This is a genomic window from Nostoc sp. UIC 10890, from assembly GCF_054786515.1.
The window spans coordinates 3587816-3818501 of the sequence record NZ_JBSGKF010000001.1 but is presented as its reverse complement, the minus strand read 5'-3'; the positions used below and the strand labels follow the sequence as shown (position 1 = coordinate 3818501).

Annotated in this window: 185 protein-coding genes, 1 tRNA gene, 6 pseudogenes and 1 CRISPR repeat array (2 of these 193 cut by a window edge); of the genes and pseudogenes, 117 read left to right on the top strand and 75 right to left on the bottom strand. The window is 41.3% G+C overall.

What is annotated here, in order from left to right; translation table 11 throughout:
- A protein-coding gene (locus ACWATR_RS15605; protein WP_460333980.1) for a tetratricopeptide repeat protein crosses the window boundary here: on the top strand, positions 1-492 show its 3' portion. Its footprint begins 393 nt before the window's first position; 492 of the gene's 885 nt are visible here — the last part of the coding sequence; its start codon lies beyond the left edge, outside the window; the stop codon is at positions 490-492.
- A gap of 234 nt (positions 493-726) precedes the next feature.
- On the opposite strand, the gene ACWATR_RS15600 is transcribed toward ACWATR_RS15605, so the two are convergent.
- Positions 727-1125 carry a response regulator gene (locus tag ACWATR_RS15600; RefSeq protein ID WP_069073372.1) on the bottom strand — a complete coding sequence of 133 codons (399 nt, stop codon included), beginning with the start codon at positions 1123-1125 and terminating at the stop codon, positions 727-729.
- Positions 1126-1408: 283 nt separating this feature from the next.
- Here ACWATR_RS15600 and gyrA point away from each other — a divergent pair, with 283 nt between their 5' ends.
- The 4 genes from gyrA to ACWATR_RS15580 all read left to right on the top strand — a co-directional run bounded on the left by gyrA (position 1409) and on the right by ACWATR_RS15580 (position 5094).
- Complete coding sequence (gene gyrA / locus ACWATR_RS15595; RefSeq protein WP_460333977.1) at positions 1409-3940, top strand: DNA gyrase subunit A; 2532 nt, start codon at positions 1409-1411, stop codon at positions 3938-3940.
- 9 nt (positions 3941-3949) lie between these two features.
- Positions 3950-4102 (top strand): hypothetical protein, encoded by a 153-nt coding sequence (locus tag ACWATR_RS15590; RefSeq protein WP_460333974.1) that lies wholly within the window; start codon positions 3950-3952, stop codon positions 4100-4102.
- Between the two features lie 90 nt (positions 4103-4192).
- Entirely contained in the window at positions 4193-4597 is a 405-nt protein-coding gene (locus ACWATR_RS15585; protein ID WP_460333972.1) for a GNAT family N-acetyltransferase, read from the top strand.
- Positions 4598-4908: 311 nt separating this feature from the next.
- Positions 4909-5094 carry a chlorophyll a/b-binding protein gene (locus ACWATR_RS15580; RefSeq protein ID WP_069073374.1) on the top strand — a complete coding sequence of 62 codons (186 nt, stop codon included), beginning with the start codon at positions 4909-4911 and terminating at the stop codon, positions 5092-5094.
- 146 nt (positions 5095-5240) lie between these two features.
- On the opposite strand, the gene rpoD is transcribed toward ACWATR_RS15580, so the two are convergent.
- The gene (rpoD, locus tag ACWATR_RS15575; protein ID WP_069073375.1) at positions 5241-6410 is read right to left on the bottom strand and encodes an RNA polymerase sigma factor RpoD; all 1170 of its coding nucleotides are present in this window, start codon (positions 6408-6410) and stop codon (positions 5241-5243) included.
- A 12-nt stretch (positions 6411-6422) separates the two neighbouring features.
- Here rpoD and ACWATR_RS15570 point away from each other — a divergent pair, with 12 nt between their 5' ends.
- Together ACWATR_RS15570 and ACWATR_RS15565 are read left to right on the top strand one after the other, a co-directional pair.
- A complete protein-coding gene (locus ACWATR_RS15570) occupies positions 6423-6551 on the top strand; it encodes a hypothetical protein (RefSeq protein ID WP_460333968.1) in 129 nt (42 codons plus the stop codon).
- A 752-nt stretch (positions 6552-7303) separates the two neighbouring features.
- On the top strand, positions 7304-7486 hold the full coding sequence (locus ACWATR_RS15565) for a hypothetical protein (RefSeq protein WP_460333965.1): 183 nt from the start codon (positions 7304-7306) through the stop codon (positions 7484-7486).
- Positions 7487-7947: 461 nt separating this feature from the next.
- Here the strand turns inward: ACWATR_RS15565 and ACWATR_RS15560 are convergent, their stop codons facing one another.
- Together ACWATR_RS15560 and gyrB are read right to left on the bottom strand one after the other, a co-directional pair.
- Complete coding sequence (locus tag ACWATR_RS15560) at positions 7948-8595, bottom strand: fasciclin domain-containing protein (RefSeq protein WP_460333962.1); 648 nt, start codon at positions 8593-8595, stop codon at positions 7948-7950.
- Positions 8596-9167: 572 nt separating this feature from the next.
- The gene (gyrB, locus tag ACWATR_RS15555; RefSeq protein WP_460333959.1) at positions 9168-11105 is read right to left on the bottom strand and encodes a DNA topoisomerase (ATP-hydrolyzing) subunit B; all 1938 of its coding nucleotides are present in this window, start codon (positions 11103-11105) and stop codon (positions 9168-9170) included.
- A 277-nt stretch (positions 11106-11382) separates the two neighbouring features.
- On the opposite strand from gyrB, the gene miaA reads away from it, so the two are divergent.
- The gene (gene miaA, locus ACWATR_RS15550; RefSeq protein WP_460333956.1) at positions 11383-12288 is read left to right on the top strand and encodes a tRNA (adenosine(37)-N6)-dimethylallyltransferase MiaA; all 906 of its coding nucleotides are present in this window, start codon (positions 11383-11385) and stop codon (positions 12286-12288) included.
- Positions 12289-12459: 171 nt separating this feature from the next.
- Here miaA and ACWATR_RS15545 read toward each other — a convergent pair.
- A pseudogene (locus ACWATR_RS15545) lies at positions 12460-12672 on the bottom strand (Uma2 family endonuclease); the annotation flags it as partial.
- 207 nt (positions 12673-12879) lie between these two features.
- Here ACWATR_RS15545 and ACWATR_RS15540 point away from each other — a divergent pair.
- The 4 genes from ACWATR_RS15540 to ACWATR_RS15525 all read left to right on the top strand — a co-directional run bounded on the left by ACWATR_RS15540 (position 12880) and on the right by ACWATR_RS15525 (position 16933).
- On the top strand, positions 12880-14184 hold the full coding sequence (locus tag ACWATR_RS15540; RefSeq protein ID WP_460333953.1) for a Tudor-knot domain-containing protein: 1305 nt from the start codon (positions 12880-12882) through the stop codon (positions 14182-14184).
- A gap of 233 nt (positions 14185-14417) precedes the next feature.
- Positions 14418-15536 (top strand): phosphotransferase enzyme family protein, encoded by a 1119-nt coding sequence (locus ACWATR_RS15535; protein ID WP_460333950.1) that lies wholly within the window; start codon positions 14418-14420, stop codon positions 15534-15536.
- A complete protein-coding gene (locus ACWATR_RS15530) occupies positions 15533-16105 on the top strand; it encodes a DOMON-like domain-containing protein (protein WP_460333947.1) in 573 nt (190 codons plus the stop codon). Before ACWATR_RS15535 ends, ACWATR_RS15530 begins: the two co-directional genes overlap by 4 nt.
- A 63-nt stretch (positions 16106-16168) precedes the next feature.
- Positions 16169-16933, top strand: a complete 765-nt coding sequence (locus ACWATR_RS15525; protein WP_460333945.1) for an ABC transporter ATP-binding protein — start codon at positions 16169-16171, stop codon at positions 16931-16933.
- Between the two features lie 376 nt (positions 16934-17309).
- On the opposite strand, the gene ACWATR_RS15520 is transcribed toward ACWATR_RS15525, so the two are convergent.
- Positions 17310-18206, bottom strand: coding sequence for an alpha/beta fold hydrolase (locus tag ACWATR_RS15520; protein ID WP_460333942.1), 897 nt, complete (start codon positions 18204-18206; stop codon positions 17310-17312).
- 531 nt (positions 18207-18737) lie between these two features.
- On the opposite strand from ACWATR_RS15520, the gene ACWATR_RS15515 reads away from it, so the two are divergent.
- On the top strand, positions 18738-19322 hold the full coding sequence (locus ACWATR_RS15515) for a hypothetical protein (RefSeq protein ID WP_460333939.1): 585 nt from the start codon (positions 18738-18740) through the stop codon (positions 19320-19322).
- Positions 19323-19508: 186 nt separating this feature from the next.
- Positions 19509-20282, top strand: a complete 774-nt coding sequence (locus tag ACWATR_RS15510) for an armadillo-type fold-containing protein (protein ID WP_460333936.1) — start codon at positions 19509-19511, stop codon at positions 20280-20282.
- Positions 20283-20398: 116 nt separating this feature from the next.
- Here ACWATR_RS15510 and ftsE read toward each other — a convergent pair whose 3' ends face one another.
- A complete protein-coding gene (gene ftsE / locus ACWATR_RS15505) occupies positions 20399-21145 on the bottom strand; it encodes a cell division ATP-binding protein FtsE (protein ID WP_460333933.1) in 747 nt (248 codons plus the stop codon).
- 213 nt (positions 21146-21358) lie between these two features.
- Entirely contained in the window at positions 21359-22114 is a 756-nt protein-coding gene (locus ACWATR_RS15500; protein WP_460333930.1) for a WecB/TagA/CpsF family glycosyltransferase, read from the bottom strand.
- Between the two features lie 330 nt (positions 22115-22444).
- On the opposite strand from ACWATR_RS15500, the gene ACWATR_RS15495 reads away from it, so the two are divergent.
- The 3 genes from ACWATR_RS15495 (at position 22445) to ACWATR_RS15485 (ending at position 25430) form a co-directional block, all read left to right on the top strand.
- Positions 22445-23164, top strand: coding sequence for a response regulator (locus tag ACWATR_RS15495; RefSeq protein WP_460333927.1), 720 nt, complete (start codon positions 22445-22447; stop codon positions 23162-23164).
- Positions 23165-23327: 163 nt separating this feature from the next.
- On the top strand, positions 23328-25001 hold the full coding sequence (locus ACWATR_RS15490; protein WP_460333924.1) for a SpoIIE family protein phosphatase: 1674 nt from the start codon (positions 23328-23330) through the stop codon (positions 24999-25001).
- A 3-nt stretch (positions 25002-25004) separates the two neighbouring features.
- The gene (locus ACWATR_RS15485; protein ID WP_181927593.1) at positions 25005-25430 is read left to right on the top strand and encodes an ATP-binding protein; all 426 of its coding nucleotides are present in this window, start codon (positions 25005-25007) and stop codon (positions 25428-25430) included.
- A gap of 30 nt (positions 25431-25460) precedes the next feature.
- Here the strand turns inward: ACWATR_RS15485 and ACWATR_RS15480 are convergent, their stop codons facing one another.
- A complete protein-coding gene (locus ACWATR_RS15480) occupies positions 25461-25892 on the bottom strand; it encodes a ketosteroid isomerase family protein (protein ID WP_460333921.1) in 432 nt (143 codons plus the stop codon).
- A gap of 238 nt (positions 25893-26130) precedes the next feature.
- Between ACWATR_RS15480 and queG the strand changes: the two are divergent.
- A pseudogene (queG, locus tag ACWATR_RS15475) lies at positions 26131-27104 on the top strand (tRNA epoxyqueuosine(34) reductase QueG).
- On the top strand, positions 27079-27714 hold the full coding sequence (locus ACWATR_RS15470) for an HAD-IA family hydrolase (RefSeq protein WP_460333918.1): 636 nt from the start codon (positions 27079-27081) through the stop codon (positions 27712-27714). The pseudogene queG and the gene ACWATR_RS15470 overlap by 26 nt, the downstream one beginning before the upstream one ends.
- A 135-nt stretch (positions 27715-27849) precedes the next feature.
- On the opposite strand, the gene ACWATR_RS15465 is transcribed toward ACWATR_RS15470, so the two are convergent.
- On the bottom strand, positions 27850-28224 hold the full coding sequence (locus ACWATR_RS15465; RefSeq protein ID WP_460333915.1) for a hypothetical protein: 375 nt from the start codon (positions 28222-28224) through the stop codon (positions 27850-27852).
- Positions 28225-28448: 224 nt separating this feature from the next.
- Between ACWATR_RS15465 and ACWATR_RS15460 the strand changes: the two genes are divergently transcribed.
- The gene (locus ACWATR_RS15460) at positions 28449-28979 is read left to right on the top strand and encodes an orange carotenoid protein N-terminal domain-containing protein (protein ID WP_460333912.1); all 531 of its coding nucleotides are present in this window, start codon (positions 28449-28451) and stop codon (positions 28977-28979) included.
- Between the two features lie 221 nt (positions 28980-29200).
- Here ACWATR_RS15460 and ACWATR_RS15455 read toward each other — a convergent pair whose 3' ends face one another.
- Positions 29201-29731 carry a DUF4330 domain-containing protein gene (locus tag ACWATR_RS15455; RefSeq protein ID WP_460333909.1) on the bottom strand — a complete coding sequence of 177 codons (531 nt, stop codon included), beginning with the start codon at positions 29729-29731 and terminating at the stop codon, positions 29201-29203.
- A 393-nt stretch (positions 29732-30124) separates the two neighbouring features.
- Between ACWATR_RS15455 and ACWATR_RS15450 the strand changes: the two genes are divergently transcribed.
- Positions 30125-30982 carry a M48 family metallopeptidase gene (locus tag ACWATR_RS15450; RefSeq protein ID WP_460333906.1) on the top strand — a complete coding sequence of 286 codons (858 nt, stop codon included), beginning with the start codon at positions 30125-30127 and terminating at the stop codon, positions 30980-30982.
- A gap of 48 nt (positions 30983-31030) precedes the next feature.
- Here ACWATR_RS15450 and ACWATR_RS15445 read toward each other — a convergent pair whose 3' ends face one another.
- Positions 31031-31786: a metallophosphoesterase family protein gene (locus ACWATR_RS15445; RefSeq protein ID WP_460333903.1), complete on the bottom strand. Its 756-nt coding sequence runs from the start codon at positions 31784-31786 to the stop codon at positions 31031-31033.
- Positions 31787-32077: 291 nt separating this feature from the next.
- On the opposite strand from ACWATR_RS15445, the gene ACWATR_RS15440 reads away from it, so the two are divergent.
- Both ACWATR_RS15440 and ACWATR_RS15435 read left to right on the top strand, forming a co-directional pair.
- Entirely contained in the window at positions 32078-32362 is a 285-nt protein-coding gene (locus tag ACWATR_RS15440) for a DUF2470 domain-containing protein (protein WP_460333900.1), read from the top strand.
- A 267-nt stretch (positions 32363-32629) separates the two neighbouring features.
- Positions 32630-32791 carry a hypothetical protein gene (locus ACWATR_RS15435; protein WP_460333897.1) on the top strand — a complete coding sequence of 54 codons (162 nt, stop codon included), beginning with the start codon at positions 32630-32632 and terminating at the stop codon, positions 32789-32791.
- 116 nt (positions 32792-32907) lie between these two features.
- On the opposite strand, the gene ACWATR_RS15430 is transcribed toward ACWATR_RS15435, so the two are convergent.
- The gene (locus ACWATR_RS15430) at positions 32908-33708 is read right to left on the bottom strand and encodes a Tab2 family RNA-binding protein (protein WP_460333894.1); all 801 of its coding nucleotides are present in this window, start codon (positions 33706-33708) and stop codon (positions 32908-32910) included.
- Between the two features lies 1 nt (position 33709).
- Here ACWATR_RS15430 and ACWATR_RS15425 point away from each other — a divergent pair, with 1 nt between their 5' ends.
- On the top strand, positions 33710-33844 hold the full coding sequence (locus ACWATR_RS15425) for a hypothetical protein (RefSeq protein ID WP_460333891.1): 135 nt from the start codon (positions 33710-33712) through the stop codon (positions 33842-33844).
- 94 nt (positions 33845-33938) lie between these two features.
- Here the strand turns inward: ACWATR_RS15425 and ACWATR_RS15420 are convergent, their stop codons facing one another.
- Both ACWATR_RS15420 and pheT read right to left on the bottom strand, forming a co-directional pair.
- On the bottom strand, positions 33939-34208 hold the full coding sequence (locus ACWATR_RS15420; protein WP_460333888.1) for a YciI family protein: 270 nt from the start codon (positions 34206-34208) through the stop codon (positions 33939-33941).
- A gap of 105 nt (positions 34209-34313) precedes the next feature.
- Positions 34314-36764: a phenylalanine--tRNA ligase subunit beta gene (pheT, locus tag ACWATR_RS15415; protein WP_460333886.1), complete on the bottom strand. Its 2451-nt coding sequence runs from the start codon at positions 36762-36764 to the stop codon at positions 34314-34316.
- 223 nt (positions 36765-36987) lie between these two features.
- On the opposite strand from pheT, the gene ACWATR_RS15410 reads away from it, so the two are divergent.
- Positions 36988-37164, top strand: a complete 177-nt coding sequence (locus tag ACWATR_RS15410; RefSeq protein ID WP_460333883.1) for a DUF6888 family protein — start codon at positions 36988-36990, stop codon at positions 37162-37164.
- The gene (locus ACWATR_RS15405; protein WP_069071191.1) at positions 37161-37343 is read left to right on the top strand and encodes a DUF6887 family protein; all 183 of its coding nucleotides are present in this window, start codon (positions 37161-37163) and stop codon (positions 37341-37343) included. The genes ACWATR_RS15410 and ACWATR_RS15405 overlap by 4 nt, the downstream gene beginning before the upstream one ends.
- A gap of 140 nt (positions 37344-37483) precedes the next feature.
- On the opposite strand, the pseudogene ACWATR_RS15400 reads toward ACWATR_RS15405, so the two are convergent.
- Together ACWATR_RS15400 and ACWATR_RS15395 are read right to left on the bottom strand one after the other, a co-directional pair.
- A pseudogene (locus tag ACWATR_RS15400) lies at positions 37484-37588 on the bottom strand (type II toxin-antitoxin system VapB family antitoxin); the annotation flags it as partial.
- Between the two features lie 151 nt (positions 37589-37739).
- Positions 37740-39146 (bottom strand): response regulator, encoded by a 1407-nt coding sequence (locus ACWATR_RS15395; RefSeq protein ID WP_460333879.1) that lies wholly within the window; start codon positions 39144-39146, stop codon positions 37740-37742.
- Between the two features lie 755 nt (positions 39147-39901).
- On the opposite strand from ACWATR_RS15395, the gene ACWATR_RS15390 reads away from it, so the two are divergent.
- The 23 genes from ACWATR_RS15390 to ACWATR_RS15280 all read left to right on the top strand — a co-directional run bounded on the left by ACWATR_RS15390 (position 39902) and on the right by ACWATR_RS15280 (position 69689).
- The gene (locus ACWATR_RS15390; protein ID WP_460333876.1) at positions 39902-40576 is read left to right on the top strand and encodes a vWA domain-containing protein; all 675 of its coding nucleotides are present in this window, start codon (positions 39902-39904) and stop codon (positions 40574-40576) included.
- Between the two features lie 49 nt (positions 40577-40625).
- Positions 40626-41408 carry a PP2C family serine/threonine-protein phosphatase gene (locus ACWATR_RS15385; RefSeq protein ID WP_460333873.1) on the top strand — a complete coding sequence of 261 codons (783 nt, stop codon included), beginning with the start codon at positions 40626-40628 and terminating at the stop codon, positions 41406-41408.
- 57 nt (positions 41409-41465) lie between these two features.
- Entirely contained in the window at positions 41466-43634 is a 2169-nt protein-coding gene (locus tag ACWATR_RS15380) for a tetratricopeptide repeat protein (protein ID WP_460333870.1), read from the top strand.
- Between the two features lie 483 nt (positions 43635-44117).
- Complete coding sequence (rfbF, locus tag ACWATR_RS15375) at positions 44118-44891, top strand: glucose-1-phosphate cytidylyltransferase (RefSeq protein ID WP_069071195.1); 774 nt, start codon at positions 44118-44120, stop codon at positions 44889-44891.
- Positions 44892-45055: 164 nt separating this feature from the next.
- Positions 45056-46270: an L-2-hydroxyglutarate oxidase gene (lhgO, locus tag ACWATR_RS15370; RefSeq protein ID WP_420761967.1), complete on the top strand. Its 1215-nt coding sequence runs from the start codon at positions 45056-45058 to the stop codon at positions 46268-46270.
- Positions 46271-46466: 196 nt separating this feature from the next.
- Positions 46467-46634: a hypothetical protein gene (locus tag ACWATR_RS15365; RefSeq protein WP_460333866.1), complete on the top strand. Its 168-nt coding sequence runs from the start codon at positions 46467-46469 to the stop codon at positions 46632-46634.
- Between the two features lie 213 nt (positions 46635-46847).
- Positions 46848-47876 carry an NAD-dependent epimerase/dehydratase family protein gene (locus tag ACWATR_RS15360; protein WP_435022567.1) on the top strand — a complete coding sequence of 343 codons (1029 nt, stop codon included), beginning with the start codon at positions 46848-46850 and terminating at the stop codon, positions 47874-47876.
- Positions 47877-47986: 110 nt separating this feature from the next.
- A complete protein-coding gene (locus ACWATR_RS15355) occupies positions 47987-49255 on the top strand; it encodes a methyltransferase domain-containing protein (protein ID WP_460333863.1) in 1269 nt (422 codons plus the stop codon).
- 184 nt (positions 49256-49439) lie between these two features.
- Positions 49440-50447 carry a glycosyltransferase family 2 protein gene (locus tag ACWATR_RS15350; RefSeq protein WP_460333860.1) on the top strand — a complete coding sequence of 336 codons (1008 nt, stop codon included), beginning with the start codon at positions 49440-49442 and terminating at the stop codon, positions 50445-50447.
- A gap of 50 nt (positions 50448-50497) precedes the next feature.
- On the top strand, positions 50498-51370 hold the full coding sequence (locus tag ACWATR_RS15345; RefSeq protein ID WP_460333857.1) for a phytanoyl-CoA dioxygenase family protein: 873 nt from the start codon (positions 50498-50500) through the stop codon (positions 51368-51370).
- 76 nt (positions 51371-51446) lie between these two features.
- Entirely contained in the window at positions 51447-51995 is a 549-nt protein-coding gene (gene rfbC, locus ACWATR_RS15340; RefSeq protein WP_460333854.1) for a dTDP-4-dehydrorhamnose 3,5-epimerase, read from the top strand.
- A 56-nt stretch (positions 51996-52051) separates the two neighbouring features.
- A complete protein-coding gene (locus ACWATR_RS15335) occupies positions 52052-53308 on the top strand; it encodes a glycosyltransferase (protein WP_460333852.1) in 1257 nt (418 codons plus the stop codon).
- Positions 53309-53418: 110 nt separating this feature from the next.
- Positions 53419-54732: an NAD(P)H-dependent oxidoreductase gene (locus tag ACWATR_RS15330; protein WP_460333849.1), complete on the top strand. Its 1314-nt coding sequence runs from the start codon at positions 53419-53421 to the stop codon at positions 54730-54732.
- Positions 54733-55035: 303 nt separating this feature from the next.
- Positions 55036-56136 carry a glycosyltransferase gene (locus tag ACWATR_RS15325; RefSeq protein WP_460333846.1) on the top strand — a complete coding sequence of 367 codons (1101 nt, stop codon included), beginning with the start codon at positions 55036-55038 and terminating at the stop codon, positions 56134-56136.
- A gap of 301 nt (positions 56137-56437) precedes the next feature.
- On the top strand, positions 56438-58666 hold the full coding sequence (locus tag ACWATR_RS15320) for a GumC family protein (RefSeq protein ID WP_460333843.1): 2229 nt from the start codon (positions 56438-56440) through the stop codon (positions 58664-58666).
- A gap of 753 nt (positions 58667-59419) precedes the next feature.
- A complete protein-coding gene (gene hepC / locus ACWATR_RS15315; RefSeq protein ID WP_460333840.1) occupies positions 59420-60121 on the top strand; it encodes a heterocyst development glycosyltransferase HepC in 702 nt (233 codons plus the stop codon).
- A gap of 114 nt (positions 60122-60235) precedes the next feature.
- Positions 60236-62086 carry a heterocyst formation ABC transporter subunit HepA gene (gene hepA / locus ACWATR_RS15310; RefSeq protein WP_460333837.1) on the top strand — a complete coding sequence of 617 codons (1851 nt, stop codon included), beginning with the start codon at positions 60236-60238 and terminating at the stop codon, positions 62084-62086.
- Positions 62087-62396: 310 nt separating this feature from the next.
- A complete protein-coding gene (locus tag ACWATR_RS15305) occupies positions 62397-63557 on the top strand; it encodes a glycosyltransferase family 4 protein (RefSeq protein WP_460333834.1) in 1161 nt (386 codons plus the stop codon).
- A 65-nt stretch (positions 63558-63622) separates the two neighbouring features.
- A complete protein-coding gene (locus ACWATR_RS15300) occupies positions 63623-64615 on the top strand; it encodes a glycosyltransferase family 2 protein (protein WP_460333831.1) in 993 nt (330 codons plus the stop codon).
- Between the two features lie 253 nt (positions 64616-64868).
- The gene (locus ACWATR_RS15295; RefSeq protein WP_460333829.1) at positions 64869-66071 is read left to right on the top strand and encodes a glycosyltransferase family 4 protein; all 1203 of its coding nucleotides are present in this window, start codon (positions 64869-64871) and stop codon (positions 66069-66071) included.
- The gene (locus tag ACWATR_RS15290; protein WP_460333826.1) at positions 65989-66918 is read left to right on the top strand and encodes a glycosyltransferase family 2 protein; all 930 of its coding nucleotides are present in this window, start codon (positions 65989-65991) and stop codon (positions 66916-66918) included. Before ACWATR_RS15295 ends, ACWATR_RS15290 begins: the two co-directional genes overlap by 83 nt.
- A 103-nt stretch (positions 66919-67021) precedes the next feature.
- Complete coding sequence (locus ACWATR_RS15285) at positions 67022-68464, top strand: O-antigen ligase domain-containing protein (RefSeq protein ID WP_460333824.1); 1443 nt, start codon at positions 67022-67024, stop codon at positions 68462-68464.
- 91 nt (positions 68465-68555) lie between these two features.
- Complete coding sequence (locus ACWATR_RS15280; RefSeq protein ID WP_460333821.1) at positions 68556-69689, top strand: glycosyltransferase family 4 protein; 1134 nt, start codon at positions 68556-68558, stop codon at positions 69687-69689.
- A gap of 486 nt (positions 69690-70175) precedes the next feature.
- Here the strand turns inward: ACWATR_RS15280 and ACWATR_RS15275 are convergent, their stop codons facing one another.
- The 7 genes from ACWATR_RS15275 to ACWATR_RS15245 form a co-directional block, all read right to left on the bottom strand.
- Positions 70176-71393: an ABC transporter permease gene (locus tag ACWATR_RS15275; RefSeq protein WP_460333818.1), complete on the bottom strand. Its 1218-nt coding sequence runs from the start codon at positions 71391-71393 to the stop codon at positions 70176-70178.
- 39 nt (positions 71394-71432) lie between these two features.
- Positions 71433-72902, bottom strand: coding sequence for an efflux RND transporter periplasmic adaptor subunit (locus ACWATR_RS15270; RefSeq protein ID WP_460333815.1), 1470 nt, complete (start codon positions 72900-72902; stop codon positions 71433-71435).
- A gap of 344 nt (positions 72903-73246) precedes the next feature.
- Positions 73247-73543 carry a Uma2 family endonuclease gene (locus ACWATR_RS15265; RefSeq protein WP_460333812.1) on the bottom strand — a complete coding sequence of 99 codons (297 nt, stop codon included), beginning with the start codon at positions 73541-73543 and terminating at the stop codon, positions 73247-73249.
- Positions 73544-73703: 160 nt separating this feature from the next.
- The gene (locus tag ACWATR_RS15260; protein WP_460333809.1) at positions 73704-74057 is read right to left on the bottom strand and encodes a helix-turn-helix domain-containing protein; all 354 of its coding nucleotides are present in this window, start codon (positions 74055-74057) and stop codon (positions 73704-73706) included.
- 196 nt (positions 74058-74253) lie between these two features.
- Positions 74254-74496: a hypothetical protein gene (locus ACWATR_RS15255; protein ID WP_460333806.1), complete on the bottom strand. Its 243-nt coding sequence runs from the start codon at positions 74494-74496 to the stop codon at positions 74254-74256.
- Positions 74497-74548: 52 nt separating this feature from the next.
- Positions 74549-74622: transfer RNA gene (locus ACWATR_RS15250), tRNA-Val, on the bottom strand.
- Positions 74623-74785: 163 nt separating this feature from the next.
- Entirely contained in the window at positions 74786-75406 is a 621-nt protein-coding gene (locus ACWATR_RS15245; protein ID WP_460333803.1) for a hypothetical protein, read from the bottom strand.
- A 233-nt stretch (positions 75407-75639) separates the two neighbouring features.
- Between ACWATR_RS15245 and ACWATR_RS15240 the strand changes: the two genes are divergently transcribed.
- The 3 genes from ACWATR_RS15240 to ACWATR_RS15230 all read left to right on the top strand — a co-directional run bounded on the left by ACWATR_RS15240 (position 75640) and on the right by ACWATR_RS15230 (position 80981).
- Positions 75640-76617, top strand: coding sequence for an SDR family NAD(P)-dependent oxidoreductase (locus tag ACWATR_RS15240; protein ID WP_460333800.1), 978 nt, complete (start codon positions 75640-75642; stop codon positions 76615-76617).
- Between the two features lie 306 nt (positions 76618-76923).
- Entirely contained in the window at positions 76924-79194 is a 2271-nt protein-coding gene (locus tag ACWATR_RS15235) for a cation:proton antiporter domain-containing protein (protein WP_460333797.1), read from the top strand.
- Positions 79122-80981 carry a diguanylate cyclase domain-containing protein gene (locus ACWATR_RS15230; RefSeq protein ID WP_460333794.1) on the top strand — a complete coding sequence of 620 codons (1860 nt, stop codon included), beginning with the start codon at positions 79122-79124 and terminating at the stop codon, positions 80979-80981. The genes ACWATR_RS15235 and ACWATR_RS15230 overlap by 73 nt, the downstream gene beginning before the upstream one ends.
- A 171-nt stretch (positions 80982-81152) precedes the next feature.
- Here the strand turns inward: ACWATR_RS15230 and ACWATR_RS15225 are convergent, their stop codons facing one another.
- Positions 81153-81383: an Hfq-related RNA-binding protein gene (locus ACWATR_RS15225; RefSeq protein ID WP_460333791.1), complete on the bottom strand. Its 231-nt coding sequence runs from the start codon at positions 81381-81383 to the stop codon at positions 81153-81155.
- A 69-nt stretch (positions 81384-81452) separates the two neighbouring features.
- Here ACWATR_RS15225 and dapF point away from each other — a divergent pair, with 69 nt between their 5' ends.
- A complete protein-coding gene (dapF, locus tag ACWATR_RS15220) occupies positions 81453-82292 on the top strand; it encodes a diaminopimelate epimerase (protein ID WP_460333788.1) in 840 nt (279 codons plus the stop codon).
- Positions 82293-82357: 65 nt separating this feature from the next.
- Here dapF and ACWATR_RS15215 read toward each other — a convergent pair whose 3' ends face one another.
- From ACWATR_RS15215 to ada, 3 genes are read right to left on the bottom strand one after another with little or no spacing between them, the layout of a single operon-like run.
- The gene (locus ACWATR_RS15215; protein ID WP_460333785.1) at positions 82358-83356 is read right to left on the bottom strand and encodes a DMT family transporter; all 999 of its coding nucleotides are present in this window, start codon (positions 83354-83356) and stop codon (positions 82358-82360) included.
- A gap of 59 nt (positions 83357-83415) precedes the next feature.
- Complete coding sequence (locus ACWATR_RS15210; protein WP_460333782.1) at positions 83416-84066, bottom strand: DNA-3-methyladenine glycosylase family protein; 651 nt, start codon at positions 84064-84066, stop codon at positions 83416-83418.
- Positions 84050-85135, bottom strand: a complete 1086-nt coding sequence (gene ada / locus ACWATR_RS15205; protein WP_460333779.1) for a bifunctional DNA-binding transcriptional regulator/O6-methylguanine-DNA methyltransferase Ada — start codon at positions 85133-85135, stop codon at positions 84050-84052. The genes ACWATR_RS15210 and ada overlap by 17 nt, the downstream gene beginning before the upstream one ends.
- 226 nt (positions 85136-85361) lie before the next feature.
- Here ada and ACWATR_RS15200 point away from each other — a divergent pair, with 226 nt between their 5' ends.
- The 10 genes from ACWATR_RS15200 (at position 85362) to ACWATR_RS15155 (ending at position 100173) form a co-directional block, all read left to right on the top strand.
- Positions 85362-85490 (top strand): hypothetical protein, encoded by a 129-nt coding sequence (locus ACWATR_RS15200; protein WP_460333776.1) that lies wholly within the window; start codon positions 85362-85364, stop codon positions 85488-85490.
- A gap of 55 nt (positions 85491-85545) precedes the next feature.
- Entirely contained in the window at positions 85546-85671 is a 126-nt protein-coding gene (locus ACWATR_RS15195) for a hypothetical protein (protein WP_460333773.1), read from the top strand.
- On the top strand, positions 85662-88304 hold the full coding sequence (locus ACWATR_RS15190) for a sensor histidine kinase (RefSeq protein WP_460333770.1): 2643 nt from the start codon (positions 85662-85664) through the stop codon (positions 88302-88304). Before ACWATR_RS15195 ends, ACWATR_RS15190 begins: the two co-directional genes overlap by 10 nt.
- Positions 88305-88512: 208 nt before the next feature.
- Positions 88513-90363 carry a PAS domain-containing sensor histidine kinase gene (locus tag ACWATR_RS15185; protein ID WP_460333767.1) on the top strand — a complete coding sequence of 617 codons (1851 nt, stop codon included), beginning with the start codon at positions 88513-88515 and terminating at the stop codon, positions 90361-90363.
- A 141-nt stretch (positions 90364-90504) separates the two neighbouring features.
- Complete coding sequence (locus ACWATR_RS15180; RefSeq protein ID WP_460333764.1) at positions 90505-91074, top strand: Uma2 family endonuclease; 570 nt, start codon at positions 90505-90507, stop codon at positions 91072-91074.
- Between the two features lie 121 nt (positions 91075-91195).
- Positions 91196-93052, top strand: coding sequence for an aspartate kinase (locus ACWATR_RS15175; protein ID WP_460333761.1), 1857 nt, complete (start codon positions 91196-91198; stop codon positions 93050-93052).
- A 177-nt stretch (positions 93053-93229) separates the two neighbouring features.
- Entirely contained in the window at positions 93230-95287 is a 2058-nt protein-coding gene (locus ACWATR_RS15170) for a tetratricopeptide repeat protein (protein ID WP_460333758.1), read from the top strand.
- 264 nt (positions 95288-95551) lie between these two features.
- Positions 95552-96532, top strand: coding sequence for a magnesium transporter CorA family protein (locus tag ACWATR_RS15165; RefSeq protein WP_460333755.1), 981 nt, complete (start codon positions 95552-95554; stop codon positions 96530-96532).
- A 73-nt stretch (positions 96533-96605) separates the two neighbouring features.
- Positions 96606-98117: an acyl-CoA synthetase gene (locus ACWATR_RS15160; RefSeq protein ID WP_460333752.1), complete on the top strand. Its 1512-nt coding sequence runs from the start codon at positions 96606-96608 to the stop codon at positions 98115-98117.
- A gap of 190 nt (positions 98118-98307) precedes the next feature.
- Positions 98308-100173, top strand: coding sequence for an ABC transporter ATP-binding protein (locus ACWATR_RS15155; protein WP_460333749.1), 1866 nt, complete (start codon positions 98308-98310; stop codon positions 100171-100173).
- A gap of 325 nt (positions 100174-100498) precedes the next feature.
- On the opposite strand, the gene ureG is transcribed toward ACWATR_RS15155, so the two are convergent.
- The 5 genes from ureG to ACWATR_RS15130 form a co-directional block, all read right to left on the bottom strand.
- A complete protein-coding gene (gene ureG, locus ACWATR_RS15150) occupies positions 100499-101095 on the bottom strand; it encodes an urease accessory protein UreG (RefSeq protein ID WP_181932755.1) in 597 nt (198 codons plus the stop codon).
- Positions 101096-101154: 59 nt separating this feature from the next.
- Positions 101155-101847: an urease accessory protein UreF gene (locus ACWATR_RS15145; protein ID WP_460333745.1), complete on the bottom strand. Its 693-nt coding sequence runs from the start codon at positions 101845-101847 to the stop codon at positions 101155-101157.
- Positions 101822-102268, bottom strand: a complete 447-nt coding sequence (gene ureE / locus ACWATR_RS15140) for an urease accessory protein UreE (RefSeq protein ID WP_460333742.1) — start codon at positions 102266-102268, stop codon at positions 101822-101824. The genes ACWATR_RS15145 and ureE overlap by 26 nt, the downstream gene beginning before the upstream one ends.
- 165 nt (positions 102269-102433) lie before the next feature.
- The gene (locus ACWATR_RS15135) at positions 102434-102814 is read right to left on the bottom strand and encodes a DUF1304 domain-containing protein (RefSeq protein WP_460333739.1); all 381 of its coding nucleotides are present in this window, start codon (positions 102812-102814) and stop codon (positions 102434-102436) included.
- A 173-nt stretch (positions 102815-102987) separates the two neighbouring features.
- Positions 102988-103392 carry a hypothetical protein gene (locus ACWATR_RS15130; RefSeq protein ID WP_460333736.1) on the bottom strand — a complete coding sequence of 135 codons (405 nt, stop codon included), beginning with the start codon at positions 103390-103392 and terminating at the stop codon, positions 102988-102990.
- A 195-nt stretch (positions 103393-103587) separates the two neighbouring features.
- Between ACWATR_RS15130 and ACWATR_RS15125 the strand changes: the two genes are divergently transcribed.
- Entirely contained in the window at positions 103588-107118 is a 3531-nt protein-coding gene (locus tag ACWATR_RS15125; protein WP_460333733.1) for a WD40 domain-containing protein, read from the top strand.
- A gap of 501 nt (positions 107119-107619) precedes the next feature.
- Here the strand turns inward: ACWATR_RS15125 and ACWATR_RS15120 are convergent.
- Together ACWATR_RS15120 and ACWATR_RS15115 are read right to left on the bottom strand one after the other, a co-directional pair.
- A complete protein-coding gene (locus ACWATR_RS15120; RefSeq protein ID WP_460333730.1) occupies positions 107620-108009 on the bottom strand; it encodes an agenet domain-containing protein in 390 nt (129 codons plus the stop codon).
- A 392-nt stretch (positions 108010-108401) separates the two neighbouring features.
- Positions 108402-109268 (bottom strand): WCX domain-containing protein, encoded by an 867-nt coding sequence (locus ACWATR_RS15115; RefSeq protein WP_460333727.1) that lies wholly within the window; start codon positions 109266-109268, stop codon positions 108402-108404.
- A gap of 322 nt (positions 109269-109590) precedes the next feature.
- On the opposite strand from ACWATR_RS15115, the gene cas3 reads away from it, so the two are divergent.
- From cas3 to cas2, 10 genes and pseudogenes are all read left to right on the top strand, one after another.
- Positions 109591-111729: a type I-D CRISPR-associated helicase Cas3' gene (gene cas3, locus ACWATR_RS15110; protein WP_460333725.1), complete on the top strand. Its 2139-nt coding sequence runs from the start codon at positions 109591-109593 to the stop codon at positions 111727-111729.
- Between the two features lie 33 nt (positions 111730-111762).
- Positions 111763-111999, top strand: a pseudogene (locus ACWATR_RS15105) (DUF433 domain-containing protein).
- Positions 112000-112001: 2 nt separating this feature from the next.
- Complete coding sequence (gene cas10d, locus ACWATR_RS15100) at positions 112002-115298, top strand: type I-D CRISPR-associated protein Cas10d/Csc3 (RefSeq protein ID WP_460333722.1); 3297 nt, start codon at positions 112002-112004, stop codon at positions 115296-115298.
- Between the two features lie 42 nt (positions 115299-115340).
- Entirely contained in the window at positions 115341-116375 is a 1035-nt protein-coding gene (cas7d, locus tag ACWATR_RS15095) for a type I-D CRISPR-associated protein Cas7/Csc2 (protein ID WP_460333718.1), read from the top strand.
- Positions 116376-116380: 5 nt separating this feature from the next.
- Complete coding sequence (gene cas5d, locus ACWATR_RS15090; protein ID WP_460333715.1) at positions 116381-117088, top strand: type I-D CRISPR-associated protein Cas5/Csc1; 708 nt, start codon at positions 116381-116383, stop codon at positions 117086-117088.
- Positions 117089-117197: 109 nt separating this feature from the next.
- Positions 117198-117818, top strand: coding sequence for a 2OG-Fe(II) oxygenase (locus tag ACWATR_RS15085; RefSeq protein ID WP_460333712.1), 621 nt, complete (start codon positions 117198-117200; stop codon positions 117816-117818).
- Entirely contained in the window at positions 117808-118644 is an 837-nt protein-coding gene (cas6, locus tag ACWATR_RS15080; protein ID WP_460333709.1) for a CRISPR-associated endoribonuclease Cas6, read from the top strand. Before ACWATR_RS15085 ends, cas6 begins: the two co-directional genes overlap by 11 nt.
- 31 nt (positions 118645-118675) lie before the next feature.
- Positions 118676-119269 carry a CRISPR-associated protein Cas4 gene (gene cas4, locus ACWATR_RS15075; RefSeq protein ID WP_460333706.1) on the top strand — a complete coding sequence of 198 codons (594 nt, stop codon included), beginning with the start codon at positions 118676-118678 and terminating at the stop codon, positions 119267-119269.
- Positions 119270-119434: 165 nt separating this feature from the next.
- Positions 119435-120439, top strand: a complete 1005-nt coding sequence (gene cas1d, locus ACWATR_RS15070) for a type I-D CRISPR-associated endonuclease Cas1d (protein ID WP_460333703.1) — start codon at positions 119435-119437, stop codon at positions 120437-120439.
- Between the two features lie 39 nt (positions 120440-120478).
- Positions 120479-120766 carry a CRISPR-associated endonuclease Cas2 gene (cas2, locus tag ACWATR_RS15065; RefSeq protein ID WP_460333700.1) on the top strand — a complete coding sequence of 96 codons (288 nt, stop codon included), beginning with the start codon at positions 120479-120481 and terminating at the stop codon, positions 120764-120766.
- A gap of 268 nt (positions 120767-121034) precedes the next feature.
- Positions 121035-122662: direct repeats of the CRISPR family, unit length 37 nt; unit sequence ATTGCAATTCATCAAAATCCCTATTAGGGATTGAAAC.
- Positions 122663-122965: 303 nt separating this feature from the next.
- On the opposite strand, the gene nifH is transcribed toward cas2, so the two are convergent.
- Positions 122966-123856: a nitrogenase iron protein gene (gene nifH, locus ACWATR_RS15060; RefSeq protein ID WP_460333697.1), complete on the bottom strand. Its 891-nt coding sequence runs from the start codon at positions 123854-123856 to the stop codon at positions 122966-122968.
- A gap of 226 nt (positions 123857-124082) precedes the next feature.
- On the opposite strand from nifH, the gene ACWATR_RS15055 reads away from it, so the two are divergent.
- From ACWATR_RS15055 to ACWATR_RS15040, 4 genes are all read left to right on the top strand, one after another.
- Positions 124083-124295 (top strand): hypothetical protein, encoded by a 213-nt coding sequence (locus tag ACWATR_RS15055; RefSeq protein ID WP_460333694.1) that lies wholly within the window; start codon positions 124083-124085, stop codon positions 124293-124295.
- A gap of 1334 nt (positions 124296-125629) precedes the next feature.
- On the top strand, positions 125630-126028 hold the full coding sequence (locus ACWATR_RS15050; RefSeq protein WP_420758380.1) for a phage holin family protein: 399 nt from the start codon (positions 125630-125632) through the stop codon (positions 126026-126028).
- A gap of 127 nt (positions 126029-126155) precedes the next feature.
- Entirely contained in the window at positions 126156-126347 is a 192-nt protein-coding gene (locus tag ACWATR_RS15045; RefSeq protein ID WP_069074421.1) for a YqaE/Pmp3 family membrane protein, read from the top strand.
- A gap of 890 nt (positions 126348-127237) precedes the next feature.
- The gene (locus tag ACWATR_RS15040; RefSeq protein WP_460333690.1) at positions 127238-129823 is read left to right on the top strand and encodes a GAF domain-containing protein; all 2586 of its coding nucleotides are present in this window, start codon (positions 127238-127240) and stop codon (positions 129821-129823) included.
- Between the two features lie 513 nt (positions 129824-130336).
- Here the strand turns inward: ACWATR_RS15040 and ACWATR_RS15035 are convergent.
- Positions 130337-131011 (bottom strand): hypothetical protein, encoded by a 675-nt coding sequence (locus ACWATR_RS15035; RefSeq protein ID WP_460333687.1) that lies wholly within the window; start codon positions 131009-131011, stop codon positions 130337-130339.
- Between the two features lie 797 nt (positions 131012-131808).
- Between ACWATR_RS15035 and ACWATR_RS15030 the strand changes: the two genes are divergently transcribed.
- From ACWATR_RS15030 to ACWATR_RS15020, 3 genes are read left to right on the top strand one after another with little or no spacing between them, the layout of a single operon-like run.
- Positions 131809-135795 (top strand): magnesium chelatase subunit H, encoded by a 3987-nt coding sequence (locus ACWATR_RS15030; RefSeq protein ID WP_460333684.1) that lies wholly within the window; start codon positions 131809-131811, stop codon positions 135793-135795.
- 58 nt (positions 135796-135853) lie between these two features.
- Positions 135854-137251 (top strand): DNA cytosine methyltransferase, encoded by a 1398-nt coding sequence (locus ACWATR_RS15025; protein WP_460333681.1) that lies wholly within the window; start codon positions 135854-135856, stop codon positions 137249-137251.
- A gap of 12 nt (positions 137252-137263) precedes the next feature.
- The gene (locus ACWATR_RS15020) at positions 137264-138103 is read left to right on the top strand and encodes a TdeIII family type II restriction endonuclease (protein WP_460333678.1); all 840 of its coding nucleotides are present in this window, start codon (positions 137264-137266) and stop codon (positions 138101-138103) included.
- A 192-nt stretch (positions 138104-138295) separates the two neighbouring features.
- On the opposite strand, the gene ACWATR_RS15015 is transcribed toward ACWATR_RS15020, so the two are convergent.
- Complete coding sequence (locus ACWATR_RS15015; RefSeq protein ID WP_460333675.1) at positions 138296-138667, bottom strand: hypothetical protein; 372 nt, start codon at positions 138665-138667, stop codon at positions 138296-138298.
- A 110-nt stretch (positions 138668-138777) separates the two neighbouring features.
- On the opposite strand from ACWATR_RS15015, the gene ACWATR_RS15010 reads away from it, so the two are divergent.
- The 3 genes from ACWATR_RS15010 (at position 138778) to ACWATR_RS15000 (ending at position 142544) form a co-directional block, all read left to right on the top strand.
- Complete coding sequence (locus ACWATR_RS15010; RefSeq protein WP_460333672.1) at positions 138778-138960, top strand: hypothetical protein; 183 nt, start codon at positions 138778-138780, stop codon at positions 138958-138960.
- Positions 138961-139361: 401 nt separating this feature from the next.
- Positions 139362-139853 (top strand): hypothetical protein, encoded by a 492-nt coding sequence (locus ACWATR_RS15005; protein ID WP_460333669.1) that lies wholly within the window; start codon positions 139362-139364, stop codon positions 139851-139853.
- Positions 139854-141440: 1587 nt separating this feature from the next.
- Positions 141441-142544, top strand: a complete 1104-nt coding sequence (locus ACWATR_RS15000) for a response regulator (protein ID WP_460333666.1) — start codon at positions 141441-141443, stop codon at positions 142542-142544.
- A gap of 57 nt (positions 142545-142601) precedes the next feature.
- Here the strand turns inward: ACWATR_RS15000 and ACWATR_RS14995 are convergent, their stop codons facing one another.
- Entirely contained in the window at positions 142602-146180 is a 3579-nt protein-coding gene (locus tag ACWATR_RS14995) for an AAA-like domain-containing protein (protein ID WP_460333663.1), read from the bottom strand.
- Positions 146181-146685: 505 nt separating this feature from the next.
- Between ACWATR_RS14995 and ACWATR_RS14990 the strand changes: the two genes are divergently transcribed.
- From ACWATR_RS14990 to ACWATR_RS14980, 3 genes are all read left to right on the top strand, one after another.
- Positions 146686-147216, top strand: a complete 531-nt coding sequence (locus ACWATR_RS14990) for a hypothetical protein (RefSeq protein WP_460333660.1) — start codon at positions 146686-146688, stop codon at positions 147214-147216.
- Between the two features lie 161 nt (positions 147217-147377).
- The gene (locus ACWATR_RS14985) at positions 147378-147692 is read left to right on the top strand and encodes a hypothetical protein (RefSeq protein WP_460333657.1); all 315 of its coding nucleotides are present in this window, start codon (positions 147378-147380) and stop codon (positions 147690-147692) included.
- On the top strand, positions 147682-148050 hold the full coding sequence (locus ACWATR_RS14980; protein ID WP_069068727.1) for a pentapeptide repeat-containing protein: 369 nt from the start codon (positions 147682-147684) through the stop codon (positions 148048-148050). Before ACWATR_RS14985 ends, ACWATR_RS14980 begins: the two co-directional genes overlap by 11 nt.
- Positions 148051-148262: 212 nt before the next feature.
- Here the strand turns inward: ACWATR_RS14980 and ACWATR_RS14975 are convergent, their stop codons facing one another.
- Positions 148263-149249 carry a LysR substrate-binding domain-containing protein gene (locus ACWATR_RS14975; RefSeq protein ID WP_460333653.1) on the bottom strand — a complete coding sequence of 329 codons (987 nt, stop codon included), beginning with the start codon at positions 149247-149249 and terminating at the stop codon, positions 148263-148265.
- A gap of 228 nt (positions 149250-149477) precedes the next feature.
- Here ACWATR_RS14975 and ACWATR_RS14970 point away from each other — a divergent pair, with 228 nt between their 5' ends.
- The 3 genes from ACWATR_RS14970 (at position 149478) to ACWATR_RS14960 (ending at position 151709) form a co-directional block, all read left to right on the top strand.
- The gene (locus tag ACWATR_RS14970) at positions 149478-150188 is read left to right on the top strand and encodes a cadmium resistance transporter (RefSeq protein ID WP_460333650.1); all 711 of its coding nucleotides are present in this window, start codon (positions 149478-149480) and stop codon (positions 150186-150188) included.
- 79 nt (positions 150189-150267) lie between these two features.
- The gene (locus ACWATR_RS14965; protein WP_460333647.1) at positions 150268-150924 is read left to right on the top strand and encodes a hypothetical protein; all 657 of its coding nucleotides are present in this window, start codon (positions 150268-150270) and stop codon (positions 150922-150924) included.
- A 227-nt stretch (positions 150925-151151) separates the two neighbouring features.
- On the top strand, positions 151152-151709 hold the full coding sequence (locus tag ACWATR_RS14960; RefSeq protein ID WP_460333644.1) for a YidH family protein: 558 nt from the start codon (positions 151152-151154) through the stop codon (positions 151707-151709).
- Between the two features lie 8 nt (positions 151710-151717).
- Here the strand turns inward: ACWATR_RS14960 and ACWATR_RS14955 are convergent, their stop codons facing one another.
- The gene (locus ACWATR_RS14955) at positions 151718-152440 is read right to left on the bottom strand and encodes a class I SAM-dependent methyltransferase (protein ID WP_460333641.1); all 723 of its coding nucleotides are present in this window, start codon (positions 152438-152440) and stop codon (positions 151718-151720) included.
- Between the two features lie 686 nt (positions 152441-153126).
- On the opposite strand from ACWATR_RS14955, the gene ACWATR_RS14950 reads away from it, so the two are divergent.
- Complete coding sequence (locus tag ACWATR_RS14950; RefSeq protein ID WP_460333638.1) at positions 153127-153582, top strand: response regulator; 456 nt, start codon at positions 153127-153129, stop codon at positions 153580-153582.
- A gap of 38 nt (positions 153583-153620) precedes the next feature.
- Here ACWATR_RS14950 and ACWATR_RS14945 read toward each other — a convergent pair whose 3' ends face one another.
- From ACWATR_RS14945 to ACWATR_RS14930, 4 genes are all read right to left on the bottom strand, one after another.
- Positions 153621-154745 carry a hybrid sensor histidine kinase/response regulator gene (locus ACWATR_RS14945; protein ID WP_460333635.1) on the bottom strand — a complete coding sequence of 375 codons (1125 nt, stop codon included), beginning with the start codon at positions 154743-154745 and terminating at the stop codon, positions 153621-153623.
- A 37-nt stretch (positions 154746-154782) separates the two neighbouring features.
- Entirely contained in the window at positions 154783-156117 is a 1335-nt protein-coding gene (locus ACWATR_RS14940) for an ATP-binding response regulator (protein WP_460333632.1), read from the bottom strand.
- A gap of 588 nt (positions 156118-156705) precedes the next feature.
- On the bottom strand, positions 156706-156837 hold the full coding sequence (locus ACWATR_RS14935) for a hypothetical protein (protein WP_460333629.1): 132 nt from the start codon (positions 156835-156837) through the stop codon (positions 156706-156708).
- Positions 156838-157061: 224 nt separating this feature from the next.
- Positions 157062-157340 carry a hypothetical protein gene (locus ACWATR_RS14930; protein ID WP_460333626.1) on the bottom strand — a complete coding sequence of 93 codons (279 nt, stop codon included), beginning with the start codon at positions 157338-157340 and terminating at the stop codon, positions 157062-157064.
- A gap of 301 nt (positions 157341-157641) precedes the next feature.
- Here ACWATR_RS14930 and ACWATR_RS14925 point away from each other — a divergent pair, with 301 nt between their 5' ends.
- A complete protein-coding gene (locus tag ACWATR_RS14925; protein WP_069068737.1) occupies positions 157642-158364 on the top strand; it encodes a response regulator transcription factor in 723 nt (240 codons plus the stop codon).
- Between the two features lie 81 nt (positions 158365-158445).
- Here the strand turns inward: ACWATR_RS14925 and ACWATR_RS14920 are convergent, their stop codons facing one another.
- Complete coding sequence (locus ACWATR_RS14920; protein WP_460333622.1) at positions 158446-159804, bottom strand: lipid-A-disaccharide synthase-related protein; 1359 nt, start codon at positions 159802-159804, stop codon at positions 158446-158448.
- Between the two features lie 139 nt (positions 159805-159943).
- Between ACWATR_RS14920 and ACWATR_RS14915 the strand changes: the two genes are divergently transcribed.
- From ACWATR_RS14915 to ACWATR_RS14905, 3 genes are all read left to right on the top strand, one after another.
- On the top strand, positions 159944-162019 hold the full coding sequence (locus ACWATR_RS14915) for a BamA/TamA family outer membrane protein (protein WP_460333619.1): 2076 nt from the start codon (positions 159944-159946) through the stop codon (positions 162017-162019).
- A gap of 545 nt (positions 162020-162564) precedes the next feature.
- Positions 162565-164799 (top strand): hypothetical protein, encoded by a 2235-nt coding sequence (locus ACWATR_RS14910; protein WP_460333616.1) that lies wholly within the window; start codon positions 162565-162567, stop codon positions 164797-164799.
- Positions 164800-164812: 13 nt separating this feature from the next.
- On the top strand, positions 164813-167128 hold the full coding sequence (locus ACWATR_RS14905) for a COG1470 family protein (RefSeq protein WP_460333613.1): 2316 nt from the start codon (positions 164813-164815) through the stop codon (positions 167126-167128).
- 302 nt (positions 167129-167430) lie between these two features.
- On the opposite strand, the gene ACWATR_RS14900 is transcribed toward ACWATR_RS14905, so the two are convergent.
- The 6 genes from ACWATR_RS14900 to ACWATR_RS14875 all read right to left on the bottom strand — a co-directional run bounded on the left by ACWATR_RS14900 (position 167431) and on the right by ACWATR_RS14875 (position 173808).
- Positions 167431-168111 (bottom strand): class I SAM-dependent methyltransferase, encoded by a 681-nt coding sequence (locus ACWATR_RS14900; protein WP_460333610.1) that lies wholly within the window; start codon positions 168109-168111, stop codon positions 167431-167433.
- Positions 168112-168442: 331 nt separating this feature from the next.
- A complete protein-coding gene (locus tag ACWATR_RS14895) occupies positions 168443-169645 on the bottom strand; it encodes an FtsW/RodA/SpoVE family cell cycle protein (protein ID WP_460333607.1) in 1203 nt (400 codons plus the stop codon).
- Positions 169646-169901: 256 nt separating this feature from the next.
- Complete coding sequence (locus ACWATR_RS14890; protein ID WP_460333604.1) at positions 169902-171422, bottom strand: sensor histidine kinase; 1521 nt, start codon at positions 171420-171422, stop codon at positions 169902-169904.
- Between the two features lie 10 nt (positions 171423-171432).
- The gene (locus ACWATR_RS14885; protein WP_460333601.1) at positions 171433-171984 is read right to left on the bottom strand and encodes a heme NO-binding domain-containing protein; all 552 of its coding nucleotides are present in this window, start codon (positions 171982-171984) and stop codon (positions 171433-171435) included.
- A gap of 322 nt (positions 171985-172306) precedes the next feature.
- Entirely contained in the window at positions 172307-173041 is a 735-nt protein-coding gene (locus ACWATR_RS14880; RefSeq protein WP_069068899.1) for a TenA family transcriptional regulator, read from the bottom strand.
- The gene (locus ACWATR_RS14875) at positions 173038-173808 is read right to left on the bottom strand and encodes a class I SAM-dependent methyltransferase (RefSeq protein ID WP_460333598.1); all 771 of its coding nucleotides are present in this window, start codon (positions 173806-173808) and stop codon (positions 173038-173040) included. Before ACWATR_RS14875 ends, ACWATR_RS14880 begins: the two co-directional genes overlap by 4 nt.
- A 502-nt stretch (positions 173809-174310) precedes the next feature.
- Between ACWATR_RS14875 and ACWATR_RS14870 the strand changes: the two genes are divergently transcribed.
- Positions 174311-175336: a hypothetical protein gene (locus ACWATR_RS14870; RefSeq protein ID WP_460333595.1), complete on the top strand. Its 1026-nt coding sequence runs from the start codon at positions 174311-174313 to the stop codon at positions 175334-175336.
- A 368-nt stretch (positions 175337-175704) separates the two neighbouring features.
- Here the strand turns inward: ACWATR_RS14870 and ACWATR_RS14865 are convergent, their stop codons facing one another.
- From ACWATR_RS14865 to ACWATR_RS14850, 4 genes and pseudogenes are all read right to left on the bottom strand, one after another.
- On the bottom strand, positions 175705-175911 hold the full coding sequence (locus ACWATR_RS14865) for a phycobilisome linker polypeptide (protein ID WP_094349821.1): 207 nt from the start codon (positions 175909-175911) through the stop codon (positions 175705-175707).
- 223 nt (positions 175912-176134) lie between these two features.
- Positions 176135-176623, bottom strand: coding sequence for an allophycocyanin subunit beta (gene apcB, locus ACWATR_RS14860; RefSeq protein ID WP_069068902.1), 489 nt, complete (start codon positions 176621-176623; stop codon positions 176135-176137).
- A gap of 65 nt (positions 176624-176688) precedes the next feature.
- Complete coding sequence (apcA, locus tag ACWATR_RS14855; RefSeq protein WP_069068903.1) at positions 176689-177177, bottom strand: allophycocyanin subunit alpha; 489 nt, start codon at positions 177175-177177, stop codon at positions 176689-176691.
- A 387-nt stretch (positions 177178-177564) separates the two neighbouring features.
- A pseudogene (locus tag ACWATR_RS14850) lies at positions 177565-180825 on the bottom strand (phycobilisome rod-core linker polypeptide); the annotation flags it as partial.
- Positions 180826-181428: 603 nt separating this feature from the next.
- Between ACWATR_RS14850 and ACWATR_RS14845 the strand changes: the two are divergent.
- On the top strand, positions 181429-181959 hold the full coding sequence (locus ACWATR_RS14845) for a hypothetical protein (RefSeq protein WP_460333588.1): 531 nt from the start codon (positions 181429-181431) through the stop codon (positions 181957-181959).
- Between the two features lie 205 nt (positions 181960-182164).
- Here the strand turns inward: ACWATR_RS14845 and ACWATR_RS14840 are convergent, their stop codons facing one another.
- Positions 182165-182380 (bottom strand): hypothetical protein, encoded by a 216-nt coding sequence (locus tag ACWATR_RS14840; RefSeq protein ID WP_460333585.1) that lies wholly within the window; start codon positions 182378-182380, stop codon positions 182165-182167.
- Between ACWATR_RS14840 and ACWATR_RS14835 the strand changes: the two are divergent.
- Both ACWATR_RS14835 and ACWATR_RS14830 read left to right on the top strand, forming a co-directional pair.
- Positions 182372-182536, top strand: a pseudogene (locus ACWATR_RS14835) (element excision factor XisI family protein); the annotation flags it as partial. The gene ACWATR_RS14840 and the pseudogene ACWATR_RS14835 overlap by 9 nt on opposite strands.
- A gap of 82 nt (positions 182537-182618) precedes the next feature.
- Positions 182619-183800: a class I SAM-dependent methyltransferase gene (locus ACWATR_RS14830; protein ID WP_460333582.1), complete on the top strand. Its 1182-nt coding sequence runs from the start codon at positions 182619-182621 to the stop codon at positions 183798-183800.
- 299 nt (positions 183801-184099) lie between these two features.
- Here the strand turns inward: ACWATR_RS14830 and bioB are convergent, their stop codons facing one another.
- The gene (bioB, locus tag ACWATR_RS14825; RefSeq protein WP_460340440.1) at positions 184100-185107 is read right to left on the bottom strand and encodes a biotin synthase BioB; all 1008 of its coding nucleotides are present in this window, start codon (positions 185105-185107) and stop codon (positions 184100-184102) included.
- A gap of 830 nt (positions 185108-185937) precedes the next feature.
- Here bioB and ACWATR_RS14820 point away from each other — a divergent pair.
- From ACWATR_RS14820 to ACWATR_RS14810, 3 genes are all read left to right on the top strand, one after another.
- Positions 185938-186513 (top strand): GNAT family N-acetyltransferase, encoded by a 576-nt coding sequence (locus tag ACWATR_RS14820; protein WP_435026687.1) that lies wholly within the window; start codon positions 185938-185940, stop codon positions 186511-186513.
- Between the two features lie 351 nt (positions 186514-186864).
- Positions 186865-188322 carry a protein adenylyltransferase SelO gene (locus ACWATR_RS14815; RefSeq protein WP_460333578.1) on the top strand — a complete coding sequence of 486 codons (1458 nt, stop codon included), beginning with the start codon at positions 186865-186867 and terminating at the stop codon, positions 188320-188322.
- A gap of 494 nt (positions 188323-188816) precedes the next feature.
- Positions 188817-189995, top strand: a complete 1179-nt coding sequence (locus tag ACWATR_RS14810) for a TIR domain-containing protein (protein WP_460333575.1) — start codon at positions 188817-188819, stop codon at positions 189993-189995.
- Positions 189996-190006: 11 nt separating this feature from the next.
- Here ACWATR_RS14810 and ACWATR_RS14805 read toward each other — a convergent pair whose 3' ends face one another.
- The 3 genes from ACWATR_RS14805 to smc form a co-directional block, all read right to left on the bottom strand.
- Positions 190007-191731 carry an ABC transporter ATP-binding protein gene (locus ACWATR_RS14805; RefSeq protein WP_460333570.1) on the bottom strand — a complete coding sequence of 575 codons (1725 nt, stop codon included), beginning with the start codon at positions 191729-191731 and terminating at the stop codon, positions 190007-190009.
- Between the two features lie 317 nt (positions 191732-192048).
- The gene (locus ACWATR_RS14800) at positions 192049-193044 is read right to left on the bottom strand and encodes a PRC-barrel domain-containing protein (RefSeq protein WP_420758603.1); all 996 of its coding nucleotides are present in this window, start codon (positions 193042-193044) and stop codon (positions 192049-192051) included.
- A gap of 58 nt (positions 193045-193102) precedes the next feature.
- Positions 193103-196756 carry a chromosome segregation protein SMC gene (gene smc, locus ACWATR_RS14795; RefSeq protein ID WP_460333565.1) on the bottom strand — a complete coding sequence of 1218 codons (3654 nt, stop codon included), beginning with the start codon at positions 196754-196756 and terminating at the stop codon, positions 193103-193105.
- A 476-nt stretch (positions 196757-197232) separates the two neighbouring features.
- On the opposite strand from smc, the gene ACWATR_RS14790 reads away from it, so the two are divergent.
- Positions 197233-198054 (top strand): carbonic anhydrase, encoded by an 822-nt coding sequence (locus ACWATR_RS14790; protein WP_460333562.1) that lies wholly within the window; start codon positions 197233-197235, stop codon positions 198052-198054.
- Positions 198055-198474: 420 nt separating this feature from the next.
- On the opposite strand, the gene ACWATR_RS14785 is transcribed toward ACWATR_RS14790, so the two are convergent.
- Positions 198475-198945, bottom strand: a complete 471-nt coding sequence (locus ACWATR_RS14785) for a BON domain-containing protein (RefSeq protein ID WP_460333559.1) — start codon at positions 198943-198945, stop codon at positions 198475-198477.
- 467 nt (positions 198946-199412) lie between these two features.
- Here ACWATR_RS14785 and ACWATR_RS14780 point away from each other — a divergent pair, with 467 nt between their 5' ends.
- Both ACWATR_RS14780 and ACWATR_RS14775 read left to right on the top strand, forming a co-directional pair.
- On the top strand, positions 199413-200333 hold the full coding sequence (locus tag ACWATR_RS14780; protein ID WP_460333556.1) for a ribonuclease D: 921 nt from the start codon (positions 199413-199415) through the stop codon (positions 200331-200333).
- 353 nt (positions 200334-200686) lie between these two features.
- Positions 200687-201529, top strand: a complete 843-nt coding sequence (locus ACWATR_RS14775; protein ID WP_460333553.1) for a tetratricopeptide repeat protein — start codon at positions 200687-200689, stop codon at positions 201527-201529.
- Between the two features lie 134 nt (positions 201530-201663).
- On the opposite strand, the gene ACWATR_RS14770 is transcribed toward ACWATR_RS14775, so the two are convergent.
- Positions 201664-203319, bottom strand: a complete 1656-nt coding sequence (locus ACWATR_RS14770) for a sodium:solute symporter family protein (RefSeq protein WP_460333550.1) — start codon at positions 203317-203319, stop codon at positions 201664-201666.
- 9 nt (positions 203320-203328) lie between these two features.
- Positions 203329-203610: a DUF4212 domain-containing protein gene (locus tag ACWATR_RS14765; RefSeq protein WP_460333547.1), complete on the bottom strand. Its 282-nt coding sequence runs from the start codon at positions 203608-203610 to the stop codon at positions 203329-203331.
- A gap of 827 nt (positions 203611-204437) precedes the next feature.
- Here ACWATR_RS14765 and ACWATR_RS14760 point away from each other — a divergent pair.
- Complete coding sequence (locus ACWATR_RS14760) at positions 204438-205046, top strand: site-2 protease family protein (protein WP_460340437.1); 609 nt, start codon at positions 204438-204440, stop codon at positions 205044-205046.
- A 36-nt stretch (positions 205047-205082) separates the two neighbouring features.
- A complete protein-coding gene (locus tag ACWATR_RS14755; protein ID WP_460333544.1) occupies positions 205083-205610 on the top strand; it encodes a hypothetical protein in 528 nt (175 codons plus the stop codon).
- Between the two features lie 26 nt (positions 205611-205636).
- On the opposite strand, the gene ACWATR_RS14750 is transcribed toward ACWATR_RS14755, so the two are convergent.
- The 4 genes from ACWATR_RS14750 to ACWATR_RS14735 form a co-directional block, all read right to left on the bottom strand.
- Entirely contained in the window at positions 205637-205798 is a 162-nt protein-coding gene (locus ACWATR_RS14750; protein WP_460333540.1) for a hypothetical protein, read from the bottom strand.
- A gap of 110 nt (positions 205799-205908) precedes the next feature.
- Positions 205909-207300: a hypothetical protein gene (locus ACWATR_RS14745; RefSeq protein WP_460333537.1), complete on the bottom strand. Its 1392-nt coding sequence runs from the start codon at positions 207298-207300 to the stop codon at positions 205909-205911.
- Between the two features lie 473 nt (positions 207301-207773).
- The gene (locus tag ACWATR_RS14740; protein ID WP_460333534.1) at positions 207774-208637 is read right to left on the bottom strand and encodes a fructosamine kinase family protein; all 864 of its coding nucleotides are present in this window, start codon (positions 208635-208637) and stop codon (positions 207774-207776) included.
- A gap of 112 nt (positions 208638-208749) precedes the next feature.
- Positions 208750-210060, bottom strand: a complete 1311-nt coding sequence (locus ACWATR_RS14735) for a M16 family metallopeptidase (protein ID WP_460333531.1) — start codon at positions 210058-210060, stop codon at positions 208750-208752.
- A 215-nt stretch (positions 210061-210275) separates the two neighbouring features.
- On the opposite strand from ACWATR_RS14735, the gene crtD reads away from it, so the two are divergent.
- Entirely contained in the window at positions 210276-211790 is a 1515-nt protein-coding gene (gene crtD / locus ACWATR_RS14730; RefSeq protein WP_460333528.1) for a C-3',4' desaturase CrtD, read from the top strand.
- Positions 211791-211938: 148 nt separating this feature from the next.
- Here the strand turns inward: crtD and ACWATR_RS14725 are convergent, their stop codons facing one another.
- Positions 211939-213504 (bottom strand): serine hydrolase, encoded by a 1566-nt coding sequence (locus ACWATR_RS14725; protein WP_460333525.1) that lies wholly within the window; start codon positions 213502-213504, stop codon positions 211939-211941.
- A 175-nt stretch (positions 213505-213679) separates the two neighbouring features.
- Complete coding sequence (locus ACWATR_RS14720; RefSeq protein WP_181927719.1) at positions 213680-214420, bottom strand: RNA methyltransferase; 741 nt, start codon at positions 214418-214420, stop codon at positions 213680-213682.
- Between the two features lie 463 nt (positions 214421-214883).
- On the opposite strand from ACWATR_RS14720, the gene ACWATR_RS14715 reads away from it, so the two are divergent.
- Both ACWATR_RS14715 and ACWATR_RS14710 read left to right on the top strand, forming a co-directional pair.
- On the top strand, positions 214884-217445 hold the full coding sequence (locus ACWATR_RS14715; protein ID WP_460333520.1) for a penicillin acylase family protein: 2562 nt from the start codon (positions 214884-214886) through the stop codon (positions 217443-217445).
- 204 nt (positions 217446-217649) lie between these two features.
- A complete protein-coding gene (locus ACWATR_RS14710; protein ID WP_460333517.1) occupies positions 217650-218093 on the top strand; it encodes a hypothetical protein in 444 nt (147 codons plus the stop codon).
- 42 nt (positions 218094-218135) lie between these two features.
- Here the strand turns inward: ACWATR_RS14710 and ACWATR_RS14705 are convergent, their stop codons facing one another.
- Complete coding sequence (locus ACWATR_RS14705) at positions 218136-218267, bottom strand: hypothetical protein (protein WP_335045628.1); 132 nt, start codon at positions 218265-218267, stop codon at positions 218136-218138.
- 323 nt (positions 218268-218590) lie between these two features.
- Here ACWATR_RS14705 and ACWATR_RS14700 point away from each other — a divergent pair, with 323 nt between their 5' ends.
- Entirely contained in the window at positions 218591-219262 is a 672-nt protein-coding gene (locus tag ACWATR_RS14700) for a SnoaL-like polyketide cyclase (protein ID WP_460333514.1), read from the top strand.
- A 173-nt stretch (positions 219263-219435) separates the two neighbouring features.
- Here the strand turns inward: ACWATR_RS14700 and ACWATR_RS14695 are convergent, their stop codons facing one another.
- A complete protein-coding gene (locus ACWATR_RS14695) occupies positions 219436-219873 on the bottom strand; it encodes a GNAT family N-acetyltransferase (RefSeq protein ID WP_460333511.1) in 438 nt (145 codons plus the stop codon).
- A 162-nt stretch (positions 219874-220035) separates the two neighbouring features.
- Here ACWATR_RS14695 and ACWATR_RS14690 point away from each other — a divergent pair, with 162 nt between their 5' ends.
- The 3 genes from ACWATR_RS14690 to ACWATR_RS14680 all read left to right on the top strand — a co-directional run bounded on the left by ACWATR_RS14690 (position 220036) and on the right by ACWATR_RS14680 (position 224045).
- The gene (locus ACWATR_RS14690; RefSeq protein WP_460333508.1) at positions 220036-221481 is read left to right on the top strand and encodes a RecQ family ATP-dependent DNA helicase; all 1446 of its coding nucleotides are present in this window, start codon (positions 220036-220038) and stop codon (positions 221479-221481) included.
- A gap of 143 nt (positions 221482-221624) precedes the next feature.
- Complete coding sequence (locus tag ACWATR_RS14685; RefSeq protein ID WP_460333505.1) at positions 221625-223511, top strand: S9 family peptidase; 1887 nt, start codon at positions 221625-221627, stop codon at positions 223509-223511.
- Between the two features lie 210 nt (positions 223512-223721).
- Entirely contained in the window at positions 223722-224045 is a 324-nt protein-coding gene (locus ACWATR_RS14680) for a PadR family transcriptional regulator (RefSeq protein ID WP_460333502.1), read from the top strand.
- A gap of 498 nt (positions 224046-224543) precedes the next feature.
- Here the strand turns inward: ACWATR_RS14680 and ACWATR_RS14675 are convergent, their stop codons facing one another.
- Positions 224544-224981, bottom strand: a complete 438-nt coding sequence (locus tag ACWATR_RS14675) for a protein tyrosine phosphatase family protein (protein ID WP_460333499.1) — start codon at positions 224979-224981, stop codon at positions 224544-224546.
- A 140-nt stretch (positions 224982-225121) separates the two neighbouring features.
- On the opposite strand from ACWATR_RS14675, the gene ACWATR_RS14670 reads away from it, so the two are divergent.
- Positions 225122-226336 carry a chromate transporter gene (locus ACWATR_RS14670; protein WP_460333497.1) on the top strand — a complete coding sequence of 405 codons (1215 nt, stop codon included), beginning with the start codon at positions 225122-225124 and terminating at the stop codon, positions 226334-226336.
- Positions 226337-226469: 133 nt separating this feature from the next.
- Here the strand turns inward: ACWATR_RS14670 and ACWATR_RS14665 are convergent, their stop codons facing one another.
- Positions 226470-227045 carry a Uma2 family endonuclease gene (locus tag ACWATR_RS14665; RefSeq protein WP_460333494.1) on the bottom strand — a complete coding sequence of 192 codons (576 nt, stop codon included), beginning with the start codon at positions 227043-227045 and terminating at the stop codon, positions 226470-226472.
- Positions 227046-227210: 165 nt separating this feature from the next.
- Positions 227211-228203, bottom strand: a complete 993-nt coding sequence (gene pheS / locus ACWATR_RS14660; RefSeq protein WP_190892424.1) for a phenylalanine--tRNA ligase subunit alpha — start codon at positions 228201-228203, stop codon at positions 227211-227213.
- 568 nt (positions 228204-228771) lie between these two features.
- Here pheS and surE point away from each other — a divergent pair.
- Both surE and ACWATR_RS14650 read left to right on the top strand, forming a co-directional pair.
- Positions 228772-229569, top strand: a complete 798-nt coding sequence (gene surE, locus ACWATR_RS14655; RefSeq protein ID WP_460333491.1) for a 5'/3'-nucleotidase SurE — start codon at positions 228772-228774, stop codon at positions 229567-229569.
- 286 nt (positions 229570-229855) lie between these two features.
- Positions 229856-230686, top strand: the 5' portion of a protein-coding gene (locus ACWATR_RS14650) for an MBL fold metallo-hydrolase (RefSeq protein WP_435021059.1). 66 nt of this gene lie beyond the right edge of the window; the window shows 831 of its 897 coding nt (coding positions 1-831); it begins with the start codon at positions 229856-229858; its stop codon lies beyond the right edge, outside the window.

The window sequence follows — 230686 nt, the reverse complement described above, 5'->3', positions numbered from 1 at the left end:
CTTGTCAATTACCAAGAGGGTTTGAAGTTAAAACCCAATGATCCAGAGGGTTTGTTTAATTTGGGTAATGCTTACTTTATGCTGGGTCGATTGCCTGATGCGATCACGCAGTACAATACAGCAGTTTCTAAAGATAAAAAATTCTGGCCAGCGCTCAACAATATTGGCTTAATCAACTACGAACAGGGTGATATCCCCGGAGCGATTAAGCAATGGCAATCTGCTGTCACCATTGACAAACAAGCCGCAGAACCTTTATTGGCCTTGGCAGTGGCACTCTATACTAAAGGCGACCGTCAACAAGGATTAACCTTGGGAGAAACTGCGCTCCGGATCGATTCGCGCTATGCTAATTTGGATTTCCTCAAAGAAAATCTCTGGGGCGATCGCTTACTGTCTGATACGAAAAAATTCCTAGAATTACCCCGTATTCAAGCAGCCCTACAGCAACCAGCATCATCATCAACCCCAGGTCAACAGCCTACTCAATAGGAGTGGGGAGAAGAGGAGAAGAGGAGCAGAGGAGCAGAGGAGCAGAGGAGCAGGGGAGCAAGGGAGCAGGGGGCAAAGAGGTAATTTTTTATTCTCCCCATTCCCCATTCCCCATTCCCCACTTGCCTAACAGTACCTTTTCGTAGTACATATATACTAACTAAATACGGGAAATAGTTGCCCAAAAATATTGGCGGGCAAGTATTCCTAAAATTAAGTCGTTAATTCCCAGTGTTAGTCTGTCGGTAGAAGTGCAATGATTTGGTCAACAAACTGTTGATGGTCAACAACTGGCTTAGAAATGTAGCCGTCAGCACCGCTTTGCTTGAGAAAGTTCTCGCGATCGCCTTCCATAGCATGTGCTGTCACTAAAATTACAGGCAAGTTTGCTGTTTTCGGATCAGATTTCAACATTTGTGTAATCTTGATTCCATCAACAGATTTGCCTTGGTAAACACTTCTGGACAGAGAAACATCCATCAAAATCAGGTCGGCTTCTCCTGATTGGGCAATTTTTATAACTTCTTCGACATTTTCAGTGTGTTTTACACCCAAGCCGCCACGCTTGGACAAAATTTTGGAAAAAACACGAGCATTAATTAGATCATCTTCGACAATTAAAACAGTTTTCATGAGAATTTTAGTTATAGAGGTGAGGAGATTAAAGAATTCCAGAATTCAAAATTAAGAAATGCAATCATTGTAAGTATGATGGCTACTAAGTTTATGTAGATTATACTCGTGTGCATCCTTTTTAATAGTCAATTGCATCCTCGCCATCAAGGATGATACTACTGCTTTTTCTTCTGCGACTATCAAAATTTTGTTATGAATCCTATTTGATCCGTTATGCTGTGGTTGCCGCAGTGTTGAGTTCCATCGGCTTTTGTGTAGTTAAATTTCAGGGAAAAAACTCATGGCAAAACAGTTAAACCTTCTCTCAACGGGACAGGTAATTCCAACAGCCCTGCACACCGAGATGCAACGGTCTTATCTAGAATATGCCATGAGCGTGATTGTCGGGCGAGCGCTACCAGACGTGCGTGATGGCTTAAAACCAGTGCATCGCCGCATTCTGTATGCAATGCACGAACTTGGTTTAGTACCAGATAGACCCTATCGAAAATGTGCCCGTGTAGTGGGTGATGTGTTGGGTAAATACCATCCCCACGGCGACCAATCAGTTTACGATGCCTTAGTGAGGCTGGTACAGGATTTTTCTAGCCGCTATCCTTTACTGGCAGGACACGGTAACTTTGGCAGTGTCGATAATGACCCGCCAGCGGCGATGCGCTACACAGAAACGCGCCTCGCACCGATCAGTCATGAGGGAATGCTGACAGAAATTGGCGAAGAAACTGTGGAATTTGTCGGGAACTTCGATAATTCCCAACAAGAACCAACGGTTTTACCTGCTCAGTTGCCGTTTCTGTTGCTCAATGGCTGTTCTGGTATTGCCGTAGGAATGGCAACGAATGTACCACCCCACAATTTGGGGGAAGTTGTCGATGGATTAATTGCCTTAATCGACAACCCAGAATTGCCAGATGAAAAATTATTTGAGTTAATTCCAGGGCCAGATTTTCCCACTGGTGGAGAAATAATTGGTGAGACGGGAATTCGGGAAGCATACACCACAGGTAAAGGTGGAATTTTGCTACGGGGAGTCGCGACTCTAGAGGAAATTCCAGCCAGTCGGGGAAGCAAGCGCCGGACGGCAATTATCATTACAGAATTGCCTTATCAAGTGAATAAGGCTGCCTGGATTGAGAAGGTAGCGGACTTAGTAAATCAAGGACGTTTGCAAGGAATTTCTGATCTCCGGGATGAGAGCGATCGCGAAGGAATGCGGGTGGTAATTGAACTTAAACGCGATACCAATCCCCAAGAAGTTCTCCAGCATTTGTATCACCAAACTGCTTTACAAATGACTTTTGGGGCTATTCTCCTAGCAATAGTAGATGGACAACCCCGGCAATTAAGTTTGCGCCAACTGTTGCAGGAGTTTTTGAAATTCCGAGAAGAGACACTGAACCGTCGCTACAATTACGAGTTGGGTAAGGCCCAAAGTCGTGTGCATTTGGTGGAAGGTTTGCTGAAAGCGCTGTCTAATTTGGATGAGGTAATTCAAATTTTGCGCCAAGCTCCTGATGGTAGTACGGCAAAAATTAATCTTTGTAGCCAACTGGATTTGAGTGAGGTACAAGGAGATGCAATTCTGGCTATGCCGTTGCGCCGCCTCACCAGTTTAGAACAGCAAAATTTGCAGCAGGAATTTGAGCAGATCAGTGAACAAATTAGCTTGTTGGAGCAATTGCTGAACGATCGCCGCGAATTATTAAAGGCGCTGAAAAAAGATTTGCGATCGCTCAAGCGCAAGTACAACGATCCCCGGCGGACAAAAATCGGAGAGGAGCAGAAGTCTAGGGCAGAGGAGCAGAAGGGCAGAGGGGCAGAGGGGCAGAGGAGCAGAGGGGCAGAGGAGGAGGAACTTCAATCTTCGGAACCAGTAGAAGAAGCGATTTTAGAATTTACCCAACGGGGTTATGTGCGCCGCACTCAGCCATCTGGGAGAAAGTCAAAAGCTGAAAATGGTCTGCACGATAATGACTTCATTATCCAAACTGTGTTGACCGACACGAGCAAAGACTTGCTGATACTAACTGGTAGCGGCAAAGTCTATCCGGTAAATGTGGGAGAAATTCCCCCTACTACTGGACGTTCTCCACGGGGAAAACCTTTGATTACTATGCTCAGTAGTACTGCTCAAAGCGCTCAAGAAGATGTGGTCAGCCGCTTTTTGCTGCCGGAAAATCTTGAAACTAGGCAGATGATTCTTTTAACAAAACAGGGAAGAATTAAACGTCTGTCTCTGGGAGAATTTACTAATTTAACTCGGCGCGGAATCACGATTTTGAAGCTCAAAGACGATGATGAATTGTCATTTACCCAGTTCACCGCTCCAGGGGCACATCTAATTTTAGCTAGTTCAGGTGGGCGAATGTTACGCTTTGCAGCCAATGATGAACAATTACCGATCATGGGACGCACAGCGATGGGTTTACAAGCATTTCGGTTATTGAAAAATCAGCAAATGGTTGGCTGTGTCACTGTCGGTAAAGATGACCAATTACTGCTAGTTACTCAAGAAGGATATGCCAAGCGGATGGCTGCGAGTCAGCTAAGAGCGGCTAATCGCGGCGATTTGGGCACGCAAGCGCTGAAATTTGCTAGCAAAACTGACAACTTAGCTGGTATGGTCATAGCGATGCCTTCGCCGGGCTACGCCAACGCATCTGGCGAGGTAGCCTTAGTGACGAATAAGGAGCGGGTTGTGCGGATACCTGTGGAAACAGTGCCGCTCTTAGGTAGAGATGTCAAAGGTGAAAGTATCCTCCAACTCAACCGCGATGAAAAAATCATCACTGTGGCTGAAGTGCGATCGTAAACTAGGGTGATGTTCAACTTCCGACAAGCCAACTTGCAGGATTTAGAGGCGCTGATCCGACTGCGTCTCGAACTCCTGCGGGAGGCTGGCGATATTAAAACAATTCGCAATTCGCAATTCGCAATTCGCAATGACGCTCTCTACGAAACGCTAAAAGCGTAGCTTACTTTCCTGCAAGGGTACGCGGACTCGCTAATGCAATTACGTTGTGGGACGGGCATTTAGACCCCGACCCAAAACGGGCTGCCTGTCTTGCTGGGGACTAAACCCCCAAAGTTCGTTAAAGGTGACTCTGACACTGCAAACCTAGCAGAAGCAACTCGCAAATATCTTGGCAAAAAAATGCCGCTGGGTGAGTTTTTAGCTTGGGTAGCTGAAGTGGATAGTCAAATTGTTGCCACTAGCGGCTTGGTATTTTTTCAACGACCCCCTTACAACGGGAATTTCTCTGGCTTAGAAGCCTACGTTATGAACGTTTATACAATTCCGATGTGGCGAGGACAGGGAATTGCAACAGCCTTGTTAAAGGAAATTATCAGCTTTGTGAGAGCAACTGAGGCAAAACGCCTCTGGCTTCACACCACTGAAGATGGTAAACGTATCTATGAGAAGCTTGGTTTTGTCTCGACTTCAAAAGAAATGGAAATTATCTGGTAATGACTTAATATATCAATAATTTATTATCTTAAAATAACAAACTCTATTGTAAATCAAGCAATTTAAATAAATTATTTGATAATTAATATCAACAATGTAATATTGTTTATAACGGTAAAATTCTAGATAACATTTCTTTTACCTCAGTAAATCCCACTGAAGACAGATGCTTAAATCTGTATAAATGGCTATCTCTATTTATGTCACGGTATGGAAACAAAAGTATAAAAAATGTTGCCCTTCTCAAAATATTTGTTATATTAGTTTACATAAGGTAATAAACCTTAAGAATTAAATTTGGAGTTCAGACAATGACAAATGCAAGCACCACAAAAGTAACTACTCCTGTAATTGAAGATCGCAACGCTTGGCGTTGGGGCTTTACCCCACAAGCAGAAATTTGGAACGGTCGTTTGGCAATGATTGGTTTTTCAGCAGCCATTTTGGTTGAAGTTTTTTCTGGTCAGGGCTTCCTACACTTTTGGGGCATCCTGTAAGTTTTAATAACCAAGATGACCTATAAATAAAAAAACCTGGAGTGCCAATTCACTACCAGGTTTTTTATTTTTTTTGTTATTAGTCAGTTGTCATTTGTCCTTCGTTTATTTACTAATGACCAATGACTAATGACCAATGACAATAACTACCGAATATATTCTTTGAGAACGCTGTTACGATTTGGATGGCGTAATTTGCGGAGTGCTTTTGCCTCAATTTGACGAATCCGTTCGCGGGTAACGTTGAAAATCTGTCCAATTTCCTCAAGGGTTTTCATCCGACCATCATCCAAGCCGTAACGTAGTCTGAGAACGTCACGTTCACGTGGGCTGAGACTGTCAAGGACTTTTTCGAGGTCTTCGCGTAGAAGATTTTTGGAAACTTGGTCTTCTGGCGTTTCACCATCGGATTCAATAAAATCGCCCAATCGAGAATCTTCTTCTTTACCAATAGGCGTTTCTAGTGAGATAGGTAACTGGGCAGATTTAGCAATGAACCGCAACTTCTCAATGGTCATTTCCATGCGAGTCGCGATTTCTTCTTCAGTTGGCTTGCGACCCATCTCTTGAGACAGTAACTTGGTAGTTTTCTTAATCCGAGAGATGGTTTCGTAAAGATGAACTGGAAGGCGAATTGTGCGAGATTGATCTGCGATCGCACGGGTAATTGCTTGACGAATCCACCATGTAGCATAGGTGGAGAACTTATAACCTTTTTCGTGGTCAAACTTTTCAGCGGCACGAATCAAACCGAGACTGCCTTCCTGAATTAAGTCCTGGAACGACAAACCACGATTCATGTACTTTTTAGCAATTGAAACTACAAGACGGAGGTTAGATTGCACCATCTTGTCTTTCGCCCGACGACCAACATGGAGGCGATAACGAAAGGCTGGTAGTGGCAGTTGTACTGCTTCTGCCCATTCACTATCTCGAGGATCGCGATCTAATTGCTCACAGAGTCTTTCGCGGACTCTCTCTAATTCCAGCAAATCGGCTATTTTCCGCGCCAATTCAATTTCTTCGTCTGCCCGCAACAGACGAATTCTACCAATTTCTTGCAAGTAAAGCCGAATTGAATCTTCGGTATAGTGCTTTTTCTTGCTTTGTGTCCGACGACGCGATTTAGCGGCTTTTCCAGACTTTGCGTCGTCCTCATCAGACTGAGGCTCTAAAAATTCCTCGTCACCTTCATCGATGATCAGCAAGTCCTCTTCATCGTCTATTAAGAGTTCTTCTAACTCGAGCTCAGGCTGATTTATTATTTCTAGGTCAGGCTGATATATGCTTTCGAGTACGTTGTTAGCCTGGTTCATGCCGCGTTCCTCATGCTCCTTGCAGAATCAATTACTCAAGATGTGTTTACTGCTCTTTATAAACGAGCTAGTTATCAACCGAAAATAAGCTTTTTGGCAGATTTGCCAGAGATATTTTCGGGCATTTTACACCTCCGTTAGGAGGGGTTTTACTTTAGTTCAAGCAACTACTAAAGGTGATTTGCTCACTTTCGTAAATGTTATATGTGTTGCTATCACATACTGCTTTCAACTAACTGGTTAAAAAAAATACTCGCCCTTGTCAAAAAATTTGCCACTCTATACAAATGAGTTCATACTGTTGGCAGATTTTCCTATAAAGACTCTTCCGATTGTAGCCTGTTTCACAGAAATTGCACTCTTTTTGTGTATTAATCATGAATTCATTAAGCAACTCTTAGCCACGTTCACCAAAAAGACATTAAAAATGGGATTTATACCCTGAAATTTTTTCTCCACTTTTCGGAATTACAGTGACGCTCTTATTACATTACGAAGTAAGTACGCTTGCTTTTGCCGAATTTCATGTATTTTACACAACATTAATTACTGAGGAAGAGTGCATTTTATGTTAACTCAGACTATTCGTCTTAACCTACCCATTTTTACATTTCCTTCATAAATTACGCATTCCTTAGACTAAAGGGGTTCTTGTCGTTGGGTAAATACAACAAGTGTGGTGGTGCTTGCCTTAAACCAGTTAACCTTCTACTTACTCATTACCTTAACTGAGGAGTTGAGGTAGTGGCAGAATCGACCGATAGGAGATCAATTTAGGTTTAACTAATTCGGTCTTATTCACACGTTAGCGCACTGTGGCGATTTCAGCCCTATGAAACTTGACAAACTCTTCTTATTGTATACAAGGATATTTTAATCAATTCAAAAACAATTTGTCCTGTGAATTAGCCAATATAGTCCTAATCTTAGGCAAAAGTACATTAGATACATACGATACAATAGCGATCGCCACAGCACCACATGAAGATATTAACAAGTTTTCAGCTTTATGGTGTGTGCTTCCACTAGCCATCAACTTGAACACAGAGAACCCAGAAGATTGCCTGATAATTTAGTTACAGTGTCGTTTTGCGTAACTTAATTGTAAATTTAAATACTTTTATTTCAGTGAGTTTCTGTCATCTTATGGTGATAAATCCTCAAAATACTTATTAATTGCTGTTTGATAGATGATATTCAGTTATTTTCTTAGAGGATAACAAATGTGTTTCTAGCTGGTGGACGAAATTAATCGGGGAGTTAGAGCAAAGAGTATTATCTTGGCTAAATTTCCAATACAATTGGTAGTTTTGCTCACACTCGAACAGTGATTGTTTAGAAAATATTGACAAGAAGCAAATTATATGGTTATTGACTAACTGAGAAATTTAGAATTTTTGTTATTATGTAGTGCTGACTTACCACTTGTGTGACAAGTCAACCTAAATTTTTAATTGATTATTAGCGTCTAGTTGAAAATCAGGATGGCTTTCAAACTTACTCCTAACGAAAACTGGAAATTATAAGCTTTGCGAAACTACCGTGGTGTTGGAGTTGTATTTAGACTTGCAGCAAAATTAGGTGGGAGAAGTACCTGGTCAACTACATGAACGATGCCGTTGCTAGCTGGGATATCTGGCTGAGTCACTTTAGCGTTGTTGACTGTAATTGAGTTGCTAGCACGATCAACCGTTACTTTCACGGTACTACCCTCAACTGTTTTAACTTGTCCAGATGTCAATTGCTGGGAGGTAGTTCCCCCAGGAATGACATGGTAGGCCAGAAGCCTGACTAATTGTTGTTTGTTTGCTGGCTGCAAGAGTTGGTCTAGAGTAGCTTTCGGTAAAGCAGAGAAAGCGGCGTCAGTCGGTGCAAATACTGTGTAAGGGCCTGGTGTAGACAATTGTTCAGTTAAGCCAGCAGCTTGCACTGCTTGGATGAGAGTTTTAAACTGTCCTTGGCTAGCTGCGGATGTTGCCAGTTCTGCTAAATTTTGGTTGGCAGTGGTGGTAGTAGGAGTTGGTGTAACGGGAGGAACAGTTGTTATGGGAGTTTGGTCAACGGGAGGGACAGTTGCAGTGGGAGTTTCTGTGACAGGTTGAGCGCAGGCAGACAGAGCAACCAAGCTACCTATGCCAATAATATTGAACAATGCTTTTTCTACTATGCCTTTGCTCGCTTTCATAGCTTTGTGTAGAATCCTGTTAGATAGGGGATCATTAACAATAGTTAATGAATTTATGGATATAGTCACTCATCTAACGACATAGTTTGTGGTATGAAAAATATTAATATAAATGATTTATATATTTCCTAGCTTGTCATCAGCCAAAAGAGGTAGTTTTTATAGTAGATTTGGATATAAAGCAATACAGTTCAGATAAGACCAAAACACTTGTCTTGACGGCGATTTATCGCGTCTCGAAAACCCAAAATTTTGTACACTTACTCCTTAACTAAAACGTGAGTTCGACAAGTCTTATTTGACCTCTCCCCCAACCCCTCTCCGTGTCGGAGAGGGGAGCAAAAAGCTGAATTTTTCGTTGCTCCTCCCTCTTTCCGTTTCCCAGAGGGAGGCTGGGAGGGAGAGGTTCATCGAACTCACGTTAACTAAACCATATTGGGATATAAAATCTTTAGCAAAGGTTTGTTCTGGGAATGTTAATCAAGACTTCAAAGCCAAAGATCCCCGATTTCTCAAAGAAATCGGGGATCTTGTTTTTTACGAATGATTTAGGACTACTGATATTTAGATATTTAGATATCTAGATCGGTGAAGTTGAGTTTAGAGCCATAGGTTTCGATGAATTCTCGTCTGGGTGCGACCCGATCGCCCATTAAAATTGTGAAGATGCGATCAGCTTCAGCAGCGTCCTCAATTTCGACTTGCTTCATTTTGCGGGTTTCTGGGTTCATTGTGGTGTCCCAGAGTTGTTGTGGCATCATTTCACCCAAACCTTTGAAGCGTTGGATGGTATAGTTGGCGTTAGCCGGAAATTTGGCGATCGCTTGATTTTTTTCGCGATCGCTATAGCAATACTCATGATTACGTCCCCGTTCTACTTTAAACAGTGGGGGACAAGCAATATAAATAAAGCCTTGTTCGATGAGTGCCCGTTGATATCGATAGAAGAATGTTAACAGCAAAGTCCGAATGTGCGCTCCATCTACGTCAGCATCCGTCATAATGACTATGCGGTGATAACGTAGTTGAGTCGAATCGAATTCATCACCTTTGACACCTAAACCAAGTGCTGTAATTAACGATTGAACTTCGTTATTTTTATAAATTTTAGCGTCATCGGTTTTTTCAATGTTAAGAATTTTACCACGTAGAGGCAAGATTGCTTGAGTGCGGCGATCGCGTCCTTGTTTTGCACTCCCACCTGCTGAGTCTCCTTCCACGATGAATATCTCAGATTCGCTGGGGTCGCGAGAACTACAATCGGCTAATTTACCAGGTAATGGCGAAGATTCCAACACAGATTTGCGTCGGACTAACTCTCGTGCATGACGTGCTGCTTCGGCGGCTTTGAAAGCTTGGATAGCTTTATCTAAAATTGAGTCGGCTATGGCAGGATGAAACTCTAGATACTCAGTGAGGACTTCTCCCACTAAAGAATCGACAATTCCCCGTACTTCGGTATTACCAAGTTTAGTTTTGGTTTGTCCTTCAAATTCTGGGTCGGGGACTTTAACGGAAATTACGGCTGTCAGACCTTCGCGGACGTGTTCGCCACTGAGGTTAGGTTCATTATCTTTAATTTTATTGCGCTTGCGAGCGATCGCATTTAATGTCCGAGTCAGAACCGCTTTTAACCCTTCTAAGTGCGTACCACCATCTACGGTGCGAATATTGTTAGCAAAACCTAGCACATTATCTGTGTAAGCATCAGTACACCATTGCAGTGAAACTTCCACTTGTACATTGTTGCGTTCCCCCTGCACATAGATAATTTCTTCATGCAGTGGCTGCTTCTCGCGGTTCATGTAAGCGATATATTCTTTAATACCACCCTTATAATTGTAGGATTCTACTTTCGGTGTATCGCTTTTTAGTAGTTCTAGACGGTTGTCAGTAAAGGTAATTTTGACACCCGCATTCAGATACGCCAATTCCCGTAGGCGACCTGATAAAGTGATGTAATCAAACTCAATGCTAGTAGTAAAGATTTGGGTATCTGGCTTAAAGGTGACAGAAGTTCCGGTTCTAGCTTCTTTGTAAGGTTTGGTTTGCAGTTCAGTAACTGGGATACCGCGTTCATAGCGCTGAAGATGAACTTTTTTATCTCGCCAAACGGTAACTTCTACAACTTCAGATAAGGCATTAACAACAGAAATACCAACCCCATGTAATCCTCCAGAAACTTTGTAGCCACCGCCGCCAAACTTACCACCTGCGTGCAGTACCGTCATCACGGTTTCCAAAGCCGATTTTCCGGTGCGCGAGTGAGTATCGACGGGAATACCGCGACCATCATCTGTTACAGTCACCGAACCATCAGCGTTGATATCCACCTCTATATGAGTGCAATGACCCGCCAAAGCCTCATCGATTGAATTGTCCACCACCTCGTAAACTAAATGGTGGAGTCCTCGCGGCCCAGTGGTACCGATGTACATTCCTGGTCTTTTGCGGACGGCTTCCAGACCTTCCAGAACTTGAATCTGATCGGCACTGTAACTGCTCGTCATGTAAACTCTCCTGATGCGTGGGGTTGAACTCGCCAAAAGGCAAACAAAAGTAAAAACACTCCAAAATTGTAACACAAAAGCCTTGCTGGCGTCTGTAGGGCATTTTCAAGAGAAGTTTATACTGGGGTTGCACTACCGTGGAAGAGGGGCAGAGGGGCAGAGGGGCAGGGGAGCAGGGGAAGCAGGGGGAGATGAGGGAATTATTGAACAATTTTATTCCTTATGCCCAATACCCGATGCCCCATACAAATGACTAATGACTAATGACAAATGACTAATGACTAAATTAATTGTGATTTGTGGGGCTACGGCAACAGGTAAGTCTGGTTTGGCTTTGGCTTTGGCGATGCGGTTGGGTTCTGTGATTCTCAGTGCTGATTCTCGTCAAGTTTATCGTGAGTTTGATATTGGGACGGCGAAACCAACTGTGGCTGAACAAAAATTGGTGCCACACTATTTAATAGATATCTGCGATCCAACAGACATGATGACAGTAGCAGACTACCAGGAGCAAACACAAGCCTTAATTGCTTCTGTTGATGTTACACCACTTTTGTTAGTTGGTGGCACTGGTTTATATATCCGTTCCATTGTCCAAGGAATGAAAATCCCTAGAGTTGCACCACAAACAGAATTGCGATCGCAGCTGGAATCTCTCGGTCAACCACAACTCTACGCAATGTTACAACAAGTTGATCCAGTTGCCGCACAAAAAATTCATGGCAATGATTCAGTCCGGACTTTACGAGCATTAGAGGTATTTTATGTAACTGGGCATCCAATTTCAGAACAGCAAGGGGAGAATCCACCAAATTATCCGATTTTGCAAATTGGTTTAGATTGCGATGTTGAAAAGTTGGGTGTTCGCATTCAACAGCGTACTGAGCAAATGATAGCAAATGGTTTAGTTGCTGAGGTGGAGTATCTTTGTCAGAAATATGGCGTTGATTTGTCTTTATTGAATACTTTGGGGTATCAAGAAATTAAGCAATATTTGTCTGGCAATATTTCTTTGGATGAAGCGAAAGAATTAACAATTTTGCATACAAGGCAATTTGCCAAGCGACAACGTACTTGGTTCCGAGCCGATACAAAAATTGAATGGTTTGATGCGAATGATCTTGATTTATTAGAGAAGGTTTGGCATCGGATAAATGAGTTTGTAAGTTGCACAAGTTTGTGAGAGTTTTTTGGTCATGTAAAGACACAAAAAACTTTCCACTTTACAGCTAATATCTTATAGAGTGTCGGTATCTACGCCCATAGCCTGTAACCTATCTGCTAATAATTGGGTGCGGTGCGTTTTTCTGCTTGTTCAGCGCGTTCATCTCCAGTCAGGAAAAAAGAATTGGTATAAGCTGAGAAAAATTTCGGGTTGACCGTCTGTATGGTAGATGCCGACATTGGCTTCAACTAAAAAAGTCTGGCTTTGTAGAGAACTGTAAAGATAGCTAACTAAAAGGCGTTGTTGTTTGGCAGATGCAAAATTATGCAGAGGTGTATCATCTTCAGTGGCTAGCTGGTTGGCATCTGGCACATAGTAATCATCGTCATTACACCCATCCAAATGATTAGTCAAGATGAGTCCATCGCCTATGTAATATCTCTTAGTTGTAGAACCTGTTGGTAACATCGTTATTTTTTAGTCAGGTTCGGGAACTCTATGAATACGGTTCAGTAATTCGCTCATCGCCGACGAGAGAAAGGCTTTCTGTGGGGTGTGGGCTGATCTGAATTGTGTTGCAACGATATTTGGAGTTTTGAGGATCGGCTGATGGATAAATCAATTATTCAGTTGGTTGACGAGTTACCGACTGACAATATCACTGTCAAAGTTTTAAAGGCTCTTGATTATGTAGCACCAGGTGAGTGGAGCAATTTGACGGGGTTTGACAATAATATTCGCAGCATCACTGGAGAAACCGATGCTAAGGCAATTCAGAAAATCCGCGATCGCGCCGTCACTCTATACCAAGATCCTCAACAAGGCTACCAGTTCGCAATTAAACTTTATCAAACAATTGATAAGGCAGACACAGCTATGGCGGCGGCGGCTTTAGCAAATAAAGTTAGTGAGAAAATCGGCTTTCTGTCTTTTTTAGGCAACATTACTCCCAAGGCTGATGTAACTCAATCCATTGACTTGGTACTAAAAATTGCTGTCGAAATCATTGCCTTTTGTAAACTAAATGGCATTCCTCAACCTAATCCCCAAGAGTTTGCTAATTCTCTCGCTAACAACTATCAAAATGCATCCCTAATGCGAATGGCGGCTCTAGTTTGTCTAGATGGAATTCTCCCATTAGGCCCCGATTTTCTCAGCAAAATTCAGGGAGTTATTAGTGGTACTGATACTAACGCAATAACTCAAAATCCGGTTTTCTTAGCTGTTAATAACTTTCTCCCAGGTAGTAACCCCTCTGATAAAGTTGGTTTTATCAGTCAGGGTTTCAACTCTGTGCAAGGCTGGATGAATAACTTAGTATCTAAGACAGGCGTAACTCCGCAATCAATTTCTAGCCATTTGGGTAATTTTATTCAGATTGCTGATGATAATTTAGATTTTGTTGCAGCATTCCTAGATCAAACTACCAATTACTATGAGCATACGGGAATTCAAACTGTTGCTCGCAGTTTAATTTTGCAAGCATATACTTTAGTAAAAGAAGAAATTAAACAAGAGGAGCAAAAGCCGATCCAAGATGTCTCATCTGCTGTTAAGTCAGATAAGAATCAGTATGAATTAAGCAAAACAGTAGAAGTTTGGGATAGTGAGGACGAGGATTGGTATCAGGGAACAATTGAAAAAATCCAAGATGACCAATTCTTTATTCATTACCTTGGTTACGGTTCATCTTATGACGAGTGGGTAGGCGAAGATGACATTCGGACTCGCGATCTTCGCTCCGCTGATGAGAATGGATATGCAGTAGGTCAAAAGGTCAAATGTTGGGATGATGAGCAAGAAGCTTGGTATTCCGCCACGATTGAGAAAATCCAAGGTCAGCAATATTATCTTCACTACGTTGGTTATGATTCATCTTATGACGAGTGGGTTGATAATGATGAGATTTCCTAACTATTAAATTGCAACCCACAGATCCCCGACTTCTCAAAGAAGTCGGGGATCTTGTTTTTCACGAATGATTCAGGATTGCTATAGTACTTTTAAAAATTCATAATTTACATTTGAGTAATCAATTACAAATTACGAATTACGAATTACGAATTACGAATTATCTTGACACTTGCGCTACGATATCCCCTATTGCTTGCGTGCAATGTAGGTGAGGAGTAGTACAGGTTAAACACATGACAGAAGAAATCAATACACAGAATACCCGAAATCTAGTAGCGATCGCAGACCAATTCGTCCAACTAAGTAATGTTACAGGCGTTAAAGCATTTGGAAGTGGTAATATTAATGACACATTTTTGGTAACTCTAAATTCTTCAGAAGAACAGCATTTTGTCCTGCAACGCATCAACACGCAGGTGTTTCGTCAGCCACAACTGATTATGCAGAATATGCGTACCTTCACTGAGCATGTTCGCAAACGGTTGCAGCATACACCCTTGAATCGTCGCTGGGAAGTGCCACGCGTACTATTGACCAAAAACGCTCAAGATTACTGGAAGGATACAGATGGCTCATTTTGGCGGGCGATTAGCTTTATTGAAGGTTCCCAGTCCTTTGATACTATGAGCGATCGCTCCCATGCCAAAGAAATCGGTTATGCCTTGGGGATGTTCCACAATTTAATCAGCGATTTACCACCAGAAAAACTTGCTGATACCCTTGAAGGATTCCATATTACACCGCTTTATCTCCAGCATTACGAGGAAGTTTTGGCGAAAACTAGTGCGTTGCAATCTGCTGAAGTTAATTATTGCTTGCGGTTTGTTAGCGATCGCCAAACCTTTGCACATATCCTAGAAAATGCCAAAGCTGAAGGCAAACTACCTCTGCGTCTGATGCACGGCGATCCAAAAATCAATAACGTGATGTTTGACACTGTTACCCAGCAAGCTGTCAGCGTTATAGACCTGGACACCGTGAAACCCGGTCTGGTACATTACGATATTGGCGATTGCCTGCGATCGGGTTGCAATCCGGCTGGAGAAGAAACTGAGAATTGGGAAAGTGTTTGTTTCGATACTGACCTGTGTCAGGAAATCCTACAGGGTTATCTTGCTGTGGCCAAGGCATTTCTTACTGAGAATGATTATGCCTACATATACAATGCCATCCGTCTCATTACCTTTGAACTAGGATTGAGATTCTTTGCTGATTATTTAGCAGGGAATGTTTACTTCAAAGTCAAACACCCAGAACATAACTTGGCAAGAGCGCTCGTCCAGTTTAAGCTTACCGAAAGTATTGAATCTCAAGAAACGCAAATTTGCAACATTATTCAAGACATGAAATGAACGAACAGACATTTTCCCTGCAACCGTTCTCCTCTACCGAGTTCTTTCCTAATTTAAAAATTGTAGGCAATATCGCTCGAAATTCTAATCAACTTACCATCTGCTACACTCTTGGAGGCAATTTAAAAGAAATTGCGTTGGCAAAGCCTGTAGCGGATCGCAGAGAAGGTATCGCCCCACCAGCAAACACGCCATCACGCAAGCATGAATTGTGGAAAGAAACCTGCTTTGAGTTCTTCCTTGGCATCAAAGATTCTCAACGATATTGGGAATTTAACCTTTCCCCCGTCGGACACTGGAATGTCTATCGCTTTGATGGCTACCGTCAAGGTATGCAAGAGGAAACAGCTTTTGAAAAGCTACCGTTTAATGTTGACAATCAAGCTGATAGTTTAATACTGACTTTAAATGTCGATTTGGATAAAATCATCTCTGTGGAGCAAGCTATTGAAGTTGGTATTACGATTGTCATTAAACATAAAGATAGTGAGGTGACTTACTGGGCGTTAACTCATCGAGGTGCGGAGGCTGACTTTCATATTCGAGAGAGTTTTATTGTTAAGTTGTAAAGACTGGTATTCAAAACGAGAAGCGCTATCATCGCGTCTTTAGCAACTAATAACTAAATCCTTATGGCAAACACTATTTCAATTACCGATTCCCCAGTTCCCAATCCTGTCCCTAAACCAACAATTATCCGTTTGGAGAATATCTTTAAAATATATGGCAGTGGCGAAACTGAAGTCAAAGCACTCAACGATGTGAATTTGACTATCCACGAGGGCGAATATTGTTCAATTATGGGCCCTTCTGGTTCTGGGAAATCCACAGCCATGAATATTATCGGTTGTCTAGACAGACCCACAGGCGGACATTATTACTTAGATAATATTGATGTGGCGCAAATGGACGATCGCTCTTTAGCACACATCCGCAATAAAAAACTGGGGTTTGTCTTCCAACAATTCCATCTATTACCCCAACTCACAGCATTAGAAAATGTGATGCTGCCAATGGTATATGCTAGCGTGAGTCCGAAAGAAAGAAGCGATCGCGCTACAGTTGCACTAACGCGAGTCGGTTTAGCAAATCGCCTCAACAACAAACCAACTCAACTATCTGGTGGACAACAACAAAGAGTAGCGATCGCCCGAGCCATTGTCAATCGTCCTGTAGTACTCCTAGCCGATGAACCCACAGGCGCACTTGATTCACGCACAACCCAAGAAGTCTTAGATATTTTTGGCGAACTAAATAGCAGTGGGATCACTGTTGTCATGGTGACTCATGAACCAGAAGTTGCTCGTCAAACCCAGCGCATCGTTTGGTTTCGTGATGGACAAGTCGTACACTCCAACCTCACCCCAGCCGACTTGAGTCAGTTGGCTGTCTCGTAGATTCTTAGAGGTTGTTTGAAAAATCTAAATTATTACTTGTCTCTGCGACTAGAAGTCGCGGCTACACATACAAAACCCGCCTACGCGGGTTATAAAACAATACAGTTCAGATAAGACCAAAACACTTGTAGAGACGGCGATTTATCGTGTCTCGAAAACCCACAATTTTGTACAATTAGCTCTTAACTGAACCGTATTGGGTTATAAAACTCGATTTTCTGCTAGTCCACGCAGCTGGACTCATTCTTCCTGGTGGACTTCCGGTCTAATTTCTGATATTGTGTTTGTCTTCACAATACCAGGCGGACGAAAGTTTGTGTAGCCGCGATTTCTAATCGCCAGGTATATTTGCAAAACTGAGATGCTACTAAAGAACCTAATTAAGCAAAGGCAAATATTTGCGAATTAATCCAATTGTCACTGCTGGTAATTCCAACTGCGGTGTTAACCCCACATCTTCTAATTGTTGAAAAAATCGGATTGCTTGGGGATTAATTTCGGCAAGGCGGCGACCAATTGAGGGCCCTGTAAATTCTGACTTTTGTCCCCAAATAATGGCTGTGGGGGTGGTTAACTGTTGAATGTAAAGGGATAAATCAAAGCATAAATCGCCACGTACAAATGACAATGCCGCATACTCAGCATTAGGCTGTTGGGCGGATTGTAGATAAGCATCGACAATTTCCTCATACACTCGATTAGATTTAGCAAATTGCCGTTGCTCTAGGAAGCCGCGAACACCGCCACTGGTAGCAATTCCAGCGCTGTAAAGTAAGCGATCAACAACAGGAACGCTAACTAACTGAGCAAAAAAACTACGGGAGTAGTCTTCGCCAAAATCGGAAAGTCCGGCGGGGGTGGTAAGAATTAAAGACTTGAAGAAATCAGGATGATCTGCTGCTACCCGAATTGTAAATGCTCCGGTCAAAGAAGAAGCGATCGCTGTTACTGGCCCAGTACAAGTCTGCTCAAAAAACTCCCGAATTGTGATCAAATAATCCTCAATCTGATAACTCCGTGCTGGATGCTCAGACCTACCCCAACCAATCAAATCTGGCGCAATCACCCGATATTCAGCCGCAAAAGCTGGATAAACTTTTGACCACTCATAAGCGGAAGATCCACCACCAAAGCCATGTAGAAACACTAAAGTTTCCCGATCATCTTTGGCAGTCACATCATCCAGCCAAGGTTCTCCAGCAGCAGTATAATATACCATTCTACCTAGTGAGGTATTTATGGAGCGTTGTTCAAATCCTATTGGTTGAAACATAAGTATTTTTTTGTTGACTGTAGTTATTAGTTGGCACAAGTAAAATAAAAGACCTGGGACGCAGAGATACGGAGAGAGTATTGGATAATTTTTCCACGTCCCCGTGTTTTACCCTTGCCGCGTCTTCTTTAGTAACTCTGGATGCTTACGTATTTAGTTCAAGCTCCCCGCTCATTGTTATTATCAACCAACCAATCACTTTAAGGCTTCTCACCACCGTCAGATTAAGTAGATATAAAATTACTGGATTACTTGTAAAGATTTGGTGATTTTTTTTCACAATAAAAAGTAACTTAACGTTGAAATTACTGTTTTATAAGGCTTTTTAATTGTAGCGAGCATCACTCCAGAGTAAATCCAGCATAAGTTTTTATGGTAGTGTATCAAGAAACCGATAAATAATTTTCAGCGTGAAAAATAGTTAAAACGCTCATTTTAATAAGCTATTAGTTCTACTTTTATACGCAGAAATTAGCATTTAACGTATAAATAATTGCATTATTAACTAAGTATATAGTAAGGCGGGATGTCATGGTAAAGCAGGCTACTCTTCAATCAAATAAAATGCCAACGATTGAAGACGCTAAATTTGCGCTTGACAAGCTGAATATACAAAACGAAATTAAAGCTTCAGCTGGGCGGGGTCAGAGCGAGCCAGTAATTGACGTTGCCCAAGTAACTGCACCTACTTGTATTTGTTTAGACTTAGAAGACTTGAAGTGTTTTGAAGCAGTAGAGCGTCAGTACGAACGCTGGGGAGTGATTTTTCACAATTCTCTAGCAATACAGCCATCAAATCCAGCATTTCCAACCTATTCAGGGCTAACGGTTTTAATGGGAGCGCCCAAAAGCGGATTTTTAGAAGCTACTTTCTTGCGTCCGGTTAACTCAGTTAGCGCCTTTGTCACTAGTTCGCAACGGCTAGTGCTTTCCGCCTACGATCGCAATCGACAACTGCTTGCTCAAACTGCACTACCAGGCTCCAATCTTGCCAATTCCGACTCAGCAATTCCCCCCAATGCCTTATTATCTATAAGTGCGAATAACATCTACAGCATTACCTTCTGTGCTTTTAATGGTCAATTCACCCTTGATCAGTTTCGTTTTTGTCTTTAATTAGGACTTACGTACAAAATGCCCTTGCTCTCAGGGATTTAAAATGGTATCTTTGTTTGCGCTGTGCTGTACTAGTCTACTATCCGACCATAAAACTGGGCATTTTGTAGTTTGGGTCTTCATCCTTTCTTCATCCATAGTAAAACTTATACAATAGGTAATTTCGTAATCAAGTAGGTAAACACTGTGGCACAGGCTTCGTCTTCTTGGCAGCAATTGATCAACCAGATCCCCAACTGGAACTGGTCGCTTCCAAAACTCAAGACAAAGGGAGCCATAAAGCAGCAAACATTTAAGCGCTTCTCTGGACCTGGGGGATTTCTTGGGTTCGTGACAATCGTTGTTGCTATGTTGTTGTGGAACTGGAAACTGCTATTGGCTCTCTTAGTCGGCATTGGAGTAATGGTATTGGTTTACTCAATGCAGGAGTGGGACTGGCAATTGCGCTGGTCAAAAATACGCAATTTCTTAAATAGTTCAAATCGTCGGTTAGTCCTAGCAGTCATTAGTGGTGGTATTGCTACTGTCAGCACTTACATGGCAGCGGCAATTTGGGTTGACTCTCGCAGTCCGTGGATTGCTGCTGGTGCGATCGCGCAAGGCGTAGGTACTCTGTTAACTTTAATTTTATTGGTTTGGCAAATTGTCAACTTTTATGAAAATCGAGAAGAAGACTATCTCGATCAGTTGTTAGTCAATTTAACAGAAAAAGATCCATTGAAGCGGTTGATTGCCCTACGTCAACTAACTAAAGTCATCACCCGTCAGCGAATTGATTCTTCAGTGCAGCAAGATGTTGTCCAATGCTTGCAACTCCTACTCAGTCGAGAAGAAGAAGTTGTAGTTCGAGAGGCAGCTTTTAAGAGTTTACAAGCCTGCGATCGCCTACAAGTGCTACCCCCCAAAACAGCAACAACTTTCACACCCGTCTCAGCAAAAGTAAAGCACCACGTTTATTAGTCATTTGTCATTGGTCATTTGTCATTGGTCATTTGTCATTGGTTAAATGATGAGTCCTAATTAATTTTTAATCCCCAATCCCCAATCCCCAATCCCCAATCCCCAATCCCCAATCCTTATTTTCGAGATAGTCGTCCATTGCGAACTTGGACTACCGGATGATTGCATCGCCGCACTAATTGTTCGTCGTGGGTGGTAACGATTACTGTAGCCCCAAAGGAATTTAACTTCTGGAGAATCTGGATCACTTGCCAGGAATTATCTGGATCAAGATTTCCAGTAGGCTCATCTGCCAACAACAAGGGTGGCGTACCAATGATCGCACGAGCAATACTCACCCGCTGTTGCTCTCCCCCTGACAGTTGGTCTGGAAAGCAGTCAGCTTTACTCAGCAATCCTACCAGCTTTAAAGTTGGTTCTAAACGTCGTTGAATTTCTTTACGGGTATACCCTTGAGCTTGCAGCACAAAAGTCACATTTTCCGCTACGGTTCTTTGGGTAATCAGTTTGTAGTCTTGAAACACAATGCCAATCCGTCGCCGCAATAATGACAAGCGATCGCCCCGTAAATCCGCTACATTACATTCATCAACAATTACTTCTCCTTGTGTAGCTAACTCTTGCCCATACAGTAGTTTCAAGAGCGTTGATTTACCAGAACCACTTGGCCCCGTGATAAACAGAAATTCTCCCTTTCTTACCTCAAGGTTCGCATTTAACAAGGCGTGAGTGCCGTTAGTATAGGTCTTGGTTACAGATTGCAATTGCACCTTTGCGATCGTATTGCGATCGTGCTGTTGACTTTCACAGTCTTCTTTATGAACGGATTTTTCTGTCTTAACTTGAGTTGTTAATACTGGCATTGTTAAATTTTCCTCATACCCACACCCAAACAGGTTGCCTACTGAGATGTGACATTCCCCTCAAAAATAAGGATTCCCAGGTTTCGCCTGGGAATTTAAAATTCAACAAAGAAAATTTAAAATTTTTTGAATACTTTAATACAAACTAAGTAATAGCACCCAGAATTCAGAACTCAGCACGGGTTAAACGCCCCGCTACCGCTAACAGCACTCTTAACTAATTGCACCCTTTGCTGTCAAACGATAAATAAACGCTTTCACAGCAAACTCTGGCAAAGCCAACATCCGCCGCCAGCGCCAAGGTTCTTGATAAAGCCGATACAACCATTCCAAATTATTATTTCCTAACCAGGCGGGAGCACGAGTTTTAGTTCCCGACCAAATATCAAAACTGCCACCGACGCCAATCCAAATTGCTTGAGGACACAAATGGCGGTTTTCGGCAATCCATAACTCTTGACGTGGCACTCCTAAACCGACAAAAATCACTTGTGGCTGCAATTGAGTAAGAGTTTCTCGCAATTGCGCTTCTTCTTCTGGAGAATGGTAGCCTGAGTGAGTGCCTACTATATTTAGGTCTGGAATTTGCTGCTGCCAAAAATCTGCCGCATTTGTAGCTACTCCAGGTGCTGCTCCATAGAAAAATACCTTTGCTCCTGTTTTCTGTTGCCCAAGTTCTTGCAAAAGCTTTTCGGCTAACTCAATCCCCGGAAAACGCTGAACTTTTTGCCATAATAGCCACCGCAAATACAGAACAACCCCCGCTCCATCTGGAATCACGAGTTCAGCATTTTTAATGACCTGAGCTAATAATTGATTTCGCTCTGCCTGCATAGTCATTTCTGCATTGAGCGTTACTACATGAGTTCCCTTGCCTGCGTGCAGGCATTCTAACAACCAGCCTGGATAGTTAGCCATCACATGAACTGGTATTCCCAACACCGAAAATGCTTGATTGCCGTTAGACATAGCCTATTCTTGAGTAACTCTCACACCAGATTTCGCTTGAATGTTAAGTTTATCAAATTTTTTTATATTAGAACTTAGGCAGGAGGGATTCTCTATTGCCCTGCAACGATAGAAAGCATAATTAAACTAACTAGTCTTGGGCGCTTGTACTTGGACTAAATCAGTCCAAATTTTATTGTTAAAGTGTAATATTCACTCAGTATAAAACGCTCAACTCACAACTCTGGTTCCGGGAACAGAAGCCCCCACTATACTGCTTACAGTTAGTGTGGGAGTATGTCACGAAACTCGACTTTATGGTTAAGGTAGTGTAACGGGCTGAAGTTGGCTATGAGTAAAATTCGTATCGCTCTAATTGAAGATCATGACCTAACTCGTGTAGGTATTCGGACAGCATTACTGCAAAAGGATGAAATTGAAGTTGTAGGTGAAGCTGCCAATGCTGTTGAGGGGCTAAAAATGTTAAAAATGTTACGACCAGATATTGCCATTGTAGATATTGGTTTACCAGATAAGGATGGCATTGAGTTAACACGGGAGGTAAAATCTACTACTAATGGGCAGCAGCTACTGACAAAAGTGCTAATTTTGACACTACGGGATAATAAAGAAGCGGTGTTGGCAGCTTTTGCCGCTGGCGCAGACTCTTACTGTATGAAAGATATCAAATTTGATAATTTGCTGGAAGCAGTGCGAGTAACTTACAATGGCAACGCCTGGATAGATCCCGCGATCGCTCGGATAGTATTACAACAAGCGCAACAAAATCCCCAAAAGTTGGAATCGGCTTTTGTCGATACTAAGACTATTGCCCCTAACCCTGATTCTTTTGAGAATTCGGAGGAAATTCAGCCTTACACCCTGACAGAAAGGGAATTGGAAGTGTTACAGTTGATTGTCGAAGGTTGTAGTAATGCAGTAATTGCAGAAAGACTTTATATCACTGTTGGGACTGTTAAAACTCACGTTCGCAATATTTTGAATAAACTATGTGCAGATGACCGTACCCAAGCAGCAGTACGCGCATTGCGTTCTGGGTTAGTTGGATAAAGTTAATTTTGCAGTGGACAATTGAGGATGATCAAGGGGAACTCACAACTTTGAAAAAGTCATATTTTCAAAGTGAATGGCTTCTCTGATTTTTTGTTACTTATCAGGTGAGATAAATATCACACTATCTCGCCATTCAAATATGTGAAAAATAAAGTCAAATATGGCTGAGAACGGGGTGGAAAAACTTAAGCTCATGGTGGTAGATGATGAGCCAGATAACTTAGATTTACTCTACCGTACTTTTAGGCGAGATTTTCAAGTATATAAAGCCAATCATGCCTTTGGTGCTATGGAAATCTTGGATCAATTTGGCGAAATGGCGGTAATTATTTCTGACCAAAGAATGCCAGAAATGAATGGCACTGAATTTTTTAGTCGCACCGTAGAACGCTTTCCAGACACGATTCGGATTTTGTTAACTGGTTTTACTGATGTCGAAGATTTGGTGGATGCGATTAACTCCGGTCAGGTATTCAAGTACATTACCAAACCCTGGAATCCGGATCGGCTGAGAGCGTTAGTTGAGCAAGCCACTGATACATATCGCCTAGTTAAGAAGCGCACCCAAGAGTTGCGTCGGGCCCTACGACGAGAATCTTTGTTTAATGCGGTAACAACAGCAATTCGGGAGTCTTTAGACTACGACAGTATGCTGCAAAAAATTGTGGCAACTATTGGACAAACATTTGAAGCTACCAGTTGCTTACTAAGACCAGTAGAGGGCGATCGCCTGATACAAGACCAGTTTTTGTACCGCGATTCTCAATCTTCTGTATCAGATTGCTTCTTCGATCCCAGTCTTTTAATTGAAAAAGTGCTGGAAACCCGTCATTATCAACTTGCTCAAGATATATATGACGGTATTCCTTGTCATCATCTAGTTGTGCCACTTAGCTACCAGCAGCATCTATTGGCTGTGCTGGCCCTCCACCAATGGGGAAGCGATCGCCCCTGGCAAGACGAAGACATCCAACTGATTGCAGGTGTTGCCGAACAAGCAGCCTTAGCTCTCTCTCAAGCAAAACTCTACCAGCGCCTCCAAGAAAAGCAACAGCAGATTCATAATGAGTTGGAGGTGGCTCGCCAAATTCAATACAACTTGCTACGCCAAAGTTTACCTGATATCAAAGGTGTGAAGGTGCAAGCCTGCTGCTATCCCGCGCGGGAAGTAGGAGGCGATTTCTTTGAAGTGTTTGTTCATCCCAAAGGCGATTTGTGGTTAGCAGTGGGTGATGTTTCTGGCAAGGGCGTCCCAGCTGCTTTATTCATGGCTAGTATTATTTCAGTGTTACGCCGAGAATTATCTCAAGAAACGCCAGCCGAGCCGAATGTGGTCATGCAGAACCTCAACCACGCTCTGAGTGAAGATTTAATTAGCAACAATTATTTCATCACCCTTGTGTTAGCCTGTTATACCCCTAGCACTAAGGAACTCGTCTACACTAATGCCGGTCATATCTATCCACTATTATGGTCACGCCAAGACGTTTTAGCTGACAATCCTAATTACCTCAAAGTCCGCAGCGTTCCTTTGGGAATCTTGCCCAAGTGGCAGGCACAATCTGGTCGTTTGGTTCTCGCTGCTGGAGACACATTGTTACTAGCCAGTGATGGAATTACAGAGGCAATGATATCAAATGATTGTGATTTAACAGTAAAAAACGGGTCTGGTGTTGAAGTCGTTAACCGTTCCATGCTGAATCAAGATGGTCTTTGGCAACTTTTACAACAAGAGCAACAACCACTTTCTCTTAACCATTTACTAGCTCGCATCCAGGCAGATAATCACATTCAAGAAGACGATCAAACTATACTTTCGCTGGAGATTTTGTAAGTCATGAAAAGTGAGCTTCATGTACCGAGTGACTTGAGTTTTCTGAATATTGTCGAAAACTGGTTGCTGGGATGTTTGAAAATTCAGCTAGGAGAATCTGTAGATTGGTCGCGGCAATCAAGTCGTTTGAGACTGGCTTTAGTAGAAGCCTACTCAAATGCAGTCCGTCATGCCCACAAAGACAAACCAAATTTACCGATTTTACTGCGTTTGGAAGTGAAAGACCGGGATCTTGCCTTAGAAGTTTGGGACTACGGCGAAGGCTTTGATATGTCTAACTACTATGCTCCAAACCCATTGGAAAAACAAGAAGGTGGTTATGGTTGGCTGATTATGAATCGTCTCATGGATAAAGTAGATTACCAGTTGCAAGTTGATGGCGCTAACTGTCTGAAATTACAAGCAACTTTACCCGAATTAGTCCAGTAAACAAACGCTATAAGCCATTATAGTTATTTGCTATTTTTCACGACGTAAAGAAAGTAACTCTTGGGGAGAAGCTAAAAGTTTGATTCTAGTATAAAAAATTTGCTGTTGTTGGTTGAGGATAAATAACCACAAAACATTCACACTACACCATGAAGTTTTGGCTTTGCCTGTTATCTGGATTTGGATGTCACCGTTTTCTAAAGTCTCGGCTATTCCTGTGTTGGGGTAAGCTTTGATATTTTGGCCTTCTTCTTTTAAGTAGGCTGCGATCGCATCTTTCCCCACAATATCAGATTCAAATGGTGGACGCATCACACCATCTACCGCAAATAAGGCAGCAGTTGCGTCAAGTTCTCCTGCATTTAAAGTTTCAAAATAACTCAGTATGCTTGTTTCTGTAATTCCATCTATGTGAAATTCTTCTTTCAACTGGGTTAGAGATATCAATTCACGAGAGGTCATAGGAATTACCTGTATTATGCTATCTGAATATTAATTTCAGTACAAAAATAGGTAAAAAGAAAGCCGCTGTTGAGATAGATTCCTACATATTGGTAAATCTTCCTCACGATAGAAGTTTTAAGCTGTGTAGCTGCTTAAAACTTCCATATATAAGAGTATTAACAAATCTTAATTAAAGTTACAAACTATGTAATGTAAAATTACAACGCCTTTAGTTAGGCAAAATCCAAATAAAAAAATGAATTATTATTCCATAACAAGCAGCAGTGTAGTCAAAGAAAAAGCCAGCGAGTTGGGCTTTCACAAAGTTGGAATTGCTGCCGCAGATGGGGTAGATGCCACAGAAGCGCAGAGGTTGCAAGCATGGATTGAACTGGGTTATCACGCCGATATGGGATGGATGGCTAACCCGAAACGTCAGGATATCCGTTTAGTGATGCCAGAAGTGCGATCGCTAATATGTGTGGCGCTAAATTATTACACACCACATCAACGTCCCAAGGGCGAGGAATACGCCAAAATTTCCCGTTATGGCTGGGGAAGGGATTATCACAAGGTGATGCATAAAAAACTCAAACAGCTAGCTACATGGTTAGAATCACTTGATACAGGTGTGATAGCTCGTTATTATGCAGACACTGGCCCAGTGCAAGATAAAATATTGGCTCAACTGGCTGGAATTGGTTGGATTGCCAAGAATGGTAATGTGATTACAAGGGAATATGGCTCTTGGGTATTTTTGGGAGAAGTGTTGACCAATTTAGAATTAGAGAGCGATCGCCCGCATACAGAACACTGCGGTAGCTGTACTCGTTGTCTTCAGGCTTGTCCCACAGGTGCAATTACTCAGCCTTTTGTCGTGGATGCTAATCGCTGCATTGCTTATCATACCATTGAAAATCGGGCAGAGGAATTGCCAAAAACAGTCACACCTCATTTGCAAGGCTGGGTTGCTGGTTGCGATATTTGCCAAGATGTTTGTCCTTGGAATCAACGTTTTGCCAACACAACTGATATTGCAGAGTTTCAGCCTTATCCTGGGAATATTGCTCCCCACCTGCTAGAATTAGCCCAAATCTCAGATCAGGAGTGGGATAAACGATTTCCAGCATCTGCCCTGCGGCGGATTAAGCCAGAAATGTTACGACGCAACGCCCTAGCTAATCTTGACGCATCCAGGCAAAGAATGACCCCGAAAGTAATTATTTTTGATTTTGATGGCACAATTGCTGATACAGTAGATGCCCTTGTAAGCATTGCTAATCGTCTAGCTGTAGACTTTGGTTATAGACAAATAAGCCCAGAGCAATTAGACCTCCTCAAGAACTTAACATCTAGGGAGATCATTAAGTATTCAGGAGTTTCTCTATTTAAGATCCCTTTTCTAGTGAAAAAAGTTAAAGGAGAATTAAAAAACAAAATCCCAGAATTAAAGCCAATTCCGGGAATTAAAGAAGCATTAATAGAACTCCAAAATAATGGATATAAACTGGGTATTATTACTTCTAATTCTAAAGAAAATGTTACACAATTTTTGACAATTAATGATTTAAATCACCTGTTTGATTTCATATATTCAGGAATTACAATTTTTGGTAAAACAACGATAATTAATAATGTATTGAGGCAAAAGCAACTCCAACCTCAAGAAGTGATTTATGTCGGAGATGAAACCAGAGATATAGAAGCATCAAAGAAAGCAAATATCCAAGTGATTGCAGTGACTTGGGGCTTTAACTCACCGGAAGTACTCGCCAAGCAAAATCCAGATTATTTAATTCAGCTACCTAGTGAACTACTAGAAGTGATGAATAGTCGTTAATTATTGAAAATCTTAACTTAACTATTGATAAATGGCTAAAAAAGTCGAGTGGACAATGTCTACCAATGACGAAAACCTCAATTTTAATATTTGTGACATTGCCCATCCTACAAAATAGCAAGATATCAGGAAAACTTAATTTTTCCGTTCACCCTTTTCTAAAGCTTGTTTTACTAAATCATCACTGACATTACTTACACCCTCAGTTTTAGAATTCCCAACTTCTTTTGCTGACTCTCGAAAATCAGCAGGATTGCCAGTTGACTGCGCTTCAGTTTTTGTCTCTTGTGGCTTAGAGGTTTTATATTTAGGTGCTGTGGCTGCTTCGGCTGCTGCTCCACCTTTACCTGTGCGATCAACTTCACTTACGCTGAATTGTTGAGCAGCTGCATAATCCGCATCAAAATCTACCGTTGGTGCTTTTTCTTCGCCACTAGCTATGCTTTCAGCAGCTAATTGTGAATCATGGGTGGGAGATTCATTTAAATTGGGCTTTACTTCATCAGGCATAATTAAAACCTTAAGCTAAATGTTTAATTGCTTACTTGAGCAATCATAGCAAAGCAATTCGCTACTTTCTTGCTTCCTTGAGAGAGATTTTTACCTCTATTAAAAGATAGATTAAAGTAACAATTTCAAATTAATTTAACTATTTCTATTGGTACTAGAATCTGCTTCTCAAACTCTGGTAACACTTAGTGTGGCCTGTTAAATTATGTTGGAGACAAATAATAATGACTGCAAGTTACGACAAGACTATTTCTCAAGCTCAGAGCAATGAAACTCAAAACTTGGTGGACGCGTTTAACGCCTTAGATACCGATGCCAAATTAGCTTGGTTCTATTTTGTTTATGAAAAAATGGGTGATTCCATCACGCCAGCTGCTCCTGCTGCGGCCGAACCTGAGTTAGCACCACTTCTGCTAGGAGATTATTTTGAATTATCCGATGAGCAGCAACTAGATATTATGCGGGATATTGTTAACCGCAAAGACACAGAATATTCTCGTGCATACGGGGCGATAAAAGAAAACAATCAGCTGTTAGTTTGGTATGCTTGGGCGGTAGCTATGGGGGATAAGGTGGTTGACTTACCAGCTAGCTACCAATCAAGTAAGGCAATAAATGATCTGGTTTCCCAAATTGAAGGACTAGATTTTGAGGAGCAAATGTCGGTGTTTCGGACAATAGCTGGTGAATTGGGTTACACCGATGTCAAGCCAATCGCAACGCAAGCAGAAACTGGCAAAACGTCAAGTTTGTAATCAGCTTTGGCGAATATAATTCGCGGCTACACAAGCAAAGTCCGCCTGGTATTGTGAAGACAAACACAATATCATAAATTGGAAACCCGCGTAGGCGGGTTTTGTCTATTATGTACGTACACCTCTTATGTAGTTGCTCTGCACAACTTTGATGTCACCCAGTTTATGCCAGTTATTTTTCCTGTTAGAGATGGGGAAATATATCAAACAAAATGTGAATATTATTTGTCAAATCTGATATCAATAACAGTTGCATTAAAGTTGTAGTTAAAGCCTTCTAATTCAAATGGCATACCAATTTTAACTTTACTGCTACCTAGAACTAGTCCGCTTTCGGTCTCTTTGGCTTTGCCTTCTAAGGTCAAAAGCATATCTGTGCTAAAATTATTGGTCTTTGGATCTGGCAATTCTTTAACAGTGCCATCAGGTTGGAAAACATTGACTGTTCTAGGTAGCTGCTGAACAGATTTAATCTCAATTTGCCCGTATGGTTGATTGCGGATAATCACATTAGTTTTTCCGCCTGTTTTTAAGCCGTTATTAAATAATTGCTCAGGATCGCGTACATTCAAACCACGAACTACTAAGTCTACTTCTATCGGTACTATTTTCTCACCAATTTGGGCAAGACCCAAGCTAGACAAGAAGGTAGACAATATGACAAATATAACTAGCAGAGTTACCAGCGCAGCACCTAAATCTAGGAGGTTGATTTTGCCGAACAAACGACCTTTTGAATCTAAAATAGCCATAAAAACTTTTCCGAGGTAATAGCGAAGTAATTGATTGTAGCAAGAAGGTTTTTGATGGGAACGGCAATTTTCCCTATTTGCTAATAACTCAAAGCATCCGGGGATTGCAGTTATGCGACAGTTTATCACGAGTTCGCAAGTTCCGAGGAGCGGCAGCTAAACCTTAAACTTGTACCTATTAAGACTGACGTATCTAGAAAGTAGAATCTAGTGTTGAAACCTATCTCTAGAGGGAATCCCTAGCGCCGTACAGTTCAGTAGATTTGCGTAAGGATTATCTGTATCACAAATCCTTTGGTCTTGAGTTAAGAATGCAACTTAGAATACTCTAAATCCGTCTCATAATTTGTCTCATTATTTTATGTTCTCCAGAAATAATCTTCAAAGCGTATTATGTTCAATTGGAAAGGTTTTGTTACAAATTACCGTGTATGGCGGCGCCGCTGGTTTTATCCCCTAATTTCGGTGGTAGTCGCCCTGAGTCTGTGCCTAAGTACACCCTTGCCTGGAAGAACTTTAGACTTCTTGCCTCTGATATTGCAGGGAGTCCAGGTACTTCAGCTTTCTAATATATCCGATCGCCAGGAAACTGATATTGGTAAGCAGATTAATCAGCAAATACTGAGCGGTCAAGTCCGACTTTACCGAAATTCTAATGTTAATGCCTATGTCGAACAAATTGGTCGGCGTTTAGCGGCCAATAGCGATCGCCCTAATCTTCCCTATACCTTCCAAGTGGTTGAAGATGATGCTATTAATGCCTTTGCTACTTTAGGAGGTTATGTATATGTCCACACAGGTTTGCTGAAAGCTGCCGATAATGAAGCGGAACTCGCAAGTGTCATCGCCCATGAAATTGGTCATATTGGCGGTAAACACCTGGTTAAACAGATGCGGCAAAAAGCGATCGCTAGTGGTTTAGCAACAGCAAGTGGTTTAGATCGCAATGCAGCTGTGGGTATTGGTGTAGAACTTGCTTTGAATCGTCCCCGCAGTCGTAGTGATGAATTTGATGCTGACCAAAGAGGGTTAAGAACTTTGACACGCGCTGGTTATGCCCAGTCTGGGATGGTTTCTTTTATGCAAAAGCTGCTGCAAAAGGGTGGTTCTGTGCCAACATTTTTGAGTACACACCCCGGAACGAGCGATCGCATTAATGGCCTCAGACGTGCTATTAACTCCCAACCTAGTAATGGAAAATATGGCTTGGATAACGCTAGTTATAAAGCTAATATTCGACCATTAACGTAGTCTTTAGGGTCTTGGGCATTGGTTATTCCCCTCATCTCCCCACTACCCTCAATTCTTATTGCGGCGATCAACTTTAATTTTGGCTGGATCAACCTTAATTACAACCTCTTCTAAAGGCAGGACACGGATATAGTTTTTAAATATGTTCACTTGATAAACCAAGTCATTTGTGACATCCAGTCCAGTCAACCAGCCACTCCGGGGATGATAAGCGCCAGTATCTATGTCTAGCCATCCCTTTCCTTGTGCCAGTTTACCAGGAGAAACACCCGGCAGAGTAAAGGTAATGGTGTGACCAATAATAATTTGCTTATCTGGAAAGTAGGGTTTTTCAATGCTGTGAAATTCCTCTCGTATCCAGCACAGTTCATCGGCTGTTTGTTCTGTCACTGACTTGGAAGGATCAACGCCAGCATGAGTTAACCAAACATCCCCCAAGTCAATGTATGTAGGCAAAGTTTTTAACCAATCCAGATGGTCATCAGGAATTGGAGCCTCTTGGTAACTGGCCACGGTAGCTTGTCCTCCACCATACAGCCATGCTTGCATTGTCGAGGAGGAAGTCTTTTCATTGGTCAGAATGTTTAATAACATCTGCTCATGATTTCCCAATAAACATGAGTAGTTACTTCGCTTGACAAAATTAACTACTTGTGCACTATGGGGACCGCGATCAATTAAGTCTCCCAGAAAATAGACTTGATCTTCTGATGTGGGGGCGATCGCCTCCAACAATGTCATTAAACCTTCATAGTGTCCATGCACATCCCCAATTACAATTCGTCTGGGGCTAATTTCGCTCATTGTCTCTTAGCTACAATAGTTTTGGCTAATACTTCTGCTACAGTTTACGCTGTTTGCTTTCCGCAATTAAAGGTAAAAATACTGGATAATGTTTATTTTAATTTAATTGTTGTATGAGTAATAAACTTAACTTATCAAATATACACAACGGCAATTGTTTTTCAGATATGACTTATAATCAATGATGGTGCGAGACTAAATGCTTTTTCTGCTAATTTGAAATATTGGCAAATCTCATCTACTTAGGTGAGAATTTAGACTCTTGCCGTATTGGCCACTTTTAATCTCACAATGTCTAAAGATTTTTCTCCTGAAATTAGTTCGCGCATCTGCAAGCATATGAATGATGATCATGCTGATGCTGTAGTTATTTATGCTAAAGCTTTTGGTGGTGTGACAGATGCAATCGCAGCCGAAATGCTTTCAATTGATGCACAGGGTATGGATTTAACAGCGCAAGTGAATGGGGAACCTGTACCAGTTCGCATTCAATTTGATCATGTTTTAGCAGATGCAGAAGATGCCCATCAAACTCTGATTGCGATGGTGAAGCAAGCGCGGGTGAAGACTAAGTAGGAAATAACAAAGTAACTTACAGCGATTTTTAATTGAATAGACCATGCGCGTAGGGGCACAATATATTATTGTGCCCCTACATTAATTTGTATGACACGCATTTGAAAATTACCTTAATCTCTATGGATAAAATTCGGTTTGTGGATTTATTTTCAGGAATAGGGGGAATTAAGATTCAATACTTGTCGGGTTTTGGGGAAAAGGGTAAGGGGAAAGGGGAAAGAAAAAACCTTTAACCTTTTCCCCTTACCCAATTCCGAGTTCAAAATGCCAAACCCAAGCAGTATTGGAATTAGATTAGCCTTTGAACAGGCGGCTCATTCTTTAAATATAGAAAGTGAATGCGTTTTAAGCAGTGAAATTAATACAGATGCTCAATTAGTTTATGAAAAAACTTTGCTCAAACAGCTTCAGGTGATATTTGATTAATTGATAAACTACCATCTTAATATTACTATTTAGTATGATTTTATCATTCATATAATTGGCTAAGAGTCACAAGCAATTCAAAATTTATTCAATAAACAGAATAATATTTTTGGCAATTAATATCCGTTTTCTGTCTGCAATAACCAAAAGCCGCTATAAGTCATCCCAGAATCATCTGGCTGCACTAACAAAAAATGCAATCCTCGACTTTGCTGTTTCCGTTGTTCAAATGCTTGGGCTGCTGTTGTAACTTCTGGATCTTCAAATGTGGCAACAATCCATCTATCCACCAAGCCAGCTTCTAAGATTAAGCCGTCTGGTGCGCCAGAAATATAGTTTAATGCCACAGGACGGGCTTGCTGCAACCACCGTGCTAGGCGCATTGATTGCCGTCCACCATAAATTACCACACCAGGAACGGGGACTGTTGATGCCAAACCTAAATTGATCGGTTTGAGATGTTCTGGGATGTGCAAAATGGGAATGGGGCGATCGCTAAATCTCGTTTCTACATCACTAGCAGCTAGACTCGCAAAACGCCATTGTTCTCCCCAGAGGTTTTCTGGTAATGGTACTGGGGGCGGTTTATCCAGCGTTGAGGGATATTGCTTTTCTGCTAACCACTGCTTTAACGCCAAGGTGTGGCGAGTAGGTTCGACATTTATACTTAAATTGCGTCCAGCCGCCTCAATTAAGCTTAGAGACTGAGGACGAAACACCTGGATCACATCTGGCAATTTTTCTCCAGCAGCGAATTCTAGTTGAGCAGCAACCCAACTAGAATTCGCTGCTGACTGGAGACAGGTGGCTTCATACTCAAAGCTGCGAGTTGCGTCACAAATCAACAAGTCCCATAAAATTTGTCCAGACGCATCTTGTGAGGGACGACGATAAAAATCAACCTGCCAAATTTTCATTATGTGGGGAGTGGGGAGTGAGGATGAGGGAGATGAGACAATACGTTTGGTTAACCCAAGAGAAGCGATAAATCGCCGTCAAGAAGAAGGATTGATTATTGTAGAGACGGCGATTTATCGCGTCTTTGTGATTTAGAATTTTCATCAAAAAACCTTAACCGAACCGTATTAGGAGATGAGGAAGTGAAGGAGAAGAATTAATAACCAATGCCCCATGCCCCATACCCAATTTATAAAGCCTGAATCCATTCTTTGACAGAATATTCAGTCCAGATGCCATTTTTCCAGTAAGGATCGTTTTCAATTAGTTCGCGCACAGTGGCTTCGTCTTCGGCTTCGTAAATCCCAAAAACTTTTGTGACATCCTTGGTGGGGCCGATGGTAATCAGCACACCGGATTCTTTCTGTTTTGCTAATCCGTCTAAATGAGCTTGACGGTGCGGGACACGTTTTTCGAGAACGTCTTCGCAGTAAGTTCCCCAGAGTACATATTTAGGCATAGCTAAGACTATTTTGGATTTTAGATTTTAGATTTTGGATTTTGCAGCCAGTGCGTCGGGGAGTAAGAAATGATTAATTTCTCACTCCTAGCAAATGACAAATGACTAACTTCTTAAGTTGACGCCGAATTTTTCCACCAAGGCTTCGCGGACTTTATTATGTACTGGTTCGACTTCAGCCTCAGTAAGAGTGCGATCGCTAGCCCGATAAATTAAGCGGAATGCTAAACTCCGCTGTCCTTCGGGGACATTTTCACCCCGATATTCATCAAATAATTCCACCGAGTCGAGCAAATCTTTACCCGCTTTGGTAATTACTTTTTGAATTTCGGCAACTGAGATTTTCACGGGTGCGAAAAAGGCGATGTCGCGATCGCTAGCTGGATAGGTAGAATAGGGCTGGAATGTAGGAACGAGAACTTCATCTTGTCCTAGCGAATCTAAAAGTACATCTAGATCCAACTGGAAAACATAAACGGAATCTGGTAAAGCTTTTTCTCGTCGCAGCTGGGGATGGAGTTGTCCAAAAATACCCAGTCTGTTACCCCGAATCCACAGAGAAGCGGTGCGTCCTGGATGTAAGCGATCGTCGCGGCGATCGGGTTGAAATTCTACCTCCAAGGCAAGTTGCCGAAATACACTTTCTAAAATGCCTTTGGCTTCAAACCAGGTGATGGGTTCTTCGCGTCCACTTTTTGACCATTTGCCAAGGGAAATATCCCCTCCCACAATGCCAGCAAGGGCTTCTGTTTCTTGCAAACCATCTTCTTCTCGCCAGAATATTTGCCCGATTTCAAAGCCGTTAAGGGCACCATTACCCTGCTCTAAATTGTATTGGAAGGCATCAATTAACCCAGATAGCAAATCGGTTCGCAGCGCTGAATATTCGACAAATAAAGGATTTGACAGGACTATATTTCTGTCTTCTCCTGGTTTTACTAAAGAATAGTGGATTAATTCTGTCAACCCTTCAGCCCGCAAGAAAGCTCGTAACTTGCGAACTAGTTCTTGATCTAAAGGCAGATAACCAGCTTCCGCTTTTTCTGGTAAGGTGTCGCAGAATTTGTTGTAACCATAGAGACGGGCAATTTCTTCAATTAAATCAATTTCCCGCTCTAAGTCGCGGTAACGATAAGGTGGAACAGAGACAGACCATGTGGGTTGATGGCTGCTATCTTCTCCTGAAGGAGTTAACTTACATCCCAATGCAGTCAGGATGCGCTCAACATCTTGTTCTTGGAGTTCACCTGTGTCCTCTTCTAATTCGATTGGCCCCAATATCTGATTAACTCGGTCTAAACGCAGGGCGATAGAACGACTCCAGGTAGAAGGATCGGGGCGGGTGTCGGCAATTTCCTGCTGGACAAGAATTCCACTCGCTAATTCGCTAATTAAAGATAAGGCGCGGCGATTAGCTATTTCCAACTCAGCGCGGTTAACTCCCCGTTCATATCTGCCAGAAGCCTCACTTCTTAACCCTGCACTCCGGGAAGAACGGCGAATTGCCACGGAATCAAATAATGCTGCTTCTAAAACTATACTTTGAGTTCCTTCATGGACTTCCGTTTCTTCTCCACCCATAACTCCCGCCAGTGCAACGGGTTTGTCGTTAGCGGTAATTAACAAATTTTGGGTTGAGAGGGTGCGAGTTTGTCCATCCAAGGTTTTGAGGGATTCACCATTATTAGCAAAACGAACGCCGATGGTTAAATTTTCGCTACTTGCAACAGATTTTATGCGATCGCAGTCAAAGGCGTGCAGTGGTTGTCCCCATTCCAACAACACGTAGTTAGTAATATCCACCACATTACTGATGGGACGTACACCAGCAGCGCGTAAACGCTGTTGCAACCATTCGGGAGATGGAGCAATTTTCACTTGTTCAATTACCGTACCGATGTATGCAGGACAAGCTTGGGTATCGGCAATTTTTAAAGCTAAGTTTCCGGTAGTTTTGCTAATAGAGACTTCACCAGGTTCAGGAATGCTCAACTTTCCACCAGTCAAAGCTGCTACTTCCCGTGCTACCCCTACCATACTTAGAGCATCAGCGCGGTTGGCAGTTGCGGTGAGGTCTAAAATTACATCATCTAAACCCAACAGCGGTCGCACATCACTACCCAATGGTAAATTTTCCTGGGTAAAAATATGAATTCCGTCTACATCGGTGGGCAAACCGAGTTCCTTTAAAGAACAAATCATGCCCTGAGATGGGACACCACGGAGTTTTGCAGGTTTAATTTTTAAATCAATATTGGGTAAGTAAGTACCCGTAGTTGCCACAGGTACATAGATATCTGCCTTCACATTGGCAGCGCCACAGACAATATTTAAAATCTCATCTGCACCGATATCCACTTGGCAAACACTCAATTTATCGGCGTTGGGATGGGGTTGACGCTCAAGCACTTTCCCGATCACCACGCCATTTGCCCAAGTGCGGCGGTCTTCAATATCTTCTACCTCAAACCCTGCCATTGTCAGGGTTTCGGCTAATTCTTCCGGGCTAAGTTTTATCTCTACTAGTTCGCGCAGCCAATTTAGAGAAATACGCATGGAGTGTGCTTGTTTTAGGAATCGTCTTTTGCTCTTATTTTAGGGTGCAAGAAGCGCTCAATGGCTACTCGTCCTGCAAAGCGTACCCTTTCACTTGAACAATCCTACTACGTTAGACTGGCAGAACAATCTCTCATGCTAATCTTTTCTTTTCGTCTTGACTTGTGTCAGTCAATGTGAGTTAGATATTTGCTACGAGAGATTCAGTAGCTAATCTATACAAATGGAACCCACGATTGAACAGTTAAAAGCTTTCTACGATTTATGTGTGCGAGTAAGTAACCTACTACAAACAATTGAGCTAATCAGGTACGACAAGCGATCGCAAAGAATAGTAGTGCTAATAGGCCAAACAATTCAAGTAGAAATTTTGAGTAACGGAGAGGAAATCATCCAATGAGTAATTTAGATTATCAGCAATTAACTGAAGCGGAATTACGGGAATATGTAAAGCACCATCCCCAGGATGAAGAAGCTTTTCAACACTATTTAAGGATTGTTAGAGCCAGACCAAATAGGGTTGTGGTTAGCACAGGCGAACAGTTAGAGGCTGAGTTAAGGAAAAGACTGGCATTATAAGCAAAACCCTTTATCCTCTAATTTGAGTGTAGGGTTAAGTAGCGTAGACCTAGCATTGAAACAATGTTATGGGAATATGCTGTCAACTTTATAATTGCGTCTGAGAGCTAAAGACCAGACTGAAGTATCAACAATGACTTTCATCCACTTTGGCGCTGTTGCTTGTAGTCATAATCATCTTCGTATTCAATCGTACCAAATAGCTCCAGTATTTTCAGCTGCTTTCGACGCTGTATATACTCTCTTAATGCCTCTTCTACAAAAGCATCCTTAGTTGATGACCACCAAGTTCGAGTAGCTCTCCTTAATTAAGTTTTCGTCAATTTCTAGATTAGTAGTCATGTGTAGATTATTGCACAAAGTAATGTGCAGAAAAAACTCATTGGAGTAGTTAATTTAAGTCAAATGCATAAAGACTATTTTGAGTAATTCGGCGCGGGTAAACGGTTTAGTCAGATAGCCAGATGCCCCTACTAATTTCGCTTTTACTTTGTCTACAATCCCTTTACTTCCAGTGACAAAAATGATAGGAGTCTTCTGAAATATTGAATTATTTCGTATAATCCGGCACAACTCATAACCATCGATTCCTAGCATATTTAAATCCAGCAAAATTAAATCTGGTTTGTGCCTTATAATTGACAAAACGGCTTTTAGTGGATCGTTGATAGTCACGACAGAAAAATTTTCATTTTCTAAGAAATGGCTAATTTCTTTAAGAATTGTCGGGCTATCATCAACAGAAACGATTTTGTGGACTTTTTGTGCGGTTACAGTAGCAGCCGTTACTCTTTGGGAAGCAGAATTTATGTTATTTGATATTGTTGGTTCCTGAAAGTTCTCTTTTGGAGGAGTAGATATCTGTGGTAATTGCTGAACAAGAGCTATATTCTCTTCAGAAATATTTGGGAAAGAGTTGACATTGGTACTTAGTTTTTCTTTGGTGTCAACTAACTCTGGAATTAATTTTGAGAAAAGCGTAGGCGTAGCCCGTCGTAGATATTGCTTTTCAAAAATCTTTGGTAATTTATCAAATGGTGGATCGGGTTCATGCAGGATAATCGCACCCTGAAGGATGTAAGGGTATAAATTGCGAGCCAGTTGGATTTCATCTTGATTCAAAATTGCAGCCAGATGACACAGGCTAAAACCCTTCATCCAGTTAATTAAATCTGGCTGAAGTTTTGGTAAGTCTTGGTTCTCAAGTTTACTGTTAATCAACAGATATGGACGTTGATATGGAGAAGAAATTTGAGGAACAAAAGCCTGCCAATTCTGTAATCTTATTTGGCAACGGTCTAGAATTTTTTCTACATCTAGCCTGCAAATTTTTGGCATTCTATTAAGTGGTTCTGCTAATTCATAAGTACCTTCTTTGATGAGCAAAAATGATTCAATCACCTCTTTAACTAATTCCTGAATCAGCACTGCTGCTTGTGTAGAATGTAAATGTTGTTGACTAATGAGCCAGGATATAGCCTGATACTCAGGGGGATGGCTTCTGGAACTGCTGTCATCTTCGATTAACTGACTGTGTGAATCAGGTTCAAACATCAACCTTACTTGAATACGAACCTCATTAGTAAGGAGTGGAATTTGGTGGCTGAGACGACGCAAATGGCGTTCTAGTCGATCAAAGGGTTCTACGGAATGAGTAGCGTAAGTTATTTTGCCCTGTTCTAAGTAAATCGTCCAAGTAACTGAGTTACTCAATGCTTGTAAACAAGTACTGTCGGAGCAATTTGATAACTGTCTTAACAAACTTAGAGGACGTAGTTTGGTGAATGTACCTGAGTTATTCATATTTTTCAAGTTTTTTTTGCGGAATCAACAACTGAACATTTGTAGATTGAAAATATGAGCTATGAAGTATTTTCTTATTTGTAATATGTCTTTATGCACAGCTTATTCCTTTTAAAATATGTATATATATTAAAAAATATAAGTTTTGCAACCTATCTGTTACATTTTGTACTTACTACTTAATTTATCTCAAAAAATAAGTAGGTGGGTATGAATAAAAGTAAACACTTGTCATAGCTATGACTAACAGTAGATATTGTTGCTTCTAGGCTTTACTCACTACTAACAACTCTTGAGTGAAGACCTTAATCATTACGTTTATTGATTCCCACTTCCAAAAAGCAGGTAAATCTTATTCCAAGTTCGCGCAGTTACGCTGGTATACTTCTAAAGTTGATGATCTTAATTATGGTTAATTATTTTTCGATAAAGAAACGATTCTTCTACATAAAATCTTTAAGAAGTTACCTAGGAAAGTTTACGTATTTATTGTACTGTAGGTTTAATGGATATAAATTTTTGGTAGATACATTACAACAGGTAATGCTGGGTTTTGATAAACTCTTTTTTGCTAAACTAAGCTGTGTTCAAGTTCATCTTAAATATATAGAGAACTTCATGAAAATAATTTGTTTAATAAAGATTAGAGCATCTACCACTAGATACTATATTCTGTAGTCGCCGAGGCGACTGAGAATTATATACTTTGAACAAAGGAAAATAAAACGTTGAATTTTAACATAACACAAAAAGTTATGCATGATACATTAAGACTTGATGAAGTAGTAGAATTTGCTGAGAACCCAGAACCACGTTGTCCTTGTGTACTTTTACTAGACACATCTGGGTCGATGCAAGGAGATCCGATTGAGGCTTTAAATCAGGGTTTACTGAGTTTGAAGGATGAATTAGTCAAAAATTCCTTAGCCGCAAGACGGGTGGAAGTGGCGATCGTCACCTTTGATAGTAATATCAATGTAGTACAAGAATTTGTGACTGCTGATCAATTCAACCCACCTATTTTGACAGCACAGGGCTTGACTACTATGGGTGCAGGAATTCATAAAGCTTTGGACATAATTCAAGAGCGGAAATCTCAGTATCGTGCCAACGGGATTGCTTACTATCGTCCTTGGGTATTTATGATTACTGATGGGGAACCGCAAGGTGAGTTAGATCATGTGGTAGAGCAAGCGTCCCAGCGGTTACAGGGAGACGAGGCGAATAAACGAGTAGCATTTTTTACAGTAGGTGTAGAAAATGCGAATATGACGCGTTTAAATCAAATAACCGTGCGTACACCCCTGAAGCTCAAAGGATTAAATTTTATTGAGATGTTTGTCTGGCTATCAACTAGTATGTCAGCTGTTTCTCATTCACAGGTGGATGAACAGGTAGCACTACCGCCAATTGGTTGGGGGACTGTTTAATTAAAAATTGCAGCTAGCTGTGTAAACATCAAGCTGCTAGAAAAAATCTATGAACATATCAAAACAGATTGCTCAATGGCGGATTGTGGCTGCTTCTGTATGTGGTACAAGTCACTTAAAAAACAATCAATTATGTCAGGATGCTCATCACTGGCAGATATTGTCAGATAATATTTTAGTGGCGGCCGCAGCAGATGGCGCGGGTTCTGCATTACTGGGGAAAGTGGGAGCAATGATTGCTGTAGAGACAGCAATAGAAAACATTTCCACTAAAGGACTGACCCGAAAAAGTTTGACTGATGATGCATTGGTGCGATCGCTTTTAAATGATGCCATACTAGCGGCAAAAAAAGCTGTGGAGGCTGAAGCGGCTACTTGTGACAAACAGCCTCAAGACTTAGCAACTACCTTAATTATGCTAGTCGCCACACCAGAAGTTGTCGCTGTAGTACAGATAGGTGATGGTTTGGCAGTGGCAAAAGATCGTATGGGTAATCTGCTGGCCCTGACTATGCCTGACAGTGGTGAATACATTAACGAAACCACTTTCTTAACTTCGCCTAGTGCTTTAGATACCGCGCAGATGAGATTGTGGCGCACAGACATAGTGAATGTTGGTATAATTACTGACGGACTACAAATGCTGGCTTTGAATATGGTTGTTGGCGAACCTCACAAACCCTTCTTTTTTCCGCTGTTTGAATTCGTAGCCAATACCGAAGATAAGACAGTAGCCAAGGAACAATTGGTAAAATTTTTACACTCAGAGCGGATTACACAACGCACTGATGATGATTTGACACTCATCATAGCTGCATTCAACGACTCATGAGCGATAAATCTACAGGTTTAACATCTTACAATAACTCCCGTTAGCGGTAATTTCATTATGCAGGTACTACGTTGTTCCCCTAGAAAAGAAATCCTCAGCCTCAATGTCAGTTTGGGGCGTGGCGGTGAAGCTTGTGTTTATGCAGTGCCATCCGATAATAACTTGGTGGCAAAGATATACCACAAGCCAACCAAAGCCCATGCAGAGAAACTCCAGGCGATGCTAGCCAACCCGCCAGAAAACCCTACAGCTAGTTTGGGGCATATCTCTATCGCTTGGCCAGAGGATTTATTACGGGCAGCAGATGGCAAAAATAGCATCCTGGGCTTTTTAATGCCACGCATCGAGGGGATGCGTCCAATCATCGACTTTTACAACCCTAGAACCCGTCGCCAACACTGCCCCCTATTCAACTATCAGTACCTGCTCCGCACGGCTCGTAACCTGGCGGCGGCAATTGCCGCTTTGCACGCTAGTGGATATTGTATTGGTGATGTGAACGAGTCCAATATCCTCGTCAGTGACACCGCACTGGTGACTTTGATAGACACAGACTCTTTCCAAGTAACCGACCCAAGCAATAATGTTGTTTATCGCTGCCCAGTGGGTAAACCAGAGTTTACTCCACCAGAACTACAGAATAAAACTTTTGCCCAGCACGATCGCGAAATCTCTCACGATTTATTTGGGTTAGCGGTGCTAGTATTCCAACTCTTAATGGAAGGCACTCACCCATTTTCGGGGATTTTTCAAGGTGCTATTGAGCCACCACCTTACGAAGCCCGTATTGCATCGGGTCATTTCACTTACAGCCAAAAGCGTTACGTACCCTACCTACCAACACCCATTGCACCGCCTTGGGAAATTCTTCATCCCAGCCTACAAGAACTATTTGTTCGTTGTTTTGAAGAGGGTCACAACAACCCACAACTACGTCCCAGTGCCCAGAATTGGCTCTCAGCAATCGCTGAAGCCGAAGATTCTCTAATTACCTGCACGACAAATCCCCAGCATCGCTACAACAACCACATGCGTAGCTGTCCGTGGTGTGAACGTACCGTGCGATTAGGTGGACGCGACCCCTTCCCGTCACATCGGGCTATCGAAGCTAGAGAACATCTCCAACCGCGAATCAAACCGAGAAAGCATTACACCCAGACACCGCGTTTTCCACAGCGGGCTATGTCGCCCCACTTAACTAATTACTGGCAGCCAGTAATGACTCCCAGCAGTTCATCTTATAAACGTTCCAAGAAGTCAAAACTGTACCCGATTATTTTTTGTTTGATGGGTTTTGGTTTATTGGGATATGCGGACGTAATGATTAAATTTACTCAGCCGTTGGTTTCCCAAAATGCTTACACTCAACAAACATTGAAGTCTCGCCAGACAAATAACAAACTCAGCTTCGCTGATTCCTATCAGCAAGGTTATACAGCTTACAAAGAGCGAGACTATGACAAAGCAATTGCCAGCTTTACCGCAGCAATTGAACAAGAACCTAAACATGCCAGAGCGGTTGTAAATCGTGGCAATGCCCGCTATAACTTGAAAGACTACGAAGGAGCAGTTAAAGATTATAGCCAAGCTCTTAAAATCCAGCCCAATCAAATCAAAGCTTTGGTGAATCGGGGCAATGCCCGCTATATGCTCGCCGAATATAGCAACGATCCCGATCTAGAATATAACCTAGCGATCGCAGACTATAATCGGGCCATCGGTCTGGATAATAATGAAATTGAAGCTTATATCAGACGGGGAATTGTCCGCGCCCAAATGGCTAAATACAGCGGTGAATCCCAACAAGAGTACAAAAGAGCGATCAAAGATTTTACTCAGGCAATAAAACTTAACGTATCCAAAGCAGAAGCTTACTTTCAGCGGGGTGTTGTCTTTTATCAAATTGCTCAATATAGCAGCAATTATGAGCAAGAATACAATCAAGCGATCGCTGACTTTAACCAAGCCTTAACTATCAGCCCCAAACTAGCAAAAGCATATCTTAAACGAGGTATGGTTCGTTATGAACTGGCACAATATGGCGGTAGTGAATCTAACAAAAATCAGACAAAAGCTGTCGAAGATATACAGTCATCTGCCAAAATCTTTCTTGAGCAAGATGATATGGATAATTATCAACAAGCACTCAGTAACATGTGCGTAGTTGTAGAAAACAAATGTGATCCTTTATTCCAAGGCTCAAGTAATAGTGAAAAAACTAACTAGAAATAAGTAAGTTTTATTACTAGTAAATTATAGGTTGTGATTGCAAAAATCAAGCCTGACTAGGGTTAGCATCAGCTAACCCTATTTATTTTACAGGTAACATTTTTATTTAATTGAGCAATTTATTTTTATCTTTATAGATATTCATACAGCTTTTATATAGAAAAGATTTTAATTTATATTCCCTTTATAATTTTGCCGGAAATTACAGTTAGATTATTGACGGAGAAACAGAAATCAGAAATCAATTTTTCTCCACCTAAGTGCATCCTCTTCATGTCGATAAAGTCAACCGATTTTGGATTTTGGATTTTGGATTTTGGATTAAAAGAGTTTTTTGGTACATGCCCCACGATGAAACTGGGCAGAACAAATCTACTCATAGGCTCGTGACGTTCGATGACTAATCCCAAATTGCAAATCAAAAATCTAAAATTGGCATGGTCAAATAATCATATCCCTACAAATCTCCGAGGTAATTGCATGAAAGCGGTGATTTTGGCTGGAGGGCTTGGTACACGCCTCAGTGAAGAAACTAGTATCAGACCCAAGCCGATGGTTGAAATTGGTGGTAAGCCAATTCTCTGGCACATCATGAAAACTTACTCAGCCCACGGCATTAATGACTTCATCATTTGTTGTGGTTACAAAGGTTACATAATTAAAGAGTATTTTGCTAACTACTTTTTACACATGTCAGATGTAACCTTTGATATGCGCTTTAACCAGATGAACGTGCATTCTGGGTATGCTGAACCCTGGCGTGTCACCTTAGTAAATACGGGTGATAATACAATGACAGGGGGACGCTTAAAGCGAATCAGCGAACATCTTGGTAATGAGACTTTTTGCTTTACTTATGGTGATGGTGTAAGTAATATTAATATCACCGAGCTAGTTAAGTTTCACAAAGAACAAAATAGCTTAGGAACACTCACAGCCGTTCAACCAGCTGGACGTTTTGGTGCTATTTCTTTAGGATATGAGCAAACTAAAATCACCAGCTTTCGAGAGAAACCTGAAGGTGATGGAGCCTGGATTAATGGCGGTTATTTTGTGTTAGAACCAGAAGTAATTAACTTAATAGCCGATGACTCTACAGTGTGGGAACAAGAGCCATTAGAAAAGCTAGCTGATATGGAACAGCTATCTGCTTTTAAACACGATGGTTTTTGGCAACCAATGGATACTTTACGTGATAAAAACTATCTCGAAGGGCTGTGGAAAAACAACCAAGCTCCTTGGAAGGTATGGTAAAGGAACTGGGGATTGGGGGCTGGGGACTGGGGATTGGGAAGATTTGAATGAAGATTCACATCCAAACCAAATCTTACTCATATTTTCTTACCCATTACCCAATACCCAGTACCCAATCCCAAATAACTTTATAGATTTACTGTAATTTGAAGTGCGAAATACTAATGTATGATTTTGCGATTATAGGTGGGGGAATAGTTGGACTCTCTACAGCGTTAGCTCTAGGAAAACGCTATCCCAATGCGCGTATTTTAGTACTAGAAAAAGAGAGTCAATGGGCATTTCACCAAACCGGCAATAATAGCGGGGTGATTCATTCTGGTATTTACTACAAGCCAGGTAGTTTCAAAGCTAAATTTTGTCGTGATGGTTCTCGTTCAATGGTAGAATTCTGCCAAGAACATGGAATTGACCATGAAGTTTGTGGTAAGGTAATTGTTGCAACTGAAGAACAAGAACTACCACGCTTAGAAAATCTCTACCAACGCGGCTTAGACAATGGCATAGAAGTCCAGAGAATCAGCCCCGAAGAAGTTAAGGAAATTGAACCTCACGTAAAATGTGTAGGTGGAATTCGGGTATCTTCAACTGGTATTGTTAATTACAAGCAAGTTTGTTTGAAATATGCCCAGCTAATTCAACAGCAGGGTGGAGATTTACACCTGAATACAAAAGTTCTGAAAATCTCCCCAAGTGGTAAAAATCAGGTATTGCAAACAAACAAGGGTAGCTTTGAAACACGGTTTGTAATTAATTGTACTGGATTGCATAGCGATCGCACCGCCAAACTAGGTCAAGTTGAACCCCAAGCCAAAATCGTCCCATTCCGGGGAGAATACTACGAACTCACCCCAGAAAAACGCTATCTGGTCAAGACACTAATTTATCCAGTACCCAATCCAGATTTTCCCTTCCTGGGTGTCCACTTTACCCGGATGATTGATGGTAGCGTCCATGCAGGGCCAAACGCGGTTCTCTCCCTCAAACGCGAAGGTTACAAAAAAACCGACTTTGACCTGCGGGATTTTCTGGAAGTCATCACCTATCCCGGTTTCTGGAAATTGGCAGCCAAACACGCTGATGAAGGCATCCAAGAAATCATTCGTTCATTTAGTAAAGCAGCCTTCACCAGAAGTTTGCAAAAACTAATCCCCGAAGTCCAAGCAGAAGACTTAGTTCCCACCCATGCAGGAGTCCGCGCTCAAGCCTTAATGAACGATGGCAAGCTTGTAGACGACTTTTTGATTGTTTCCGGTCAAAACTCCATTCATGTTTGCAATGCTCCTTCTCCTGCGGCCACATCTTCTCTAGAAATTGGCAAAGCGCTTGTGGCAGAAATTCCGCAACTTTCGCATCTAGATAGTGTAGTCACTGCATAGATATCATAGTTGTTCTTTCCGGGACTGCTGAATTAAGGCATGAATCTTGTATAGTAGGCATCTTTGTCTGCCTGGAAATACAAGGGACGGGTAAGATACCCATTCCACAAGAAAAAAGTGTAATGCATCAATTAAGAACCGCTATAGAGTGCTGCTACCCAATAGGTAAGCCTGCAAAGGTTTTAGTAACTACATAATGACTGCTAGCCGAGTCATATATAGCGTTTTGTCTCGTTCCCAGTGGGAGACTGGGAATGCCGTCCTAGAGGCTCCGCCTCCCTTGCTGGCGGCAGAGCCGCCAAGAGCAGCATTTCCAGCCCAGAGGCTGGAAACGAGAGTTGAAAAGGCTTTTAGCTTAAGTTAACACCTAACCCCCAACCCCTTCCCTACAAGGGAAAGGGAGTAAGATTCAAAGCCTCTCTCCTCAGAGGAGAGAGGTTTGGAGAGAGGTCAAGTTATTGCATACAAACGAAAAATATAGCGGTTCCCTCTTGGATGCAACACCCTTTAGGGCACATATCTGTGCGCCCCTACTAAACGAAAAATTTAACTCATCAATACAAAGGCATTAACCACAATGAAAATATTAGTAACTGGTACAGAAGGCTATCTAGGTTCGTTATTACCACCTCTGTTAATTGAACGGGGACATGAAGTTATTGGTCTAGATACCGGTTTTTATAAAGTTGGTTGGCTATACAACGCTAATGGGGTGACACCAAAAACCCTCAACAAAGATATCCGCAACATCACCCCTGATGATTTGGAAGGTGTTGAAGCCATAGTTCACATGGCGGAACTCTCCAACGACCCAGCCGGACAATTGGCACCTAATATTACCTACGAAATTAATCATGTAGGTTCAGTTCGCCTAGCTAGTCTGGCTAAGGCTATGGGTGTGCGTCGCTTCGTATATATGTCTTCGTGCAGTGTTTACGGTGTTGCTACCGCAGGTGATGTTACAGAAGAATCCCCAATTAATCCCCAAACAGCCTATGCAGAGTGCAAAACTCTCGTAGAACGAGATGTCAAACCACTCGCTGACGACGACTTCTCTCCCACCTTTATGCGGAATGCAACAGCCTTTGGTGCTTCGCCCAGGATGCGCTTTGATATTGTTTTAAACAACTTAGCAGGGTTGGCATGGACTAGCAAACAAATCAAAATGACCAGTGATGGAACACCTTGGCGGCCACTAGTCCACGCACTGGATATTTGCAAAGCAATAGTTTGCACCTTAGAAGCACCACGGGACATTGTACATAATCAAATCTTCAATGTGGGAGATACAGCAAACAACTATCGCGTTAAAGAAATCGCGGAAATTATTGCTGATGTTTTCCCAGATTGTAAATTGTCTTTTGGTGACAACGGTTCAGATAACCGCAGCTATCGGGTATCCTTCGAGAAAATCAACACAATCTTACCTGGATTTAAGTGTGATTGGAATGCTCGACTCGGCGCCCAGCAACTATTTGATTTATTCAGTCAAATACACATGGCTGAAGATACCTTTTTGTTTAGAGGATTTACTCGCTTAAAACAGCTAGAGTATCTGATTCGTACCGAGCAAATTGACCAAGATTTCTTCTGGAATAAAAAGTAGCTAGAGTCCTCTAGTAACAGTGAAAAAATAACCTAAGTTTCCGAATCAATAATATTTGATTCGGACTTATCCCATCTTTTAAATTATTTGCAATCAGTGAGTTGAAATTTATGGCGATCGCAAAATGTCGTTTTAGTGGTCAACCTCTGCACCAAACCTTTATTGATCTCGGAATGTCACCTTTAGCCAATGCTTATCTTAGAGCAGAACAGCTAAATAATGCCGAAAAGTTTTATCCTCTCCACGCTTATATTTCTGAAGACACTCTCTTAGTTCAATTAGAACAATTTGAAACTCCAGATCATATTTTTAGTGACTATGCTTACTTCTCTTCCTACTCATTAAGTTGGCTAAATCATGCTAAGGCTTACACCAATATGATGGTAGAAAAGTTTGGCTTTAATCATCATAATCAAGTTATTGAAATTGCCAGTAACGATGGCTACTTGCTGCAATATTTTTTAGAGAAGGGAATCCCCGTTTTAGGAATAGAACCAGCAGCAAATATAGCCAAAGTTGCTGAAGGTAGAGGCATTCCTTGTATCAACAAGTTTTTTGGAGTTGAAACGGCCAGAGAACTCGTGATACAAGGAAAACTAGCTGACCTTTTAATCGGTAATAATGTTTTAGCTCATGTACCAGATTTAAACGATTTTATCGCTGGGATGAAACTCATCCTCAAACCTAATGGGATCTTGACGATGGAGTTTCCTCATATTTTACAACTCATTCAAGAAAATCAGTTTGATACCATTTATCACGAGCATTTTTCTTACTTCTCATTCCTCACTATCGAAAAGATTTTTGCCGCACACAAATTGCAGCTTTTTGATGTAGAAGAATTATCAACTCATGGCGGCTCGCTCAGAATTTATGCCAAACATGACCACGCTGAAAATCCTAGTATCAGCGACCGAATTAGCCATCTAAAAGCAAAAGAAATCGCCGCTGGACTGCATCGCATAGAGACTTACATTACATTTGCCGAAAAAGTCAAACAAACAAAGCACAAGCTATTAAATTTTCTCTTGAAGGCTAAAGCAGAAGGCAAATCAATTGCTGGTTATGGCGCACCAGCTAAAGGTAATACATTGCTCAATTACTGTGGAATTGGGAAAGATTTTATCGATTACACAGTAGATTGTAGCCCCTATAAGCAAGGCTTATTTTTACCTGGAACTCATATTCCCATATTTGAACCAGACAAAATCCGCGAAACTAAACCAGATTATCTCCTAATTTTACCTTGGAATCTCAAGGAGGAAATTATGGAACAAATGGCATTTATTGGTGAATGGGGTGGACAGTTTGTAGTGCCAATTCCTGAAGTCAAAATTTATCCATCTCCTGTTCCGGATAGCCTTCTCATAGCATCGTAGTTACTAAACATAAGCACACAAAAACGCCTTTTATTACTAATTATTCAATTGTCTTCGCAATAGATAGTTTGGAAAAAGCAATTAAAAGGCGTATCTCCTTTAAAAATCTGGCTGCCAAACCACAAATAATTAGATCAAGCTGCTGTAAATAGCGATTTTTATTAGCTACACCTTTTAATTTAATATGAACAAATTACTTACCATCGCAATTCCTACATTCAATCGTGCTGAATTACTTAATAAACAGTTAACATGGCTAGCTCAATCTATCAAAGGTTTTGAAGATGATTGTGAAATTTTAGTTTCTGATAATTGTTCAACAGACAATACTCAGGAGGTAATCCAAAAATGGCAAGCAACACTTAGCAACATCACATTTAATTCTAATAAAAATCCTAAAAATTTAGGCGTTGTCAAAAATATTATGTATTGCCTAAATTCTACAACAACAAAATATGTTTGGACAATTGGTGATGATGACCCGATTCAAGACAGAGCTATTGCTTATGTAATTAGCAAACTCAGACAACATGAAGATTTATCATTATTGTTCCTCAATTTTTCTGGACGGAACCAAATTACTGGTGAACCAGTTCATCCACCAAAAATTATTGGTAATCGTTGGTTTGATGTAGATAGTGAAGATGCTAAGGGTGATGGTAAAGCTATATTTGAGCATTGTTTTTCAAAAAGTGTTGGTGCAGTCATTTTTCTGACTGCTACAATCTACCGCACTGATTTAGTGAAACGCGCTCTCCAAAATTGGCAAGATGCTGAGAATAACTGGATATCTTTAGCATATTTAGCCGGATATTGTGCTGCTAATGGTAGTGTAATTGTCACTAAAGAGACTTATTTGGAATGTGTTGTTGGTGTGAGTTATTGGCAGAAAGAACCAAAATCTGCACTTTTAATGCAATACAAACACATACCCGAAGTGATTTTGAAACTGGAAGAGAATGGATATTCTAAGCAGTTTTGTAGACGGATGCTGTTGCAGAACGGTAAAGAAGTTAACTTGAAAGTTTTCTTGGGTGCGTTAAGAAGATGGCCAATGTCAGCTATTAAGACAGTGGTTCCATTCTTAGCTTTAGTTAGCTTATGTGCTTTGGATGTGATGGTTTTTAAAGAGTTTGGGTTAGCAGAATCAAGCGAAATCTCTACTCAAGAAATACGGGGTTATAAACCATAAGCTATTAAATTACTGACAAAAATACATCTGAACTAGAAGGACTTTACGTCATGTTTAGTGCAATTAAACGAAAAATATCTACACTGTCTTCTGACTTTAAATACTACGTAGCCCGTTGGAAGCATAGCAGAAATCTGCCAGCATTAGAAGGAAGCGATGTCTACGACGGGCTACGCCTACGCAACATCCTTAATGCTCTCAAAAAAGACGGCGTTTACGTCACGACACTGGCAGATTTAGGGCTAAACTCTACCCCAGAACTGCTCAAAGCTGCTTACCATCAATTGTCTCAGATGGAAAATCCCAACAACGACCATCTAGACAAAAGGTTACCACAAATTTACACAGTTACAGGTTTACCAGAATTTTATGCTTGGGGAATCGAGAAAAGACTGGTCAACATTATCGAAAATTATATCGGTCTTCCGATAGCTTTTCATGGTGTACATTTACGCAAAGATTTCAAGAGTAAACATCAGTTTGGAACGCTCTTATGGCATAGTGATGCAGAAGACCGCCGTATTATCAAAATCTTTATTTACTTGAATGACGTAGAAGAAAAAACTGGCCCTTTTGAATATATTCCCCGCTCTTTAACTCCCTTATTTAGCTGGAAATATTTTCAACTTTACTACAAACTTTATAAGTCAAGATATATGGGTATCGATGACGAAGAAGTAAAATCAGTCATCCCCAAATCAGCTTGGAAATCCTGTCCCGGCCCAGCAGGTACTGTCATTATTGTAGATACGAAAAATACTTTGCATCATGGCACAATTCGCATAGAAGATAGGTCAACACTATTCTTTTGTTACACCGCTAATCCCCCCGAACGACCAGACCTTTGTACCCAATATTGGGATGATACATATCCCAGAGCAGAATTACGTTCTGCATCTGATGCAGTAAAACTTCCGACTTAGTAACCTTTTGTAGATTATTAAATCCACCTTCATTACTGTTATTTTCTGTACTAAACATTCACCTTAAAGGAATCACATGATTTTCACCGAAACCGCACTCAAAGACGCATTTATTATTGATTTAGAAGAAAAACCAGACCACCGTGGTTTTTTTGCTCGGTCTTTCTGCGCTCAAGAATTTGAGGCACACGGATTAAAGCCAACAGTTGCCCAATGCAACCTATCTTTTAACTACAAAAAAGGCACTATCCGGGGAATGCATTATCAAATTCTACCAGCAGCGGAAACAAAATTAATTCGCTGTACGAAAGGCGCAATCTATGACGTAATTATTGATATGCGTCCTGAATCTCCTACTTTTTTATCACACATCGGTGTAGAACTAACTCCAGAAAACCGCCGCGCCTTGTATGTTCCAGAAATGTTTGCTCATGGCTACCAAGCACTCACAGATGAAACCGAGGTTGTATATCAAGTGGGTGAATTTTACACGCCAGGTTATGAAAGAGGTTTACGTTATGATGACCCATTCTTTGACATTAATTGGCCTCTAGATGTAACTGAAATTTCAGAAAAAGATTTAAATTGGCCTCTGTTGAAAATGATGACTGTTGGAGCAAAATAGCTCTTTTAAACCTATAACTACTTTCTGTTTATCTTCAGGATTACAAGAGGTATATAATGCCAAACAATACTCTATCCCATCTGAGTAATTCTATCAATTCGTTGTTTCAAAAAGTAGTAACTCGCGTTAATTACATCAAAGGCTTAAAGGTTGTTTCACTTAAACCAAACCAGCCTTCTAGAGGGAATGTACTTTTTTCTTACCGGATTGAGCCATTCCTGTTAAAAGCTGGTCAGCCCATACCCCATGACCACACCTGGTACTGGGAAGTTTGGCGAATGGTGCAAACATTTTTGGATCTTGGTTATAGCGTTGATGTTATTCAGTTCTACAATGATGAATTCGTTCCTGAAAAACATTATTCATTTTTCATTGATGTCCGTCATCGGATGCAAGAACTAGCACCAAAACTCAATAGAGATTGTGTGAAAATTTTCCACGTTGACATTGCTAATATGGTGTTTCGTAATGCGGCTGAATGTCATAGACATTTAGAACTACAACAACGGCGAGGTATTACTCTCTGTCCACAGCGATATGAAGTGCCTAATTTAGGAATTGAATATGCCGATTATGGCATAGTTTTAGGCAATGAATTTACCATCAATACCTTCAAATACGCGAATAAACCAATTTATCGTGTACCGCTTTCTAATCCTACTGTCTATCCTTGGCCAGAACAAAAAGATTTTGAAGCCGCAAGAAAGAATTTTCTATGGTTTGCTAGTCATGGGTTTGTTCATAAAGGTCTGGATTTAGTTTTAGAAGCATTTGCACAAATGCCAGATTTCCATTTAACAGTTTGTGGGCCAATTAATAAGGAACCAGAATTTGAACAAGCTTTCCATCAAGAGCTTTACGAAACACCAAACATCCATACTTATGGTTGGATTGATGTTACTAGCCCTGAGTTTATAGAAGTTACCAATAGTTGTATTGGTACTGTGTTAGTTTCAGCAGCAGAAGGTGGAGCCGGCAGCGTTATCACTTGTATGCATACAGGATTAATCCCGATAGTCAATTACGAAACTAGCGTTAATGTCCATGAGGATTACGGTGTCCTATTAAAGAATTCTTCGATTGCAAAAATTCAAGCAGCACTTAGAAGAATTTCTAATTTGCCTGTAGAAGACCTGAAAAGTATGTCTCGGAAGGCCTGGGAATATGTAAGAGCAAATCATACTAAAGAGAACTTTGCTAAAGTTTACCGAAATACTATAGAGCAAATTATCGAAAACCACAGTCAGACAAAACAGACATCTAGCAAACAACTGGTTAGTAGCGATGCCTCCGGCGGGCTACGCCTACGCTAACACCAATTAACTATGAAAATGTACTGAATATTTAGTTGTAACTAATTATTAAGTGCAAGTTTATAGAGGATTTGTATCACAACCAACAGTTCCAAAAAGGAGTTTAGTTCATGATTATTATCGATCGCGCCTTACAAGCTCGTGCAGCAGCAGGAAATCCTATCAAAGTAGGAATGATCGGTGCTGGTTTCATGGGTCGAGGAATTGCCAACCAAATTGTCAATTCAGTGCCAGGAATGGAGTTAGTTGCTATCTCCAATCGCAAGATTGACGCAGCCAAACAAGCTTATTCGGAAGCAGGAATTGAAGATATTCAAGTTGTTGCAACTGTCAGCGAATTAGAAGATGCGATCGCTAACGGTAAGTATGCAGTCACAGAAGACGCTAAGTTACTGTGTCGGGCAGAGGGCATCGATGCATTAATCGAAGTCACAGGTGCAGTGGAATTTGGCGCTCAGATCGTTATGGAAGCGATCGCCCATTGCAAGCATGTGATCATGATGAATGCCGAACTCGACGGCACTATTGGCCCCATCCTGAAAGTGTATGCCGACAAAGCAGGCGTGATTCTCAGCGCTTGTGATGGCGATCAGCCAGGGGTACAAATGAACCTTTACCGCTTTGTCAAAAGCATTGGTTTAACTCCCTTATTGTGCGGTAACATTAAAGGACTCCAAGACCCCTATCGCAATCCCACCACCCAGGAAGGATTTGCTAAACGTTGGGGTCAAAAGCCCCACATGGTGGCTAGCTTTGCCGACGGAACCAAAATTTCCTTCGAGCAAGCGATCGTAGCCAATGCCACAGGGATGAAAGTCGCCAAACGGGGAATGTTGGGATATGACTTCAACGGTTCTGTCGATGAAATGACCCAGTTATATGATGTTGAACAACTCAAAGAACTAGGCGGCATTGTCGATTATGTAGTTGGAGCAAAACCAGGCCCAGGCGTATATGTATTTGCCACTCACGACGACCCCAAGCAACAGCACTATCTCAACTTATACAAATTAGGCGAAGGCCCTCTTTACAGCTTCTATACTCCTTATCACCTCTGTCATTTTGAAGTTCCCCTGTCCGTAGCGCGTGCTGTCCTATTCGGTGATGCGGTGATGTCTCCACTAGCAGGCCCGCTAGTAGATGTTGTCACCACCGCCAAAATCGACCTGAAAGCAGGAGAAACCCTGGATGGCATCGGCTATTACATGACCTACGGACAATGTGAGAATTCCAATATTGTCCAACAGCAAAATCTCCTACCAATTGGTTTAGCCGAAGGATGTCGCCTGAAACGAGACATTTCTAAGGATCAAGTCCTCACTTATGAGGATGTAGAATTACCTGAAGGCAGACTTTGCGACCAACTACGAACTGAGCAAAACAACTATTTCGCCTCAGAAAAAATCTTGGTAGCAGTTGGGTAATATCGGTTCCAAAAACATTTGTCACAAATGAATTGGCTGTAGGGGTGTACAGCTGTACGCCCCTAATACGTTTCGGATAAGATTCCCCCGCCTGCGGCGACCCCCTTAAAAAGGGGGTAAAAAGAAGAAAAAGCCCCCCTTTTTAAGGGGGGTTGGGGGGATCTTCGACGCCCCTACCAACGTATTTGTAACAATAATTTCATCAAGAGGATAAGAAGTTATACTGCTGAACACTAAAGTTGTTGATAATAATTTGCTGGGGAGCGTTTCAACAAACCCGATCGAAACTTTAGGTCAAATTTCATGAAAATTGCTCTAGTCCACGATTATTTAACCCAGCGAGGTGGGGCAGAGCGTGTGTTTGAACTGCTTTGTAAGCGCTATCCTGAAGCAGATATTTTCACATCTCTGTACGATCCACAAAAAACTATTGATTTAGGCGATCGCGTAGTCAACACAACTTTCTTGCAAAAGATTCCTGGTGCAGCAAAATATTTCAGGTCGATGGCTCCTCTATATTTTCCTGCCTTTCGTGCCTTGGATCTACAAGACTACGATTTAATTATTAGTAGTAGCACCAGCTTCGCCAAAGCCGTGCGAAAAAATCCCAATGCCCGCCACATTTGCTTTTGCCATAACGTCACCCGTTTTTTATGGGATACAGCAACTTATTTAAGAGAGTACGGAGACTATAGATATTTTGCTCCTTTAATAGAACAAGTATTTCAAGTAATGAGAAAGGTAGACCTGAAATATGCCCAGGAGCCTGATCTCTACATTGCAAATTCTAGTGTTGTTGCCCGCCGTATTGAAAATATTTATGGCAAAAAGGCAATGATGGTGAATTATCCAATTGATACTAGTAAATTTCTTTTTTCAGATATAAAAGATGAATATTATCTGGCCTCCGCCCGGATGATCAGTTATAAGCGACTTGATATAATAGTCGAAGCTTTTAACTGGTTGGGGTGGCGGTTATTAATATCTGGTGATGGGCCAGAACAAGCACGGTTAAAATCCAAAGCATTACAAAATATTGAATTCTTGGGACACGTAAGTGATAGAACCCGCAAAGACTTGTTTTCCAAAGCCAAGTCTATTATTGTCGCAGCCCTAGAAGATTATGGGTTAGTTCCAGTAGAGGCTAATGCTAGCGGCACACCAGTCATCGCCTATGGAGCAGGTGGAGTATTAGATACTCAAATTCCAGGTGAAACAGGAGTCTTTTTCAAAAGACAAACACCCGAATCTCTACAACTTGCATTACTAGAAGCCAATGGCATTTCTTGGGATTACGATCGCATCCGTAATCATGCAGTAGCAAACTTTTCGGAAAATGCCTTTTTTGGTAAAGTTGAGCAAATTATTAACCAAGCTTGTGGTGTGCATCAATTATTTATTTGATAAAGGAGTCATTAGTCATTAGTCATTGGTCATTTATCATTTGTTATTGTTTTTTGGTACATACCTCACTTTAAAAGTGAGCCAAAAAACTTTCTGATATCGGACTAATTCAAACTACGTTCTTTGTAAGCGTAGTATCTCAAGCAATAATGGCTCTTGCGTTGCGGTTTTATTTCTGAATCTCTTCCCACTATAAGATTACCTATTAATTTTTCTCTCTCCTTCTTTGCGGGTTATTAAAAAAAATAGGTATTCTTCGGAGAATCTCTTAGCGTAAGTCTTGAAGACAAGGATAATAAAAGTGGTTCAAACTAGTCTAAATCCTCAAATAACTCCATCATCTGAAACTGAACCAAGTTACGGACAAATGTTTGCCGTATTTATGCGGAGATTTCCTTGGTTCTTAGCAGTATTTATTGCTTCTATTGCTATTGCAAGCATGGTAACTTTAAAGACCAAACCTACTTATAGAAGCTCCATGCAACTGCTAGTAGAACCTAACTATCAAGGCAAGAAAGAAGGTGCTGGGGTAGACAACCAGTTTACTGACTCAAATGTGTTTATAGATACTGCTACTCAGCTTAACTTGATGCAGAGTTCGGGACTCATCCAAAAAGCAGTTGATAAACTTCAGTCTGACTATCCAGATATAAGTACAGCTGAGATTAAAAGTTCTTTGGTCTTAACTCAACTAAGGAGCAAAGAAGATAATATTGCTACTAAAATATTTCAAGTTGAATACACCGCTGGAGATCCAGAAAAGACACAAAAAGTTCTGGGTGCAATTCGAGAAGTTTATGTGGAATATAACAAACAGCAACAGACTACGCGTTTGCAAAAAGGTTTGCAAATTATCAGGGAACAGTTAAGTAAAGCCAGTGAAGAAGTAAACGCGGCTGAAACAAATTTACAAAGGTTTCGGAGAAACCAGAACTTAATTGATCCAGAGTCACAGGCGAAAGCTATTGAGACAGCTTTGAACAATATTGGCCAAGAAAGGCAGACAACTCGCGCTCAATATGGGGAAGCTTTAGCACGCCAAAAATCTTTAGAAGAACAACTTAATCGTTCTCCCCAAAACGCTCTAGTTGCTTCTCGTCTGAGTCAGTCTACTCGCTACCAAAGCTTACTCAACGAAATCCAAAAAACTGAACTAGCACTAGCACAAGAACGTCTACGCTTTACAGATCAAACTCCGAGTGTGCAAAAGCTCAAAGAACAGCTTCAGGGACAGAAGGAATTATTGCAACAAGAAGTAGGAAGAACTTTAGGCGGAAAATCTGCTGGTGCTTTCACCTCTGGAGACTCTCTTCTCGAACGAGGACAACTCGGTGAAATTGATCTCAGCCTTGCCGGTCAGTTAGTGGAAACGCAGACTAATATAGTTGCCTTAACTGCTCGTGATCAAACTTTAGCTCAAAAAGAAAACGAGCTGCGTTTTGAAATCAAACGCTTCCCGCCTCTGTTGGCTTATTACAATCGGATGCTACCGCAGTTGCAATTTAGTCGTGAAAGGTTAGAGCAGCTTTTAAGAGCAGAACAGCAATTGCGACAAGAACTTTCCAAGGGTGGATTTAATTGGGAAGTAGTGGAAGATCCCCAGCAGGGAACACAATTAGGCCCCAATCTTCAGCAGAATTTGCTGTTAGGTGCTGTGGTTGGGTTAATGTTAGGAGGCATTGCTGCCTTTATTCGGGAATCGGCTGATGATGCAGTTCACACCACTGCTGAGTTGGAGAAGCAAATGGCTATGCCGTTGTTGGGAACAACTCCCAAGTTACCGCCAGCCAAACCCAGAGAATCAATGATCAAGTTGCCTTTTGGCAAGCCAGAAGTTCTCGCTCCTTGGACAATTCAGGTATTGCAATCTCCACCGCGTTGGGAATCGCTGGATCTGATTTACAAAAACATTGAACTTTTAAATACTGTTACTAGTTTAAAATCTTTGATGATCACCTCGGCTTTAGCCGATGAGGGGAAATCAGCTTTGGCGTTGGGTTTGGCGATGAGTGCTGCCCGTTTACACAAAAGGGTGTTACTAATTGATGCCAATTTACGCGATCCCAGTCTGCACCACCAACTGAATCTTCCTAATGAGCAGGGGCTTTCAACTCTATTGGCGAGTGATGCAAGTCTACCCAACCAGATTAGTCTGCAATACTCAGGTTCAGCCTACATCGATATTTTGACCGCTGGCCCCAAACCTGCTGACCCAGCTAATCTATTGAGTTCGCCTCGGATGATGCAACTAATGGCAGCATTTGAAGAAAACTATGACTTGGTACTGATAGATGCTCCCCCAGTTCTCGGCTTGGTGGATGCTATGCTCACCGCCTCATCTTGTCGTAGCGTGGTTATGGTGGCAAGCATTGGTATTGTGACACGGAGTCAGCTTAATCAAGCAACAGCCATGCTGAGTAAGTTAAATCTGATTGGGGTTGTAGCTAATGGGGTATCAAACTCTAGCAGTAATTACGTACCTTATATCAAACAACAGCAATTAGCCCTGCGACAAGCTGTAGAAAAGTAATTCGTAATTCGTAATTCGTAATTTCTCGTTTCTAGCCTCTGGCTGGAAATGCATTCAAAGCGGCTCTGCCGCGAGTAAGGGAGGCGGAGCCTCTAGGATGGCATTCCCAGTCGGAGACTGGGAACGAGGGAACGAGGGAACGAGGGACACGAGGGACTGGGAACGAGGTAAAAACTACACTGCACGTTGTAGGGGCAATTCATGAATTGCCCCTACATTTTTATGAACAAAATTTAATTTTATTGCTATCAGGAAAATTTCAGTATATTTATGCTATCTTTATGGGTTGTCAGAGAAATCACTGGTTCTTTAAAGAGTAAATAAAGAATTTATTTGAGCGATCGCTATTTCTACATAGTCTTATATTCTAGAGAATAAAGCACCTTCATAAAGGCTAGAAGACAAGAGTGGACTGGTTTTGGTAAATCTATCGACACAAGAAACACCTCAGTACGATTAAACGTATATATAGATTTATGGGTAATTTCCCTCTACACATTTCTACTTTCAGTAGTTACCGGAAAAATACCAATTACCCATGAATATTGATAGTAACGTTGATTTGTACATCTCTACACCAGCAGAATTCTGCATGATGTGTGCTTGGCTGAGTGGCAAATAGCAATAGCATATTTTTGCCCTCAATTATCTCCAACTTTTTGGACTGACAACAAGATTCGGATTTGGGTCTTTGGCATTGATAGCCTTTGATAACGCCTCAGTAATTCACTCCTGTATAAACCCAAAGACATTATGACAACTTCAATAATTCCAACTCTACAGAATTTATATGATGTAACCCAGGAAAACCAAGATCATCGTGGGTACTGCACACTCCACTGGCGGCGCGGTAAGCTGTTGGTGAAGGTGCTTGGAAAAGTTAAACAACCATATCTACCTGCATTAGATAGTAAGCGATCGCTAGTAGAATGCTTACAACATTCTCCAGTAAGTTTGGTAAGCATAGATCCAAAGCTGGGTGAAGCTTCGCTCCGGTTTTGGGCAGATGCATGTGAAGAAGCTCAAAAGCCAATATTCCTCAGCATACCCATTGGCAAAAAACTACCCTTCAGACAATTGCAGCGACTAATTGATTGGATTGCGGCTTTAGGGTTGCTGCTGTTACTGAGTCCAGTAATGCTGGGATTGATTGTGTTAATGCAGGTTTACTCACCAGGGTCACTTTTTTGTCATGAATGGCGTGTTGGAGAACGGGGTAAACTCTTTCAAGCGATGAGTTTTTGCACGTACAACACCACACCACTAGAGCGTTGGATGGGTAAATACAATCTCAACAATCTGCCACAGTTATTTAATGTGCTGCGGGGTGACATGAGTTTAACCGGCTCTCGTTGTTGGACTTTAGAAGATGCAGTACAGCTAAATAAACTACCAGCTTCATGGGAAGTAGAGGCACAGTCTCACCTGTTACATCTGGATGGTCAAACTCTGTAATTTATCTGTGCGGTAATTGATGATTTCATCTACCGCACTGAGGCTAAAGCAAAAATTGGTTGCGTAGCATCTATAGCGGTCTATCTACTTTGCCAAACTATTATTATAAAATTCATGCATTCCCAACTTCCTCAACAATTCCGTAATCTGCTCAAAGCTACCAGCTTTTGGCAAGAAAACTATTTGATATTGCGAGAATTTAAACATTTTCGCAAAATTGCAATTTTAGCTCTGATATTTTCGATTTTGGCGGCAACCTTTGAAGGTGTGAGTATTGGTTTCTTACTTTCCTTTTTGCAAAGTTTAACCAGCCCTAATGCTCAACCTGTCCAAACAGGAATAGAATGGTTTGATATTTGGATTTTGGGAGCCAAGACATCAGCGATTAATCGTCTCTACCGCGTATCTTTGCTGATTTTATTGAGTACTTGGTTACGTGCCACCTTCAATTATTTTTCTCAAGTCTATACTGAATTATCTCAACTACATCTTGCCGACCGCTTACGTAAGCAAATTTTTGAACAGTTACAATCTTTATCACTAAGCTACTTTGCCAAAACTCGTTCTGGCGAACTAATTAACACAATTACCACAGAAATCGAAAAGATTAGACAGGGTTTCAGTGGCGGTGCTTTTTTAGTAACAAGAGGATTGACAACTCTTGTCTACTTAATATCAATGTTTTTGATATCATGGCAGCTGACGCTAATTTCAGCATTACTATTTACACTTTTAGGTGTGGGGTTGTCTAATCTGAACGCTAGAGTTAGAGAATCAAGTTTTGGGATGACAACTGCTAATGCTAACTTTACATCAACAGCCATAGAATTTATTAATGGAATTCGGACTGTTCACACCTGCGGTACTCAAGAATTTGAGCGTCAACGTTATTATAAAGCTAGCGACAAAGTAATAAGTTCTACAACAAAAGTTGTATTCACTTGGACACTTGTGAAGCCAATTGCCGAAGGGGTAGCAACTACGGTATTGGTCGGAATGATTATTTTGGCGTTCACTAGCCTTGTTACCAATGGAACACTACAAGTTGCTTCTTTGCTAACCTTTTTCTTTGTGTTGTTTCGCTTTATTCCATTCGTTCAAGATATCAATGGGACGAGAGCATATCTCAGCACTTTACATGGTTCAGCAGATAATGTTAAAAAGCTGTTGACAACTGAGGAAAAATATTACTTTAAAAATGGCAAAGTTCAGTTTACTGGTTTAAAAAGATCAATAGATTTAGTATCTGTAGATTTTGGCTATGATGATGAAAATCTAGTGTTGCATAATATTACCCTGACTATTGAAAAGGGAAAAATGACAGCATTAGTCGGAGCCTCTGGTGCTGGTAAAACAACTCTTGCGGATTTAATTCCCAGGTTTTATAATGCTACAGATGGATATCTGTATATTGATGAAATTGATATCCGGCAGTTTGAAATTAATTCCCTACGTCGCAAAATAGCTGTTGTTAGTCAAGATACTTTTATCTTCAATACTAATGTTTGGGAGAATATTTCTTACGGGACTCCAGAAGCGACTAATGAGGAAATTCAAGAAGCGGCTAAACTAGCAAATGCACTAGAATTTATTTTAGAAATGCCCGAAGGTTTTAACACCCAATTGGGAGATCGGGGTGTTAGGTTATCTGGAGGACAAAGACAGCGAATTGCTATTGCACGAGCTTTACTAAGGAACCCAGAAATTTTGATTTTGGATGAAGCAACTAGCGCCTTAGACTCGCTATCTGAGCGCTTAATTCAAGATTCATTAGAAAAGCTATCTGTTGGTAAAACAGTAATTGCGATCGCTCACCGTCTTTCTACCATTTCTAAAGCAGATAAAGTTGTAGTTTTAGAACAGGGACGGATAGTAGAACAAGGTAAGTATCAAGAACTTCTGGAACTCAAAGGTAAGCTTTGGAAATATCATCAAATGCAGTATGAAGTAAGACAATCGGATTAGAAGCAATATCCGATTATCACAAGACTTGCAACCTATAAATCGGCTGTATATTTCTACAGCCGTATGCCCCTAGCACCGCAAGGCGGAATTAAAAATTAAAAATTAAAAATTAAAAATGAATACAACGTAAGCGTTTTATTGATTTGGAATGGGTGGTTTATTTGCGCCGTGCTGTACTAGCTATGTATCTGTATCAGTAATTTGGTGAAATGGTATCGCAAAAACACTATTCTAAAGCCTTATTATCTCTGGCAATAAGTTTTTAGCCACTATCACACTTGGTGAAATATACTAAAAAATAACAGAAAATATGTATCAGAAAATAATTGACCCAAACCTGATTTATCAATGCTCCAATTTTGATGTAGGTGAGGGCGGAGGTGTTGAAACTTATTTAGCTTCTCTGTTTGAACATCGACCACATGAAGTTAGCGATCGCGTGATAAAATCGCTCAAGAATATAGATCAAAGCCAGGTTAGACTGCTGCACATTCACAGCCCAGATTTGCTGTTGCAGCTTACAGGCGAATGTCCCGCAGTTTTCAGCGTTCATAATCACTCATTCTACTGCCCTAGTGGCACAAAGTATTTAGCAGAGCAGCGGACAATCTGCGATCGCAATTTCTCTTACTTAGGATGTACCTGGGGTAAGTTAATAGATAAATGTGGTAGCCGTAGACCCTTAAGAACTCTTAGAGAACTTCAAAACACTCATCAATTATTAGATGTATTAAAAAAGGTAAAAATTACTTTTCTTGCTAATAGCGAATACGTGCGGCAAGAGTTGATTCAAAATGGTGTATCCCCAGAACAAACGGTAACGCTACATTGTGGTATATCTGTACCGAAAACAGCAACTACACCCCTAAGTTTAGAAGTTCATCAAAATCATAGAATTTTGTTTGCTGGACGAATTGTTTCTGATAAAGGTCTGGAATGGTTACTCAAAACCTTAATACATACAGACCCAAAAATTCAACTTGATATTGCAGGTGAAGGCTGGGAACGACCCCGCTTAGAAAAGTTAGCAAAGACTCTCGGATTGAATCACCGAATTACTTGGCATGGTTGGTGCGATCGCGATAAAATAAATCAACTTTATCAACAGTGTTTTGCAGTCGTTTTTCCTAGTGTTTGGCCTGAACCTGCTGGTCTTGTAACTCTGGAAGCATACTCTCGTTATCGGCCTGTAATTGGTAGTGCAGTCGGAGGAATTCCAGAACATTTACGAGATGGAGAAACGGGTATTCTTGTTCCAGGTAATGATATTCAAAAACTGGCTGATGCTATCCATGAGTTGTATAGAGATTATCAAAAAAGCCGCTACATGGGCGAACAAGGTCATGCTTTATTGATGAAAGAATTTACAATGGCTGCTCATGTAAATAATCTCCGAACAATTTATGCAAAAACAATAGCTGAATTTCCTTCGAGAGCGAAAAAGTTATATAGCATTCCTCAAGCTAAATAAGCTGAATTTGCTAAAAATATCGATTAGTGCAATCTTCTACTTAGAAAAAATCAAGGGAGAACAATATGTCATTGCAGCAAGAATGCGAACCACCTTTAGTTAGCGTGATTATTCCCACCTATAATCGTTCAGAGTATCTTAAGCTAGCGATCGCTAGTGCTGTAAACCAAACTTATCAAAATATCGAAATTATTATTTCTGATAATTGTAGCCCAGAAAATCCTCAAGCACTTGTCGAATCTTTTGGCGATTCACGCATCAGATTTTGGCGACATCAAGAAAATGTGGGTATGCTTGCTAATCAGCAGCATGGTTTTAAGATGGCGCGAGGTAAATATGTTGCTAGTCTCCATGATGATGATATCTGGAATGAAGATTTTTTAACAAAGCTAGTACCAATACTGGAAGAAAATTCTGAGTTAGTTATCGCTTTTTGTGACCAATATATTATAGATGCATCTGGGAAAATTAATAAAATTGGAACCGAAGAAAATACACGCGGTTACAAACGGGACAAACTAGCAAAAGGAATTCATCAATCTTTTTATCAAATTGGATTGATAGATAAAAGCATACCCACTGCTGCATCTTGTGTAATTCGCAATAATTTTATTGATTGGGATAGTATTCCCTCAGAAGTTGGCGGAATGTGGGATTTATATTTAACTTATCTCTGCTGTATATCTGGTGGTAGCGCTTATTACTATCCCGAAAGATTGACGCAATATCGCGCCCATGAGCAAACTGATACTATGCTCAGTGGTAGTCGAGATGTACAGGCAAAAATTCGCAAAGCTAAAAGCGAAATGTTTTGTTATCAAGTCTTTATGGAAGACCCCCGCTTACAGCACTTTAAAACGTACTTTCAACGTAAATGGTTAGAAGCTAACACTACTTTGGGAATTGGTTTGCTACGAAGTGAACAAATAGCCGCAGCACGTCCTTATTTTTGGCAAGCGCTGCATCAACAAAAATTTAATGCACGAACTATAGCGGCACTTACTCTTAGTTTTACACCGCGAGTTGTGGCAAGTAAGTTAATGAAAATACCGAAATAATAGAGCAATCATATCTAAGAGGAGATTTGCAAAGTGTCTGTAACTTTAGGCACTTTTGATCCTCTCTAACCCCGTTAAAAAGGGCTAATTACCCCCCTTATAAAGGAGGGAAAAAGAAATCTATCTAGTTCCCTCCCCTTTATAAGGGGAGGGTTAGGGTGGGGTAAAACCTTGATTAATCAGCAGAGACAGAGAGAATAAAAATCTTATTTTGCGTTTTTGTGTGAGTTGATATTACTAAGGAAAATAGAGTATGAAACTTTGTATTGTTACTCATAAAATCAAAAAAGGTGATGGTCAGGGGCGAGTAAACTATGAAGTTGCTAATGAAGCAATTCGTCGTGGTCATCACCTGACATTATTAGCTAGTGAAGTCGCTCCAGAACTAGAAGACAATAGCCAAGTTAATTGGATTAAAATTCCAGTCAAAGGCTATCCCACAGAATTTGTGCGTAATTTCGTATTTGCTCAAAAAAGTGCAGATTGGTTACGTCAACATCGCTCTGAAATTGATTTAGTTAAGGTCAATGGAGCAATTAATCTGGCTGCGGCTGATGTGAATGCTGTACATTTTGTCCACAGTTCATGGTTGCGATCGCCTGTTCATATTTCCCGCAACCGCCGAGACTTATATGGTTTCTACCAATGGTTGTTTACGGCTTTTAATGCCCATTGGGAAAAACAGGCTTTCCAAAAAGCGCAGGTTGTTGTAGCTGTATCGGAAAAAATCGGTCACGAATTAGTCAATATTGGTGTACCCCGTTCTCGGATTCGCGTAATTGTCAATGGCGTAGACCTAGAAGAGTTTACCCCCGGACAAAGCAATCGCCAAAAATTAGGTTTACCGGAAAACGTCACCCTAGCATTGTTCGCTGGAGATATCCGCACACCGAGAAAGAACCTAGATACCATACTGCACGCTTTGGTGAAAGTTCCCGATTTACATCTGGCGGTAGTGGGTTACATCGAAGGTAGTCCCTTCCCTCAACTAGCGGCTTCTTTGGGGTTAAGCGATCGCGTGCATTTTGTCGGATATCGTCGTGATATCCCCGAAATTATGCGGTCAGTAGATTTATTTATTTTTCCTTCCCGATATGAAGCTTGTAGCCTCGTATTGTTAGAAGCACTTTCTTCAGGACTACCAGTAATTACTGCCACAGCTACCGGAGGTGCAGAGTTAGTGACACCAGAATGTGGCATCGTCTTACCCGACTCAGATGATATTGATGCTTTAGCTGTGGCACTGATGTCCTTGGTAAGCGATGTCCCATTGATGCAACAAATGGGTCAAGCAGCTCGTTCTGTGGCAGAACAACATAGCTGGATTACTATGGCACAAACTTATGTGGATCTATTCGAGGAGTTAAGCAAGAATGCGGAACACTGTTCTGATACCGACTTATCGCCGTCCACAAGACCTATCACGCTGCCTTTTGGCGCTACAGGAGCAAATTAAACCAGTTGATCAGGTGATAGTGGTTGTCCGCGATACGGATGCAGAAACTTGGCAATTCCTGGCGGAATTAAACGCGCCCAACTTGCCACTGCATACTGTGAAAGTGACACAACCGGGGGTAGTAGCAGCCCTCAACGCCGGATTGGCAGCAGTGGAAGGCGATATTGTTTCCATTACTGATGATGATGCCGCACCTCACCCAGATTGGTTAGAGCGCATCGCCGCTTACTTTACCTCAGATAGTCGCCTCGGCGGTCTGGGAGGGCGTGATTGGATACACCACGGCAGCAAATTAGAAGATGCATCCCGTCCAGTGGTCGGACAGTTGCAGTGGTTTGGGCGAGTAATTGGCAACCATCATCTGGGAGTGGGAGAACCGCGCGAAGTCGATATTCTCAAGGGCGTAAACATGAGTTTTCGTAAAGAGGCAATCGGACAATTACGCTTTGACGAGCGGATGCGTGGTACTGGAGCGCAAGTACACTTTGAAATGGCATTTACTCTCGCATTAAAGCGGTCTGGTTGGAAGATAATTTATGATCCTAACGTTGCTGTAGATCACTATCCAGCACAACGTTTTGATGAAGATCAGCGGAATAACTTTAATGAAATTGCCTTTATTAATTTAGTCCATAATGAAACCTTAGTTTTATTAGAGCATTTGCCATTTATCCGCCGAATTGTATTTTTATTCTGGGCAGTATTCGTGGGTACATGCGATAGCTTGGGCTTCGTACAATGGTTGAGATTTTTACCTAGTCAAGGGCAGTTGGCGGGGAAAAAATTACTAGCATCTTGGCGGGGACGTTGGCAAGGATATAAAGAATTCGTAATTCGTAATTCGTAATTCGTAATTAAAAAATAAGTTTGTAGTAAGGACTTTAGTCCTTATTTTTTAAGCACTTTAGTGCTTACTACAAACCTTTGGTAAATCCAAAATCTGAAATTGAATGAATTCTAGACAAATACTTTTCAATAGTTTTTCACAAGAAAACTATTCTCCCCAAGAGCGATCGCTACAGGGTTGGATGGCGATCGCAGGTTTTCTATTACTGACTGTAGTTTGCTATTTTGCTGGTGCTACTGCTGCATTGCGCCTAATTTATCCGGTGACAGCTTTAGTAGTAGCCGTGTTTTTATACTTGCGGCATCCCATTCTCTACATCAGCTTTACCTGGTGGATCTGGTTTCTTACGCCCTTAGCTACCCGCTTAGTTGACTATCGAGTAGGCTGGGATGCTAGCCGTCAAATGCTCATAGCACCCTATTTAGTGGTGTTTGTCACCATAGCAACTTTTTTACGACACTTTCCCCGCGCCTCTCGCCAAGGGGGATTACCCTTTGTTTTGGCTTTTATTGGAGTATTCTATGGTTTTCTGGTAGGTCTGATTTATAATCCACCTATCCCTGTAGCCCGCGGTTTATTAGATTGGCTCAGTCCGATCATCTTCGCTTTTCACTTATTTACTAATTGGCGAGATTATCCCAGCTATCGCCAGAATATTCAGCGAACATTCCTCTGGTGTGTGTTGATTTTAGGAGCTTATGGTGTATATCAATTCGTGGTAGCTCCAGAGTGGGACAGGTATTGGCTCATAGAATCAAAACTATTCATGAGTTCTGGAAACCCTGTGCCTTTCGGGATGCGCGTCTGGAGTACATTGCACTCAGTCGGCCCCTTTGGTTCCGTCATGCAAGCTGGATTGCTATTGTTATTTACCAGTTCAGGAAACTTAATTTTCCCTGCTTCAGCTGTTGGTTACTTGTCTTTTCTGCTGACACAAGCACGCACTAATTGGGGGGGCTGGTTATTAGGAATAATTTTGATTATGGGTTCAGTCAAAACCCGGATTCAAATGCGCCTAATCACCATAATTGTGGTGATGGCAATTTGTGTTGTGCCATTGACAACCATCGAGCCAATTGCTGGCGTTGTTGCAGCGCGTTTGGAAACATTTTCCAATCTTGAAGAAGATAACAGCTTTAAAGATAGATCGGGAAGTTATGACAAAAACCTTGGTTTAGCCCTTTCTAATGGTTTAGGTAATGGGTTAGGAAATATTTGGAAAGTCAATGAAAAAACTGGTCAGATTGAAGTAGTAGTGATTGATAGTGGCATTTTAGATATGTTTTTCACTCTTGGTTGGTTTGGAGCCATCTTTTATATGGGTGGATTAATTTTTTTAATTATTAGTGTCAGCAAATATGGTGAAGGTCGTTTTGATAGTTTTATCAGTGCTGCCCGCGCCATTGGTATTAGTTCTGCTACTCAGCTAGTTATTGGTAGTGGGATGTTAAGCGTCGCAGGGATGATTCTTTGGGGATTTTTAGCTATGGCTATGGCGGGACATAAATATTATCAACATCAAAATAATTCGTTAAGTGGTCATTAGTCATTAGTCATTTGTCATTGGTCATTTGTCATTTGTCATTGGATTTTGTTAAAAGACGAAACTTATAACTTAAATAGGAATGATATAGATTATGAAAGTAATTATTGTAATGCCGTTGGCTGAACAACGAGGTGGCGGTGAAATGATGCTTTGGGATTTGGTGAAGCAGGGACGTAATGCCGGTGTTGAGTGGCTGGTGATATTTTTAGAAGACGGCCCGATGGTCGAACAAGTAAGGTCTCTTGGTATTGATACGCGAGTTGTGGAAAGTGGGCGTTTGCGCCAAATCCACCGTTTTATTGGTGCTGTTTTGCGGATAGCTGCGATCGCACGCCGCGAACGTGCAGATATAATTGTCAATTGGATGTGGATCACGCATATATCTGGAGGTTTGGCGGCGATGCTGGCGGGCTTGCCTGCTATATGGTATCAACTAGAAGTACCTAGTGATAAGACTTGGTTGGTACGATTCGCTACTTTAATCCCAGCGCGGGCAATTATCACTCTTTCTCAAGACGGTAAACAAGCACAGGCAGAAATTTGGCCCCACAGACCAACACCTTTGGTTTATCCTGGTGTCGCATTAGACCGATTTGAGCCTAATGCTTTACCAACTCCAGAAGAAGCACGCCGGAAACTGGGCTTACCTTTACACGGGCCGTTGATTGGAATTGTTGGGCGATTGCAACGATGGAAGGGAATGCACGTATTGGTGCAAGCAATGCCCAAAATTTTACAAAAGTATCCCGATGCCCATTGTGTTGTGGTTGGCGGTAAGCATGATTTGGAGCCTGATTATGAGGACTTCTTAAAAGCCGAAATTGCAACCTTGGGCTTGAAAGAGCAAGTAGTTATGGCTGGGCTACAGCGTAATATCCCGGAGTGGGTACAGGCAATGGATGTATTTGTTCATGCATCGGATAAAGAGCCGTTTGGGATTGTGATTATTGAGGCGATGGCGCTGGGTAAACCTGTGATTGCTGGAGATGCAGGTGGCCCGACAGAGATTATTACCGATGGGATGAATGGACTATTAACACCTTACGGCGATGCGGATAAATTAGCGATCGCTATTCTCCGCTATCTTGACGAACAAGAATTTGCCCGGAGTGCGGGAGTAGCCGCCAGACAACGCGCCCTCGATTTTTCAACGCAGAACTATGCCCAAAATTTTATTAATGCAATTCGTTCTGCGATGCCTAGTACTCTATCGCAAAAGTTTTAATACTTGTTGTAAACAGTGCTGAGTGCGATTATTAATTTTAGGACTTACGCACTGTACAACTTAATCATGGTATTAGTATACGAAAATGGGTCGTTTCAGCCTTTTATTAATCGTTCTTCGATGGTCATCTGTAGGGGTTTAGCATTGCTCACTGGTGTCAACTTAACGTGAAACCCTTGTCAAGAAGTGATACTAAGTTCACTTGCTGACCATCACGATCCGCGTTACCCCACCCTAACCCTCCCCTTGCAAAGGGGAGGGAACTGGATTTCTTTTTCCCCCCTTTCCAAGGGGGGATTAAGGGGGGTAAAATGCATGTAGAATAAGCGTTTAAGCTTAAGTTGACACCAATGAGCAATGTGCTAAACCCCTACGACAGACCTGCTTTTTCAAAGCATTTATATTTGGTATTTTCTGTCAATGCGTAAGTCCTAAATTTATTTTTACTCAACACTCATTACTCATAACTCATAACTCATTACTCAACTAAGCACTTCTCAAAGCCACAATGGGGTCGAGTTTAGCTGCGCGACGTGCAGGAACAACGCCAAAAAATAAACCAATACCTCCAGAGACACCAACTGCCATAGTAATCGCTACAGGAGAAAGACTCGCTTCTAAAGGTGTCAAGGCTCCCACTAATAGGATGCCACTAATACCAACCGCAGTCCCAACTAAACCGCCAGCTGCGGAAACTATCACTGCCTCAATGATGAACTGTAGCAAAATATCTTGCTCAGTTGCCCCGATCGCTTTTCGCAATCCGATTTCTTGGGTGCGTTCGGTGACGGAAACTAGCATAATATTCATGATGCCGATGCCGCCGACAAATAGGGATATGCCTGCGATCGCAGCTAGCATAATTGTCAATGCACCTGTAATTTGACCGACAGTTTGCAAAGCATCTTTCTGGGTGCGAATAGTAAAGTCATCTTCGCCATTAATTTTGTGCCGTAGACGCAGCAAATTAGTAATTTGAAATTCTGCTGCATCCACGCTATCGGAATCACGAGCGGCAGCAACAAGATAATCTAAAGCAATACCATAAGGAGAATTCTTTCCCACAAGTCGGTTTGCTGAAGTCGTAATCGGTATTAAAGCAGCATCATCATAATCTGCTCCCACGCTGGAACCTTTGGCTATTAACGTCCCAATCACTTGAAAACTGGTATTTCCAACTCGCAATTGCTGTCCTATCGGGTTACTACTACCAAATAGTTTTTCTGCTAAGTCTCCACCCAGCACTATAACTTGGTTACTTCGCTTGATGTCTACCTCAGAGAAAAACCTACCTTTGGCAGTTTCAAAATCCCGCACTGATAGAAAGCTGGGAGTTGTACCAATGATGTTGACATCGGTGTTTCTATTGCGGTATGTAACTACCTGTCTTCTGTTTAACTCTGGCGCAACTCCTACTACTGTTGGTACTTGAGAAGCGATCGCTTCCGCATCTTGCAATACCAGAGTTTTTGGCACTTCAAAGGATATCCGCTGAGTTTCTCGATTACCTGGCAGTACAAACAGTACATTTGGTCCTAGTGACTCCAGCTGTTTATTAACGAACTTTTGCCCACCTTCGCCAATCCCAATCATGGCAATCACTGAGGCGTTGCCAATAACTATACCCAGCATCGTGAGGGCACTACGCAGCTTATTCGATAGCAGAGTTTTCCCCGCCATTTGGACACTTTCTAAAAAATTCATGTCTTAAACAATTACGAATTACGAATTACGAATTACGAATTACGAATTATTCTGTTCTTTCGCTTTTTCAATTTTGTAGTCTTTAGGTGGGTTTACAAAAACGCGATCGCCTTCTTTAATTCCCCCTAAAATCTGAGTTTGATTTTGGATTTGCGCCCCAATTGTAACTTCGCGGAACTGGGGTTTATTGTTTGCATCTGGTATGAGTACCCCAGTTTGACCCTTTTCGGTGACGATTGACACCGTTGGTAACACTAAGGCATTATTAACGCGATCGCCCAAGAAAGTCAGATCCACATTTAAGCCAGAACGCAGTTTATCTATACCAGTATCAAGAGCAACCCGCACCTGGAAGGATGTTACACCTTGTTCCACCACTGCTTCTGGAGCAATCAGGCGCACTTTACCTTTAAAAACTTGATCGGGATAGGCGTCGGCGACAATTTCCACTTGCTGTCCCTGCTTAATTCTGCCAATATCGGCTTCGGGAACTTGGGCTAATACTTCTAAACCCCTTGCTACGGCCACAATTGAACTGGAAGTTGCCGACGCACTAGCAGAAGCAGAAGTTGTGGGTGTGACAAACGCGCCTGGATCGGCATACTTTTGGGTAACAATTCCCGAAAGAGGAGCGCGAATAATAGTCTCATCTAACTGCACTTGCACACCCTTCAATTGAGCCTCAGCGGATGCAACTGCGGCTTGACGCTGGACAATTTCTTCAGAACGGGTGCCATCTTCTAACAGTACCAATGCTGCTCGCGCTTCATTTACAGCGGCTTGACGTTGGTCGATTTCCTCAGTCCGAGTGCCACTTTGGACTAACGACAATCGTTTTTTAGCTTCTTCTAAACTAGCTCTAGCACTTTTGTCGTCGCTGATGGCTTGATCGAGTAATTGTTTTCTCTCTGCTCCCTCTTTATATAAGTATTGATAACGCTTTACCTGTTCACCGGTGTAATTCACCCTTGCTTGAGCCGCATCCACTTGTGATTTAGATTGAGCAATCTCTTGAGGACGATTACCAGCCTTAGCCGCAGCTAGTTGGGCTTGAGCTTGTGCTAATCGCGCCCTAGCTTGAGCGATTTCTTGAGGACGACTACCAGCAACAGCTTGGGCTAACTGTGCTTGACTTTGGGCTAAGTTGGCACGGTACTGGCTCCTTTGAGCCTCAATGCTGGCACTATCCATCCGGGCAAGAATTTGCCCTTGTTGAATGCGATCGCCTTGTTCCACGTATAATTGCGACAGCACACCGGGGTTCTTCGGACTAATATTTACGCTTTGAACTGGCACGACTTTGCCACTAGCTGTAATCCGCAATGTCACATTTTGTGCTGCCACTGGCACAGTTAATTGAGCAATATCTTCTTTGTTTGCCCCTTGATTTATCAAGGTGTAGGTTGTAACTGTACCCACAACCAAAGCACCCCCTGCCATCAGCCCCATCAGCCAGCGTAATGGATACTTAACTTTGCCAATAACTGGAATTTCTATGTACATAGCCATATTAGAGAAGCCTGTAAATCTTGCTATATAAGAGTAGCTTTTAGTTAGATGAAAATTTGAAAATACGGAGTTGTTAAAGCTTTAGGATTAAATTTTTATGAGTCAATTAACAACTAGACGCATAATGTGCTTCATAGTTGCTTAATCTTCCTTCATACTAGGCATTAGTATTTCTGTATGTCTTCACCTGAATGGGTGACTTTAGCCACAATGTATTAGTGCAATCCTGAACCATTCGTGAGATTCTACGGCTTGCAATTCTCACAAATCTAATAGGATTGCTATGGTGCAATCCGGCATTAGTTGCTCTGTATCTTTTTCCCCATTCCCAAGGCAGTTTGTACTTATTGCTGAAATTGGGTTAATAACCAAGCACCAACTTGACTTTGATTTATTTGGCGAGTCTGTCGTAATGCATCGTTTAATAAAGAAATTGCTAATCCTGGTAATACCTGAGATTCTGTAATTCGCCTACTACCTTGGTTCTCAATGGCAAAAGCCATAACTTGGACATTCTGGACATTTAAAATCCAGTATTCTTTCACTCCTAAATCTTCGTACAAAAGCCGTTTTTCACCTTGATCATCAGCAAGTGAAGTATTCGCAACTTCAATAACTAAATCTGGTGGTGGATATAGCAATCCGATTTGAAATCCGAACAGGGTTCATACTGATGCAGCTTGGGAAAATCAAATTCTTGGTGATTGGTGAAGAACTTAAACAGCCAGTTGACAAGAGAAAAAGATTTGCACAAATGCCAATACTTTCTCAAAAAGTTTTTGGTCTGTAACCAAACATCTTCTACAGGATTTTGTTCAGGGGTATTAGGGGCAAATCGAAATTGCAATACTCTTTTTCTCTCAACCATCTGATAATTTCTGTATGTTGTTCTGTTGTTAAATAACTCTTCGCACCTTTATAACCTAACTTGATACCGTCTATTCCTTCAGCTTCAAATCTTTGTTTCCAATTTGTAATACAAGACTTATTCATTCCCACAAGTTTAGTAATCTGAGAGTATGGTTCACCCTGTAACACCATTTTTACTGCTATTGCCCGTTTAAGTTCTCTTGCTTCTGGTTGACTGTGAATGAACTTTGTTAAAATTCCTATTCTGTCTGATTTTTGTTGTTGTTCTAGTAAAAAGTTCTTCATCGGTATAATCTGTCATCAAGGCTTTAGCACAAACGTACCATAAGTTTGTATCTCATTTAGGATTGCTATAGGCGGACAATTTTCAGCCACTTTCCAGATTTATGCCGTGCCATTTCTGCCAAATACCGTAGTTATGGTAAAGTATGTCACACACAAAAGATACAGCAGTCTTGCAGAGAAGTTAAGCAGATTGTACTTAAGTTGCATAATCAAGGAGAATACCCGTCAGAAGCTCGTGTGTCTGAAATAATGACTCATCCTGGATATCTCCGTTACAAACAGGTTCGTGCTGCTTTAAATGAAACACGACGTGAAATTGGAGTGTAAAGCTATTAAACTTAAAAGGGCAGAGTAAGTTGGCTTCTTTCTCTACACCTAGAAAATTGGAAGCATAACTTTGCCGCCCCCTATCGGAACCATAACCTTGCCGTTGCGGCAAAGTTATGGGTAACAGTCACAGTAGCCAGTACTGGTAAGGACATTATCTAAAATGGACGTAACTGGATTCGAACCAGTGACCTCTACGATGTCAACGTAGCGCTCTAACCAACTGAGCTATACGTCCTTAACCACACAATTATTAATAGTAGCATATACTTCTTTGACAAGGCAAGACAAAAGACCAAATTAGGCGAACTCCATGCACCACCCGCTACGAATGAAAGAAAAAAGTCAAATCCTCTTCTCTCTTGCTTCCAGTAAAACTGCCTGATTTTCTGAAAAAGTCTTTAAACTTCTCGAATCCAAAATGCTAATCCTCCTCCACGACCACGAGCCGCGATGAAATCTTCCGTCACTAAAAAGAAGGCAAAGAAGGGTAATTTAGCTATGGGCTGGTTGTAGAAATCTTCTGTTTGAATTTGACCAGCACGGATTGGTCTGTTGTAAACAACACGACCAAACATACTGATAAGCATTTGGTTAAAGTCAAACGCCAATAAATTTTTCTTACCTAAATATTGCACTGGCCCCGTGAGCCTCAATAAAGCTGGGCCAAATTCAACCTGATTATTAATTTCGCCTCTATTTGAATCCTGTTGCAAAGTGGGATTAAAGGAAACATGGATTGCAATAAACTTGGGTACATACAAACCCTTGCCTAATAAAATTCCCCCACGCTTTCTCGCTTTCTTAGTACCAGTAACAAAGCAAAGTTGCCATTTACCGACAAGAGACTCAAACGGATAAGTCAACCGTTGCTGCTTGGCAGCTTTTTCTGCTTGTAGCAACGCAGTTACTAATATTTCAGCACTAGGGTGTGTACCTCTCTCTCCTCGATAGGCAACCGCAGCCTCGGATAGCATAGTCACAAAGTCAAATGTCGTTATAGATATCAAATTAGCCGTCATGAAGGCACTTTAGATTTAACTATTTCTTTACTTTCCTGATAGATTGTAGCGTTCATCTGTTTTGTTTCCTTCTATCTGTAGGTATTTTATAAACAGGACTTACGCACTAGTGCCGCAAGGCGAATTAAAAATTAAAAATGAATATAGCATAAAGGTTTCGTTGATTTGGAATGATTGGTTTATTTCCGCCGTGTTGTACTAGCTTTTAAAAAATTAGGGACAAATGAGTAATCATGAAACACCTTGAAGGTAAAGTGGCGTTGGTCACAGGGGCTACGAGGGGAATTGGTAGGGGAATTGCGATTGGCCTTGGTGAAGCAGGTGCAACTGTATACATTACAGGTCGCAGCCTCAACAACTCTTCCAGTGATGCGGTTTCAGGAAGTCTTGGTGACACTCAATCAGCTATTGAGGAAGTCGGTGGTGTATGCATTCCCGTTCAAGTAGACCATAGCGACGATGAACAGGTACGTTTGCTTTTCGATCGCATTCAAGATGAGCAGGATGGACAACTCGACATACTGGTAAATAATGCTTACTCAGGAGTTCAGGCATTAAGAGACGCTTATGGGCAGCCTTTTTGGGATTGTGAACCAAGTCTTTGGGATGCTAGTAACAACGTTGGTCTTCGTAGCCATTATGTTGCGAGTGTTTTTGCAGCCCGAATGATGACTAAGCGTAATTCTGGACTAATTTGCACCATTTCCTCATGGGGTAGTATGTCTTATATTTTTAATACAGCTTATGGTGTAGGTAAAGCCGCTTGCGATCGCCTAGCTGCTGATATGGCTGTTGAGTTAAAGCCTTATAACGTTGCTTCTGTTTCAATTTGGCCAGGTATTGTTGGTACTGAGCTTTTTTCCCGTTTTGCTTCGGAAATGAATCAAACCAATGCTACTGACCCAAAAAACTCATTAATTAGCGATCGCTATAACTGGGAAACTCCTTTATTAACTGGACGGGTGATTGCTGCACTTGCTTGTGAGGCAAATGTTATGAGCCGTACAGGACGTGTGCAGATTGTTGCTGAACTAGCTAAGAAATATGGAATTGTCGATGAAAATGGCGATCAGCCTGCATCGCTACGTTCTCTACGTTTTGTGCTGCCAGCTGCATTGCCTGTACTAAGACCATACTCATGGCTCATACCTGATATTAAAGTGCCGTGGTCACTGCTATTATTAAATGCTCTCGGTTCGCCTAAAATTTAATTGGTATTGGGCATGGGGCATTGGTCATTGGGCATTGGGGCATACATTTTATAATGCAACAATGAGTCTTTGAACTGGATTAATCCACCTTTGATTCTCGTGAATGAGTCTTTGCACTGGATTAATCCACCTTTGATCCTCGTGAATCAACATACATTCAAAAAGCTTGATATCTCTTTCCTACTTAACTGCTCCTTGCTCCCTTTAAAGTAAAAAAATTTTGTCGCTCTTTCACCAAACAAGCTGTTTGGAATCATAAAACTTTGTATCCTAAATTAATAGGTCTTAATAGTTCTTTTAAAACTGGTGCAAGAAGATTTTAGGTTAATTGTTGATTTAGTTTTAGTTCTAGGCGTTGCAGCCTGTGGCGGATTACTAGCAGCACTTTTGCGACAACCCGTGCTGCTGGGGTATCTCATTGGTGGGATGATCATTGGCCCAGCCGGACTGGGATTGATTAAAGAACTTATTCAAGTAGAGACTCTGGCACAGTTCGGGGTTGCCTTTTTGTTATTTGCCTTGGGTGTGGAATTTTCCTTTGCGGAACTCAAGAAGGTAAAAGCGATCGCTCTTGGTGGAGGTGGACTCCAGATTGCTCTGACGATTTTGGTCACGGTTTTAGTCTGTGGGGTAACAGGAGCCTGGGGAGCCTTACCTGCTAAGGGGATGTTTTTGGGGTGTATTCTTTCCTTGTCTTCTACAGCCGTTGTCCTCAAGTGCTTGATGGAGCGCAACGAGACAGAAACGCCTCATGGCCAGGTGATGCTAGGGATTTTAGTAGTCCAGGACTTGGCGCTGGGACTAATGTTAGCAGTCTTACCAGCCCTCAACCAACCAGCAGAAACCATTGGCATCACCGTGCTGACAGCGCTAGCTTCGATTGGTTTATTTGCCGCTGGCGCAGTAGCAGCAGGAATTTGGCTGATACCACCTTTGTTGCGACTGTTAGCCCGGACTGAAAGCAAAGAACTATTTTTATTAGGGGTTGTAGCTTTATGTTTGGGCATTGCTCTGTTGACAGAGCATTTGGGACTGTCTATTGAAATGGGGGCATTTGTCGCCGGTTTGATGATTTCTGAGGTGGAGTACGCCGATCAAACTCTGACTTATGTCGAACCCCTGCGAGATATCTTTGCCAGTTTATTTTTTGCTGCCATTGGGATGTTAATTGACCCAGTGTTTTTGTGGAACAACCTGGAATTGATTTTGGGGTTAGTGACACTAGTTTTCGTTGGTAAATTTTTGATTATCACACCCTTAGTGAAACTGTTCCGCTATCCTTTGAAAACAGCCATAATCGCCGGTTTGGGATTGGCGCAAATTGGGGAATTTTCTTTTGTTCTCGCTAGTGAAGGGCAGTCTTTGGGGTTAGTGTCCCGACAAATATACTTATTAATTTTGGGAACTACCGCAGTCACTCTCATGCTTACTCCCTTTGTCCTGCGGTTAGTGCCATTTTTATTCAACTTTGCTGAATCAATACCTTGGTTGAAACCATACTTAGAGGAACAAGAGGCGCGGGATGTGTCGGAAGATTTGCCCTTCAAAGACCATGTGGTAGTTTGCGGCTATGGGCGAGTCGGCAAGAATTTGGTGAAATTGTTGCTACAACACGAATTGCCTGTTTTGGTAATCGACCAATCAGAGAGTAGAATTCAGCAGTTGCGTGAGGCTGGGGTGTCTTATGTTTACGGGAATTGCGTCAGTTTACACGTTTTGGAAACTGCTGGCGTGAATCATGCCAAAGGAATGGCGATCGCACTTCCAGATCCCATGAGTACTCGTCTTTGCTTGAAACGCGCTTTGGAATTGCGTCCAGAATTAGATTTGGTTGTCCGTGCTACCCAGGATAAAAATATTGAGGTGCTGTATCAATTAGGAGCTAGGGAAGTTGTGCAACCAGAGTTTGAAGCCAGCTTAGAAATGGCAACCTATTTATTAACTGGCTTAGGCTTGTTGTCGCCAGCTGTCGTCCAACGGGAAATGCAGCAAATCCGCAACGATCATTATTTAGATTTGCGCCCAGAACTTTCTGCAACCGAAGTCGCCCGCGATTTGCGCCAAGCAACTCTCGATTTAAATCAGCGCTGGTATCCTCTTCCAGATAATTCGCCCTTAATTGGTATGAGCATAGAAGAATCAGATATGCGCTACTTAACAGGAGCGAGTTTGATGGCAATTCGCCGCGCTAACGGCGATGAAATCGATTATCCCAGTAATCAAACCAGATTAGAAAAAGGCGATCGCTTACTGGTAGTGGGAGCAGATGAAGAACTGGCGGCTTTGGCAGAATTCGCTAAGGGACAAGCGGCTGTTCCCGGAGAAAATAGTGCTTGTCAGTGGGTTACAGTCAATGCAAATGCACCAACGCTAGGTAAAACCCTTAAAGATTTAGATATCGCCAAGCAATTTGGAGTACAGGTACAGGCGATCCGGCGAGATGGCAAGTTTATCCGCTATCCTGATGGCGGCATGGATTTGCGAGTCAGCGACCAAGTATTGTTATGTGGTGGACTGACAGGTTTGAGTCAATTAGAGCAGTTATTTGCGATCGCCAGTTCAGTACCTTATATCTGATAATGTTGGACAAAAGTTTACGTATTATTACGAAGGTGTCTGCTAATCTACTCTGTAAGCTTTTAGGACAGCCTAGTGTTAGTAATTTAGAAACTCAACTGCATGATAAACAAGTTCAAATTCAGCAGTTGGAAGAGCAAGAAAAGGCGCTTTACCGAGTTATTAGCAAAATTCGAGCTTCTCTTGAGCTAGAAACAATTTTTCGTACAGCTACTAAGGAAACTTGCAAGTTACTCCGTGTTGAACGGATTGCCGTTTATCGTTTTTATGAAAACTGGAGTGGAGAATTTGTCAGCGACTTTGAGTTTGCAGAGACTGGATGGGATGATGTAGAGACATTAGGAAAAAATACAGTTTGGAATGACTCTTATCTACAAGAACATCAAGGTGGAAGGTATCGTAATAATGAAACTTTAATTGCTTCAGATATCTATGCAGCAGGCTTGTCTCAATGTCATTTAGAAATTTTAGAACAGTTCCATATTCAAGCTTATGCAACTGCACCAATATTTGTGGGAAAAAAACTCTGGGGAGTGCTTGCAGCTTATCAGCATTCACAGCCACATGAATGGAAAAAATTAGAAATTCAGTTTCTCTCTCAGATTGCAACGCAATTAGGATTTGCAGTGAAACAAGCAGAATTTTTAGCTCAAGCAGAACAAAAAGCAGCAGAACTGTATAAAGCAAATCAGCAGCAGGAGATTCTGTTTAATTTAGTGGCTGAAATTCGTGAATCTCTAAATCTAGACACCTTGTTTAAGACTACTGTAAGAGAAATTCGTAAGGCTCTCCGTAGCGATCGCGTCAGTATCTTTCGATTTTATCCAGAATCGAACTATACCTCTGGGGAATTTGTCTCTGAGAATGTATTGCCTGACTACGATTCTACGATCGCCATCAAGGTGAGAGATGATTGTTTTGGTGAAAAATATGCACTTGCTTATCACCAAGGGCGTATACAAGTAGTATCAGATGTTTATCAAGCTGGGCTAGAGGATTGCCACATTCAACTGTTAGAGCAATTTCAAATCAAGGCGCAAATTGTTGCACCTCTAATGAAAGGAAAAACTTTATGGGGATTACTATGTGTTCATCAGTGCTATTGTTCCCGTGAGTGGAAAACGTCAGAAATTCAATTCATCCAACAGTTAGCAGCTCAGTTTAATGTAGCGTTAGAACATTCTGAATTATTAGAACAATTCCGTTCTCAAGCTAATCAACTTGCTGAAGCAAACCATGCTTTAGAACTTGCAAATTCTCAGCTAGAAAAAATTAGTAAGCTAGATGCTCTAACCCAAATCGCAAACCGTCATTGTTTTGCTCAATTTTTAGAGAAGGAATGGAATCGATTAAGAATAACTGAAAATTATTTATCTTTAGTTCTATTTGATATTGATTATTTCAAGGATTATAACGATTCTTATGGACATCTAGCCGGGGATGAATGCTTAATACAAGTTGCTCGTGCAGCACAATCTGTATTAAAGCGTCCTACCGATCTACTAGCTCGTTATGGTGGTGAAGAATTTATTGTAATTTTGCCAAATACAAACGAATCAGGTGCGATTAAAGTAACTAAATTGATTCAAAAGTCTATTGAAGAATTAAAGATTCCCCATAATAAGAAGAATAACTTTCAATATTTTGTGACCGTTAGTTTAGGTGTTGCGATTCAAAGACCAACAGATAAAGGTTCATCTCAAGACTTGATTAATGCAGCCGATAAAGCTTTGTATAAGGCTAAAGAACAAGGACGCAATCGGTGGGTTTGTGCTGCAAAACTCTAAGTTCAGTGACGAGGAATAGGGGTTAAGAAAGAGGCAGGGAGCATCTCACTTTTGTAAAAACACGCCTGCCCTGGCGAATGGAATTCGCGGCTATACAAACAAAACCCACCTCCGTGGGTTTCAAATTCTTTCAGTCCGCGTAGGCGGACTTCGTTTGTGTAGCCGCGATTTCTAATCGCTTGGTATATTTGCTTTCGGCTTGATGTAAGCGATCGCTTGTTTCCAAACAGTGCTTTGCTGACTGTTTTCATCAGCAATACAGATGCACTGTGGGTCTTGCCATAAAACCTTTCCTGTCAACACATCACCAGTCAGCAGCTTTAATTCCACTGGTGTTGTTTGTTTAATCAGGTTTTGGACTTGTCTAATACTGGGTAAAGTGGTGTCAAATTCGGTAAGCATTTTTAGTAAAGATGAACCTACAAGGCAAAATAAAGAGTAACTAATCCTTGATAATTCATCCTTGAAGAAATGGCAATCGAATTTACTAAGTATCATGGTCTAGGCAACGACTTTATTTTGATTGACAATCGCTCGTCATCTGAGCCTGTAGTGACTCCAGAGCAAGCCATCAAGTTGTGCGATCGCCACTTTGGCATCGGTGCTGATGGTGTAATTTTTGCCCTACCTGGAGAAAACGGCACTGACTACACCATGCGGATTTTTAATTCCGATGGTTCAGAACCAGAAATGTGTGGCAATGGTATTCGTTGTTTAGCTGGCTTTTTGGCAGATTTAGAAGGGGAATCCCGGAATAAAGATTCATATCGGATTCATACTTTGGGTGGTGTAATGACTCCCCAACTCTTATCTGATGGTCAAGTGAAAGTAGACATGGGTTTACCCAGGTTACTCGCTAGCGAAATTCCGACTAATCTTGCACCCACCCAAGAAAAAGTAATTTCTCTGCCGTTGGAGGTGGCGGGGAAAACTTGGGATGTCACCTGTGTAAATATGGGAAATCCTCACTGCATTACCTTTGTGGAAGATGTTGCAGCAATTGAACTAGAAAGCATCGGCCCAAAGTTTGAGCATCATCCAGCTTTTCCGCAACGCATAAATACCGAATTTATTCAAGTGGTACGCCGTGACTATTTGAAAATGCGGGTGTGGGAACGGGGTGCTGGGATTACATTAGCTTGTGGGACTGGTGCTTGTGCTTCTTTAGTGGCTGGAGTGTTAACTGGAAAATGCGATCGCACCGCGACTATAGAATTACCGGGTGGCCCCTTACAAATTGAATGGTCAGAATTAGACCAACGGATTTATATGACAGGCCCGGCTGAGAAGGTATTTACAGGTAAACTGTAACCGACGTAATTACAAATTGTTTTTGAGGGTTTGTAGTAAGCACTAAAGTCCTTACTACGAACTTTCTAAGATTCACTTTCTGCGGCAGATTTGATGGGGGGATTAACGCTAGATCGGATAGATTCTTTATTAGAAATTGCTAGATATATACCCCCTAAAATTAGAGCCAATCCTAACAAGTTAAAAATACTCAAATTTTCCGAGAAAAGTATCCAAGCAAGAATAGCAACAATCACTGGATTGAGTAACAACAGCAAAGAGATGAATCCTGAAGAAAAAGTTTTCAGGCTGTATACAATTAGCCCATGCCCCAAGGCTTCGCAAATAGCAGCTAGAGCAAATACTACTAACCACCCCGACAAAGTAACTGGGAAAACTTGTTTTTCAAAGATTAGGACTACTGGAATCATCAATGAAGTTGCAATCACGCAGCGCCAAACGAGGATGGTAATAATTGAAAACTTATTGCGGATTTGCTCGATAAGTAGAAAGTTTGCTGCATAAAATATAGATGACATCAGGGCAACAGCATCACCTGTAAAATTATTATTAGACCGTAATAAATCTTCAAATCCAACTGCGATCGCACCCACTATTGCTAATATCAGACCGAGAATAAATTTGCGTCCAAAAATTTGATTAAAAAATAGCCATCCTCCTAATGTAGTAAATAGCGGATTCAGACTACCTAACGCGTTAGCATTAGCAGCACCAGTCTGAGTTAGCGACCAAGTCCAAGATAATCTACCGATTACATGCACTAAACCCACTGCTATTAAGAAAGCTATCTCTTTGATTGGATAACGCTGCTGTGGTAATACAGGTTCATCGTCTTTAATGTGAGTCCGGGCTTGGTTAATTCCACTCCATAATCCAAAGATAATAGTCGCTATCCATAAGCGATTAAATAATGTAGCAACAGCGCTCATTTCGTTAACAGCAATTTTAATAAATATTGCTGTTGAAGACAAAGCTAATAATGCAATTATTACTGTAATTATCGGCAGGATGTTTGAAGCTTTATCAGGTTTTTGCTCTGTTAGGCTTAATTTATTTTCTACCATTTAATTTATATTTATTAAACAAACTGCCAAGTACAAAGGAGCAATCATTAAGTGCAAGTTTACGGAGATTTGGTATTACCATTACTTAGGTAGTAGTGCCATAGAAGTCTTGCAGCTACCGCTCGCCAGGGTCGCCAGTGCTGTGTCATTGCTTCGAGTTGTGCTGGTGTTGGACGTGTCGCCAAGTTTTTGAGTTTGTGTAATGCGATCGCGATCGCTAAATCGCCTTTAGGAAAGACATCAGGACGTTGCAGCGCCATGAGTAAATAAATATCAACTGTCCAGTCTCCGATACCTTTGAGACGCTTTAACTCTGTTCTGATAGTAGTTTCGTCCATTCTTTCCAGCTTGCTTAGATCAAGCTGACCACTTGCGATCGCATTCGCCAACCCACGACAGTATAGAATCTTTTGCCGACTGAATCCAATTCCTCTTAATTGAGCATCATCCAATATTAGAAAGTTTTCTGGCGTTAGAGTTACAACCACGCCACATAATCGGTTAAATACAGCTTTTGCTGCTGCTAAGGAAACTTGTTGTTCCAGAATTATGCACAGAAGCGTTGCAAAACCTGGTTCTCTTGACCAGATTGGTGGAGGCCCCAGTGTCTCTAAAATCCGAGCCAAATCGCTATCAAGTTTGGCAAGCACCATTAAACCACGGGTTAGACTTTCTTCAGTTAACGATGCTAGTTCAGGTGTTGGAGTCATCTTTGAGAAATTTCGATTCTTGTGTAAGCAGTTTTTGTTTGCGCTCAATTCCCCAGTGATAACCGCCAAGACTACCATCACTCCGCAGCACACGGTGACAGGGTACAATCAACGCTGTTGGATTAGCTCCACAAGCATTTGCCACCGCGCGGACTGCTTGGGGTTTGGCAATATCACGGGCAATATCGGTATATGTGCGCGTTTCGCTGTATGGAATTTTTTGTAATGCTTGCCAAACCTGTTTCTGAAATGCTGTCCCACGGACATCAAGTGGTAAATCGAGATGTGTTTTATCTCCCGCAATCAAGTCGAGGATTGCTTGTATCCAGTCTTTGTGTGTGTGATCATCACGCATGATGTGCGCTTGGTGAAATTCTTGATTCAAAATGTCTTCAAGCTTGTCTGCTTCATCACCTAGTTTAACGGCGCAAATACCCTTCTCTGTTGTTGCCACCAGCAAATATCCTAGTAGACATGGAGCGATCGCATAGACAATGCTGATTGTCTTTCCAGCTTGTTGGTAAATCTTTGGTGTCATTCCCAGTTGTTTAGGTGCTTTCTCATACAATTGGCTACTTGAACCATACCCCGTATCGTAAACTGCATCAGCAATTTCTTCCCCTAACTGGAGACGCTGTTTCAATCGCTGGCTACGCAGCGCATCTGCATATTGAAAAGGCGATATGCCAATTATTTGCTTAAATATTCTTTGCAGATAGCTGGGACTCATTTCCACCTGAGAGGATAATTGTGAGAGAGTTGGAATGTGGTCAACTTGTGCTTCAATATATCGACATACTACTAAAACTTTCGCTTTGGCTGTATTTGGAAGTGTTTCAGATTGTGGCTGACACCGCTTACAAGCTCGAAAACCTGCAATTTCAGCATCTTGTACCGACTGGAAAAAACAAATTTGATTGCGATTTGGTCTGCGACTAGGGCAAATAGGTCGGCAATAAATACCTGTAGAGCGAACACCATAAAAAAGCTTACCTTCAAAAGTGGGATCTCGATTGAGAACTGCTTGCCAAAGAGTTTGTTCTAAAAGTTGTATCTGTTGTAATTGCATTCATGTCTCCTTCAATCTATTGCAAAGTATCCCTACTTTGGAGCGCTCATTATTAGTTTTTGGCTTTAGGTAAAACTAGATTAGATGTATCTATAAACTACTTTCTATCTAATTGTTGCGATCAAAGTTGATTATCTCAATTTTTTAATGTACCAACTCGCTGAACAGGTGTTCACTACTCGATGAAACCGGGAACCTTAAATGAGGTCAACACAACGGAGTTTTTATGAGTGGTGGTATTTACCTGATTCAGATCAAAAATATCCCCAACTTCTTTAATAAGTCGGGAAACTGCGGTTTGCAATTCTCACAAATCAAAAAGCTCACTCAGCCAGAAGTCGCAGTGGCGGCTTAGTCCGCCAAGCGTCAAGGGCGATCGCTAACTCAGCATTCCTAAACTGATTCGTTCTTTGACAAATGGTTCACCCGATTGGGTGAATGCGATCGCATCATCCAGAACTACTCTGAAAGTAGAGCCACTTTTTCTGCTGTTAGTGATTATGCCGACAGCTAAAAATCTCTCACAATGGCTATGATTGCCTTGAATATTATGCCAATTGCTTATATATCAAAGGGTCTAAGAGTGGATGAAATTGTAAAATCAGCGTATAAACCAGATTTTCAACCAGAGAATATCACTCTGTTGGACACAATTGCTGCCAATTTACCGGGGATGATTTTCCAAATTCTGCAACGGCAGGATGATTCTATATTTATCCCTTATATTAGTTTTGGTTGTAAATATTTGTATGAATTAGAACCAGAAGCTATACAGGCAGACTTTCAGGTGCTATATAAACTGATTCATCCACAGGATATAAAAGCTTTTGCAGAATCTATTGCTGTTTGTCGCACCACTTTTACACCTTGGCATTGGGAAGGTCGAATTATTACGCCTAGTGGCAAACTGAAGTGGATTCAAGGTACTTCACAACCGGAACTACAAGCCAATGGTGATTTTCTTTGGAATGGCTTGGTCATGGATATTACAGACCGGAAACAAGCCGAAGAAAAATTGCAAGAAAGTGAGGCGCGGTATAAAGCAATTTTGGATGCTATCCCCGATTTGATGTTTCGCATCAGCCGCGATGGCGAGTATTTAGATTTGAAAAGTGAAGGAGCAAATGTCACTCTTTCGAGAGAAGAAATAGTTGGAAAACATGTGCAAGAGTTATTGCCTAGTGATGTTGCAGCCATTAGCCAAGTAGCGATCGCTAAAACTTTAGATTCTGGAACTTTACAAACTTGCGAATATCAGCTACCAACGCCTTTGGGAATCAGAAATTATGAGGCGCGTTTGGTCGTGAGTGGTGAAGATGAGGTACTAGCAATTGTCCGAGATATCACAGATCAGAAACAAGGAGAAGTCGCTTTACAAAATCTTGCCCAAAAATTTGCTAAAGCTTTTAGTTGCAGCCCCGATTCAATTACCATTAGTACGCTACAAGAAGGACGCTTCATCGAAGTTAACGACAGTTTTGTAAAACTTTCAGGTTATGAGCGAGAGGAAGCGATTGGTAAAACTTCTTTTGAGTTAAATCTTTGGGTAGACGATCGCGATCGCCTGAATTTGTTACAGCAGTTGCAAGGCACGGGAGTTGTTCGCAACTTAGAATTTGAATTTCGGCAAAAGTCTGGCGAGATCATTACAACGCTGCTTTCAGCCGAGGTGATTGATTTAGATGGTATACCTTCCATCCTGGCAGTGCATCACGACATTACAGAACGCAAACAGGTAGAAGCACAATTCCGCCTTTGTGCCCAACGCGATCGCTTGTTGGCAGAAACCCTAGTGCGAATTCGGTCTTCGCTGAACTTAGAGCAAATTCTTCAAACCACCGTGACGGAAGTTAGACAATTTCTGCAAGCAGATCGAGTTTTCATTAGTTTAAATAATGCCAATTTAGGAATCAGAACTCTTGCCGAATCAGTAGATCCCAAATATCCATCAGTCTCAGGTTGGTCTACTAATGATGAAGCTTATCTAAAAGAAGTGCGAAATTTACTAAAAGATAATTTTGTGCGTGTCGTTGAAGACATAACGCAAATGACAGTATCTCCCAAAGTCAAAGCACACTGTCAAAAATTCCAAACGAAGGCTAGCTTGGCTGTACCAATTATGCTAGATGATGAATTATTTGGGGCGTTAATTGCCAATCAATGCTCAGGTTCGCGTCATTGGCTGCCGATAGAAATTGATTTGTTACAGCAGATGTCAGAACAGGTTGCGATCGCCATTCAGCAAAGCCAGATATGCCAAAAACTAGCAGAACTCAACACTAATTTAGAACACCAAGTAGAAGAACGGACGGCACAGTTAGAGCAGAAAATGCAAGAAGTTGAAAAATTGCATCGCGTCAAAGATGTAGTGTTGCATACAGTTGCCCACGATTTACGAACTTCGGTAATGGGTAACTTAATGGTGTTGAAGAATTTGTTAAATCAGGGAGTGGGGCAGGGGCAGGGGAGCATGGGAGCAGAGGAGCAGGGGAGCAGGGGAGCAATTACAGCAAGTCTTTCCCCTCTGCCCCCCATCTCCTCTGCCCCTCTGCCTCTTTCCCATGTCCAATCTTCAATCCCAATATCTCGCTCAATTATCGAGCGGATGATTCAAGGCAACGATCGCCAACTAACAATGATTAACTCATTGCTAGAAATTAATTCTTGTGAAAAACAGGGTCTTGAGATCAAACTCGAACCTGTGCAACTTAGCACCCTACTGGGAGGAACATTCGCCGAGTTGGAACCCATGCTGACACAAAATCAAGCGACTCTGAAGAACTTGGTTCCGGCAGATTTACCATTAGTAATGGCAGATGGGACTAGGTTGCAGAAAGTTTTGGCAAATTTAATCACACATGGCTTGCAAAATAATCCACCAGGATTAAATTTTACCCTGAGTGCCACCCTTGAGGCGGGAATGATTCGCACTCAGATTCAAGATGACGGTGTGGGAATGAGTAAAGTAGAATGCGATCGCCTTTTCGATCTCCATGTCCGCGATCCCCAAGACTGTTGCTCTACAAGCATTGGCTTAAAAATGTATCTTTGTCGGAAATTTATTAAGGCACATGGCGGCGAAATCGGTGTTATTAGTAACCGCAAGCGCGGGTTAACTTTCTGGTTTACACTACCTTTGGCAACTTCATCCGCAACAAATCGCCCATAAATCACCAAAAAATGAGAGGGTGTTATTTATAGCAATATTAAACCTCTTGCAAAAGTGCTTTTTGCACTCTTGTGGGAAAAGGGTAAAGGTTAAAGGGAAAGGGTTAAATACAAAACCTTTACCCTTTCCCCCCTTTCCCTACTTCTGCAAGAAATCTATTGAGTAAGGGAAACACCCTCAAGGTATGGGCAAAGTTGCTCGGATGCTAATGGCTACTCCATTTACAACAGTGCAAAGCTGGTGGAGAAAAACCTTTTCTGCACCAACAACAGATGAAATCAATCCTCTTTACAAAGCTTGGCGTAACCATTTTTTGTGGCAGAGATTACGTTTATGGTTATGGCTGGCGCTGATTTGTCTGTTGTCTTTTACTTTGCGAGACATTTACGGCTTGTTTTTCCCTTTTCAAGAGTTGCAGCAGTTGCCAGAAGTAGTTAGAACTCAACGTATTGTAATTAATGTTGCAATGCTCATGAGTATACTGGTCTGCTTTGCCTTACATAAAACTAAGTTAGGTCGTCATCGTCCAGATTTATTATTTTTGGGGTCTTCTTGGTCAATTAGTTTAGCATCGCAGTTGTTTGCAACTCTTACAGGTTTTGCACTACCCGATACCATCGGTTGGTCGCTGCTATTCTTGAGCCAAGCTGTGTTGATGCCCGTCTGCTCGATTCTTCACTTGCTGACTCAAGTGAGTGTGCTGCTTTACTATTTTGGTGTGAATACGGCACTTGGACTAGAAACACCGATTCCTGAACACCCAGGAATATATAATGTAACGTTCATTTTATACATTTTTTGGTTTTGTACTATATGTGATATTGGTGTTTATCTGTACGATCGCCTGCAACGTTCTGAATTTTTCGCCCGTCAAGAACTGGAATCTGCCTATCAAAAACTCAAGGTTGCAGAAGCTAAATATCGCACCATTTTTGAAAACGCCGTTGAAGGAATCTTCCAAAGCAGTCCCGATGGACGTTACATTACGGCAAATCCCGCTCTAGCCCGTATTTATGGCTATTCTTTAGTGGAAGAGGTGACAGCACATTTAACTGATATTGAACAATTGTATGTTGATCCGAATCGTCGGGCAGAATTTGTGCGCCTGATGGAAAAGTATGGCAGCGTTTCAGAGTTCGAGTCTCAAATTTATCGCCGAGATGGGAGTATTGTCTGGATTTCAGAAAAAGCCTACGCAGTCCGTGACGAACAGGGAAAATTGCTTTACTACGAAGGTTTGATTGAAGACATTACCCAGCGCAAGCAAACTGAAGAAGAACTACGAGTATTTTTCCATGCAGTTTCCCACGACTTACGCAACCCAGTGCTGGGTACTGTAATGGTATTGAAGAATTTGCTAAATCAGGGAGTGGGGACTGGGAATCAAGGACAAGGAGGACAAGGGGGGATTATTGATGAAGTCTCTTCCCAATCCCCAATCCCTAATCCCCATTACCCCTTATCCCCGGAGGGGGCCCCACCTTCCCCAATCCCTGTTTCACGCTCTATTTTAGAGCGGATGATTCAAAGTAGCGATCGCCAACTGAACTTAATTAATTCGTTGATGGAAACTCATATCAGTGAAATGCAAGGTGTTGTTTTACAACGTCAAGCCGTACAATTACTGGCAGTTATCGAAGCTGCGATCGCAGATTTAGAGCCATTATTAGCACAAAATCAAGCCAAGCTGACAAATCTAGTATCCGCAGATTTGCCATTAGTGAATGCTGATCCCACGCAACTATGGCGAGTGTTTTCTAACTTAATTGTCAATGCTCTAAAACACAATCCCCCGGAATTGCTTTTGACAATCAACGCTACCCATAAGGATGACAAAATTTATTGTACTGTTAGTGATAACGGCGTGGGAATTAGTCAACAACAAAGCGATCGGCTTTTTGACCTTTACTTTCGGGGTACAAGTATCCGCAATTCTGTAAGTTTGGGATTGGGGTTGTATCTGTGTAAGCAAATTATCCATGCTCACGGTGGCGAAATTGGCGTAAACAGTGCATTGGATGCAGGGGCAACTTTCTGGTTTACATTACCTATTAGCTAAGTACTGAAAAAAGAATGCGACAAATAGACAATTTGTAGAGACGCGATTCATCGCGTCTTTTTGCAAGTTAAAGAATATCAAGATAATGATAGTAAGCAATCGCTAGAATGAAGCTTATATTCCTGAATTCAAGTTTCAACTATGATAGCCTCACCCCAACAAAACTACGTCACTGTTGAAGAATACCTCCAAATGGAGGAACAGAGCAATATCAAGCATGAATATATAGACGGCTACATCTACGCAATGGCTGGAGCGCTAGATCCACACGTTACCATTGCTCTTAACCTGGCATCTCTCCTGCGTAATCGTATGCGCGGCTCTGGTTGTCGTGTTTACATCGCTGACATGAAAGCCAGAATTGAATTTCTGAATCGCTTTTATTATCCCGATGTGATGGTTACTTGCGATCAACGAGATCGAGAAACGCCAGGTTATAAAAGATTTCCCTGTTTAATTGTCGAAGTTTTATCTAATTCTACCGAAGCCTTTGACCGAGGCGATAAATTTGCCGATTATCAAACACTAGAAAGTCTGCAAGAATATGTTTTAATTAATACCAAACGTCAGCGAGTCGAGTGTTTTCGCCGCAACGAGCAAGGGTTGTGGGTTTTACAATCCTACACAGCAGAACATCAATCATTTCGACTCAACAGCGTGGATTTTGAGGAAACAATGGCAGCACTTTACGAAGATGTAGTTTTTGAATAATCAATTATTATAGGGTATTCGACGCAATATTTAGTAAACTATATAACTGATAAGCCTTGAAGGCTTCCTAACCAGGTGGAAGCGTTGATGAAAGCAGGCACAATTGATTAAATAAAAAGTTATGGCGCTCATAGTTCAGAAATACGGTGGTACATCTGTCGGTTCAGTGGAACGTATTCAAGCTGTTGCACAGCGTGTTTATAAAACTGTTAAAGCTGGAAACTCTCTTGTCGTAGTGGTTTCGGCAATGGGCAAAACCACCGATGGACTCGTCAAACTAGCTAATGAAATTTCTCCAAATCCTAATCGCCGGGAAATGGATATGCTGCTTTCTACTGGCGAACAAGTAACGATTGCCTTACTCAGCATGGCTTTGCAGGAACTCGGACAACCAGCAATTTCCATGACTGGCGCTCAGGTAGGAATTGTTACCGAAGCTGAACACAGCCGCGCTCGGATTTTGCATATTGAAACTACTCGCCTCAGTCGCCACATAAATGAAGGTAAAGTAGTTGTAGTAGCAGGGTTTCAAGGCACATCCAGCACCGGAGAGATGGAAATTACGACTTTGGGGCGCGGTGGTTCTGACACATCAGCAGTGGCGATCGCAGCCGCATTAAGAGCGAACTTTTGCGAAATTTATACAGACGTTCCAGGTATTCTCACTACAGACCCCCGCTTGGTTGCTGAAGCCCAGTTAATGGATGACATCACCTGCGATGAAATGTTGGAATTAGCTAGCTTGGGCGCAAAAGTACTGCATCCCCGTGCTGTGGAAATTGCCCGTAACTATGGTGTTCCCCTTGTAGTTAGGTCTAGTTGGACGGATCAACCAGGTACTTGGGTGACATCAGCCAAACCCCAAGGGCGATCGCTAATCAATCTAGAAATTGCCCGTCCAGTGGATGCTGTAGAATTTGACACTGACCAAGCGAAGGTTGCTTTGTTGCGCGTACCTGATAGACCAGGTGTTGCAGCTAGATTATTTGGCGAAATTTCTCGGCAAAAAGTAGATGTAGATTTGATTATTCAGTCAGTTCATGAAGGTAACAGTAATGACATTGCCTTTACTGTCACCACACCAATATTAAAACGGGCAGAAGCAGTAGCAACTGCGATCGCCCCAGCACTAAGAAGTCAATCTAACCCCAAATCGGAAGAAGCCGAGGTAATGGTAGAACATAACATTGCCAAAGTCAGCATTGCAGGCGCAGGAATGATTGGGCGTCCTGGTGTCGCTGCAAAGATGTTTGCCACATTAGCTGAAGCAGGCGTGAACATTCAAATGATTTCCACCAGCGAAGTGAAAGTAAGTTGCGTAGTCGATGCCAACCAATGCGATCGCGCTGTCTTAGCACTCCGTACCGCCTTTGAGATCGAAGCAGGGCAGCAGGGGAGCAGGGGAGCAGGGGAGAGTATGTGTATAGATTCCCCTCTGCCCCTCCGCCCCTCTGCCCCTCTGCCCAATTGTCCTCCCGTTCGCGGCGTTGCCCTCGACTTGAATCAAGCGCGTCTTGCTATTCGCCAATTGCCAGATCGTCCGGGGATGGCGGCAAAATTGTTTGGATTATTAGCACAACATAATATTAGTGTTGATATGATTATCCAATCTCAGCGCTGTCGGGTCATTGATGGTGTTCCCAGACGAGATATTGCCTTTACAGTCTCGCGGATAGACGGGGAAAATGCCAAAAAAATGCTTACCCAAATAGCGGCAGAGTTAGGATGGGGTGAAGTTGTTTTAGATAGTGCGATCGCTAAGGTGAGTATTGTCGGTGCAGGTATGCTCGGACAACCAGGTGTTGCCGCTAAAATGTTTGAAGCTTTAGCCCAACAACAAATCAATATTCAAATGATTGCCACTTCAGAAATCAAAATTAGTTGTGTCGTGGCCCAAGAGCAAGGTGTTAAAGCTTTGCAAGCAATTCATGCAGCCTTTGAACTGGCTGGTAGCGAGAAATTTGTAATTCCAGCGTAGAACCTGACTCATTTCATATCCGCTTGATTAGAATGGCACTAAGATAAGCCCAAAGTCTTGTGTTGCCTCGTTCCCAGCCTCTAGTCTAGGAAGCAGCCAAGGCAAGAACTGTGTCTTAACTTAGCGCCATTACACTTAAGCTATAATCAAGCAATTTATCAGACTATATTTATATTGATGAATAGTCATTTCCTAGATGGACATTACCGAATACTAAAAGTTCTCAATGATGGGGAAAAGGGGAAAACCTATCTAGTTGAAGATACTAATCTTCCTGGCAGCGAACTTATAGTAAAGCAATTATGTCCTCCTAATAAAAATTCCCAAACTTTAACAATCCTAAGCCGCTTGTTTGCCAGTAAAGCAGCAACTTTAGAAAAACTAGGACAGGAAAACGATAAAATCCAAAAGCTAGTTGCTTATTTTGAAGAAAATGAAGAATTCTATATAGTCCAAGAATTCATCCCTGGCAATTCTTTAAGTGACGAAATTATCCAGGGACAACCTCTAAGTGAAGACCAAGTAATTAGTTTTTTGTCAGAGATATTAGAGATTTTGGTTATTGTACATAGCTATGGTGTGATTCATCGCGATATTAAACCAGCAAATATTATTCGTAGAGAATCAGATAAAAAGTTAGTTTTGGTTAATTTTGTTACTTTTAATGAAGCCATCACTAATAGCGTTGATAATCTTGAGTATATGCCGATAGAACAAGTTAACGGCAACCTCAAATACAACAGCAATATATATGCTTTAGGTATTGTTGCGATCGCAGCACTTCTAGGTTTAACTGCAAAGGAAATATCTAATTTACAAAGTCAGAAAAATAAGCTGACAGGTGAAATAGTTTGGCGTCCCAAAAATCTAAAAGTTAACAGAAAGTTAGAAAAAATTATTAATAAAATGGTACGTTTTGATTATCGTAAACGCTACCAGTATGCAACCGAAGTTTTAGATGATCTGAAAAAATTAACAAATGTTGAAGATCCGCAAAAACAGGATGATAAAAAATTATTACTAGTTCTGACAGGGATAGCTGGTTGTATCGCACTTGGTATTGGAGCGTGGATTTTACAATTGCCAAAACCTGTAAGTGATGCTCAAAAAACATTATACCAACAGGGAGTAAATAAATATGAATCAGGAAACTATGAAGGAGCAGTTAAAGATTTCAATCAGGTTATTGAATTAGATCCGCAAAATGCTTTGGCTTATAATAAGCGAGGCGATGCTTATTATCGATTAGGAGACTATGAGCAAGCACAAGCAGACTCTAGCCAAGCAATTTTACTCAATCCTCAAGATGCCAATGCCTATTTTGACCGAGGATTTGCTTTTTATGGATTAAGTAAGTACAAAGAAGCGATCGCAGACTATACTCAAGCGATTAAGTTAAACTCAGAGAATGCATACTCTTACTATGGCCGGGGATTAGCTCGTTCTCAAGTGAAGGATAATAAAGGAGCAATTGGAGATTTTAGCAAAGCGATCGCTCTTAAGCCTGAGTATACCGAAGCCTACTTGCAACGAGGTATCCTTCGCCGTCGCCTCAAACAAAGACTTGCAGCAATTCAAGATTTTGACGCAATAATTAAAATTAATCCTAGTGATGCTAAAGCTTATTATCAAAGGGGTTTAACTCAATCTGTTAATAAACAGAAATATGCAGCACTTAAAGATTACGCAGATGCAATCAACATCAATCCCAAATATATAGAAGCTTTTCTTAATCGTGGTGATATTTACAGTGAGTTGGGAAATAAAGTAGAAGCTACTGAAGATTACAATACTATTTTACAGATTGATCCTAAATTTATTGCAGCTTACATCCACAGGGGTATTCACCGTTTTTCTTTTGGAAATTATAAAGGTGCTATTGAAGATTACACCGAAGCATTAAAACTAGATACTAATAATGTAGCAGCTTACAACAACCGTGGTAACGCCTATCTCGAACTGGGAAATACAAAAGCTGCAAATCAGGATTATTCACGAGCGATCGCAATTAATGCTAACAATGCCTTAGCCTACTATAACCGGGGTATAATTCGTACCAAACAGAAAAACAAACAAGGAGCGATCGCAGATTTCAAAAAAGCTGCAAAACTATTCCAACAGCAAGGAGAAAAAGATAGTTATCAAGATGCACAGAGAGAAATTGCCATTCTGCAAAATAAGTCAGCACCAGCGCCAACTACTCGCCCTAAATCTGGGAAAAAAGAAAAAACTTGAGCTAGTAAAAGGGACTGGGGATTAGAGATTGGGGACTGGGTGTAAAATCGAAAAATTATGGTGGTGGGTAATGAGCAACCACCAAATTTTAAAAAACAATTCCTAGTACGTCAGTACCCAGTACCGGAGCGGCCTTCCTCCCTCACCAATGACGAATGACAAAGGACAAATGACAATCATTACCAGTTAACTTTATTTACGCCCACCTACTTAATACCTACCATGAGTTACCGGATTTTTTTATGACTCAATTAGGATTGTTATATGCTAACTCTCTTCACTTTTTATCCAGATAACCTGGAATTATTCACTAGCAATGATGTCGATAAGGTACTGGCAAGAATTGATGGTTCTCACAATATTTGGTTGCGCTGTATCCACTTCCGCGATCGGACTGGAACCGCCAGAATTGTCAAGCATTTTGGACTAAATCCATATCGGATTGAGATGATTTTTAACCATTCCTCTGTAGGAATCGATGAAGATGTAGAAGATTGTTTATTTGACAGCTATGAAATTCTAACTACTCAAATAAAAAATAATGAATTTGAGGTTGCCTGTGGCAATATTGTGGTTGGAAATAATTTTATTATCACTTTTGAAATCACTGAACTAAAAATTTTAACCAATCTAGCAAATAATTTACAAAAGCGAACTCCAGATATACCAAACTTGGGAATTGACTATCTTTTTTATCTCATTTTTAAATATGTCTTGAATAATTATGATAATGTATTTGATTATATTTCTAGAAAACTTGATGATTTAGAAGATGAAGTTTTAGATAATTCGGGTGATGAATCAACGTACAAAAAAATTGCCACAATGAGGCAATCTACTCGTTCAGGACGCCGTAATTTTCAAAGCATCAAGTTACTTATGGCTATGATGAATAACGAAGATTTCCAATGGATCACCCAGCCAGTGAAGGAACTCTTCAATCAAGAATTAGTTCATCAGGTTGATAAACTCTGGCAAGAATATCAATCTCTAAGAGCCTGGATGTCAGAATTAATGGAAATTCAACGCGATAATATTGCTAGCAAAACTGGTGAACGAATTAATCGTCTAACTATCCTCTCGACCATATTCTTACCAATAACTTTCATGTCTGGTTTCTATGGTATGAACTTCAAATATATGCCGGAATTAGAGCAACCTTGGGCTTATCCTGCTGTGATCTGTATGATGGCATTAATTGTGATTTGTAGTATTACTTATGCTAAAAAACAACGTTGGTTGTAGAGAAAGGGAATTGGGAATATTGCTATATGCTTTCTGTAAGTAGACTGAATCAACTCTCAATCGGTAAATAAACGTGAATATACCATTGATTATTCGTGCTGAAGAACACAACGAGAAAACAGCGATTGCTACAACAGATGGAGCATTTACTTATCGGGATTTGCTTCACACTTCTAGTCAAATAGCAACAAGCCTTCTTCAGAATACAGAAGATTTACAGGAGCAGCGAGTTGCCTTTCTCATCCCGCCTGGGTTTGAGTATGTAGCGACTCTATGGGGGATTTGGCGGGCTGGTGGCATAGCTGTACCTCTGTGTGTTTCCCATCCACGCCCAGAATTGGAGTATGTAATTACCAATTCTGGAGCATCGATTATTGTTGCTCATCCTAATTTTGAGGCTATATTGCGTTCGCGCAGCGTCTCCGCAGGAGAATCGCTAGCCCAAGAACACAATTTGCGATTTATCCTCACCTCAGAAACTCTCCCATCTAATATTGGTCGCCTCCCAGATATAGATATCACTAGACGCGCTTTAATTCTCTACACCAGCGGTACAACAGGTAAACCGAAGGGTGTAGTTACAACTCATCAAAATATTCAAGCGCAAGTGACTAGCTTAATCACCGCTTGGGAATGGACATCGGATGATCGCATTTTACATATCCTGCCACTACATCATATTCATGGAATTATTAACGTCCTGACTTGTGCTTTATGGGCTGGCGCGGAGTGCGAGATGTTAAGCAAATTTGACGCCCAAACCGTTTGGAAACGAATTTGTGACGGTGACTTAACCCTATTTATGGCAGTACCAACAATTTATGTAAAGCTGATTGCTGCTTGGGAAACTGCTTCTAAGGAACGCCAAAAAACTATGTCAGAAGGCTGTGCTAAAATGCGCCTGATGGTTTCTGGCTCGGCAGCATTACCAGTTCAAGTTTTAGAAAAGTGGCAAACCATCAGCGGCCATTTTCTGCTTGAGCGCTATGGGATGACGGAAATCGGTATGGCGTTATCGAACCCTTTACACGGTGAACGGTTGTCTGGATATGTAGGAAAGCCACTACCTGAAGTTGAAGTGAGATTAGTGGATGAGAACGGGGAGTTAGTTCCAGCCGCAACACCAGGAGAGATTCAAGTTAAAGGCCCCGGAGTGTTTTTAGAATATTGGCAAAACCCCCAAGCAACCGCCAAAGCTTTCCAAGATAGTTGGTTCCGTACTGGAGATACCGCCGTAGTTGAGAATGGTAACTACCGCATTCTCGGACGGATGAGTGTGGATATCATCAAAACCGGAGGGTATAAAGTTTCAGCTTTAGAAATTGAAGAAGTATTGCGATCGCATCCAGATATTCAGGAATGTGCAGTGGTTGGGGTTGCCGATCCGGAGTGGGGTGAACGGGTTTGTGCGGCGTTAGTATTGCAAGGTTCTGAACCTTTAACATTAGAATCTTTTAGGAGTTGGGCAAAAGAACGATTGGCGGTTTATAAAGTACCAACCCAAATTTTACTAGTTGAAGAATTACCGCGCAATGCAATGGGGAAAGTGACTAAGCCGACAGTGGTCGAGCTATTTCCAGTCTAGTGATCAAAAATCAGAAGCAGTTCGACATCGCAAATGCGTGTATATTGTGGAAGTATGTGATGTCAATTGTGGTTGAGTTCTAAGCAGTGAAAGACTGCCAGAAAGTGTAAAAACCAAATTTACCGACATATACATCAAAACTATTGTTAAAATCCAAATAATTTTAAGTTAATATTCATACCTAACTCCTATGAGAGAAACTGTCCTAGAGGTTCGCAATCTCCAAGTTGAATTTCCCAGTGATGGCAATACTGTCAGAGCTTTGGATGGTATTTCTTTTGGGTTGCATCGAGGTCAAACTCTAGGAATAGTAGGAGAATCTGGGAGTGGTAAATCAGTGACAGCCCTAGCTGTGATGGGTTTGTTACAGACTCCCGGTATAGTTACTGGCGGTGAAATTTGGTTTCGTCCTCAAGAAAACGCCAACCCTATAGATTTGGTAACATTGCCTCCTGAGCAAATGCAGTTACACCGGGGTGGCGACATCGCCATGATTTTTCAAGAACCGATGAGTTCGCTCAATCCTGTTTATAACATTGGGTTTCAGCTAACAGAAGCGATTATGCGGCATCAAAATGTGTCAGCCGCCCAAGCCCGACAAATTGCGATCGCAGGTTTACAAGAGGTAAAACTTCTACCTAGCGATGAGGAGATCCAACAGCAGTATACCGAAACTTCATCGAAACTAGAACCATCAAAGTTGGCACAGTTGGTTAAAGAACACAAAGAAGCCATGTTAGAACGCTACCCCCATGAACTTTCTGGGGGTCAGTTGCAACGGGTGATGATTGCAATGGCAATTTCTTGCAACCCATTAATCTTAATTGCTGATGAACCAACCACAGCTTTAGATGTGACGGTGCAAGCAACTATTTTGGAGTTAATGCGAGAATTGCAGCAAACCCGTGACATGGCAATGATTTTCATCACTCACGACTTGGGGCTAATTTCAGAAATTGCTGACGAAGTAGCGGTGATGTATAAAGGCAAAGTTGTCGAATCTGGTACTTCTGGGCAAATTTTCAGCAATCCCCAGCATCCATATACTAAAGGTTTGATAGCTTGTCGCCCCACACTTAACCGCCGTCCCCAAAAATTACTCACCGTTTCTGACTACATGAGTGCAGAAGAGACACCGACGGGACAAATAGTAATTCAGGCGAAAGAACCCGCACAACCTACAGAAGTCACCACTGAAGAGATTGCTGCAAGATTAGCAAACTTCAATGAAAAGGAACCCCTATTGCAAATCCGCAACCTGAAAGTTGGTTTTCCAGTGCGCGGGGTGTTTGGTGGGACAAAACGCTACAACATGGCAGTGAATGGCGTTTCCTTTGATGTCAAACCAGGGGAAACAGTAGGTTTGGTGGGAGAATCTGGTTGCGGTAAAACCACCCTTGGTAGAACCTTGCTGCGATTAATTGAACCAATGAGTGGTCAGATTATCTTTGAGAAACAAGATATTACTACCCTCAAAGGAGAACCGTTGCAAAAACTGCGGCGAGAAATGCAAATAGTTTTCCAAAATCCTTTCAGTTCCCTCGATCCCCGGATGAAGGTTGGGGACGCGGTGATGGAACCGTTGTTAATTCACGGCGTTGGGAAGACAAAGCAACAACGACGCCAACGGGTAGCTGAACTTTTAGAAAGGGTAGGGTTGAGTGCAGATGCAATTAACCGCTATCCTCATCAGTTTTCTGGCGGTCAACGCCAACGGATTTGCATAGCCCGTTCTTTGGCATTAAATCCTAAATTTATCATCTGCGATGAATCAGTTTCAGCGCTGGATGTTTCGGTACAGGCGCAGGTATTAAATCTCCTCAAAGAATTACAGTCAGATTTTCAGCTTACTTATATTTTTATTTCTCACGATTTAAGTGTGGTTAAATTTATGAGCGATCGCATTTTAGTCATGAATCGCGGTCAAATTGTTGAAGAAGGCACAGCCGAAAGCATCTACCTGGAACCCAAAGAGGAGTACACGCAAAAATTAATTGCTGCGATTCCTACTGGTAGTGCTGAACGGGTGCGAAGTCGTCATTTGAAGGCTTTGTAGAAATAGAATTCAGGAGTCAGGAATCAGGAGTCAGCATGAATTCTGTACGAGGGGTGGATAGCAAGTCCGCTAGCGTCCTAATAAACGGCGTTTTTGCATCCCCACTAAAATAACGTGAGTTCGACAAGTCTTATTTGACCTCTCCCCCAACCCCTCTCCGACACGGAGAGGGGAGCAAAAAGCTGAATTTTTCGTTGCTCCTCCCTTTCCGTTTCGGAGAGGGAGGCTGGGAGGGAGAGGTTCATCGAACTCACGTTAAAATATGCAGATTTAGTTGTCTTGATTCTGACTCCTGAATTCTGAATTCTGACTTCTGAATTCTTTTTTAACAAATATTTGTACAAACAAAGTTAATTACATCTGCAAGTCCAGACTGAGTTTTTAAATTAGTAAAAATAAAAGGTTTATCACCGCGCATTTTTTTAGCATCTCGTTCCATCACACTTAAATCTGCACCAACATAAGGTGCTAGGTCAATTTTGTTAATCACCAACAAATCAGATTTAGTAATACCGGGGCCACCCTTGCGGGGAATTTTATCACCTGCTGCAACATCGATGACGTAAATCGTTAAATCCACTAATTCTGGACTAAAGGTAGCAGCTAAATTATCGCCACCACTTTCCAAAAATACCAAATCTAAATCGAGAAAACGTTCCTCTAACTGTTCAATTGCTGCCAAATTCATCGAAGCATCTTCGCGGATAGCAGTATGAGGACAACCGCCAGTCTCTACACCCAAAATGCGATCGCTAGCCAATGCCTGAGAACGCACTAAAAACTGAGCATCCTCCTGAGTATAAATATCATTCGTCACCACCGCAATCTGATACTGCTCACGCAATCCCTTACACAAAGCATCCACCAAAGCCGTCTTCCCCGAACCCACCGGGCCAGCAACTCCCACTCTAAATGTATTCATTCTTATTTGTCCTTTGTAATAATTACAAATTACGAATTACGAATTACGAATTATTTTGACTAACTCCTAAACAACCTTGTATACTGCGTTTCGTGTTGCATACTTGCCAGCGACAAACCCCAACTACAACAGGCGAGTTGATCGTCCTCCAACGTGAGAATTTCCAACGCCGCAGCACTGAATAATGGTTGCAAATCTAGCAATAACTGCTGTCCTGCTGTTTGTCCAAGGGGAATAAGTTTCACGCCAGCAGTGATCAAATTACTTGCCCAACTATGCAGATATGCGAGTAATGCGGCTTGGATGCTGATTTGCCAATGGGCAACGGCAATACCAAAAGCGATCGCATAATTGCAAGGATTACCCACAGCATTAGCAATAGGTATAATCTGAGGTTCTAGTTTACCAAGTAATTGGATGAGCGATCGCCCCATCTGCCAACTAGAGGCGCGTAATTCTTCTGTTTCCCTAGCGGCGGATAACCACAGATTCCAACGGCATAGCGACTCTACATCACCTATTTTTGCAGCTTGCTGCGATCGTACCATCACCGCCGCCTCTAACCGAATTGCTCCGCAGAGTAACTCCGCTTTTAACCAAAGTTTGAGATGTAAGGGGTTGGTGATAATACCATTTTCTACTAACGTTTCCAAGCCTTCAGAATAACTATATGCTCCCACAGGCAAAGCGGGGCTAGCCAGTTGTAAAATACTCAAAAGATGACTATCAGTGAGCATGATGGTGTTGTCCATAAGCTCCTAATTCGGGCTGAAATGGTAGAATTTCCTCTTTAACTTCTAACCCTAATTGTTCCAACATCGTGCGTAAAACCGAGTCTGAAGACAAGCGTAAATAAGTTGGAGTAATTTCTACAGGTACATGACGATTTCCTAGATGGTATGCCGCCCGTAATAATAAAAGTGGTGTTTGGGCAAAGGCAGTCAGCACTAGTTCTGGTTTGGCAGTAATTCTGATTAAACTGCTATGAGTTTCTTCTTGCAGAATATCGCCATCGTGTAAAACAGTTCCTCTGGGTAAATGTAAAAACACAACTTTACCATCTTCAGTTTCAAAGCGATGACGACTGCGAGTCCGTTCTTCTGCTGTCAGCGCCAGAGTAAAAGTAACCGCAGCATCGCTATTAGGTGGTTTAAGTTCGGTAAATGTCAGCATACAGAGTTTCGCTTGAACTTTTGTTTTTCATTATGGTTCTAATTTAAATACCATAACTGCCTTGTCCAAAGGAAAGATAAAATTAAATAAAGAAGGCAGCAAGCCAAACGGGGACAATCATGAACCAAGCCATTGAGGGAGTACGCTGGACAATTCACGATACTACTAAAGATTAGGATACCACAGCAAGAATAAAGCCAATATTGCGGGTAGTGATTGGATTAAAAATGCTGTTGGACGTTTCAAGGTAATGCTACCAAAAATGCCTGCGATCGCTACACAAATTAAAAAGAAAATCACAATCGATGAAGGCTCAACTTGTGGAACCTTTTGTGAGATAAATAATCCCCAGATTAAGCCAGCAGCAATAAATCCGTTGTATAAGCCTTGATTTTGAGCAAGAATTGTAGAAATTTGCTCTGGAGTGAAATCTCCGACTATTCTTTCCTGAACAAACTTTGTCTTCCAGAAAAACATCTGCACAACTAGAAAAAGGATATGTATGAATGCAATAATGCCTATGAGTACCTTGACAAATACTTCCACGGTTACTGGTCTCCTAGAATTTAATTTTTAACAGACTATACTAGTAAATCAAACCTCGTTATCTTGAAAATATAATTTAGGACTTACGCAAAAATAATTGAAAAGCTTATTATTCCGTAGTGGTAATTCATGAATTACCACTACTTACGACGTATTTTGCATAAGTCCTATAATTATTGAATTTCAACTTTTGCAGATTCAATATTCAGATGACTATACTGAGATGAGAGATTTTTTAATTCTTCCATATTTTCTACATATTGAGCATCTATCAGTAAATTACTAGCTTGGGCTTGTAGTAGGCGATAACTCCCAGCTTTTTGTTTGACTGGAAAGGCATTACCAATGGCTTGAATAGTTATGATTACTGCCCCTAAAACACTAGTGGCAACTTTTTTATTTTGCTCATCTATTTGGTTTAAAGAAGCCAAAATAGTAATCATTAAAGTGAGAATGATAGTGGTAATTGTTAAACTTGCATCCCAACTTCCATTGATTCGTCTGAGTCTGCTAGTATGGTGAGTTAGTTTCTTAATGTCATCCTGTAATTTTTTTCTTTGATCTTGAAAATCTTGCACTTCAGCCTTCTCCTATATATGAAAATACTTTGCTTAATTCGATGGGTTGAGACTCTATTGATACCCCGAACTAGATCGCTCTGTCAGTAAGAAAAAGTGTGCTAGTTTATGTAAACAATTGTAAACTTTGCCATAATCTTCCCAGCAAGACCAGACAAGTTAAATACTTAAACGATACGTGGATCTGGTTGAGCGATGACAGGGGAAGAGGCACTCAAACTAGTCGATGCTGTTTTACGCTCTACGGTCTTGGAGCAAGGACTAAATGATATTCAGTCTGTAGTCTTTCTCGAAAGTTGGGTTGGACGCACTTATGCGGAGATTGCGGATAAACTAGGTTATGATTGTGACTATGTTAAACAGGTAGGTTCGCAATTGTGGCGATCGCTTTCCCAAGTCATTGGCGAAGAAGTCTCCAAAAAAAATATCAAAACTATTCTGCATCGCTATCAGCAATCCCAAACCAGTACACAAGATTGGGGAGAAGCCGTTGATGTTTCCCGATTTTACGGTCGCCAAACAGAACTGCAAACTTTATCAACATGGATTGGCAAGGAGCATTGTCGTTTTGTCGGGATTTTTGGACTCGGTGGAATTGGCAAAACTACTCTCTCGGTGAAACTTGCCGAGCAAATTCAGTCCCAGTTTGAATATGTGATTTGGCGTAGTTTACAGCAAGCATTGCCACTAAATACTTTACTGGGCGAGATTTTGCCGATTTTAATGGGTTCAGAGGCAACAATCGATAGTTCAATTAATCTTTTGATGAAACAATTGCAGCAAAAGCGTTGTTTGTTAGTTCTTGATAACGTCGAGTCAATTTTACAAAGTGGAAACCGAGGGGGAGATTACCAACAAGGGTTTGAAGCATACGAACAACTATTTGGGCGGATCTGCGATGAACTCCACCAAAGTTGTCTGATTGTCACTGGACGAGAAAAACCGGGTAAAATTGCAGTGAGATCGGGAGAAAACTTACCAGTGCGATCGCTCTGTTTGTCGGGACTATCAGTAATAGAAGGTGAGCAAATACTGATCGCTAAAGGGTTAGATAAAGCACCTCAACATCAAAACTTGGTCAATTACTTTGGTGGTAATCCACTCGCCCTCAAAATTGCCGCAACCGCTATTCAAGATATATTTTGTGGTGATACACAAGCATTCTTGGCACAAGGTAATACCCTTTTTAGCGATTTATGGGACTTACTCAAGCAACAGTTTGAGCGTTTACCGCCTCTGCAACAACAGATTATGTACTGGCTAGCGATTAACCGAGAAGGAGTAACGCCAGCGAAGTTACAAACCGAAATATTGCCGCAAGTCTCTTGGCGAGAACTCTTGGAAGCCTTGGAATCACTCAAGGGACGCTCTCTCGTGGAAACAAGAACCACAGGGTTAACGCAACAACCCGTAATCATGGAATATGTTACAGAACAATTTATCCAAACTATTGAGTGGGAACTTACTACAGGCGAACTCAACTTATTCAGAACTCATGCCTTAATTAAGGCCCAAACTCAAGACTACGTGCGCGAAGCACAAATTCAATTTCTTTTGCATCCCTTAGTGGAGCGACTTTTAACCCACTTCCACACACAAGCCCAACTTGAGGAACACCTTTGCCAAATTTTAGCTAAATTGCGATACCAAGCAGCAGTGCAAACAGGCTATGCAGGGGGGAATCTACTGAATCTATTTTCTCACTTGCAAACCGATCTGAGTGGCTTTGACTTTTCTTATCTGGCTATTCGCCAAGCTTACTTAGCCAATGCTACATTGCACAACACTAATTTTACTGGCGTTAATATTAGCGAAACCGTCTTCGCCGAAACTTTTGGTGGTGTACTCAGTGCTGCTTTTAGTCCAGATGGAGAGTATTTAGCTACCGGTGATACCAAAGGTGAAATTCAAATTTGGGATAGTGGCACTGGCAAACAACTAATTCGTTGTCGGGGACACCAACATTGGACATGGGCTGTAACTTTTAGTCCAGACGGGCGGTATCTGGCTAGCGCTGCTGATGATTATTTAGTGAAGTTATGGGATGTGGAAACTGGGCAATGTCTGCACACATACAAAGGACATACATATTCAGTTAATGCCGTTGCTTTTAGTCCTGATGGTAATATCCTTGCGAGTTGCGGTCAAGATTTAACTATTCGTTTGTGGCAGGTTGGATCAGAAAAGCTTAAGGGAGAAGTTCAGACTTTAGTTGGTCATGAAAGTCGAGTGTGGGCGATCGCTTTTCACCCTGATGGTCAAATTCTTGCCAGTTGTGGAGAAGATTGTACAATTCGCTTGTGGGATATAACTACTGGTACGAACCTTGGTATTTGGCAAGCACACGATCGCTGGGTGCGATCGCTAGCATTTAGCCCAGATGGTCAGTTACTCGCAAGCAGCAGCTATGATAACACCATCAAACTTTGGGATCTTCAAACCCAGGAATGTCTTCAAACCTTACGCGGACATCGACAGACAGTAACAGCGATCGCGTTTAGTCGAAAGGGTCAACAGTTGGCTAGCAGCAGTTTTGACCGCACTGTAAAATTATGGGATGTCGTCACCGGAAATTGTCTGAAAACTTTTCTCGGTCATACTAGCCGAGTTTGGACGGTTGCTTATCATCCCAATGAGCAACAATTGGTCAGTGGTGGCGATGACCACGCCACCAAACTATGGAATATTCAAATAGGACGCTGCACAAAAACATTCAAAGGACATACCAATAGTGTATTATCCCTGGCTCTAACTCCAGATTGCGACTATCTGGCAAGTGGACACGAAGACCAAACAATTAAGTTATGGGATATCAAAAACGGTATCCTAGTGCAAACATTACGGGAACATACCAACCGCGTATGGTCGGTGGCGTTTCAACCTAATAGCCAGCATCCTTTACTCGCCAGTGGTAGTGCAGACCATAGCATCAAATTATGGGACTGGAAGTTAGGAACCTGTCTACAAACATTACACGGCCATACTAGTTGGGTTTGGACAGTTGTTTATAGTCCAGATGGCAAACAGTTAGCCAGTAGCAACTATGACCAAACCGTGAAACTTTGGGATATTAGCACAGGTGAATGCTTGAAAACTTTCAAAGGACATACTAGTTCAGTTGTTTCAGTCGTCTTTAGTCCAGATGGTGAACTGCTAGCAAGTAGTGAGTTTGACGGGATGATTAAGCTGTGGGACGTTAAAACTGGAGAATGCTGGCAAACTTTAACAGGACACACCAACAGCGTGTGGTCAGTTACCTTTAGCCCTAACGGAAAGTGGTTACTAAGTACGAGTTTTGACCAAACCCTCAAACTTTGGTTAGTTTCCACAGGAGAATGTTTCCAAACTTTTACAGGACATGAAGGCCCCGTTATGGTGGCGCAGTTTAGTCCAGATGCTCAGTTTATTGTTAGTGGTAGTTTAGATCGCAATCTGAAACTCTGGGATATTTCTACAGGAGAATGCGATAAAACTTTGGTGGGTCACTCAGAGCTTATTTATAGTCTGGTGGTAGCTTCTGTCCCAATTGAAGATGCAACTTCTGCTAGACTGACTGCTTTCAGTGGTAGCTTAGACGAAACTCTCAAAGTCTGGGATTTACAAACTGGTAAATGTGAGCAAACTTGGAGAGCGCCTCGTCCCTACGAAGGTATGAAGCTTGAACAAATTCAAGGGTTAACAGAAGCTCAATTGGCAACTTTGCAGGCTTTAGGTGCTGCTACTTAGGGTCTGCTGAATAATGATAAAACGTTGATTTCTCAATGCTTTGGGGCTATTTTTGTAGAAACAGGTGCAAGTAAATTGGGGTATCAGGCTGAAAAATCTTGCATTTCTCATGGATTAGGTCACAAAAAAACACCAAAAATCAGGATGAAACTATTGCCTGTTGCCTATTCCCTATTGCCTACCCCAGCCATCAGACTTTTTCAGCAAGCCCTACTTAGTAGTTTGTCAAGCCAACTTCAATACGATTCAAAGACCAAATACTCAACTTAGAGCCAAGGCAATGGAATTCGCGGCTACTCTTACGAGAACGCTTTCAGCGTTAGCGACGTTCGCGTAGCGTCTCGCAGAGAAGGAGCGTCACCCGCAGGTTAAGAAATTGAAACCCACGGAGATGGGTAAAGCCTCTTGTAGCTGCGGTTTCTAACCGCCCTTTTATAAATTTAAAGGGACGACTCCAACAGGTGAAATCGTCCCTTTAAACTTATCAAAGTGAGATATTCTTTATCTGCTTACCCTAGAAGGTTCAACCCACTCATCCCAAGAGCTATCGTAGCCATCATAAGTAATTTTATAAAGATCGTTACTAACTTCTAAAACCTGCCCTTGATACCATTTTCCCTTCCACAAAATTCTCACTGCATCTCCAGCTTCAAATGATGCCCGAAAGCGTCCAGTGCCAACCCATTCATTCCAGGAGCTATCGTAACCTTCGTATGTAATATAGCAATTATCATTATTAACCTTAAGTACCGTTGCCGGATACCATGCTTCCTTCCAAAGAACCTCAGCCTTTTGTCCTACAGAACAAGGTGAAGCAGCAAAAGCGCTAGGAATTAATGTTCCTACCCAAGTTGCCATGAATATGGCGCCAAACAATACTTTGTTTTTCATGATTATTTCTATCCTCAAACAGTAAAACCAAATTTTGATGATGATTGATGAAAATCTACTTCAAAATTTGCAACTAACTGTTACTATTTTCGTAGGATTTGTTTAGCGATCGCCTCAGCAAAAATTATGAATTTTCACCGCCATTTGTGAAGATATTGCATCTAAAATTAGCAGTAGCTATCGATTTTACTTACTTGAAATTCTTAGAACCCTAACTTCTTCAAGAAGCTAGGGTTCTATAATGCTATGGTTCAGAAAAACACTTTTCTTTGGGTTTGTTTGTTGTAGCATTGATTCGCACAGATTCAGGCGATCGCCTTTTTGATTATTTCAAACCCGGAGAGTGAACTAAATAATTAATAGAGCAGGCTTTTCGGCTTACCTCACAACACTTAACTCCTAGTTTCGATATCGTATAAATTGCAGAGGGTGAGGAGTTTTTGTTTGAGGCGATCGCGCACATTCTCTGGTAATATCACTACACAATCTGGCGCATACTGCATGACTTCGCGACTAAACCAAAATGTACTAGATACTCGCCTGACAACTCGCCTGACTCGCGCTTTATCTGGTATCCACTCATTAATATTGTCTTCTGGTTTAGCTTGATAGGCAAAAGCCAAACCAGCAAATAGATGCATTTCCACTTCAATCTCAGCCAAATTTGATCGCCACTCACCAGAAATTGGCATAATAGCAGCTTCTGTAATCCTGTCTAATCGTAAACTCCAGTTGTGAACCAGTTCTGGTATATCAAAGTTTCCTTCTGTCTCTTCGCACCAGCAATCAAGATATACCCGCTTTTCGTGGGGTGTAACTTTGGCGTGGCGAACGGTAAAATTAAACACACGCTCTGCTGCATCTTGATAAGAAAGCTGAAAAGGCTGTTCGCGTAAGATGTAGCGGTCTATTTCTAAGCGCCAAGGTGGGGGTAAATTCTCTAAGAAACGTTCGATTTCGCCCCGCAACGGTAATGATAATTCGCTGCGTTCCAGAAGTAAGTTTGCAATGATTTGGGCTTGTTCAATTTGCCCGATGTCTGTCAAAGCATTGATACATCTATGTAATGCCCTGATGCGTGGTTCTTTCCAATCGTTATTGTTACCAATGAGTAACTGACGTTGAGCGATCGCTTCTATCAGTTTAGAGATATTTGGGCGCTCGCCCCACATTATACCGAATTCTAAGGCGATCGCTTCAAGCTCGGCTTTATCATGTTCTGATATCGACAGTGTAATAGATTGACCTTTTCGACTCATATTTTATACGGACACTTTTATACGGATATATCTTGGCAACTTCTATTTTGCATGGCATTATAGGGAATAACAACGAGTTACGGACAGTTTTTAAGTAAATTGAAAAACTCGCACCATTGGTGCGAGAAATAGCCTGAAGATGTTTTATACCCATCTGAAAAACTGCAATCAATGGTTGCAGAAATTTATGAGTGGTATTTCTTAGCACATATATAAAAACTGCCACCATTGGTGGCAGAAATTGATTAGATTTACTAAGTCTGTCATTCTTTTTGCATAAAAATTACGATAAACCAAGCATTTGTAGGGAATTTTAAAGGATATGTCCGAAAATTACAGCATAAATCTCAAACCTGTTTATTCTCAAACCGTCCCTACACCTGACGGGGTGAAATTACCTAAAGATTGGTCGCTTTCTTGGCATCAAGTGGAAACTTCGGAGGCGTTGCGCGATCCAAATATTGATATAGTGTTCAACACTGCCATAACTGGGGATGGTAAAAGCTTGGCTGCTTTTCTTCTGGCTATGACAGATGGTGTATCCACAATGGCAACTTACCCGACTAACGAGTTAGCGAGAGATCAGGAAAAGCAAGTACAAAAATATAAGGACGAATTTCAACCAAAGAAAAACCCACAGATTTATCGTCTGAATGCAGCTATTCTGGAAGATTTTATCGAAACAAATAAATTACCAACTAAACAGTCTGGATTAACTAATCTTTCCAACCAAGCAGAAATTTTGCTGACTAATCCCGATATTTTTTACTATATTCATGATTTTCGCTATCTTAGGCGTTTTAAAAAAGATGGAAAAACCAAGGGAGAAAACGCCAATAAGCTATTCAGTAAAATAGATGATAACTACAATTTGTTTATATTTGACGAGTTTCATGTATTTTCCTCGGCTCAAGTTGCAAGTATCTTCAATGCAATATTGTTAATTAAGCATACCGTTCCAGGCAAGAAATTTTTGTTTTTATCGGCAACACCAGATGATTTATTGCTAGATTTTTGTGATAAATCTGGCATTAATTATAAAGAAATTAATCCAGCCAAAAAAGAAAAATATTGTTTTTCAGAGAATGGCACTCAATGGCGGCAGATTAGTCAACCAATAACCTTATTTTTTCCGCAAACACTAGAACCTAATTTCTCATCTAGTTATGATTGGATAATAGAAAATTCCGAATCAGTAATTTTAAAGTTTTTTCAAGATTATCCAGGCAGTAAAGGCGCAATTATTCTCAACTCGATTGCTGCGGTTAAGAAACTAGTTAAGCATTTTAAAAATATTTTTAAACCTTTAGATTTAGAGGTTAGAGAAAATACGGGTTTAACTGGTGAGACAGAAAAAGCTGAATCAGTTGCAAAAGCGGATTTACTTATAGGAACATCAACTATTGATGTAGGTGTAGATTTTAGAATTAATTTTTTGGTATTTGAAGGTGCTGATGCAGGTAATTTTATTCAACGCTTTGGCCGGATAGGCAGACACAAAGATTTTCACCCTCATCCTTATCATGCTTATGCTTTGATTCCCAAATTTATTGTTCAAACATTATTCAAACCTGATTCAGACTGTTTGCAAGATAGCAAAACTTACGACCGAGTAAGCTTTACACAAGTTATTCGTTCAAGTTACCCATTTGTAAATGAATTTAAGCAATACCCTAAACGCTGGGGTGCTATTCAATCAGCTTGTGTTCATCAAGAATTAAGACGGCTGACTCATCAATATCCTGATGCAGAGAAAAACTTTAAAGAGACTATTGAAAAAGCACTTGATGTAAATATTTGGACAAAATATGGACAAATTAATCAATGTTTACAAGAAAATAAAATTAACAAAAAAATCATTGATGAAGCACGAAGTTTTCGGGGAAGTAGTCAGTTATATTGTGCAATTTATGATTCAACAAATCCACAAGAACCAGAAAATGAACGTTTTAAAAATTATAACTTACCGGGTATTCTCAGCAACTTTAAGTTTGAATGGATGGATAGAAAGGAATTTATACAACAAGCTGAAAAATCTAAAGTTACAACCACTCGTTTTCAAGAAGCTTTATGCTGTTTGAAACTGACTGGCTACCGAGAAGTAAGAGAAGACTGGAAGTTTTACTATCCAGAAGATATCAGCGAAATTGCCAAATCTGGTAAAGTACAGGTTCTAAAAGGTTTAGAAATTCGCCAACCCCACGGTAGCGGAATTAATAAAATAAGTGATGCTGTATCGGGTAGGGGTTTAGTATGCTTTCTTTCAGATTGCGATCGCACTTACCTCAGAGCAAAGTTAGGTTTACCTATCCACTTTCAAGCATACTCCTTAGCAGATAAATATAGTAGCGACGATAAGAAGTCACCACCGTACACTATAGCATTTGGTAAATCTGCACTAATGCTGGAAACCTTACTTTGGTTTCGGAAGCCGAAAAAGGATGATGGCTGGATTTGTTAGAAAGTTATATAACATCAAATTTTGGGAATACTAATGCTTGAAGATGATTTGCTTTCTCGAATTTCGATTGATCCAAACATCTGTTTTGGTAAACCCTGCATTCGCGGACATCGTATTTGGGTTTCTTTAATTTTAGATTTATTAGCTGGTGGATAAAGTATTGAGAGCATTTTAGAGGCGTATATAGGTATAGAACGAGAAGATATTTTAGCGTGTATTGCATTTGCTGCTAAGACAATTAAAGATTTATATAGTGAATATGGAGAATAGAAATGAGTATGAGTAACGTTGATGAATATCCTGAAATTCCAGACCTAGATAACTATGAGGAAGACGAAAAAGATATTCCTATTAAGCGCGAACTTTTAACTATTAGCCTCTTTAAAAAAGCAATTAAAGAAGTACCTGAGAATAAGGAAGATTCCATAATTATTAGTTTTTCTGAGAATGTATTACCTAAACTAATTCATCAATTAGTGGGAGCAACAGCTAAGGGAGGTCAATTCACAGAAGACCGTAGATCCGAAGGTAAAAATGTTGAACGTAGTAAACATGACCAATCTTTATTATCTCATCTGCTTAATGGCCTGTTCCCTACCTACCGGATTATTCAGAAATTAAAGTCATCAGAACTGGAAACTAATCCTGTTAAGCGTCAATGTGAAGAAAAGGAAACTCGTTTATTTGTAGCTGCGTATATTCTACATGACTTTGAAAAATTCCCCGACTATCCAATTTGGTTGAAAGAAAATAACACAGATGATGTATTTAAAAATCGTGATTGGCGTAAAGACCCTGCAAAAAAATCAGATGCACCAAATTTAAGACGCGGGTATGTAAAACAAAAAATTCAGGATTTTAGTTTAGATAGTTTTTTGGGTGAAGATTGGGAAAATTGTATCGATGATATTGTGTGGCTGAGTAGTAATGCTGGTGATGGAAGTGATGCTGATCGAGGTTTAGAAATTCGTGGATTGCGTCCTAATTTAGATGGTCGAGTGCGGAATATTTTGCACAGATTGTTAAAAATGTCTGATTTATTTGCTTCACTATTAAAGCATCCTCGTGATGTTGAAAGTGATGGCAGAAATGAAAAATTACCTGAGTTATTAAACGACTTAAGTAATGGTCAGTTAACATTTAGCTATCATGCATTATCAGACAATCGTGGTGTTCTGACGAATATTATTAATAATGCCTTGATGGATGTACATCCTAAGCAATACTACACACAGTTATTGTATTTGCCAGATGGTGTAGTATACCTTGCCAGTAAAGATGCACCTGCAATTCATACTGCTGATATTCCCAATCAAGTTGTAGATAAAATTAAAACATTATGCAGTAAGCAGTTAACAAAACGACAAACAGGTTTTAGTCGAGATGGTAAAGGTTTCAAGTTCGCTGATTACTACTGGTTATTTTTCCGCGCTAATGAGTTAATGGAAGTCAGCATTAATGCAGCTATCAGTATACTGCCTGATACTAAATTAGCCTCATCTGGTAAGCGGAGTGAAAGTTTACAAACTTTTCAAACACAAGGAGAATTACCACAAAATATAGATGTTGTATTTGGTAATGAAATTCAGATTGATAGATTAGCTGAATTTGGAGATATTATATGTCGAGGTATTTGGGGTAAATGGCAAGAACGCGCTAATGAATACCAAAAACAATTTCCTAAAGCTGAACGTAAAAATATTCCTGATTTAAATCTGACTGAAAAACTAGCTGAATACTTGGGTTTGCTAGAGGAAATACCAGCTTTAAGACAAATTCAATCTCTCAAGAAAACAGGAGGAGTTCCTTTAGATTGGTATTATTTATCGGCTAAATATTACCAGAAAAATCTAGGTAAAGATTTAGCGCAAAATATTGAGTTGATGGAAGGTATGGTTAATTATACTTCCAAGCTCATTGAACCTATTTTAGAAGATTTTGCAATTCCTGACGGGTGGAGTGATTTACGCACTTATGTAAGTCGAGTTATTTCTTTACCAACAGGTGCAGTTGTTGAACCTAAGCCAGACCAATTTTTAATAGAGATAAGTAGGTATAACGCTGCAAAAGTTACAGGAAGAGGTAGAGAAAATGTTTGTGCTATATCTAGTTCTCCCTACACTGTAACGGAGCAAATGGAGTCAGCAACGTTATTTGCACCACAAGTTTACAGCAATCGCCAAATTTTATTTAATGCTCAAGCTGCAAAGCGGCAAATTTGCTCAATCTGGTCAATTGAAATCATGTTGAGGCAAATTTTGATGAGTAAGACTAATGCGACTGGTGCAGACTTTGAAGGTCGTAAATATCGCTATCTTTATCTCTATCCTGCTTATTTCTTTACTCCAGAAACAAATAAGTTTTTGCAAAAAGCTTATAACGCCATATCTCAAACTCGATTTGATGCTGAACTTCGCAAACATTTTGTTTCCAAAGAACAAGTTGCAAATTTAACAATTGACAACTATCAACAAGTCGATGATTTGTTGATTAAGCAGGATATTCCACCAGAAGATGATAAGACATTTAAAATTAGCTATCCCGATGATGAAACATTAACTTTCTTCTTCATTGGTTTACCGCCAGGAAGAGAACCAACAGATACAGAATCGTGGATAATGCCAGCTTGGTTAGCATTTGCGTTACCGCTTGTTCTCGATGTAAAAGTTGTTGCATCAGAGTCACCTGTACCACCTTTCATTAGTGGTGCTGATTTTGAACAAACAGTTTTAATTGATGGAGAACATCAAGCGATTCGTTCTTTAATTCAAAAAGATAACTATTGTTTAGATAGCATTCTACCTAGAATTTCAGAAAAGCGTGAATTTTCTCCCCTCAATGCTCTCACTGCTGCTTACTCTATTCACTTGGAAGTTAACCGTAAAAAAGATGGCGATCCAGACTGGGGAAAATTAGCAGATTTAGCACGAGATTTAGAAACCAGTCCTCTTTATGTCTTTCAATACCTTAATAAATGGTTGCGAAAGCAAGACAAAATTGATTCTGTACCTCTTGCTAAAGTTCGCCTATACTTGGATTTTTATCACTATTTTGAGCCAAAAGGAAAAGCTGTGAATCAACTGCGTAAGTTAACAGAACTCTACCGCCGTTTTTATCGTTCTAAAAGTCAATATGCCAAAGCTAATGCAATTCTCAAACCAATTGATGAGGCTGCTGATGTAATTTTGAAAATTGATAAATCTATGGCTAGTGATACTGAATCATTAATAGATGTGGTAGCGGCTCGTCTAGCCAAGCTGATGAATAATGTGCGACGGAGAGCGGCTGAAGGAAAACCAACATTAACTTTAATTGATGGTAAGTGGAAACCTGCCTTAACTTCCGAAGAAGAACGTCAAGCAGTTTATGAGTTTTCTAAGTATTTTGTAAAAGAAATATTTGAAGGAAGCTTTAAAAGTGATCGCGCACGTTTAGCAGGTACTCAACTCAATTTAATTCGAGATACTTGTGAATACCTTTATCGCCTAGCAGATGATGAAGAACGGAAAGCACGTCCACAAGAGGAACCTGATGATATTCCTGAATTAGAACTTGAGGCTTCAGTCTAATTTCTTCTTTTTTTCAATTAATCAAATAGGAGCAATCAAACCATGAAATTCTTGAAAACACTCGATTCTAAATTTTTCCACGATGTAATCCCTGCTAAACCAATGGGAAAATATGCTCATTTCATTACTATCCGGGTTACAGAATCTTATCCTTTATTCCAGACAGATGGTGAACTTAATAAAGCAAGAGTACGTGCTGGAATTGAAAATAAAGAACCTATTAGTCGCTTGGCAATGTTTAAGCGCAAGCAGTCTACACCAGAACGCTTAACAGGTAGAGAATTATTACGTAACTACAAAATTGGTGACTGGGAAAAATGCGACTACAACGTAGATTTTAGCAAAACTACTCCTGATTGTATTCTCTATGGTTTTGCTATTGGTGATTCCGGTTCTGAAAAGTCGAAAGTAGTTGTAGACACAGCATACTCTATTACACCCTTTGATGATTCTCACCTAAACTTTACCCTCAATGCACCTTTTGAAAATGGGACGATGAGCCGTCAAGGGGAAGTAACCAGCCGCATTAATAGTCAAGACCATATCTTACCTCAAGTCTTTTTCCCCAGCATTGTCACCTTGAAAGATCCTACTGAAGCTGGATTTCTCTACGTTTTCAATAATATTCTCAGGACACGCCATTATGGAGCGCAAACTACCCGCACTGGTAGAGTGCGTAATGAGTTAGTTGGAGTCATTTTCGCTGATGGTGAGATTGCTAGTAATCTTCTTTGGACTCAAAAGATATATGACGTAATGAGTAATGCAACTCCAAAGCAAATTAATTCTCCTGATCCGCTCAATGAAGACGAGGTTTTAGAAGCGGCTACACAAGCAATTACTGCTCTAATGTCTCAAGAGTGTATTTCTCATACTGATTTTGTTGGTGAATTCTTCACACAACTTTTGACTGAAGTGAAGTCTATCACCAGTGATGAAACTCGATTGCAAGAAATGTTGAGTCAAGCAAATGCTGAATCATCTGTTTATGCTCAAACATGGGTTCTTAAATTAGGGAAGAAAGACGCTAAGAAAGATACCAAGGTTAATAAGAAAGCTGCTGCTGTCACGGAGTAAGCAAGATGGCAATTATTTATCGCTGTCAAATAGAACTTCATGACAGCCTCTATTACGCAACTCGTGAAATCGGGCGATTGTATGAAACAGAGCCAATAATTCACAATTACGCTCTCTGTTATGCACTGGGTTTAGTTGATAGCCAAATCTACTCTACTACCGTTGCTGAAGAACATTCTTATCGTTACTTTTGCCCCGAACAAGTGCCAAAATATGAGGAGCATTTAACGCCACTCAATCAACAAGGAATTTACGTAACTCCGGCGCGATCGCTCAATCATTCGTCCATCCTCAACACCTGGAAGTATGCTAACAACAACTACCACGTTGAAATGGAGAAAACACAGAAAAATATTCCTAGTTTTGGGAGAGCGAAAGAAATAGCAGCAGAAAGCAAATTTGAGTTTTTTATCATATCTCAAAAAGAACTCAAACTACCAAAGTGGATTCGCTTGGGTAAATGGATGAGCAAGGCTGAAGTAACGGTTGAACAATTACCGAAACCTAAAATTGCTGAGGGTATATTCACTTGTACATATCCATTAAATCCTTTAGATGTGATGTTCACTAATCAAGTGATTAGCTATGATGTTGTGAATATGCCTCCAGTTAGCTTAATTCAGAATGTCCAAATGCGAGGTCAACACTATCAATTTGATGGCATTCAAAGCTTAAAAATTCCAGTTCGGATGGAATATCGTTTTCGGAGTTAATCACTTCCTAAAACCTTTACCACGTTTTTTCTTTTTCGCAGGTTCTAGCATCCATTCACAAATTACGCTACAATTTTTAGCCCCTGTTAGTTCTGTACGCTCCCCACCAGTGAAACACTATCAACAACAAATTAACGCCTTCCCCAGCGATTACCTAAACAACTTGTGGGGAGAAATCCAAGCTTGTCCTTACTTTGCTATCAACAACCTCAACCGTGATTTTGTCGCCACTAAAGGATTTTCTGTAGTATTTCAGCGTTCTGGATTACCAAAAGTAGAACAGCAGTTTCCCTACTTCAAACCTTACCTCGATTTGGCTCTCCAGCCGAGTTGTAATGCTTTTTACCTCAATCCTTTACAACTCAAAGAAGGCTCTCGCGTCGATCCGCATATCGATCGCTCCTTACGTTCCTACTCCAAAACCATTGAACCACCTGCGGTTGTCAGTGTGCTTTATGTGCGCGTACCTGCGGATATGGAAGGGGGAGAACTGGTATTACGATCGCACAAACGCCAACTTGGGCAAATTAAGCCCCAATTCAATACTTTAGTTTATTTTCAAGGTGATTTAACCCATTCGGTTAACGCTGTTAAAACCCCAGGAAATCGCCTAAGTCTCGTTTGTGAACAGTATAGTTTGAGTGATGCTGAACTCCAGGAAATCCCTGAGTTTACTGTAGAGTCAAGAAGCACTCAGTCTACAACCAAAAAGAGAAAGTATGCCTCATAGTTTAGTGTTGAATTTGCTACCTCAATCGCCCATTCCACCACAGTATCTTACAGGTAGACATCTCCACGCCCTATTTTTAACCCTCGTTAGTTCTGTAGATAGCACATTAGGCGATCGCTTGCACGATTCCACCGCAGATAAAGCTTTCACCCTCTCTCCTTTACAAATTAATACCCCCCTTTTGAAGGGGGGTAAGGGGGGATCTAAATTGCAATATTTACATCAACAACCCATTCCCGCCGGAACTCCTTGTTGGTGGCGTATCTCTTTATTAGATGACACTCTATTTGGCAAACTTACCCAACTTTGGCTAAATCTTAATCCCAATCGCCCTTGGCATCTTGGCCCGGCTGACTTGTATATTATCAGCATTCAAGGTACACCCCAATCTATTCAACCTTGGGCGAATGCCAGTACTTATGCTCAATTATATGAAGAAGCTAGCGATCGCCATTCTTCCATCAACCTTAGCTTCTCAACGCCTACCGCCTTCCGTCAAGGACAGTATGATACTACCCTTCCTACCAGAGAATCTGTCTTTAATTCCCTACTTTCGCGGTGGAATAAATACAGTGGCATAGAATTGAATCAGATTGCAATTGAGTCAATATTTCCTTCTTTTGTCAATATTCACACAGAAATAGTAGCTGATTCTCGCAGCAAATTTATTGGCATTCTTGGCGAAGTTAACTACAAGATTTTGGGAGAAATTGAACCCATCCAAATTAAGCAAATTAATGCTTTAGCTGACTTTGCTTTGTATGCAGGAATTGGTCGTAAAACAACTATGGGAATGGGAATGACACGGCGGCTATATTCTCCATAATTCTAATAATCATTTAAAAACCATCGAAGTTATGAACCAAACCGAATATATTTCAATTGCGGCATTGAATCAATATGCCTATTGTCCGCATCGCTGTTGGCGGATGTTTTGTGCAGGGGAATTTACCGATAATCAATACACAATTGAAGGTACAACTTTACACGATCGCGTCCACACGACAAGCGATGTACAGCGAGGAGAGACTTGGCAAGTTCGGGCAATTTGGCTGAAGTCTGAGCAATACAAACTCATCGGCAAATCTGATTTAATTGAAGCCGAATCAGGTCAAGTTTATCCAGTAGAATACAAACGGGGACGCAAAGGCGAATGGGATAACGATGAGTTGCAAGTTTGTGCCCAAGCCTTATGTTTAGAAGAGATGACAGGACAACCTGTTACTACTGGATATATCTATTATGCCCACTCCCATCAACGGCAATTAGTAGAGATTAATGCAGAGTTACGGCAAAGTGCGATCGCTACTATTGAATCTGTCACAAATCTACTAGAAACAGGAGCAATGCCAAAACCAGTTTACAGCAAACGCTGCCAAGGATGCAGTCTTTATTCGCAATGTTTACCCAAAGCAACAGATAAAGTCAAAAGTTATCAAGAAGTAAATTAAATCATACCCCAATACAGTTCAGATAATCCCAAACCCATCATGTAGAGACGCGATTTATCGCGTCTTGAAATACCGATTATCTACACCAACAACCCTTGCTAACCGTATTTAATTATACCCGAATCTCTTTCCTCAAACCCAGATTATTATTAGGAAAAATCAAAAATGGGAACACTTTACGTAACACAAGCCGATGCTTTTATCGGCAAAGTTGACGAACGTCTCACCGTCAAAGCTGAACAAAAAACTATCATGGATATCCCTTTAATTAAACTAGAAGGGATTGTAGTACTAGGGCGGGCTACTATTTCTCCCGCCGTCGTCAGTGAACTTTTAGATCGTCATATTTGTTTAACATTTCTCACCGAAAACGGACGATATTTAGGGCGTTTAGAACCAGAAGCTACTAAAAATATCTTTGTTCGTAAAGCCCAATGGCAAGCTATAGGAGAATCAGAACCAGCAATACATTTAGTTAGAGGATTTGTGCGGGGTAAATTAAAAAATTACCGCCATAGCTTACTTCGCACTCAACGAGAATATCCTGATACTGACCTGAATAATAACATCACTCGATTGGAAAACGCGATCGCACCAATCGAAAAAACTAACAGTATTGATTCGCTCAGAGGCTTAGAAGGTGCTGGTAGTGCAGCCTATTTTGGTTGTTTTCAACAGCTAATCAAAACCTCAGAATTTCAATTTGAAGCCAGACGCCGCCGCCCACCAACCGATCCGGTTAATGCCCTACTGAGTTTTGGGTATTCATTACTACGTCATGATGTGCAAAGTGCTTTAAATATTGTCGGCTTCGATCCTTATCTAGGATACTTACACGTTGAACGTTATGGTAGACCTTCCCTAGCCTTAGACTTAATGGAAGAATTTCGTCCTTTAATAGTGGATGCTGTTGTGTTGTCGCTGATAAACAAGCGATCGCTAACCCTAACTGACTTTACCACCGAACCGCTCAGTGGTGCGGTAAATTTAACCAAAGAAGGACTGCATACATTTCTTCGCGCTTATCAACAAAAGAAACTATCGAGTTTCAAACATCCAGTTATGGGAACCAAATGCACCTACCAAGAATCCTTTGAAATTCAGGCGAGGTTATTAAGTAAATACCTAATGAACGAAATCGATAAATATCCTCCCCTAGTTCTCAAATAACTTGTAATTTCTCCCCATTTCCCATTCCCCAATCCCTTCATGTATATTGTTGTCAGCTACGACATTCCAGAAGATAAGCGTCGTACTAAAATCCATTCGATTCTCAAGTCTTATGGACAATGGATGCAACTGAGTGTGTTTGAGTGCGATATCACTCCCACTCAGTATGCTAAACTGCGATCGCGTTTAGCCAAATTGATTAAACCCGACACTGACAGCGTGCGCTTTTATTTTCTCTGTGGCTGTTGTGAGCGAAAAGTTGAGCGTATTGGCGGAGAACAGCCACGGGACGAAACAATTTTCTTTGCTGAGTCAACTTCTAGCTAGATTTCTGTATTTCAAATGCGCGGAGGGGTAGGTGTACAAATTCGACAGCCCCAAAAAAGTGCCTCTATTCCAACTACAGTAAGGCTTTCAACCCATTGTTCTCCTACTCGTCATCCGCGCAATCTCTGAAATACTTATCAAAACACGATTTCAGCCTTGAAATTTTCCTGACGCTCTTTCCAAACGAATTCTCTAATGCTATGATTGCCCTTGAATCGCGCAACCGCACCTTGAAAACTAAATACAGCTTGGGTTTGAGGCTCCCGCCATTGCAATTCATCAAAATCCCTATTAGGGATTGAAACTTTCCTAGACCCTGAGAACCACGAAGAACGCTCACACATTGCAATTCATCAAAATCCCTATTAGGGATTGAAACATTAAGCGACGTTCCATGAATTACGCCGAATGAAGATTGCAATTCATCAAAATCCCTATTAGGGATTGAAACAGAATCTTATCAACGCCTCCTTTCTCGGTATCACATTGCAATTCATCAAAATCCCTATTAGGGATTGAAACCTTAATCCCTGATGCCATGCCTACGAATCACCCATTGCAATTCATCAAAATCCCTATTAGGGATTGAAACCTGCACCAAAAACTGCAACTGATGACGATGCAGAAAATTGCAATTCATCAAAATCCCTATTAGGGATTGAAACCCTCACGTAACCATTGCGGGGTGTCGCTATCGGTATTGCAATTCATCAAAATCCCTATTAGGGATTGAAACTTTTTAAGTTCCTCCTTCAATGCCAACAATTTGGATTGCAATTCATCAAAATCCCTATTAGGGATTGAAACGTCGGCAGTGGCAGTACTGCTGGCATCAAATAATTGCAATTCATCAAAATCCCTATTAGGGATTGAAACAAACGTATCTTTAGATAACAACGAAACAAAGTAGAATTGCAATTCATCAAAATCCCTATTAGGGATTGAAACGTATCTTATCGCACCTTGCAGGTATGGTAGATATATTGCAATTCATCAAAATCCCTATTAGGGATTGAAACAGGGGCAGATAGTGGGGCGTACATACAATGAACAAATTGGAATTGCAATTCATCAAAATCCCTATTAGGGATTGAAACGCAACCTTGATTGACGCAGCTAGCGGCTATGAAGTTTTAATTGCAATTCATCAAAATCCCTATTAGGGATTGAAACATAATAAATGAAGAACATAAAGGAGCCTTATGATAATTGCAATTCATCAAAATCCCTATTAGGGATTGAAACTCCTATTTGTAAAATCGTGAGTCCCTCCAGCTAATATTGCAATTCATCAAAATCCCTATTAGGGATTGAAACAGCCCAAGCGCTGCTGCACACTCTTCGGCAAAATTGCAATTCATCAAAATCCCTATTAGGGATTGAAACATTGACCCAGATGATTTCTAAAAATGCAGACATATTGCAATTCATCAAAATCCCTATTAGGGATTGAAACCAACCCTTGGACACCTTCATACTAAAAAACCCAGTCGGATTGCAATTCATCAAAATCCCTATTAGGGATTGAAACGCCTCAATGCGTGGTACTAGAACTCTATCTACATAATTGCAATTCATCAAAATCCCTATTAGGGATTGAAACTAGCCCTTGAACAAGAGTTACTCCCGCAGTATTGTTATTGCAATTCATCAAAATCCCTATTAGGGATTGAAACATATATTGCCCAAAAAGATAGACTTTTAGCTTAAATTGCAATTCATCAAAATCCCTATTAGGGATTGAAACCTTTCTACCTCAAAATCGAGGTGCAGTATGGCAGATTGCAATTCATCAAAATCCCTATTAGGGATTGAAACGAGCCATACCGCCACTCAAAGTACCAGTGGCAAGCTTTGTAATTGCAATTCATCAAAATCCCTATTAGGGATTGAAACTTTACAGCTATTTTTTGCTGCTACAGTGTAGAAAAAGGAGTAAACCTCAAAGCCTCTCTCCTTTTAGGAGAGAGGTTTGGAGAGAGGTCAAAATCAATACAGTTCGGAAAGGTTTTTTAATGACACGCCGCCAATTGTAGAGACGGCGATTTATCGCGTCTCTTGCCTTAACCGAACCGTATTGAGGTCAAAGTGTATTGCATACAAATGAGCGATCGCGGTATATTCCTTTCAAACAAAGAAATACAAAAATGAAAGGGTAGGCTGATGCCCACCCTAAACCATTATTTACTTAGCAATAGTTTAAACAGGTGCTTCACTAGCAGACTTACCAACAAGCATTGCGGTATTTTCGTCGCTTTCCAGGATACCGAATTCAATCAACAACTCTTCCAACTCTTCCATCTCAATTGGGGTAGGGACAGTGAGGTTTTTGTTGTCGATAATCTTGGTAGCCAATGTCCGATATTCGTTACTTTGATTGCTGTCAGGAGCGTACTCATTAACAGTCATCCGACGCAATTCTGCGTGTTGAACAATATTGTCACGAGGTACGTAGTGAATCATTTGGGTATTCAAACGTTTTGCCAAGGTTTCGATTAAATCGATTTCCCGGTCAACGTTACGGCTGTTACAAATCAGACCACCCAAACGCACACCGCCAGTGTGAGCATATTTGAGAACACCACGAGCAATATTGTTAGCTGCATACATCGCCATCATTTCACCAGAGGTAACGATGTAGATTTCTTGTGCCTTACCTTCACGGATAGGCATAGCGAAACCACCGCACACAACGTCACCCAAAACATCGTAACTTACAAAATCAACATCTTTGTAAGCACCGTTTTCTTCTAAGAAGTTGATAGCGGTGATAATACCACGACCAGCGCAACCCACACCAGGTTCAGGGCCACCAGACTCCACACAACGTACATCGCGGAAACCGGTCAGCATTACTTCTTCGAGTTCAATATCTTCTACAGCGCCACGTTCAGCAGCTAATTGTAGAACACTTGTTTGAGCTTTACTGTGTAGCATCAAACGAGTAGAGTCAGCTTTAGGGTCGCAACCGACAATCAGAATGCGTTGACCCATTTCAGCCATTGCTGCTAGGGTGTTTTGAGAAGTGGTAGATTTACCAATACCGCCTTTACCATAGAAAGCTATTTGTCTAATCTTTTGCTCAGTCATGGTTGTGTTTCCTACAATGATTTAGTTGATGGGTCGTAAGCTTGATGTGAAATCTTCACCCTTGGTGTCGTAGGGAAGTAGAGCCTGTTGGTGTATATGCATAGCAACTTGTCGCTAGACATCGCATCCTGGCAAAAACAGTTAAAATCAGAACATATTTACCCACAAAGCGATGGCTTAAGGGATAGAGAAATCTCTATTTCCTAATAACAAAGCCTTTAAAACTTTGACTTCAGCATTGTTAGTTGTTGTAACAGAATCCCAAATGGTTGCTCACGCCTCAAGAGTGGTTGCAGCAGGAATTCAAATGAACGCAGATTTGTTCCCTGAACCACACAACCAACCAAATTGCAATCCACTCTTAAATGGTCGCTACAACTTTTCTGATTTTGCTGATGTCAAGTCGCAAAGAACATCTATCACGCTTCTCGTTTCGTGATTAATGCAGCAGGATAAATTCCAACCCAAAAGTAGTAGTTACAGGTGCAGTCATATAATGCCTGCACAGGCAATCCCTAACACTCTGGCTTAGACAATATCTTGATGACTTTTAACAGTATGGTTAAATTCCTGAAAATTGTGGAACGACACCATTCTGCTTGGAGTTTTCGTTCCAAAAGTCAGCAACTACTTCAACTTAATATTGCGGGAGTAAACATTTTCAACCGCGAATTAAGTTAGTAAATATTCTGTATTCCTATGGATTTGTCAGGCTGTACTAAGAGTCTTTCTTCCCAGACTCCAAGAGTAATTGCCTTTTGCGGGTAATGCTCTAGCTAGGTTAGCCAACTCTTATTGGCTCATACCCAGATAAATTTAGATTGACTTCAAGTTGTTACAAAGGCTACTATCCTACTCAATCTAGTTTTAGATTTCGTCAAAAAAAGATGTAGCTAATTGAAGTGGACTTACCAGAGCAAAAAAACTTTCTTGAGCTTGCCTCAAACTTGTCTTGAAGTCTTTTTGTGCTTTTAACTTGTTTGATTCCTATAAAAACCATAACATACATCTCACTAATTTATTTGGCGAATCTCAAAAAATTTATCTATTTAATAGAACATTCTCCTTGGAACCTTTAATAGTCATAACTTACACGTTTATAGATTGCTAGCTAATGAAATTATTGATCATAGTCAATATGTGCAGTTAGATACTTTCGGGTATTTGATAAAAGCATTGAAAACTAATGTTTTACAACCAAAACAGAATTGATTATTTTTGTGGTCAAGAAAGTAGATTAAATAACTCATAAAATTTCATGCCGTAATAAGTTAAATAAAAGGGCTTAATTAGGGGCTTCCAACTAAAAAAATATCCCATCGCTTTGGCAAGCAGGGGAGGAAGAATTGAATGATCATCTTCGCTCCCAAAGTTGGGTGGAGAGGGATAGTCGCCTCGTCCTTTGGGGTATTGGTAAATTCCTCCCCATGCCCCTGCCCTTATCGATAAACTTTTTTATACTAGAACTTACGCAAAAATAATTGAAAAGCCTATTATTCCGCAGCGGTAATTCATGAATTACCGCTACTTACGACGTATTTTGCGTAAGTCTTGTATACGAGTGATTCAGGAGTCAAATGCCCCGCCCACAAGGGGACGAGGTTTTACGCTCGATAAATAAAATCGGATTGCTATCTATATATAGTTTCCTCAATGATAGACCTAACGGTAGAAGTAAATTCTATCTTGCAAGAGAGGTGAAACCCCAGCACATAGTTGAAGATTAGATAAGAAGTGAAAAACAAAAAACCATTTAGTGATTAGGTCAGAAAAATGTTGACACCATTATTAACCGCCCTAGCTACAGCTTTGAGCCTGTTGATTGTTGATTTAGTTGTTCCAGGCGTTAATATTGCTAATTTTCCCGCAGCTTTGATTGCCGCTTTAGTGATTGGTCTAATTAACGGTTCAGTTAAGCCAGTTCTGTCTGCTCTGTCTCTACCGCTTAATTTTCTATCATTTGGAGCATTTTCGCTCATTGTTAACGGTTTGTGTTTTTGGTTAGCAGCAGTCTTAGTTCCTGGGTTCTCAGTTAGTGGACTTATTGGTTTCCTTCTTGGGCCAGTAATTCTATCTTTCGCTAATACCTTCATTAACAACTACTTTGTTGAAAGAAACCTTTTAACTAGTAGTGGTGATGTAAAAAGCCAAGGTGAATTACCTTCAAGATAAGTATTATAGGCAGTAGAGACGCCAGTTAAATTACGTTTCTAACCTACATAAAATCTCCGAAGGTGGATTTCCTAATTCGGTATCTTCAAAAGAATGTAATTAAACAAAATCACAAAGTTGTAAAATCATGAAATTAGTTCGCTTTCTTCTAGGTTTATTAGTGCCTCCTTTAGGCGTTTTCCTGACAGTCGGAGTTGGGCCCACCCTGTTTATTAACATCTTGCTCACAGTTCTAGGTTGGCTTCCCGGTAGTATTCATGCAATTTGGGTTATTGCCAAGCATGAAGAACAACTTAATCGAGAAGGGCGTATTTACTAATACGCAAGATGAATTTTAGGAAATCCTAAGTATGGTGCGTTACGTCTTTAAGCGTAACGCACCATTTTAATTTCTAGCAGAAATATAGCTGATGAGCTATAGCACAATACAGTTCAGATAAGACGAAAACACTTGTAGAGACGGCGATTTATCGCGTCTTCAAAGACCAATTACCTACACCAATAACCCTTAACCCAAGCCTATTGAGCTATAGCAATCCTAAATCATTCGTGAAAAATTAGATCCCCGACTTCTCGAAAAAGTCGGGGATCTGGACATCGCGCATTTTCACAACTCATTTAGGATTGCTATATTCCACATTTAACTTGATTAAGTTTCATAATTAGGGCAGGCAAGATGACTAGTACAGCACGGCGTAAATAAACCACCCATTTTAAATGTCTGAAACCCTTGCAAACAATTAATTACGAATTACGAATTACGAATTACGAATTCCGCCTTGCAGCATATATGCGAAAGGAAGCGATCGCAGTTAAGCTCAAGCTTATATCAGTATAATTGCTTATAGTTTACAGCTATTGCCAGGTAAATAGACCATGCTTTACTGATAGAGCAATGCTCATTTATATGCCCCTATGACAGATTACCAGGCAATATCAACAATCTCTCACCTGCGGAAGACATTGGTTTATGGTTTAAATGAGGGGTTTGACCCTCTATTCATCTATCTGTATCCGCCAGTGGGAAAGGATTCTAATTAAACGATGCTTGTTGGTAATCAACTTGGGCCTTGATTCACAGGATGACGCTGGCTGAACAAGGGATTAAACTATGGATAATGTTCAGCAATTGTTGCTTTTAACACCACTTACATAAATTTAATCTCATTGTTAAATCTAAAATCTCATCCTGCTATATAAAAACCAGTTATGTCAGCGTATCAAGGAAGTTGTGGGGAGACCACTGATGTGATTATTAGTGTTCACAACCAAGAAAACCTCGAATTACCAGCAAATTCTGCTCCTGTGGGTGCTCTTGCCACAAGACAAGGAACTTTTTCTACGTTTCTTGCTCCCCTGACTCAGGATACTTTTAAACAGGTCGTTCAGGATGTTGAGCAAAAATTACAGATTGTCCATCAAACCCTGTCAATGCTCGATTCTCAGGGGTTTGAAACCATTCTGCAAGAAATGTTGCATTCCATTACCTTAAAAACCGGGGAATTACTGGGAGCAGACCGGACGACGATATTTTTATTGGATGAAGAAAAACAAGAACTCTGGTCAATTGTGGCTGAAGGGGAGGGCGGTCGCTCTTTAGAAATTCGCATCCCCGCGAATAAAGGTATTGGTGGTGAAGTCGCTACTTTCAAACAAGTTATCAATATTCCCTTTGATTTTTATAGTGATCCGCGATCGCATTTTGCCCAAGAACAAGAAAAAAGGACTGGCTACCGCACTTACACTATGCTGGCTTTGCCACTCTTAAATGAACATGGGCAATTAGTTGCAGTAGTACAATTACTGAATAAATTAAAATCTGGTCATAATCATGATGCTCCACTTGCAGAGCGAATTGATACCAAAGGTTTTAGCTGTACTGACGAACAATTATTTCAAGAATTTGCCCCTTCGATTCGCCTAATTTTAGAATCCTCGCGCTCTTTTTATGTCGCCACCCAAAAACAAAGAGCAGTGGCGGCTCTGATGAAGGCGATTAAGTCTCTTTCTCAAAGCAGTCTCGACTTAGAAGACACCCTAAAACGGGTGATGGATGAAGCCAAAGAATTGATGAATGCCGATCGCAGTACACTATGGTTAATAGACCGCGATCGCCATGAATTATGGACGAAAATCACTCAGGATGATGGTTCAACGAAAGAGTTGCGAGTCCCCGTCGGTAAAGGCTTTGCTGGTATAGTAGCGGCTTCTGGTAAGAAACTAAATATTGCCTTTGATTTGTACGATGATCCTGACTCGGATACCGCCAAACAACTCGACCAACAAAATGGCTATCGCACTTGTAGCTTACTTTGTATGCCAGTGTTTAATGCCGATCAACAATTGATTGGTGTTACCCAACTTGTAAATAAAAAGAAAACTGGTGATTTTCCACCTTATAATCCAACCACTTGGCCAAAAGCTCCCGAATGTTTCCAAGCTAGCTTTGACCGCAACGATGAAGAGTTCATGGAAGCTTTTAATATTCAAGCAGGAGTAGCGCTGCAAAATGCCCAGTTGTTTGCCACAGTCAAGCAACAAGAACAAATGCAACGGGACATTCTGCGTAGTCTTTCTAATGGAGTGGTTTCCACTGATAAAACTGGGTTAATTATCGCCGCCAATGAAAGCGCCCAACGTTTGCTAGGACTGGGAGTCGATGATCGATTAGAAGGTAAATTAGTTAATGATGTCATCGGCATCAAAGAAGGTGACTTTAGCAAGTGGTATCAAGATGCATTACATGCAGTTGACTTAAAAGGCCGCCAACAATATTATCCTGATCGCACACTCTTAACTACTGGTACAGAACAGCACAGTATTAATTTATCGATTAACACAATTGCCGATGCTAGCGACCAAGAGCAAGTCCGTGGGGCGCTGGTGGTGATGGAAGATATAAGTGATGAAAAGCGGCTCAAGAGTACGATGTACCGCTACATGACCCAGGAATTAGCCGAAGAATTGCTGAAATTGGATGATGCTAAACTAGGAGGCGATCGCAAAGAAGTTTCAATATTATTTTCAGATATTCGTGGCTACACCACTTTGACAGAAAACTTAGAAGCAGAAGAAGTGGTGAGTATGCTCAATGAATATTTTGAATCAATGGTGGAAGCAGTCTTTAAACATAAAGGCACTCTTGACAAATACATTGGTGACGCCATTATGGCTGTCTTTGGTTCTCCTCTACCATTAGAAGAACACGCTTGGATGGCAGTACAAACATCTTTAGAAATGCGGGTTCGCCTGCACGAATTTAATCAACGTCGCTATGTAGATAATAAACCCAGAATTAAAATCGGTATTGGCATCAACTCTGATACCGTAATTAGTGGGAATATTGGCTCTAGTAAGCGGATGGAATTTACCGCTATTGGCGATGGTGTGAATCTTGGCTCTAGATTAGAAAGTGTCAGTAAACAGTATGGTTGCGACATTATTATTAGCCATAACACTTTTAAACCATGCGAAGAGTATATTTGGGCTAGGGAACTAGATTACATTCGTGTCAAAGGCAGAAATGAGCCAGTAGCTATATATGAATTACTGGGTTTGCGTTCCAATCCAATTGAAAGCGAAAAATTGCAAGTGATTGAGCACTATCATAAAGGGCGCGAATATTATCTCAAACGCGATTTTAACCGTGCTAGAGCCGAATTTGCCCTAGTTTTAGCAGCTGATAACCAAGACAAAGCTGCTATGTTGCATCTGTTGCGTTGTCAACATTGGTTACAATCACCTCTAACAGAATCAGATTGGGATGAAGGAGTCTGGACGTTCCAAGAGAAATAAACATTCAGGCATCAAGTTAACCTAGAGATTTTTCTCAATTAAATATCTAATGCCAATTTGAAAAAAGAATGCGACAAATAGACCATCTGTAGAGACGCGATGAATCGCAATACTGCTCGGTTAAGGATTTTTAACTCGGAATTGGGTTTTGGGAAAAGGTTAAAGGGTAAAGGGTAAAGGTTAAAGGTTTTTTCTTTCCCCTTCCCCCCGCCCATTATCCCCAGAGGGGGCCCCACCTTCCCCTTTTCCCCAAAACCCAACAAGTATTGCGATGAATCGCGTCTTTATATCGTGTTAGCTTAATTGCTTATTAAACCCGAAGAACCCCACCCCGCTTGTGGGCTAAGGTGTACACACAAGTCCTAAAAACCTAGCTTGATAAACATTTCCTCGTTCCCAGTCTCCGACTGGGAATGCATTCATTGAGTCTCTGACTCAATATCTGACTATAGGCAGAGCCTAGTGTATTGACTTTGTACCTTTTTAGGGGTCAAAAATTCATGCACAATCCTCTTAGCGTGACAAAGACTGTTTCTCCAAAAGTGACAAACTTAAAAGTCTACTCACCCGTTGTAAGCATATCCTCACAAAATACGTAAACCAAGTAGTAATTCCTACTAATTTAAAAGTATCTTCTATGGCAACAGGCATATTGGGGAATATATTATCACAAACAATTGATAATCCAAAAAATATAAACGCAGATAATAAAATCAGAAATTCACTCTTCTTCAGGATTGTTTTAAACTTGACAAAAAACATCAATATAAGTGCAATATAACCAGCGTAAACTATCTTCTCATTAAGATGTAAATAATTGGGAAATACAATCTCATGAATTAAAAAAAAGTCATCAAAAAGTAATAAGGATGTCAGAATCCCAGAAAACAAAAAAAACGATGAATATTCTTTAGCTCTAATATCTTTTTTGAGTAGTATATAACTAAAGAGACAGATACTTGCAGAAGAACACCAAAATAATATCCCAATGTTTGAGAAGAATCCTAGATAAAAAGGTGCGTTAACTATGGCAGATGGATCTCTCGTAAAATAGGCTGTAGGGACATTAGTTTTTAATTTGAGAAATATTAAAATTAAAGAAAAGGGAATAATTGTTATCAAAAATGTTAATAATAAAACTTTGATTTGAGCAATATAGCTTGATTTTTGAAAACTTAAATTTTTCATCAGTTTCTACCTTAATTATCTAGGTCACTCCTCACAGATTTTTTTTAGCTTTTCAAGTATTTAGGGTTGAGAATTGAATATCTGCTGTGGAAGTATGATTTTTCTACTCGTGTAAGATTACTCTTGGGCAAATATCAGGTGAGTGACTGATAGGCATAGGTTTACCCATCAACCCAGATATTTACCAAATATATTTCAGTATCATTTGGGCATATAAAAGTACTATTTTTAACTTGAATGATTGGTTTTTTAGGGTGTTAAATGTGAAACAGTTGATTTACAAGGGTCTAAAATTAAGCAAAGGTTAACAAAAGTAATAACTTTGCATTCTTTCATACAGCAAAAAAATATTCAAGTTCTTTTTGTCTTATTTTTTTTAAGTTTTGATGAAGCTTGGCATTTTACTCATAGATTTCATTCTTGTTTCCAGCCAGAGGAATGCTCCTTTTTGCCAGCTATGTCTGGGCATTCCGCCAAACAAAACACCAATTTTATAACCCGCTTGTGCGGGTTTTGTTTTATAGATAGAATAATATATTTAAATAACTATTTAACTATTAATCTATATTACAAGAAGTTTACAAAAATGTGAGCGAATACTTTTATATAAAGTCAACAATTACAAAGAAATATTTCGTTTTTTATATCGATTTGTGTCATATAGGCGATAAAATGCCTACTGGGCAAGCGTTTTCTGATAAAAAACAGATATTGCCTAAAGATCACAAGTTACCTGTGGCTGATGATGCCGCTAGGAACTTCCTTCAGAGAACACGCATCAAAGGAGCCGAAGAAGCATGTTCACACACGTCAAGTCCACCATTAGACACATTGCGCCTGATAACTTACGCGGACGTAGTTTAATCAAGGTGGTCTATGTCGTGCTTGAGTCCCAGTACCAGAGCGCATTGTCGCAAGCAGTTCGCACGATTAACGCGAACAATCCCAACTTGGCGATTGAAATTAGCGGGTACTTGATTGAGGAACTCCGCGACCCCGAAAATTACGAGGAGTTCAAACGAGAAATTGAGAATGCGAATATCTTCATCGCTTCCCTCATTTTCATCGAAGACTTAGCACAGAAAGTTGTAGCAGCAGTAGAACCACACCGCGATCGCTTGGATGTTTCCGTTGTCTTTCCCTCCATGCCAGAGGTAATGCGCCTGAGTAAAATGGGCAGCTTTTCCTTGGCACAGTTGGGTCAGTCAAAAAGTGCGATCGCGCAATTCATGCGGAAACGCAAAGAAAAATCCGGTGCGGGTTTCCAAGATGGGATGCTGAAGCTTTTGCGTACCCTGCCGCAAGTGCTGAAGTTTTTACCAATGGATAAGGCACAGGATGCCCGAAATTTCATGCTCAGTTTTCAGTATTGGCTAGGTGGTTCTCCAGAAAATCTGGAAAACTTCTTGCTGATGCTAGCTGATAAATATGTATTTAAAGGTTTAGAAAAACAGAATTTTGCACCTTCTACGTATGAACAGCCAGTGGTTTATCCCGATCTAGGGATTTGGCATCCTTTGGCTCCCAGTATGTTTGAAGATGTTAGAGAGTACCTCAATTGGTATACAGCTCGTAAGGATATTTCTAGTGATCTAAAAGATCCCCTAGCTCCTTGTGTCGGGTTAGTATTGCAACGCACTCACCTAGTTACAGGGGATGATGCCCATTATGTGGCGATGGTGCAAGAGTTGGAAGCACTAGGCGCACGGGTATTACCTGTGTTTGCTGGTGGTTTGGATTTCTCCAAGCCTGTGGATGCCTACTTTTACGAACCAACTACCAACATACAGTTAGTAGACGCAGTGATATCGCTGACTGGTTTTGCTTTAGTAGGTGGCCCAGCCAGACAAGATCATCCCAAAGCAATTGAATCACTCAAACGCTTAAATCGTCCTTACATGGTGGCGTTACCCTTAGTATTCCAAACCACAGAAGAGTGGATGGATAGCGATTTAGGGTTACATCCAATTCAAGTAGCTTTGCAAATTGCAATTCCTGAATTGGATGGAGCAATTGAGCCGATTATATTATCGGGTAGAGATGGAACTACCGGGAAAGCGATCGCACTGCGCGATCGGGTTGAAGCTGTCGCCGAACGCGCCTTAAAATGGGCTAACCTCCGCCGCAAGCCAAAACTAGATAAAAAAGTTGCCATCACCGTTTTCAGCTTCCCGCCAGATAAAGGCAACGTCGGAACCGCCGCTTACTTGGATGTATTCGGTTCCATCTACGAGGTGATGAAAGCCCTCAAAAATAACGGCTACGACTTACCAGAATTGCCAGAATCAGCCGAAGCGTTGATGCAAGAAGTCATTCATGACGCTCAAGCGCAGTACAACAGCCCAGAACTGAACGTTGCTTACAAAATGTCGGTTCCTGAATATGAGGCGCTGACCCCCTACTCTCACCGCCTAGAGGAAAACTGGGGCCCACCTCCCGGACACCTTAACAGCGACGGGCAAAATCTGCTAATTTATGGTAAGCAATTCGGTAACGTCTTCATCGGTGTACAACCTACATTTGGTTACGAAGGCGACCCGATGCGGTTGTTATTCTCCCGTTCAGCTAGTCCTCACCACGGTTTTGCTGCTTACTACACTTACCTAGAGCAAGTTTGGAAAGCTGATGCTGTACTGCACTTTGGTACACACGGTTCCTTGGAATTCATGCCAGGTAAACAAATGGGAATGTCTGGTGATTGTTACCCAGATAACTTGATTGGCTCAATTCCCAACTTGTATTACTACGCAGCGAATAATCCGAGTGAAGCGACAATTGCCAAACGTCGGAGTTACGCCGAAACAATTTCTTACTTGACACCGCCGGCTGAAAATGCTGGTTTGTATAAAGGTTTGAAGGAACTCAGCGAATTAATTGCTTCCTACCAAACCTTAAAAGATAGTGGACGCGGTGTTTCCATTGTCAACAGCATCATGGATAAATGCCGGATCGTGAATCTGGATAAGGATATTGACCTACCAGAAACCGATGCCAGAGACATGAGTGCTGATGAGCGGGATAATATTGTTGGCAACGTCTACCGCAAGTTGATGGAAATCGAGTCGCGGTTATTGCCTTGTGGTTTGCACGTCATTGGTAAACCACCAAGTGCAGAAGAAGCGATCGCAACTCTGGTCAACATTGCTAGTCTAGATCGACAAGAAGAAGGACTTCAAGGCTTACCGGGAATTATCGCTAACAGCATTGGGCGTAACATTGACGATATTTATCAAAATAGCGATCGGGGCATTTTAGAAGATGTCCAGTTATTGCAAGACATCACCTTAGCAACCCGTGCAGCAGTTACCGCCCTTGTCCAAGAGCAAATCGACGCCGAAGGACGAGTTTCTTTGGTTTCCCGGTTGAATTTCTTCAACATGGGTAAAAAGGAACCTTGGGTAGAATCATTGCATAAACTCGGTTATCCCAAAGTTGATGGCGCAGCCCTAAAACCCCTATTTGAGTATTTGGAATTCTGTCTGCAACAAGTTTGTGCCGACAACGAACTCGGAGCATTACTCAAAGGCTTGGAAGGCGAGTACGTCCTACCTGGCCCTGGTGGCGATCCCATCCGCAACCCGGATGTATTACCCACAGGTAAGAATATCCATGCACTCGATCCACAATCCATCCCCACAACAGCAGCAGTTCAATCAGCCAAAATCGTTGTAGACAGACTGTTGGCACGTAATAAGGCAGAAAACGAAGGAAAATGGCCAGAAACCATCGCCTGCGTCCTTTGGGGAACCGATAACATCAAAACTTACGGTGAATCCCTAGCGCAAATTATGTGGATGGTGGGCGTGCGTCCAGTTCCCGATGCCTTGGGACGGGTGAACAAGTTGGAATTGATATCTTTAGAAGAGTTGGGAAGACCCAGAATTGATGTTGTCATCAATTGTTCTGGTGTATTCCGCGACTTGTTCATCAACCAAATGAACCTGTTAGACCAAGGCGTGAAGATGGCAGCTGAGGCAGATGAACCCTTAGAAATGAACTTTGTTCGCAAACACGCTTTGCAGCAAGCCGAAGACATGGGAATTAATCTGCGTCAAGCAGCGACGCGCGTTTTCTCCAACGCTTCTGGTTCCTACTCGTCAAATATCAACTTGGCGGTAGAAAACAGCACTTGGGATAGCGAAGCCGAATTGCAGGAAATGTATCTCAACCGGAAATCCTTCTCCTTCAATTCCGATAACCCCGGAATCATGGACGAATCGCGCGGTATTTTTGAAAGTACATTGAAAACTGCTGATGCAACTTTCCAAAATTTGGATTCTTCGGAGATTAGCCTAACAGACGTTTCCCACTACTTCGATTCAGATCCCACTAAGCTTGTGGCAAGTCTGCGGGGTGATGGTAAAAAACCAGCATCTTATATTGCAGATACAACTACAGCTAACGCCCAAGTGCGGACATTATCAGAAACCGTGCGTTTGGATGCGCGTACCAAATTATTAAATCCCAAATGGTACGAGGGGATGCTGTCTCACGGTTACGAAGGTGTGCGCGAACTCTCCAAGCGGTTGGTGAATACAACAGGTTGGAGTGCGACTGCTGGCGCTGTGGATAACTGGATTTATGAGGATACTAACGAAACCTTCATCAAAGATGAAGAAATGCAGAAGCGGTTGTTGAACCTTAATCCCCATTCTTTCCGCAAGATTGTATCAACTTTGTTGGAAGTGAATGGACGCGGTTATTGGGAGACTAGCGAGGATAATTTAGATCGTCTGCGCGAGTTGTACCAAGAAGTTGAAGACCGAATTGAAGGGATAGACTAGTACTAGTTGGGCAGGCATCTTGCCTGCCTAAATTTGCTATTTTATTTATGAATCCGGCATGATCAAAAAGAAACACATCGAAACAGGTGTTTATGCTCAACAACTAGAATTATTTCAGTTATTTGAACCTGTAAATGTTATAATTTCTCAATCAAAATTTACATTTATAGATTTATTCGCTGGCATAGGTGGATTTAGAATCCCTCTGCAAGAGTTAGGAGGAATATGTCTAGGCTATTCGGAAATTGATAAAGAAGCTATTAAAGTTTACCAAAATAACTTTATTCGTGATGCCAATGCTAACGAAGCATATTTAGGAGATATTACTAATTTAAATAAGCTCCCATTTGAGATAGATTTGCTAGTCGGGGGTGTTCCTTGTCAACCTTGGTCAATCGCTGGGAAATTACAAGGCTTAGACGATCCCAGAGGTAAACTATGGTTTGATGTTTTTAGAGTGGTAAAAGCTAACCAACCGAAAGCATTTATATTTGAAAATGTTAAAGGTTTAACAGAGCCAAGAAATAGAAAAAGCCTGGAATATATACTTAATAATTTAACAACATGTGGTTATGTGTTAAAATACAAGGTGCTTAATTCCTACGATTTTGGTTTACCTCAAGATAGAGACAGGATATTTATTGTTGGAATTAGAAATGATATTGAAAAATGCTGGGCTTTTACGTTTCCTAACTCTTTAAATAAACAGCTAAAGCTTTATGAAGTAATTGCTGGTATTCAACATAGTAATTTTGCCAAAAAAAGATTTTCACCAGAAATTTTATTTCCTGATGGTAAAATTCCAGCTTCTAGAGGCAGATTTCAAAAAATAGATGAATTAAATGATTTTTTCACTTTTGCTGATATCAGAGATGGACATACTACTATTCATTCTTGGGACTTAATAAAAACAACTTTAAGAGAAAAGCTCATTTGTAAAACTATATTGAGAAATAGAAGAAAGAAAATTTATGGACTTAAAGATGGTAATCCTTTAGAATTTAAAATATTACAAGCTCTCATTCCTAGTTTACAGATTGAAGAAATAAATATTTTAGTAGCCAAAGAAATTTTACATCTTGTCGAGGGTAAAGGCTATGAATTTGTTAATTCTAAAATTTCTTCAGGAATTAATGGCATTTCTAAAATATTCTTGCCTCATGCTGAGGCTATTGCAACTTTAACAGCAACTGGAACTAGAGACTTTATTGCAACTATATCTATAGAATGTCAGGAGCCAGAAGCATATAAGCAAACTTTTATTCAAGAAATTTATGTCAAAAAGAACTATAAACATTTAACAGCCACAGATTACGCTAGATTACAAGGATTTCCAGAAACTTTTAAAATCGCTGAGAGTGAAAGTACAGCCAAGTATCAATTTGGTAATGCGGTTTCTGTTCCTGTCGTTTACCATTTAGCAAAAGCTTTGTTAAAAATAATCCCCATAGATTAAATAAATTTAAATATGGCAGCTATTAGTTCAAATACTCGTGCAGTAATTAAAGGTTATCTAGAAGGATTTATTAAAGCTCTTGTAGATGAGTATAAAGGGCGTAAAATTTTAAAGCCAGATAATGCAGCAGAGTATTTATCAAGATTCTCATCTAATGGAGAATTGAAACCATTTCAAGCAGCACTAATTCCACCAGAATTAATACGTATCAACCAATTTGAAAGAGGTTTGAGTACAAAGCTAGGTAATTCTTTTGAAGAATGCGCTCGCTTAATTGCTCTAGAACATCATCAAGATGTACGTCGAGGTTATGATATTAAATCGGAAGTAAGTCTTGCTGCTTTTGCAGAAGCTGAAATTCAAAAACAAAATTACGAATCGGCTGCTAAAAAAGAACAAGCAAAGCCATCTTTTGAACAGATGATAACTGCTGTTATCAATGCTTGTCGTAGTGATGATTTAGAAATAAAGGTTGTTCGCGCTGATCTTTATATTCTGGCGAAAGACGGCACAGAATTTTTATTTGAAATCAAAGCTCCTAAACCAAACAAAGGACAATGTTTAGAAGTCTTGCAACGTCTCCTTAGATTTCATTTACTGCGCGGTGTAAATCGTCCTCAATTACAAGCTTACTATGCTATGCCTTATAATCCATATGGTGTCACTAAAGCTGATTATAAATGGACACAGGCAAAAAGCTATTTACCTTTTGAAGAGGCTGTAATTATCGGAAATGAATTTTGGAATATTGTAGGGGGAGTAACTGCTTATGAAGAATTATTAGAAATATATCTGGAAGTGGGGCGGGATAAAAGTAAATATATGTTAGATGCTTTAGCTTTTGGGTTTTAAGAGTTATTTAACAAACACAACCCGAAATATAATAACAGATGATCGCTTAATTTTTGAGGTTTTCTGTAAGGCGATCGCACTCACTCTTACACAACTTGCGATCGCTTTATTGAAAGTGTAGCGAATAGGATTTGTGAATTTGCAGAGTGACGCAGCTACGCCTGTCGTAGACCTGAAGGGGTGACAGAGAAGTTATAAAGCAGACTGGATAAGAGTCATAGCCCGTAAACCTTGCTGAAAATAGGGTAGTTTATTGGGCTTGAGGCGCATCAATTCATCAGCTAAATCAGCCCAAAATTCCATTGCCCCTATCCATAACTGACCATATAAACCAACCCAAAAAGCACTATGTCGCCGGTGTAATCGTCTTAATTCTTTTAAACGACCAACATATTTTTGCACTCCCATTTGTCGAGAATTACGACCTACTAAAATGGCACAAGTATAGGCAATAGAAATCAATAAAATCAGTGCCATTAACCGTTGACCATCAGTATGAGTAGATTCGAGATTATAGCCCCCAGTTTTACAATCACGAAACATCGCCTCAATGCCACTACGCATCTTAAACGCTTTAATGGCATCTGGAAGGCTATCAAGGTTAGTTAATAAAAACCAGCCAGCAGGCTCAACAACTCCACGATATTTACGCTTGTAATATCCAGCAAGATTAAATGAGTCGTTTTTCTCCTGTTTGGAAGCTATTTTTTACCCACCGTTTGATCAGAGAGAACCACAGATATGAAATTGATAACTGGGGTAGCAGTAAAAACCTTTGGATACTGCGTCGTCAGCTTTCAAAGCTTATCGGTTGTGGAAATACTGTTGCTAGTTTCTCAATTGTCACAGTTTTATGAAATTGCAATAGCATCAGCAATATTTCTAGCATCTTGTACTGCGCGGGTGTCAGTACATTTTGAAAGCAGTTTTGGTAGAATTTAGGTAACATTATCATTTGATAGGTCTTGTTGAGAATACCTGAGCTATCTTTTTTTACCCCAAAACGGTCACAATCTCCTATTGACTTGGATTCAGAAGCTTAGTCACCCCGTCAGGTCGTAGACATGAGTATTTTTAACAGACAAAATCTATTTAAATTACTTTTTATAAAATCTTAATATTTCTCAACTAAGTTTAAACAATCTTGGGATTAAGTTCATAATTTAAGAGCGATCGCTTTGTAAAGGTTAATTGATATTAGTTGTCAAACTGCTAGTGAAGTTAGAAACTAAAGAAATACAACACACGCAATTATTTTATGACTGCTATTTCTAACCTGGAATTAAAACGGCCAATTTGGCAAACTGCGATCGTCTTGACTTTGGGCTTTTGGCTCAGTGCTAGCGTCGTTTTAGACTGGGTAATTATGCCTAGCCTTTATCTTTCCGGGATGATGAGCCAAGCTGGTTTTACGACAGCAGGCTACACCATTTTTTGGAACTTCAATCGGATGGAATTATTATCTGCTGCTGTAGTACTGACCGGGGCATTAGTTTTGGGCAAAACTCAATATCACTGGCGTATTGGCAGTATTGTTTTATCTGCGCTACTGCTAACTATAGCTATGCTTGATACCTATTTCTTAACTCCCCAGATGTGCGCCATCGGTGTTCAACTGAACCTATTTGAAGCCGCTGCTGCTATTCCATCGACAATGAATTTACTACACGGCAGTTATTGGGTGCTGGAAGTAGTTAAGTTGGTAGCTGGTGGCACACTTTTAAGTTGGTGCTGGCGGGAGCAATTTTAAATAGATGGAGAAGTATAACGGTGAGAATGTCCACTTATAAATCTCACGCCAAAGACGCAAAGAAATTCTTTGCGTCTTTTTGCTAGATATAACTTATGAGTTAATAAATGCCATATCTACGTAGAAGACAGAAGCTAGGAGTACGGGCTACTCATGCAATTTTGTATTTATATTTGTGTCTTTTAAAACTTAAAATTTTTCAGAAAAATTGCTACCATAAAATGATTCACTCATTTATAAGTGTAATTAAATAAGCATATAAAATTATCTTTTGCTGTACATTTTCAGCCTTTCCGGACATCCAAACAAATAAAGATTAATCACAATTATCTGGAAGATGCTATTAATTAGTTTTCATGTTTACTTTACTGATTTATCATGAAGTTTATATATTGCTGCTAACTTTTTTTGAAAATTATAGTAACCTGAGTTTTAGTGAGTACGTTACTTGTTATCTACCATCTAGCTGAAAAGAGCTATTTTACAGGTATGTACTACCAATCAGGAATTTGGCTTTAAGTTCTTGAATTTGTCACTCCAAACTGTGCAGGGTGACTATTTAGACCCACACAACATTAGAACCCGTTTCCAGTACTTATGAAGAGATTCCCTTCTGCTGATTTAGCCGCCTGTGCATCTCACCACACACCATCATGGCGGTAATTATCAGCTAACTCATCCTTGGTCGGAGGTTTACCATTATTGTTGTGCAAGTGATAATTTTGCCCAATCCTAACACTAAGAGTTGCTCCAATACAGTTCAGTTAACGTTTTAATCTTTTGAAGATCCCTCCAACCCACGCCAGTCAGTCATGGGGGGAACCCTCAAGAACCTTCGGGTGAACCTTGTTCCTGGCTAACGCAGTTGTTTATGGGAGAAATCCCCAAAGCCACACTGCTTCACCGAACCGTATTAGCTCTACAATCACAAACCTAAGTATGACATTGAAGTTTTTAAATGCTTAGTTTTTAATCATACTGTTTCTCTTGATGAAGTTCCCCTCAAGAATAAACTTCTTGGAAAAGTACCCGACGACTTTTGTCACGGCTACAAAACATAGTTCGTCAGCGCGGATTTAAGGTCTCAAAGCCTTGCTTGAGAGCTATTTACATCTACATTACAGTAGATTTTGGTCGCTCCGGACTTTAGTATTAGGGACAAAAAAACCTTTGTAAGAGAATTCAAGTATCTACGATTTTAGGCAGCAAAATACGGATAACAATGATACTTTTGTGACTGATGGGCGAGAGCCAATGGTCTAGGCGTGACACTTGAGTTACTGTTAGATTGGCTAGATTAGCGAAAGATACAGAAAACCAATCTAATTTTTGAAATACTATATCCTGGCAACTAGTCGGGCCATTTTGCTATTGGAAAATAGCATGAATTGGTTTAGTTGTAACTTGTGCTTTATAGCTTAACAGAGATTGGTGAATTAGGAGTTGGGGGGTGTGAAATCTCTGTACTAACTCAAATGTGACCGCTATATTTATCTGAAAGTGCTCCCAACAAATTCGCGGTGAATTCCGAAAAGGTAATTCACTAATTTCGCCTGCAAATGTTAATTTTATTCCAGAGCCATCCCAATGAAGACACTTCCGATTAGTAGATACAGGTTTTTTCAAAAGCTCCAGCCCTTATCTTTGTTGAAAAAAATCACTGGTAAGTCGGTTACTGGTTGTTTGCAAGTGTTTAGCACGTCAGGCTCTTGGTCAATATATATGGACGAGGGTAAGCTAATTTATGCCTGTTACTCAGAGAAAATGTTTGAGCCACTTTACAGAAATTTGCAAAGCTTGAGTCAGCAAATTTCTACTCTCCCTGGCGGAATCAAAGAACAGTTGCGAGCGATATTTGAAACTGGTATTGAAAATCAGGCAATACCAAATCCAGATTATCTGGCTATTTGCTGGTTAGTCAATCAGAAATATATTAGTGCTTCTCAAGCAGCGATACTGATAGAGCAATTGGCGTTAGAAGTTTTGGAGTCATTTCTGAACTTACAAGAGGGGAGTTATGAATTTATTCCTGAAAGCTTTCTGGATGACATGCCAAAGTTTTGTCATCTAAATCTCCGCTTACTAGTTGAACGATGTCAAACACCTAGAAGCGTTGGCGAAGCGTCTCGTAGAGAAGCGGCTTATTGTCAGACATCGCCAGCTTCTCAATCACATCCCTCAGAATTGTTCAAAATAAATGAGCTAAAACTTAAAAGCAAAAATACGCCAAATTTTTCTAGAACAAACGCCTATAAACCACCAGCTTACTCTATTAATACTAATAATAATAGGGATCAACAAATAATCCAAACGCCTGTTGACAAAAAAATCTACACAATATTTTGTATTGATGACAGTCCTACAGTATTGAATACTATTCAAAGTTATTTAGATGAGCAAACTTTTTGTGTTGTCGGAGTCACTGATTCTTTGAAAGCTTTAATGCAGATTGTTCACACAAAACCCGACATAATTTTGTTGGATATTTCGATGCCTAATTTAGACGGATATGAACTCTGCTCTTTGTTGCGTAAACACTCAAGTTTTAAAAATACGCCTGTGATTATGGTGTCAGAAAAAGTAGGATTTATAGAGATGGCTAAAGCTAAAATGGTCAGAGCATCAGGCTATTTAACTAAGCCTTTTACACAAGGAGATTTACTAAAGGTAATATTTCAACACATTGTTTAATTTCTTAATATAAAAAAATAACAAGTTGCTCAAATTCAATTTGTGGTGTAAGTTTAGTCACTGATTGCAAATAGAGCGATCGCTATTTTCCACTGTTACATTAGTCTTTAAATAATCCCGCACCCAATCACAGCTATATTTCAGCAGGTTGAGATGGAGAATTTTTTCTATATCCCACATAATCACAAGTTGGTCATCTCCGCCAGAGGCGAGGGTTTTGCCATCGGGGCTGAAGGCAACACTGCTCACATTTGAAGTATGTCCATTTAGGGTGACGAGCAAAGTGCCATCGGTCTTCCAGACTTTGATCGTATTGTCAAAACCTGCGGCTGCTAGCATTTGACCATCTGGACTGAATGCGACCCTCGTTAAACCAATACTTTTACCATCTAAGATTCTCACTAGAGTACCATCACGTTTCCAAAGTCGGAGACGACCATCTCCACCTGTAGAGGCAATAAATTGACTATTCGGGCTAATGGCAACTCCAAAAACTTCACTATTATGCCCTTCTAAGATTCGATCTGGTTTCTCCAATAGGCGTTCGCTATTTTCTGAAGTCCAAAGTTTGATGGTACTATCAGCACTGGCAGAGGCGATAAACTGCCCATCTGGACTATAAACAATGTCCCAAATTCGCCCTGTATGCGCCTGGATAATTTGCTGGAGTTGGAATTGTCCATTAGCATTGCGTTGCCAGAGTCTCAGCTTGTAATCAAAACCCACAGTCACCAGCCGATTGCCATCAGGACTGTAGCTAACACCCAAAAGACCTATACCTGGGCCTTCCAGAATGGTTCGCTGATTGCGGTCTAGTTGCCACAGTCTCACAATACCCTTAGAACCAACGATCGCTAAAGTTTGACCATCGGGGCTAAAATCGAGACTAAGCATTCGAGAATCGTCTTCAACAATAGTTCTGGCTAGAGAACCATCGCGTTTCCAAAGTTTTATTTCTTTGCCAGCAACGGAAGCTAGACGTTGCCCATCAGGGCTAAATGCCACTTTCCAGACCATTTCTTGATGCCCATTGAGTAGCTTTACTAAGGGTGAGTTGACTCTCCAAAGTTTGATGGTATTATCGTGGCCAGCAGAGGCGAGGGTTTCTCCATCAGGACTGAAGGCGATGGTTTGAATATTTGAGGTATGCCCCTGCAAAGTTCTTAATAAAGTACCATCTACTGACCAAAGTCTAACGGTTTTATCAGAACCACCAGAGGCAATAGTCTGCCCATCAGAGCTAAAGGCTACACCAAATACTTCAGCAGTGTGCCCTTTAAAAGTTCTCAGTAGAGTCCCTTCTCGATTCCACAGTCGCACCATGTTATCTGCACCGCCAGAAACGAAAGTTTGTCCATCTGGGCTAAAAGCAACACTCCAAATAGTTGCCTTTCCGGCTGTGAATGTTTTGATTAGTGTTCCATCCAATCGCCAAAGCTTATTAGTGCCGCCTACCATGCTAGAAACGATGATTTGACCATCGGGGCTGAAGGCAATACCCCATATACCACGCTCATGTTTAAGAGTTCTGATTAAAGTGCCATCTAGTTGCCAAAGCTTAACGCTAAAATCGCCACTGGCAGAAGCGATCGCTTTTCCATCTGGGCTAAAGGCGACTCGCCACACCGCAGATTTATGTCCTTTGAAGATAGTTAATAATTTACCATCGATCGTCCACAGGCGGATAGTGCCATCAATGCCGGCAGCGACTATCAAACGACTATCCGGGCTGAAGCGGACGCTATTTATGGTTGCAGTATGTGGTATTGTTCTCACCAGTGTTCCATCCCGCTTCCACAGCTTGACTGTGCGATCAATACTAGATGAGACAATCCACTGGCCATCGGGGCTGAAGTCAACACCTAAGACAATTCCTTGATGCCCTGACAGGTGATTGAATTCATCAGCACCGTAGACAGCTTGTTCTAATATTTTGCGGGTTTGGAGATCCAGTGTATGTGCATCTGCCAAATTTTGTAGATCAAGCCGTTGAAATTTCCGTCTGGCTTGGATTGCTTGTACCAATGCATCTAAGCGTTGATTGGAATTAAAACTACCATTGGAAGCAGCTGCGATCGCTCTTACCTCACTCAGCGATGCTTGTCGATCGGCATAGAGTGTTATGATTCCCAAGATAATCGCTGCTACTAGAGCTACACTTACCCCTAACAGTAGTCGTTGCTGAAGGCGGGCGTTCTTTTGTTCACTTGCCAATCGCGCTTCAGTTTCTTTAAGCTGTTCTACTTCCAGTTTTTGCTGGACTTCTCGACGTTCCAATTCTTGGCTGGCTGCTAAAAATCGATAGTCTAAATCGCTGAGACTTTTTCGCTGAGTCCAGTCCAAGACTTCTTGTAAGGCATTCCCCCGCAACAGGCGTGACTCATCTTGAAAGTCCGATGCTACCCAAGCATTGAATGGTTGTGAATAAGGGCGCAGATTGTCTAACTGCTTTAACACCCATTCAGCATTGAAAATACTGCGGTAGATCGGATTTTTAATTCTGAGATAGCCGTTGTACCTTTCAACTACTCCCGATAGTAAAAGCTCTGTCTGTTCTCGACTATCATCTGTAGGTATGGGAGATATTGGAAATAGAGGATGCCAAGAGTCGCTAGTGTTTTTATTCTTTACCTCCTCTATTTCCTCCGCTTGTAATACCTGCTGATAAAGACCTAACAAGCGTCCTGCTTGTTGTTGGTTGAAAAGTAGGCGATCGCGAATAGTACGGAGGTGTTCGGGTTCATCTTGTGATTCCCAGTGTTGGATAATGTGCGATCGCACCAATTCTTCTACCCAATACGCCTCAGTTTTCGGGGATAGGATAATTTTTCGATCTGATGTTTTTAAGGCAGCTTGAAGAACTAATTGACAAAGTTTTTGAGTTAGAAACGGTTGTCCCCCTGTCCAGTAGATTACCTCTTGCAGCACTATTTCTGGTTGGCTGATTGCTTTCTTTAACCCATTTAGCAATGGGTTCGCTTCATGAAATCGAAAGTCGTATAACTCTATGGCCGTTCCAATATTAAAAGGTGTCCGGCGTTTGTCAGCAATTAAGTCAGATGGACTGGCTACTCCAAACAATGCAAAGCCCAGGCGTCGAAAATTCGGATCGTGTGCCTGCTGATTGTAGCAATGACGAATCCAGGCAAAAAAGTCATTGACCGGAAAATTTAAACTCAGTAAACTATCAATCTCATCAATGAAGATGAAAATACCCTTAGCTTTGCTATCTCCTTCACAATCGCTCTTGACATTTGGCAGCAACACTTCTTCAACAAACTGGTGTAGCTTTTGTACAGGAGAAAGACCTGCTTGCATATCCCACCATTGCTTAAAGTTGACGTGTTCCGCCAGATTTAACGCGTAGAACATACTGACAATGATTCCTTTATACCATTGTGCTGATGTCGTATCCTCACTACCCAATTGAGTTACGTCTAAGTAAACACATTTATAGCCCTCTGACTTGAGACGACGACTTATTCGCTGTAGTAGAGATGATTTACCCATTTGGCGAGAGTTGAAAACATAGCAAAAATCACCACCTTTGAGACTGGTATAAAGTTTTTCGTCTGCCTGACGTACAACATAAGTGGGATCATCACTGTGGAGGCTACCGCCAACTTGGTATCTCATGATAAATAAAAAGTTTTAGAAAGGTGAATTGCTGTTTGCGATCGCTTTAATTTCATAGAGGTCAGCAAAATTCCCCATCTTTGTCTATCTAGCTTTAAATTATTACACCTTCGTAAATATATAATTTTCCCAATCGACCTACATCTTTGTTGCATTGACCTGCATCTTGATTGCATTGACCCGCACCTTGGTTGCATTTACCTGCACCTTTGTTGCATTGATCTATTTTTCGTTCCCATTCAGAGCATAAAAACGAGATAAAAATCGAGCTTTTTTCGGCTTGTGTGTACACAATAACTTTTTAAATAGGGTTAGGAATTATCAAGGTTTTAGGTTTTCAAACCTTAAGTTTTGCTAATTTTAGATTGGATCTTGTATCAGGTCAGTCGGTCGGTGAAATTCCCAAAAGCAATTTCGTTTTTGTCTAACCATAGCTAACCTTGACCCGGAAAACATGGCAGATTCCTTGAATAAGTACCAAAAGTCTGACAGGAAAACCATACTAATGAGAATTTGGACTACTACTGCTGTGCTAGCTTCTTTTTGGCTAATATCTGGAGTCATAAGTTCTGAGCCAATCAACGCTGCTGCTGTTTTGGTACAAAATGCTATATCGTCTCCAACACCAACGAATGCTAAACAGATTACTGTCAGTAACATCGAGTTTGGGCTGAAGAGAGTTGACTCTAAAGGAAACGTTACCATTTTCCAGACAAAAAGAGTGCCACTTCAAGAAGGAAATGCCTATGGGTGGCGGATTAAACTCAAAGACTACCAAGGTGAAGTGAAATGGCGCGAAGTCTTGCGTTTACCAAAACCTCCAGAAACTTGGGGTACAGATAGTGGTGAAGATTTCTCAATGTCAGCAGACGGAAAGACATCTGTAACGCGACGCACACAGTCGGCTCCAGAGGGTGTGATTGAGAATTTTTGGACAATCACTCCTGGCGATCCAGTTGGTAAGCATAGAATAGAAGTCTATATTGATGACCGTTTGATCAGCACTTTCGAGTTTGAAATGATCCCAGTTAAGTAGATGTGAAAGGTATTGAGACTTGGGGACTGGGTACTGGGTACTGAGTATTGAGTATTAAGAAAACTTTTCCCCATTCCCCTTTCCCCATTCCCCATTCCCCAATCCCCCGAAACTGAGGAGTATCTTAGAGATAGAAGTTTGATTCTTGTTGGGTGGCGATCGTGAATACAGAGGAATTCCTACGATTGATCGAAAAGCAGCGCCCATGTCCTCAGACATTGCCAAAAGGGCTGCAAGCAATGTGGTATGACAAGAAAGGTGATTGGAGTAAAGCTCATGAAATAGTTGCAAATGCCAACGATGCCGATAGTGCCTGGGTTCATGCTTACCTGCACCGCAAAGAAGGCGATTTAAACAATGCCCATTTCTGGTATCTACGCAGTGGTCAGCCAGAATTTCCAGGAGAACTAAGCCAAGAATGGGAACAAATAACTTCTGTATTGCTAAAGAAGGTGAACGCGACGCATGAATGCTGAAGAATTAAAAAGGCGTTTTGCCGCAGGGGAAAGATATTTTCCAGCTGTCAACTTGAGTAGTAACAAGCTGATTGGAGCCTATTTGCCTGGAATTAATTTATGGGGAGCAGATTTGAGTGGAGCTAACCTAGCTAAAGCTAAACTCTGGGGAGCAGATTTGAGTGGAACTAATTTAGCCAAAGCAAACTTGACCAGAGCTAATTTGAGCGGTGTCAAACTGAATGAAGCAAATCTCCGGGGAGCTAAACTCAACTATGCCAAGTTGTATGGAGCGAATCTAACTGGCGCTTACTACGATGAAAGTACGCGGTTTTCTAGAGGTTTTGACCCCATTAGTAGAAATATGCGAAAGGTGTGAAGGGGACTGGGGACTGGGGAATAGGAAAAAGTTTCATCTTGTTCCCAGCCTCCAGGCTGGGAAAGAATTCCGCGAGGCTCTGCCTCTGGTTAAGCCCCTGGAGGCGGAGCCTTCCAGAATGGGTTCCCAGCCTGGAGGCTGGGAACCAGTCAGGAAAAGGACTTTATCTTAACTTAGTGCCATTCAGATTAGTCCCCAATTCACAATCCCCTTTAAATAATTGATAGATGTTTATTTGAGCCATCTAACATAGACGATACCAACATTTGTTCAAAGACTTTGGAAAGAGCAGTTTGAAAACGCTGACGATGCTTGAGTTTGAAAAAAGGTCTAACTATTTCTGCGTAGGTGTAGCCCAACTTAGGCATCGCACCGTTGCTTTCTCTATTATCAATAACTCGAATTGCCCGCAGAGTCCCTAACTGGATTTCTTTTTTTACCATCAACTCAGAAATTCCAGTTGCACCTACGCCATTTTCAATCGCTGCTTTTGCCATCTCACCACTAGTGAATACTAAAATTACATTCAGTTCACTGAGATTGATTCCCCAATTTTGCAACGCTTCCTCAAATCTTTGCTGGGTTCCAGATTCCCGCACCCGCATCACCCAGGGAGTCTGAGTTAGTTGGCTTAAATCAACTTCTCCCCACTCAAACCAAGGGTGGTTTTGACCGACCACAATTTGCAAGCGATCGCTCCCCACTATTTCATAGTCTAAAGTATTCTGAAGGGCTGGCTTTACATCTCCTTCCACCAAACCTAAATCAAACTGTCCCATCGCTGTACCGACACAAATCGTTTCTGCATTGGCAAGGGTACAGTCAATCTGGATACCAGGATATTGGCTCTTAAACTCACTAATCTTACTTGGTAGCCAGTAGTTACCAATTGTCAGGCTTGATCCTAATTTCAATTCACCCCGTTGCAGATTGTTCAATTCTCGCAATCCCCTTTCAGTTAAGGAAACTTGATCAAGAATTTTCTGCGCTTCCACTTGCAGTAATTTACCCGCTTCAGCAATCTCGATATGGCGACCAATCCGATGAAATAGTTTGACTCCGTATTCTTGCTCTAAGTTGTGGATCGCTGCACTAACGGCAGGTTGTGTAATATAAAGCTCCTCTGCTGCACGAGTAAAGTGTAAATTGTGCGCCACAGCTAGAAAGATTTTTAGCTGTTCAAGCGTCATTCCTGCCATTTATGGTATCCCTACAACTTGGTGTCAAATTTTTAATCACTTCCATTTATCATTTTGACAAATAAAAGCATTTGATTCTATCGGTTAGTTTGACTAAAGTATAAATCAAGGCTTTCTACTTAGTCATTTGTCATTGGTCATTGGTCATTGGTCATTGGTCATTTGTCCTTTGTAAATGACCAATGCCTCACGCTCAATTACCAAGCATCAAAATAAGGATTTCCACAAATGAGTGGTTTCGTAACTGCAATTACCACAGGGATCACGGCATTCACTGCCACCAACATCGATGATATTGTCATTTTGACGTTGCTTTTTTCACAAATAAGTAAAACGTTCCGCAGTCGTCACATCCTTGCTGGTCAGTATCTCGGTTTTGCTGCATTGATCATTGCTAGCCTTCCCGGTTTCTTTGGTGGACTCATCATACCCCAGGACTGGATTAGACTACTTGGTTTAATGCCAATAATCATTGGTGTAAGCAGTTTACTGAAACGCGAAGAGGATTCACTAGAGGAAGCCGAAGCAGAAACCGAGCCGTCTTGTCCATCTATACTTGCCAGTTTTATCTCTCCGCAAACTTGCAATGTCGCTGCGATCGCCTTTGCCAATGGTAGTGATAACATCAGCATCTACGTGCCTCTGTTTGCCAACTCAGAATTAGATAGTCTGCTAGTGATACTAAGTGTATTTTTTACGCTAGTTGGCGTATGGTGTTATACCGCTTATAAATTAACCTACTTGCCTGCGATCGCAAACTTTTTAACTGAAAATGGCAATACTTTTGTGCCTTGTATCTTAATTGGTTTGGGCGTGTTTATTGTCACAGAAAATGTTACTTGGACTCTTTTATCTGTAGTTTCTAGTTATATATTCTCATTGATTTTAGGTTCCAATACTCAGCCGTCAAGTCAAGAACAAGAAAAATTAACTGTCTAAAAAGAGGTACATCATGAACTTACTCACCAAAATGAATTTCCAACCGCAAAATATCTTATCTATCAACAGGAATCAAAACATGAAATTCTGGAAATATCTGCTCATTGTCTTAATGATTGTCACCAGTTTTGCCTTTGCTCAACCTTCTTTTGCTGATAGACCAAAATTTAGCAAAAACCCTGATTACATCGAAGTCACCAAAGCACTTAATGAACTGACTCGGAAAAAAGATACCCAAACTCAAGTTGAAGGTCTGACACCAGAAGAAATTCAAAAGAGAACCGAAGAATTAACCCTACAAAAGTATGCTTTAGAGACGGGAATCAACTGGGGTCAATGCAACAACCAAACAGGTAATACCATAGCCGTATATGGCAAAAAACCAAATGATGAAGACGATGAAGATGCCGTATACGACAATGGTCTGTATTTTCTAGCTGATGGTCAGTCCACTAAGAATAACTGGGATTGTGATGGCATTTATCTACCAAATGATGTCAAGGTAGCAAATTTTACTTCTAGTCCGAATGGGCAAGGTCAAGAATTGACAGGAGCGGCTGCTCTCAAGATACTTGATGGAACTCAGTTAGTTATTAAGACGAATCCAGATACTGCTGCGATTGAATTGAATGTTCCAACTGTGAAAGTTCTTAACAGCAAAGAATCTAACTGGTTTATCCCAGATATATCGAAGGATATCATAAATACACGAGTTCCTAATGCGCCTAGCAATTAGTCTTGAAATAGAACTGATATTCTATTTTTGAATAATTGTTATAAATTTAAATAGGGTAACAGCCAAAATCAGAGACAAAAACAGGAAAAGTACTGGTGAAAAATCTCTCTGATCTCGGCTGTTTTTTTTATTACTTGCAGTTACTCTATACCATCAATTACGAATTACGAATTATTCGATCAGGCTTGTTTTCTTTAGATATCTGCATTAAAATAAATTTTGAAAAAATGTACAATCACAATAGATATATTTCAGTAGAGCAATTATTGCACTGGGTGCAAGTCATCTGGAAAGAGATTTCCTACTACCTTCGCATTTTTTTGATCAGAGCCGCTTTGCGGATAAGGGTGTTATTGATGCAGTTAAAATTGAAACCTACAGAAGAAGATAAAGAGAAAAAAAAGGCAGGACGACTGAATCCGTCCCGAATCCGAGATCACTTGGCAAATGAGCGTACCTACCTCGCTTGGATGCGGACAGGGATCGCTCTTTTAGGTTTTGGTGTCGTTATCGTGCGTTTGCGTGCTTTCCAAGTACCTTTGATACCACGTCCTGGCAACGGCTGGAAATTAGGTTTAGTTTTCTCGCTGGTGGGTTTAATCACAGTGTGGCTCTCAACTTCACACTATTTTGCAGTTCGTCGTGATATCGAAGAAGATACTTATGAACCAACAGACCGCTGGGTGTTGTTGTTCAGTCTGGCTGTGATGATTCTCGGCGCTGGGGTAATCTATTTTGTTTTTACAACTTCTTTAGATCCAATGAGTCCACTTATCCCTGAGTAAGAAGATTTTTAAAATCGCACCTTATACACCTCGAATAATTCCCCTGATTTTTGCGCTACTACTTTAGCACCAGCCGCTTTAATTGTTTTTTCCCACTTAGCCAAAGGCTCTAAAAACACCTCGGCCCCTAAATAGGTTTCCAGAACTGCCCAATCTTCTGCTAAAGGCTGTTCTGGATTGAGGATGTCGAACACAAAATGTCCACCTGGTTTTAACACCCGCTTGACTTCTGCCAATACAGCATTCCAGTATTCTAGGGGAAAATAGCAGCTGAATCCAGTTGCGATCGCTAAGTCAAATTGCTCTGATGAATAGTTTAGCTGATGGGCTGCCCCCAACTCAACACCTTTGAACAGCTTAGAATTCAACTGCGGCCCACGGGAATTAAGGGTATCGCGTGCTATATTACTGATTTCTTGCCCATGAAAAAATGCTTGCCAATCCCGCCAAGGATAAATTAAGAAGCTTATACCACAGCCAATATCTATACAGTGCTGGTTTTTTTGAGGTTTAGCAATTTCCCAGAAAGGAGAAGCAATTCTCCCTGAGAAACTCCCGGCAATCCACTCACGGAATATCGGCATCGCCTGGACTTCTGTTGGGAGTTCAAATGTTTCACCTTGATACTCTCGGTTAAAGCGATAGGCTATTTGGGCTAATCTTTCGTCCCACTGGGTTGATTTGGGTGAACTAAAGAGATTTTGGAACTGAGAATCGGACTTTTTAGACATTTAGGTTTTTGCTACTCTTTCTAAGGATTGTAGTCAAATTCGCTTTGCGATCGCTAAATAAATATCAATAATCTAGCAATAAATTTCTCTATAGGCATAGCCCATCGTAGACATCACATTATGATAAAGTAGTAGGCAGTATTGGATAAATAATGATTGTCAACAAGAAAGCAGTATCTAATAATTAGCCAATTCCTTTCAGGAACCTATCAAAATTAATCTGCTGATTTGCTTACTTGTAAAAACCAATGCAAGCAATTGCAATTGCTTCTGTATCACCAATCAAGATTATGTTGAAATTCTATCCAGTACGCAAATTACAGTAGGGAATTTAACAGTTAATAACTGAGATTACTTATTTATTCAGTATCTTTAAAATCTAAAAGCACACATAAGTCAAGCGATACTGTTATAAATAATTTTCTGATATTTCTATATAAACTTATGATGAACTCATTAAGAAAATATTCTGTAATTTTGCGTATAATCGAAAAGTATCTGCTAAACCTCTCAGTCAGCTTGAGGTTTTCTTACCTCAGTAACCTTTGTGTGGGTAAGAGTTATTAACTAGGCAAAAGCAACACACACACCAATCCCGACTGAACACTATTCTTTTGTTCGCAGGAAGGATCGTCTTTATCTCCCAATAATGACGATAAATCCTAATAAAATCTTCTGGAGAAGAGATGTATTTGGCAAATTCATTCATGAGTGATGAAAAGAAGCAAAACTCTCACCAGCCTTTGATTTTGGCAGTGGAAGACCATGATGATAGTCTCCTTCTAATTAGTTATGCCCTTGAGTCAATGGGTTGTAGATTTATTTGTCAAACAGATTGTTCTGCAACAGTTCTGGTAGCTAAAGAGTATCAACCAGACTTAATTTTGTTGGATATTTTGTTACCAGGACTTAGCGGTATCGATGTTGTACGTCATCTGAAGCAAGAACCCCTAACTTGCACAATTCCAGTGGTAGCAGTCACAGCTTTAGCTAGCAGGGAGGATCAAGAACGTATCCTGAAAGCGGGGTTTAATGATTACATCAGCAAACCCTATATGATCGAGGACTTAGAGGCTACAATTAGCCGCGGACTTGGGAAAAGATTGGGTATTCACTCCGCTTTTGAGCTTTGTCAGGATTAACAGTCCAGCAAAGAGATATAACGGTGAAGGACAAGAACTTAAGTGTTCTTAGGTAGTTGTACAGTAAATAAACTACCTTTACCTAATTCAGAGGTAACCTGGATAGTTCCTGCGTGCCCTTCTACAATTCGGTGGGATAGATGTAGTCCTAAGCCACTACCTGAGCGTTTATTTCTGCCTTGGCGAAATCGCTCGAAAATTGTTGCCTGATCTTCAGGCGCAATTCCATATCCTGTATCTTGTATCTCAATTGTCACTGAATCTGGATTTCCTGGATGAGGTGATGTTTCAAAAATGCGGATTGTTATGCCTCCTGTATCTGTAAATTTGATAGCATTTGCGATCAAGTTGTTTAGCACTCGCCGTAGTTCCAAGCGATCGCCCATAATAAGACCAGTGTTTTTACTCCGTGGATCTAATTTACTGGTGTCTATTTTTAGAGTCAAACCTTTTTCACTAGTTAAAGGAATTAGCTCGCTTACTACTTCTTGAGATATCTCACGTAAATCGCAGACCTCCCAATTCAACGTTTTTTTACCTGCTTCAAAGCGATAGACTTCTAACAGGGTGTTCACCATTTCCATTAAATTTTGGTTGCTGCGAATCATAACTGCGATCGCCTGTTTCATTTCCGGCGAAATTTTGCAGAATGTTTCCATTTCAAACAAACTCAACATCCGATCGGCGGCTACTAAAGGAGTTCGCAAATCATGAGTCAGACGGGAAACAAAGTCTTCCCGCTGACGGGCCATTTTTTGCTGTTCGTCTAGACTTTGCTTGAGACGCAATAGCGATCGCACCCGTGCCAGTAGTTCATCAGTATCAAATGGTTTCCGAATAAAATCGTCAGCACCAGCATCCAAACCTTCGACAACGCTGGATTCGTGAAAAGCAGTAATTAACAGAATTGGAATATAAGAGATTGCAGGGTTCTTCCGAATTCTACGGGTGACTTCATAACCATCCATTCCCGGCATCATCACATCTAACAGAATCAGATCGGGTGGAGATTGGTCAATTTGCCGCAAAGCCTTTATTCCATCTGAAGCCAAATCAATTTCATATCCCTCACTTTCTAAAATTGTTTGAACCAAAATAAGATTATCTCGAGTGTCGTCAACTGCGAGGATACGATAAATTTTATTATTTTCAACTACAGACATGATTTATCAACTTTTATCAGTTTTTTTGGTAAGTAATTTATAGTTTAAATTTAGGATATCCTATTGGTGCTTTCCTGGTTTGAGAAGATGATTGATGCGGATTGTTAGCAGAGCAAAAAAAACCATCGCCATCTAATTGTGAAGTTGGAGTATCGGCTCCTACAGTCGGTAATGTGATTTGACGCGGCAATTCAATTTTAAACGTTGAGCCGATCCCCAACTTGCTCTCAAGAAATATTTTCCCACCCATCATTCGCACCAGCGAATCTACAATTGCTAAACCCAGACCTGTGCCTGGATATTTACGAGTGATAGTTTGATCGACTTGCCGAAATGCTTCAAAAATACGTTTAAAATCCCTGGATGCTATGCCAATGCCTGTATCTCGAACAATAATTGATACTCGATTTGCAGGCAGTTCTTTAACCTCAACCCAAATCTCACCAGAATCTGTGAATTTAATGGCGTTGGAGAGCAGGTTAATTAAAATCTGTTTGACACGAACCGGATCATTAAATACTAAAGGATTTTGCGAATCTATTTGAACCAACAATGAGAGATTTTTGGCATCAGATAGGGAACGCATTTCACCCACAGCGAGATTTATTACCTTTGATATGTCAAATATTTCCGCCTTTAAATCTAATCGTCCTACCTCCAGCTTAGAAAAGTCGAGAACTTCATTCAGCAGCATCAGCAAATGCTTGCCATTATTCAAAATGCGCTCAACCATATCTGCTTGCTGGTGCGTTAGTTGACCAAACTTAGGACGCAATAGTATTTGCGAAAAACCAATAATCGCATTCATTGGCGTTCTGAGTTCGTGGGACATAGTTGCCAAAAAATGTGATTTTAGCAGTGATGCCTCCGATAGCTTGAAGTTTTGCATTTGAATCTGTTGCTTTTGTCTCTCCAACTCTTGATTCTTACGAGTGAGTTGTTCATGACTTTCTCTGAGTTGCTGGTTTGCCAAAGCTGCCTGCATTTCAGCCCGATAAATCCGAATCGCACTCCGCAAAACCTGTGCCAAGGCTTCTGGAGATATCCTAGACTTAGAAAGATAGTCTGTAGCACCAGCTTCGATTAATTGAACAGCAATTTGTTCATCTCCTTGACCAGTTAAGACTACTAAAGGAACTTGAATTTCCGAAGAACGTAGCTGTTGGATCAAGGTTAGTCCATCCTGGTCTGGTAAGCGATAGTCGAGAAAAACACAATCATAGGCAGTAGTGCTTAAAGCGGAGAACGCATCATTACCATCGCCTACTTCAGACAGTTCCATCTGAACACCTGCTTTAGTCAGGGCACAACGAACTGTCATCCGGTCTACTTCGTCATCGTCTACAACCAAAATTTTCAGCGTCTCTTCCATCGGTTTTTATTTTTGCCGCCAAACATAGGTTGATGTATAACATTTCTCTTTTCAGATTATCCAACTAAAGAATATAAGATTTCGGACATCTAAAATCTGTAACTTGATTGACTAAGACATTTTGCATAATATCCAGTATCTGTTAAGCCTTGCCATTATCTCAACAAAGGTATTGAAAGGTAAAAGGCTTTAGATAGATGCACTTTGGGCATTTACTTGGGTCAAATTCAGTCTGTTGTATCCTCAATCTGATTAATTTACCAGAGTCTAGGAATTAAACTCCTAGCAAATGACCAATGGTTCTCAAAAAATTAGCAATTAACAAACTGAAAACTATTGATCTGAAAACAGCAGACAGAGCTTGATATAAAGTAAAATAAAATACTTTACTAAGCTTAAAACAATTGTAAATGAGTGAACAAGCGACCGTCGTCAGCCATTGGTGAGAGTTGCATACAATTATCGTGTACCATAAGCTTGAACAGTTTTACCCATTAGATTGATTAGATTAGATAAATAAGAAAGTACTACCTATATCTATTTGTGAATCTTAAGTAATCCTACCTCCTAAGAACTTTGACAATTTTCTTAACATCGCCAGATATGTGCCAGTATTTTTTTAGCGATCGCAGACTTTCGGTGTTTGGAAAAATACTGAGACTTACTGTGAATTCTAGTAAAAATACCACCTGCTTCCAAACTTCTACGAGGTTGACGCACGCCTGATTACTCTTCCTAGTTGTGCTTGAATTCCTTTTGGGATTGTCCACCATCGAGCCTGACTTTTTAAGTTATGTGGAAAAATCAACAAAAGACCTAATCCCTGAGCAAGCTTCCCTACAAAAATTAGACTTCTTGCAGAAGTGGGTAAAGGGGAAGGTGGGGCCCCCTCTGGGGATAAGGGGTAGGGGGAAAGGGGAAAGGATGGAATTTTCCCTTTCCCTTTAACCTTTAACCTTTCCCCAACATCTTGCAAAAGTTACTTTTACAAGATGTTTATTGGGCGAGAACCCCACCCAATTGTAAGCGCCGTGTAGACGGCGGGTTTTTAGACCCAAGTTCTTTACGGTCAAGGGCTTCAGCGCTTGAGTCAGTATTTCCTCCTGCTTCCTGCCTCCTGCCCTCTGCCTCTTTTGATTAAAAATCGCTCTAAACCATCTTTCACTTTCTCGTAAAGCAACTTCGACCTTTGTAATTTGTCCATTTTCGTAAGCTTTTTTCAAAGCTTCATACAAAATAATAGTAATTAACGAATGGAACATGGCAACTCAAAGCTGAATTGTAAGCAAGAGAGAGCAATTTGGCATTCGTCTCAATATTTCATACTTTTTGTGCAACTATCCATATATCTCCAGCTAGATTTGTCCTCTATCGAAATATAAAAAAATCGGGTATTTATTATTTCTATCGGTGGATGCAGACTGGTTGAAATATCATCTATCTTTAGTTTGGGAAAATTAAGAGATAGGGCTTACAAAAGGTAATACTTTGAAAGATGCAAACAGCGTAAGAGTGAATGTAGCGATGAATGAAATTAGTATTATTTTAATTGAAGATCATGACTTAACGCGAATGGGGCTACGAGCGGCATTACAGTCTCACAGTGCATTGAAAGTAATTGGCGAAGCAGCAAATGCTACCCAAGGATTAAAACTTTTAGAAACGGCAAAGCCAGATGTAGCTGTGGTAGATATCGGCTTGCCTGATATGGATGGCATCGAACTCACCCGAAAATTCAAACGTCACCAGGCTGAAACTGGGCAAACAACAACGAAGATTCTGATCCTGACAATGGATCATACAGAAGATGCTGTACTTGCAGCTTTTGCGGCGGGTGCTGATTCTTATTACATGAAAGAAACAAGCATCAGTAAATTAACGGAGGCAATCCAAGCAACTTACGCTGGAAATTCTTGGATTGATCCGGCAATAGCCAATGTGGTATTGCGGAAGATGCGCCAAGGTATTCCTGGAGAAAGCCAAAGCTCTGATAAGCCAAAGACTGTAAAAATTGAGGCACTGGCGTCAGAGTATGAGCAAGTTTTAGAAACATACCCCCTGACTCAACGGGAACTGGAAATCCTGGAGTTGATTGTAGCTGGGTGTAGCAATGGACAAATTGCCGAGAAACTCTACATTACAGTTGGTACTGTGAAGACCCATGTTCGCAATATTCTAAATAAACTGTGTGCTGATGACCGTACCCAAGCTGCTGTGAGGGCCTTACGTTCTGGTTTGGTGGCGTGAGGAGTTAGAAGTTAAGAGTTAGGAGTTAGGAATTTTATTTCCCCTCTGCCCAATGCCCAATTCCCAATTCCCAATTCCCATTCAAAATCGTTCTTGTAAACATTCTGCAATGCGTAGTGCGGCTCCCGGTTTACCCATACGCCGCAGACCATTTTCAGCAATAATTTGCAAAATATCAGGATTTTTGAAGAGAGACTGTACGATTTGGGCAACCTCTGCTGGCTGCTCTACTAAAATCAAAGATGAGCCTAAAAGACGACTTTGAGATTCAGCAAAGGCGGGGTTATATTGAGGCCCATTACCAGGAATTGCGATCGCAGGTTTGCCTAAACCGATAAACTGTTCTGTAGCTGTACCTGCCATTGCGATCGCTATATCTCCCAAATGCAAGCAATCATTATAGGCTTGTTGGGTCAGCAGTAGATATGCATTTCTTTGTTTAAATGTCAAGATATTTGGATCAGCAATTTGGATAGGAGATGCTGATTCCGGTCGCCAGCCTTGGGATTGGACACTTTGGGATAAAATATTAGAGTCTAAACCTGGAGCGATCGCACCTAAAAACACCACTCTGCCAGAAGTGTAAAATACCGAATCTCGCTCCTGGAAACTTGCCATCAACGCAGATACGGCAATCATAATTACTTCCCAGTTGTTGTATGCCTCTGGCGGACGGGAACCAGGAAGCAGAGTCACCATTAAAGGTCGAACAGTCTCTTGCTGTTGGCTATCCTGACTATAAAATTGTTGGCGTGAAAACGTAGGTTCTAGACTATCCATCATCGGATTGCCCAAATTAAAAGCTGGAATTGGCCATTGTTTTAATGTTTCCGTCGTCAGCGCATCTCTGGGGAACACCGCCTTACAACGACGACGACTCATTAACCAACGTTCCCAAGGATGGTAAATTGAACCAGAAAAGTTTTCCCAACGCGCCTGCTTGGATTTGCCTGGTAATAATCCAGCTTCATCGCGCACGTGATATTCAGATTTCGCCGTACCTACAAAAGCATAATTAGCACCACTGAAAGTTGCAAACAACAGGGGGAGAATATCTCCCACTGCTAAAATCGCTCTTTTATTGCCTAGTTTTTTTTGAGAACTCACCCAACGGCGCACAGCTTTAATCTGGCTGAGGGTAAGTTGCAATAAACCACCGCGTACATCCCGCGCTAATTGGCGTCCATCCATATAAATAAAGCCGCCAGAAGGCATAGTACGGACTGAACCAATGAGGGGGATATCCAACTGTTGGTAAGCCCGTCCTTCACCCACCAGAGGTAAAGCAAATATCTCTGGTGGGTTTGGTTGTCGTTGGAGTTCTTGCAAAATCCGAACTGCAATGACATCTTCCCCATGACCATTACTTAATACAAGTAACCGCAAAGGAGAAGTTGCAGATTGAGAGTTGGAAGCTAAGGATGACCGAGTATTACTCATAAGAAACAAAATATCAAAATTAACTGTCTGTTTGGGTAAGAGGTATAAATAGGGAAATTGGCGAAGAAGCTGGAAGTTAGTATTATCCCTATTCGCCAGCCTCACTACAACTAACTCCCAGTTAATTAGGTTAAATATTATGCGAGTTTCTGCTACTGCTATTTTTACTTTAGCTACTTTAGCTGCTGCCAATGTGACTCAGCAAGCAACGGCTGCACCTGCTAAAACCGTTACTCCAAACGAAAAAGCGGGTAACTTGGTGGTGCCGATAATTGAAGATACTCCCGCACGGGTAGAGACAATTGCTTCTCCAGAAACTATAGTTGCACAACAATTTTCTCAAAATCCCGTTACCGTACAAACAGGTACAAACAAAAATTCCACAGTAGTCTTAAACTCAGCCAACAAGGGTAATTCTCCTGTAACACTTTCTCCAACTCCCTCTCTTTCCCCTCCATCCCCAAAAAACCCTACTACTGAGAGCAATTTAGTAGTTACAGCTACAGATGTACAGGTAGTGGGAGCCAATCAAGAATTGCAAGATATTATTCGGAAAGTAATTAAAACTCAGGCTGGTGGAGAAACCAGTCAAAGCCAGCTACAAAAAGATGTAACAGCAATTTTAGATACAGGTTTATTTAGCAATGTCAGTGTGAATAGCTTTAGCACACAAGCTGGATTGAATGTAGTTTATCAAGTACAGCCGGTGATTGTGCGATCGCTGCAATTATCTGGTGCGAAAGTTCTCACCTACCAAGTAGCCCAACAACAGTTGCAATCTCAGATTGGAACCACCATCAGTCCGGCTGGACTCCAGCAAGGAGTAGCACAAATTAACAAGTGGTACGCCGACAATGGTTATAACTTAGCGCGGGTGCTATCAATTAAACCCAATTCTCAAGGCATTCTCACTGTGAATGTTGCTGAAGGCTTAGTGAGTGATATCAAGTTTCGCTTTATCAACGATGAGGGTAAAACCGTTGATAGCAAAGGTAATCCCGTCGCAGGACGTACTAAACCAGATTTCCTGCAACAGCAACTCAAGTTGAAATCTGGTCAAATCTTCCAAGAAAATGTCGTTAAACAAGACATCCAGCAGCTATATCGTACTGGTTTATTTGAGAGCGTGAATGTTGCCTTAGAAGGAGATGCGACCAAACTTGATTTAGTTTACCAACTCAAAGAAACTGGGGCGCGTGGTGTTAACTTGGGTGGTAGTTACAATGCCGATCAGGGATTAGTAGGCACAATTAGCTATCAAGATCAGAATGTCGGCGGGATTAATGACACTTTAGGTGTGAATCTGGCTGTAAGTAGCCGAGACTTGCAGTTTAATAGCAAATTTATCAGTCCTTATAGAACAACTAACCCCGATCGCTTGGGTTACACTGTGAATGGTTTTCGGAATCAGGAACTTTCGGAAACCTTTGATGACAAGATTACCCTAGCTAATGGCGACAAAGTGCGAGAAGGTCAAATTGGTGGTGGTGTCAGCTTACAGCGACCACTTGATGACTGGAACACCTCACTAGGATTAAACTATACCCGAACTAGTATTCGCGATCGCCAAGGTAATATTACCCCAAATGACGCTCAAGGCAATCCCCTTTCTGCCAGTGGAACTGGTGTTGACGACCTAACTACCGTATCCTTCACCGCCACCAAAGACCAACGGAATAATCCCCTCAATCCAACTCAAGGTTCCATTTTGAGTTTGAGTACAGAACAATCTGTACCCATCGGTGAAGGTAATATTTCCCTAAATCGCCTCAAAGCTAATTACAGCCAGTATTTACCAGTTCAATTATTTAAAAGCCAACAGCCACAAGTATTTGCGGTGAACGTCCAAGCTGGTACTGTCATTGGTAATTTACCACCTTACGAAAGCTTTAACTTAGGTGGTTCTAACTCAGTGCGCGGCTACGATTCTGGAGAAGTTGGAAGTGGTCGCAGTTATGTGTTAGCCTCCGCAGAATATCGCTTCCCTGTCTTACCAATCGTCGGCGGTGTATTATTTGCCGACTTCGCTTCAGACTTAGGTTCTGGTGATACTGTATTGGGAGATCCTGCGGGTGTACGAGATAAACAAGGTTATGGTTTTGGTTATGGGGCTGGAGTGCGATTAGATTCACCACTAGGCTTAATTCGGGCTGACTATGGCATTAATGACCAGGGTGAAAGCAAAGTCCATCTAGGTATTGGTCAGCGATTTTAATCTGAGTTAAAGCGTTGCGGAAAGTTAAATATACATTATCCAAAAACCTTGTAGAGACGTAGCAATGCTATATCTCTACATTCTTTTTCACTCATACCTCTCACTGACTTTTCACGTTATGTGGAAAAGGCAACGATTAACCTAACCCCCTAACCCCCTTCCCGCATCGGGAAGGGGGAAATTCAAAGTATCTCTCCTTTTAGGAGAGAGAAATAGAAGTGAGGTTTTCCAGATGCCGTGAAAAGTCAGATACCTCTCATTAGCGATCGCTTCTGAAAATAACTTTTATAAATTTACAAATTTATTACACAATATTTAATAATATATACATTTCAATAATCAAAGGAAAAAAACTATTGTCAAGTTTTGACAGACATTAATTTTTTCATAGTGATAATCCAATACAGTTCAGATAAGACCAAAACACTTGTAGAGACGGCGATTTATCGCGTCTTCAAAGACCAATTACCTACACCAATAACCCTTAACTGAACGGTATTGAGTGATAATCATCCAAAATATAAAAAAATATTATAAATACTAGTATGGAAAAAAGTGTTATTAATGCCAGCCTTTCTACTCAGAATCTAACCTTTCGTCCAGGTGATACCCCAGTCTCATTTGAGGTAACTGTCAATAATGATAGCGATCGCTTTGTCAATTTTCAGATAGAAATTACCGCCGCCGGAGAAACCCGGAACACAGGATATCGCTGGTATCGACTCGAACCAGAGGTAGCAGCAGCCAAGCCACCGGGCAGTAGTACCATTTTCCAAGTATTTGTATTCAATACACCCATTCCCGGATTTGTCGGTACTGTCAACCTGATGGTGAATATTTTCTCACCACAGTTAGCACAACAGTGCAGACTTGTGCTCCGCCTGAAAATTGAGCGAGACAACAGACCAACACATTTAAGTGTAGAATTGCCTGTGCGAGAGTTCCAAGTTTATCCCCGCAATTCTGTAGATATACCAGTACGAGTGCGGAACTTGGGGCAACAACCGACTGATGTAGTCCTACGTTTTACAGGTGTTGACCCATCTTGGCTAGCTGGCAGTGCAGAACGCCGATTATCCTTAGATCCAGGTGGTTTAGCAGAAGCGACATTTCAATGCCAACCTCCTTCTGTAGTCCAAGCGCCCAGTCAAAATTACCCTTTTACTATTGAAGCTGTTAGCAATAATGGTTATCCAACTAATGCTGAAGGTAAGATTGAAGTTTTACCTGTGGGTTTTATAGACTTTACTACCACAGAAAAACACCTCAAAATTCCTAGTAAATCGGCATGGTTGCCTGACTGGAAATCTGATACAGCTGCCTTTGAACTACTATTTAAAAATGCTAGCAATCTAAATCAGCAAATTAATATCCAGGTTCAAGGTAGAGACTGGCGAAAATGTAGTTTCAAAAAGCTTCCCGAAATTGCCAATCTTCATTTAGGAGAGACAAGTAAGATCATCCTTGATGTTAAAACAAAACGTCCTTGGGTCGGAATCGGTAAAACTTTGTTGCTGGAGGCTAAATCGGAATTATCCGACCAACGTTTAGGGAGTACAGACCCCGCCACGCAGACATTAGAAGTAGAGACTCTGCCAATTATACCTTTATGGCTACAGTTAGCTGCGATCGCACTTTTAGCCGCACTCCTCGCATTAATACTGCAACCAAGAGATGTAATGCATACACGTTCTGTAAACTCAGTCCGTTTTAGTGGCATTGGTTTATCTGTGGTCAGTGGCTCAGATGATTGCACCTTAAGGCTTTGGAGAATTGGCACTGATAGCTTAAACCCCGATGATACAGTAAGATATCCTGGGCAGCCTGTTGCCTGTGATAAACCGCAACAGCCCAAGGGTTTAATGGCGATTACCGATGATGCAGTACAAGTCTTACGCTTCATGCCGTTACAAAACGATCGTGCTGCTGTTGGTCTAGATAATGGTGTAATTGAACTCAGAGATGTTCCATCAGGTGCAAAGATTAGCCAACTTCAAGACCTTAAAGATTCTAAAGCAAAAGGCGATCGCGTTTTTGACCTAGCTTTCACCTCAAACTCACTTAACTTATTCAGTGGTTATGGCAGTGGTAAAGTTAGAGTGTGGTCAAGACCAGCGCCTAACAGCGATTTTCTGCCAGAACCGCAAGTTATCGATGTCCAAAGTACCTTGAAACTATCAGGTTTCCAAGTCCGGGCATTAAATCTCAGTCCAGATGCAAAAACTCTAGTAATTGCCGGAAACTTCAAGCGTTTCATTTTATGGCAATGGAATCCAACTCAGTCTGATAAACAATTCCCAGGTTTATCAGTGCAAAATCTAGAAAAACTAGACCCATTAGTTGGACGTGAAGACTATATTTGGGCATTGGCTTTTGTTCCTAACTCAGTAGAAAAAATCCTCGCAACCTCCGATTCTGCGGGATTCATTACGATTTGGAATTTAAATCAGTGCCAAACTGTCAAAAATCCAAATCCGCTCGAACAAATAAAAGAACTCAATTGCTCACCACTAGACCGTTGGTCAGCATCAAAAACATCTGTGCGTAGTCTGGCATTTAGTGATGATGGTAGTCTCTTAGTAAGTGGTGGCGATGATGGACGAGTCATGGTTTGGTACTTAACCCCCGAACATAAACTCGACAAAACAAAGGCCGCAGAAGGTACAAAAATCTACGAAAGCTCTAAAAAAATCAATAGTATCGACTTGAAAACTAATCAAGGAACCATGATTGTGAGTGGTAGTGAAGATTTTCAAGTCAAACTACACCGCATCAAATAAGGGAGTCGATAAGATGCAAGCTAAATTCAATCCACTGCAAGTTATTATCAACCCACCTGGAATTCAATTTGGAATGCCAGGAGATACCATTGAACTCTATGTTGTTGTGATCAATCAAGGAGATCAAAGTGCAGTTATTGACTTATATTTTGTTTTTGACGAAGTATTTCAAAATTTAACTGGTTGGTCTAGTTCTCCTAGAGAAAGTTTAGCATTAGCTCCCCAACAGAATAGCGACGAAGTAAAATTTGAGTTTCAAATTACCGCAAATGCTTTCCCCGGAACCTATGACTATACACTAGTCGTAGATTCTCCTCTACATTATCCCCAAGATACTCCCATAACCTTCCCAAATCAAATTAAGGTTCTGCTAGCAGAACAGACTGCAATTCGGGTGAATGACCCGACATTTTCCATTAGACCGAACACCAACCCCAACAAGCCACTAATTTTCAATCCTGGTGAGCCTCTACAAGTGGAGGTAATAGTAGACAATCGTTCTCATCTCGTAGATAGGTTCCGCTTGAGTTGCCCAGATTTAGACGAGGACTGGTTCACAATAAATTATCCAACAACTGGATTTGAAGGTCCCGGATTAATATCTGATGTTACCGCACTAGAACTCAACCCTGGTACTCAAGGTCAAATATTGTTGAAATTTCACCCACCAGGGGATACCCTTGCAGGAAGCTATTCTCCAACAATCCGCTTGTATTCAGAAAACTCTCCAGACTTAGTGCTGTTGGATTTGGTATACATCCAAATTCCAACAAATTATCGCCTAGATATTGAACTTCATACTATCTTAGGACAAGTTAGCCGTAGCCTTGGCAAGTACGAATTATCACTAGCTAACCGGGGTAATATTGTCCGCGAACTGATATTAAGCTTAAAAAGTCGGGATGAAGAAGAACTATATACTTATAAATTTGACCCTACTGAAGTAAGATTATTACCCAATAGAAGCGCAGTGGCCAATTTGACAGTTAAACCCAGACCTTGGTGGCGACGACCGTGGTTTGGTGCAGGGTTAGTGGTCAACTTTCAACTCGACATCAAAGACCCACAAAATTTACCCTTACCTAACACATTGCCTCAAGGAACTTTGGTATGGAAACCCCGTCCTTGGTGGCAATTTGTTCTGTTAATTTTAGCAGTCTTGGGTTTATTAGGAGGAATAGGATTTATCATTTGGCGAATTTTAAACCCCGATCCTTTAAGATTAGAAAACTTTAGTGCTAATAATCCTCGAATTACTGAGGAAGAGGATGAAGTAGCTTTGAAGTGGGACATTCACAATTATCAACAGTTGCAAAAGTTGGTTTTGACAGCCAAAGGTTCGCAACCTATTCAGCCTATTACCTACGACTTTAGCAATGGCATTCCTGAAACACTGGGCAAAGGAAGCGCTAATCAAATACCTCCTTGTCAGGTGCAAGATAAACAAGAATTAATTTGTAGCAACGTTAAAACTGGAGTGAAAACAAAAGGGAATTATACTTTTGAGTTACAAGCCTTTTATCGTAGTGGTATACAGTTATTTTCTCCCAATAACCAAGTAGCCAGTCAAACAACCCAAGTAGAAATAGCTGAAAAACAAATTGCTGAAGTAATTAGTTTCCAAGCAGATAAGCCACAGTATACAAAAGGTCAAAATATTCTTTTAAGTTGGATAATTGCCCGGCCATTATTGTTGGCACAAGTTCAAATTGCTGGCAGTGCAGATGATGGTACATTATATAGTGAACCAATTACTTATAAATTTAATCAAGGTAATCTTGCAGAGCCTAAACTTCAAAAGCTCTGTACACAACAAAATCAACAACTGCGATGTACAAATATTCCTCTGTCAGCAAATAAAGCCGGAAACTTTGCCTTTGAAATCAAAGCTTTTCCCAACAATGGGAGTGATAAAATTAGTTCTAAAAAGACTGAATCAAAAATTGGAATATTACCTAAACCATTTAAGATTGTCTCTTTCAGAATCAACGGTAGTGAGCAACCAAATGTTGTTCTCAACGAAGGAGAATCTGCTACTCTGAGTTGGAGAGTAGAAGGAGAAAATATTCAGGTTAAACTTCTGCCATACGGCAATGACGTTAAACCAGTTGACTCAATAAAGCTTCCAGTCAATCAAGCCTTTCCGCCTCAAATCGGACTGCTAGTGAATGATATATCTGGTAAGCAGCAACCCCAGCAAAGAGGATTTGCAATCACAGTTCTCAAAAAAGTAGAGCCTAATCCTACCCCTATACCTGGTATTAACCCAATTCCACCTACTCTTGCACCTAGTAATAACCCATTTAAGACTCCCTTACCTCTGAGATAAGGCTTATCAAAAGCTATTTTGCAAATACAGAGAGATGCGGCGGATAATACCGTCTATCGACTCTACCAAACTACAAGCAACGCATATAGTTTATAGCACAATACGTTCAGTTAAGCCTAAAAACTAAAACTGGCATAGTTGGGCTTGAGGAACGTAGACCCGAAGGGGCTTCTCGTTCGCGTAGCGTCTCCGACAGGAGAAGAGTAACCCAACATTATCAAGGCTTTGTTGGGTTGAGCAACAGCGAAACCCAACCTACTCTTCTTCTTAAGCCAAGCGTATTGGTTTTTTAAAATATCCTCTTAGAGAGATTCTCCATAAACTGTGAAAGATTTAGTTAAACCGAAAAACTTTTCTTCGTAAAGTTGTGCTTCGGGAAACAGATTCAGGAATTTTCTCTTATTCAGCAGCTGAATTGAAGTAGCTATACTTCTAGCCAGTTGTTTATCAGTCACCTTGTCATACCATCCAAGAGCAAAATTGGTTAGTAACCATACCCGAATATTTATAGGCATAAATTGAAATAAAGGAAAAACAAAGTGGGGTTCAATCGGAAAAAACAGATTAGGTGTTTGAACAAAATATTTTTTTCCCACTCGCATTACTTCAGCGGCCATTTGGCGCTGTTGTTCATAATCCCCTACATGTTCAATCACTGAGTTTGAAAAAACTATATCAAACTCATTAGATTGAAAGTTTGCCATGTTTGTAGCATTGCCAACAACTTGCTTAATCTTTGGATGTGTTGAACTTGTTTCGATAAATTTTACATTTAGTAGAATAATTTCTACATCTTTAACTTCTTCATTCAAAAAGCCTAAATTCTTCCAAAAGCTTATTGTTCCTCCAACATCGAGTATTTTTATAGGAGAGGGCATTGAATCTAATATAGATGTGAACAAAGAAAAACGCTTCTTTCTAAGCTTACTTGCCCACGAGTCACTAAGATTAGTGTCATATAGTTTACGCACGATTGTCTTCATTTTTTATTCCTGAAAAAGTGATTATGTGAAGAAAGATTAATAAGTATAAAACTTTCTTCTATTACCGTTTTTGCCTCATTACAAATGAAAAGTATTTATGCCAAATTTCTCTAGAGAATACTTTATTACTTCAACAGTATTATTTGTCAATATCAAGCAAATAAAATTTACACAAGCTTATTAATTAATAAGCTTGTGTTCATACTTAATCCTGCTGAATGCTCTTTAAAAATTCCTGTTATATCCTCTATGCCAAACAGTTTTCCGATTAAGTGCTTTCGAGAAATAGTATGAAGAAATTGTAAAATGTTGCGGTTCTGCCTCTTGATGCTCAATTCCTATTTTTATGAAAAGCTCGGCGTCTGCGCCCATTTTCAAAGAGGGGTTTTCGCAATGGTACTACCTCAGCTTCACTACTCTCGCGTGCTACCCGAATCAGCAACCCAGCAGCTATTAAGCTAGCAATCATGGAATTTCCACCATAACTAAACATGGGTAAGGGTAAGCCAGTAGTTGGTAGAGAACCTGTAGCAACACCGATGTGGAGCAATGATTGTCCCACCATCAAAACCGTCACACCGATCGCTATCAATCGATGTACTGTATTTTTAGCCTTCAGCGCCACAATTAATCCGAGAGTGGCAAATGTAGCTAAAAGTGCCAACAACACCATACTGCCAACAAAGCCAAACTCTTCGGCGAACACCGCAAAAATAAAATCGGTGTCCTGAATTGGTAAATAAAACAGCTTTTGTTGGGAAAGCCCAAATCCAGAACCCCAAGTTCTACCAGAACCCACGGCTAGTAAACTTTGCACCAACTGGTAGCCATCTCCTGTCGCATCCGCCCACGGATTAAGGAATGACATTACCCGCTTACGCTGATACTCTTTAATACTAATACTGAGTAATGCCAACATCACTCCACCAATTGCTGTCCCTCCCAGATACTTGTAAGGTAAGCCAGCCGCTAGAGCAATTAGCCAGATAGTCATACCGCAAAGTGCTGTTGTACTCAAGTTAGGCTGGGCAATAATTCCTAAAAGTACCAGACCAAAAATACCCAACCAAGTCAAGCGAACCCGCCAACTGATTCGTTCCCACTGACCAAAAAGCCGCGCACTTTGCAGCACCAAAAAGGGTTTAATTAATTCTGAAGGTTGAATTGGAATTGGCCCGATCGCAATCCAACGCGCTGCATCAAAAGCCTTTTTTCCTAATCCTGGGATCAGTGTGACGAAAATTAACGCCAAAAACAGCAACAAAAACCAATGGGCTAGCCCCAAAATTTTCTGCAATGGTAAATTAACGATAATATTGAATCCAATTAAGGAAACAAATACCCAAAGCACTTGACGCTTAAAGTAGTACAACCCATCATCATGACGACCGTCAGCAACGGGATAGGATGCTGAAAATAGCATGACCAAACCGACAAACAGCCAAATCAACGTTAACCAGCGCAACAACCGCGCTTCTAATGCCCAGTTGGAGACTGAACTATCAAAAATTGGAATCAGGCGGCGTAGATTCACGATCAGTACAGGTAAAAAGTTAGAAATTAGGAGTTAGAAATAAAACTCATAAATCATAACTTATAACTCATAAGTAGGCCTTACAACCATAAATCTTAGAGATGTCAACTTTAATACACCGTTAGTTGATATTTCTGACAACTGGCTTGGCTATGCCCACGGTTACTATTCCTATGTGTCGTAGTAGTTTTTTATACGCCAAATTAGTAGGTTGAAGAATAATTCAGAGAGGAATCTGATCTAAGTCCTACTGAAATCAGAAATTAGGAGAGTCAGAATAAGAAAGTGTTGAGTCCCAATCCCCCACTGCAACCATTTCTGAATTCTGACAATTCATCAAGCTCAACGATTTAATGCAATTAACTGCATGTTTATCCATAGACAAGGGAATTTCAATCCAGAACTCAGTTCCTTGTCCAGGTTCTGATAAACATCTTAATGTTCCACCATGTTTTTCAACTACAATCTGATAACTAATTGATAAACCTAATCCTGTACCCTTACCTACAGGCTTAGTTGTGAAAAATGGATTAAACAGTTGTTCTCTAACTGCTTCTGTCATTCCTGAACCATTATCAGCAATTCGGATCACACAGTTAGTTTCGATGACTTCTGTAGTAATTGTAATGGTATTGGGATTAGCATGAATCTCTGCGATCGCGCGTTGAGTATTATAGCTCTCAAGCGCATCGATTGCATTACTGATAATATTCATAAATACTTGATTTAGTTGTCCGGCGTAACAATATACTAAAGGCAAATTTCCATAACTTTTAACTACCTTGATACCAGGATGATCAAGGCTATTTTTAAACCGATTCTGTAAAATCAGCAAAGTACTATCCAGTCCTTGATGAATATCAACCTTTTTCATCTCTGCTTCATCAAGACGAGAGAAATTCCGCAGGGACAAAACAATTTCAGATATCCGTTCGGCTCCTACTTCCATAGAATTCAGGATTTTGGGCAAATCATCTAGTAAAAAATCTAACTCAATTTCCTTAATGTATTCTTGAATTTCTGATACAGGATTAGCACAAAATTGCTGGTAAAGACTCACAAGCTTCAGCAAACACTGTGTATAATCTTTTGCATACTTTAAATTTCCATAAATAAAGTTAACAGGGTTGTTAATTTCGTGAGCGACTCCTGCAACTAACTGTCCCAGACTGGACATTTTCTCAGCTTGGACTAATTGGGCTTGAGTTTGCTGTAGCTCCCGGAGGGATTTTTCCAATTTTTTAGACTGAGCCTCAGCAATTTCTGCTAGATTCTCCTTGATTTGTAGCGCACTTCGTAGTTGTGCTCTTTGCTGTTTCAGTTCAACTGTTAACTTTTTGGCATCAACCAAAGCAGTATTCTGAGCTTGCAGTAGAAACAGGAAATCAACTATTGGGTCGTGAATCGCAAAGTCTTTGAGTTTGATACCCAGAGGGGCCAGGCTAGTTGTATCTGTAATCCAAGGAGATCCTAAAAAAAATATCACCTCCTGTTCTGGTTGATACATCATCTGACCCTTGAGCTGCATTCCATTATGGAGAAACTCTAATATGAACAGGGCACGAGACTGTTTACTAATAGCATCAAAATCAACCAAAATTTTTGGACGATTAATCTGGAAATGCTGCTCAATCAATTTACCAACCAATGGTTCCAGACAAATGCGCCCAAAGACATCACCAGCCTGTACAATTTCCCGATTGCGGCTAAAGGCAAAATGGAAAGGAAAAGCTTTCGCCAGTAACTCTGGTGAAAGCGTAAGGTGAGGAGGAGCCATGCTACTGCACTCAATTTGGTTTATAAATCACTAAAAATTCATCATGTTCAGCACCTTCATCCCGACTCTGGGTTTGGGTAATATGAACTTCTGTATCAAACCTAGTTCCTAGTCCCTTGACTAGTCCAAGAATCATGGGCGTTAGCCCTTCTCTATCAGAGCGATAATGTAAGCTTAGAGAATTTTCTTCCATATCAGTACATTCAAATGATGGGGGCTGGAGTTTAGGAAAGCTAACTCCTACACGAGCATGAAGATTGTCGAGGTTTTCTAAAAACTCAGGCAGTGTATCTCCACTCATATCCATCATTTCGCCATAGCCTTCTTGAGCTGTGTACTGAACCCAGAACTCTCCAAAAGCTTGCATAATTTGTTTGGGAGATAAATTCAGAACGACACTAGCAGCTTTTACCAGTTTGTGGGTGATGTCATCGGGATAGCCTTCCATACTGAGGAAAACATCTACATCCACTTCTGCTTTGTGCTTAATTTCTTTCCAAGTCTCTTCGCCAAAGCGACTGCACACCATGTCTTGAATCGCCTTGTTCACTAATCCGTACATGGAAGCCTCCTCTTGCTGCACCTAATTTTGCTTTATGAATTTGCCCAAGACTCGACAAATAATTCCTTAAAAGGGTTATCTAAATAACAAAATTTTCTGTATTTAAACCTTGAAATGTCTTATGACGGCTTTAAAAACCGAAAAAATAGGGAAAACTATTTGTATTCTAATGCTACAAATACTAGTTATAACAACCGTATTTTCACTTACTCATTTTATTCAGTGAGTTTTGAGGATTTGTAGTAAGCACTTTAGTGCTTAAAAAATAATTACTAAAGTTCTCACTACAAACTTGCTCACCCATCAATTTAAGGTTGACTAACTACAGCGATTCATCCAAAGGCAACCATGAATCAGGATACAAGCTATATTTAGATATTTGACGCTGAATTCCGTTAAAAAATTGGACACGGGCATCCATAGCTTCGGCAATAGCCAGCTTTACCTTGATATCCTCTTCATTCATGGTAATTCGAGGTTCAATCACTGCTGCTAACTTCGCTGCATGACTATCATCCACATCAATATGGACTTCAAAAAAGATCAGGGATTCTTTGGGTAAAGGAGCAGCGCCAACAATTCCTTTGTATAGTTGCGTGTACAGCGAGCTAACAATCCCTTCGGAAGCATAACAGACAGCACCCAATGCAGCTAAATAGCCGTACTTATGTGGCATCTGCAAGTAGGTTTCAATAAGGGCACGAGTTTCAGGCGCAGTGGGTAGTGCTGTCAGACTTTCGTCGTGGATACCAAGAGCGCGGGTAAATTGACGAAATAATTCTGGGTGGGACTGAGTTATATCTCCCTGTCCCATTTCGTCAAATAAGTTTTCCAAGATGACTAACTGACTACTTTCATCTTCGCAGCAAGACAAAATGCTAGCCAAGATACGATTAAATTCTTTGGAGAATTTGTACATCTGAACAGCTAGTACCTGTATGTCTGGTAAAAATAAATTTCCAGTCCGACAGCGAGTTAAGAACTCATGATTCCATAGAGGATGATTAGCTGCTATTTCACGGAAGGAATTTCTCACTAAAGAAGATGTCTGTGTCATCGTGATATTTGTAAGGCTAGATGGAGGGGTTGATCAAGTAAGGGGCTAAAAAATGATTCATCTATTGCAATATGTTCTGGAGTCACACGCAATTCTTGTAAAATTGGCATCGTGTTGAAGCCAGCAATTTTAAGAGCATTAAAGTAATCCTCAAAAGTTTTATGAATCAATTGAACATTTAGCCAGGAGCCATCTCGTTTCCAAATACGACCAGGAAACTGCTGATCTCGCTTACTGAAGTAGCCTGCACCCTCAACTTGAAAATAAAACGGATATGCTGCCTCCCGCATATATGGAAAAGATGGATGGGGAACGCTAAATACAAATCGACCGCCCGGACGAAGAATGCGTGCAACTTCTGCCATACATTCTTGGGTTTGAGCAATTGTGAGATAGTTAAATAGAAACACTGCAACAACTAAGTCAATTTCGCCATCATCAAACTGCTTGAGATTAGTAGCACATCCTACTTCATAGCTAATACCCAAGGCATCTTCTATTTCCTGTAAGTTTGCTGCTGCAATCATGCCCTGGGAAAGGTCTATTCCATGCACTCGTTCAGCGCCGCGTCGGCGTAGTTCTCGACTGCAATAACCTTCCCCACAACCTATATCAAGTACTCGCAACCCAAAAACAGGCTCACAAAGCTCTAGTACAAAAGGGCGTGCTGTAAAGTCTGATAAGGAAGTAGGTTCTCCTCTAATCCACTCTGATGCTGTGCGATTATATAAGTTTTTAGTTGAGTTTTTGTGATTCACATTTGACATCTTTAAGTGTTTGTTTATACTTGTTTTATGCTTGTATTAATCAATTTAGTCTGACAAGACTGAAATAATGGATGTATATGTTTTAACAATTAATATGTTGCGTTGATAATGTTGATTTTACCGATTTTATTTTGCTTGTTAATTTTGTGTTTGAAAACTATCATTTTCAAATAAATTGCTACCCAGAATATTCTCATCTTGTTAGTTTCTTCAAATATAACAGCTAACTTATATTTAACTTCATGAACTTGTATTGTTACTTAGTTGACAGTAACTTCATATATAGACAGTTAAATTTTTAAGCCCCAACTTCATCTATGCTTTACTAATAAACTTAAAAACAACTCTTTTAATCAAGACAAGTAAGACAAATAAAACAGTATATTTTACGAAGTATAAAGAGAAGAATCTTGTTAATTTTGTAATAGCCAGATTCGTTTTCAAAACGAAATTGCTTTGGATACATAAGTTATTTAACCAATTTAGAATAACGTTGGAAGAAATGATGTTAGAAGAACTGTTAGCAGAATCGTCACTGCGCGATCGCTTACAATCCGAACGTGCGATCTCTACGACGGACTACGCCTACGCATTTTCTGAGCTTGGCGATCGCCTCTTTAATGAGCTTGCTGATAAAATTGCTACAAAGCGACAGTACCGACTACTGTTTGAACACACATTAAAGCCTGAGTTATTCCAGCAAATCCGAATTGCTGCTGCGGGTTATATTTCAGCGTGTCTGAATAGTCCCATCATTCTTTCGGAAACTGAGATGCTTGAACGACTACTGGAAGCAAGAAGCACTTTGCCGAACTACACTGGTACTGGTCTTTTGATGCCCAAGCGAGAACATACTCTGGCATTTAACCTCTTTCAAAAGAGTGTCGCAGACGCTTTTTACCAACTAGGAGCGAATGACCTGATTGATGCAGTGGATTTACCAGTCAATCTCCGCATGGTGTATGGCAAGACTGACGCCAAGAAGTTGGGTTTGCCTTTCGCTAGCTCGAAGTGCCATAGCGATGTCTGGGCAGGTGTTGCCGCTGATGCAACTGTAGTGGTTCTGCCACTATTTGGCGACATCGATAATATCACTATCGAAGCAGGTGAAATGCCCCGCGAAATGGAACTACAGTCTATGCGGGTGATGTCAGACTTCGATGAAGGTCGGGATATTCCAATGGTTGTCTCCTACACACAAGCACAACTACAACACGGCACAATGTACTTTAATGATGCCCGTGGATTGCATCAAACAGTAAGAAGGAAAAGTGAAGGTCTAAGAATTTCAGTAGATTTCCGGTTCCGCAGGAAATTCAATGAAGCTTACCGGGCAATGGTAGCACCTAATATTGGTGGTATTGAAGAAGATATGAGTGTGCCATATCAAGACTGGCTGAAGGTTGGGAAAGAAATACTAATTGTGTTTGATGAAAGTTGTGAAGAAGCAAGGAAAAAACAGAATTCTGGCGCTCCAGTTCCGCTATATACTCGCGGGTATCGCCTTGTAGAAATATTCAACTCTTAACTTTCAGAAATACAAGCAACAAAAAAGAAAGAGGTCTAATACCAGACCTCTTTTTTAATTTTGATCACCCATAGCTGTAGATTCATAAACTTTGCGATAGTCCAATTTTCTGAAATAGAAGTTTTCTATCTGTTACCCGAAATGAAATAACATCTTGATAAATTCTGGATATTTACCTGAAACACGGTACATATACGGGAGTATACAAAAGATATATGTGTTATAAAGGCTGGTTAACAAGCTTGATTAAGATTACCTTGTTTCTATATGACTTAATTAACAGATTTTTTATACTATCAATTCTCAACAAAAAAGAGGTCTTTCTCGACCTCTTACCAATTCCCTAAAATAATGTTCTATTTACAGAATTACGACAAGCCAGTATTAGCGCCTTGCTTACCAGTTGCCAGTTCCACCTTGATGATTGTGCCACCAGCTTTTTGAATGCGTTGCTGTTCGCGGAACCAGTTTTCATAAGGAACTAGCTTAGTGAAGTAAGTATTTTGCAGTTCGCGTTGGGTACGAATTCGGGTTTGGCTGGGAACTAGAGCAGTAATTTTAAACAAACGGGACATATTTTGAAAATCTCCTGTATACCTTGTGAAAACTTTTTTTATCTCAAAATCTTGAGTGCAAATCTTTTAATCATTCAAAGGCTGGAAATCAAACATCAATACTAGACCACCAACACTCATCACTGATAATTTACCAAGATAAGCAATATAACGTTCTAGCACTCACGGTTGATTTCCAGACCTTAATAAAGCCGCACCTAAATTCTTAAGCGCAAACTAGCTCTTAGCTTAAGCCAGAGGAGATATAGTCTAAGTAAACCCCCATTTCCTTACCAGCGTCAGAACCTACCAAACTGGCGGTTACTTCCTTGATTGCTTGGATAGCTTGCACGGTAGCACCGACAGGAACGCCCAAGGAGTTGTAGGTTTCCTTCAGTCCATTGAGCACACGCTCATCTAGGATGGAAGGATCGCCAGCCAACATCGCGTAGGTAGCATAGCGGAGGTAGTAGTCTAAATCGCGGATGCAAGCAGCATAGCGGCGGGTGGTGTACATGTTGCCGCCTGGACGGGTGATGTCAGAGTATAGCAAAGATTTTGCTACAGCTTCTTTGACGATCGCAGCAGCGTTAGCGCTGATGGTGCTAGCAGCACGTACCCGCAGTTCGCCAGTGGCGAAGTAGCCTTTTAGCTTCTCTAAAGCAGAAGAGTCTAGATATTTACCTTGAACGTCTGCGGAGTTAATGACAGCGGTAATTGCGTCTTGAGCCATGTTGTTAATTCCTTATTTCCAACCGTATTGCAATACTTCTGTTTAAGTAGGTAAACAGCTTTACCCTATCCTAGAAGGGCGCCAACTAGGTAGTCGAAGTAGCCACTAGCTTCACTAGCGTCATCACCAGAGAGCAATGTTGAAGCTCCATTCTTCAGCCCACGGATACCTTCAGCAACACCATCGATAGGAGTTCCCAAGGACTTGTATAGTTCACGAGCACCGATAACACCAATTTCTTCGATGGGGGTGACATCACCAGCAACAATACCGTAGGTAATGAGGCGGAGGTAATAATCTAGGTCACGCAGACAAGTCGCAGTCAATTCTTGACCGTAAGCGTTACCACCAGGAGACACAACATCAGGACGCTTTTGGAACAGTTGATCACCAGCTTGCTTAACAAGACGTTCGCGATTTTCTGTCAAAACTTGAGCAATCCGCACGCGGCGCTCACCACTTGCAACAAATGACTTGATCCGATCTAACTCACCAGGGCTGAGGTAGCGGGCTTCTGCATCAGCATTCACGATAGCTTTCGTGACGATACTCATTAATGGATTCCTCCAATACGAATGAAACCAGGATTTGATTAAACTGGTGCGACTTTGAGTTGGTTTACTGAGTTTATTTCTCGTTCTTTTAGACACAACAGTTTTACAACTGCTACGGCTAATAAATCACGAGTTTGCTTGGGTCAACATAAGTACACAAGCTTTTAAACTCAGTTACCTTCCGCAAAACATTTTCCGGCATTCTGTTGAGCATTTATGACTGCTCTTAATACTTTGTAATATTGCTTTTCAGAATTTACCGTTTTAGCTGCAATCTGAGAGCATTATTACGGAAGGTTACGAAGGTTACAGGGGACAGGTTACAGGGGACAGGAAATAATCTGTACCCCATTCCCTATTCCCTATTCCCTATTCCCTATTCCCTATTGGGAAGCGGTTGTAAGGCACAACATCTTCACCGAAGTAGCGGCTATATTCTGGACTTTCGACTATTGCTTCTACAGCAGCTGACAAACCGCTATCGGTTAGCAGGTTGTTATACTGGCTAATTTCTTCCTGAGTTGCGGGTGTACGCCCCAACAGATGACGGAAGAGGAACTCAATCACCTTGGCATGAGGATAAGGTGACAAGAAGCGCTGGCGATAGATTTGGGAACTGGCTAGTTCACGTACAAACTCGCGGACGGAGATTTCCCCATTCTGGAGTTTGCTATCTAGGTCAGTGCGACGGAAATTATCAGGTACTTCACCGCTAAATACATCCAATACTTGCCGATAAATGGCATTGATTGTCTGTTGTTTTTCGGCTTGGTTGGTGCTTTCCGTTAGACGGTAAATGCGTGCATGTTTACGCACACCCTGTTCCACTGATTGTCCGCTACCATCGTTGTAAGAACGACCCAGTTCAGCAAAGGATGGCTTACCATTTGTTTGCGCTGTGATATCTGCGATCGCCTGTGTCAACAGCGGTGTATTGTTACTAACCCCGACGCGGGCTTGTACTGGCTTAAAGCTAGGTACAACTACGTCATCGTTTTGCTTGGTCAGCTGGTTATAAAGCTTCTCCGTATTCGGGAAGTTTGCCGCCGGGAGGGTCGGGAAGCGACGGTAAGGCACCGTATCTTCACCAAATACCTGGTTATATTCCACACTATCTACCAAAGCACCAATAAAGGCACGAATACCTTGAGTAGCCAAAATTTGGTTATACTTGCGGATTTCTGCTTGGTCTAGTGGCGCACGTCCCAAGAAGTGTTTGGTTCCTAACTCAATCACTTTGGTGTTGGGGTAAGGTGTGTAGAATTCTTTCAGGTAGAGGTTAGAGTAACCCAAACCTTCAATAAATTCCTTCACACTAATTTCGCCATTCCCCAGCTTGCTTTCCCATTTGGTAAATTCGTTTTTGGCAATGTAGGGTGCAATATCCCGCTCAAAAATCTGACGATAGGCAGCACTAATCAAAGTTTTGACTGCAACTTTGTCACTGGTATTCGCCACCAGCTTGAAGATTTTGGTCTGTTCGCGTTGCTTGCTGACACCTTGGTTAATGCGGAACTGAATATCTGGTTCTGACCGTTGTTCTGTGACTGTACCTAATGTCACAAAGCTTGGTGTTACTTCTTTCTGGACTTTGGCGGCAATATCCTCACGAATGCTACCAACGCGTAATTGTCGCCCTGATACACCACCAGGAGTCAGATACCGTTCGTAAGGAATTGTATCTTCACCAAATGCTTCGCTGTATTCTACGCTGTTAATAATGGCATCAACCACCGCGTAAAAGCCCTGTTTAGCAGCGATGTCAAAGTACTTGTTGATTTCTTGACGACCGTAGGTCGGACGACCCAACAAGCGGCGGTGAATATACTCGATCGCTTTACAAACATAGAGCGATGACCAGTACAGATTGCGGAATACATCCGACTTAGCCAAACCACGGATAAACTCCCGCACAGAGATGTCGCCGTTTTCCAGCTTGATTTCCAATACCTTCGGGCGCTGACCTTCGTAAAGATCACGACCGAAAACTTGCAGGTAAGCAGCTTTAATCACTGCTTGCGTGGAGCTTTCGGAGAATCTGACGCTAGAACCTTTGGCAGCCTTTTTACCTCTAGTACCAGGCAGTTGGTCTAACTTGAACACCTTGGGCCCAAGAGTACCAGGAGCTTCACCCCGCGCTCTGGGATTACTATTTTGGTTATTAATCCCTGCGCCTTGGTGAATCAGGATGCGTTTGGTATCCTTGCTAAAAGGAGCCGGACTGGTACTGGGGTTGCGAGTTTCTTTGGGGAAAATTGCCCCAAACTGAATTTCCAAGGGGTCATTACCAGAACCGTAGGGATGTTGATCTGGTAGCGGTTGTTCGTAAGCTGCAAATGTGGTGATGAACTGAGGTATCTTGCGGAAAGGCGCACTGTAGTTAAACAGGTCTTGCTGCGGCCCCCAGTTGCGGCATTCTTGTGCTTCTTGACCCAGACCCCGGAGGTAGGGTACTGTTTCTTCACCAAAATAGTCGCTGTATTCAGCGGAATCTACTAAAGCATCTACTAAGGCTGCCAGACCACCGTTAGAAATAATTGAGAAGTATTTTTGTACTTCTTCACGGCTACTTGGCCCCCGTCCTAGAATGTGACGGAAAGCTAGTTCGATGACTCGGCTGTTAATAAAAGGCTGGTAAAACTGTTTTTGGTAAAGGGGAGATTTAGCTAAACGACGGACAAACTCTTTCACGGAGATGTCGCCATTCTTCACCTTGGATTCTAGGTCAGATATGGACAAGCTATAAGCACGGGTAATGTCGCGCTCAAAGATTTGCCGATATGCGGCCTTGATTACCTCATTTTTTTCGCTACTTGATAACCCAGTTTTCATTACAAACTTGGGACGCCGTTCTGCTGCATTAAAGTAAATTTGCGGCAGTTGCAACCCTTGCTGGTCGCTAGAGGGGCGTTGACGGACTTTATTTGAAGGTGTGGCTGCTTTGAATTCTGTTAACAAAACATCCATGTACTGAGACACAATTGCTGTAGCCTCAGCATCGTTGCGGAAAAACGAAAGTGATCCGGCTTTGATTTCCTGCAAAGCTACTAGCGTTGCTTCACCAGAACAGGCATTTTCAATTATTTCCCGTAAACCCCGTGTATTCACCGCTATGATGTTGGGGTCGCCAGCAACGATCGCATAAGTAGCGTAGCGCAAGAACCAGGATAAATCCCGCAAGCTCTTGGCCATGTTGCTTGGGCCATAACGAGCAATGTTAATTGGTCTGAAACCTGCGGGTGTTGGGCCGCTAGGGGATGAGTTAAAAATTGAGCGTAAATTTTCTAGGAACCCACCACGACTTTCAACGTAGGTTACAGTTCCCAGTTGCATCCCTTGTTGAACATTAGCACCACCACCAGCAGTTACTAGTTCTGCTTCTCTGGGCTTTTCTAAAAAAGCCATTGGCGAACCACCGACAAAAATCCGGTTGGCAGCCCGAGATACGATAATCTCAGCATTTTCCGTCAGCGTCTGGGAAATTTCTAGACGCTTTGCACCAGATGCAAAATAGCTTGCCAGTTCATTTAATTCACCATTTCCCAAGAAACGGTCTTGCTGCTCCGCTTGGGTAATTGTAGCTACTGCTAGGGTTTGATATAGTTGCGGACGCGCAACTGAGCTTCCACCACTCGCCTTAACACTCATCGGATTTGTAAAACTCCCATCATAAGCGTTTATGTGTTAAGTCTGGATCGTTTTGAGGCTTGACACATCGGTGTGTCTATGCTTTATGAGCTTGAGAGTATTGCCTGCAAAACTGCCAGTAAATTAACCCAGTTAGCTTTTAGATTAGAACGTTTTGCGTTCTCAAGGCTGGTTTATTAAGAAGTGTGTAGAACCTGTATCTTGAATGCCTCTAGTCTTAAGAATAGGTACTCTTATTTGCCTGAGATAAAATCTAAGTTTTGTAACTACTTATTTGGTAGTGCGGTGGACACCCTGAGATATTGCAACTAGTACCGCAAGGCGGAATTAAAAATTAAAAATTAAAAATTAAAAATGAATACAGGATAAGGGTTTCGTTGATTTGGAATGATTGGTTTATTTCCGCCGTGTTGTACTAGTGCAATATCTTAAGTTGAAACTAAATTACCTTCAGCAACATCAGTGGACAGTAGTCATTGGTCGATGTTAAGTTGTTTTTGCTACCAATAGCTGAATATTCAGAGCTAACGCTAATCTAGAAATAATTCTTAAATATTGGTGGTTTAAGCTTTATCTGTCAGCATTATCCAACAGAAAAACACTATGCACAAAAGTTATAAATTTAACTATCTATTCAAGGCTACCCTATCTGCGATCGCAGTTATTTTGGCTGTCACTCCAGCCAATGCGCTTCCAGGGCAAAATATCAGCACCGTTGTCAAGTGGGCAAAGACCAGACCTCAACTACCAACTCTGAGATATAACAGCGAAGCCCACGGCTACGATGGTACAAAGGGAAATTTATACTTTTATGCTGACGTCACTTCTCAAAATGGGACAGTGAATAAAGAAGGTATAACTGTTAGTGGTGATAAACGCCTCAAATTCACCACAAAAAATGCCAATGCGGTGAAACTGTTACAAAATATTTATAATTTTAATATTGCCAATGACTTCCAGAAGTCTCAGTATGTCAGCAAAGTTGGACGTGACCAATATTATCGTGGGCAAAAGCTTGCTTACATAGCTGCTGAAGTGCAAGGTGGCTCATCATTGCAGATCATTCCCTTGAATAAGTTGCAAGAGTTTATAGATAATGCCAAATATTGCCAAACTAATCAGTGCGACCTTTAATTAATTAGTAATTCGTAATTTTTGAGTTTAATTTTTCTTCTCTACGAGACGCTACGTGTAGCTTGTTTCCCCAAAAGGATACGTCTATACCTGGCGTTTTTTTAGTCGGGGTCTAAATTTACTGATTTAACAATATTTCATTACGAATTATAAATTATTTTAATTAACCTTGTAGCCTCAACTCACAGCGCAAATCAAACTCTGATTAGTCGTAAATCATTGGAGCGATCGCAAAAGACAATATGTTGAAGAAGGTAGGAGGCAGAGGGCAGAAGGAACAATTAGACGGGGATTCAGACCCCGCCCAATGTTGTTTGCGCTTTTGTTTTCGGCGGGGTTTTAGACCCAAGTTCGGTTCGGTCACAGGCAGAGGACTGGAAGCAGTATTCTCTTCTGCCCTCTGCCTTTCTTGATAATTCATGTTGATATTAAAAATGAAAAAATTTGGATACAAAGAGATGGTACAGAAATCGGCATTGCTAATGAATTAATCGCTGCTGGAGTACCTAAAAAAGATATTGTATTAGGATTTCACGCTCCTTATAAACGCCAATTTACTGACTTTGCTGTTGAATAAATAGTAGGAAATAAGCAATAGTAATCTTTGCCCTAATCATCCACTATCCGCTAAACTCAGAAATGCTGCGTTATTCCTCATCATGTCCGATTCCCAAACTGTTAGTGCTGCTGTTGCCAAACTCTACAATACCTACCCCTTTCCGCCAGAAGCCCTGTTGGATGAACCACCTCCAGGCTACAACTGGCGCTGGAATTGGCTAGCTGCTCATAACTTCTGCACAGGTCAAAAACCCCAAAAGCAAGATATTCGGATTTTAGATGCAGGTTGCGGTACTGGTGTAGGTACAGAGTACTTGGTTCACCTCAATCCCCAGGCTTCTGTTGTGGGAATTGACCTCAGTACTGGCGCTTTAGCTGTAGCCAAAGAACGTTGTCAGCGTTCAGGGGCTAACCGCGTTGAATTTCATCACCTCAGTTTGTTTGATGTGGAACAGTTACCAGGTGAGTTTGATTTAATTAACTGTGTTGGGGTTTTGCATCATACCCCCGATCCCATTCGCGGGATTCAAGCTTTGGCGAAGAAGTTAGCCCCAGGCGGCTTAATGCACATTTTTGTGTACGGGGAGTTGGGACGCTGGGAAATTCAACTCATGCAAAAAGCGATCGCACTTATTCAAGGTGACAAAAAAGGCGACTACCGCGATGGTGTCCAAGTTGGGCGACAAATATTTGCTTCTTTACCAGAAAATAACCGAATTGTCAAATACGATAAACAACGTTGGTCACTAGAAAACAATAAGGATGAATACTTTGCTGATATGTACGTTCATCCTCAAGAAATTGACTACAACATTGAGACGCTATTTGAATTAATTGATGCTTCAGGATTGGAATTTATTGGTTTCTCGAATCCGAGTTTCTGGGATTTAGAGAGACTTTTGGGTAAAGCACCAGAGTTAGTAGAACGGGCAAAAGAATTGAGCGATCGCCAGCTTTACCGCCTGATAGAATTATTAGACCCAGAAGTAACTCATTACGAGTTTTTCCTCGGTCGTCCTCCTTTAATCAAAGCTGACTGGTCAGAGGATAATGTTCTCCTAGCAGCGATTCCCGAACTGAATCCTTGTCTTGAGGGATTTCCCAGTCAATGTTTCTTTAATTACGATTACCAGATAGTTAATTTATCTGTAGCGGAGTTTGAGTTTATGCAAAGATGTGATAAAAATTCCACAGTTGCAGAGATATTGACAAATGTAGAACTGGGATTAGATGAGGTAAGAAGCCTTTTGCAACAGCAGTTGATTTTATTGACACCTGCTTAGGGAATTCAAGTAAAAAATATCTAATTATTTATTGTGGGATAGCCGAAAGGCCACTGGTGTCTACTTTTGCCAAAAATAGCGTACTGATTGGGTGTTGTTCACCCGCCAGGGATTGTAAATCCCTGACTAATTGCTCAAGTCTACTGAAGTAGACTGAAAATTTTTGCGCTCTAAAGTCCTCTTCAGAGGACTTTAGCTATGAGACAGGGATTTACAATCCCTGGCGGACGTGCTGGCGGACGTGCAGTTTCTCGTTAAGTTGACACCAATGCCGAAAGGCCCATCCCACAATCAGATATTTACCCTACAACGGCCGAACTTGCTACCTTCTCTTGTCTTTGGGAAGGCGGACGCATTCCCAAACCAAGTAAATTCAGCATTTCTCGGTCAGTATCGTAATCTGGGCAGGGAGTTGTTACCGTCAACATCTTGTTGTCGTCGCTAGAAAAGATAGAATTGGCTCCTGCCATAAAACAAAAAGCTTGCTCAACTTGAGAAAGTCTCGCCCTTCCGGCACTAAGACGCACATCGGAAGCTGGCATTAAAATTCTGGCTGTGGCAATCATCCGCACAATATCCCAAATGGGGACATCAGGCTGATTTTCTAAGGGTGTGCCTGGTACTTGTGAAAGAATATTAATTGGCACGGACTCTGGATGGGGATGTAAGTTTGCCAGAGTTTGTAACATTCCAACCCGGTCATCTACAGTTTCGCCTAAGCCCAGGATACCGCCGGAACAGACAGTGACATTTGTCTGACGGACATTTTCAATCGTGTTCAAGCGATCGCTATATGTCCTTGTGGTAATAATTGTGCTGTAATATTCCTGCGAGGTATCTAAGTTATGGTTGTAAGCGTAAAGTCCCGCTTCTTCCAATTTTTTGGCCTGATTTGCCGTCAACATACCTAGAGTGCAGCACACTTCTAAACCCATTGCGGTTACATCCTTGACCATATCCAGGACTTCCTCAAATTGTGAGTTATCCCGCACTTCTCGCCAAGCAGCACCCATGCAGATGCGACTAACACCAGTTTCTTTAGCTTTCTGGGCGATGTTAACCACCGTTTCCTTTTCGAGGAGTGCTTGCGCCTTTACCTCTGTTTTATAGCGGGAAGATTGGGCACAGTAGCTACAATCTTCTGGACAACCTCCCGTTTTGATAGATATAAGCTTACAAACTTGTATTTTTGTTGGGTCATGATATTGGCGATGCACGCTAGCAGCTTGATAAACAAGCTCTAGCAATGGCGTGTTGTATATCGCCCGAATCTCTAATTCCTGCCAATCGTAGCGTATTCCCACCACATCACTATCCTTCTTGTAAACTGGGTTAATCAAGAGCTGTCTTTTGCTTGAATTTCCTGCGGTACAGCGTTTGGGCAAAGCGATTTTATCGAAGTTATGCCCCGCACTGTGCTTTGTCACCCATTGGCTCTCAATCCTTCCGCTCTAGATATTAGACATCAGCTTATCAAGATTTTGGTTGAATGGCAGATTAAGAGCAAAAATACTCACTCTATTCTGTTGTAAAGGGCATTGGGTAAAAGTGACGCTTTCCCGCTAATTGCAAGCAATGTAGCGGGAGCATCCTATCCTCACGGAATAGGCTTACTGCTTCACAGGACTAGCAACCTAGTATCCTCCACAGTCTGCGGCGATGCGTCCACACCGCCGTTTGTACAAGAAACCAAAGTTTTGTACAACCCAAGGTAACTGATTTTACGCAACCAACCTGACAGATTTTATCTGTACTTTTGGATGCAACCCCCTATCAGAATTCATCGGTTCGGATTTTCTCGGTGCAAATTACTGCCACTCCGAGATACATATATTTTACCTCTTATGCTTACTCCACAAAGATTATTAGCTATGAAGATTAAACTCATATTGGCAACCATTGGGGTATCGAACCCCAATGGTTGCCCTCCTATCCCCCATCCCACCACACCGCAGGTTGGTGGGAGTACCCCGGAGGCTTAGATGGAAAAACTATCACCCTTGCATAAGTGCGACCCTTGCGTAAGTGCTGATAATGAGACAGCTAATCTAACTACTGCTACTCAACCACAGGTTATGAGAGAATTTATAAAATTTAGAGAATGCTCTTGGAAGAGATCCCGCTGATTAAGTAATTTATGATATCAGAACTGCCAATAATTACAAGCGATCGCCTATTATTACGAGCAGCGATCCATGAAGATGTACCCCAAATTCTCAAATACTTTATTGAGAATAAAAGTTATCTCACTCCATTCTACCCTCTGTGGGCGGATGGTTTTTTCACTGAAGAATATTGGCAGTATCAGATAGAGAATAGTTTTCTGGAATTTATCAATGGGCAATCGTTAAAATTATTTATTTTTACTAAAAAAAATCCTACTGTAGTGATTGGAACGGTCAATTTTAGTAATTTTGTCCGAGGAGCCGCTCATTTTTGCTATGTGGGATATAGCCTTGCTGAAAGGAAACAAGGTAAAGGATATATGACAGAAGGGCTAAAAGCCGCGACTCAACATGTATTCCAAGAGTTAAATTTTCACCGCATTATGGCTAATTATATGCCTCACAATCGGCGTAGTGGTAGTGTACTCAAAAGACTCGGTTTTGTCATTGAAGGATATGCTAGAGACTATCTGTTAATTAATGGGCAATGGGAAGATCATATTCTGACAAGTCTCATCAATCCTAATTGGCAAGCACCTAAATTTTAAAATAATTCGTAATTTAATTGTTAGGGTGATCAAGTCAAAAGTAAGAGACCATTCATAAAGTAAACCTTAAATTTCCAGGTTCGTTATGCGCTGATTTAACGCACCTGTAAATATGGTATGTTACAGCTAAATTCAACTTTCTCAAACCCTCAAGCTCTTACACAGCCGTAACATACCCTAATTAATATTTACTTTATAAATAGGCTATGATCTTAGATCACAATATCATTATGTGCTCTAGATTTTGATGGTAGCGCTACCATATTTTAGATATAGGTTGCTTTTTGCATCTATGCTGATGCTGAAGCCAGAGGTAGTATTAAGGGAAGAATGAATTAAGCTTTGCTCGTAATGACTCTGGCTGAAACTCCAAACTACAAGAATTCTAGCAATCCTTTTCTCACCCTCAACTACGAAAGCGCCTTAGAATCTCTAGGCGATGACTACTATGATGAGGTTGCAGCAGCAGAATTTCCCCAACACCTCCTGCGTTGGCGTAACGATGAACTATTACCCCGTTTCGGTCTAGACCCCCAAGTAGTCAAAGACGAAGATTTCATCACAGCTTTTGGCCGATTTCAGGGGCGCAAACCCTTATTGGCATTGCGTTACCACGGCTATCAATTTGGTGAATATAACGGACAGTTGGGCGATGGTAGGGGCTTTCTCTACGGGCAAGTACGCGCCAATGATGGCGAATTATACGATTTTGGCACAAAAGGTTCTGGAAGAACGCCCTACTCTCGTGGTGGCGATGGTTTGCTCACGCTCAAAGGTGGGATACGGGAAGTTCTGGCTGCGGAAGCACTGCACCACTTAGGTGTACGTACCTCGCGCTGTCTGACCATGATTGAAACAGGTTTACCCCTCTGGCGGGGCGATGAACCTTCACCGACTCGTTCATCTGTGATGGTTAGGATGAGCAGTTCTCATATTCGGTTTGGCACTTTTGAGCGACTGCACTATTTCCAGCGTCCAGATTTAACTAAGAAGCTGTTAGACCACGTAATTGAGCAGTATTATCAACACTTAACTGGTGAACAAGATAAATATGCCCTGTTTTACGCCGAATTAGTTAAACGGGTTGCAGAACTAGTAGCGCAGTGGATGGCGGCTGGATTTTGTCATGCAGTTCTCAATACTGACAATATGTCGATTACTGGAGAGAGTTTTGATTATGGCCCTTACGCGTTTATCCCGACTTACAACCCATCCTTTATAGCTGCATATTTTGACTATTATGGACGCTACTGTTACGGTAATCAACCAAGTATTTGCCAGTTGAATTTAGAAATGCTCCAGGAACCTTTTAAAGCAATTATTGATAAAGGTGATATGGAGGCGGGATTAGCCAGGTTTGATGAGTATTATCAAGCTGAATACAGTTCTTTGATGTTGAAAAAGTTGGGTTTTGTGGAATTGCCAGATGCACAAGCTCAAGAACTCTTGAATCTAACGGTTGAATTTTTGAAAGAGAGCCAAGTTGGTTATCACCAATTTTTTTATGAGATGGCTCGCAGCTTTTCATCTAAATGGCGAGATGAACCAGGTTTTGTGATGAACAGTTCAGATATTGTACCAGTACCGGGTGCGTCAGGAATTTTTGATGATTGGTGCATACTATACCATAAAATTTTGAATGATCTGGACTGCGATCGCATCGATGTAATTGCCAAAACTCTAACTGTTCATAATCCGAAAACGGCATTATTAAGACCTGTAATTGAATCTATTTGGGAACCAATTACTCAGGAAGATAATTGGCAACCTTTTTATGATTTATTGCAGCAAATCAAATCTAAAAAGTAGTCAAGTTATAGCTATTTTATTCTTAATTTCTACAGAGTTATTGAGATTAAATTTTCTGTAATTGACACGACCAATAATCTAAGAAGAGACGTTGCAATGCAACGTCTCTTCAAACGACTATAAACTAATACGCTTGGGTTAAGCGCTACTTATACAAAATCGTGGGTTTTTGAAACGCGATAAATCACCGTCTCTACAAGTGTTTTGGTATTATCTAAACTGTATTGAACTATAAAAATCCCGATTTAATTACGAGAAAATACGTAGGTTTTTTGTTAAATCTAAAAGTAAAATTTTATTCAGCTTTGGCGATTAGAAATCACGTCTACACAGACTAAATCGAAAGTTCTGATGTTTGTAAATATGACTTCAGAATTATCTTTGTCTGCGCTGGTTATTTTTAAGTCCACGTAGGTAAAGTTGGTTTGTGTAGTAGTAAATTCTATTTGCCCAATCTTTTTCAAACTTTTATAGCATCTAAAAAATCTAAAAAAATGAATCAGATATACATATCGTATGCATGGAAAGATAACCAGAGTGAATTAGGCAGACAACGCGAAGAATTGGTTGATAAAATTTGTGCTGCACTTGTTTCTGAACGTTACAACTTAATTCGCGATCGCAACTATTTAACGCTAGGTAAGAGTATACAGAACTTCATGCAGGAAATCGGGCGTGGTAACTATGTAATTCTTGTAGTCAGTGACAAATATTTGCGCTCAGAATACTGTATGTTTGAAGCTGTTGAAATCATGAAACACAAAGATTATGAACAAAAAGTTTTTCCAGTTGTTTTACAGGATGCCAATATATATACCAAAGAAGGCAAGATAGAGTACATAAAATACTGGAAGCAACAGAGAGAAAAAATAGAAAAAATCATTGATTTAGAATTATTTTCCCATGAATATTCAGCAATGCATAACGTTGCAGCAAAAATTATAGAAATTTCAGAAAAAATTGATGAGTTTATGTTTTTTATCTCAGATAAATTAAGCGTAAATCCAACTAATAACTTTAATGCATTTATCAATCAGCTTAATGATGCTATTAGAAATGATGCTGTTAAACTCAGAAGTAAAAAAAGCATTTTAGTTGCAGGAACAGGAAACTTTAATATTCCTAATGAAGTTAATTGGTGTACTCAAAAGCTTGGTGAAAAAATAGCAGAATATAACTACAACCTGATTACAGGTGGATGGGAGGGAGTAGATTATGTTGTAGCGGATAAGTTTGCTGAAAAAATAGCAGAAAAAAATATCCGCCTAACGGATAAGCTAACCCACTTTGTTCCACAAGGAAAACAACCTGTATTTAAGGGTGGAAAAGTCGAATATACAGAGTCAGGTATTAATGAATGGCTCAATTGTCTGCGACATTCAGATTTGGTTATTCTTGTGGGGGGTGTTGGCGGAACTTATGAGACTTACCTGTATGCTAAACAAGAAAACATTCCGGTGATTCCTATTGTATGCACTAATGGCGATGCTAAAAAAGTGTTCGACGAAATGCTGGCAAATTGGGATAGTAAATTAATGGGAAATATTTCACCGGAAAAATTCAAGTCACTGAATCAATATATCAATGACCCATTAACAGCAGAAGATGTAGTAAATGATGTGATGGATATTGTTAACGAAATTATTTTTGCAAAAACCATGTTAAATTCCTAAAAATTAAATAGCTAACTAAACTGCTGGGCATAAAACCGCGCATAGCGATGTTCTAAAGCTAATAATTCTTCATGGGTTCCCGATTCGACAATTTGTCCCTGTTCGAGAACTAAAATACGATCGCATCGTCTCACGGTTGATAAACGGTGAGCAATAATAAACACCGTCCGTTTTTCCATCAGTCTTTCCAGCGCTTCCTGTACCAGTGCTTCTGACTCGGAATCTAATGCTGATGTCGCTTCATCAAGAATCAAGATTTGGGGATTGAGCAAAACAGCACGAGCGATCGCAATTCTTTGTCTTTGTCCACCAGATAAGTTTACCCCACGTTCGCCTACCCAAGTCTTATAACCCTCTGGCAGTTGGCTAATAAACTGATGAGCATTAGCAATTTTCGCCGCCTCTTTCACTGCTTTTATGTCAAAAATATCTTGTCCAAAGGCGATATTTTGAGCAATTGTCCCGGAAAACATGATGGTTTCTTGAGGAACAATCCCAATTTGTCGTCGCAGACTATGCAGCTTCACATCCCGAATATCAACATCGTCAATGAATATTTGACCAACTTCGGGGTCGTAAAAACGGGGGAGAAGATTCACAAAAGTGGTTTTACCAGCACCAGAAGCACCCACAAGTGCGATCGCTTCACCTGGCGATACCAATAAACTGATATCTTTTAATACGGGTTCACCTGGTTTATAGGCGAAGGAAATATGACGATATTCTACTTTGCCCTTAACTGGGGGGAGAGCGATCGCATTTATCTTTTCGATCACCGTCGGCTGAATTGCCATCAATTCAAAAACGCGGTCAACAGATGCTTCACCCTGCTTAAATTCGTTGTAGTTGTTAGTAGTGTGACCAATGGGATCGATTAACAGCGCCGCCGCCGCCAGATAGCTGAAAAAATTCGCTACTGTCAAGTTATTTTGGGAAATTTGCCACGCTCCCACAATCAGTAACGATAAGGCACTTAAGGCTTCCAGAAATCCGATGATTGGAATCTGAATCGCTTTGAGGCGTTCGGCTGAGTATTTTGCTTTCAGACTGCGTTCTGCTTCATGGCCAAAGCGGGCGATTTCGTAATTTTCGGCAGCAAAAGCTTGTACCAAACGAATACCGTTGAAGACTTCCGCCAGGATGGCTGATAAACCCGACACGCGATTTTGACTTTTTAAGGAATACTTGCCCAAGCGTTCACCAAACCAGCCGATTAAAATACCCATCAGCGGGGCAATTATGACTGTTGCGAGTGTCAGTTGCCAATTTAGGTAAACCATGTAAATTGGAATTGCTACCAACTGCAAAATGCAGGGGATAAAGTCGTGAAATACTTTATTTACCACTTCGCCAACGCGGTCAACATCTTCTGTGAGGCGGTAAGATAAATCACCTGCTTTTGCCGTTTCAAAATAGCTGAGATTTAGCTTTTGAAGATGTGCGTAGACTTGCTGGCGGAGATGAAAAGCCACTCGCAAAGAAGCTTTCGCCATGTACATATCTTGTATAGACTGAAATAAGCCTCTGACAAGAAAGATTAAAGCACAGCTGCCAGTTATTTGAGCGATCGCAACTACATTACCTTCTGCAAAGGGAGTTGCCAATTTACCGGCAAGATTGATCAACACTAATGTCGCCAGTACGTATCCCAAGATACCAACAAGTCCCTTGGCGATGGTTTGCCACTGGAGTCTGATATAAGGCAGTAGTTGCAAATAATTAGAACGGGTTTTCAAGCTCGAAAGTCCACAACAATATTTTCCTTTGTTTGACGCTAGCAGTTTTTGGTGAGTTTCTGAACAGTTAACTAAAAGGACTGATTATTGTAGAGACGGCGATTTATCGCGTCTTTGTGATCATTCATCGCGTTTTTGTAATCTAGAATTTTCATCAAAAAACCTTAACCGAACTAACGTATTGCTTCCACCCCTCACTTATCCTAAAAAATTAGCCCCCTCCTTACTTGCAAGGAAAGGGCTAAATTTATCTGAAAAATAATTCGTAATTTTCCGGTTCAATTACGAACTACGAATTACGAATTACGAATTACGAATTAATATCCGCCTTCTTCTTCGTATTCTGGCTGTCTTTCCTTGATTTTTTTGGGAATATTCACAGGCTTCGGCTCATCTTCCCAAGCATCGCCCTCTACGTCGTCATAATCATCATATTCGTCAACATAAGGCTTGCTGTAAGGCTGGGCTTCATACTTTAGCGGCTGCGGTTGTTGATATCTGTCGTTACCCGTTGCTTCACTCCAGTTATCTTCTTCTTCGTCTTCTTCGTATTGAATAGATTCATACTGCCGTGCCTTCATTACCTGACGCTGCGGCCTTTCTTCTTCCACATAGTCTTCTGTCCATTCTTCTTCCCGCGCTACTGGTTCGGGGGCACGAACTTTTTGCCTGGGTGGCTGCAATGGCACTCCGCTAGGCAGTTGATTAGCTGGTGCAACTTGGCGCGGTGGAGTATAGCCGTATTCTTCTTGTTCATCGCGCTCCCAGGGGGCTTTACCGATACCCAGACGCTCTAGTAAACCAACTGTCAACTGGTCTACCCGTTCTTCGGCTCCCTCAAACACAATCAACCGATTGGGACCAGTGCTGACAATTTCATCTACTGAGAACTCATAAGTACTCACAAATTGATCGGGAATTTGGGGCAATCCTAAAGAAGCAATAACTATGGAGTTAAGCTTCCCGGTTTCGCCGTCGAATTTGAAGCCCCGAACTTTGCCTAGTACTTCACCTGTTTCTGTAATTACTTCCCAGTTAATCAGATTACTGAGAGATTCAACTTCGATATCTTCAATTACATCTTCGTTATCAACTAGGATGACATCACCAATCTGGCTGATGTTGTTGAGGTACATGTAGCGCGGTATGCCCGAAATAGAGATCAGGCTGTCTCGCAAACCAAGAGCCACAACCTCTCGTTGATCAATATCAACCCACACTTGACTGATTATGCCTAACCGCTTGCCGTTGTCGCGGGTAATCACCTGAGTGTTTAATATATCGGAACGTCTAATTATCTGTTCGGAGGTCATTCTATACCGAGTCCTGATCTCGAATCCGGTTTGTCTATACACTATTATTAACAAAAACTCAAGCAGATGTATTGGATGATTGTAATTTAATCCCCAAAACTTGAGTGTAAGCTCCCCGTGCTTGAGTAACGCCAATTGTGCGTTCGGCTGATTCTATCATCGGACGACGCAAACTCACAACTATAAATTGCGCTTGTTGTGACTGTTGTTTAATCATTCTAGCTAATCGCTCTACGTTTGCCCCATCCAAAAACATATCTACTTCGTCAAAGGCGTAAAAGGGCGATGGACGGTAGCGTTGCAGGGCAAAGATAAAGCTCAAGGCTGTAAGTGATTTTTCTCCCCCAGACATGGAAGCTAGGCGCTGTACGGGTTTGCCTTTGGGGTGCGCGACTAAATTTAGTCCACTGCTGAAGGGATCTTCGGGATTTTCGAGTTGCAAGAAGCCGTCACCGTCTGAAAGAATGGCAAAAATCGATTGAAAGTTTTCGTTAACGGCATCGAAAGCTTCTTTAAAGGCAAGTTGCCGCAATGTGGTAAAATTTTCAATTCGTAAAAGTAGTTCGGTGCGTTCTCCTTCTAGTGTTTCTAATTTTTGCGTGAGTTCCTGGAGACGGTTTTGCGTGCGTTCGTATTCTTCCAACGCCAGCATATTAACAGGTTCCATTGCCTGTAAGCGTTTGGTAAGCGATCGCAATTCTTTCTGCAATTCCTCTAAATCTACTTTATCTGGAACTTCTGGCAGTGGATTTGGCAATTCTGCTCCCACATCCCGCAACTGGCTTTGCAGTGCAATTAATTCCTCTCGCCGCTTCTCTTGGGTTTCTTTGAGTTTTTCGATTTCCCATTGCAATTGTTGTTGGCGCAAAAGATGCGATCGCACTTCCAGTTCTGTTGCGTCGCGTTTTTGTTTCTCTTCTCCCAAATTTTGCTCCATTTGACTCAACGATAAACGGGTTTGGGTGATTTGGTCGTCTATCGTTGTGATTTGGCTCAAGACGCGATGAATCGCGTCTCTACAAGAGGTTTGTTGGGTTTCATATTCGGTGATTCGCGTTTCACCTTCTTGGATTTTTTCTTGCAAACGTTGTTGCTGATTTTCTAAATTTTTTAATCTTTGTTCAGCTTCTCGTAACGCTGTTTCGCGTTGTTGCAATTGTTGCTCTTGAATTTTAATGGTTGCCTGGATTTGCTGCCATTCACTGGGAGTTTGAGACGCTTCCAACTCTGCTAATGCGTGTCGTAATTGTTGCAACTCATTTTCTTGTCCCGGTAATTCCCGCTCTAAAATTTCTAATCGGGATTGAGCAGTGGTTAACTTTTGGCTGTTTTGGGCGAGTTGCGATCGCGTCCCCTCTAATTGCGCTGTCAAATTCTTAATATCTTTTTGCAACTGTTCTAATTGCAACTGCTGTTCGCGCCGCGCCTGACGCGCTTCTGTTAGTTCCTGGGTGAGTTTTTTGGTTTTGGCTGACAAAGTAGCGATCGCTTCAGTACAACGCTCTAAAACCCGCTCAATATCCACCAAGCGACTTCTTAAAGCGATCGCTTCATCAGATTCCGCCGCTTCAGCATTGCCGAACCGCAAGGCTGAACGATTGCTGTTGCTACCACCAGTCATTGCACCACTGGTTTCTAACAATTCCCCGTCTAAGGTGACGATGCGATACAGTCCTAAGTTTTTCCGCGCCGCCTCAAGGCTGGAAAAAACTACCGTATTGCCGAAAACATAGCTGAAAACATCTTTGTAACGGCGATCGCAATCGACTAAGTTCACAGCATAGTTAACGAAGCCGCTAGCAAAACGCAGCGTTGCATCTTGAGTAAACTTGGGGGCGTGAATTTTATTCAACGGTAAAAAAGTCGCCCTCCCTGCACGCTTCTGTTTGAGCAGTTCAATCCCGGCGGCGGCGATACTGTCATCATCTACCACGATATGTCCCAAGCGTCCACCGGCAGCCATTTCCAAGGCTAGCTGATGGCGGGGTTCCACCTTTCCTAACTGCACAACTAAGCCACAAAGTCCAGGCATTCCCGATTGTAAAATGACTTTACTCGCTTGGGTTCCTTGAACTTCCTGCTGTGCTTGCGTTTGCGCCTCGATTTTATCCAACTGGCGTTGTTTTTCCCGTTGTTCAAAAAGTAACCGTTTTTGGGTTTCCTGTTGAATTTGCAGTTCTTGTTCTGTAGCTGACAGATTTTGGGCTAAATTTTGGATGGGTTCGCTAGAGGTGTTAAATTCCGTTTCAACTTGATTACACTCAGTTTGCTTTTCTGCTAACAGGGGTTCGTCGCGTTCAATTAACTGGGTTTGCTCTTGGATAAGTTGCTGTAACTGATTATTGCGTTCCCGGAGTTGTGCTTGTTCGGTGCGTTGCGGTTCTAGGGTGTGCAGTAAAGCTTCAATTTGACGGTTGAATGCTGTTTGTTGCTGCACCCACGCTTCGGAAGCTGAGGCGATTTCGGCGGCGGCTTCGCGGGAGGTTTCTAAGGCTTGGTGGGCTTCATTTCTTTGGTGTTGGGAAGACGCGATGAATCGCGTCTCTACAATTTGGGTTTCGGCGATTTCTTGTAGGGAATGGCGGTGTTTTTGAATTTCTTGTTGAGTTTGAGTTAGACGTTTGGCAGTTTCTTGGGAAGCTGTTTGTAATTCCGTTAGCTGACGCTGGAGTTGTTTACGTTCTGCTTCTTGGGTGGCGAGGGTAGATTGTACCGCTAAAAGTTCTTCTTCTCCCAATGCTTTGACATGGGCATTGAGTTGTTCTAGTTCAGCAGTTTTTTGGACGATTTCGGAATTGAGGTTTGTGAGTTGGGTAGTGAGTTCAGTAGAATTGCGATCGCCTGTTTGAATTTCGTGAACTAATTTTTCTTGTTGTGCTTGTAGCGATCGCCATGATAAAACAGCTTCCCAGGATTGCTTCGCTAGAAATTCCGTGCGGAGTTTTTGATATCTCTCAGCTTTAGCCCGATCTTGGGAAAGGCGATCGCGCTGTGCAGTTAATTCCGTTTCAATAATCCGACAGCTATCTTCCTTTTCCTTCACCTCATCTAAAGTTGACTTGGCTTGGATGATTTTGCGATCGAACGCCGCCACCCCAGCCAATTCATCAATAATTTCCCGCCGTTCCCGCGCATTCATCGAGATAATGCTGGTGACATCCCCTTGCAGCACCACGTTATAGCCTTCAGGATAAACCCGCAGGTTACTTAGTTCCTCATGCAACTGCGTCAGTGTGCAAGCTTCACCATTGATATAGTAATTCGAGGTGTAAGTCCCTTGGTGAGTGACTCGCAGCCTTCTAGTAACACTCCACTCGCCCAATTTTGGATTTTGGATTTTGGATTTTGGATTTTCTTCCTCTACTTCTCCGACTTCCTCTGTTTCTCCTGCATCCTCTGCTTCTTCACTCTGCGTCTTTGCAGTTTTGGGTAAGATATCCTCCCCCGACAAATCAAATGTCACTGTCACGCTAGCTTCAATAGAAGCGCGTCCCTTAGACGTTTGGGTGTTATTTACCAAATCTGGTAGGCGATCGGCTCGCATTCCCTTAGAACTGGAAAGTCCCAGGCAAAAGAGCAGTGCATCTAAAATATTGGACTTACCCGAACCATTTGGCCCAGATATGACAGTACACCCCGGTAGCAAAGGGACAGAAGTAGTGCCACCGAAGGATTTGAAGTTCGTAAGTTCCACGCGCTTGATGTGCACCATAGGCGCTGGTTCCCTGGGCTAATGAAGAACAAGTGTATCAACTAATTAAGAATTCGCAAGAGGGTAAGGGGGAGAATTGGAAATTATAGTAGATGCGTTGCAGTGAGCCTGCAAGCTTCACCCAAAAGGCTTACCGCAGGCGATCGCTAAGTGTATGGCAAAAATTTTGATACCGCAAACTGACCATCAAATTTTCCCAGAGCAGATAATATCATGTCCGACTAATTACTTGTAATTCAAAAATTTTAAATAGGATCAAGGCATTCTCACACAGTAATGTGAGTTGCTAAGTAACAGGGGGGAGGAAGTGAAAAAAGCAACTCACCCCAATGGTAGAGGGTATTAAAAGCACCAAATTAATTTATAATATAGTAATCTTTACAATTGAAAAAACGTAGAAAGAAAGTCATCTTTACTACCATAATCTGTTGTCTGTGATTTGTTTCTGAACCCCCAAAATTTTCTAGAACTTAGTAATGAAGAGATTAATTAAAGGTCTGCGCGAATTTAAATCTAGCTATTTTTCGACACATCAAAAATTATTTGAGCAACTTTCACACGGTCAAAAGCCCAGAGTATTATTTATTACCTGTTCTGATTCGCGTCTCGATCCAAATCTAATTACACAAGCCCAAGTTGGTGAATTATTTGTCATTCGCAATGCAGGTAATATCATTCCACCCTATGGGGCAAGTAATGGTGGTGAAGGTGCGACAATTGAATATGCTGTTCAAGCTTTAGATATTCGCCAAATTATTATTTGTGGTCACTCTCATTGCGGTGCAATGAAAGGATTAATGAAGTTACATAATCTCAGCGATGAAATGCCGCTCGTACATGATTGGCTTAAATATGCAGAGGCAACTAGAAGACTAGTTATAGACCATTACAGTCACTACGACGGCGAAGAACTGCTAGAGATTATGATTGCCGAAAATGTTCTTACTCAAATTGAGAATTTGCGGACATATCCAGTGATTCACTCTAAGCTTTATCAGGGAGAACTCAGCATTTATGCTTGGATTTATCACATTGAAACAGGAGAAGTTTTCGCATACGATCCCCAGAAACACGCTTATGTTTTGCCTCAAACTCAGCTTCCAGATTCGGAAATAGATGAGTCGTTCAGTGGTCAGACTTCAAATACTAATGTAATAGTGCGTTCTCCTCAAAACCCCCAAGATGATGTTCAACCTTATGAGAAACAGTCTGTTTCTCCATTTGAGTGGTTTCCAATGAGACGACTTTCTCCAGAGCAGATGGAGCGAATTTATCGAGGTTCAAATAATGGAAGTTGAAAGATGAGAAGATAGAATTAATTATAAATAAGCCATAACTAAGGGACTTCCAGTTAAAAGAATATCCCATTTTAGGGGCGCAAGGCATTCATTGGTGTCAACTTAACGTCAAAGCAAGTCTATAAATAGCTTTTAGATTGCCTCGTTGCCTCGTTCCCAGTCTCCGACTGGGAATGCTCGTCGTTTAGGCTCCGCCTCGCTTACTGGCGGCAGAGCCGCCAGGAGCCGCATTTCCAGCCAGAGGCTGAAAACGAGATTTGAAAAGGGTTTTAGCTTAAGTTGACACCAATGCAAGGCATTGTGCCACTACCACATCATCTATTTACCTGAAAATAGCTATAGCAAAAACAGAGACTTACACAGATGCAAGTCTCTATTTGGCTTTTATGCCGCTGCTAACTGAAAGCTTCAGTTATTCTTTTATGGCTTTTTCACAGTATCAACTTTTGCTTCCACCTTCACTGTCTTCACACCTTGAACTTCTTTAGCTAAGGTTTCAGCTTTCTTGAGTTCTTCAACAGAAGTCGCTGTGCCTTTGAGGATAATTTCACCCTCTTTGTTTTCAACTTGTAACTTATTACCTGGTAAGCCTTTGTTCAACTTTGCGCTAACTTCAGTTTTTAAGTCACTCTTAGCTTTTGTAGCTGCTGTTTTTTCAGAATCGGTTTTAACTTTAGTATCTGTACTAGCTACTAAAGGAGTTGCTTCTTTTCCTGGAATTTTGGCAGTTTTATCCGCAGTTTGATTTATCTGAGAAGCTGGTGTTGCTGGTGCTTGAGCAGCTTGATTAGTTGTGCTAGGAGTTTCCGAACCAGTTTTAGGAGCCTCTTCGCAGCCAAAAGTACCAACTACCAAAATGCCACTAATTAGCAATGGAATTAGCTTTTTCATTATTTATCTCCGAATTGAGTAGTTGAAGCGATTAATTGATGTGTGATGTCATGGTGAGGAGCAGATGTTAAAAACAATTAAATGTGAATTAGCAAAAGTACCTAAGCAATAGCTCAGGTTACTGAGAATTGAACCTTGGACGATTTCTTGAAGCTAAGATTTGACGACTAGTTTTGAGAAATGCCAATTCAATTTTCCTAACGGCTGCTAACCAGGATGGCTCTATATACAGCCTGTAGCTCTCTATGAATTTAATGTAGATGCTAAGTAGCTATTTCAATGGTAGATTATGCCACCCCACAGTGGTGACTCGATATTATCAGATTTTAGTCAATTTGGCGATGTCTATGACGAATTCAAAACTTCAGCGTTTATGGAATGCTGTGGCAGCAAAAGTCCCAACAAAATGTTACTTTAGAAAACTATGGCTTACTTACAATGCCCTAAATATCAGGAAATATTAGCCAATGCCCTACCTTAATTCCGCCAGCGAAATTAGTGCCATTGTCGCTGAATATACCAAGGCTAAAACGCTGTGGATAGATACAGAAGTGGCTGACTATAAAAGTCGTAATCCAAAATTATCACTGATTCAGGTATTAGATAATCCTCAAGATATGAGTGGCGATCGCGTCTACCTTTTAGATGTATTAGATCAGCATAATATTATAGCAGAATTTATTGAAAAAATTATGATAAACTCTGCCATTGAAAAAGTTTTTCACAATGCCAGTTATGATCTAAAGCTTCTCGGTAATAAGAAAGCCAAAAATATTACCTGCACTTTGGAAATGGCAAAAAAAATTCCCTATTATCTTTTACCATTACCCAACTACCAACTCAAGACTATAGCTACTGCACTTTGTAGCTTTAACAATATCGACAAACAAGAACAAAAAAGTGATTGGGGAAAACGTCCCCTGACTGAAGAACAGATAGAGTATGCTTATTTAGATTGTATTTATCTGGCTCAAATCCACTTAAATTTGTTGAGATTACAAGCCCAAGCTAGCCCGGACTCCGCAATGGAAGACTTAATATCACTAAGTACCAGATACTTACAACTTGAGCAGCAATGCAAGTTGTTGAACTCTGAATTTGAGCATTTGCAAGAACGCATGAAAAAAGCTATGCAAGCTCAAAATATATCTGAAACTTCTTATTATAAGCTGACTAGTTATGAACGGACTACAGTCAAAGCTACATTTACAGAATTGGCAAGGCTAGCACAAACCCAAGGTATTAATTTAGATTTTCCCATTACAATAACTCAGAAACTCCAAAAAGATTTAGGGCAAAATCTGGAACAATTGTCTGTAGATATTGAGAAAAGCACCTCTTGGCGGCTGACTTCCAAAATTCAAGAGAGTGAAACAGAAGATGAGTAAATTGTTCATCTAGCTACAAATGGCAGAATTTATGGAGTTCTTGTAAAGTAGAAATCTTAATATTTCAAATATATTTTTTTCAACAGTGTTCTAAAAAACATGAGCAACAGTAGTTGATTGCTGATAAATCTATTGTCAAAAAGCGCAAATATGACAATAGCAAAGAGCCAAATTGACAATTTTTATACTTTATGAATCAGATTTTTTCCTTAATATAACTATTAAATATCAGGCAAATATATCAATTGACTTTTAATGTCTATCAAAAGTTAAAATAACTATTGAGTTAAAGAATTAAAATCTAGACTTTGGTACTAATTTTGTTCAGGCGTTATGGTAGTTTATATTAACTTATGAAACGGCGTTTATTCAGGCAAAAGCGGATAAGGGTAAATACTTTATTTACCATAGCTATTTTTACTACCTTGACTACAATTAGCAGTATTTCTTGTAGTAAGAATGACAATGTATTGGTGACAGAAATAGGAGTCAGTCAACCTAGCCGTCGTTCAGCTACAACATCTAAGGGTGGGCAGTTCTATCTTCAGGGAAAGAATCAGCATTTAAACGGCGACTTGCAAGCTGCGATCGCTTCTTATGGTAAGGCGATTGATCAGAATTCTCAGTATGGCGCAGCTTACAACGGTCGGGGATTAGCCTATTTTGATTTGGGAGACAAAGAAAAAGCGATCGCAGATTACAATCAAGCACTCCGCATCAACCCTAACGACGCCGAAGCCCACAATAACTTGGGAAATGCCCGCGCCTCACTAGGAAATAATAGAGAAGCAGTTAAAGATTACAGTGAAGCGATTCGCCTGAATCCCAACTATGCCGAAGCCTACAATAACCGGGGGAATGCCCGCGCCACCAATGGAGACAAAAAAGGGGCACTAGATGATCTTGACCAAGCGATTCTCCTCAACCCCAAATATGCGATCGCCTACAATAACCGAGGAAATGCCCGTGTTGCCAATGGAGATCCCCAGGGTGCGATCGCAGATTACAATGAAGCCATTCGCCTCAATCCTAACTTTGCCCCTGCCTACAATAACCGAGGAAATGCCCGCGCCACCAATGGAGACAGACAGGGAGCGCTTAAGGACTTGGAACAAGCAGCAAGCATTTTTCAAAGTCAGGGAAACAACGACTTATATGAACAAGTGATGAATAACATCAAAGAACTTGGACAGTAGGGAGTGGGGAGAATGGGGAGCAGAGGAGCAGGGGAGCAGGGGAGCAGGGGAGCAGGGGGAGCAGAGGAAGCAGGGGAGCAGGGGGAGAATAATAATGACCCATGCCCCATGCCCAATGCCCAATGCCCAAAATCCTATTCTTCAATCAATGGGCTACGGAGGTCTTCTACCATCGCTTGAATTTCGGCTGGAGGAGGTGGTGTTAGGCGCGAAACCACTAGGGTAACTGCGAAATTAATTAGCATCCCCAAAGTACCAATTCCTTCGGGAGAAACCCCAAAAAACCAGGGTTGCATACCGCCAAACTTGACGCCGACAATGTAGATGATCGTAAAAATTAAACCTGTTACCATGCCGGCGATCGCACCTTCAGAATTGGTGCGCTTATCGAAAATCCCCAGGAAAATCACCGGGAAGAAACTAGCAGCGGCTAAACCAAAGGCAAAAGCCACCACCTCACTCACAAATCCCGGCGGATTCACCCCAAAATAGCCGGCGAGGACGAGGGAAAAACCTACCATGATCCGCCCGACAAACACCCGTTTTTCTTCTGAGGCTGATGAATCGATGATCCGGTAGTAGATATCGTGGGCGATGGAACTGGAAATTACTAGCAATAAACCTGATGCTGTAGATAAAGCAGCAGCCAAACCACCAGCCGCTACCAAGCCAATCACCCACGGAGGCAGGTTAGCTACCTCTGGGGTAGAAAGCACAATGATATCTCGGTCAATCTTGATTTCATTGGTGTCTTTGTTTGGAGTTAACTGGAAACGCCCATCCTTATTGATGTCATCAAAAGCCAACAGTTTAGTTTTTTCCCACTTGGTAGCCCAGTCTAGCTGCTGCACTTCTGCAACCGTCTGATTATGCAGAGAATCGATCAGATTGTAGCGGGCAAACATGGAGAGGGCTGGAGCAGTTGTATAAAGAATAGCGATAAATAGCAATGCCCAACCAGCAGAAAAGCGGGCTGCACGCACACTCTTAACTGTGTAAAATCGGACAATAATATGGGGTAAGCCAGCAGTGCCCACCATCAGGGCAATAGTGGTGAACAGCACATCTAGCATCGATTTGTTCACAAATGGCTCAGTATACGGCTTAAACCCCAGGTCAACCTGAATTTTATTGAGTTTGTCAGCAATATCACTGAAGGTAAATGCTAGCTGAGGAACAGGATTACCAGTGAGAAACCAGGCGATCGCGATCGCTGGAATCAGGTAAGCAAAAATCAACACACAGTACTGTGCTACTTGTGTCCAGGTGATGCCTTTCATCCCGCCCAAAACAGAGAAAAAGCCCACGATCACCATGCCGATGATCACGCCTGTATTGATATCTACTTGGAGGAAGCGGCTAAAAACAATTCCCACGCCCCGCATTTGTCCAGCAACGTAGGTGAGGGAGACGAAAATGGCTGCAACTACTGCCACCAAACGGGCGATATTAGAGTAGTAGCGATCGCCTACAAAATCTGGCACTGTATACTTACCAAATTTCCGCAGGTAGGGAGCCAGCAATAATGCCAGCAGTACATAGCCACCCGTCCACCCCATCAAATAAATAGAACCGTCGTAACCCAAAAAAGAAATCAGCCCCGCCATTGAAATAAACGAGGCTGCGGACATCCAGTCGGCGGCGGTAGCCGCACCATTAGCAATTGAAGGTATCCCTTGACCTGCGATAAAGAAGTCTTTACTATTTTCGACTCGTGATTGCCAACCAATATAAATGTAGGCAGCAAAGGAAAGTCCAACTAATACAATAGTCCAAATTTCAACTGACACGGTTTTTCCTCACTTCTTGAGATTGTATTTTTGGTCTTGCTTACCGAGATTGAATCTGCGGTCTAGCTTGTCCATTTGGAAGGCATAAATGAAAATCAAGGCTACAAATACCAAGATTGATCCTTGTTGTGCCATCCAAAAGCCAAAGGGTACGCCAAAAAACCGTATTGCATTCAAAGGTTGAACCAACAAAATACTGAAAACTAAGGAAACCAATGCCCAGACAATTAAAAGATTACGAATTAAAGCAGTATTAGCACGCCAATAAGAACGGCGCTGATCTTCATCCATTGTTGTTCATCATCATTGCGTTTGTGCATCAAAATAATACCAAGAAGCCGTTATTATCCTGTCTAATTACTGTATTAATTTTTAAATTATTTAGTAAACGATATTTGTTTTTGCTGTATTAAATATTGCTAAGTAATAGCTGACCGAGAATTAGCATCTGGTCAGTTATTAAAATATGTTGGTTAATCAAGCTGAAATATGCAATAACTCATTAGTAATACAAGAGTTTTCTATACAGAAACTTTAATTTTTAATACGTGTTAACCAGTAGGTTAATGAGGCTATTAAATACTAAAATGCATTTTTTGATTGCTATACAAGCAATTAGTACTCAGAAAGGCAAAGGTAACTTGATTACAAAATATACGAGTAATTACTATGGACTTTTACTTAGTTATTTTAATAACATTTTGGTATCAATCTTGTTATTACAAATATGGGGCATTACCAAAATATAGTAAATTATGATACAAATACTGTCTTACTCAGCTTTCCGAGGCATTGCAGTCGGTATAGATGAGAACTTCTATCATCGTGGTGAGAAAAAGCTGATTTTAACGAGGCGTCTTGCAAAGCGATGTTTACGACGGGCTAGCCTACGCTGATTTCAAACAACTGATTCGCTTCATTCTCAACAACCAACGTCTCCATAGAATTTTTGAACTAGTCTTGGAAGTCGCACAAAAATAGCTTACTTAATTTACACCTAATTTATTTGCGATCGCACTTAATTCTCAAAACTTGTAGTTTTGGAATTGAGTAACTTTTTCATGCGTGTCTTCGGAAAGTGCAGATTTCAGTTTCAACCATACCACGAGCCAGAATATATGTTTATCCAAACACTCATCACAGAGCCGATTCATTTTTTCAGAATCGTTGTCATTGTCATATTCTCCATTACTTTGCATGAGCTTGCTCATGGCTGGGCTGCGATGAGTCAGGGAGATAATACTCCACAACAAACCGGTCATTTGACACTGAATCCTGTAGTTCATATGGGCAAAGAATCGCTCATCTTTCTCTGTCTCATGGGTATAGCTTGGGGACAAATGCCCGTCAACCCATCTAAATTTCGTTCTGGAAAGTTAGGCAATATTTTGGTATCAGCAGCAGGGCCATTGTCAAATCTGGCTTTAGGAATTCTATTTGTTGTGCTGCTCAAACTTTTCTTTAACCCTAGTCTGTCAGGACTCGTGAGTGTCGAATTTCTTTACCTAGCGGCTCGGATTAATTTAACGTTATTTCTGTTTAATCTGCTGCCAATTCCACCACTTGATGGCTTTCATGTTTTCAGTGAAATTTTTCCTCAGCTAAAGCCACTGCAATATAGCCAATTCGGATTATTTGCCATGATGCTTCTATTTATAATTCCGGGTTTTGGGATAGGACTTGGTAGCATTGCTGATTTATTTATCCGGTCAGGATTGGGGATGTAAACAACAATTTTTATGCGAATAAAAAGGAAAAGTTGAATGAAAATCAATAAAAAAATTGTAGTCGCTGCTACTAGCCTTACCTTGAGTATTGCTGCTGTGCTTATTCCATCTGAAGAATCAATGGCGAATATATTAGCTGTAGATCAATATAATAATAGTTCTGTAAGTCACCATTTAGTCAAATATCCCCACGAAATAAGTCAACCATTAATGGTTGTACAACCAGGGCTATTTAACTCTGTTTTAGGGAATTTAACAATTGAAAAATATAGTTTTCTACCCTGTCCTAATCAAGAGCGATCGCCATTTACATCTTCTATTGAATTATTGATGAGATTATTGATTATTGGAAGCTTTGGCTCTGTGGGAATAGCAGGTTATTCTTCCTTTGTTGAACGTTATTTTCAAATCATTAATAAAGATTTAAAAATAATTTACTACAGTATTTTCTTACTACTGTCTTTACAGATTATAGGTAGTATTATTGTTTTAATGTCTTCACCTACCAGTTCCATTGCTTCTACAATTAATCTAAGCTCTAACTGTATTTTAGGGAAACCATAGTAGTAATTAGAATTGCTATAGTGATTCTAAATAATTAGTGAGAGATAAGAATCCCGACTCAATACTTTGCGCTTAAGACAATAGACGCGATGAATCGCCGTCTCTACAAAAAACTGATTATTGTAGAGACGGCGATTTATCGCGTCTTTGTGATAATTTATCGGATCTTTGCGATCTATAATTTTCATCAAAAACCTTAACCTAACCGTATTGAATCCCGACTTATTTGATAAGTCGGGATTCTACTATTTGCATTCTCCCAAATCAAATTAGATTAGATAATATTAGTATATTCAATCTAATTGTCTACACCTACAGAAATAAGTTTACTGTAATATTCAGTCTTGGTATAGATGCTGATAATACTATCACCAACTGCAAAAAAAGTACCTTCTTGCTCATCTTTAGAAAATTTCAAATTTGGATATTTAGCAGCAGCTTCGTCAGATGTCATGGCTTTTGCTTCCATTTGTTTTGGCAAGAGTCCAGTAGCACCAATATAAAATACCAAGGGAGATATCTTATCTTGGTAGATATTTTCTGCATATTCTTCTAGCTTGTGACTTGCCGTTGTTAAAGCTGTAACCATTTCCTCTTTGCTGATCTGTTTACCAGTTTGTTTATCCTGTAATAACTGCGCTAAACTATCAGCACCAACTTTCTTAAGAATACCTCCAACAATGCCATTTTGCTCAAGCCCAAGAAAATCATCAAAAATTGGTTTCATCAACTCGTCAATTTTTGTAATTTTGGTGCGTAATGACAATAACCTATGCCTAACAGCAAGATTCTCATTAAATGCCATTTCAAAACTAGGTTTAATGATAACTTCTCCAGCCTTTTTGTCATAAAGACGATACATTCTATTGAGAAACTTGTTAGCAGAAGGTAACTTACTCAGGTTCAAAATATCTTGACTGCCGATATCAATTTTATAGCTCAATTTTGATTCAAGAGTACCATTAGCTAAAGCTTCGTTGATATCAGTGTATTCGTTAGTCGTAGGAAAGTTGATGTAAATATTCTTGGACAGATAGTGCTTTTGAAACTCATCTAACTGCGTCTCGATAAATACATCTGACTCCTTTCTCAAGTGAGCGCCAATAATACTAGTCAGCACTTTAATTTCTGCTAGTTCATTGAATACTCCATCAACACTGCTGTAACTACTATTAGCAGCTACAAGTGGCAAGTTATCTAACTGAATGGTATATTCAGTGCGAAAGTCGAATTTCTCCGCATCTAGAATGCCTTTTTCTTTGAGTAAGTCAAAGACTTTTTTACTGCTGATTTTGACTTTTAATGACTTTACGTTGATTTTGCCGTCACTTACAATCGTGTAATTATTAAAAGTATTGAGGTCATTTACTAGCAAACCTGCTACTTCAAGAGTGGGAGTTTTGTCTTCAGATTTTGCAAGTTTGACTTTACGTTTGACAAGCATGTTGATAGTAGCAGTATTGCGGTTAAACTGAAACTTGCCCATACCGACATACTCAGCATTATCCATATATTCTGTTCGCAACCAAGGTTGGAGCAGTTTCCCGTTTTCGTTCCTAACACCTCTAACACGCTTGATACCTGTTCTTTGATAATTTTCTTGCAGGTGCTTGATATTGACAATAATATTGTTGCGATGTTGTGCAAAAATTTGGATTAGTTCTACCAGAGAAACTTGATTATTTGTCATATTGCCACCCTACAGATAAAGGTTAATAATCTTGTAAAACCACGGTTACTGAAGTCTATTGCTCTGACAAAATAAGCTGTTACAACTGTGTAAAATTGAAGAGTAAACACACAATAATTTGATTACGAAACTTTGTACAAAGTTCCGGATATTTGCGGTTAGCTGAGGGTTTAAGTTTAAACGCAGAGGATAACAAAGTTTGTTTGAGTCTATTCACTATGAACTGAGGCAAATTTGTACTTCGCGTTGCATACTCAGCGGATATTCATCTCTTTATAGTACAATTGTATCATAAAACTGCCAAGTTGTGTAGACTCCGCTTAGGCTGTTGACTTTGTTGGTTTTAAGACAAAATTATTTCATACAACTTTATTTTCAACCAACATTGACGACACAAAAACTGCATAAACTTTTATCCTCCAAAAAGGCACAAAGTCAACAGCCTAGACATACAGGTTTTTGCAATCCTCTACTTAGCGCAAAATCTGGTCAATCATCCGGTTGGCTTGCGAATCGTAACCACCGCCAAATAAATTGAAGTGATTCAAAATGTGATACAGGTTATAGAGTATTTTTCTGCGTTCATAGCCTGCATCTAACGGAAATACCTCGTTGTAACCCTGATAAAATGCTGCTGGGAAACCACCAAACAATTCTGTCATAGCGATATCAACTTCGCGATCGCCAAAATAAGTTGCTGGATCAAATATCACAGGTTCTCCCGACACAGTACACCCAGCATTTCCGCCCCATAAATCGCCGTGTACTAAAGAAGGTTGCACCTCACGATTCGCCAATAGTTCAGGAATAGCTGCTAGTAACTTGTCTTGCTGGGGAAAATTACCTCCCCGCCGCCTTGCCAATTGAAATTGATAACCCAGGCGATGTTTAATATAAAATTCCGTCCAGTCTGCTGTCCAAGTATTAATTTGGGGTGTGGAACCAATGGTATTGTTAATTTTCCAACCAAAACCTTGACTGCTGCTAGCTTTATGCATCACCGCTAACTTCCGCCCCATCTCTTTCCATGAGTTGCTGTTACCGCTACCAAGTTCCAACCATTCCAGGACGATATAGCTAGAATTATCAGCAGTACTCCAGCAAATTGGTTTGGGGACGCGAATACTAGCTGTTGCTAGCATTTCCTTTAAACCCATCGCCTCGGCTTCAAACATCGCAACTTGGGATACAAGGTTTTGCTTGACGAAGTAGGTTATCTCACCATTGGAAACAGCATAACCTTGATTGATGCACCCGCCACCAACCGATCGCCGTTGCTGACTCTGAAATTTTTCGCCAGTTACCTGGCTAATATGTGCGTCAATTTGAGTCCACATGATTAAATTGGGGAGTGGGGGATGAGGGAGCAGAGGGGCAAAGGAGCAAGAAGTTAAAAGTTAAATTCTTTACCTATGCCCAATGACAAATGACAAATGACAAATGACAAATTTACGGCTTTACAAAAACCACGCCATAAGCATCTGGGGAAAGATACTCTTTAGCTGCTTGCATCAAGTCTGTTGCATCTTGGCTCTGAATTATCGCTGGGTAGTTAAAGGCGGGTTCCAAATCTCCCACCAAAGATTGATAATAACCATACAACCCGGAGCGATCGCTTGGTGTTTCGTTACCAAATATAAATCTGTTAGCTACTCGCCGCCGTATACGGTCAATTTCTGATTCTGTTACCAACTCTGTTTGTAGTTTACCAATGTGTTGAGCGATCGCATCCTCTACAACTGCTAAATTTTCCACTGCACATTTAGCTGAAATATAAAATATCCCTTGCAGTTGATTGCTCATGTTGCTCACAGAAATTGAAGAAACCAATCCCCGTTCTTCTCGTAAATCCCTCACTAGTCTTGATGTCCGTCCGTGTCCCAAAATTCCTGCTAAAACATCCAATCCATAGGTGCGCTCTAACTGGGTCATTCCGGGAACCCGCCAAACCATCACTAGCCTTGCTTGTTGCAGACTTTCATCGATAAATTCTCGACGGACAATTTCTGTAAATGGTGATTCAGGGTTGGGTAGGGAGTGGGGAGTGGGGAAGGTGGGGCCCCCTCTGGGGATAAGGGGTAATGGGGAGTGGGGAGTTTTAGCGGCTTTTGTAAATCCTTCAGCAACAGTTGCAATTAATTCTTCGACGGGTAAATTGCCCACAGCCACAGCAGTAATTGACTGGGGTTGATACCAATTAGTATGAAAATCTCGCATCTGCTGGGGTTTAAGTTCGGCAATCACCGATTCTGGCCCCAATACCGCACGGCGATAGGGTAACTGATCAAAGGCTGTCTCCATCGCCCGTCGATATGTCCGCCGCTGGGGATTATCCTCTGAACGCCTAATTTCTTCCAAAACTACCAATCGCTCACGTTCAAAGGCATCATCAGGAATACTCGCGTTAGATACTACATCTATTTGTAGTGGTGCAAGCTCGGCAAAATCTTTGGGTGCAGTGGTTATATAGTAATGAGTATAGTCTTGACTAGTAGCAGCATTAGTAACAGCACCCCGTTCTTCAATTCGACGTTCAAATTCGCCGCTAGCCAGTCGTTCTGTTCCTTTAAAAATCATGTGTTCTAAAAAGTGAGCCATGCCGTTAATGGCATCAGGTTCTACAGCAGAGCCAACTTTAATCCACAAATTGAGGTTTACGGCTTCAACTGGCATTTGCTCGGCAATGATTGTCAAACCATTGGGCAAGTAGTGCAGTGTCGGAGCATTAAGACGGGGAAATTTCCGTAGGGTTGAGGTCATTGCTACTTGTGTGTGAGGAGCGATGTTACTTCTTTATCTTATCTGCGACTTCAAATAAGCACTGCGAACGCATCAAGAAGAGAACGCCAAGAAGAATTTTTCCGTATCCCCACATCTCCGTATGCTGACTACTTTTTTTAGCCATGAACTCATTAATCTCGATCACGCTGTAAAATTATGAATAGCAATGTTAAGAATTATAAAAATAAATATCGATGTCCAGCATTTCTATTGACAAAAGTAAATCTCATGTAGTCGTTATTGGTGCAGGAATAGGTGGACTGACTGCTGGGGCATTATTAGCTCATAGAGGTTACAGCGTCCTCATTCTAGACCAAGCCCTCGTACCAGGAGGCTGTGCTTCGACGTTTAAACGCCAGGGATTTACCTTTGATGTGGGTGCAACTCAGGTTGCAGGGTTAGAACCAGGGGGAATTCACCACCGCATTTTCTCAGAATTGGCAATAGATTTACCGGCAGCAACGCCTTGTGACCCGGCTTGTGCGGTATATTTACCTGGGGAAAGCACACCCATCAACGTTTGGCGCGACCAAGAGAAATGGCAAGAGGAACGGCAAAAACAATTCCCCGGTAGCGAACCGTTTTGGCAGTTGATGGCAACTTTGTTTGATGCGAGTTGGGAATTTCAAGGACGCGACCCGGTGCTACCACCGCGTAATTTATGGGATTTGTGGCAGCTAACGCAGGCGGTGCGTCCGAGTACATTAATTACCGTACCCTTCACTTTGTTTACGGTAGGAGATGCTTTACGGTTATGTGGATTAGGTAATGACCGACGATTGAGAACTTTTTTGGATTTGCAACTGAAGTTGTATTCCCAAGTCAATGCAGAAGAAACAGCATTACTTTATGCAGCGACGGCGTTGAGTGTATCCCAATTGCCCCAAGGATTGTTTCACCTCCAGGGAAGTATGCAAGTATTAAGCGATCGCTTGGTACAATCCTTAGAAAGAGATGGTGGCAAGTTATTGATGCGCCACACTGTAGAACAAATCAAAGTCGAAAACGGCAAAGCCAGTGCTGTAGTAATTAGAAATCAGAAAACTGGCGAAGTCTGGACAGAAGCAGCCGACCACATAGTTAGTAACGTTACTGTGCAAAACTTGGTGCAGTTATTGGGAGAACAAGCGCCATCTGGTTATAAAAACCGCGTGGAAAAATTGCCCCAAGCATCGGGTGCATTTGTGGTGTATTTGGGTGTGGATGCCAGCGCGATTCCGCCTGGGTGTCCTCCCCATCTCCAATTTCTGTACGATGCTGATGGCCCGATTGGCGAGAATAATTCCCTATTTGTTTCCGTTAGTCATCCTGGAGACGGTCGCGCACCGGAGGGGAAAGCGACAATTATCGCTTCTTCATTTGTCGATCCTACAGAGTGGTGGCAAACTGATGATTATGAAGGACTAAAAGAAAAGTTTACCCAAGAAGCGATCGCTCGTCTAGCTCAATACTTTTATCTCAAACCAGAAACTATTATCTATCAAGAAGCTGCAACACCCCGCACCTTTGCTCATTTCACAGCCCGCGATCGCGGTATAGTCGGTGGTATTGGTCAAAGAATACCCACCTTTGGCCCCTTTGGCTTCGCAAATCGCACACCCATCCAACATCTGTGGTTGGTTGGTGACTCCACCCATCCAGGAGAAGGTACTGCTGGCGTGAGTTACTCAGCGCTAACAGTAGTCAGGCAAATTGAAGCGCAAATGTAGTATTTTACCAAACCATTTTTAATTACAGCAGTTTGCAAGTAACTGAGGTACAAAATGCAGAACTCACGCATCAGATATAAAGAGTTCCTACTCCCTGCCTCAAAACCTGTAGCTTTGTACTTCATGCAAAAGAAAACTGCTGTATGAATTATCTCGGAGGATAATATTGGGGATTTACAACTGGAGATTGATAACCGTTTGTGGGTACTGTACTTCCCATGCCGTTGGGTACAGGACTCACAACAGGAGGCTGATAAACACTCATCGGTACGGTACTTGTTGTCCCGTTGGGTAAAGCAGGATTCACAACCTGGGGCTGATAACCGTTTGTGGGTATAGTGCTTGTAGGACTGTTAGGTGTGACAGGAATCTGGCTAAACTCTTGGTAGGCAACACGAGAAATTGAGCTAATCAATTTTTCGGCGCGAGGGTCGTTATTGGGGCGTTGTACCATGACAGCAGCTACATAGCGCTTACCAGTTGGAACACCAATTAAACCTGCATCTGCTAACATTGTGCCGATATCGCCAGTTTTGTGGTATACTCTCGCGCCTGCACCCAAACCCGACGGTAGCAGAGAGTCTCTCTGAGTACGACGCAAGATATCGAGCATGAGATCGCGTGATGGCATACTGACTAAATTTCCTTGACTCACAATCGCCATCAAATTCCCTAGTTCCTTGGGAGTTGTGGTGTTTGTCCCTTGCAAATCTGGGAGTTGATTGCGAATTATTGTGGCTGTCAATCCCCAACTGCGGAAACGCTGGTTTAAAGCGTCTATGCCTCCGAGTCGGGCAATCAGCATATTTGTCGCCGTGTTGTCGCTGATTGTAATCATCTTGGTAGCGACTTCCAGAGCAGTGTACTGGGTTCCGGCTGGTTTGTATTGCAGATTTCCCGAACCGCCAGCGACCATATCCTGTTGCATGGTTAACATTTCATCCAGGCGAATTTTCCCCGCATCCACATCCTGGAAAAAGGCAATCAGAATTGGCACTTTAATCGTGCTAGCTGCCGGAAAACTGGTAGAGCCATTGACATCTACATAATTACCAGTATCCAAATCTAATAAGAAAACTCCCGGTGTGAGATTTGGGTTGGTGTCCGCCAAATTTTGCACGGCATTTTTCAAAGAGGTAATTTCTTGAGATAAATACATACTCGCAGCTGCTACTGGGGGAGTTTGGGTGGGTTGTGGCTGCGATCGCACCACCACATTACTATTAGATGGGGACGCCGATGTGCTGATGCGATTAGCTGGGTCTAATACTGACAACACCGTGCCCACAATTGCACCCATGCCAACACCCACAATCAATAACCGTAAAACATACAATATAGTTTTGGCCATTGGCTTTAACCGCGTTTTCCGCGATGAGCGCCTACCCATTTTTGGCTTTTCCATCCGCACTGTTTTCACCATCACAGCACCCGGTCGAAAGGGAGGAATTTTCCCCTTGACACTAGGCATTGATTTGACTGCCGTTGGCATGACTAACCCCGATTTGACCCTACGTGTAACACCAGGGGTTGGGGGAGGACTGATTTGATTTTTTGGGCGTGTTAGCGCCGCTTGTCGTCCACTGACAGTTTGCTGCTGGCTGTTGGCTTTAACTTTCTTCTGTGCCACTTTTTGAACTTTTTGTGGCCGCTGGCGGCGATTTAAGGGTTGACGCCGCGAGAAAGCTGTTAGTTCGTCACTTGACTCTGACACCGTTACTCCTTGTGACCCACTTGACTGTTTTCTTGCAGACTCCTGACCCAAAACTTAATCTTTAAGCAATATTAATACTCAAATTCCACTTTGCCACTAAGTAGCATTTTTACGTTTAGTTTAAGCTATGTTAAATATTTTGGGGGGGATGATTGCGTATATATTAAACGAATTATTACAAGTTTTCACCATCCCTCTGGTTTTTAAGGGCCCATTCTACCTGCTGCAAAATTCCTCGGAGCATATATACTTCCCCTGTTTTCAGGTGAGCACGATTATACATTTGGCGAAATTTTTCCATGCGACTAGCTGCCGTATGGGGATACACATAACCAATTTTCAGTAATAGTGATTCTAATTGCTGATAGTATCCTTCCACAACATCTAAGGGTGCAAGTTCAGTTTGGGGTAAGGGCTGAGTGTCAGATTGTTGGGCACATTGTGACAATTCATAACAACAGATTGCCACGGCGGTAGCCAAATTTAGGGCGACATAATCTTTACTTGTGGGAATGCCAACAAACCGCTGTGCATAATTTAATTCTTCATTGCTTAATCCCCGGTCTTCCCTGCCAAAAATCAGTGCTGTGGGTTTTTCTGGTTCCTCCAGTAGCCAGGGTAGGGCAGTGCGGGGGTTTTCTAAGGGAGTTTCCCAACTGCGAACGCGACCAGTGGTAGCGATCGCTCTGACACATCCATGCAATGCTTCTGGTAAGGTTGCTACTAATACCGCAGATTCGATAATTTCCTGAGCGTGAACAGCCATCATCAAAGCTTCCGTCGATAGCGGATCGCATTGGGGGTTCACTAATACTAAATTATATAGCCCGAAATTTTTCATTACCCTGGCGATCGCGCCGATATTTATCGGCCCAGCTGGTTCTACCAACACAATTCTTAATCCAGCCAAGCCCATTTTTTGCCTCCTGCGATCGCACCAGATAATACTTACAGGCTAATTTTCAGCGCCATGAATCTGCTGAAAAGTTTCCTTGAAATCATTTTACCTGTGTAAGTGAATGCCTGCGTCAGGTCTGAAGAGTTCAGGGCAATTTTTGCCGTTGGGCTAGTCAAACAATTCTTAATCCAGCCAAGCTCATTTTTTACGCCCTTCACCCTACTCTTAGCAAGGCTATGGTGTACACACAAATCTCTTGACCTGCACTTTTGTTGCAGGTGAATGCAAAAATTAACCTGCCCTACGTTACGCAGTAACTTTAAAAGACTTGTGGTAGCCTTGCCAAGGGGTTACAGCGTAGGCGAATAAAGAAACAGTATCAGGTGCATTTTAAATGAGCAGATCACACTTTTCTCCAAATTCTGATTAAATACCTTGTAGTATTGCCTGATTTAACCAAACAATGCCACGGGAAGCTCACATGAAAAACTCCAGGAAAAGTTGGTTACGTAAAAGACTCAAAACTACTCTGATTTTCCTGTTAGTGCTGGGGCTATTGTTAGTTGGATTTACTACCTACACCGTGCGCCAATCCTTTCCGCAAGAGAGTGGCACAATTCAACTACCTGAACTGAAAGCTGAAGTAACCGTTCAGCGGGATAAATGGGGTATTCCCCATATTTATGCTGCCAACTCTCACGATTTATTCATGGCGCAAGGTTACATCCACGCCCAAGACCGCTTTTGGCAAATGGACTTTTGGCGACACATTGGTTCTGGGCGACTTTCAGAAATGTTTGGTTCATCTCAAGTTGACACTGATAAATATCTGCGGACAATGGGTTGGGCGAGAGTAGCGCAGCAAGAAATTCCGGAAATTAATGCAGAGATGAAAGCATATTTGGAAGCTTATGCCGATGGTGTCAATGCTTATCTGACAGGGCATCAAGGCAGTGCCCTGAGTCTAGAATACACTGTGCTAAAATTCCTTAATCCTGGATATCAGCCAGAACCTTGGCAAATACTGCATTCTCTGACTTGGGGTAAGGTAATGGCTTACGATTTGGGCAGAAATTTTCAGAGCGAAATTGAACGTGCTATTTTGCTCAAAACCCTTAATCCCAATCAAGTAGAGGAACTTTTTCCACCATACCCTCAAGACTTGCCAGTTATTTTACCTGAGTTCCAGAAGAAAGAGGACACAGGGACACAGGGACAGGGGAAAACACAGAGTTATTTCCCCGCATCTTCTTTACTTCACGACTCTCTAGATGTATTACCTGCTTTAGAGTCAATTACTAAGCCGATGATGGCTTTGGAACAACTTATAGGGCCCACGGGAATAGGTATAGGCTCGAATAACTGGGTGATATCTGGTCAGCGGACAGCTACAGGTAAGCCAATTTTGGCGAATGACCCGCACTTAGGTGTGCAAATTCCCTCTATCTGGTATGAGGTTGGTCTACACTGCACACCCAAGAGTACAGAATGTCCCTACAACGTTTCTGGTTTTTCCTTTGCGGGAATGATTGGAGTAATTATCGGTCATAGCGATCGCATTGCCTGGGGTGTGACCAATGTACAATCTGATGTGATGGATTTATACATCGAGAAAATCAACCCGAAAAATCCTAACCAGTATGAAGTCAATGGCAAATGGGTAGATATGCAACTCGTGCCAGAGACGATTCAAGTCGCCGGAAGTCAACCGATTGTGCAAACGGTACGCTATACCCGACATGGGCCGATTCTCTCTGATGTTTCGCCCAATCTAAAGCAATTCCAGCCAAGTCAGTTGCTAGAATTACCGCAAAACTACGCCGTAGCCCTGCGCTGGACAGCCCTAGAACCTTCCAAACTAGGGTATGCCGTTCCCCAAATCAATCGCGCCCAAAACTGGCAAGAATTCCGCACTGCTGCCAGCAATTATGATGTCCCCGCTCAAAACTTGGTCTACGCTGACATTGATGGCAATATTGGCTACCAAATGCCTGGTAAATTCCCCATCCGCGCTCAGGGAGATGGGCGTTATCCCGTTCCTGGTTGGACGGATGAATATGAATGGCAAGGCTATATTGACTTTGAGCAGTTACCCAAAAGTTTCAATCCACCTCAAGGTTATATTGCTACTGCCAATAATTTAGTTATGCGTGAATATCCTTATCTAATTACCGCAGACTGGGTTTATGGCTATCGGGCACAGCGCATCGTTGAAATGATTTCACAACAAACACAGCCGATTTCTCTAAAAAGTGTGCAGCAGATACAGGGAGACGATCGCAATCTGAATGCACAAACATTAGTACCACTACTGCAATCTATCACTGTTGATACCCCCCGATTGCAAGCAGCCCAAAAACTACTACAAGATTGGAATTTGCAGTTAGGAATGACATCGCCTGTTGCTGCTTTATTTGAAGTCTTCTGGAAACACTTACTGGCAAATACGTTTCACGATCAGTTGCCTGAAAAGTACTTTCCGCATGGAGGCGATCGCTGGTATGCTGTGATCGCAAATCTGGTCAAACAGCCCAATAGTTCTTGGTGGGATAATCGCAACACCCCAGAAGTTGAGAACCGCGACCAAATCTTGCGACAATCCTTTATAGAAGCCGTGGATGAACTAGAACAAATTCAAAGCAAAGACCCGAAAAACTGGAATTGGGGCAAGCTGCATACCATTACTTTTCGGAATGCCACCTTGGGTAAATCTGGGGTTGTACCGATTGAAGCTTTATTTAATCGTGGTGCTTTTGCTACATCTGGTAACGGCGAAACAGTAAATGCTAACCGTTGGAGAGCAAATAAATCCTTTGAAGTGACTGATATTCCTTCACTGCGGATGATTGTAGATTTAGGAAATTTAGATAACTCAGTAGCAATTCACACCCCTGGACAATCAGGCCATGCTTTTCATAGCCACTACAACGATATGGTTGACCCCTGGCGCAAGATTGAATACCACCAGATGCTTTGGGAACAGAAGACTGTTGCAAATAACACCACTGTGACATTGAAGTTAGTTCCCAAATTGCGAGAGTAGAGGGCAAGCTGACTATGCAATTTTAAATTTAGTTAATCAAGTGTAATTACATACACTCTTTAGGGAAAATGAAGTATAAAGTAACAGGGCAGAAAGAAAGTTAGAAACAGAAATAAAGATTCTTTTGAGAAAAACGTATTTTTGCTGACCATTCGTTTCCTCTGCCCAACTTGAGTGAAACATCGTCGGAGATAATAGAACATTATGCAATGCGTGTTTAAACGAAGTTTTATACTTGCAGCAACCACTGCGATCGCTTTATTATTTGCAGGTTGTGGCGAAAGTAAAGTTGCCCAATGTAACAAAGTCATAAAGGTTGCTAATCAGGCATCTACTCTAGGTCAGGAATTCGGTAAAAATTCTAATCCAGCAAAAGGTTCTAAAGCTTTAACTGAACTTGCTGGTAAGATAGACCCACTTGCCCAAGAGATGAAAGCACTAGAAGTTAAGGATGAGAAACTGCAAGGTTTTCAAGGACGTTTTCTCACACTCTATCAGAACATCAGCAAGGAATTAAATAATGCAGCAGCAGCTATAGATAAAAAGAATCTACCAGCAGCAAAGGGCTTTTTGGTATCTCTGCAAAAGAGTAGTAGCGAAGAAAGTTCAATAGTCAAGGAAATTAATAGCTACTGTTCTGGCAAATAATTAATTCTCCTCTGCCTGGAATCTCGATCGCAAAAATAGCGGTTAAATAGTTGGTCGATAACCACCAAAAACAGCAAAGCTAAAATTTTTGTACCAGCAATCCACATTTTGGAACCCAGCCGCTTCTAACCAGCGAAGTTGAATATCAAGGGTTGCCATGCGATCGTATTCCATGCATTTTTGTGCAGCTTTGAGATCCTCTCAGGTTAGCAAACTTTTGATTTTGTGGTAGTCCAACTGTATGGAATACCTAAAAAAGCATTCCAGGGTAGTTTCACTACGTTCAACCCAATCTACGAATCTTCTTAACCAAGCAGTATTGCGATAGGATAATTTTTTAGCTCAAGAAGTATCCGTGTTGCATATATTCATATTTGTGCAACAAGTCAAGTTTATTGAGTTGATTATGAATATTGTTTACTTTTTCAGATTTTTCGATTTACTTATATCCATAAAATCTTATTCTAAGAAACGATGTTTATAGTCAGTTAGCTTGTATGAGTAGCGAGAAAACAACAGAATTGCCACTCTGGGTACAAGATAGAGATATAGTCATTGCTCATGATGAAGAAGTACAGTGGCGAGAAGGAAAACGCCCGGATTATTCATACACCAATGAATTTCTTCATCAAGAGAGTAAATTTCAGCATCCTGAAGGTTCTTTAGAAGCGATCGCACAAAACTTAGTCCGAAATTTTGAGATGGAAGCTTCTAATAAATCTAATCCTCAACAGTGGCTTTCGATTGTTACTGATAAGTTTAAAATGAGTACCAATGGGGGACAACAATTCACTGCTCAGGATGTTGCAGTTGAAGGTACTTATAACCTGTTTTTGGGTCAAAGTGAGCAGTATAGCTCTGAAACAGAAACCTTTGAATCGTCATTCCAAGTTTTTCATACAGCCTTTCCTAATGGCTTCCTTTGGGAATTAACAGAAATCCTTTCGGGGCCGCCTAATGTAACCTTTAAGTGGCGACATTGGGGAACATTTAATGGTTCCTATAAAGACTATGCACCCACAGGTGAAACCATAGAAATTGTAGGAGTTAGTATTGCTCGTGTGACTGATGATTTGAAGATTGAGTCTTTAGAGCATTATTTTGATAATAATGTCTTTCTTCAGAAATTAACGGCAGGTGGTTGTCCTTTCCATTCTCAAAATCAGTAGCTTTGGCGACTAGAAGTCGTGACTACAGAGACAAAACCTGCCTCCGCAGGTTAGCAAAACTTTGATTTTGTGTTAGTCAAACTGCATGGACTACCCCGCAGTAAGCAGCAAAGCACCTATGTTTGTGTAGTAACGACTTCTACTCTTTTAATACTTTTAAAATATCCTCTTACTCATGATTGATAAGTATTAGAATTTAAACGCATCATGATTTTTTCCGGATCTGTCAAATTTTTAAACCCATAACGGCGATAAAGTCCATGAGCATCTTTTGTATCTAACAACCACCTTTGCACGTCTTGCAGTTCGGAATATTCCAAAATATATTCTACAAACCATTTTCCTAAACCCTGTCCTCGATAAGGCTCCAGAATAAAAACATCTTTTAATAACGCAGAAGTTGCATAATCAGTTATGACTCTCGCAAAGCCAACTTGTTGATTATCTTCATAAAGTCCAAAGCATAAAGAGTTTTGTATTGACTTTTCAACAGTAGCTAACGGAATGTTTTCAGCCCAATAAGAAGTTTGTAAAAAATCATGAATCATTTGAGTATCTAATTTAGATTTATCGGTGCTGATGTAAAAATTGTGTTTTAATTCTTCGTTCATTTGGCTGAATTTTTTATTTAATATGTTGATGTATAATCATTCATTTTAATTCATTATTACAGCCAGTGCTTTGCAAACTAAGATGATGAAATTACTGAACCATTAGCTGGATATAGAGGCTATATTCAGTGTTTAAGAATATGGGTGCATCTACTATTGATTATGAATCAACCTACAACAAAATCTTGGGAAGAAGTTATTGCTGCTTTTAAAAAAATCTGGGGTTATGAAGATTTCCGTCCACCACAAGGAGAAATTGTCAGTAGTTTATTGGCACAAAAAGATGCGCTGATTATTATGCCCACAGGTGGCGGAAAGTCGATTTGTTTTCAACTCCCCGCACTCCTACAAACAGGATTAACTTTAGTAGTTTCGCCCTTAGTTGCTTTGATGGAAAATCAAGTACAGGAACTACTACAAAGCCATCAAAAAGCAGCACTTTTGCATAGTGAATTGTCTTCATCTCAACGCCGTGCAACTCTGCAAGCCTTAGAACGTCAACAGCTAAGATTACTTTATTTGTCACCAGAAACTTTGCTAAGTGCGCCAGTGTGGGAAAGATTATGTCACCCACAATTGCAAATTAATGGCTTAATTTTAGATGAAGCTCATTGTTTAGTGCAGTGGGGTGATACTTTTCGCCCAGCTTACCGCAGATTAGGGGCGGTACGTCCGGCATTGCTCAAATCAAAACCACCAGGAACAAAAATCAGTATCGCGGCTTTTACCGCTACTGCTGACCCCTCAGCCCAAAAAATTATTCAAACAGTTTTACAATTACAGCAACCAGAGATTTTTCGCTTGAATCCCTACCGTCCTAATTTGCATCCCAGCGTTCGCATTGCTTGGACACCACGAGGTAGGAAACAACAATTATTAAAGTTTATTCAAAATAGACCGCAACAATCGGGATTAGTTTATGTTCGCACTAGGCGCGATAGCGAAGATTTAGCTGAATGGTTAGCAGAGATGGGTTATGCTACGGCTAGTTATCATGCGGGATTGGGTGCAACAGAACGCCGTGCAGTAGAAGCAAGCTGGTTAAGTGGTAAAATGCCTTTTGTCGTTTGCACCTGTGCGTTTGGCATGGGGATAAATAAAAGTGATGTCCGTTGGGTGGCACATTTTCACGCACCACATCTGCTATCTGAATATGTGCAAGAAATAGGCCGCGCTGGAAGGGATGGGAAACCAGCCCAAGCGTTGACATTGGTGAGTGAACCTACAGGGTGGTTAGATCCAGAGGATAAGCAAAGACAGGAGTTTTTTCAAGAGCAAATGCGATCGCAACAACAAATAGCGCAGCAACTTGTGAAAAAATTACCAAAACAGGGAGAAGTGAATGCAGTAACTCGACAATTTCCCGAAGGTGCAACGGCGCTAGCATTACTCCATAGCAGTGGCCAGCTAAACTGGCTCGATCCTTTCCATTACAGCATTGGGCAAAAAGCGGGAAATCAGCCAACGACGCAATTACACACTGCGAAACAGATGCATCAATACCTAACAACTAAGCAGTGTCGTTGGCAGTTTTTGTTAAATGCCTTCGGTTTTGACAAAGAAGCAGCTAACCTGCGTTGCGGACATTGCGACAATTGTCGTCAATGAGTATAAAAGACTCGTCGCCGAGTATAAAAGACTTTGACTTTTGACTTTTGACTTCCGCCTTGCGGTACTAGGTTCATCCAATAGGATGAATTGTCATTTTCACTGCCAAGTGACAATAGGGTAGTCAAGTAGAGGATGAAAATATGTCATCTGTTCAAGCGCCCTCCCTAGCACCGCTGATTCCGCGCGAAATTCTGTTTGGGAATCCCGAAAAAACTAGCCCACAACTCTCGCCTGATGGCAAGTACCTAGCATATATCGCCCCTGATGAGAAAAATGTCTTGCAGGTATGGTTGCGAACTATAGGACAAGAAGACGACCAGATACTAACTGTCGATAAAAAGCGGGGTATCCGCATTTTCTTCTGGACTTATAACGCTGACCAGTTGATTTATATGCAAGACTCGGATGGCGACGAGAACTTTCACCTTCACTTAGTTAATATCCACTCCAAGATTGTGCGTGACTTAACGCCATTCCAAGGTGTAAAAGCTGAACTTGTGGAACTGGAACCTAAATTTCCAGATCAAGTGCTGGTAGCGTTGAACTTGAATAATCCCCAAAAGTTTGACGTTTATCGCATCAATCTAAAAAATGGTGCGGTTGAGTTCGACACCGATAACCCCGGTAACATTATCAGTTGGACATCTGATGCTGAGTTTCAAATACGTGCAGCAACAGCTAGCACACCCGATGGTGGTTACGATTTGTTATTGCAGAAACCAGATAAACAGTGGGAAACTCTCCGCCACTGGGGGTCAGAAGAGGAAGGGAATTCTGTTAGCTTCTCAGATGATGGCAAAACCCTTTATATTCAAGGGAATCACGATGCTAACACTAAACGTCTGCTAGCTATTGACCTAGACACCCGTCAAGAAACTGTCATTGCTGAAGATGAACAGTATGATGTCGTGGGGATAATCATTCAGCCATTAACGCGAGTTATCCAAGCAGTTTCTTTTTACAAAGACAAACAGGAATGGCAGGTAATTGACCAAAGTATCGCTGCTGATTTTGAGGAAATCGCTAAGGTGCGTCCTGGAGAATTCTCTATAATTAGCCGCGACTTGGAAGATAAAACCTGGTTAGTGGCTTATAGAACTGACAATGGGCCAGTTTATTACTATGCATATAACAGAGAGTCCAAAACTAGCACTTTCCTTTTTAGCAACCAACCCAAACTCGAAACGTTGCAGTTAGCTTCAATGGAACCGATTTCCTATGAAGCGCGGGATGGTTTGACTATCCACTGTTACCTAACAACCCCTGTGGGAATACCTACGCAGAATCTACCAACAGTATTACTGGTTCATGGTGGCCCTTGGGCGCGGGATGTTTGGGGTTTCTCTCCCACAGCGCAATGGCTAGCTAACCGGGGTTACGCTGTTCTGCAAGTAAACTTTCGCGGTTCCACTGGCTACGGCAAAGCATTTTTGAATGCTGGAAATCGGGAATGGGCTGCTAAAATGCACGACGATTTGATTGATGCTGTTAACTGGCTAGTGGAACAAGGTATTTCCGATCCGCAAAAGATTGCGATTATGGGCGGTTCTTATGGCGGTTATGCCACCCTAGTGGGGTTAACTTTTACACCAGAAGTTTTTGCCGCTGGTGTGGATATTGTCGGGCCGAGTAACCTAATGACGCTGATAGAAACTATACCGCCTTATTGGGAACCATTGAGGGCAATGCTTTACCATCGTGTCGGTAACTTGGAGACAGAAGAGGAATTTTTGAAATCGCGATCGCCTTTATTTTTCGCTGACCGGATTCAAAAACCTTTACTTATCGGTCAAGGTGCAAATGATCCGCGAGTGAAACAATCAGAAAGTGATCAAATTGTCAACGCAATGCAGCAAGCTGGTTTACCAGTGAAATATGCACTTTATACAGATGAAGGGCATGGTTTTGCCAGACCAGAAAATCGGTTGCATTTCTTTGCGATCGCAGAAGAGTTTCTCGCCAAATATTTAGGCGGCAGATTTGAATCTTTAGCAGATATCCCCGGTCATTCAGGAATAGTTAAATAAAGTTTCACGCATGGTGTTTAGTGTAATTTACTGACCACTTTTTAGCGACAAATATTTGAGAAACTTAGATTTCGTACGCTCCCACACCTGCTTAGACAGAAGAATCAAGTCCTGTCGTCATAAGTTTACTAATACTTATAACGGCTGCTTTGAAAGTGGAATAAAAAAATCCCACAATGCCCAGCGCGATAAGCGAAAATGAAATTCTAAGTGTCGCAAAAGTCTTGCCTAATGGATGGACGAGAGTTCTACTCAAGCTTAATTCGGCTTCATATTCTGCATCATGCAATTCAGGAGCCAATTTTTGGGCTAGGCATTATTGAAGAACTGGCGCGTCACGGTTATAAACTCAGTGCCGGAACTCTCTACCCAATGTTGCATGATATGGAGCGCAAGGGATATCTATATTCCGTTGAGCAGAGATCAGGACGGCAAAGCCGACGACTCTATCGAGCTACCGATTTAGGAAAAATGACCCTAGAGGATGCTAAAGAAAAGGTACGGGAATTATTTGGCGAATTATTCGAGGAGTAGAAACGCGATTAATTGCGTCTCTATTTTTTCCGATCTCCCTCATCTTTCCCAATACGGTTCGCTTAAGGCAAGAGACGCGATAAATCGCCGTCTCTACAAAGATCAATTTTTCGTCTTGACGGTGATTTATTGTGTCTTTATATCTAGAATTTTCATCAAAAAACCTTAACCGAACCGTATTGTCATTTCCACTACTCACGATAAGGGACTTCCAAATAAAAAAACATCCCAAATTTTCTTGTGGGATGGGTGTCCCCACCACTGGTGTCAACTTAACGCGAAACCGCACGTCCGCCAGGGATTGTAAATCCCTGTCTCATAGCTAAAGTCCTCTGAAGAGGACTTCATAGCGCAAAAATTTTCAGTCTACTTCAGTAGACTTGAGCAATTAGTCAGGGATTTACAATCCCTGGCGGGTGAACAACACCCAATCAGTACGCTATTTTTGGCTGAAGTTGACACCAGTGGCTTTTCGGCCCACCCCAAAAAATGGATAATTTATTTCTTGGAAGTCCCTAAGTTTTCTAAAAACTGTTTCAGGTGAGGTTGATCTGGGTTGATATCAAGTTCTTTTGCTCTTGCTAAAACCTGTTCACGGTTCAGCTTTTGTTGAGTTGCAAAGGCAATGAGCGCTAAGGCACTGGCTCGTCCACCGGCACCACAATGAAAATATACAGGAGTCGGCAATTCCTCTAGTTCTGAGAGAACTGTTGTAGTCAAGTTGTCGTTGGCTGAAGTTGAATTGAGTGGAACATTAACATATTCAAGACCTACGGCTTTTGCTTGTTGCTGTTCGTCTGCTAAGGCTCCAGTTTCATCAAGCGATCGCAGATTCACCACAGACTTATAACCTTCATCAGCAAGCTGTTTTAGTATCTCTGGGGTTGGCTGTCCACCTGCTGAAAACTCATCGCTCACTTTCTTGACATCACTCATACATACTCCGTAATCTCGATTGTATTACCGTGTTTTTAGCCAATGGCATAGTATCACAAATTAATTTCTAATTATATAGATTTTCGTTATCGAAATTCGATATCCTAATTTTGTCGTCATAATTAATCAGGAAAACTATAGTGACGCAAGAAGCTGAGGATATCCAGAAAGAGCAAGAAGTGATTTCCTATAATGCTCTGACTCCCAAACAACAAAAGCAGCGATTAACAGAACTGGCGGCGGTGTTTTTGCGATTGGGGGCGATCGCTTTTGGTGGCCCTGCTGCTCACATCGCCATGATGGACAATGAAGTGGTAAATCGCCGTCAGTGGATGAGCCGGGAGAAACTGCTAGATTTACTGGGAATTACGAATTTGATTCCAGGCCCCAACTCAACAGAATTAGCCATTCACATTGGCTACGAACGAGCCGGATGGCGTGGCTTAATAGTTGCGGGTAGCTGCTTTATTCTACCTGCGATGTTGATTGTTTGGGCATTAGCCGCCATTTATGCTCGTTATCAAACAGTTCCCCAGGTAGAATGGCTGCTCTATGGAATTAAACCTGTAATTATTGCGATCGTGATTCAGGCTGTGTGGAATTTGGGTAAAAAGGCAGCCAAAGACGTGCCGACGATTATTGCCGGAGTGGCTGCGATCGCAGCATACTTAGCTGGATTGAATGAAATTTTGGTGCTGATTTTGCTAGGTATTGCTGTGATGCTACTCAAGAATTGGCAAGCCAGAGGACATACAAGCGGAGCATTCCTGTTACCTATTTCAGGTATTTTGGCGCAGGTTGGTACTACAACAGCAGCAGTTACATCAGTCAGTTGGATTAACGTCTTTGTCTTTTTTCTCAAAATTGGATGTGTTCTCTATGGTAGCGGCTATGTATTGCTGGCATTTCTGCAACGGGATTTAGTCGAGCGCAACCAGTGGTTAACATCACAACAGCTTTTAGATGCTGTAGCGATCGGACAGTTTACACCGGGGCCTGTTTTCACCACCGCAACATTTATTGGGTACTTGCTAGCAGGAAATGCCGGAGCGATCGCTGGTACAATCGGCATTTTCTTGCCAGCTTTTGTGCTGGTGTTGGTGGTTAATCCTTGGGTTCCTAAGTTGCGTCAATCTCCTTGGGCAAGCGGATTTTTGGATGGTGTAAATGCAGCTTCTTTAGGATTAATGGCAGGAGTAACATACACATTAGGACAAGCCGCACTGGTAGATTGGTTAACAATTATCATGGCAATTTTGAGTGCGATCGGTGTGTTTAGATTTAAAATAAATTCAGCTTGGTTGGTGCTAGCAGGAGGAGCAATTGGATTAGCTTCACACATATTATTTGGCTGAAGATAGCGAGTTATCATATCCAAACCGCGCGATCGCAATAGTGTAGCAACCAGCGCTGACATATCCTCATCGCTGTAAAGCGCAGCAAAAACCTTTTAAATTTAAACTAAGAAATTGCATTACCCGCATTGCTTTATCCAGCTTTGAGTACTTGCTCTGCGGTTAGCTGTAACTCTGGGAAAATAGTAGAAGCGATCGCAGTGTTTCCTGCAAATCTGGTTTCTTCATAAAACCCGTTAACTAATATCAATACGGTAACTGCATTTATCTGAGGGTCAACAATCCAATATTCAGTAATTCCCCTTGCGGCATACTCGGAACGTTTGTAGCGATAGTCCCGATCTTCGTTAACTTTGCCAGGAGAAACAACTTCGACAACTAAAGCCGGAGGTGGCATATCCAGAGTGATTGTGGATCGCGTTGCACCTTCTAAGGCTGTTGCAAGTTCATCCGTCAGCACAACTAAATCAGGAATGCGAGTTGTCGCACGAGAACCAGCAACAACAATTTCAACTTTGTTACTTAACCGATTGAACGGGACGAACTTGAGAAAATTGACCAGCAAAAATAGAGATATCTGGACATTTTTTGGACTTTCGGGTGGCATTGCAACTAACTCACCTGCCACAAGTTCATAATGACTATCCGTGCCATCGTCATACTTCAAATATTCTTCAAGCGTTAGACCTTTGCCAGTGATTGCAGTCATATCAGGTCAACAGAAGTTAGGTACTAATAGTTTACCAAATTCATCAATCCTGATCTATTATTTAAAACCACAGATAATTCATGGGTATTTATCTGTGGTTATATTTTCATTCAATTGACTTTTGCAAATTTAGTAAACGCCTGATTATTTAAAGCGATCGCTTCCCTAAAATTGCTGCAAAAACCGCAAATCGCTAGCATACAACCGACGAATATCATCGATTTGGTGTAACACCATTGCAAAGCGTTCTACACCAAAACCGGCAGCAAACCCTGTATAAACTTCTGGGTCATAACCCACGGACTTAAGTACATTTGGATCGACCATACCGCAGCCCATCACCTCCAGCCACCGTCCATTCCACTGCAAATCTACTTCAGCAGAAGGTTCAGTAAATGGGAAATAACTGGCGCGGAAACGAATTGGCAAATCGCCAAATATTGCTTGTAAAAATACCTTAATTGTGCCCTTGAGGTCTGTAAAAGTTAGTCCCTCGTCAATAGCTAAAAGTTCTATTTGATGGAAAACTGCTGAGTGAGTTGCATCTACATTATCTCGCCGATAAACTCGCCCTGGAGCCACAACCCGAATCGGTGGTTCTTCTCTTTCCATATAACGAATTTGGACTGACGAGGTATGAGTACGGAGAAGATTACCATCTGGCAGGTAGAAGGTATCCTGCATATCACGGGCGGGGTGGTCAGGTGGGGTATTCAAAGCCTCAAAATTATAATAATCTGTTTCCATCTCTGGCCCTTGAGCCACGGTGTAACCCATACCAACAAAGATATCCAGTGCCCGGTCGATAATGCCATTGAGGGGATGAATGCGACCTTGGGGGCTGTAAATTCCCGGCATAGTTACATCTAGGGTTTCCGCCTCTAGCTGTAGTTGAATTTGTGCGGATTCCAGGGCGACGCGTTGCTGGTCTAGACTAGTTTGCAGGGATTCTTTGACTGTATTAGCGATCGCTCCAATTTTTGGTCGTTCCTCTGCACTCATTTGCCCCATACTTCGCAACAGTGCCCCCAACTCGCCTTTTTTACCCAGATAGTTAACTCTGAGTTCTTCTAGACGTTCTAGGGTATCGGCGGCTGCGATCGCTTTTTCTCCTTCCTGCCGCAGTGCTAAAAGTTGAGCTTCTAAATTGCTAGTCATTAGTTATTAGTCATTGGTCATTTGTCATTAGTCTATAGTCAAAAGCTGTGAACTGGTCGATAAATAAACCTACAGCTATACCATTAACATCAGCCAAAGGCGAGGGTCAAAACCAAACCTTTAGAGACAATTGGGGTAGTAGAGCGGGCGCGTAAATCCAGCTAACATCTGAACGGGTCGCGCCAGGATTCCCCGATAAGAGAAGCAGTTGTCGGGGAATTCTGGCGCTCCGGGACTGGGGACTGGGGACACGGAAAGAGTTTTCTTCTCTACGAGACGCTACGCGAACAAAACAAGGTTTAGGTCTCAATCCCCGAACAATTTTCCCAGTCCCCAGTCCCTAATTCCCAGTCCCCAGTCCCTTTTTCAATTAACAAAGACTTGGCGATAGACAAGGAGATTGAACAACTTGTTAAAGTAGGCAAACTTTTGCCACAGTGTACTAGTGAGTATAAATATTTTTTTGCCCCTTGTGACCTCAGACATTGACAAATGCCGAATAACAAATAACTAATAACTAATAACGAATGACTAATGACTAATGACCAATGACCAATGACCAATAATTATGAAATTACTAATTAGTAACGATGACGGCATTTCTGCTTTGGGGATTCGTACCCTAGCCAACTACTTGGCAGAGGCAGGTCATGATGTCAGTGTAGTTTGCCCAGATCGAGAGAGATCGGCAACTGGACACGGGTTAACTTTACACCAACCCATTCGCGCTGAAATTGTTGAAGGGATTTTTCATCCTGCTATCAAAGCTTGGGCTTGCGATGGTACCCCTTCAGATTGCGTCAAATTAGCGCTGTGGGCTTTGCTCTCGACTCCCCCCGATTTGGTTCTCTCTGGGATTAATCAAGGTGCAAATTTAGGAACTGAAATCTTGTATTCTGGCACTGTTTCTGCTGCAATGGAAGGTTTGATTGAAGGCATTCCCAGTGTAGCGCTGAGTCTTATAAGTCATACATCTAAAGACTTTCAAGCTGCTGCTAAGTTTGCCACAGTTCTTGTAGACCAGTTAGCCCAAAAACCGCTGCCAGATTTAATGTTACTCAACGTCAATATTCCTGCGGTCAAATGGGAAGAAATTGCCGGAGTTACTCTCACCCGTCAAGGCCTACGGCATTACACTGATGTGTTTAATAAACGAGTTGATCCTCGTGGAAAAACTTACTACTGGTTAACCGGAGAGGTAATTGAGGATGTGGAACCCCCTAGCGGATTAAATCTGCCTCAAAATGTACCTACAGATGTACAGGTTGTACGTAAAAACTACATCAGTATCACTCCGTTACAATACAATCTGACTTACGCAACTGGGCTAGATAAATTGTCTGAGTGGGAATTCAATTTTCCGTGAATAATTTGATTTATCAGGACAAAACTGAGGTTATTTAAATACATTAGAGAAAAATGTAGGCTATAACGTAGGGGCACTCTTGAAATAACCGATACACATCCACCCCAAAATCTGGAAAATTTTAACTGACAGTATTTCATCAACATTACACAATCAGCCAGAAACAGGGTATGCTGTTTTACCAAGAAATCCTCCCTCTACCAAAATTGGCGAGACAGCATAAACTTAGACAGAATAAGTAACAATTTTTCCAAATATCGCCCGCTCAGTCCAGCAAGCAATACACATGTCTAGGATAGAGAACCAATTTACCGTACAATTTTGGGGCGTTCGCGGCAGCATCCCCAGTCCAGGGCCACACACCGTTCGTTACGGCGGTAATACCCCTTGCATATCAATGCAAGCGGGCGATAAACGCTTAATTTTCGATGCTGGCACGGGACTACATGTTTTGGGGCAATCTTTGTTGCGCCAAATGCCGTTAGAAGCTCACATATTTTTTACCCACTCCCACTGGGATCACATGCAGGGTTTTCCCTTCTTTACCCCAGGGTTTGTCAAGGGTAATGACTTTCATATCTACGGCGCGATCGCACCTGATGGTTCTACCATAGAACAGCGCCTCAACGATCAAATGTTACACCCGAACTTTCCCGTACCCTTGCAGATTATGCAAGCCAATTTAAAGTTCTACGACATTCGACCGGGGCAACCAATCCACATTGATGACGTTACCGTAGAAACAGCACCTTTAAATCATCCAGGTGAAGCCGTAGGATACCGCGTCAATTGGCGTGGTGGTGCTGCTGCTTATATCACCGATACCGAACATTTTCCCGATCGACTCGATGATAATGTGCTGTGGCTAGCTCGTAATGCCGACATTTTAATTTACGATTCTACCTACACAGATGAGGAATATCATTGCCCAACATCCCTGAAAATTGGCTGGGGACATTCTACCTGGCAAGAAGCGGTGAAAGTGGCACAAGCTGCTAACGTCAAAACTCTGGTGATTTACCACCACGACCCCGCCCACAATGACGACTTTTTGGATCGTGTAGGCAAACAAGCCGCTGAAAAATTTCCTGGCGCTATTATGGCACGAGAAGGAATG

Bases quoted from the DNA above. Each gene is read 5' to 3' on its own strand.
- ACWATR_RS15600 (WP_069073372.1), bottom strand. From the start codon at position 1,125: ATGAAAACTGTTTTAATTGTCGAAGATGATCTAATTAATGCTCGTGTT.
- gyrA (WP_460333977.1), top strand. From the start codon at position 1,409: ATGGCAAAACAGTTAAACCTTCTCTCAACGGGACAGGTAATTCCAACA.
- ACWATR_RS15590 (WP_460333974.1), top strand. From the start codon at position 3,950: ATGTTCAACTTCCGACAAGCCAACTTGCAGGATTTAGAGGCGCTGATC.
- ACWATR_RS15580 (WP_069073374.1), top strand. From the start codon at position 4,909: ATGACAAATGCAAGCACCACAAAAGTAACTACTCCTGTAATTGAAGAT.
- rpoD (WP_069073375.1), bottom strand. From the start codon at position 6,410: ATGAACCAGGCTAACAACGTACTCGAAAGCATATATCAGCCTGACCTA.
- ACWATR_RS15570 (WP_460333968.1), top strand. From the start codon at position 6,423: ATGCTCCTTGCAGAATCAATTACTCAAGATGTGTTTACTGCTCTTTAT.
- ACWATR_RS15560 (WP_460333962.1), bottom strand. From the start codon at position 8,595: ATGAAAGCGAGCAAAGGCATAGTAGAAAAAGCATTGTTCAATATTATT.
- gyrB (WP_460333959.1), bottom strand. From the start codon at position 11,105: ATGACGAGCAGTTACAGTGCCGATCAGATTCAAGTTCTGGAAGGTCTG.
- miaA (WP_460333956.1), top strand. From the start codon at position 11,383: ATGACTAAATTAATTGTGATTTGTGGGGCTACGGCAACAGGTAAGTCT.
- ACWATR_RS15540 (WP_460333953.1), top strand. From the start codon at position 12,880: ATGGATAAATCAATTATTCAGTTGGTTGACGAGTTACCGACTGACAAT.
- ACWATR_RS15535 (WP_460333950.1), top strand. From the start codon at position 14,418: ATGACAGAAGAAATCAATACACAGAATACCCGAAATCTAGTAGCGATC.
- ACWATR_RS15530 (WP_460333947.1), top strand. From the start codon at position 15,533: ATGAACGAACAGACATTTTCCCTGCAACCGTTCTCCTCTACCGAGTTC.
- ACWATR_RS15525 (WP_460333945.1), top strand. From the start codon at position 16,169: ATGGCAAACACTATTTCAATTACCGATTCCCCAGTTCCCAATCCTGTC.
- ACWATR_RS15520 (WP_460333942.1), bottom strand. From the start codon at position 18,206: ATGTTTCAACCAATAGGATTTGAACAACGCTCCATAAATACCTCACTA.
- ACWATR_RS15515 (WP_460333939.1), top strand. From the start codon at position 18,738: ATGGTAAAGCAGGCTACTCTTCAATCAAATAAAATGCCAACGATTGAA.
- ftsE (WP_460333933.1), bottom strand. From the start codon at position 21,145: ATGCCAGTATTAACAACTCAAGTTAAGACAGAAAAATCCGTTCATAAA.
- ACWATR_RS15500 (WP_460333930.1), bottom strand. From the start codon at position 22,114: ATGTCTAACGGCAATCAAGCATTTTCGGTGTTGGGAATACCAGTTCAT.
- ACWATR_RS15495 (WP_460333927.1), top strand. From the start codon at position 22,445: ATGAGTAAAATTCGTATCGCTCTAATTGAAGATCATGACCTAACTCGT.
- ACWATR_RS15490 (WP_460333924.1), top strand. From the start codon at position 23,328: ATGGCTGAGAACGGGGTGGAAAAACTTAAGCTCATGGTGGTAGATGAT.
- ACWATR_RS15485 (WP_181927593.1), top strand. From the start codon at position 25,005: ATGAAAAGTGAGCTTCATGTACCGAGTGACTTGAGTTTTCTGAATATT.
- ACWATR_RS15480 (WP_460333921.1), bottom strand. From the start codon at position 25,892: ATGACCTCTCGTGAATTGATATCTCTAACCCAGTTGAAAGAAGAATTT.
- ACWATR_RS15470 (WP_460333918.1), top strand. From the start codon at position 27,079: ATGACCCCGAAAGTAATTATTTTTGATTTTGATGGCACAATTGCTGAT.
- ACWATR_RS15465 (WP_460333915.1), bottom strand. From the start codon at position 28,224: ATGCCTGATGAAGTAAAGCCCAATTTAAATGAATCTCCCACCCATGAT.
- ACWATR_RS15460 (WP_460333912.1), top strand. From the start codon at position 28,449: ATGACTGCAAGTTACGACAAGACTATTTCTCAAGCTCAGAGCAATGAA.
- ACWATR_RS15455 (WP_460333909.1), bottom strand. From the start codon at position 29,731: ATGGCTATTTTAGATTCAAAAGGTCGTTTGTTCGGCAAAATCAACCTC.
- ACWATR_RS15450 (WP_460333906.1), top strand. From the start codon at position 30,125: ATGTTCAATTGGAAAGGTTTTGTTACAAATTACCGTGTATGGCGGCGC.
- ACWATR_RS15445 (WP_460333903.1), bottom strand. From the start codon at position 31,786: ATGAGCGAAATTAGCCCCAGACGAATTGTAATTGGGGATGTGCATGGA.
- ACWATR_RS15440 (WP_460333900.1), top strand. From the start codon at position 32,078: ATGTCTAAAGATTTTTCTCCTGAAATTAGTTCGCGCATCTGCAAGCAT.
- ACWATR_RS15435 (WP_460333897.1), top strand. From the start codon at position 32,630: ATGCCAAACCCAAGCAGTATTGGAATTAGATTAGCCTTTGAACAGGCG.
- ACWATR_RS15430 (WP_460333894.1), bottom strand. From the start codon at position 33,708: ATGAAAATTTGGCAGGTTGATTTTTATCGTCGTCCCTCACAAGATGCG.
- ACWATR_RS15425 (WP_460333891.1), top strand. From the start codon at position 33,710: ATGTGGGGAGTGGGGAGTGAGGATGAGGGAGATGAGACAATACGTTTG.
- ACWATR_RS15420 (WP_460333888.1), bottom strand. From the start codon at position 34,208: ATGCCTAAATATGTACTCTGGGGAACTTACTGCGAAGACGTTCTCGAA.
- pheT (WP_460333886.1), bottom strand. From the start codon at position 36,764: ATGCGTATTTCTCTAAATTGGCTGCGCGAACTAGTAGAGATAAAACTT.
- ACWATR_RS15410 (WP_460333883.1), top strand. From the start codon at position 36,988: ATGGAACCCACGATTGAACAGTTAAAAGCTTTCTACGATTTATGTGTG.
- ACWATR_RS15405 (WP_069071191.1), top strand. From the start codon at position 37,161: ATGAGTAATTTAGATTATCAGCAATTAACTGAAGCGGAATTACGGGAA.
- ACWATR_RS15395 (WP_460333879.1), bottom strand. From the start codon at position 39,146: ATGAATAACTCAGGTACATTCACCAAACTACGTCCTCTAAGTTTGTTA.
- ACWATR_RS15390 (WP_460333876.1), top strand. From the start codon at position 39,902: ATGCATGATACATTAAGACTTGATGAAGTAGTAGAATTTGCTGAGAAC.
- ACWATR_RS15385 (WP_460333873.1), top strand. From the start codon at position 40,626: ATGAACATATCAAAACAGATTGCTCAATGGCGGATTGTGGCTGCTTCT.
- ACWATR_RS15380 (WP_460333870.1), top strand. From the start codon at position 41,466: ATGCAGGTACTACGTTGTTCCCCTAGAAAAGAAATCCTCAGCCTCAAT.
- rfbF (WP_069071195.1), top strand. From the start codon at position 44,118: ATGAAAGCGGTGATTTTGGCTGGAGGGCTTGGTACACGCCTCAGTGAA.
- lhgO (WP_420761967.1), top strand. From the start codon at position 45,056: ATGTATGATTTTGCGATTATAGGTGGGGGAATAGTTGGACTCTCTACA.
- ACWATR_RS15365 (WP_460333866.1), top strand. From the start codon at position 46,467: ATGACTGCTAGCCGAGTCATATATAGCGTTTTGTCTCGTTCCCAGTGG.
- ACWATR_RS15360 (WP_435022567.1), top strand. From the start codon at position 46,848: ATGAAAATATTAGTAACTGGTACAGAAGGCTATCTAGGTTCGTTATTA.
- ACWATR_RS15355 (WP_460333863.1), top strand. From the start codon at position 47,987: ATGGCGATCGCAAAATGTCGTTTTAGTGGTCAACCTCTGCACCAAACC.
- ACWATR_RS15350 (WP_460333860.1), top strand. From the start codon at position 49,440: ATGAACAAATTACTTACCATCGCAATTCCTACATTCAATCGTGCTGAA.
- ACWATR_RS15345 (WP_460333857.1), top strand. From the start codon at position 50,498: ATGTTTAGTGCAATTAAACGAAAAATATCTACACTGTCTTCTGACTTT.
- rfbC (WP_460333854.1), top strand. From the start codon at position 51,447: ATGATTTTCACCGAAACCGCACTCAAAGACGCATTTATTATTGATTTA.
- ACWATR_RS15335 (WP_460333852.1), top strand. From the start codon at position 52,052: ATGCCAAACAATACTCTATCCCATCTGAGTAATTCTATCAATTCGTTG.
- ACWATR_RS15330 (WP_460333849.1), top strand. From the start codon at position 53,419: ATGATTATTATCGATCGCGCCTTACAAGCTCGTGCAGCAGCAGGAAAT.
- ACWATR_RS15325 (WP_460333846.1), top strand. From the start codon at position 55,036: ATGAAAATTGCTCTAGTCCACGATTATTTAACCCAGCGAGGTGGGGCA.
- hepC (WP_460333840.1), top strand. From the start codon at position 59,420: ATGACAACTTCAATAATTCCAACTCTACAGAATTTATATGATGTAACC.
- hepA (WP_460333837.1), top strand. From the start codon at position 60,236: ATGCATTCCCAACTTCCTCAACAATTCCGTAATCTGCTCAAAGCTACC.
- ACWATR_RS15305 (WP_460333834.1), top strand. From the start codon at position 62,397: ATGTATCAGAAAATAATTGACCCAAACCTGATTTATCAATGCTCCAAT.
- ACWATR_RS15300 (WP_460333831.1), top strand. From the start codon at position 63,623: ATGTCATTGCAGCAAGAATGCGAACCACCTTTAGTTAGCGTGATTATT.
- ACWATR_RS15295 (WP_460333829.1), top strand. From the start codon at position 64,869: ATGAAACTTTGTATTGTTACTCATAAAATCAAAAAAGGTGATGGTCAG.
- ACWATR_RS15290 (WP_460333826.1), top strand. From the start codon at position 65,989: ATGCGGAACACTGTTCTGATACCGACTTATCGCCGTCCACAAGACCTA.
- ACWATR_RS15285 (WP_460333824.1), top strand. From the start codon at position 67,022: ATGAATTCTAGACAAATACTTTTCAATAGTTTTTCACAAGAAAACTAT.
- ACWATR_RS15280 (WP_460333821.1), top strand. From the start codon at position 68,556: ATGAAAGTAATTATTGTAATGCCGTTGGCTGAACAACGAGGTGGCGGT.
- ACWATR_RS15275 (WP_460333818.1), bottom strand. From the start codon at position 71,393: ATGAATTTTTTAGAAAGTGTCCAAATGGCGGGGAAAACTCTGCTATCG.
- ACWATR_RS15270 (WP_460333815.1), bottom strand. From the start codon at position 72,902: ATGGCTATGTACATAGAAATTCCAGTTATTGGCAAAGTTAAGTATCCA.
- ACWATR_RS15260 (WP_460333809.1), bottom strand. From the start codon at position 74,057: ATGAAGAACTTTTTACTAGAACAACAACAAAAATCAGACAGAATAGGA.
- ACWATR_RS15245 (WP_460333803.1), bottom strand. From the start codon at position 75,406: ATGACGGCTAATTTGATATCTATAACGACATTTGACTTTGTGACTATG.
- ACWATR_RS15240 (WP_460333800.1), top strand. From the start codon at position 75,640: ATGAAACACCTTGAAGGTAAAGTGGCGTTGGTCACAGGGGCTACGAGG.
- ACWATR_RS15230 (WP_460333794.1), top strand. From the start codon at position 79,122: ATGTGGTGGACTGACAGGTTTGAGTCAATTAGAGCAGTTATTTGCGAT.
- ACWATR_RS15225 (WP_460333791.1), bottom strand. From the start codon at position 81,383: ATGCTTACCGAATTTGACACCACTTTACCCAGTATTAGACAAGTCCAA.
- dapF (WP_460333788.1), top strand. From the start codon at position 81,453: ATGGCAATCGAATTTACTAAGTATCATGGTCTAGGCAACGACTTTATT.
- ACWATR_RS15215 (WP_460333785.1), bottom strand. From the start codon at position 83,356: ATGGTAGAAAATAAATTAAGCCTAACAGAGCAAAAACCTGATAAAGCT.
- ACWATR_RS15210 (WP_460333782.1), bottom strand. From the start codon at position 84,066: ATGACTCCAACACCTGAACTAGCATCGTTAACTGAAGAAAGTCTAACC.
- ada (WP_460333779.1), bottom strand. From the start codon at position 85,135: ATGCAATTACAACAGATACAACTTTTAGAACAAACTCTTTGGCAAGCA.
- ACWATR_RS15200 (WP_460333776.1), top strand. From the start codon at position 85,362: ATGAGTGGTGGTATTTACCTGATTCAGATCAAAAATATCCCCAACTTC.
- ACWATR_RS15190 (WP_460333770.1), top strand. From the start codon at position 85,662: ATGGCTATGATTGCCTTGAATATTATGCCAATTGCTTATATATCAAAG.
- ACWATR_RS15185 (WP_460333767.1), top strand. From the start codon at position 88,513: ATGGCTACTCCATTTACAACAGTGCAAAGCTGGTGGAGAAAAACCTTT.
- ACWATR_RS15180 (WP_460333764.1), top strand. From the start codon at position 90,505: ATGATAGCCTCACCCCAACAAAACTACGTCACTGTTGAAGAATACCTC.
- ACWATR_RS15175 (WP_460333761.1), top strand. From the start codon at position 91,196: ATGGCGCTCATAGTTCAGAAATACGGTGGTACATCTGTCGGTTCAGTG.
- ACWATR_RS15170 (WP_460333758.1), top strand. From the start codon at position 93,230: ATGAATAGTCATTTCCTAGATGGACATTACCGAATACTAAAAGTTCTC.
- ACWATR_RS15165 (WP_460333755.1), top strand. From the start codon at position 95,552: ATGCTAACTCTCTTCACTTTTTATCCAGATAACCTGGAATTATTCACT.
- ACWATR_RS15155 (WP_460333749.1), top strand. From the start codon at position 98,308: ATGAGAGAAACTGTCCTAGAGGTTCGCAATCTCCAAGTTGAATTTCCC.
- ureG (WP_181932755.1), bottom strand. From the start codon at position 101,095: ATGAATACATTTAGAGTGGGAGTTGCTGGCCCGGTGGGTTCGGGGAAG.
- ACWATR_RS15145 (WP_460333745.1), bottom strand. From the start codon at position 101,847: ATGGACAACACCATCATGCTCACTGATAGTCATCTTTTGAGTATTTTA.
- ureE (WP_460333742.1), bottom strand. From the start codon at position 102,268: ATGCTGACATTTACCGAACTTAAACCACCTAATAGCGATGCTGCGGTT.
- ACWATR_RS15125 (WP_460333733.1), top strand. From the start codon at position 103,588: ATGACAGGGGAAGAGGCACTCAAACTAGTCGATGCTGTTTTACGCTCT.
- ACWATR_RS15120 (WP_460333730.1), bottom strand. From the start codon at position 108,009: ATGAAAAACAAAGTATTGTTTGGCGCCATATTCATGGCAACTTGGGTA.
- ACWATR_RS15115 (WP_460333727.1), bottom strand. From the start codon at position 109,268: ATGAGTCGAAAAGGTCAATCTATTACACTGTCGATATCAGAACATGAT.
- cas3 (WP_460333725.1), top strand. From the start codon at position 109,591: ATGTCCGAAAATTACAGCATAAATCTCAAACCTGTTTATTCTCAAACC.
- cas10d (WP_460333722.1), top strand. From the start codon at position 112,002: ATGAGTATGAGTAACGTTGATGAATATCCTGAAATTCCAGACCTAGAT.
- cas7d (WP_460333718.1), top strand. From the start codon at position 115,341: ATGAAATTCTTGAAAACACTCGATTCTAAATTTTTCCACGATGTAATC.
- cas5d (WP_460333715.1), top strand. From the start codon at position 116,381: ATGGCAATTATTTATCGCTGTCAAATAGAACTTCATGACAGCCTCTAT.
- cas6 (WP_460333709.1), top strand. From the start codon at position 117,808: ATGCCTCATAGTTTAGTGTTGAATTTGCTACCTCAATCGCCCATTCCA.
- cas4 (WP_460333706.1), top strand. From the start codon at position 118,676: ATGAACCAAACCGAATATATTTCAATTGCGGCATTGAATCAATATGCC.
- cas1d (WP_460333703.1), top strand. From the start codon at position 119,435: ATGGGAACACTTTACGTAACACAAGCCGATGCTTTTATCGGCAAAGTT.
- cas2 (WP_460333700.1), top strand. From the start codon at position 120,479: ATGTATATTGTTGTCAGCTACGACATTCCAGAAGATAAGCGTCGTACT.
- nifH (WP_460333697.1), bottom strand. From the start codon at position 123,856: ATGACTGAGCAAAAGATTAGACAAATAGCTTTCTATGGTAAAGGCGGT.
- ACWATR_RS15050 (WP_420758380.1), top strand. From the start codon at position 125,630: ATGTTGACACCATTATTAACCGCCCTAGCTACAGCTTTGAGCCTGTTG.
- ACWATR_RS15045 (WP_069074421.1), top strand. From the start codon at position 126,156: ATGAAATTAGTTCGCTTTCTTCTAGGTTTATTAGTGCCTCCTTTAGGC.
- ACWATR_RS15040 (WP_460333690.1), top strand. From the start codon at position 127,238: ATGTCAGCGTATCAAGGAAGTTGTGGGGAGACCACTGATGTGATTATT.
- ACWATR_RS15035 (WP_460333687.1), bottom strand. From the start codon at position 131,011: ATGAAAAATTTAAGTTTTCAAAAATCAAGCTATATTGCTCAAATCAAA.
- ACWATR_RS15030 (WP_460333684.1), top strand. From the start codon at position 131,809: ATGTTCACACACGTCAAGTCCACCATTAGACACATTGCGCCTGATAAC.
- ACWATR_RS15025 (WP_460333681.1), top strand. From the start codon at position 135,854: ATGATCAAAAAGAAACACATCGAAACAGGTGTTTATGCTCAACAACTA.
- ACWATR_RS15020 (WP_460333678.1), top strand. From the start codon at position 137,264: ATGGCAGCTATTAGTTCAAATACTCGTGCAGTAATTAAAGGTTATCTA.
- ACWATR_RS15015 (WP_460333675.1), bottom strand. From the start codon at position 138,667: ATGCGTAGTGGCATTGAGGCGATGTTTCGTGATTGTAAAACTGGGGGC.
- ACWATR_RS15010 (WP_460333672.1), top strand. From the start codon at position 138,778: ATGAGTCGTTTTTCTCCTGTTTGGAAGCTATTTTTTACCCACCGTTTG.
- ACWATR_RS15005 (WP_460333669.1), top strand. From the start codon at position 139,362: ATGACTGCTATTTCTAACCTGGAATTAAAACGGCCAATTTGGCAAACT.
- ACWATR_RS15000 (WP_460333666.1), top strand. From the start codon at position 141,441: ATGAAGACACTTCCGATTAGTAGATACAGGTTTTTTCAAAAGCTCCAG.
- ACWATR_RS14995 (WP_460333663.1), bottom strand. From the start codon at position 146,180: ATGAGATACCAAGTTGGCGGTAGCCTCCACAGTGATGATCCCACTTAT.
- ACWATR_RS14990 (WP_460333660.1), top strand. From the start codon at position 146,686: ATGAGAATTTGGACTACTACTGCTGTGCTAGCTTCTTTTTGGCTAATA.
- ACWATR_RS14980 (WP_069068727.1), top strand. From the start codon at position 147,682: ATGAATGCTGAAGAATTAAAAAGGCGTTTTGCCGCAGGGGAAAGATAT.
- ACWATR_RS14975 (WP_460333653.1), bottom strand. From the start codon at position 149,249: ATGGCAGGAATGACGCTTGAACAGCTAAAAATCTTTCTAGCTGTGGCG.
- ACWATR_RS14970 (WP_460333650.1), top strand. From the start codon at position 149,478: ATGAGTGGTTTCGTAACTGCAATTACCACAGGGATCACGGCATTCACT.
- ACWATR_RS14965 (WP_460333647.1), top strand. From the start codon at position 150,268: ATGAAATTCTGGAAATATCTGCTCATTGTCTTAATGATTGTCACCAGT.
- ACWATR_RS14960 (WP_460333644.1), top strand. From the start codon at position 151,152: ATGTACAATCACAATAGATATATTTCAGTAGAGCAATTATTGCACTGG.
- ACWATR_RS14955 (WP_460333641.1), bottom strand. From the start codon at position 152,440: ATGTCTAAAAAGTCCGATTCTCAGTTCCAAAATCTCTTTAGTTCACCC.
- ACWATR_RS14950 (WP_460333638.1), top strand. From the start codon at position 153,127: ATGTATTTGGCAAATTCATTCATGAGTGATGAAAAGAAGCAAAACTCT.
- ACWATR_RS14945 (WP_460333635.1), bottom strand. From the start codon at position 154,745: ATGTCTGTAGTTGAAAATAATAAAATTTATCGTATCCTCGCAGTTGAC.
- ACWATR_RS14940 (WP_460333632.1), bottom strand. From the start codon at position 156,117: ATGGAAGAGACGCTGAAAATTTTGGTTGTAGACGATGACGAAGTAGAC.
- ACWATR_RS14925 (WP_069068737.1), top strand. From the start codon at position 157,642: ATGAATGAAATTAGTATTATTTTAATTGAAGATCATGACTTAACGCGA.
- ACWATR_RS14920 (WP_460333622.1), bottom strand. From the start codon at position 159,804: ATGAGTAATACTCGGTCATCCTTAGCTTCCAACTCTCAATCTGCAACT.
- ACWATR_RS14915 (WP_460333619.1), top strand. From the start codon at position 159,944: ATGCGAGTTTCTGCTACTGCTATTTTTACTTTAGCTACTTTAGCTGCT.
- ACWATR_RS14910 (WP_460333616.1), top strand. From the start codon at position 162,565: ATGGAAAAAAGTGTTATTAATGCCAGCCTTTCTACTCAGAATCTAACC.
- ACWATR_RS14905 (WP_460333613.1), top strand. From the start codon at position 164,813: ATGCAAGCTAAATTCAATCCACTGCAAGTTATTATCAACCCACCTGGA.
- ACWATR_RS14900 (WP_460333610.1), bottom strand. From the start codon at position 168,111: ATGAAGACAATCGTGCGTAAACTATATGACACTAATCTTAGTGACTCG.
- ACWATR_RS14890 (WP_460333604.1), bottom strand. From the start codon at position 171,422: ATGGCTCCTCCTCACCTTACGCTTTCACCAGAGTTACTGGCGAAAGCT.
- ACWATR_RS14885 (WP_460333601.1), bottom strand. From the start codon at position 171,984: ATGTACGGATTAGTGAACAAGGCGATTCAAGACATGGTGTGCAGTCGC.
- ACWATR_RS14880 (WP_069068899.1), bottom strand. From the start codon at position 173,041: ATGACACAGACATCTTCTTTAGTGAGAAATTCCTTCCGTGAAATAGCA.
- ACWATR_RS14875 (WP_460333598.1), bottom strand. From the start codon at position 173,808: ATGTCAAATGTGAATCACAAAAACTCAACTAAAAACTTATATAATCGC.
- ACWATR_RS14870 (WP_460333595.1), top strand. From the start codon at position 174,311: ATGATGTTAGAAGAACTGTTAGCAGAATCGTCACTGCGCGATCGCTTA.
- ACWATR_RS14865 (WP_094349821.1), bottom strand. From the start codon at position 175,911: ATGTCCCGTTTGTTTAAAATTACTGCTCTAGTTCCCAGCCAAACCCGA.
- apcB (WP_069068902.1), bottom strand. From the start codon at position 176,623: ATGGCTCAAGACGCAATTACCGCTGTCATTAACTCCGCAGACGTTCAA.
- apcA (WP_069068903.1), bottom strand. From the start codon at position 177,177: ATGAGTATCGTCACGAAAGCTATCGTGAATGCTGATGCAGAAGCCCGC.
- ACWATR_RS14845 (WP_460333588.1), top strand. From the start codon at position 181,429: ATGCACAAAAGTTATAAATTTAACTATCTATTCAAGGCTACCCTATCT.
- ACWATR_RS14840 (WP_460333585.1), bottom strand. From the start codon at position 182,380: ATGAATTATCAAGAAAGGCAGAGGGCAGAAGAGAATACTGCTTCCAGT.
- ACWATR_RS14830 (WP_460333582.1), top strand. From the start codon at position 182,619: ATGTCCGATTCCCAAACTGTTAGTGCTGCTGTTGCCAAACTCTACAAT.
- ACWATR_RS14820 (WP_435026687.1), top strand. From the start codon at position 185,938: ATGATATCAGAACTGCCAATAATTACAAGCGATCGCCTATTATTACGA.
- ACWATR_RS14815 (WP_460333578.1), top strand. From the start codon at position 186,865: ATGACTCTGGCTGAAACTCCAAACTACAAGAATTCTAGCAATCCTTTT.
- ACWATR_RS14810 (WP_460333575.1), top strand. From the start codon at position 188,817: ATGAATCAGATATACATATCGTATGCATGGAAAGATAACCAGAGTGAA.
- ACWATR_RS14800 (WP_420758603.1), bottom strand. From the start codon at position 193,044: ATGACCTCCGAACAGATAATTAGACGTTCCGATATATTAAACACTCAG.
- smc (WP_460333565.1), bottom strand. From the start codon at position 196,756: ATGGTGCACATCAAGCGCGTGGAACTTACGAACTTCAAATCCTTCGGT.
- ACWATR_RS14790 (WP_460333562.1), top strand. From the start codon at position 197,233: ATGAAGAGATTAATTAAAGGTCTGCGCGAATTTAAATCTAGCTATTTT.
- ACWATR_RS14785 (WP_460333559.1), bottom strand. From the start codon at position 198,945: ATGAAAAAGCTAATTCCATTGCTAATTAGTGGCATTTTGGTAGTTGGT.
- ACWATR_RS14780 (WP_460333556.1), top strand. From the start codon at position 199,413: ATGCCCTACCTTAATTCCGCCAGCGAAATTAGTGCCATTGTCGCTGAA.
- ACWATR_RS14775 (WP_460333553.1), top strand. From the start codon at position 200,687: ATGAAACGGCGTTTATTCAGGCAAAAGCGGATAAGGGTAAATACTTTA.
- ACWATR_RS14765 (WP_460333547.1), bottom strand. From the start codon at position 203,610: ATGGATGAAGATCAGCGCCGTTCTTATTGGCGTGCTAATACTGCTTTA.
- ACWATR_RS14760 (WP_460340437.1), top strand. From the start codon at position 204,438: ATGTTTATCCAAACACTCATCACAGAGCCGATTCATTTTTTCAGAATC.
- ACWATR_RS14755 (WP_460333544.1), top strand. From the start codon at position 205,083: ATGAAAATCAATAAAAAAATTGTAGTCGCTGCTACTAGCCTTACCTTG.
- ACWATR_RS14750 (WP_460333540.1), bottom strand. From the start codon at position 205,798: ATGAAAATTATAGATCGCAAAGATCCGATAAATTATCACAAAGACGCG.
- ACWATR_RS14745 (WP_460333537.1), bottom strand. From the start codon at position 207,300: ATGACAAATAATCAAGTTTCTCTGGTAGAACTAATCCAAATTTTTGCA.
- ACWATR_RS14740 (WP_460333534.1), bottom strand. From the start codon at position 208,637: ATGTGGACTCAAATTGACGCACATATTAGCCAGGTAACTGGCGAAAAA.
- ACWATR_RS14735 (WP_460333531.1), bottom strand. From the start codon at position 210,060: ATGACCTCAACCCTACGGAAATTTCCCCGTCTTAATGCTCCGACACTG.
- crtD (WP_460333528.1), top strand. From the start codon at position 210,276: ATGTCCAGCATTTCTATTGACAAAAGTAAATCTCATGTAGTCGTTATT.
- ACWATR_RS14720 (WP_181927719.1), bottom strand. From the start codon at position 214,420: ATGGGCTTGGCTGGATTAAGAATTGTGTTGGTAGAACCAGCTGGGCCG.
- ACWATR_RS14715 (WP_460333520.1), top strand. From the start codon at position 214,884: ATGAAAAACTCCAGGAAAAGTTGGTTACGTAAAAGACTCAAAACTACT.
- ACWATR_RS14710 (WP_460333517.1), top strand. From the start codon at position 217,650: ATGCAATGCGTGTTTAAACGAAGTTTTATACTTGCAGCAACCACTGCG.
- ACWATR_RS14705 (WP_335045628.1), bottom strand. From the start codon at position 218,267: ATGGAATACGATCGCATGGCAACCCTTGATATTCAACTTCGCTGGTTA.
- ACWATR_RS14700 (WP_460333514.1), top strand. From the start codon at position 218,591: ATGAGTAGCGAGAAAACAACAGAATTGCCACTCTGGGTACAAGATAGA.
- ACWATR_RS14695 (WP_460333511.1), bottom strand. From the start codon at position 219,873: ATGAACGAAGAATTAAAACACAATTTTTACATCAGCACCGATAAATCT.
- ACWATR_RS14690 (WP_460333508.1), top strand. From the start codon at position 220,036: ATGAATCAACCTACAACAAAATCTTGGGAAGAAGTTATTGCTGCTTTT.
- ACWATR_RS14685 (WP_460333505.1), top strand. From the start codon at position 221,625: ATGTCATCTGTTCAAGCGCCCTCCCTAGCACCGCTGATTCCGCGCGAA.
- ACWATR_RS14675 (WP_460333499.1), bottom strand. From the start codon at position 224,981: ATGAGTGATGTCAAGAAAGTGAGCGATGAGTTTTCAGCAGGTGGACAG.
- ACWATR_RS14665 (WP_460333494.1), bottom strand. From the start codon at position 227,045: ATGACTGCAATCACTGGCAAAGGTCTAACGCTTGAAGAATATTTGAAG.
- pheS (WP_190892424.1), bottom strand. From the start codon at position 228,203: ATGACTAGCAATTTAGAAGCTCAACTTTTAGCACTGCGGCAGGAAGGA.
- surE (WP_460333491.1), top strand. From the start codon at position 228,772: ATGAAATTACTAATTAGTAACGATGACGGCATTTCTGCTTTGGGGATT.